This is a genomic window from Burkholderia sp. IT-111MI5 (assembly GCF_949752865.1).
GTDB lineage: Bacteria > Pseudomonadota > Gammaproteobacteria > Burkholderiales > Burkholderiaceae > Burkholderia > Burkholderia pyrrocinia_C.
The window spans coordinates 54,869-243,502 of sequence record NZ_CATKIF010000001.1 but is presented as its reverse complement, the minus strand read 5'-3'; the positions used below and the strand labels follow the sequence as shown (position 1 = coordinate 243,502).

Sequence of the window (188,634 nt, the reverse complement as noted above, 5' to 3'; positions counted from 1 at the left end):
GTCCGCTTAGGAGGATCTGCCGATGAGCCAGCTTGTTCGGATTGCGCCGGGCGTCGTGTTCTCCGTCGATGTCCTTGGTGCCGAATGGGCGCGCAAGTATCGGCAGACCAACGCGCATGTGAGTTCGAGTGAGGATCCGGAACCCGGACACCAGTCGAGCCGAACTGCGCCGGAAAGCAACCCTGCGGCTCCCTCGAGCATGCCGGACCAGATGTCGTTGTTGTAGGGAGCGATTCAGGCCTGACAGAACTAACGTGTGGGGACGTCTGGCTGCGCACTGTCCGGGCACCTGAAACAACTTCCGTCAACAGAATCAAACTAGGCTTGAGATCAGGTGACACCCACACGTCGCCCGATGCCCGTGCCGCGCAATCGGGATGCCGTCATCCGTCATCGAAGCATCACCCTCCTCGATGACATTCGGTGAGACGCTGGGGTGCTGCGGACAAGAGACAAGGTCACCTTTGCGAGATACAAAGCGACCATCGAAGCTCATCTTCGTTGACCCGGTTTCGACCTTGCCGCCATGGTCAGTGGCATCCCCAACTCGAATCAGATTAATCACTCAGGTTCCTTAAGTTTGTGATCTCCAGACGTGTTGCTCGCGCGTTATCCATCGTCAACGTCGTGCCCAGAAACTGCTCAATGCCCCACCCCGTTCGAAATTTCACTTCGACAATCCTGAATGAAACTCATATTCTCGAGTGGGGCTTGGCAACTTGCATCATTGCTTGATCGAGATCTGATCGGCTTTGATCCAACGAAGCAAATGTTTACCGGATGCGTTAACGTAGTCCACGTAGGCCCACCCAGTCGGAGATTTCTTCAGTACGGTTACGACATCATTCTGGACGAGATAGGCTCGACTTGCGGTCGCGTCGTCGGGGGCGGTAAACAGAGTCGCTTTAGCTACCGATACAGTGGCGGTCCGGCCTTCTGCGTTCGCTTCTTGGACCACTGGCTTAACAGCAGAGGCGCCGGAGTTTTTCGAAAGAGCCGCTTCGATCAAACGCGCATCGTTTGTTGCACCTTTAATGCGCAAAGCAGCTTCAATTTTTCGATAAGACTCCCGGTTACTCGACGACAATGGATCACAACGAAGTAAATTGTCGGCACCGGAATCGTCTCGAACAATTCCGTCGGCTGGCCGCCCAGCCTCAATAGAACTTAAGACATTGCTCGCCGACGGACGATCGCTCTTCAACATCGTGGAAGTTTGCTCGTCCGTTCCCCATTGAGCAGGCTGACCAGCTTTCCAGCCTTGTCCACATATTTCACCCGTTTGATTTGAGGTAATGCATCCCGTGCTTACCTCGATAACTGGGCAAAATTCCTGACTCAGGACAGACTCCGGTTTCCCTTGCCCTTGCCATACCGTTCCAGCTTCCACTCGCCCGATGACAACATATTGGCCAGACGGCGAAATGTTAGCGGTATTGGGCGGCTCAACCTCTGTGCCTTCAGTGTTCTTTTCGCCTGAGCGCGGCAACAGACCGAACGTCGTTCCGTCCGGCAACGTGAATATCGCACGCCTCCAAGATCGATTGGACAAAGGTGCCTTAGGGTTTGATGGATTGCTGTAGATGATCGCGCCACCAGCCGGTAAAGAAAACCGGAATGTCGACGATGATGTCTTGGCAAGTACGGGTGTCACAGTGGCAAGTGAAACGACGGCAGTTGCCACGCCGATACAAATAGCATGCATGGAGGCGAAGCCGAGCCGAAGATGGGAAGCCCCAGGTTTCATAGATTTTAACGTTACCTTTCTCAAGACGGCAGTCCGAGAGCACTTACTAAATGTTGATATCGCGTTCCCGCGACCGACACACCATTGACCACCGCCATACTGCGCGTTGGCCCGTAGTCCTGCAGGATACTGGTTTCGTACGTAGCCCTGTTTGCCCCCCATTCTGCCGGATTGCGCGATGCTTGCGGATGGTTCTTGAAGAACCGATCCAAAGAAGCCTGCATACTTCCTGCCGTCGCACCAGGATAGTTGACGTCCTGGTCCAAGGCGGTAGCACGACCGAGGGGTGATTGCAAATAATCCTTGATCCGATATGGATAGCCGCTTGGAGACTTGTTGATCGCCTGATTGAGGCGATCAACAAAGTCCTTGATTTGCAGTTCTTGGTATAGCGGCGACGATACCGCGTGGGCCATCGATGCGACTGGCGGACACTTGATCACCTTGCCCATTGTATCTTTCGAACAATCGCGACGTAGCGCGCGATAGAGGTCGTCACCGATAAGCCGAACGCCATTCGTGAACGTCGGATGTGCGTAGCCCAATTCCGAACTGTCACCCGACCCATTCACAGTCCAGCCACAGTTGGCAAAGTACTGTTGGTACGCATCTGGCTGCGTATCTCGGAATGTCGCGATCTGAACAGCTAACTCCCCCTTGCTCGCCGAACCGCGAATGATCTTCTGCATCGCCCCAGCGCTAATGATCGCAATATCAATTGCTTGAACGGTATCCACACAACCTTCATTCTGAGCCATGGCGCGAAGAATCTTCTCTTCCACCTCGCCTAAGGTTCCTTTGGCACGCATTGTTGCTAGCGCTGGGCAATTGCCTAGCGAGATTTTTCCCGAATGCTGTGGCCCGTACCACGGATCAGTCTTGGTATGCATAAAGCGCGTTCCGGTAACGGTCATGCAGCAACCGCAATCGCACTCACCCCCACTCTGAACGAAATTCCCGATCAAGCCGATCGGATGGAAATGCCATGGCTTCGGGTCCTTCGGAAGGATTTTTACGTCAGTACATTGAACGTCCTCCCACCATTGCAGCTTCTTGATTCGCTCCATTTCGTTCTGCCACTTCCAAGGCACGGCCTTCATGAGTGGGGTGATTTCTTCCCACTGCCCCATGTTGCCGCCCCATTCGCTCTCACATTTGACGACCATGTGCGAGATCGCTTCAGCCAACCAGGTCGTCTCCTGTGCCTTAGCCAGTTCGGCCGCGGTCACAGTACCATCGTGATTCGCATCAATGGCTTTTTCGAGTTTCTGAATGAGGTCCGTGGCAGCCAGTTTGTCAGCGCTCGGTTTGAAGTCGGCCTGGTCTTCCTCCATTGCTAGCCCTGCGACAAACAGATATCGCTTCGACATATCGGCCATTGTTACCGAGCTGTTGTCGACGAGTTCGAACCCCGGCCAATCCCAAGGGCTACACAAATTTACCTTGGGATGATCCTTCTCACGCACCCACCCTTGAAGTGACTTTCCATCCTTCGTACCAACGATCACGTTCCACCAGCGTTTTACTTTTCCGCTCGCATCCTTGTCTTCGCGCGCGACATCTTGCGGCGCCTTTCTATTGAGATCGGCGACCCGGAAGACGTCACGGAAGTCTGTTCCGGGACCGTCCGCCAGGCCGACCTTCAGCGGAAAGTTTTTCCAGCCCTTGACGGGCGCCGTCGTAGTCTTATTGACCAGATTGCTTTCGACCCAGAACGGATCACCGGTCGGCGTCTCGGTCGGATCCTGCTTTGACGGCGGCTTCGCCTTGGACTTCTTCCCCTTGCCAGCAGGAGTAGCCGGCGCCGGCTGGGCAGCAGGAATGGTGACGGTCTTGGGCTGTACCTTGACCCATCGTGATTTCGGATCGCTGACCGGCACCAATTTCAAGTTCGCCTGCTCAAGCGTGTAGTCAGGATCGGGAATCTTCGTGACAAGCTTCGCGCCCGTGAGGATTTCCAGAAACGGCTTATCCGAATCCGTATCCGGCAACTCCTTCGCGCGCGCCTGACTCTTTGCAATGAACGCCGGCAATTCTGGCCCCGCAAATACTTCTAAATGCAACAACGGTCGACTCGGCTGCGGGGGACTCAGCTTCGCCTCTCTGTAGCGCTGATATTGACCGATATGGGCAATGACGTCGCCCGCATTGACGTGGAATGGCTTCTTCAACACGACCACCTGATCGAGCGGTCCTGGCTGGGGAATGGCCTCAAGTTCCGACTTAAATACGTAGCCCCAGGGCATTTGCTTGTCAGGTGGATGCCCCATACCCATTAGCAGTATCTGTGGTCACTGTTAGCGGAATCGTCACATAGACTGAAGGTCGAAACTCCGCACACGACTGGGACAGCAAAAAATTTCGTCACAAGACATCAGAAACGGCAAAACCCGCTGCGCGGCTCTTGAGCCTAAGCGGGTGTCCGGGATTCGTTGGGGGGCCGGATCAGGTTGAACCCAAGTAGGCAGGCACGGATCCTCCGTGCCCCGCCCCGGCGGGGCTTTTTTAATCAGACGGCTGTTTGCTCGTGCCGAATGGCTTCTAGTGCTGCACGAACGAGAAAACCGCTACGCGTTTCCTTGTGGGCCTCCGCGAAGGCGTCAATCTGTGTAAGCACGAAGCGCGGCAAACTGATATTCACACGCTCTGGCTTCATATCAAATTTCGAAGGATCAATATCTACGACAGCCCAAAATGAGCCGGCATAGTCCGGGTTGTCGCGAAGTTCCTCAAACGACGTGGGCTCGAAGCGAACTTCGTCCCCCGCCTCGACGGAAGTTTCAACCCATCCCTCGATAGCCTCTTGCGTGTTTTCGAGCGCTTGTTCGAGCGTCGTGCCCCATGAGTTGCAGCCCGGAAAATCCGGTACGACAACGCCATAATCGGTGCCCTCTTGCTTGTCGACAGCGACGAAAAATCTCACATCCAACTCCTTGTTTGGAACCCGCTGACCGGTTGCGGCCCTCGGGGTCCGTTGTAGCCACCGGCCTTACTGCCCGGTGAGTGTTAAACCAGATTGCCTCTCGATGCTTTTCAGCGTCGCAATCGTGAGGTCTTTCTCTGGATGCGGCACCGTTACCGTGCCTGGCTTGCTCGGATGCCTGAAGTGATGGTGACTACCCTTCACCCGCTTCTGCACCCACCCGTCCTGCTCAAGCCGCCGTATCACTGTTCTCGAATCCATAACGCCGCACCATTTCCTTCGCCAAAGCTGTCGCCATACACACCCCTTTTCGCCTCACCCGATGTGTAGTCTATACACACCATGGAGAAATGCAAGGCAAATTTGTGTACCCGGTGTGTAAAAGTGCCAGCCGAGTCAGATCAGTCGGGCGGTGCGACGTTAGCGCGGAAGAAGCCTTTCCAGCTCATGGAGCGGCGCTGTACGGGCCATCATCTCCTCGCAGGGAGCCCCCGCCTGCCTTCGGGGCGAACGAAGTGCGGCCCTAGCTGAAAAGTCCCCGCGTTGCGTTGACCGCGACAAGCGGCCGCTGACCCGTTCGCAGTTGCGTCGGGTGCCACGGTCGTTGCTCATTCAGTTCGCGGATCTAACGGGGCGAGTGGGCCTCACAATCGCCGGTCCATACCATGACAGCGGTGGCCTTCGTTTGGCCTTCGTCGATCGACCTCATCCCTGACTTTTTCCCGGTGATCGGGCTGCTCGATGACGCGATCTGGTGCCGCCCGGCATCCTAGCCGCGCCCACACTTGTGCCGCTTGGAATCGTGGCTGAACATCGCGCTGCAGTGCGCTGACCACCGATCGCCTCGTCAGCCGAGGGACGGCGGTAGTGATCGGCCTGAGATGGTTGGCAATACTCGCGCTGGCTGCCCGGTTCGAGTTCCGGTCTTACGGACCAGACTGTTCCCGTGGCCGACTGGCCCGGCCCACGGCATCGCACGGCCGTACACACGACTTCAGTCGAGCCTTAAGCGAAGCTTTAGTTGTGTGAGCGGCGCATGATTTGCGGGCCCCGGAGATTGTCCCAAAATGAAGGGTAACATAGCCCTTAATATGTTTCCCGTCATTTCAACAGGTCCGACATGGCGCGGACGCGAGCCGTCATGGATCAAGAGTAAGAAGCTTGAGCGCTTCCTCATCGCCACCTGAGCTTAACCACGAGCATCAAACCAAACGCCGGTCGTCGGTTTGGCGCGATAGCGGCAACACGTCACTACTCGTCAGGGACGTGTCAGGAATGGGCTCTCCGACAGTCACGTTGGCTGCTGCCTGCCGTTGCTTCTCCCGAAACGCCTCGCGCTTCGTGCTCTGCTCCGCAATGAACTGCATGAGTTCGCTTTTCAGATCGGCATCCGGCACGATCGGCTTCCATGGCACCGCGTCATGCCTCGCACGCGTCAAGTGGGATAGCTCCAACGCCCTCACCGCAGCCTTCGCACATTCGAATTCCACTTCCGCGCACCAGTCGATCGGATCGCCGTATTCCCACTCCGCGGACAGGGACTGACGGATCGAATGCAGCGTGGCCGGAAACTCGCGGAGCTGAGAGGCAACGTTGTGTTTCAACCATTTCCAATCGATCGGCTCCGGGAATACGAACGGAGGTAACGCAACGCCACGGAGCGGCTCATATGTCTGCAAGCGGACGGCCTCCTCCGTGGCCCAGTCAGCGCGATGCATCATCGATCGGGCTTCCCGCGCATAGCTTTCCAGCGACAGCGCGACCGTCAACGCGACATGCCGTGCTTCGCGCCTGCTGACCCTGGCCTCCCGCAATTCATTCCAACTCAGCGTGACGACCGAGCTCACAACGCCGGCGACGCCGCCAACTTTCAGCAGATCCATCCAGCCGCTCTGCTTCAGATACTCGATCCACTGAAGCGCCATACCGCCCCCCATGTCCTTACGCCGGCCCCAGTATACGGGGCGGCTACCTTCCGATGCCCATGTGGTTCCGAGCAAGAGTAAACGGAAGCGATCGAATGCCCAAATTCTGACCCGTTTCGGGCTTACCGCACCCTTCGCCCCGAAATCCAATACACCTCAATCAATTACGCTCCGGCCGCGACAGTTGTTCACAGCGTTGCCCCCAGAAACTGTGAATAACCGGGGCTTCGTCATTCTTCCCGTGAAACTCCTGCCTTGGCCTGCGCCTGGCACCCTATTTCCTGCCCTGTCCCGCGACCGTAGCCAAGCGCGGGACGGCATCAAGGGGCGAGGGACCGGGTTGCCCGCACCATCCCTCGCCTCCTTCCTTGACACCGTCCCGCGCTCGGCTCCTTGGATCGCACGGGCAGGAAACAGGGTGTCAGGCAAAAGCAAAAGCCAACCCCGAGTTCCACCGGGAGAGTTTTTCCGCGTAAGCGGCAAGGTCATCCCACAGCCCGCCGTTCAACCCTTTTTGCTGTGGAGATTGCCGTGCAACTCGCTTCTTCTTTCCATTACAGCTCCCCGATGCTTCGGGCCGACTCGCCTCTGTCGGACGATCAGATTCGCTGCGTTGCCCCGTCCATCTTCGGCGACGGCAAGCACGAAAGCCGCTCGGAGCGCTACACCTACATTCCGACAATCGACGTATTGCGAGGCTTGCGTAACGAAGGATTCCAGCCGTTCATGATCTGCCAGACCCGCGTGCGCGATCCGGGCAAGCGCGACTACACGAAGCACATGCTTCGCCTTCGCCACGCCGAGCAGATCAATGGCGACGAAGCCAACGAAATCGTGTTGTTGAACTCGCACGACGGCACGAGTAGCTATCAGATGCTCGCCGGCTTGCTGCGTTTTGTCTGCCAGAATGGCATAGTTGCGGGCGACAACGTCGCCGATATTCGGGTGCCGCACAAAGGGAACATCATTCAGAACGTCATCAATGGTGCGTTCGACGTGCTCGACGGTTTCGAGCTGATTCGCGAACAAAAGGAAGGCATGTGCGACGTTTCGCTGAACCGTGACGAGCAGCATGCGTTCGCCCGCTCCGCGCTCGCGCTGCGCTACGATCCAACCGATGCCGAGGCGCCTGCCCCGATCACCGAAAGCCAGTTGCTCGCTCCCCGCCGTTTCGAGGATCGCCGCGACGACCTCTGGACGGTGTTTAACCGGGTGCAGGAAAATCTCACGAAAGGCGGGCTGCATGGCCGCTCGCGGACCGGGCGCGCGATGTCCACACGCCCCATTACCGGAATCGATCAGGACGTAAAGCTCAATCGCGCCCTGTGGATGCTGGCCGACGCCATGCGCCAAATGAAGGTGTAAATACCGTAGGGCGGCATCGCGTCGCCCTGCTCAAACAAAACTCGTCAGGATAACTGTCATTTTGTCCTGACAGGCTCTCCTTGAGTCCGTCGTATGAGTCATATCACGGCTACCAAACGGCAGTTGGCAAAGTCTTCGCGGCTCCCGAATATTCTCACCGACCGGGTCGTTCCAACCTCGTGTAACAGGCGCGCGAACGTACCGGGCGACCTCACCGCGCCAATTGCGCATGAGCTGTCAGCTTGGCGAACATCGTGCCGTATATCGCACGCCAGCGCAGCAGTTCCGCCCGCTCACCCATATGCATCGTTTGCGCCGCCTTTCCGACCGACAGACGCTGGCTACGCAGCTCGTCCGCGACGCGATCCGCAAGATCGGGAAAATCCAACGATTGGCCTTGTGCTTCAACGGCGTTGCGCAATTGCGAGTCTCGATAAAGGGTGAATTTATCTGGTGAACCAAAGTAGCCGTTGCGCACAACATGCGTGATTGCGTTCGGGAACGTCGCGCCGAACTTGAGCAGCAATTCGAGACTATCGCGTTGCCGGTTGATGACCCACAACACGACCAGACGCCGGGCGAGCTCATCGAGCGCGCTAGCGAGCGTTCCTCCGTACTGCTCGACACCCGCCTGACTCCGGGCTGCCGTGTTGACGACAACGATCGCGTCCCGGTGCGTATCGCAGAAGTTAACAAAGTCGATCCAGCCGCTGACGTCGTCCAAATTACATGACGCGCACTCGATTTCAGCATGGACCGCTTTCATGACATCAGGATTGGACGTGTCCGTCTCCACCAGCACGACGTTGATGTCCGTGCGTTGCAGATCGTCGACCAGTGCCAGCGTCACAAAACTCTTGCCGACACCACCCTTGCTACCACCAACCATATAGATGGGGGGATTTTGCCTTGCCATGTGAGACCTCTACAAGTTCTCGGTATCCGGGCTGATCGGAAATCCAAGAAAGCCCTGTACCTGTTGCCCCGGCCTGGTTGTCCCCGTGTTCTCTTTCTGCTGCAATCCCGTGCGCGGCGGGTTGTCGCGTGACGCATTGGCCCGTGCTGACTTCCTGCCTCGAGCAGGCGCTGTCGCCTGCTCTCGTGCCGTGTCTCGATTGCCTCGCCGAACCCTTCCCTTTCCGTCCGCACGGCGCATCGCATATCTCAGCGAATTGAGATTCACGTCGATGCCGTCTTGCGCGGCCTGTTCTATCAGTTCATACAACGTATATCCCTTCTCCCGCGCCGCCACGATCTGTGTCTGTATAGATTTGACACCGTCCCCGACCTTGACAGGTTGCGCGTCTTTCGGTTTTTCCGGCAGCGCATCCAGCCTACGACCGAACGCTGCCCACTGTCCTCGAGTAAATCTTCTGGCAACCGACATGACGACCTCCGACGCACACCCTTCACTGCATCTTGCGCACGCGTTTACGCTCCGTCAACCCTCGTTCTATGTCGTTTTCGAAGCAAACAGAATGTAGAGGAATGCATAGGAATATGACGGAACAAGAAATATTTTTGCTCTCGTCAGACGCCTCATCTGACTTCTCATTCGCGCGCGTATGGACACGAATTGCAGTGAACACTGCTGCCCGTCGATTCGCGCTGAATAGCAATCCACAACGCATTCGATGCCACCGGCGCGCACTCGGCATTCACCTCTTCTGCCCGGCCCTTTCAACGCCAGCGCTACACGCGCGCACCGGCGTTACGCAGACATTCACCGTCGCGCCACTGCGGACCAAACTCGAGTACCACCGGCACGACGCGACGCGGTGCTTCGGACGCACCAATCACTCAAGACATGCTTTCCGGCATTCTCCACCCGTTTACACGTGATGCGCTCGGGATCATGCGATCGTGTATGCGGGGCTCACTTCTTCACACCGCTGCATCAAACGCGCCGCACACGGCAATTACACGGACGCGATTTCAGAATGCGCATGGCTTGCACATAGCGCATACGGAAGTCACGATCGGCCGAGAAAACAAGATGAAAAATGAGTGACTGCAGGATAGGCTTGCGCCGGTTTTGGGCGCCATGTGCGCAATCACACGTCGCATTGGTTGAGGAATACCGGAGATTTTCGTGGTGGGTGGATGCATAAGCGAGATCGTGCGAGACGTAACGCGATGCTTGACCACGTACCCGCGACCGAGCATGCCGCGGTATTGGAGTAGCGCAGGACATGCAGCCACTGCCGGCGCTCTGTGCTTTAGCCGGTGTTCCTGGTGATGAGCCCCGAACGCGGGCGGTTGATGGAATACTTGGTCGCCGTCAGCCGACTATTTGCACACCGACGATTCGGAACCGCACACGGGTTTGCCACGATCTACTCTACCGCCGACTTGTCGACGATACCCCGCTTCGATCGCGTCGACTCGATACAATCCGTCGACAAAGTGAAGCTTGGTGCTGGAGAAACACCTCTCCGACACGTTGGGGCCTCGCACCAACGCTCGCAGAGAAAAATCGGTAGTACACCTATTGCGGCGGAGACAGCGCAATCGCCTCGATCAACGTCAAAATCGCCTCACGTTTGCGCGCGTCGAGCGCCCGAAATCCGGAGACGATTCGCTGCTCGTCGGGACTCTCTAGACGCGCGCCTTCCTCGCCGGTCAGGACATAACAGATATCCACGCCAGCAGCCGCGATCGCACTCAGGTAATCCGAGTTGGGTCGTCTCATCCCTTTTTCGTACTGAAATTGCGCATGTTTCTGGACCCCACCGAGCGTCGCCAGCTCGGTCTGATTCAGCCCCAAACGCAATCGTTCCCTTTTCAGGCGCGCCTCGAAATCATCCATTTGATATTCTTTTTCCTTGACAATATATCAAACGACTCTAAACTGGGTTTCAGAGGTATCCGATTGCTAGCGTATCGCACCACGGCGGAGGAGACACTCCTGTCCTCAGGCTGACCGCGATCCCTTGATACGGAGGCTGTATGTCATTCACCTATGAAATTTCCGGGGCCTTGTCCGTCTTGGACAACTTCCGGCACTACCATGCCCAGCAATTCGCCCAAACGATTGCCGACCCTGCCGACATTTACTTCGCGACCGATGCCGTCACGCATTCGCTCGTCATCCGCATTCGCGGCACATTGACCGACAACGAAGCGGAGACCGTCGAGAACGCACTTGGGGAATTCTCCCAGAAATGGGCACGGACCGGCAGTATCTTCAGACGAGTGCGCTACGGAGAGCCGTCGTGTGTGCCACTGGGCTTAGCCCTGCACGTGGAGTTGCTCAAAGAACTCGCCGATGAGCACGTCCAGTTGGAAGCCTTTCTCCAACGCCAAGCGCGGATTCTCGAACAGTTTCGACCGGTGGTGACCTAGAGCGCAATAGCACCGACATCCCGGCGCTATCCGACATGCTGGGCGAGTCCAATGATCGGAGGTTCAAAATGGAAGAACCGGCCCCGTACACTCTGACCGGCGCACTAGCCGTGTTAGACGATCTGGAAGACGAGCAACTCGATAGGGTATCTCGCCATCTGGGCGGAATCGCCTCGGTGCACCTGAGGCACGATGAGATAGCGCACGCCGTCTCGCTTCACATTTCGGGCACACTGATGCGCGACGACGTACGCTACATTGAGCAGCGCGTCGAGCGATTCGCCGAGGAAAACGCCCGAGCCGCTGCGATTCTCCTGAGCGAGTGGAACGGCGAGACAAGCGAACTCGTCGTGGGCATGAACTGGGACGCCCAATGCCTGATCCGTCTTGGCGCAGTACAGGAACAGCTCGCGAAGCTCACGGAACGATATTTCGACTTTCTGCTGCGACTCGAACCGCCCGACTCTCCCGCTCGCGGCAACCCACTTATGTGTGTCTCCGTCGACATCGAAGACAAGCTGGCAAGAAGATAGTCAACCTGACGTCACGGCCTTAACGCCGCATCTCGCCTCGGTCGTACAACGTTCTATTACTGAATCGCCCCCCCTCAGTTGGCCATCAACAAGCTGCGCACTCGCCTTTTCCTGCACGAGCGCCTCGCGCTGCTGACGGATCGTCGAATGCGCCTAGTTGAATGCCAGCACCTGCCTCGGCCGCTTCGCATCAAGCTTCACGATTGCACGTGCGTCGTCGACTGAAATCGACTCGGGTGTGACGGTGCCTACAGGCGACTTTTCAAGCACCCGTGCGGTCGCGACCGGCTGGCCCGAGATCTTGCCCTCCGTCACTGGCGTCTTGAAGCGAACCCACGGCAGTTCCCCCTGCATCCTGGCTGGCCGCGATGCTGTTTTGACGTGCAAGCCCTTCAAACGACTTGCCGGCCTTCAATTCGCTCAGCACGGTCGTGGTCGCTGCGGCATCCCTGACGACGATCAGACGCGGCTTGTACTCATCTTTGCCGAGCAACCCGAGTCTCGTCGTAACGCGACTTTACCCGTGGGGTTCCGCCAGTTCGACGGGCCGAAGCAGGTCGTCGGCCGAGTGCAGCCCGTGGCTGTCGCCGCCAGAAGCGGACTTTCGCGCTCCCAGCGCTGGCCTCCGCCGGGCCGCTTACGTATCAATACGGTTTGGACCGAGAAAGGAAGCGGGCCGACCGCTTAGCTGAGATTGACGCGCCGATTAAGCGGATATTATGGCATTTCGGAAACCGGAGCGAAACATGGTTTCCAGACTCCAAGGAGCGGTAAGCCCGCAGCCATCGATTGTTGAAGTCAACCGATACGGATAGTATGGAAGATACCCCGGAGCATCACCGAGCACGATCCGACTTCGTTCGGCTATTCGTTCAACGCCAGGTCTGCGCGAACACAGCGTCGAGCTCGCACGAGAGGGCCGTGCCAAGAACGATGATGCAATTCTGGCACGCTGGGGATCAGATCCCTTCAGACGTCATGAATTGCATGGAGTCATGGAAGCGACTGGCACATAGTGGCTTCAGATACTTGTTCTTTGACAGAAGCGACGCGCGTGATTTTATAAGCCAAAGACTCGGCGGGCGATACACTGCTGCATTCGATTTGTGCTACCACCCAGCGATGCTGTCGGATTACTTTCGCCTCTGCTTTATCCTTAAAGAAGGCGGATTCTATATCGATGCTGACGACGTGTATGTTGGCGGAGACGTCGAGGACTTGTTCGATGATGGGCGATTGAAGCTGCAGCCACTCTGCTATGACAATGCGACTGGATCGATGGTGTCGCCATCGCTGTTCGCGGATGCAGTCAATCATTCGCCGGACTGGATCTACTACCTCAACAACACTCCTCTTATCGCACCACCACACCACCCCGTTATTAGCAAAGCGCTTGAGGCCGCGACGTCGCGGCTAGAGCATATCGCAGACAGGGCTCTTCCAGAAATCCAATCGACCACAGGCCCCGGAAACCTCACCAAATCGCTCTTTGAACTGGCGCAAGAGTGTCCTGGGATCGAATCGACCGTACGGGTATTGTGGGACTGGGATTCCATTGGCAGCACACAATGGCACCTGAGCTACAGGAACGACTCTCGAAACTGGCGTCTATCCAATCAACGACAACATCGTGACGCGGAATGAATCTATCCAAACCTCTCCGTACGATCCAACGGATTTTCTATTCTGCATACCTACAAGCCCGTTTCCTTCTACCACGCCAGCGATGTATTTCCTTCGCGTACTCAGACACGGCAATCGAACACGGTATCGGTCGAATATATGTTATCAATCTGGATCGGGAGGCAGCCCGATGGGCGGCCATCACTCGGGAACTGAAACACGTTCGCAACGCCTCTGGGCAGTCGCTCGCGGAAAGCGCCACAAGATTCGCGGCGATAGATGCTCGGAAATTTCGCGAGGACGGACATTCGAAAGCTGAAATCTCCGGGCAATACACGCTCGCCGATCAATTGTTCGTCGAACCTCAGCCTGACGCTATGCCCGACAAGCTCGAGCTTGAGCGCCCCATCCAGATGAGTCCAGCCGAAATCGCGGTTGCTCGTTCCCACATTGGTGTTTGGAAGTCGATCGCAGACGGCACCGATTCGTTCGCCCTAGTTCTGGAGGATGATGTTTGGTTTCACCGCCACTTCGCTGGCGATCTCGACAAGGCATGGGCTGAGATGCAACTTGCAGATGGTGGTGCGCCGCAGTTCGACTTGTTATACGTGTCCTTTAAAGAGGTCAAGCACGGGGCTCGAAAACAGTTCGTCTCACAAAGTGTCTTTCGGCCCGAACGCGGTCTCTGGTACTTCTCGGGATACGTTCTTTCTCGACGAGGGGCCGCCAAATTGCTAGACCTGCTTCCGTGTCGAGGTCCGGTCGATTTATGGATTAATCACCAGTTCGATAAGCTCGACGTTCGGGCGATCCGACACTCCCGAATTGGCCAGCGGCTCGATTTCAACTCCGCGAATTCCTACTCCATTCTGCCGTCACTTGCCAAGATTGGTGTCATCGATAGTGAAGGCGCCTCGCTGTTCCATGGGGCTCCCAGGGAGCAGCCGGTATTCGCGTTCTGCGCGGAGGGCACAGGAGCATCTTCATTGGCCATGGCCCTATCAATGCTCGGATACCGTTGCTGCAGCGACCTGGATGAGATACCGCAGGAAGAACTGACGCACTTAATCGCTGGAAGCACCGATCGCGTCTTCAATGCATACGTCAATATCGGATCTTTGACTAAGCATATTGAAGTGCTTCGGAAGCGCTTTCCTCAAGCGAAGTTCATCGTAATAGTAGGGGAGACCGAAATCCCGTCAACTGCGACACTGGGAATTTTAGAGAGTTTGGACGGCTCGGATGTCGTGCAGTTGTGCGCCGAGACGTCGAAAACGTGGAACGTCCTGTGCGAACACCTTAGGTGTGCCCCTCCGGTGGACGCCTATCCGCGTTTGGTGGATGTCGGACAGCAGGCTCTGGTCAAGGAGTTCTCAACAGCAAGGATCGGCCGATTTGGCAAGGAGCAGCTATGGGACCGCTCTCCGTGGGTGATCCAGCCGCGCCGCGATTGGCATGGAATTCGGTGCAGGCCTCCGACCGCCCTACAACCTGCAAAGATGCCACGCCTGACCATCCGGGATAACCTGCAATTCATCGACGCGGAATTATGGGAGATAAGGGACGATACATTTCCGGGGAATTTAGGGCTGTTTCGTCCACAGAACGTTGTATTGCGCAGGGAGTCCGGCGTTTCACTGGTTGTGAAACCAGAGCCCCTAAAGGTTCGCAACTTTAGTGCTGCCGCCCTATCGAGTCGGCAAAGATTCCAGTTCGGTCGATTCGAGATTGAGATGCGGGCCACTGGGGTGCCTGGTCTGGTAACGGGCTTTTTCTTGCACCGCGACTCGCCTCGACAGGAGATCGACATCGAAATCGTAGGGAATCGACCCGATCAGCTATTAGCCAATGTCTTCTATAACCCAGGGCAAGAGGGTTCAAAGTTCGATTATGGATATCGAGGCGCGCCTACCATCATTCCCCTCGGATTCGATGCATCCGACGCTCTACACGAATACGCGATTGAATGGGATCCGTGGGAGATCAGGTGGTTCGTCGACAATCGGCTCGTTCACTCACGAGGCAACTGGAACCCCACGCCGATTCCGCACCTTCCTATGACGCTGCACGTCAACACTTGGCCAACGCGCTCGCGCGAACTGGCTGGACATCTACTCCAGCGCGCACTGCCAACCGCGTCTGCAATTCGATCAATTAGCGTCGATGCCTGCCTCGCCGAGACGGATCAGCTCGCCGATCAGCCGCTGGAGTCGCCCCTCACGTAACGGTACTTGGTCCAACCGCTCGGAGGCCGCTCTCAATTCCATACCAGTCACCGGCCGACGGAACGATCAACGACTGTTTGGGGATCGGCAACGGCCGGCCGCATCCGTCGGCACCCGGCCATGAAGTGACGTTCGCATTCGCCGCCAATGGCTATCCAGGGGCGGCTCGCGTGCCTGACCAAACGTATATGGTGCCTACTCACCGTCCCAGACCGGGTAGTGAATTGTGTAGACCTAGTGTAGACCTAACGAGACAAAGGGAACTGGGGCACATACAAAAAGCACGTAACCCATTGATTTTATTGGCCCGCCCTACACGATTCGAACGTGTGACCTACGGCTTAGAAGGCCGTTGCTCTATCCAACTGAGCTAAGGGCGGTCGAGGAGAAAAGACACGGCCTGACGCGGACCGCATTTGGCGCGGGGTTTTGAGTAACGGCAACGACAGCGGCAACAGCACCACCCAACTCAACGCCCCGAAACAAAACGGGCCCGGCATGAACCGAGCCCGAAATTATACCCGATCATCGCGTCACATCACGCGAGACCGGCCATCGCGGCATCAAACCGGCTGCGGATGCAGCATGAACCAGCCGAGACAGAACACGCCGGCGATCACGCAATACACGCCGAACGACGCGAGCCGGCCGCGCCCTTCGAAATAGCGCATCAGGAACCGCACGCTCAGGTATGCGGCGATCGCCGTCAGCACGCCGCCGAGCAGCGCATCGGCGAGCTGGTCGCGCGCATGGAACAGCTTCGGCAGTTCGAGCACGCCCGCCGCGAAGATGATCGGCGTGCCGAGCAGGAACGAGAACTCCGCCGCCTTCTCGGCCGTCAACCCGGCGACATTGCCGGCGATCATCGTCAGCCCGCTGCGCGAGAAGCCCGGAATCAGCGCGCCGATCTGCGCGAGGCCCACGAAGAACGCCTGCTTGAACGTCATCTTCTCGGGCGCCTGATGCGCGCGACTGCGCTGGATGCGATCGCCGAGCCACAGCAGCACGCCGTTCACGATCAGCGCGATCGCGACGATCCGCAGGTCGTGAAACACGCGTTCGATGCGCTTCTCGAGGAGCAGCCCGACGATGCCGGTCGGGATCGTGCCGATGATCAGTGCCCACATCAGGTGCCCGTCGTCGTTCTTGCGGCCGCCGAGCTGCGCGAAGAAACCGCCGATCAGCGCGACCCAGCGCGCGCGGAAGTACCACAGCAGCGCCAGCGCGGTGCCGAGATGGAGCGCGACGAGGAACGGCAGCAGTTGCGGCGCGTGCTTGTCGATATGCATGCCGAACAGCGCCGGCACGAGCAGCGTATGGCCAAGGCTGCTGACGGGGAAGAGTTCGGTGACGCCCTGCAGGACGCTCAGGAATACCAGAAACCAGAGACTCACGCGTCGGTCCTTTTAGTGGAGATTAAGCGGGAAGAAAGACGGACGACGCAATGCGCGTCCGAAAAAACGCGCCCCGATTATGCCGAGCCAGGATTACTGCGCCAAGGCATTTGGCCGGATATTGCGGCAATGCACACAAACGCTTGCAATTTGTAAGCACGCAGAAAGCAAAAAGCCCGCCATTTGCATGGCGGGCCTTTCAACTCCGGCAGGAATTGCCGTCAGCGGCCGAGCTGATAGAAAAATAATACCGTGCTGCCGGTGAACATGCCGAACAGTGCGAGTCCCATTGCCATTGCCAGATCCATGGCCCCCTCCACGAAGTGTCATGACCCGGCAACATCACCGGTTTAGACGCATTATCCAGACCGTTGGCAGTGTTAAAAACTCGCAATTTCCCGAGAAGGGTTTTCCCCGACCCGCCGCGGCCCGATAATGGAGCGCGCCGTGTCCCGTCCACCCGCCCAACCCGATTCGCCATGCCGATCTTCCAGCAACACGACATTCACGAACTTCACGCCGGCCCGTCGCTCGTCCGGGTCGCCCCGCAATTCGGCGGCCGCCTGCTGTCATGGCACGTCGACGGCGAACCGGTCATCTTCTGGCCGGAAACGGCCGACTGGAGCAACCTCGCGCGCGTGCGCGGCGGCAATCCGCTGCTGTTCCCGTTCCTCGGCCGCCACCGCGTCGACGGCGAACTCGGCCGCTGGCGCGACGCCGCCGGCGTGGTCCGCGACCTGCCGATGCACGGCTTCGCGCGCGACCTGCCGTTCGCCGCGCATCCGTCGGCCGACGGCGCCGCCTTGTCGATGACGCTCGACGCGAACGATGCGCTGCGCGCGAGCTACCCGTTCGATTTCCGGTTCGAAACGACCTACCGGCTGGCCGACGCGCATACGCTCGAAGTCGCGCTCACGACGACCAATCGCGGCGACACGCCGCTGCCCTACTACGCCGGCCACCACTTCTATTTCGCGTTGCCGCACGGCGAACGTGCCGACACGACACTCGAGCTGCCACCGACACGCATTTGCCAGCAACGCGCAGACGGCTCGATCAGCCCGCTCGAACCCGGTGAAGCGCGTTACTGCCTCGACGATCCGGACATCCTCGATCGCTTCCACTGCCTCGACGGTAAGCCGTCCGCGCCGGTTCGCATCGTGATGCCGGGCCGCGGCCGTGCGATCGAGATCGCGCTCGACGTGCCGGGCTCGATCCCGTGGTACGCGGTCACGACCTGGACCGAAAAGCCGGATTCGGACTTCTACTGCGTCGAGCCGTGGCTCGGCCTGCCGGATGCGATCCACAACGGCCTCGGGCTGCGCATGCTCCCCCCCGGCGCGACCGAATCGGCCACGCTGCGGATTCGCGTGATCCCGCTCGCAGGCTGACAACGGGCGCGCCGAAACGGCGCGCGATGACCTCGACCGAGGCCCCAAACTGCGGTGCGTGGGTCGAACCCGTTAAAATCGGACGTTTTGTGTTGCCTGCCGCGTCGTGCGCGGCAGGGTCTTGCGAGGTTCAATGTTCGGAACAACAACGAAGCGACTCTTCGCAGCCGCCTGCGCCGCCCTGCTCGTCGCGTGCGGCTCCGCGCCTGTCGGCCCCGGGTTCTATCGCGTCGAGCGCGGCGATACGCTCTACAAGATCGCGCGCGACAACCGCACGTCGGTGCAGAACATCGTGCGCTGGAACCAGATGACGAACCCCGATGCGATCGAAGTCGGCCAGGTGCTGCGCGTCGCGCCGCCGCCCGGCACGACCACCGCATCGACGCCGTCGACCACCGGCACCGGCAGCGCGGGTCGCGCCCGCCCCGCGCCTTCCGCGCCGGTCGAATCGGCCGTCAAGCCGGCCACGAGCATTTCGCTGGTCTGGCCGGCGGCCGGCAATGTGGTCCGCACGTTCGACGGCTCGAAATCCAAGGGTATCGACATCGCGAACTCGCCGGGCACGCCGGTGATCGCGGCTGCGCCGGGTGTCGTGGTCTATGCGGGGAACGGGCTGCGCGGCTACGGCAACCTGATCATCCTGAAGCACAACGCCGACTACCTGACCGCATACGCGCACAACCGCGCGCTGCTGGTGAAGGAAGGCCAGTCGGTCACGCAGGGGCAGTCGATCGCGGAGATGGGCAACAGCGACAGCGATCGCGTCGCGCTGCATTTCGAGTTGCGCTACGGCGGCCGCTCGATCGATCCGTCACGCTACCTGCCGGCGCGCTGAGCGCACGGCAGCCGGCGCGCGATGCCGGTGTGCATCGCGTGCCGTCTCGGGCAAAATCGGGAAGGTCGAATCAGCGCTTGCGCAGACGGCCGGTAAACCGGCCGGACAGCGGATCGACGTGGCGGGCAAACGCCACCAACGCGCCGATTCCGATCAGGCTGAACCCCGCAGCAATCAGAAGCAAATCCATGGTCCTATCACTGTTGTGTCGTGATCTTATGCGTCATTGTGGAATCGTGCACTGAGCCGTGACTATCGGACGAGCCCGAACATTCCCTATCAGCAGTCACCATTGTCGATTCGTCTACATGAAACCCTGATGTAATCCGTTCGCCCGACGCCACGTTCGACACCCAGGAGACTAAGCGATGCTGCCCGCCGCCGACCGCTACGACGACCTGCTCTCCCGCTTCGGCTGGGCCGTTCCGGCCCGCTACAACATCGGCGTGGACGTCTGCGACAAATGGGCCGACGGCAGCGGGCGCCTCGCGCTGATCCACGAAACCGCGCAAGGCGACGTGATTCGACTCACGTTCGACGACCTGAGGAATGCTTCTAACCGGCTCGCGAACAGCTTTGCGCGCGCCGGCCTGCGACGCGGCGACCGGATCGGCATCTTTCTCGCGCAGGGCCCCGAAACGGCCATCGCGCATCTCGCCGCATACAAGCTCGGCGCGATCGCGGTGCCGCTCTTCACGCTGTTCGGCGTCGATGCGCTCGAATACCGGCTCGCGAACAGCGAGCATCCGCGCTCGTCACCGACGCGGCCGGCTACGCGAAAATCGCGCCGCTGCGTGCGCAACTGCCGGCACTGCATACCGTCTACTGCGTCGACGACGATGCGCCCGACGCGCCGGGCGTGCTGCACTACGACGCGGCGCTGGCCGCCGAAACGCCCGACTTCGAACCGGCCGATACGGCCGCCGACGATCCGGCGGTGATCATCTATACGTCCGGCACGACCGGCAAACCGAAAGGCGCACTGCACGCGCATCGCGTGCTGCTGGGCCACCTGCCGGGCGTCGAGATGTCGCAGCAATGCTTCCCGCGCGATGCGCGCCTGTTCTGGACGCCCGCCGACTGGGCGTGGATCGGCGGCCTGCTCGACGTGCTGCTGCCGTCCTGGCATCACGGCGTGCCCGTGCTCGCCCGCCGCTTCGAGAAATTCGACGGCGACGCGGCGTTCGCGCTGATGGCACGGCACGGCGTGACCCACGCGTTCCTGCCGCCCACCGCGCTGAAGCTGATGCGTACCGTCGCGGCACCACGCGAACGCTACGCGCTGTCGCTGAAATCGGTCGCGAGCGGCGGGGAATCGCTCGGCACCGAGCTGACGGCCTGGGGACGCGACGCGCTCGGCGTGACGATCAACGAGTTCTACGGGCAGACCGAATGCAACATGGTGCTGTCGTCGTGTGCGGCGCTGTTCGATGCGCAGCCGGGCGCGATCGGCAAGGCGGTGCCCGGTCACGTGGTCGCGATCGTCGACGCGGACGGCACGCCGCTGCCGCCCGGCGTCGAAGGCCGCATCGCGGTGCGCCGCCCCGACCCGGTGATGTTCGTCGAATACTGGCGCAATCCCGGCGCGACCCGCGACAAGTTCGCGGGCGACTACCTGCTCACCGGCGATACGGGCGTAATCGACACCGACGGCTTCGTGCGCTTCGTCGGCCGCGACGACGACGTGATCACGAGCGCCGGCTACCGGATCGGCCCGGGCCCGATCGAGGACTGCCTGCTCACGCATCCGGCGGTGCGAATGGCGGCCGTCGTGGGCGTACCCGACGCGACGCGCACCGAGATCGTCAAGGCGTTCGTCGTGCTGAACCCCGGCCACGTCGGCGACGATGCGCTCGTCAGCGCATTGCAGCCACATGTACGCACACGCCTCGCCGCGCACGAGTATCCGCGCGCGATCGCGTTCGTCGACAGCCTGCCGATGACCGCGACCGGCAAGATCGTGCGCCGCGCGCTGCGCGACGCGTAGCCGCCCGCCCCCCGCTCGGGCCGCCGGCCGGATGGTTTATAGTGGCGCCACGCAGTCTTTCCAAAAAACCGATGTCCTCTGAACGCCAATCCGCCGCGGGCGCGTCGCACAGCCCGCTCTACGCCAAACTCCTCGGCGAGACCGCCAAGATCGACTGGTGCGATCTCGAGCGCTTCTTCGCGCAGGGCAAGCTGCTGTCCGTCGCGCGCGACCTCGATCTCGTCAGCGTCGCGGAAGCGATCGCCGGCGACGAAGCCGAACAGGTCACGCGCTGGCTGTCTGCCGGCCTCGTCGCGCGCATGCCGGCCGAAACCGCGGCCGACTACGCGGCGCGCAACCCGGAGCTGTGGGCGGTCGTCGTGTCGCCATGGGTCTGCGTGCAGGAACGCGCCTGACGCGTCCGCCATGTCCGAATCCGCGTTACCGCACGGGGCCGGCACGGGTTCGGCCACCGTCACGCACCGGCGCGTCCTCGCGCTCGCCTTCCCGATCGTCCTGGCGAACCTGACCCAGCCGATCCTCGGCGCCGTCGACACGGCCGTCGCCGGCCACCTCGACGGCGCGCAGTATCTCGGCGGCGTCGCGCTCGGCGGGCTGTTCTTCAATTTCGTGTTCTGGGGCTTCGGCTTCCTGCGGATGGGGACGACCGGCCTCGTCGCACAGGCGCACGGCGCCGGCGATGATGCCGGCATCCGCCTGAACCTGCTGCGCGCGTTGATCGTCGCATTCGCGCTCGGTGCCGCGGTGCTCGCGCTGCAAGTGCCGCTGCTGTCGTTCGCGCTGACCGCGCTCGGCGGCAGCGATGCCGTCCGCGCGACGGCGCTCTCGTACAGCCATGCGCGGATCTGGAGCGCACCGTTCGCGCTCGCGAACTACGTCGTGCTCGGCTACCTGCTCGGCGTGCAGCGCGTCCGGCTCGCGCTGGTCGCGCAGGTGTTCATCAATGCGGTGAACATCGGCGCCGTGCTGCTCTACGTGTATGGCTTCGGCTGGGGCATCGCCGGCATCGGCGCCGCAACTGCCACCGCGGACGCGTGCGGCTTCGCGCTCGGCGCGTGGATGCTGTGGCGGCTACGGCCGCGCGGCCTCGGGCCAATCGCCGCGCGTGCGCTCGCCGACCGCGCGGCGCTCAAGCGGCTGATCGCGCTCAATCGCGACATCTTCCTGCGCACGCTGTGCCTGCTCGGCGCATTCGGCTGGTTCGCGCACCTCGGCGCGAAACAGGGCGACGCGACGCTCGCGGCGAACGCGCTGCTGCTGAATTTCCAGACCTTCATGGCGTACGGCCTCGACGGCTTCGCGCATGCGGCCGAGGCGCTCGTCGGCGCGGCAGCCGGCGCGCGCGACCGCCGCGCATTCCGGCAAGCCGTGCGCGTCACGCTGTTCTGGTCGGCACTCGGCGCGCTGCTGTTCGCGTTCGTTTACTGGGCCGGCGGCGGCTGGATCGTCGCGCGGCTGACCGATCAGGCCGAGATCCGTGCAGCCGCGCTGCGCTACCTGCCATGGGCCGCGATCTCGCCGATCGTGTCCGTCTGGGGCTTCCTGCTCGACGGCGTGTTCATCGGCGCCACGCAAACGCAATCGCTGATGCGCGCGATGGTCGTGTCGCTCTCGATCTTCATCGCGGCCACGCTCGCCGCCGTCGGCACATTCGGCAATCACGGCCTCTGGTTCGCGCTGCTGCTGTTCATGGCCGCGCGCGGCGCGACGCTCGCGCGCTATCTGCCGGGGCTGTTGCGGCGCATCGGCGCCGACGCGCACGCCGCACGCGCCTGACAGCCGTCCAGGCCGACCGTTACTGCACGGGCTTCGGCGGCGGCGCGTCGAGCATCGAAGGCGGCGTCATGTCGGTCGGCACGCCGTGATAGTCGGCCGGATCTTCCGGCGGGTGGCCGCGGCGGGCCTGACGAGGGTCGCTGGTGCAGCCGGCGAGAAGTGCTGCGGCCAGCACGGCCAGCATGAAACGGGTCATCGGGTATGGCTCCGGAAATCGGCGCGCCCATCGCGCGCCAGGACCGCGCCGAGTCTAGCGGAAATCCGGTTTCGGGGTCGCGCCGCGCATGTCCTACTATGTACGCATGGCGCTGTGCCGTGGAAAGGAGGCTGCCATGTCGTCTGAGGAAATTGCGGGCCTGATCGGCCTGTTCATCGGCCTGATGGTGCTGGCCGCGCTGTCGTACTTCGAGGCGCGCGAATACAAGCGCAGCCATGACGGCGAAGGGATGATCCACCACTGGATGGCGGAACACCACCTGCTCGACTGGCGGCGCAAGCACTAAGCGAGCCGCCCCGCCGTCCGGCCCGTGTCGAACCCGGGCCGCTCGCGAACGTGCCATCCCGTGGCACGGCAGGAACCGCGCATCGTCGAAATTAACAGGGCCGGATACACACACGTTGACCGAATACACGAACGCCGTCGCGCGGCAGGCTGCCGCACGACGGCGTTTGCTCGTGCACGCCCGGGACGGGCGCGCCGCGATTCGGATGGCTCAGCCCAGGAAGTGGCGGGCGTAGCGCGCGTTGATGTCGGACAGGCGGAACAGCGTCAGGAAATCCGCGCAGTTGAAATCGGGATCCCAGGCCGGCGCGCCGCAGATCTTCGCGCCGAGACGCAGGTAGCCCTTGATCAGCGGCGGCGGCGCCACGGCGACGCCCGTCTGCAGTTCGTCGACCGGCAATGCCGTGTGCGGGAACGCGCGGTACTCGGGTGCCGTCAGCGAGTTCGCCGGCAGCGACTGGTACAGGTTCGCAGCATAGTGGCCGCCGTCGGCCATCGACACGCTCGCGCAGCCGAGCATCGTCTCGTAGCCGTTCTGCATCATGTACGCGCCGAGGCCACCCCACAGCGCCATGATGACGGCGCCGCTGCGGTAGTCGCTGTGCACGCACGAGCGGCCGACCTCGACCATCTTGCCGCGCAGGTGCGTGAGGCGCGACAGGTCGAATTCGCCTTCGGCGTACAGGCGGCCGACACGCGCCGCCTCGTGCGGCGGCAGCACGCGATACGTGCCGACCACCTTCAGCGTATCGAGATCGCGAACCAGCAGGTGGTCGCAGTACGCATCGAACGGATCGACGTCGAGACCGGAGGGGCCGCTGACCTGCGCGCCCATCTCTTCGGCGAACACGCTGTAACGCAGACGCTGCGCTTCGCGCAGTTCGTCTTCCGTGCGGGCCCACGCGGCACGCAGGCGGTACTCCGATGTAACGGTTTCAGCAGCGCGCGGCAGGTGCCGCCGCGACGTGTCGAGGGGCAGCGAGGCAAAGGGGAGCGTAGGCGTCGGCAGTTCTCGCATTAGGCTTTCCTGGTCGTAAGGAATAAGGCGACATGCCCGCCAATGTAGTAATCGGCCGTGACCGTTATGTGGCACGACCGTGTCCTTTCAATGACGTGTCGCCGAATTGACTTTAGCAGAAAGCTTGCGAAGCCGTATGATGAATCCCGTTGATCCCCGTCAGGCCTGCTTTACACCAGTTCCGGCGTCAATACTGCCCGCAGCACGGCCTGCCGGCCGCCGTCACGCGTGCGGCTTGCGAGCCACACGATTCCGCCCTTCTTGACGCTCCAGCTGTCGTCGCTGCCGGCGATCAGTTGCGCGGCGACGCTGCCGAGCGTCGGCTGGTGCCCGACGATCACGACCGTCGGCGCGATGCCTTCCGGCCAGCCGGCCGCCGCCAGCACGTCGTCGACATCGCCGCCCGGCGCGAGCACGTCGACGGTCCGGTACTGGTCGGTCAGCGCCTCGACGGTCTGCACGGTGCGGGCCGCCGGGCTCGCGAGGATCACGGCGTTCGACTCGAGCCGGCCACGCAGCCATTTGGCCATCGCCTGCGCGTCCTTGCGGCCACGAACGGTCAACTGGCGCGCGAGATCGCTCGCCGCGTAGTCTTCGGCTTCGGCGTGGCGCCACAGGATCAGGTTCATCATGATGTTTTCCTTGCGTCGGCAAGCGGCCCCGCACGCGTGCGGGCCGGCCGATCATCGTACGAATTGTCGCAAATCGTGGCCGGTTCACCGCCGCGGCATTTACCCGCATATCGCGATTGACCGAATCAGTAATTAGACGATACAATCTTTGGCTCGTCGGAGCGTAGCGCAGCCTGGTAGCGCATCTGATTTGGGATCAGAGGGTCGTAGGTTCGAATCCTATCGCTCCGACCAAAGGAATCAAGGGGTTACGGTTAATACCGTAGCCCCTTTTCCGTTTCTGGATCCGCGAACCAGTCGCCGAGCTTCCCGGCTCGCGGTCATCCGGTTCATTGTAGGGATCAATTGGGGCGTCCGGGCGCAACGCATTGGCCTCTGCGGTATCCCGGCGCTCACGGCGCATCGCTTCACCCGCAGGCAGCAGATCGCGACCGCAAGTCAGCAGGCTGCCGACGCGCACAAGCAGCCCGCGCACGGCACTTCCGGGAACACGCGATAATGCGCATGAACAACCCGCATCTGCGCATGAAAAACAACATTCTCAAGATCGCCCTCTGCGCATCGCTGCTCGCGCTCGCGACCTCCGGCACCGCGTCCGCCAAGGCGCTCGACGACGCGCTCGACTGCCATTCGACCGGCCACAAGTTCGTCGCGCCGCTGCTTGCCGCCGGCGACATCCAGTCGGAGCCGATGCACGTCGAATCGAACTCGGTCAACGCGTTCCGCACGAACCGCTCGCTGACGGCGTACGGCTTCGGCGTCTATGTCGTGCTCGGTTACCAGGCGAACGACCCGATCTTCCGTCCGGGCGACGGCACGCCGATCGGCGAATGGGCCTACGGCGTCGTGGTGCGCGGCACGAAGAGTGCGGTGGAGGAAGCCGTGCGCAAGGCCGGCAGCGACGCGACCGTCAAACAGGCGTTTCCGTTCCTGACCGCGATCGTCTGCTCGTCGGATTGAGCGGGCGTCAGGACGATCATGCGGCACGCCCCTGAGGGCGCCAAGCCGCACCGCCCCGCCCAAGGCCTTCCGGGCCCCGCTATCGGCCTCGCTGCGGCCTCGCTTCGGCCTGTTACGCGCCGGTATACACCACGCGATACGGGATACCGACCTTCTCCCACTCGGCAGCCTCCTGGCTGAGGCTGTAGTCGGTCAACGGGTTCTGCTCGACCCACGCGCTCGGCAGGCGCACTTCATACCCGCCCTTCTTCATCTGCGAAACGGAAATGTCCGGCAACCCCGCATCGGTCCGGCGCCGGCACAGCAGCGCCGCGAGCCGCAGGCAGAACAGCAGCGGCCACTCGACGTCGCGCGCCTGCGACAGCTTGCCGAGCTTGCCCGCATGACCGAGCACGAGCGCGGCGAGCCGCGCCTGGTCGGTGCGCGAAAAGCCCGGCATGTCCGCGTTGCTCGCGATATAGGCCGAATGCTTGTGATAGGAGCTGTGCGAGATCGACAGGCCGATCTCGTGCAATGCGGCCGCCCAGCCGAGGAACATCCGGCCTTCCTCGCGCGCTTCGTCGTCGGCTTCGTCGAGTTCGTCGTAGAAACGCGCCGCGAGCGCGCCGATCCGCTCGGCCTGCGCACGATCGACGCCGTAGCGGCGCGTGAAGCCCTCGACGGTCACCGCACGCATGTCTTCGTGTTGCGTCCGGCCGAGCAGGTCGTACAGCACACCAAGACGCAGCGCACCGTCGGTCGTATCGACATAATCGACGCCGAGCTCCTCGAACACCGCGAGCATGATCGCGAGGCCGCCCGCGAGCACCGGCACGCGGTCGGGCTTCAGCGCGACCAGCTTCAGCCGGTTGACGTTCTCCGACTTGATCAGCGCGCGCTTCAGCCGCTCGAGGCCGCCGCGCGAAATGCCGTGCGTGATGCCCGGATCGTTGAAGCCGTTCGCCTCGACGAGCTCCGCGAGTGCACGCGCGGTGCCGGACGAACCGATCGCCTGGTCCCACCCGGCCTTCTTGTACTCGCTCGAAATGATCTGGATCTCGCGCTTGGCCGCGAGTTCGGCCTGCCGCATCGTGTATTCATCGACGTTGCCGGCCGGAAAGAAGGTGCGGCTGTGGCTCACGCAGCCGATATAGAGACTCTCCATCACGATCGGCGTGTAGTGCGAGCCGATGATGAATTCGGTCGAGCCGCCGCCGATGTCGACGACGAGCCGCTTGCCGGCGCTCGCCGGCACCGAGTGCGCGGCGCCCGCATAGATCAGCCGCGCTTCCTCGCGGCCCGCGATCACTTCGATCGGGAAACCGAGCGCCGCTTCGGCCTCGCCGAGAAATTCGGCCGAGTTCTTCGCGACGCGCAGCGTGTTGGTCGCCACCGCGCGCACACGATCCGGATGGAAATCGCGCAGGCGCTCGCCGAACCGCTTGAGCGCCTCCCAGCCACGCTCCTGCGACGCGCGATCGAGCATCTTGTCGCTCGACAGGCCCGCAGCCAGCCGAACCGGCTCGCGCAGCGCATCGACGGGATAGATCTGGCTGCCCGCCGACGTTTCCTCGACGCGACCGACGATCAGCCGGAAGCTGTTCGAGCCGAGATCCACGGCAGCCAGCAAGTGGGGGGTTGTAACCATCAGATTGGGGCTCCGTGCGCGTTCGCCCACGGCAGCCGGTCCGGCAACCCAGGGCGATCAATCAAAGGCGACATTTTAAGCGTGGAACGCTTGCCATTGCCACGCTTCACGGGCATGCACACTGCTCAAGTGTATATGCCCGAAACATTTATGCGACGAATCGGTTAGGGCGTAGAATTTGCCGATATAAGACCATTATTGTCATCAGCACGTCATCGTACCGTGAGAGTTTCCGAGCGTCCTTTCGAATCATCGCCTGAATCACCCCCTACTCTGCCGATGTCCGTCCGCTACCCGCTTCTCAATCGTGAACTCGGCATCCTCGGTTTCAACGAGCGCGTGCTGGCCCAGGCAGCCGATCCGCAAGTCCCGTTGCTCGAGCGCCTCCGCTTCATCTGCATCACCAGCAGCAACCTCGACGAATTCTTCGAAGTCCGGATGGCCGGCCTTCAGGAGCAGATCCGCGACAACCCCGGCGCGCTGACGCCCGACGGCATGTCGTTACAGCATGCTTACGACCTCGTCGTCGAACGCGCGCAACGGCTCGTCCATCGACAGTACACGATGCTGCACGAAACCGTGCTGCCCGCGCTCGAACAGGAAGGCATCTACTTCCATGCGACCGACTCGTGGAACGACGCGCAGCTCGAATGGGCGCGACACTACTTCCTCGACGAACTGCTGCCCGTGCTGACGCCGATCGGCCTCGATCCGGCCCACCCGTTCCCGCGCGTGCTGAACAAGAGCCTGAACTTCGTCGTCGAGCTCGAAGGCCGCGACGCGTTCGGCCGCCAGGCCGTGATGGGCATCGTGCAGGCGCCGCGCGCGCTGCCGCGCGTCGTGCGCATGCCGCACGCGCTGTCGGGCTTCGAGCACGGCTTCGTGCTGTTGAGCTCGTTCATGCAGCGCTTCGTCGGCGAACTCTTCCCGCAACTCGTCGTGAAGAGCTGCAACCAGTTCCGCATCACGCGCAACAGCGAGCTGTTCGTCGACGAGGACGAAATCACGAACCTGCGCGTCGCGCTGCAGGGCGAACTGCCCGCGCGCCACCTCGGCAACGCGGTGCGCCTCGAGGTGTCGGCCGACACGCCGCAGCACATCGTGCGGCGGCTACTCGAGGAAAGCGAACTCCGCGACAAGGACTGCTATCGCGTGGCCGGTTCCGTGAACCTCGTGCGCCTGATGCAGATTCCCGATCTCGTCGACCGCCCCGACCTGAAGTTCGCGCCGTTCACCGCATCGACCCCGCCCGCGATCGCGAACGCGCCGACGATGTTCGATGCGATCGACGACGGCGACATCCTGCTGCATCATCCGTACGAGAGCTTCCAGCCCGTGCTCGAACTGCTGCAGCAGGCCGCGAAGGATCCGAGCGTCGTCGCGATCAAGCAGACGATCTACCGCACCGGCACCGATTCGCCGCTGATGGACGCGCTGATGGAAGCCGCGCGCAACGGCAAGGAAGTGACCGTCGTCGTCGAGCTGCTCGCGCGCTTCGACGAGGAAACCAACATCAACTGGGCGTCGCAGCTCGAAGCCGTCGGCGCGCACGTCGTATACGGCGTGGTCGGTCACAAGTGCCACGCGAAGATGATGCTGATCGTGCGGCGTGTCGTGCAGGCCGGCAAGGCGACGCTGCGCCGCTACGTGCACCTCGGCACCGGCAACTACCACCCGCGCACGGCGCGCCTCTACACCGACTTCGGGCTGATGACGGCCGACCAGAAGATCTGCGAGGACGTCCATCACGTATTCCAGCAACTGACCGGGATCGGCGGCGAACTCACACTGCACGAGCTGTGGCAGTCGCCGTTCACGCTGCATCCGCGCATCATCGAATCGATCCGCGCAGAGATCGACAATGCGCGTGCCGGCAAGCGCGCGCGCGTCGTCGCGAAAATGAACGCGCTGCTGGAGCCGACGGTGATCGCCGCGCTGTACGAAGCGTCGCAGGCCGGCGTGAAGGTCGACCTGATCGTGCGCGGCGTCTGCGCGCTGCAGCCCGGCGTGCCGGGGCTGTCGGAAAACATCACGGTGCGCTCGATCGTCGGCCGCTTCCTCGAGCACCACCGGATCTACTATTTCCACGCGGGCGGTGCCGAGGACGTCTATCTGTCGAGCGCCGACTGGATGGACCGCAACCTGTTCCGCCGCGTCGAAGTCGCGTTCCCGATCCGCGAGCGCAGGCTCAAGCGGCGCGTGATCGCCGAAGGCCTGTCGGTGTGCCTCGGCGACAACCAGTCGGCCTGGCAGATGCTCAGCGACGGTCACTACCGCCGGCGTCGCGCAGGCAAGACGATCCGCAACGCGCAGCTCGGGTTGCTCGCGAAGTTCTGCTCGTGATCCTGCCGTGCGGCGCGAATCGCGCGCCGCACGGCCAATGAAAAAGCGCAGCTCACATACGCGGGCTGCGCTTTTTTCTTGTCTGGCGTGCCGCCCCTCGCCGAACGAGCGACGGATGCCGTTACGCGGTCATGCCTCGTACGTGGCCGGCCGGATCGCGATGATGCGCGAGCCCGGGAACCGCGCGGTGAACGTGCTGCCGCGCCCTTCCTCGCTTTGCACGTACAGGTGCGCATCGTGCCGCTGCAGCACGTGCTTGACGATCGCGAGCCCGAGCCCCGTACCGCCCGTATCGCGCGAGCGGCTGCGGTCGACGCGATAGAAGCGCTCGGTCAGCCGCGGCAGGTCGGCGGCCGGAATGCCGAAGCCGCTGTCCGTGACGGAAAACACGCCCTGTGCACCCTCGCGCCGCCACGACACGACGATCTTGCCGCCGTCCGGCGTATAGCGGATCGCATTCGTGACGAGATTCGCGAACGCGCTGAACAACTCCGTCTGCGCGCCCGTGACGCCGAGCGTCTCGTCGATCGAGAACGCGATGTCGTGATGCCCGTTCGACAGCGTCTGCGCATCCTCCTTCAGATGATCGAACACGGCACGCATGTCGATCGCGCGATCGACCGGCGGCTTGCTCTCGCCCTCCAGCTTCGCGAGCACCAGCAAGTCGGTGACGATGTGCCGCATCCGCGACGCCTGCTGCTCCATCATCTCGAGATAACGCGCGCGGTCTTCCTCGTTCAGCGGCAGCTCGCGCATCGTCTCGAGGAAGCCGGACAGCACGGTGAGCGGCGTCTTCAATTCGTGCGACACGTTCGCGACGAAGTCGCGCCGCATCGCGTCGGTACGCTCGAGCTCGGTGATGTCCTGCGTGAGCAGCAGCTTGCGGTTCTCGCCGTACGGAAACACCTGCACGGCCAGCACGTTCTGCCGCGCGCCGCCCATGCCGCGCATCACGAGCGTCTCGTCATAATGCTGCGCGTTCAGGTAGCGGACGAACTCGGGATGACGCACCAGGTTCGTGATGTGCTGGCGCAGGTCGCGCTTCGCATCGAGACCGAAATGAACCTCGGCGATCGCGTTGCACCACTCGATCTGGTCGTGGTCGTCGAGCATCGCGACGCCGTTCGGCGAGGCCTGGATCGCCTGGATGAAGCGCGAATGCTGCTGTTCGACCTGCCGCACCTGCGCATGCCACTGCTTCGCGAGCTTGTGCAGACGGTAGTAGATCTCGCCCCAGATGCCCGGCGCGCTCGGCACTTCGCCGTAGACGGGCGCATCGAGCAACCGCCACAGACGCTGCGTATGGAAAGTGCTGAAAAAGCCCTGCGCGATCAGCATCACGGCCACGAACACGAGGCCCGCGGTCGGGCCGGCAAAGACGCCGACCAATACGCCGATCAGCACGAGCAACACGAGCGACACCAGAAAGCGCGCCCAGATGATGTTCATGATTCAGCGTCCGAAAGAATGAACGGCATGCCGTGGCACACGGCATGTCCGGATACGTTACGCGTGCTTCGCGAGCCGGTAGCCGCTGCCGCGCACGGTCTCGATCATCGCATCGCAGCCGGCCGGTTTCAAGGCCGCTCGCAATCGTTTGATGTGCACGTCGACGGTTCGCTCTTCGACGAACACGTGGTCGCCCCACACCTGGTCGAGCAGTTGCGTGCGGCTGTGCACGCGCTCCGGATGCGTCATGAAGAAATGCAGCAGGCGGAATTCGGTCGGGCCGAGATCGAGCTTGATCTCGCTGCCTTCCGCATGCGCGGCGACGCGATGCGTGGCCGGATCGAGACGCAGCCCGTTGATCGACACGACGTCCTCGGTCAGCTGCGGCGCACGACGGCGCAGCACGGCCTTGATGCGCGCCATCAGTTCCTTCGGCGAGAACGGCTTCGTTACGTAGTCGTCCGCACCGATCTCGAGGCCGAGCACCTTGTCCTGCTCGTCGCCGCGCGCGGTCAGCATGATGATCGGGATGTGTTTGGTCCGTTCGTTGTTGCGCAGGTCGCGCGCGAACGCGATACCGGACTTGCCCGGCAGCATCCAGTCGAGCAGCACGAGATCGGGCAGCACGTCGCTGATCAAGTTCTGCGCCTGTTCGGCGTTGTACGCGCGGATCGGGCAATGACCGGCGTGCTGGAGATTCACCGAGATCAGTTCGGAAATCGCGGGCTCATCTTCAACGACGAGAATGTTGCTGGGCATCGGCACCTCTTTTCTTCCTGTACGTTGTCGCGTTAACTGTTGGCTTCGCGGTCGAGCGTGTCGCGCGGCTGGTGCCGCACGTCCGTGCCCTTCACGATGTAGATGATGAATTCGGCGATGTTCTTCGCGTGGTCGCCGATCCGTTCGATCGCCTTCGCGATGAACAGGTAATCGAGGCCGACCGAGATCGTGCGCGGATCTTCCTGCATGTACGACACGAGCTTGCGCACGAACGCGCGGAATTCCATGTCGATTTCCTTATCGTCCTTGACGATCTGCGCGGCCGCCACCGTATCGAGGCGCGCAAACGCGTCGAGCGCGCGGCGCAGGATCGTCACGGCCATCTCGCCCGACACCTTGATCTCGGCGATGTTGACCGCGCGCGCGGCCGGCTCGTCGACCAGGCGGCGCACGCGCTTCGCGATCTTCTCTGCCTCGTCGCCGGCGCGCTCGAGGTTCGTAATCGTTTTCGAAATCGACATCAAAAGACGCAGGTCGCGCGCGGCAGGCTGCCTCCGCGCGATGATGTTGCCGCATTCCTGGTCGATGTCGACTTCCATCGCGTTCAGCGTTTCCTCGGCCGCGATCACCTTCTCGGCCGCATCGCGATCGAATTCGTTGAGTGCGTGCATCGCGCCGACGATCTGCGACTCGACGAGCCCGCCCATTTCCAGCACTTTCGACGACACGGCATTCAGGTCCGCGTCGAACTGGCTCGACAGATGTTTATCCGACATGGCTGTTGTTCTCCGTCATCAGCCGAAGCGGCCGGTGATGTAGTCTTCCGTTTCCTTGCGCACCGGCTTGATGAAGATCTTTTCGGTTTCACCGAACTCGATCAGCTCGCCCAGGTACATGTAGGCCGTGTAATCCGAGCAGCGTGCGGCCTGCTGCATGTTGTGCGTGACGATCACGACCGTGTAGTCGCTCTTCAGCTCCGCGATCAGTTCCTCGATGCGGCCCGTCGAGATCGGGTCGAGCGCCGAGCACGGTTCGTCGAGCAGCAGCACTTCCGGACGGATCGCGATGCCGCGCGCGATGCAAAGACGCTGCTGCTGGCCGCCCGACAGGCCGTAGCCGCTCTGGCCCAGCTTGTCCTTCACTTCGTTCCACAGCGCGGCCTTCGTGAGCGCCCACTCGACGCGGTCGTCCATTTCCGAGCGCGTGAGCTTTTCGAACATCTTCACGCCGAACGCGATGTTGTCGTAGATCGACATCGGGAACGGGGTCGGCTTCTGGAACACCATGCCGATGCGCGCGCGCAGCAGCGAGATGTCGCGCTTCGTCGTCAGCAGGTTCTCGCCGTCCATCAGGATTTCGCCTTCGGCGCGCTGCTCCGGATAGAGCGCGAACATCTTGTTGAACGTGCGCAGCAGCGTCGACTTGCCGCAGCCCGACGGGCCGATGAACGCCGTCACCTTCCCTTCGGGAATGCGCAGGTTGATGTTCTTCAGCGCATGGAACTTGCTGTAGAAGAAGTTGAGGTTGTTGACCTCGATCTTCGCGTTCAGCGGCGCGAGCGGGCGATCGTTCGCCGCGTCGTGCGTGCCGACGGGCGCTGCGGTGCGCTCGACGGGATTCAGGTGGCTCTCTGCCATATTCATCGGATTGCTCCGCCGTTACTTTTTCGAGAAGACCGAGCGCGCCAGGATGTTGAGTCCGAGCACCCCGAGCGTAATCAGGAACACGCCCGCCCATGCGAGCGACTGCCATTCCGCGAACGGGCTCATCGCGAACTTGTAGATCGTCACGGGCAGGTTCGCCATCGGCTGGCTCATGTCCCACGAGAAGAACTGGTTCGACAGCGCGGTGAACAGCAGCGGCGCGGTTTCGCCGGCGATCCGCGCGACCGCGAGCAGCACGCCCGTGATGATGCCGCCCACCGACGCGCGCAGCGTGATCTTCAGCACCATTCGCCACTTCGGCGTGCCGAGCGCGAAGGCTGCTTCGCGCAGCGCGTTCGGCACGAGCTTCAGCATGTTCTCGGTCGTGCGGATCACGATCGGGATCTGCAGCAGCGCGAGCGCGATCACGCCGGCCCAGCCCGAGAAGCGCCCCGACTTCGCGACGACGAGCGCGTACACGAACAGGCCGATGACGATCGACGGCGCGGACAGCAGGATGTCGTTGATGAAGCGGATCGTGCTCGCCAGCAGGTTCTTCTGGCCGTATTCGGCGAGATAGACGCCCGCAAGGATGCCGATCGGCGTGCCGACCAGCGTGCCGAAACCGCACAGCAGCAGGCTGCCGACGATCGCATTCGCGAGACCGCCGCCTTCGGTGTTCGGTGCCGGCGTCGATTCGGTGAACAGCTGCAGCGACAGGCCGCCGATACCGAGGTGCAGCGTCGTGTACAGGATCCACACGAGCCACAGCAGGCCGAACGCCATGGCGCCGAGCGATGCGGCGAGCGCGATCGCGTTGACGGCCTTGCGCTTGCGCTGCAGGCGCTCGCGCATCGCTTCGAGCACGGCGCCGTCCGGCCCCGGGAAATTCATGATGGGCTCGCTCATTTCTTGCCCTCTCCCTTCTCGAGACGAAGCAGCAGCAGTTTGGAGATGGACAGCACGATGAACGTGATCACGAACAGGATCAGGCCCAGTTCCATCAGCGCGGACGTATGCAGCCCCGGCTGCGCTTCCGCGAATTCGTTCGCGAGCGCCGACGTGATGCTGTTGCCCGGCGCGAACAGCGACACGCTGTCGAGCAGGTTCGTGTTGCCGATCACGAACGTCACGGCCATCGTTTCGCCGAGTGCGCGACCGAGGCCGAGCATCACGCCGCCGATCACGCCGGTCTTCGTATAGGGCAGCACGACCTTCCACATCACTTCCCAGGTCGTGCAACCGATCCCGTATGCCGATTCCTTCAGCAGCACGGGCGTGACCTCGAACACGTCGCGCATCACCGACGCGATGTACGGGATGACCATGATCGCGAGAATCACGCCGGCCGCGAGGATGCCGATGCCGATCGGCGGGCCGGACGTCAGCGGCCCGAGCACCCACACGTCCTTGAGCAGATGGCCGAGCGGCTTCTGGAAGTATTCGGCGAAGATCGGCGCGAACACGAGCAGCCCCCACATGCCGTACACGATCGACGGAATCGCGGCGAGCAGCTCGATCGCGATGCCGAGCGGGCGGCGCAGCCACACGGGCGACAGCTCGGTGAGGAACAGTGCGATGCCGAAGCTGACGGGCACCGCGATGACGAGCGCAATGACCGACGTCACGATCGTGCCGTAGATCGGCACGAGTGCGCCGTAGATGTCCGAGTTGGGATCCCACTCGGATTGCCACAGGAGGCCGAGGCCGAACTTCTGGATGGTCGGCATCGACGCAATGATCAGGGAAACGATGATCCCGCCCAGCAGCAGCAGGGTCACGATCGCGGCGATCCGTGCGAGGCCGCCGAACAGAACGTCGCCGAGGCGGCTCGGCGCGCGCTGCTGTGCACTGCCGGGCGATCGGGAGGACGTGTATGAAATATCAGACATGGGTGCCTGCTTTTGATCGCCGGGCGCCGTAACGCCCGGCTTTACCGCACACACTGCCCGACCGGCGCGGCCGGGCAGTGAACCGCTGCAATGCTTACTCGGCGGCGACCGGCTTGCCCGATGCGTCCGTCACCTTCGTCTTCCACTGCTTGCGGATTTCCGTCTCGACCGTCGCCGGCAGCGAGATGTAGTCGAGGCTGTCCGCAGCCTTCTCGCCGTTCTTGAACGCCCAGCTGAAGAACTTCAGCGTTTCCGCGCCCTGCTCCGGCTTGTCCTGCTTCGCGTGCAGCAGCACGAACGTCGCGCCGACGACCGGCCATGCTTCCTTGCCCGGCTGGTTCGTCAGGATCTGGTAGAACGACTTCGACCAGTTCGCGCCCGCAGCAGCGGCCTTGAACGTTTCCGTCTTCGGCTCGACCACCGTACCCGTCGAGTTCTTCAGCGCGGTGTAGGTCATGTTGTTCTTCTTCGCGTACGCCCACTCGACGTAGCCGATCGCGCCCGGCAGGCGCTGCACGAAGGCCGCAACGCCATCGTTGCCCTTGCCGCCCGTGCCCGTCGGCCAGTTGACCGTCGTGCCTTCGCCGATCTTCGACTTCCACTCGTCGTTGACCTTCGACAGGTAGTTCGTCCAGATGAAGCTCGTGCCCGAGCCGTCAGCACGGCGAACGACGGCGATGTCCGTATCCGGCAGCTTGACCTTCGGGTTCAGCGCGGCGATCGCCGGATCGTTCCACTTCTTGATCTTGCCGAGGTAGATGTCGCCGAGTACCGGGCCCGACAGCGTCAGTTCACCGGCCTTCACGCCCGGCACGTTGACGACCGGCACCACGCCGCCGACCACCGTCGGGAACTGGAACAGGCCTTCCTTCGCGAGCTCTTCATCCTTCAGCGGAGCGTCCGAACCGGCAAAATCGACCGTCTTCGCGTTGATCTGCTTCAGGCCGCCCGACGAACCGATACCCTGGTAGTTGACCTTCGCACCGCCGGACTGCTGGTAGTCGGCAGCCCATTTCGTATAGATCGGCATCGCGAACGTGCTGCCTGCGCCCGTGATGTCGGCAGCTTGCGCGGCAACGGCGAAAAGCGCGCCAGCCAGGCCGGCAATCGCGGTTTGCATCAATTTCATGAGACCTCCAGTGTGTGAGCGGATGACTACGGCACCGCGAAGGTTAGGGGCTCCTCATGACGGTAATGTGACAATCGATGAAACTGGCGTGACAGTAACATGACTGGTTGAAAGGGAGTATCGGGTGCGGCGCGGGCGGCGCCTGCGGGCACCGGAACGGCACAGGCGGCAAGAATTGCCTGCCTGGCGAGGACGGGGCGGACACCCGTTTTTTCGGGTTCGCCGGCGCGATCGTAGCGCGGCGTCGGCGGGACGGGAAGCCCCTGCCCGCAGTGGGCGCGATATCAGGGGTCGGAAGATATCTTCAGTCAGGCGATGCGTTGATCGACGCGACACACTATAGGTAGCGCAAACCTTTGCGTCTGACGAAATTGCGGCGCCCGAAGGCGCCGCATGCCGATTCACCGGAGAACCGGCGCGCGGGCGGCAGGACCGCCCCGCGCCGCTATCGTGCGTCAGGTCGTCGCCGCGCGCACTGCGTCGGCGATCGTCTCCGCATGGCGGACTGCATCGGCTGCCTGCTGCGCTTCGACCATCACGCGCAGCACGGGCTCGGTGCCGGATGCGCGGATCAGCACGCGGCCGCTGCCGGCGAGTGCGGCCTCGGCCGCGTCGATCGCGGCGCGGATCGACGTGCTGCCCTTCCAGTCGGCGCCCGGCTTCATCCGCACATTGATGAGCTTCTGCGGAAACAGCGTGACGCCATCGAGCATCTGTGCGAGCGTTCGACCGCTGCGCTTCAGCGCGGCCAGCACGAGCAGCGCCGACACGATGCCGTCGCCGGTCGAATGCCGGTCGAGCGACAGGATATGGCCCGAGCCTTCCGCGCCGAGCTGCCAGCCGTGCTCGCGCAACTGCTCGAGCACATAGCGGTCGCCGACCGCCGCGCGGACGAACTTCACGCCCTCGCGCTGCAGCGCGACTTCGACGGCGAGGTTCGTCATCAGCGTGCCGACCGCACCTTCGACCTTGCCGTCGGTCGCGATCCGGTCCTTCACGAGCACGTAGAGGAGCTCGTCGCCGTTGTACAGGCGCCCGGTCGAATCGACGACCTGCAGGCGGTCCGCATCGCCGTCGAGCGCAATGCCGAGATCGGCGTGGTTCGCCCGCACCGCGCGCACCAGCGCGTCGGGCGCGGTCGCGCCGACGCCGTCGTTGATGTTGAAGCCGTTCGGCGCGACGCCGATCGGGATCACGTCCGCGCCGAGCTCGTGGAACACGTGCGGCGCGACCTGGTACGCGGCACCGTGCGCGCAATCGACCACGAGCTTCAGCCCGCGCAGGTCGAACGCGGCCGGGAACGTGCTTTTGCAGAACTCGATGTAGCGGCCGGCCGCGTCGTCGAGGCGGCGCGCCTTGCCGAGGCCGTCGGACGACGCGCACTCGAGCGGTTTGTCGAGCCACGCTTCGATCGCGGCTTCGGTGTCATCGGGCAGCTTGTTGCCGTCAGCGGAGAAAAACTTGATCCCGTTGTCGTGATACGGGTTGTGCGACGCGCTGATCACGACGCCGGCCGACAGGCGCAGCGCACGCGTCAGATATGCGACGCCCGGCGTCGGCATCGGGCCGGCCAGCATCACGTCGACCCCGGCCGCCGAGAAGCCGGCCTCGAGCGCGGCTTCGAGCATGTAGCCCGACACGCGCGTGTCCTTGCCGATCAGTACCGTCGGACGCGAGCCTGCCGCGACGTCGGCCGAACTGGCCAGCACCTTGCCGGCCGCGTAGCCGAGGCGCAATACGAAATCCGGCGTGATGGGCGCCTCGCCCACCGTGCCGCGAATGCCGTCCGTGCCGAAATATCGACGTCCCATAGCGAATCTTCCTCCTTCGTCTTCTGACTTATCGTTGCCGCGCGGCTACGCGCACGGCATTCCAGACTTTCAGCGCATCGACCGTCGCCGCGACGTCGTGGACGCGCACGATCGCCGCACCGCGCTCGACCGCGCAGAACGCTGCCGCCACGCTCGCCGCGACGCGCTCCATCGGCGGTTTGCCGCCGATCACCGCGCCGAGCATCGACTTGCGCGACATGCCCGCGAGAATCGGATAAGCGCGCCCGTCGGGCCGCGCAGGCGCCGTGTCCGGCAACGCGGCCAGCAGCGCATAGTTGTCGTCGACGACCGCCTTGCCGAACCCGAAGCCGGGATCCACGCAGATCCGCTCCGGCGCAATGCCCGCGTCGCACAGTGCCTGCGCGCGCGCGGCGAGAAACTCGCGCACGTCGGTCACGACGTCGCCGTAGTCGGGCTCGCCGACCTGCATCGTCTGCGGCTCGCCGAGCATGTGCATCGCGCACAGCCCGCAGTTGCCGTCGCGCACCGCGTCGATCGCGCCCGGCTGGCGGAACCCCCAGATGTCGTTGATCAGGTCCGCACCGGCGGCCAGCGCCGCACGCATCACGGCCGGCTTGTAGGTGTCGATCGACAGCGGCACGTTCAGCGGCCGCAGCGCCTCGACGAGCGGGATCACGCGCGCGAGTTCCTCGTCGAGCGGTACGGGCGGCGCGCCGGGGCGCGTCGATTCGCCGCCGATATCGAGAAGGTCCGCGCCTTCGGCGATCATGCGCTCGGCCTGGCGCAGCGCATCGTCGCGCGCGAGGAAGCGGCCGCCGTCGGAGAACGAATCGGGCGTGGCGTTGAGAATACCCATCACGAGCGGGCGCTCGAACGTCAGTGCGAAGCGGCCGCACTGGAGCGGCGCGGGAATGGATGGAGTAACAGCGGAATCGGACACGAGCGACTGGCGTGGTTGAATGCAAAACGGGCCGGTGTGAAGCCACACCAGCCCGTGAACGGTGCTAAAGCGGAGGTTATGCCGCCGGCGAAGCAGGCGCCGGCGCGTTGCCGGGCTTGACCTCGGCGCTGCTGCCGCCGCCCGACGAATCGCCGCCGACGGCCGGCGAGCTCTTCGGCGAGCGCGGCGGACGGCCTTCCATGATGTCGTTGATCTGATCGGCGTCGATCGTCTCCCACTCCATCAGCGCGGCCGTCATCGCTTCGACCTTGTCGCGGTTCTCTTCGAGCAGGCGGCGCGCAAGGTTGTACTGATCGTCGAGCACGCGGCGGATTTCCGAATCGACCTTCTGCTGCGTCGCTTCCGAGATCGTGCGCGTGAAGCCGCGGCCGAACGGCGACGCATCGTTCTCGTCGTCGACGTAGACCATCGGCCCGAGCGCATCGGTCATGCCGAAGCGTGCCACCATCGCGCGCGCCGTCTGCGTTGCCTTGTTGAAGTCGTCCGATGCGCCGGTGCTGACGAGATTCATGAACAGCTCTTCCGCCACCCGGCCACCGAACAGGATCGCGAGGCGATCCAGCAGGTAGTCCTTCGAATACGTCTCGTTGTCATGCTCCGGCAACTGCCACGTGACGCCCAGCGCACGGCCGCGCGGAATGATCGTGACCTTGTGCACCGGGTCGGCCTTCGGCAGCAGCTTCGCAACCACCGCGTGGCCCGACTCGTGGTAAGCGGTCGCGCGCTTCGCTTCCTCGCGGATCACGGCCGACTTGCGCTCCGGACCCATGAAGATCTTGTCCTTCGCGTCCTCGAAATCCTGCATCTCGACGATGCGCTTGCCGCGGCGTGCCGCGAACAGCGCAGCCTCGTTCACGAGGTTCGCGAGATCGGCGCCCGAGAAGCCCGGCGTGCCGCGTGCGATGACGGCCGCATCGACGTCGTTCGCGATCGGCACCTTGCGCAGGTGCACGCGCATGATCTGCTCGCGGCCGCGGATGTCCGGCAGACCGACGTAGACCTGGCGGTCGAAACGGCCCGGACGCAACAGCGCCTTGTCGAGCACGTCGGAACGGTTGGTCGCGGCGATCACGATCACGCCCGAGTTCGCTTCGAAGCCGTCCATCTCGACCAGCATCTGGTTCAGCGTCTGTTCGCGTTCGTCGTTGCCGCCGCCCATGCCGGCGCCGCGATGACGGCCGACCGCGTCGATTTCGTCGATGAACACGATGCACGGTGCATGCTTCTTCGCCTGCTCGAACATGTCGCGCACACGGGCTGCGCCGACGCCGACGAACATTTCGACGAAGTCCGAACCCGAGATGCTGAAGAACGGCACCTTCGCTTCACCCGCGATCGCGCGGGCGAGCAGCGTCTTGCCGGTACCCGGCGGGCCGACGAGCAGCACGCCGCGCGGAATGCGACCGCCCAGCTTCTGGAATTTCTGCGGATCGCGCAGGAAGTCGACGAGCTCGGACACTTCTTCCTTCGCTTCGTCGCAGCCCGCGACGTCGGAGAAGTTCACCGCGTTGTTGTTCTCGTCGATCAGCCGCGCTCGCGACTTGCCGAACGAGAAGGCGCCGCCTTTGCCGCCGCCCTGCATCTGCCTCATCATGTAGAACCAGAACACGATGATCAGGATCGTCGGCCCGAGGTAGTACAGCGCGGACATCAGCGCGTTCGGCTCGTCATCGGCCTTGCCGCTGACCTGCACGCCGTACTTCATCAGATCGCCGACCATCCAGATGTCGCCGGGCGACACGATCTGGTATTTCTGGCCATCAGCCGGAGTGACGGTGAGGTTGCGCCCCTGAACGATGACGTTCTTGACCTTGCCGTTCTTGGCGTCGTCCATGAACTGCGAATAGGACACGCCTTCCTGGACGCGGGGCTTGTCGAACTGCTTGAACACCGTAAACAGCACCAGTGCGATCACTAACCACACCGCTGCCTTCGAAAACATATTGTTGTTCAAAGCACCACTCCTTCACTCGTAGACGAGCGCCTACATTTTCCTTGCGGCGCCCCTCGGTCATTCTAATCCAGTCCGACCACCCTCGCCATAAGCATTGACAACCGCCGCGATAGCGCTTCGCTTGTCCGGCAAGGGCCGGAGCCCGTTTGCGGCACCCCGCCGCGCATCAGCGCGGATGCTTCAGATGCCGACCCAAAATGAACGTTTCGGACGATTTGTCGCGGGACGCCTTGGGCTTGCGCGGCGCGACGGTCTTAAACTGCTGTTTGAATTTCTCGACGATCTGGCTGTAGCCGCTGCCATGAAAGCATTTCACGAGCAGCGCACCGTCCGGCTTCAGATGGTTCTGCGCGAATTCGAGCGCCAGATCGCAGAGATGCTCGATGCGCGCCGCGTCCGCCGAGGCCACACCGGAGAGGTTGGGGGCCATGTCCGAAATAACAAGGTCCACCGCGCGGCCTTCGAGCACTTCCTCGAGCTGGTGGAGCACTTCGTCCTCGCGGAAGTCGCCCTGGATGAAGTGGACGTCGGCGATCGGCTCCATCGGCAGCAGGTCGAGCGCGATGATCGTGCCGTCGATGCCGCCTTCGCGCTCGGTGTCGCGCTTCTTGCCCTGCGCGAGCTTGTTGCGGGCATACTGGCTCCAGCTGCCCGGCGTCGCGCCGAGATCGACGATCACCTGGCCCGGACGGACCAGCTTGTCCTGCTCGTCGATTTCCTTCAGCTTGTACGCGGCACGCGCGCGATAGCCCTCCCGCTGCGCCATTTTGACGTACGGGTCGTTGATGTGGTCGTGCAGCCAGTGCTGGTTAAAGCGGTTTTTTGCCATTCGAGAGAGAGATTGCTGCCATTTGCTTCGTGAAGCCGCGCTTTTAGCGGATAATACGCGTCTTCTTCGCGCGGCTGCGGCCCCTTTTCAGGCCCAAGCCGCGATTTTACGTGGTTTCGGCGCACGGCTGACGCGGTAACTTCCCGCGATCGCTTTTCAGGCCGCGTGCCCTTATTTAGATTTCGACATTTCCATGCCCGCCCTTTCGCTTTCTCCCGCCGAGCGCTCCGCGCTGCGCTCCCAGGCCCATGCGCTCAAGCCCGTCGTGCTGATCGGCGCCGAAGGGCTGACCGACGCCGTGCTGAAGGAAATCAAGGTGCACCTCGCCGCGCACCAGCTGATCAAGATCCGCGTGTTCGGCGACGAGCGCGACGAACGCATCGCGATCTACGACGAGATCTGCGACCGCCTGAGCGCGGCGCCGATCCAGCACATCGGCAAGCTGCTGGTGATCTGGAAGCCCGAGGCCCCTGCAGCGGCCCCGGCCCGCGGCCGTCGCGCCGGCACGCTGCCGAGCGCGGCCGAAGCCGCCGACGACAGGAAAGGCCGCGCACCGCGCACGGTCAAGGTCGTCAAGGTATCGCCGAACGCGAGCCCCGTGCGTCGTCCGAAGCCGACGAAGGTCGTCGTGCGCGGCAACGAACGCGTGACGGCGGGCGGCACCGTGAAGCGCGCGAAAAAGCGCCAGGCAAGCACCAAGCGACCGTTCCAGGACAAGTAAAACGCGTCCGCGGCACGGTCGCACCGTGCCGCGCTGCCCGCGCTGCGCTCAGGCGTCGCGCGCCGGCAGACGCCAGATCAGCATCAGCCCCAGCACGCTCTCGACGAGATAGAACACGCTCGAGACACCGTGCAGCATCCCGAAGCGACTCGCGTACGGCGAATTCGCGATATCGGTGCCCGCGTCCATCGCGGCCACCCGCAGCGCGTTCATGAACGGCTGCAGCGCGAAATACCCGACCAGCACGCACACGACCATCGCGGCGACGATCCAGCGCACGCGACGATATTCGCTGCTGCCGCGCCGCACCTGCTGGTTCGACAACGCGAGCAGCAGCACGCCGCACACGACACCGAGGATCGCCTCGATACGGAACAGCTGGGCGGCGACCGAACCGGCCGTCATCCGCTCCAGCGTCTTGAACAGCACGGGCGCGACCGCATACCCGATCGTCAGCAGGCTGCCGACCCACACGGCCGACAGCAGACGGAACACGCGATGCGGCATCACGTCGCCCCGTTTCAGATGTAGCTGACCGAGATGATTTCGTATTCGCGCACGCCGCTCGGCGCCTGCACGGCCGCGACGTCGCCTTCGGACTTGCCGATCAGTGCGCGCGCGATCGGCGAGCTGACCGAGATCAGGCCGTGATCGATATCGGCTTCGTCGTCGCCGACGATCTGGTATTTGACGGTGTCGCCCGACTCGAGATCCTCGAGTTCGACCGTCGACGCGAAGACCACGCGGCCTTCGGCATCGAGCACGGTGGGATCGATGACCTGCGCGGCCGACAGCTTCGATTCGATTTCCGCGATACGACCCTCGATGAAGCCCTGCTTTTCCTTCGCGGCATCGTATTCGGCGTTTTCGGACAGATCGCCCTGTGCGCGGGCCTCCGCGATCGCGTTGATCACGGCCGGCCGCTCGACGGATTTGAGGCGCTGCAATTCATCGCGCAGTTGCTCTGCGCCACGCTTTGTCAACGGAATGGTGCTCATAAACGGCTCAATCGCTAAAAACGGCTTTAAAAAAAATCACCGCGATTAAGCGCGTTTCCGGCGAACCGGAAACACCGCTTAACCGCGGCACGTATTGCTTCGACAGGTAACTGACTGCTTAGTTTAGGCGAGCGTGAAGACCTTGTAAATCATAGACTTCCAGATCCTTCAGGTAGCGCAAGCCTTCGACGGCCGCGCGCGCGCCCGACATCGTCGTGTAGTACGTGACCTTGTGCGCCTGCGCGCTCATGCGGATCGAACGCGAATCGGCGATCGCCTGGCGCGTCTCGTCGACCGTCGTGAACACGAGTGCGATCTCGCCGTTCTTGATCATGTCGACGATGTGCGGACGGCCGTCCTTCACCTTGTTCACGACCTTCACCGGCACGCCGGCCGCTTCGATCGCGGCAGCCGTGCCCTTGGTCGCGACGATCGGGTAGCCGAGGTCGTGCAGCATGCGTGCGACTTCGACGGCCTTCGGCTTGTCGGCGTCCATCACGGTCAGCAGCACCGTGCCCGACTCCGGCAGGCGCGAACCGGCCGCGAGCTGCGACTTGAACAGCGCTTCGCCGAACGTCTGGCCGACACCCATCACTTCGCCGGTCGAACGCATTTCAGGCCCGAGGACCGGGTCGACGGTCGGGAACTTGACGAACGGGAACACCGCTTCCTTCACGCTGAAGTACGGCGGCTCGACTTCCTTCGTCACGCCCTGCTGCGCGAGCTTCTGGCCGACCATCGCGCGCGCCGCGATCTTCGCGAGCGGCAGGCTGGTCGCCTTCGACACGTACGGCACCGTGCGCGACGCGCGCGGGTTCACTTCGAGCACGTAGATGATGTCCTGCTTCGAGCCGTCCGCCTGCGGCACCTGCTGGATCGCGAACTGCACGTTCATCAGGCCGACCACGTTCAGCGCCTTCGCCATCGCGCCCGTCTGGCGCTTCAGCTCGGCCACGGTTTCCTTCGACAGCGAGTACGGCGGCAGCGAGCATGCCGAGTCGCCCGAGTGGACGCCCGCCTGCTCGATGTGCTCCATCACGCCGCCGATGAACACGGCTTCGCCGTCGCAGATGCAGTCGACGTCGCACTCGATCGCGTCGTTCAGGAAGCGGTCGAGCAGCACCGGCGAATCGTTCGACACCTTCACGGCCTCGCGCATGTAGCGCTCGAGGTCGCGCGGCTCGTGGACGATTTCCATCGCGCGGCCGCCCAGCACGTACGACGGGCGCACGACCAGCGGATAGCCGATTTCCTCGGCAAGCTTGAGCGCTTCGTCTTCGGCGCGTGCGGTGCGGTTCGGCGGCTGGCGCAGGCCGAGGTCCTGCAGCAGCTTCTGGAAGCGTTCGCGGTCTTCGGCCGCGTCGATCATGTCCGGCGACGTGCCGACGATCGGCACGCCGTGCGCCTCGAGGTCGAGCGCGAGCTTCAGCGGCGTCTGGCCGCCGTACTGGACGATCACGCCGACCGGCTTTTCCTTGTCGACGATCTCGAGCACGTCTTCGAGCGTCAGCGGCTCGAAGTACAGACGGTCGGACGTGTCGTAGTCGGTCGACACCGTTTCCGGGTTGCAGTTGACCATGATCGTTTCGTAGCCGTCCTCGCGCATAGCGAGCGCCGCGTGCACGCAGCAGTAGTCGAACTCGATGCCCTGGCCGATCCGGTTCGGGCCGCCGCCCAGCACCATGATCTTCTTGTTCGTGGTCGGCTGCGCCTCGCACTCTTCCTCGTAGGTCGAGTACATGTACGCGGTTTTCGTCGCGAATTCGGCCGCGCAGGTGTCGACGCGCTTGTAGACCGGGCGCACGTTCAGCTCGACGCGACGCTTGCGGACGTCTTCCGGCGTCGCGCCGAGCAGCTTCGCGAGGCGGCGGTCGGAGAAGCCGCTCTGCTTCAGGTAGCGCAGCTCGTCGAACGTCAGCGACGCGAGCGTGCGGCCCGCGAGCGCCTTTTCCTTCAGGATGATCTGCTCGATCTGCTCGAGGAACCACGGGTCGATCGCGGTTTCCGCGAAGATTTCCTGGGCCGTCATGCCGATGCGGAATGCATCGCCGACATACCAGATGCGGTCCGGGCCCGGCTCGTGGATCTCGATCGCGATCTCGTCGCGGTTGGTCGACTTCTCGTCGAGACCGTCGACGCCGACTTCGAGGCCGCGCAGCGCCTTCTGGAACGATTCCTGGAACGTGCGGCCGATCGCCATCACTTCGCCGACCGACTTCATCTGCGTCGTCAGGCGCGAATCGGCTTCACGGAACTTCTCGAACGCGAAGCGCGGGATCTTCGTGACGACGTAGTCGATCGTCGGCTCGAACGACGCCGGCGTCTGGCCGCCGGTGATTTCGTTCTTCAGCTCGTCGAGCGTGTAGCCGACCGCCAGCTTCGCGGCGACCTTCGCGATCGGGAAGCCGGTCGCCTTCGATGCGAGCGCCGACGAACGCGACACGCGCGGGTTCATTTCGATGACGACCATGCGGCCGTCCTTCGGGTTGATCGAGAACTGCACGTTCGAACCGCCCGTGTCGACGCCGATCTCGCGCAGCACCGCGAGCGATGCGTTACGCAGGATCTGGTATTCCTTGTCGGTGAGCGTCTGCGCCGGTGCGACCGTGATCGAGTCGCCGGTGTGCACGCCCATCGGGTCGAGGTTTTCGATCGAGCAGACGATGATGCAGTTGTCGGCGCGGTCGCGCACGACTTCCATCTCGTATTCCTTCCAGCCGAGCAGCGATTCCTCGATCAGCAGCTCGCGCGTGGGCGACAGGTCGAGACCGCGCTTGCAGATTTCCTCGAACTCTTCGCGGTTGTACGCGATGCCGCCGCCCGAGCCGCCGAGCGTGAACGACGGACGGATCACGACCGGGTAGCCGCTGCCGCCGGTGCCCGCCATGATCTCGGCGTGCACCTTGGTCGCCTCTTCCATCGAGTGCGCGATGCCCGACTTCGCGGAGCCGAGACCGATCTTGGTCATCGCTTCCTTGAACTTCTGGCGGTCTTCCGCCTTGTCGATCGCTTCCGGCGACGCGCCGATCAGCTCGACGCCGAACTTCTCGAGCACGCCGTGGTGATGCAGGTCGAGCGCGCAGTTCAGCGCGGTCTGGCCGCCCATCGTCGGCAGGATCGCGTCCGGGCGCTCCTTCTCGATGATGCGCGCGACGACTTCCCACGTGATCGGCTCGATGTAGGTCACGTCGGCCGTGTTCGGGTCGGTCATGATCGTCGCCGGGTTGCTGTTGACGAGAACGACCTTGTAGCCCTCCTCACGCAACGCCTTGCAAGCCTGCGCGCCCGAATAGTCGAACTCGCACGCCTGGCCGATGATGATCGGGCCGGCGCCGATGATGAGGATGCTCTTGATGTCTGTGCGTTTTGGCATGGCTTGTGAATTCAATAAGTAATCGTTGTCGTGGGTCGGCCGGCAGCGCTCAGCTCATGGTCGCGAGCGCGAGCTTCACCGAGAAACCGATGAACAGGCCGCCCACGCTGCTCGCCGCGCCTGCCGCGAGCTTGCGGCGACGGCGGAAGTGCTCGGCGAGCCGCGCCCCCGCGAAGATCAGCGTGCTCAGGTACAGGAAGCTCGCGCTTTGCGCGATCGCCCCGAGCACGACGAACGACAGCGCGGGATGCGGGAATGCCGGGTCGACGAACTGGATGAAGAACGAGATGAAGAACAGGATCGCCTTCGGATTCAGCAGGCTCACGATCAGCGCCTTGCGGAACGGCTGCTCACCGTCGACCGCCTGCGGCGCCTCGGCGGGCCCGCCCGCCGGCGTGCGCAGCTTGCGCCACGCGCTGCGCAGCATGCCGGTGCCGATGTAGAGCAGATACGCGGCGCCGCCGTACTTGACGACGGAGAACAGCAGCGGATTCGCCTTCAGCAGCGACGCGACGCCCGCGGCCGACAGCACCATCAGCACCGTGTCGCCGACGAACACGCCGCAGGCCGCGCGATAGCCGGCCTTCACGCCGCGCTGCGCCGCGAGCGACAGCACGTACATCGAGTTCGGCCCCGGCAGCAGGATGATGAAGATCACGCCGAACACGTAGGTCCAGATATCCGTGATGCCGAGTGCGTGGCCGAACATGATGCGAATCTCCCGTCCTTCGGTTGCTTCGGTTGCGTTAGGCGTTGCGCTGCTTCGCCGCGTCCATCAGCGCGGTGAAACGGTCGAACAGATAGCCGATGTCGTGCGGGCCCGGCGACGCTTCCGGGTGGCCCTGGAAGCAGAACGCCGGCTTGTCGGTCAGCTCGAAGCCCTGCAGCGTGCCGTCGAACAGCGACACGTGCGTCACGCGCGCGTTGGCCGGCAGCGAATCCGCATCGACCGCGAAGCCGTGGTTCTGCGACGTGATCACGACTCGACCGTCGCCGAGATCCTTCACCGGATGGTTCGCGCCGTGGTGGCCCGTCTTCATCTTCAGCGTCTTCGCGCCGACCGCGAGGCCCATGATCTGGTGGCCGAGGCAGATGCCGAAGGTCGGCACGCCGCGCTCGATGAATTCCTTCGTGGCCGCGATCGCGTAATCGCACGGCTCCGGATCGCCGGGGCCGTTCGACAGGAAGATGCCGTCCGGATTCAGCGCGAGCGCATCGGCCGCGCTTGCCTGCGCCGGCAGCACCGTCACCTGGCAGCCGCGCTCCGCGAGCATGCGCAGGATGTTGTACTTGACGCCGAAATCGTACGCGACGACGCGGTACTTCGGCGCTTCCTGCATGCCGTAGCCGCTGCCGAGGCGCCATTCGGTCTGCTTCCACTCGAACGGCTTCGTGGTCGACACGACCTTCGCGAGATCCATGCCCGCGAGGCCCGGGAACGAGCGCGCGAGCTCGATCGCCTTCGCCTCGTCATCCGAACCGGCCAGGATGCAGCCGTTCTGCGCGCCCTTGTCGCGCAGGATGCGGGTCAGCTTGCGGGTGTCGATGCCGGCGATCGCGACGACGCCTTCGTCGCGCAGGTAATCGCCGAGCGTGCGGTCCATGCGGAAGTTCGATGCGAGCGTGGGCAGATCACGGATGATCAGGCCGGCGGCATGGACTTTCGTGGCTTCGACGTCTTCGGCGTTGACGCCGACGTTGCCGATATGCGGGTAGGTGAGCGTGACGATCTGGCGCGCGTAGCTCGGATCAGTCAGGATTTCCTGATAGCCGGTGATCGCGGTATTGAACACGACTTCGCCGATCGTATGGCCTTCGGCCCCGATCGAATAACCACGAAAGACCGTGCCGTCGGCGAGTGCAAGCAAGGCGGGAGAAAAAGACGGCAACACGGGAGGCTCCTTGGGGAACACCCTGCTGCCGACCTGTTTACCCTGCCGCGCGAGCGCCGCGCTGCGTGGGCGCGCGTAGTCGCTAGCTGGACGCGGCCTGCGTTGTCGAGACGCGATCCCGGCGCGTGGCGCACGAGGCTTCGCGGCATCGCCCGGCAGGCGGCGTGCGGCGGATGAACGGGATGAATGAGGTAGGCGCTAGGGTGCGAGGTTGATCAGCACAAACTTTCAAATTATAGCCCGAAAATGGCCCTATCTTCAATCGATATGGCCGTCCGATCATGCACGCGCCGCCACCGGCAGCGCGGTACGGCGTACGCGCAACGGCGCACGCTCGACGTGCTGCGGCCCCGTTTCCGCAGCCGCCCCACCTACCAGCGTACCGCCGGATCAGTGCGCTTGGCCAGCGCCGCGCGCGGGCCACACGTACCAGACCGCGCTCGCGAGTTGCAGCGCAAGCAGCACGCCCCATGCGGTGAGGTGCGCGGCCGCCGGATAACGGCCGTCGAGCGCGGGCCAGTGCGACAGCACCGCGCCGACACCGATCTGGAACGCAAAGATCAGCAGGAAGATCACCAGCGTGAGGGTCGTGTTCGCGCGGCCGATCAGGTGGGCGGGAAAATGTCCGGCCATCACCGCGTAGGTCAGGATGCCGACGCCGCCGAACATCCCGTATGCGGCCCACAGCATGGCCGGCGGCAATGGCATGCGCGCGACGATCGCGACCTGCGTCGCGACGAACAGCGCCATGCCGACACCGCAGAATGCGTAGACGGACACGCCGCGCCGCTCGAGCACGCGCGCCGCAGCGCCGAAGCCGACGCAGCCGGCCATCATCGCGAAGCCGAGCACCGACACGAGGCGCGCGGCATGCGGCGCATCGAACCCCGCGACGTCGCGCAGGTACGGCCCGACCCACAGCGACTGCATCGCGTAGAACACGCCCTGCGTGACGACCGAGAACGACGAGATCTTCCAGAACGCGCGGCTGCTCAGGATGTGCCACGTGCCCTTGAACTGGCTGACGAGCCCGCCCTGGTGGCGCACCTGCTTCGCTTCGGGCGCGCCGAAGCCGATCGAGGCCGCGACGATCACCGTCAGCACCGCGAGGCCGAAACAGATCGCGCGCCAGTTCGTCCAGCCGAGCAGCCAGGTCAGCGGCGAACCGACCACGACGCCGCCGAGGCCGCCAACCGCCATCACGAGGCCGTTGACGAGCGGCAGCCGGCCGACCGGGAAATGCTGCGCGAGCGCCTTGAACGCCGCGCCGAGACACACCGACACGCCGACGCCGATCAGCAGCCGGCCGACCATCATCGTGCCGATGCCGTGCGCGGCGCCGAACACGGCGGCGCCGGCCGCCGCGAACAGCAGCATGCCGGCCGTCACACGGCGCGGGCCGAAGTGGTCGAGCATCACGCCGGCCGGGATCTGCGCGCCCGCGAAGCCGAGGAAATAGAGACTGGTGAGCAGGCCGAGATCGGCGGCCGACAACCCGAGCTCATGCGTGACGAACGGCGCGAAGCCCAGATTGACGCCGCGAAACACATACGACACGAAATACCCGATCGAAAACAGCGCGAGCACCCTAACCTGCACCGACGACATCGCTCCCCCTCGTGATATGAAGACTGCCGAAGCGGCGCGGCACCCTCGCACCGCGCACAAACGAAAACGCCGTCACCTCGGTGACGGCGTTTTCGTTGCAATTCGTCGGATGATAGCGCAATCGCGCGGCCCGGACCGGCCGGCCGCCGCGCTTCGCAGCCGCGTTACTTCTTCTTGCCCTTGGCCGGCGCGGCCTTCGCGGGTGCAGCTTTCGCCGCTTTGGTCGATTTGGCCGCCGGCTTTGCCGCGCCGCGCTTCGCGCCGTGCGACTTGCCGCCCACCGCCAGGCTCGCGCGCTCGATGCGCGCACTGCCGACCGACGTTGCGATGCGCTCCGGACCGGGTTCCGCCGGCACCGAGCGGCCGACCGGCACGTGCAGCACGAGCGCCTGACCCGGCATCGCGAGATCGCGGTGCGTGCGGTTCCACGCCTTGAGCTGGCCGACCGACACGCCGTAGCGGCCGGCGATCGCCGCCATCGACTGCTTGCGGCGCACGCGGATCAGCATCTTGCGCGTGTCGGGTACGTCGGGCTCCATCGCGAGCGCGCCGTTTTCGGCGACGTCGGCGCTGATGTCCTCGTCGTCGTCATCGCCGCGCGGCACGACGATCGTCGAGCCCGGCTTCAGGCGCATGCCGGCCGGAATCTTGTTGACCGACATCAGCGTATCGGCATCCACGCCGATCTTCTCGGCGATCGCGGCCGGCCGCGCACGTTCGCTGACCGTATAGGTGGTCCACGTCGAAAGCTGGCCGTTGTATGCCTTCAGGCTCTTCTCGAACGCGGACGCGTTGTCGAACGGCAGCAGGATCTGCGGCTCGGTCGCGCCGAGGATCACCGGCTTCGAGAACGACGGGTTCAGCGAGCGGAATTCGTCGAGCGACAGGTTCGCGAGCTTCGCGGCGACCGCGACGTCGATGTCGCGCGACGTCGTGACCGTCACGAAATACGGGTGGTTCGGGATGTCCGGCAGCGTCAGGCCGTACTGCTTCGGGCTCGCGATGATGTTCTTCACCGCCTGCAGCTTCGGCACGTAGTTGCGCGTCTCGTTCGGCATCCGCAGGCTCTGGTAGTCGGTCGGCAGGCCGGCCGCCTGGTTGCGCGCGATCGCGCGCTGCACGTTGCCCTCGCCCCAGTTGTACGCGGCCAGCGCCAGATACCAGTCGCCGAACATGTCATGCAGGCGCGACAGGTAGTCGAGCGCGGCGCTCGTCGACGCGAGCACGTCGCGCCGTTCGTCCTGCCACATATTGCGCTTCAGGTTGTACGTGCGGCCCGTGCCGGGCATGAACTGCCACATGCCGGCCGCCTTCGCGACCGACAGCGCCTGCGGGTTGAACGCGGACTCGATGAACGGCAGCAGCGCGAGCTCGGTCGGCATGTGACGCGCCTCGAGCTCCTCGACGATGTGATACAGGTACTTCTGCGAGCGCTCGGTCATGCGCTGCACGTAATCCGGACGCTGCGTGTACCAGGTCGTCTGCATGTCGACGAGGTCGCTCTGCAGGTCGGGCATCTGGAAGCCGCGACGGATGCGGCCCCAGAGATCGGAGTCCGCACTGGTCAGGTCGCCGACGGATTGCTTGTCGACGTCGACAGTTTCTTTGGCGGTGGCTGATTTACGGAGGTAGTTGGACGCCGCCTGCGGATCGGCGGCGTTGTTGGCGACAGGAGCCTGGCTCGCACAAGCGGCGAGTAGCAGGACCACCATCGCACTCAATATAAGTCGCATGAAAATCTCGGCTTCCGACGGCTGGAAATTGCTGGCGATACTACGGAAGTGCGTGCTTCACGTCAATAAAAACACCGAAAACTCAGCGAAATCCTACATTTGGAGCAATTTTTACAGACTCCGCTTGAGCTTTGGAGTCCTCCGGAAATCATCATCTGAACCGGTTTTTCCACTCCCGCATCAGCGTAAACGCCGCCAGACGATCCGGCACCGTTTCGTGAAGCTCGGCCTCGAGCGTCGCATGGATGGCGGCGCTGTCCGCGCGCATGAACGGGTTCACCGCGCGCTCGTGCGCGATCGTCGTCGGCAGCGTCGGCACGCCGCGCGCGCGCAGCGCCTGCGCGTCGTCGCGCCACGCGGCGAGCGCCGCATTGCCGGGCTCGCACGCGAGCGCGAAGCGGATGTTCGACAGCGTGTATTCGTGTGCGCAATGCACGCGCGTGTCGCCCGGCAGCGCCGCGAGCGCGTCGAGCGACGCGAGCATCTGCGCGGGCGTGCCTTCGAACAGGCGGCCGCAGCCGCACGAGAACAGCGTGTCGCCGCAGAACACGTGCGGCATCGCGGCGCCCTGCCCGGCCGCCTGGAAATAGGCAATGTGGCCGCGCGTATGACCGGGCACGTCGAGCACGTCGAACGCGACGGCCGGCGCGTCGAGCGTCACGCGATCGCCGCCCGAAAGCGGCCGCGTGACCACGCCGATCGCCTCGGCCGCAGGGCCGTAAACGGTGAGCGGCACATCGGCCGGTTGGCTATTGCGCAGCGCCTCGACACCGCCGACATGGTCGGCGTGATGGTGCGTGAGTAAAATAGCGGTCAACCGCCAGCCTCGTTCGGCAAGAACCCGGCGCACCGGCGCGGCTTCACCCGGATCGACGGCGATCGCATCGCGGCCGTCCGAGACGAGCCAGATATAGTTGTCTTCGAATGCCGGCACCGGCACGTATTCCAGCTCGTTCATGGGCGCGCAACCATCGTTATGCCTGATCGTCAAATTATAGACTGGCCCGCCTGGACCGACTCGCCTCCCGGCCGCTACGTGCTGGACTGGGAGCAGGCGCAGCTCGACCGGATCGTGTCCGACGTCTTCGGGTTCCACGCGCTGCAGCTCGGCCTGCCGCAGCTCGACGCGCTGCGCGAGAACCGCATGCCGTATCGCGGCCTCGTGCTCGATCCGGCGAGCGGCGCGAGCGCGCCGTACCAGTATCCGTGGGCGCGCGAAGCGCACGCGCCGGAGCACGCGCCCGCCGATCGCAGCACGACGTGGTGCGACCTGCTCGACCTGCCGTTCGAGTCGCAAAGCGTCGACCTGATCGTGATGCCGCACACGCTCGAATTCACGTCCGACCCGCACCGCCTGCTGCGCGAGGCCGAGCGCGTGCTGATGCCGGAAGGCCAGCTCGTGATCACCGGCTTCAATTCGCTCAGCCTGTGGGGCATGCGGCAATCGTTCGGGCGCATGGCGAACCGCCCGTTCGTGCCGGCCACGCGCGACCAGATCGCGTTCATCCGGCTCAAGGACTGGATCAAGCTGCTCGGCTTCGACCTCGAACGCGGCCGCTTCGGCTGCTACCGGCCGCCGCTCGTCACCGACAAGTGGCTGGCCCGCTACGGCTTCATGGAAGCCGCGGGCGACCGCTGGTGGCCGATCTTCGGCGCCGTCTACATGGTGACGGCCGTCAAGCGCGTGCGCGGCATGCGCCTCGTCGGCCAGATCAAGATGAAAAAACCCGTGCTCGCGCCAGGCCTGACGCCCGCGGCCTCCCCGACCACCCATCAAGAACATTCATGACAATCGATACGATCGACATCTATACCGACGGCGCCTGCAAGGGTAACCCCGGCCCCGGCGGCTGGGGCGCACTGATGCGCTACGGCGACCGTGAAAAGGAGCTGTTCGGCGGCGAGCCCAACACGACCAACAACCGCATGGAGCTGATGGGCGTGATCGCCGCGCTCGAGGCGCTGAAGCGGCCGTGCCAGGTGATCGTGCACACCGATTCGCAATACGTGCAGAAAGGCATCAGCGAGTGGATCCACGGCTGGAAGAAGAAAGGCTGGGTCACCGCGGCAAAGACGCCCGTGAAGAACGCCGACCTGTGGAAGCGGCTCGACGCGCTCGTCGCGCAGCACGAAATCGAGTGGCGCTGGGTCAAGGGTCATGCGGGCCATCCCGAAAACGAGCGCGCGGACGCGCTCGCGAATCGCGGCGTCGAATCGCTCACGGCCTGAACGCCGCCCCCCCCCTGTTTCCTTCGTTTTCCCCGACATGCGCCAGATCATTCTCGATACCGAAACCACCGGCCTGAACGCCCGCACGGGCGACCGCCTGATCGAAATCGGCTGCGTCGAGCTGCTGAACCGGCGGCTCACCGGCAACAACCTGCACTTCTACGTGAACCCCGAGCGCGACAGCGATCCGGGCGCACTGGCCGTGCACGGCCTCACGACCGAATTCCTCAGCGACAAGCCGAAGTTCGCGGAAGTCGCCAGCCAGATCCTCGACTTCGTGAAGGACGCCGAGCTGATCATCCACAACGCGCCGTTCGACCTGGGCTTCCTCGACGCCGAATTCGCGCGGCTCGACCTCCCGCCGTTCACCGAACATTGCGGCGGCGTGATCGACACGCTCGTGCAGGCCAAGCAGATGTTCCCCGGCAAGCGCAACTCGCTCGACGCGCTGTGCGACCGCTTCGGCATCAGCAACGCGCACCGGACGCTGCACGGCGCTCTGCTCGACTCGGAGCTGCTCGCCGAGGTGTATCTCGCGATGACGCGCGGCCAGGACAGCCTCGTGATCGACATGCTCGACGACGCGGGCGCCGACGGCGGCGCGGCGAACGGCCAGCGCGTGTCGCTCGCCGCGCTCGACCTGGCCGTGGTAGCCGCGAGCGACGACGAGCTCGCCGCGCACCAGGCGCAGCTCGACGAGCTCGACAAGTCGGTCAAGGGCACGTGCGTGTGGCGCAAGTCCGCCGACGCGGGCGCCGCCGAAACGGCCTGACGCACGCGGCACGCACCGCGGCCGCGCTTACGCGCGCGGCTGCAGTGCGATGACCGCCATCCCGCCGAGCGCGAGCACCGCGCCGGCCACATCCCAGCGGGTCAGCGCGATACCGTCGACCACCCGCAGCCAGACCAGCGCTACCGCGATATACACGCCGCCGTACGCGGCATAAGTACGTCCGGCCGCGCTCGGGTGCAGCGTCAGCAGCCACGCGAACAGCGCGAGCGACAGCGCGGCCGGCACCAGCAGCCAGGCCGGCCGGCTGCCCTTCAGCACGAGCCACGGCAGGTAACAGCCGACGATTTCGGCCAGTGCGGTGGCGGCGAACAGCGCCGCGATCCTCATCAGTTCGGTCATCCGGTTCCTCGTGAATTCGGCCCCGTCGCCGGGGCGCTGCACGGCCCCGCCGCGCGCCGCCGATCATACCCGAGCAGGCCGCCCCGGACGCCCCGCCAGACGGGCGCCTCCCGGCAATTTGCACGATCATCCGTCATCGTGCTATCATGTCGCCTGTTTCAACATTCAATCTCTGTCTATTCGATTTCGAGAGAAGTCCGTCCGCGCATTGCGGGCCGGCGCTTCGACCGAAATTGCACCCACAGGAAAGCCCGCCCGACAGGCCCGCTTTTCTCGTTTCGTTGCCCCTTTCGGGGCGCTTGCCGGAACGCCGGACCTCCGTCCGCGCCGGCATCTGCCGCCAGCATCACGCGGCCCATTCTTCATGAGCGCACTGTCGCGACGGCCCATCGGGCCCGCGTCGAAGCAGCCCCTTACGGCCCTTTGCTGCCCGTTGCGCAGTAAGTGCTTAATGGCCTGCCCCGACGCGCCGCGCACGACACCGCGCTTGCAGGCAAACCGTGTCGGACGGCCCGCCCGTTCCGGCGCAGTCAAAGGAGTGCATGACCTTGACCGCAACACACGTCAGCCCGACCGCTGCTTCTTCCTCCACTTCGTCCGGCGACGCTCCGCTCGCCGCGGACGACATAACCGTCGTCGACCAGAGCCTGCTCAAGCGCGCCGTCAGCGCGATGGCCATCGGCAATGCGATGGAATGGTTCGACTTCGGTGTGTACAGCTATATCGCCGTCACGCTCGGCAAGGTGTTCTTCCCGTCCAGCAGCCCGTCCGCGCAGCTGCTCGCGACCTTCGGCACGTTCGCGGCCGCGTTCCTCGTGCGCCCGCTCGGCGGCATGGTGTTCGGCCCGCTCGGCGACCGCATCGGCCGCCAGCGCGTGCTCGCCGCGACGATGATCATGATGGCCGCCGGCACCTTCGCGATCGGCCTGATCCCGAGCTACACATCGATCGGCATCATGGCGCCCGTGCTGCTGCTCGTCGCGCGCCTCGTGCAGGGCTTCTCGACCGGCGGCGAATACGGCGGCGCGGCCACCTTCATCGCCGAATTCTCGACCGACAAGCGCCGCGGCTTCATGGGCAGCTTCCTCGAGTTCGGCACGCTGATCGGCTATGTGATGGGTGCGGGCGTCGTCGCGCTGCTGACCACGTCGCTGTCGCAGGAAGCGCTGCTGTCGTGGGGCTGGCGCGTGCCGTTCCTGATCGCCGGCCCGCTCGGCCTGATCGGCCTCTACATCCGGATGAAGCTCGAGGAAACGCCTGCGTTCAAGCGCCAGGCCGAAGAGCGCGAAGCGCAGGACAAGGCCGTGCCGAAGGCGCGCTTCCGCGAAACGCTGATGCGCAACTGGCGTGCGCTGCTGCTGTGCGTCGGCCTCGTGCTGATCTTCAACGTGACCGACTACATGGTGCTGTCGTATCTGCCGAGCTTCATGTCGTCGACGCTGCACTTCGACGAATCGCACAGCCTCGTGCTGGTGCTGCTCGTGATGGTGCTGATGATGCCGATGACGCTCTTCGCCGGCCGCCTGTCCGACCGGATCGGCCGCAAGCCGGTGATGCTCGCCGGATGTGTCGGGCTGCTCGTGCTGTCGATCCCGTCGATGATGCTGATCCATGCGGGCACCACGGCGTCGGTGTTCGGCGGCCTGCTGGTCCTCGGCGTGCTGCTGTCCTGCTTCACCGGCGTGATGCCGTCGGCGCTGCCGGCGCTGTTCCCGACCGAGATCCGCTACGGCGCGCTCGCGATCGGCTTCAACGTGTCGGTATCGCTGTTCGGCGGCACGACGCCGCTCGTTACCGCATGGCTCGTCGACGTGACGCACAACCTGATGATGCCCGCGTACTACATGATGGGCGCCGCCGTGATCGGCATCGTGTCGGTCGTCGCGCTCGCGGAAACCGCGCGCCAGCCGCTGAAGGGCTCGCCGCCGGCCGTCGCGACGCGCCGCGAGGCGCACCAGCTCGCACGCCAGCTGCGCGAGGACGACGACTCGGAGATGTACAGCGTCGTGTCGCCCGCACGCGCCTGAGCGTCGCCCATGAAAAAGCCCCGGCCGAAGCCGGGGCCCGATCGAATCCGATCCGCCCGACCGGCTTGCGCCGGCCGGGCTTTTTTTCATCCTTTGGCCGCGAGCGCCCTCATGCGTGCGCTTCGCCGTGACGGCAGAAGATCAGCGCACGCGAGCGCGACACCGCCGCCTGCGCGCCGCGTGCCGCGACGATCAGCCCGACCTGGCCGAGATTGAAATCGCGCTCGACCATCAACTGCGTCAGCGCGGCAAGCGGCAACACGACGGACGGGTGGTACAGGCTTGATTCGAGCAGGGCTTTCATCATCGGCTCCATCTGGCAATGCGTGATTCGATGGAGTGGATTCTAGGGACCGGCCGCTTCCGGATAAACGGCGCGAATGCGAAGTCACTTGTCGGCCACCGAGAACAATCGGCGGCGGCTTGCCGGGTGCGGCCGAGCGGCCGGCAGGCAGCTGCGCGGGGCCGCCTTGCGCCTCGCCGCCAAGGGCCGCCAGGCCTAGACGAGCGGCGTTTCGACGAACGCCGGCAGCGCTTCCGCACGCGCCGAATGCGCGGCGAGCGCCGGATAGCGGGCCGGATCGATTCGCGCGAGCGCCGGGTAATCGGCCGCCATGAACTGCGTGAAGCGCCACGCGACCGCGACCGTCACGTCGGACTGCAGCAGGCGTGCGCCGCCGAACCAGCCGTTCGCGGCCGCGACGAGCGGCTCCAGCTCGCCGTACGCGCCCTCGAGCTGGCTCAGCACGCGCTCGATCCACGGCGCGTGCTGCTTGTCGGACGGGCGCAGCGCCTGCTCGTAGACGACCTGCACGGTCTTCTCGGCCGCCGCCAGCGCGAAACCGACCGGCACGAGCGCGCGCAGCCGCGCGTCGGCGGCGTCGGGCAGCAGGCGCCGCTCCGGCGCGACCAGGTGATCGAGATAGTCGACGATCAGCGACGAATCGATCAGCGTCGCGCCGTCGTCGGTCACGAGCGTCGGCGCCTTGACGACCGGGTTGACCGCCCTGAACTGTTCGAAATGACGAAACACCGAGATCGATTCGTGTTCGAACGGCAGGTCGAGCAGCTTCGCCGAAATGGCGACACGGCGCACGAACGGGGAATCCAGCATGCCGATCAGCTTCATCGCAAACGCTCCGCTTGAGGGGAAAGGGACCGACGACTGTAGCAGCGTCGCGAGCCGTCGCCTAGCGTGCTCGTACGCGCGTCCGCTTGATACGTATCAGCGCCCCGCTACCCGGCCACAGTGACCATAATGCAGATTCACGCCCCTTCCGTCCCAAGGTTCGCCATGTGGTATGCCCTCGTCGAGCAGCAGCGGGAATGGATGCGCGCCTGGCGCGCGGCGACGCGGCACGCGTTCGATGCGTGGCCCGCGGCGACGCTGCCGCAAGCCGCGTCGTCGTGTTACGACGACCTGTTCGAGCCGCTGCTCGGGCAGCCGGCCGGGCCGCCGCGCTTCGACCTCGGGCGATCCGCCATCGGCGAACGGGTCGCCGCGCACACGCCGTTCTGCGACCTGCGGCGCTTCACGCGCGCCGATGCGCGGCGCACGGTGCTGCTGTGCGCGCCGCTCGCCGGGCACGCGGCCGTGATGATGCGGGAAACCGTCGAGACGCTGCTCGCCGACGGCGACGTCTGCGTGACCGACTGGCGCAATGCGCGCGACGTGCCGCTCGCGTCGGGCCGCTTCGGGCTCGACGAGTATGTCGCGACGCTCGACGGCTTCATCGACGGGCTCGCGCTCGACGATCGGCCGCTGCACGTCGTCGCCGTGTGCCAGGCGACCGTGCCGGCGCTCGGCGCGCTCGCGCTGCGCGCCGCGCGCGGCCTGGCGCCGCCCGCGAGCATCACGCTGATCGGCGGCCCGCTCGACCCCCGCCTGAATCCGAGCGCGCTCGGCACCGCGGCAGCCACCCGCTCGCTCGGCTGGTGCCGCCGCCACCTGATCGACATCGTGCCGCCCGGCTTCGCGGGGCACGGCCGCCAGGTGTTCCCGACCTATCTCCAGCAGGGCGAGATCGCGCTGATGTACCCGCAGCGTTTCATGTCGCTGGTCGAGGCGTACGCGCTGGCCGCGTCGCGCTTCGACATGGCCGCGCTCGCCGGCGCACGGCGCGCGCTGCTCGAATACACGGCGCTGCTCGACATGCCGGCCGAATATTTCCTCGACACGGTCGACATCGTGTTCCAGCGCATGTGCCTCGCGAACGGCACGTGGGACGTCGGCGGCCGGCGCGTCGAGCCGGGCGCGCTGCGCGGCGTCGCGCTGCTGACCGTCGAAGGCCGATGCGACGCGGTCACGGGCGCCGGCCAGACGCATGCGGCACTCGACATGTGCAGCGGCCTCGCGGCCGACGAGCGCTATCGCGTCGATGTCGACGATTGCGATCACTACGGGTTGTTTACCGGCGCGCGCTGGCTCGGCAATGTCCATCCGATGCTGCAGCGCGTGTTCGCGCTGGCCGAGGCCGGCCGCCCTCGGCCGCGCTCGCGCCGGATCAGGCGGGTGTGATGCCGCGTTGCGTGCGGGCCGCGTCGAGCAACGTACGCACCTCGTCGTCGCTCGTTTGCCCGAAGCGCGCGTAGAACTGGCTGATCCCGAAGAACGGGCGCGGCTGCGATACCGCGACGAACGCGTCGGCCAGGCCGTCGAACGCATGCTCCGCGCCCGCCGGCGCGACCGGCGCGGCCGCCACGATCCGCGCCGGGTGGCGCTCGCGCAGCGCCTGCAGCGCGGCACGCATCGACGCGCCGGTCGCGACGCCGTCGTCGACGACGATCACGATGCGTCCGTCGACCGGCAGCGGCGGCGCAGCGCCGCGATACAGCGCTTCGCGGCGCTGCAGCTCGGCCGTCTCGCGCACGATCACGTCGGCGAGCTGCGCGTCGGTCACGCCCATCGAGCGGATCACGGAACGCTGCAGATGCATCGCGCCCCCCGTTGCGATCGCGCCCATCGCGAGCTCGGGCTCGCACGGCACGCCGAGCTTGCGCACGACCAGCACGTCGAGCGGCGCGCGCAGCGCACAGGCGACCGGATACGCGACGGGCACGCCGCCGCGCGGCAACGCGAGCACGACGACGTCGCTACGCCCCGCGTAGTCGCTCAGCGCATCGGCCAGTTGGCGGCCCGCATCGGCGCGATCGGCAAAACACTCGGTCAAGATCGGCTCCCTGCCGTTGCGCCGGATGCGCGAAACCCGCGCCGGCGCCTGTCAACGAGCATGGTTCATCGGCAGCGCCGATGCAAGCGGGGTCACACCGGCGTGCACGACGCCGAGGAAAGGGTCAGAGGCCGCCGGCCTGCCGGTACAGCCGCCAGAACGACTGCGCGTAGGATTGCGCGAGCTCGGGCGCGCGCTGGAACACGTTGACCGTCTCGGCGTGTGCGGCCGCACCGTCGGACAGCGTCGTCAGCGCGACGCTGTCGTCGACGATCACGAAGCGCGGCGCGGGATCGCCGTGCCGCGAATCGATTGCCACGTCGATGCCCGCGGATTTCAGATAACCTGCGCCGCTGTACCTGCCCGCGCGCGGCGAGCGCACGAGCACGACGCGCACCTCGATTCCGCGCGCACGGGCCGCGCGCAGCGCGCTCGCGACGGCGGGCGGCATCTGGGTATAGCCGGCCAGCAGTACGCGGCGCTGCGCCTGTTCGATCAGGTCGACGGTCGCGTCGGCCGCCGCGTTGTCATACGAAAAATACGTGCCGACCGATGCGGCATCGGACGGAATCCGGCTGGCGTGGGCGCTCGCCGCGCAGCAAAGCGCGGCGAAAAAGAAGGCGGCTGGTCTCATGGCGGGCGCCATTGTAGCGACGCCAATTCGCGTGGCAAGCGCCGCCTGCGACGCTGCTGCGCCGGCGCAACACACAGTACGGAACGGATGCCCGGCGGGGGTGTTTCAGGCCGGTTTTCGGGCCGCCGGTCAGCCGGCCGCGACGCGCGCGAGCCAGTTCGTCACGCCGTCGACGGAACGGAAATCCGCGAGGCTGCGCGCCGGCAGCGCGGGATACGCGCCGCCTGCCATCTCGGCCAGCGCGCGCCCGGGGCCGAGTTCGAGAAACGCGGTCGCACCTGCCTCCACGCAGGCGGCGAGACAGGCCGCCCACTCGACCGGCTCCGCGATCTGCCGCGCGAGCTTGTCGAGGCCCGCATCGACATCGAGCACCGACGCGCCGTCGATGCCCGAAAACAATCGCGTGCCGGGCAGCGGCCGGCGCACCCGCACGTCGGCAAGCGACGCGCGAAATACCGGCACGGCCGCTACGAGCCGGCGCGTGTGCGACGCGATCCGCACGCACACGGGCGCGACGCGCAGCGCACCGGCGCGCGCGGCGCCGTCGGCCACCGCATCGACATCGGCCTGCCGCCCCGCGACCACGAATGCGTCGCCGGGGTTCGCGATCGCGATCGCTGCATCGCGGCCGGTGCACAACTGCGCAAGCTGCGCGCGCGTCAGGCCACGCACGAACGCCATCCGCTCGTCGCCGCCGCTCGCCGCATCCATCGCGCGCGCGCGTGCGTCGGCCAGGTCGAGCGCGTCATGCGGATCGATCATTCCCGCGACGCTCCACGACGCGACCTCGCCGACGCTGTAGCCCGCGACGCAGCGCCGGCGCGGCCACGCCGCGTCGAGCAGCGCGGCCGCCGCAAGCGCCTGGACGGTGCAGAGGATCTGCGCGGCGCGGTTCTCGCGCAGCGCGTCCGGTCCGGCCTGCCGGACCCACGCGCGCGGATCGTCGCCGAGGAGCCGGCCGGCATGCGCGAACAACGCATCGGCCTGCGGCGCCGCGCCCGTCAGGTCGAACATGTCGGCACGCTGCGCGCCTTGTCCCGAACAGAGGATCGCCAGCGTCATCGCGCGTCCCCGTCGGCTTCGAGCGCATCGACGAATACACTCATCGCGAGCAGGTCGGCCGCGCCGCCCGGACTCAGCCGGCGCGCAACGAACGCACGATGCGCGGCCACCGCGCGCAGCCGCCAGTCGTGGGCGCGCACACCGCCGCGTGCGACGAACGCACGTGCGGTCGCCCGCGCGAAATCGAGGCCGGCCTGCCCGCCCCGGTGCAGCAGGTTCGTATCGTCGAGCGCGGCGATCAGCGCGAAGCACGCGGCGACGCGCGCGGCTTCCGGATCGTCGGGCAGGTCGCGCTTCGCACGGCGCAGCGCGGGCAGCCCGATCGCGTACACGGTCCTGAAACCTTCGGCCGCTTCGCGACGCGCGCCGCCGACGCCGTAGCGTCGGCTCGCGCGCTCGCCGTGGCTGTCCGGCAAGCGCGGGCCGCCGAGAATATCGGTGCCCCAGCGGCGGGACACGAACGCACCGAGCGTCGTTCCGCCCGGCACGGCCCCCGGCATTGCGCGCCGGCCCGCGGCCGCGCACAGCAGCCCAAGCCCGAAGATCGCGCCGCGATGCGTATTGACGCCGCCGGTCGCCGCAAGCATCGCGTGCTCGGCACGCAGGCCGATCTTGCGCAGCACGGCCATGTCCGCATCGCGCGCGCCCGCGTCGGCGAGTTCCGCGAAGTACGGCCGCAGCACGGCGGCGCTGCGCGCGAATGTCGCGGCATCCATGTCCGAATGACTGCCGGTGTCGACGTGGCTGACGAGCCCCGGCTTCGGATAGGTGTCGATCTCGAGCACGAGGCTGCGCTCGGCCAGCTCGGCGATGCGCTCGGCAGCGGACGGCGCCGGTACGCGGCAGGCGGCCCATGCGCTCATCGCGCATCTCCGGTGAACGCGCCGGCAGGCATCAATTCGACGGCGATCGCGGTCTTGACCGCGACTTCGGGCAGCCGCGCATGCAGTTCGCGCCAGTTGACGCCTGCGCCGTCGGCGCGCAGCAGTTCGCCGTCGATGCGCATCGACGCACGCGCGTCGATCGCCGCGAGGCCGTCGAGCAGCGGTGCGAGCGACGCGGCATCCGGCAGCGGAAACACGATGTCGAGATCGGACGACGCGCCCAGGTATCGCTCGCCCGTCAGCGCCTGCCACGCGAGACTGCCGAACACGCGGCCCTGCACGCCGCAGCGCGCGCCGAGCGCATCGAGCTCGCGCAACGATGCGTGCCACGCATCGGGCGCGGCGGAAAGCACGTCGGCCAGCGCGGGCAGCGGGCCGACCGTCGCGAGCGCGTCGGTGGCAACGTTCAGCGCGATGCGCCGCTTGCCCGCGGCAGGCGGCAGCGGCAGGCCGAGCGGCACGCGGCCGGCATCGGCCTCGTCCGGCGACGCGCGGCGCACGATCAGCGGCCAGCCGCGTTCGGCCCACGCGCGCACGAGCGGATCGGCCGCGAGCGCGGGATCGCCCGCGAATGCCGCGCCCCACCCCGCCGCCGTCAGCGTGACGAGCGTGTGGCGGCGCAGCGGCATCTCAGCGTGCGGCACGCGCGAGTTCCTCGACGCGCCGCGCGACGTCGGCCGCAACCGGCCGGCCGCGCGCCGCGCGCCGGTCGATGCGGTCGGCCGGCTTGCCGAGCCATTCGACGACCTGCGCGTCGAGCGCACGGGCCGGATCGAGCACGGCATCGACGGCGCCCATCTTCACGAGATTGTCGAGCCCGGGCGCGAACACGGGCGTCGAGCGCGCCATCTCCTTCAGCACGTCGATCGGCAGCTTGGTCACGCGCGACATCGACGGCAGGTCCATCACCTCCGGCTCGGCGCCCGGCACCGCGAGCAGCGTGCGCGTCGCGAGCGCGGTCGCGATGAATGCGCCCGCGGCCGTGTGGCCGTACAGCACGCCGATCGTCCGGTGCCCGGCGAGATCCGCTTGCATCAGGCACTTCGCGAGATGCGACAGCCCTTCGTTCAAGCCGAGCAGTTCGTCGCGCTTGCTCATCCGCTGGCTGTCGCTGTCGACGAGCACGAGGATCGGCGTGCCGCCGCCGCGCGCGATCGTGTCGAGCACGCGCGACGCGAGCGTCAGCGCCTCGTCGATGCCGAACGGCAAACGGTCGGCGACGCCGATCACGTCGACGCGCGTGCCGGCCAGTTCCACGTGGCCCGTCAGCAGGCCGCCGGTGCGCGCGATCGAATGGCCTTTCGGAAACAGCGAGATCAGAACTTCATCGAGCGTCATGCGGGCTCTCCTGCAATTGATCCGCGAGCGTCGCGAATGTGTCGTCCGGCATTCCCGGAATCGCATCGGGCGTGTCCGCACCGAGCGCACGCCATACGTCGAGCGCATCCTTGCATGCGCCGAACCGTTCGACACGCGCCTCGAGGCGCGCCTGTTCGGCACGCAGCATCGCCGCATCGAACGTCGGCGCACGGCCGATCAGGTCGAGCGCGGCCGCGCGGAACGCATCGGGCGTATCGGCGACATAACGGTCGGCACCGCCGATCAGCCGCCGGTGCTTGCCGCCCATCGTGCGCCAGATCAGCGCGCGGTCCTTCGCGTCGAATTCCTCGACGCCGCGATTCGTCTCGATCACTTCGGGGCCCGACACGCTGATGCGCCCCTGCTCCGACACCGCGAGCGCCGAACAGCACGCGGCGAGCAACCCGCCGCCGCCGTAGCAGCCCGCGCGCCCGCCGATCAGCCCGATCACCGGCACGCCGGCCGCGCGCGCATCGACGAGCGCACGCATGATCTCGGCGATCGCCAGCTCGCCCGCGTTCGCTTCCTGCAGCCGCACGCCGCCCGTATCGAACAGGATCAGCACCGGCTTGCCGACTTCGCGCGCGGCGCGCAGCAAGCCGGTGAGCTTCGCACCGTGCACTTCGCCGAACGCGCCGCCCATGAAGCGGCCTTCCTGCGCGGCGACGAACACCGGCTGGCCGTCGAGCCGGCCGTGGCCGACCACCATCCCGTCGTCGAACTGCTGCGGCAGGTCGAACAGCGGCAGGTGCGGGCTCGTCACACGTTCGGCCGGCCCGAGGAATTCGCTGAAACTGCCCGCGTCGAGCAACCCGTCGATGCGCTGCCGCGCCGACGCTTCGTACCAGCTCGCGCCGTTCGCGACGAACGCGGGCGCGTCGTGGATCACGTCGGTCATCATGCGTCTCCCTCGATCGCGCGCACGGCCTGCGCGAGCCGCAGCGACACCATGTCGGGCCGCGCGCCGCCGTCGTTGATCGACAGCTTCAGGCCGCCCGGCGTACGCCGCTCGACGAAATCCGATACGACGGCCTGCCACACCGCGCCGAAGCCGACCGCCGCGGTGCGGATGTCGATCTCGCATTCGTTGCCCGGCAGCACGCGCTCGACGAGCACTTCGAGATTGCCGGACGCGACCACGCCGACGAGCGCCGCGGCCAGCTCGCCCTTCGCGCGCTCGCGCGCGGTGAAGCGATAGTTCAACTGTTCCATGCCCTCTTCCTCACCAGTTGCGGAACCGGGCCGGCGGCGCATAGAGCCCGCCCGACCAGTGCACGAGATCCTTGATCGAGCGCGCGGCGAGCCAGCGGCGATCGGCGTCGAGCGGATCGATGCCGAGATCCTCCGGGCGGCGAATCACGCCGCGCTCGCGCAGCCGCTCGACCATCTTCCGGTCGCGGCCGCGGCCGACCTCCGTATAACCGGCGACGCCGCGGATCGCGTGCTCGCGCTCGTCCTTGTCGCGGCACATCAGCAGGTTCGCGATCCCTTCCTCGGTGACGATGTGCGTGACGTCGTCGCCGTAGACCATGATCGGCGCGAGGTCGAGTTGAAGCTTGTCGGCGAGCTTCAGCGCATCGAGCTTCTCGACGAACATCGGCACGTTCTTGTCGCCGAAGGTCTCGCCGATCTGCACGACGAGCTTGCGGCCGCGCCGCAGCGCCGCCGGCGTGTCGGGGTCGGCTTCCGCGCCGGCCTTCAGCCACGGCTCGCTAGGATGACGCCGCCCGCGCGCGTCGCTGCCCATGTTCGGCGCGCCGCCGAAGCCGGCGATCCGCTCGGCCGTGACCGTCGACGAATGGCCGGACAAATCGATCTGCAGCGTCGAGCCGATGAACATGTCGCACGCATAGAGGCCGGCCGTCTGGCAGAACGCGCGGTTCGAGCGCAGCGACCCGTCGGGGCCCGTGAACCACACGTCGGAGCGCGCGCGGATGTAGTCGTCCATCCCGACCTCGGAGCCGAAGCAGTGGACTTGCTCGACCCAGCCCGATTCGATCGCCGGAATCAGCGTCGGGTGCGGATTGAGCGCCCAGTGCGTGCAGACCTTGCCCTTCAGCCCGAGCTTCTCGCCGTAGGTCGGCAGCAGCAGCTCGATCGCGGCGGTGTTGAAGCCGATCCCGTGGTTCAGGCGCTTGATGCCGTACGGCTCGTAGATGCCCTTGATCGCGAGCATCGCGGTGAGGATCTGCGTTTCGGTGATCGCGGCCGGATCGCGCGTGAACAGCGGCTCGACGTAGAACGGCCTGCCGGCCTCGACGACGAAATGCACGCGGTCGCCGGGAATGTCGACGCGCGGCACCTTGTCGACGATGCGATCGACCTGCGCGATCACGATGCCGTCCTTGAACGCGGTGGCCTCGACGACGGTCGGCGTGTCCTCGGTGTTCGGGCCCGTGTACAGGTTGCCGTCGCGATCGGCGCTGACCGCGGCGATCAGCGCGACGTGCGGCGTGAGGTCGATGAAGTAGCGCGCGAACAGCTCGAGATAGGTGTGCACCGCGCCGAGCGCGATCTTGCCGCCGAACAGCAGCTTCGCGATCCGCTGCGACTGCGGGCCCGAATACGCGAAGTCGAGACGCTTCGCGATGCCGCGCTCGAACACGTCGAGATGCTCGGGCAGCACGACGCCCGACTGCACCATGTGCAGGTCGTGCACCTTCGCGCTGTCGACGTCGGCGAGCGCCGTCGCGAGCAGGTCGGCCTGCTTCTGGTTGTCGCCTTCGAGGCACACGCGGTCGCCGGGCCGCAGCACCGCTTCGAGCAACGCCACGGTGTCGCGCGCATCGACCCGCTTGCCTTGCGCGTAAGCCGCGCCGGCTGCGAGGCGTGCATCGCGCGCCTGCCGCGCGTGATTCCATCCCGTCATGAACAGTTCTCCCGCTTCGATGGTTCAGCGGCATTCTAAGCCTGGCGCCGCCGCCGATTGATGATGTTGACGAATGCGACTCAGAGGTCGCCGCGATGGATGCGGCCCGCGTGCGGGCCGCATCGCATGGGCCTAGCCGCCGACCAGCGCGCGCGTCGTGAAGAACAGCACCGACGGGCCGAGCAGGCAGCCGACGCCGGTATGGAACGTCGCGACCAGCGCGCCGTACGGGACGAGCCGGCGGTCGGTCGCGGCGAGCCCCGCGCTCACGCCGCTGACGGTGCCCGCGAGGCCGCCGAAGATCATCGCGGAACGCGGCGTCTTCAGGCCCATGAAGTTGGCGGCGACCGGCGTGCCGACCATCACGATGATCGCCTTCACGAGCCCCGTCGCGATGCTGAGCGCGATCACGTCGGAGCTCGCACCGATCGCCGCGCCCGTGACGGGCCCGACGATGTACGTGACGGCACCCGCGCCGATGGTCGTCATGCTGACCGCGTCGGTGTAGCCGAACGCGCGTGCGATGCACGCGCCGACGATGAACGGCAGCACGGTGCCGAGCAGCAGCGATACGACGCCGACGAGCCCGGCCTTGCGCGCCTCTGTCGGCTGCACTTCGAACGCGGTCGCGACGATCGCGAAATCGCGCAGCATCGCGCCGCCCATCAGGCCGACGCCCGCGAACAACGGCACGTCGGCGAGTCCCTTCTCGCCGCCGGTGAACGCGCCGCCGACATACGCGAGCGCCAGACCGATCACGATCGCGATCGCGGAGCCGTGCACGCGGCCGAACGTGAGCTTGCTGGACGCAATCGACGACAGCCACATGATCAGGCCGACCAGCGCGAACGACGCGACGAGCCCGTTGTGGGCGACGACTTTTTCGAGCATCTGCAGCATGGCGGCCTCCGTTACTGTTCTTCGAATTGCGGCACGCCCGCGAAGGCCGTGTCGTCGCGCCCCATGCGCACCAGTACCGCGATGCAGCATGCGCAGATCGCGACCGCGCCGATGGCGGCCAGCAGCGCGACCGGGCCGCCTTTCAGCGCGGCGACGACGTTCTGGTTCGCGGCCATCGCGACGACGACCGGGATATACATCGCGCCCCAGAAGCCGACGCCGGCCTCGGTCTCCTTCGGCAGCCAGCCGCGCCGGTGCAGCCACAAACGCAGGCAGATCAGCAGCAGCATCGCGATGCCGACCCCGCCGACGTTGGTCTTCACGCCGATGGCCGTGCCCAGCAGGTCGCCGAGGAACAGTCCGGCCAGGTGGCAAAACGCCAGCAGCGCGGTTCCGTAGATGATCATGAGTCGTCTCCAGTCTCTTCGTGACGGGCGCCTGACGCGTGCGGGAGGCGGGCCCGCACGCCGATACCGTGCGCGGACTTGTCTCCTGCGGCGGTGCGCCGCGGCCCGGCGGCTCGTCGTGCGGGCGCGTTCTCGGGCGGTCGATGGGATGATGCGGTTTCGGGCCGGACGCCGGATGCCGTAGACTGACCGAAGCAGCCGCCGGCACGACGCGGGCCACGCGTCCGGTTCGTCCCGTTTCACGGGCCGCACCGGGGCGTGATCCGATACTAGCGCCGCAATATCCGGCCATTTATGAAGTTGTCGAAACCGATTCAGTGGATTTAGCAATGCGCCCGTTACCGCCCGAGCTGCTGCGCAGCTTCGTCGCCGTCGCCCAGTCCGGCAGCTTCACCGCCGCGTCCGAACGCGTGAACCTGTCGCAGTCGACCGTCAGCCAGCACATCCGCCGCCTCGAGGAGCTGCTCGACCGGCCGCTGTTCGAGCGCGACACGCGTAACGTGCACCTGTCGCAGCACGGCGACGCGCTGTTCCGCTACGCGGTGCGCATCCTCGAACTGATGGACGAAGCCGTCACGTCGGTGTGCGGGCCGCCGCTGTCGGGCAAGGTGCGGCTCGCGATGTCGGAGGATTTCGCGTCGACGCACCTGACGTCCGCGCTCGCGAGCTTCGTGCAGCGCAACCCGGAAGTCGAACTGGCGATCTCGACCGGGCTGTCGGGCGACCTGTTCGACGCGCTCGACGAAGGCCGGCACGATCTCGTGTTCGCAAAGCGCATCGCGGGCAGCCGGCGCGGCCGCGTGATCCGCAGCGAGCCGCTGTACTGGTGCACCGGCCCCGATTCGCGGATCACCGGCCACGAGGCCGTGCTGCCGCTCGCATTGCATCCGGAGCCGAGCGTGTCGCGGCGCCGCGTGCTCGAAACGCTCGACGCGATCGGCCGGCCCTACCGGATCGCGGTGGTGAGCAGCAGCATCGCGGTGCTGCGCGCGGCCGCGAGCGCGGGGCTCGGCGTCAGCGCGTTCGCCGGCTACGTGATCCCGGCCGGGCTCGCGCGGCTCGACGCGGGGCTGCCCGAACTCGGCGAACTCGAATACGTGATCGACCGGCCGGCGGCCGCGTCGCGCTCGACGCTCGCGCTGGAAGCCACGCTGATCACGGCAGCGGCGGAGTTGTAGCGGCAACAGCAGCGACGGCGGACGACGCGCATGCGCGGCCGTGCCCGCAACTGACAGCTTTGCCCGGAACGCGTCATCGTCCGCGCAGCACCCGCTCGCGACAATGGGACCCATCGGAACGCACGGCAAGCCGCCGTGCGCATCCGGTGTCCCGTCCCCTTGATCGGAGCACACCATGAACGTCTTGCGATTCGCCGTCGCGACCGCCGCAGCCGCGCTGCTGTCCCCCGCCTTTGCCCAGACCGATGCCGCCGCGCCCGAACAGGGCCTGACACGCGCGGAAGTCATCGCCCAGTTGAAGCAGGCCTATCTCGACGGCGAACTGCCGACGAACGACGGCAACTATCCGCCGAGCGCCGCGACGCGCGCGCGCAACCGCGAACTCGTGCAGGCCGCCAGCCCCGCGTGGCTCGCCCAGACGCCGCAGGCACCGCAAACGGCAGCGCAGCAGTAGCCGAGCGCGGCCCGGCCGATCGCGGCCCGGCCGATACCCGGCGCTGCGACGCGGTCAGGGCAGGAAGCTGCGGCGCCGCGCGTCGATCAACTCGACGAGCAGCCGGTCGCGCTCGGCCGCCAGCTCCTGCATCGAATGCTCGCCCTGGATCGCGCGCAATTCGTCGGTCAGCTTGCGGTCGACGTCCGGATCGAACGAAGGCGTGCCGAGGTCGCCCCACCAGCTCGTGATCGGCCCCGACAGGTGTTCGAGGAAGTGCGCGATCCCGCCCGCGCCGCCGCCGAGGTGATAGGTCAGGCACTGCCCCATCAGCCCCCAGCGCAAGCCGGGGCCCCATGCGACCGCCTTGTCCGCATCGGCCACGCTCACGACGCCTTCGCCGACGAGGTGATACACCTCGCGGAACAGCGCAGCCGCGAGCCGGTTCGCGACGTGGCCGGTCATCTCCTTGTTGAGGACGATCGTCTGTTTGCCGAGCGCATCGTAGAAATCCTTCACGCGCGCGATCACGTCCTGGCCGGTCGCGTCGCCGCCGACCAGCTCGACGAGCGGAATCAGGTGCGGCGGGTTGAACGGATGCGCGATCAGGCAGCGTTCCGGATGCTTTGCGCACGCGGTCTGGATGTCGGACATCTTCAGGCCCGACGAACTCGACGCGATCGGCACGTGTGCGGGCAGCACGTCGTCCATCTGCCGGTACAGCGCGCGCTTCAGGTCGAGCCGTTCCGGGCCGTTCTCCTGCACGAAGTCGACGCCGTCGAGCGCACGCGAGAGATCGGCGTCGAACGACAGCCGCGCGGAAAGTTCGGCGGCCCGTTCGCCGAGAAACGCGGCCAGCGCGTCGCGCAGCCGCGCGTCGGCCTGCGGCGCAGGATCGGTCGCGACGACGTCGAAGCCCTGCGTCAGATAGAAAGCGGCCCAGCTCGCGCCGATCACGCCGGCGCCGACGATCGCGATGCGTCGAATGTCCATGGTTGTCCCGTCTCGTTGGTCTGCAAATAGATCGCGGCGATTGTCGCATCGAATCGCACGGGCACGCGTTGACGCAAGTTGCAGATTCCCTCTTGAAATGCGCTGCGGCGGCCACTAATTACGCGTTGCCGGGCAGTGCTCCATGCAACGCACTGCCCCCGTTTCGACCCAGTGGAGCCACCCGTCGCGCCCGCCGCAGGCGTCGCGCCGTCGCGTCTCCCGCGTTCACTGTTCCGGAGGACCATCATGAGCGGTATCCATAACGGCCACGACCTGTTCGACGAATTCGCCCGCGTGCAGCGGCAGGTGGCGAACCTGTTCGGCGAGCTCCCGTCCGGCATCCGTGCGGTGCGGCCGGGCGCATTTCCCGCGCTCAACGTCGGCGCCACCGACGATGCGATCGAGATCGTCGCGTTCGCGCCCGGCATGGCCGCGGCCGATTTCGACGTGTCGATCGACAAGGATCTGCTGACGATCAGCGGCGAGCGCAAACCGGCACCGCGCGGCGAAGGCGACGACGTGCGCACGTATGCGCAGGAGCGCTTTCACGGCACGTTCCGCCGCGTCGTCGAGCTGCCGCAGAATGCGGACGCCGACAACGTCAGCGCGCGTTACGAAAACGGCTGCCTGCTGATTCGCGTCGGCCGGCGCGAAGCATCGAAGCCGCGTGCGATCACCGTTCAGTAATCTTCAGGATACCGACATGAACACGAACCCGACCCTGGCCGAACGCCATACCGCCACTACCCACCCGGCTGCCGCGGAAGCCGCGCGACGGCCCGCGATCACGCCGGCCGTCGACATCGTCGAGAACAATCTCGGCGTCACGCTGCGGGCCGACCTGCCCGGCGTGCCGCGCGAGAACCTCGACGTGAAGGTGCACGACAACACGCTGACGATCGAAGCCGACACGCACATCGACACGCCGGCCGACCTGCGCGTACGGCACGCCGAAGTCCGCGCGCTGCGCTATGCGCGTACCTTCGTGCTGAGCCCCGACCTCGACACGTCGAGGATCGACGCGAACCTGCGTGACGGCGTGCTGACGCTGACGATTCCGCGCCGCGAGGAAACGCGCCCGCGCCGCATCGACGTGACGGCAGGCAACGCGTAAGCGTCGGCGCGCCGAAGCACGGCATGTTGCGATACGCATAAAAATGCCCCGCCGGGCGCGATACCCGGCGGGGCATTTTTTGCATCGGGCGACGCGCGTGCGCGCGCCGTATGCGGATTCAATCGAAATCGAACAGGTCGAACATCGACTTGCGGCGGCGCTGGCCGTCGTGCCGGTGACGGTCGTCGTGCGAGCGGCCGTCGCGCCCCCAGCCATCGCGATCGCGCGGCGCGTGGGTGGGGCCGTGCGCGTCGCGCGAAGCGGGAGCCTCGTCGCGCCGCGCCGGCGCATCGCCGCCCTCGCGGGCGATCAGCTTGTCGAGTTCGCCGCGATCGAGCCACACGCCGCGGCACGTCGGACAGTAGTCGATCTCGATCGACTGGCGCTCGGCCATCAGCAGGTCGGGCGTCTTGCAGACAGGACATTTCATCGCGCTTCTCCTTTCCGTGCGAATTCCAGACGAATTCCGTATCAAGGCGCGCGAGCCGGCCGTTGCGGCGGCCGGCATCCCGCGCGCCGGCTCAGCGGCCTTCCACCCGTGCCGCGCGCTTCGCCTTCGCGCGCCGCGCCAGCATGTTCATGCCTTCGACGAAAGCCGAGAACGCCATCGCCGCGTAGATGTAACCCTTCGGCACGTGCGAACCGAAGCCTTCGGCGATCAGCGTCATGCCGATCACGACCAGGAACGACAGCGCAAGCATCACGATGGTCGGGTTGCGGTCGATGAAGCGCGCGAGCGGCTGCGCAGCGAACAGCATCACGGACACGGCGACGATCACCGCGACGAACATGATCGGGACGTGCTCGGTCATGCCGATCGCGGTCACGATGCTGTCGATCGAGAACACGATGTCGAGCATCACGATCTGGCCGATCGCGGCCCACATCGTCAGGCCGGCCGCGCCGCCGGAACCGCCCTCGCCGTCACCGTCGTGCGACACGTGGTGATGGATCTCGGTGGTCGCCTTCCACACGAGGAACAGGCCGCCCGACAGCAGGATCATGTCGCGCCACGAGAACGCGTGGTCGAAGAGCGTGAACACGGGTTCGGTGAGGCTCGCGATCCACGCGACGCTGCCGAGCAGCGCGAGGCGCATCACCAGCGCGAGCGCGATGCCGAGGCGCTGCGTGCGGGCACGCTGCGCTTCGGGCAGCTTGTTGCTGAGGATCGAGATGAAGATCAGGTTGTCGATGCCGAGCACGACTTCCATCACGACGAGCGTCAGGAGCGCGGCCCAGACGGCGGGGTCGGCGGCAAGCGTCAGCAGGTAGTCCATGAAATGGGCCGATACGAAAGTGGAAAGCCCGATGATATGCCGACCCGGACTTCGAAAAAATCAGAGAGAATCTGATTTTAGGTTCGGTTTTTCCGAAGTTTCGATCCGATGCTCAATTTCCGACATCTGTACTATTTCTGGGTCGTCGTGAAGGAAGGCGGCTTCGCGCGCGCGGCCGGGCGGCTCGACATGGCCGTGCAGACGATCAGCGCGCAGGTGCGCGAGCTCGAGAAAGCGCTCGGGCACCAGTTGTTGCGCCCGGCCGGGCGCGGCGTCGCGATGACCGACGCGGGCCAGGCCGCGTATGCACGCGCGGAGGCCATCTTCGAGATGGGGCGCCTGATTCCGGACGAAGTGCGCGCGGCGGCCAGCCAGCCGACCGTGCGGCTCGCGGTCGGCCTCGCGGACGGCATCTCCAAGCTCGCCGCGCATGCGATCCTCGCGCCGGTGCTCGACACGCCCACGCTGCGGCTGCTGTGCCACGAGGGCGAGCACGATGCGCTGCTCGCGGAACTCGCGCTGCATCATCTCGATCTCGTGCTGGCCGGCCAGGGCGCACCGTCCGGTTCGAACCTGCGCGTGACGAGCGAACGGCTCGTCGCGTCGCCGGTCGACTGGTATGGCCCCGCGGCGCTCGTCACGCCGGCCGCGCGGCAACGCTTTCCGCAATGCCTGGCCGACCTGCCCGTGCTGCTGCCGACCGCGCATTCGGCGCTGCGCGCGCGCCTCGACCTGTGGCTGGAAGGCGAACGGATCGTGCCGCGCGTGGCCGGGGAATTCGAGGACAGCGCGCTGATGGCCGTGTTCGCGGCGCGCGGCCTCGGCGTGTTCCCGCTGAGCGAGCTCGGCGCGAACGACGCGTCGCTGCTGCGCGGCCTCAGGCGGCTCGGGCGCGCGGGCGACGTGACCGAGGAGATCCACGCGATCCGCTCGCGGCGCGGCGAACATCATCCGCTGACGTCGCGATTGCTGGCTTCCGCGCGGCCGTCGCCGGCCGGCTAGCGCCGGTTCGCGATCGTTCTCGCCGGTAACGGCTAGCCGTCACCGTCATGGGCGGGAACAGCCGCCGAAGCGAACGTGACATCAAACGAAACTATAATGACGCCCCGGCCATCCGAGATTGCCACGCGCCCATTGCCGGCCCCGCCCCTGCGCGACGGCCGCCATCCGGTTGCCGCGCGTCGCGCGCAAACCCCTCGCGGCATCTCGCCGAGCCTTCTGAAAGACGCCATGCACAACCGATTTCGCCTGTTTTCCGTTTCGTGCGCGCTCGCGGCCGCAGCCGTGCTGGCGGCGTGCTCGTCGCCGCCCAAGCCGATCTACCAGCAGGAACAGTTCGACGCGACGACCAGCCCGTATGCGCATACGTTCCACTCGAAATCCGACGCGGCCTGCGAGGCCGCGCGGCGCGCGCTGTTGAGCCAGGGTTATGTGGTGTCGTCGTCGCGCAACGATGCGGTCGACGGCAGCAAGAATTTCCAGCCGAACAACGACATGCACGTCGTGATCGAGTTTCACGTGGTGTGTGCGGACGCGACCGCGGACGGCTCGTCGAGCATTGCATACGTGAACGCGGTGCAGGACCGCTACACGCTGAAGAAGTCGAATACGTCGGCCAGCGTCGGCCTCAGCGTGTTCGGCTCGCTGTCGCTGCCGATCGGGTCGAGCGACGATGCGCTCGTCAAGACCGCGAGCGAGACGATTCCGGCCGGCGTGTTCTACGAGCGCTTCTTCAATCTCGTCGACCATTTCCTGAAGATCGACCCGGCCCGCCGCGACCGCGCCACCGTGAAGGCCGCCGAGAAGGAAGCCGTCACGCCGCTGCCCGAACCCGCGCCGACGCCGCAGGGCGAACCGCTGAAGATGACGACGCCGGTCGTGCCGACGCCGCCCGCGGCGCCGGTGCCGCTTTCGGTGCCGGGTGTCGCGCCCGGGTCGGGCGCGAACGCCGTGCCGGCCGCGGCGTCGGCCGTTGTCGCGCCGGCTGCGATGCGCGCGGCCGCGCCGGTGGCGGCGTCTGGTTCGGTGACGGCGTCGGCTTCCGCACCTGCGTCAGCTTCCGGTTCGGCGCATGCGTCGGCTTCGGCTCCCGCACCGGTTTCGGCTCCCGCACCGGTTTCGGCTCCCGCACCGGTTTCGGCTCCCGCACCGGCTTCGGCTCCCGTACCGGCTGCCGCGCCTGCACCCGCTTCCGGCACGGCGTCGCCGCCTGCCAGCGCAGCATCGACGCCCGCCGGCTTGGCACCGGCCGCCGCCAAGCCGGCATCGACCGTGCCGACGCCTCGGGCCGCAACATCCGCATCGACATCGACATCCGCGCCGTCGAGCGCGTCGCATACGCCGGCGGACAAAACGCCCGCCCCCGCCGCAGCGGACCCCGTCGCGTCATCCGCGCCGTCCGGCGCGAGCGCACCGGCCGCGAACTGACCGGCTGTCCGACCGGCCGTCCAACTGGCCGTCCGTATCGTCGCGCCCGGCCGCATCCGGCGCAGCGCGACGATACGCATCCCCTTCATCCCCGCAGGAATTTCCGCGCGTCCGGCTGCCTGTCGGCTGCGTTTTCGCCATTGCGATAACAGGAACGTGACGTCGACGCGTCGCGGCAAGCGCGGCATAGCCGATGCCCGTCGTCGCCGAAATTGACGACCACCCTTCCGTCACCCGACCAACCCGCGTGCCGGCTTCCCCGCTTACCGCAACATCGCGCGCAGCGTCTGCAGACGCCCGACGGTCACCGAAATCGACGACCGTCCTTCCGTCACCCGACCAACCTGCGTGCCGGCTTCCCCGCTTACCGCAACGTTGCGCGCAGCGTCTGCAGATGCTCGACGGTCGCCGTCACGCCGCCGCAGACGATCACGGCGATGTCCGACGCCGACGCGAGCACCGGCACCGGCCGCTCGAGCGCGGCCAGCGCGGCGCCGCACGCAGGCTCGACGACGATCCGGTGTTCGTCCAGGAACCGCAGCGACGCGGCCACCGCTTCCGCATCGGACACGACGACGGGATGGATCTCGTGCCGCGTCGCCCATTCGACCGCCGCATCGCACGGCCGCTTCGCGCCGAGCGACGTCGCGATGCTCGCGATCGCCGGCAATTCGACCGGGCGCCCCTGCGCGACCGAGCGCGCATAGCAGTCGGCGCCTTCCGTTTCGGCCGCGACGACCGGCACGTCGTGCCAGCCGTTGCGCGCCAGCCCTTCGAGCACGCCGCACAGCAGCCCGCCGCCGCCGACCGCGAGCACGACCGCATCGGGCTTCGGGCCGACGGCCGCCATCTCGTCGATCATCGTCGCGTGGCCCTGCCACAGCACGCTGTCGTCGAACGGATGCACGAATGCGTCGTGCTCGCCGAGGGCCGATTGCGCGAACGCGTTCGCCTCGGCCCAGCTCGCACCGTGCACGACCAGCTCCGCGCCCTCGACGCGGATCAGCTCGCGCGCGCGGGCCGACGCGCTTTCCGGCACGACGACCAGCACCGGCACGTCGAGCTCGCGGCCGCAGTACGCGACCGCGATGCCCGCGTTGCCGCCCGACGACGACACGAACCGCCTCGCGCCGGCCGCATGCCGCGCTTCGCAGACGGCGCCGATGCCGCGCAGCTTGAACGAGCCCGACGGCTGCAGCGCATCGAGCTTCAGCCGGATGGTCCTGCCGAGCCGGCGGGATGCGATTTGCGAGCGGATATAAGGGGTCGGGATATGAAGCGGCATGGGGCGGGACACGATCGGAACGGGGGAACGCACGCGACTCGCGAACGAGTGCGGCAACGACGGTCATCGTACGGCACGCTCGCCATGCCTTCCAATACCATCGAATGGCATTTGCTATGCTTTGCAGGCATATCAACGAACCGGAACGGCCTCCGCATGCGCCAGATCGAACTGCGTCACCTGCGTTACTTCGTGGCTGTCGCGCAAGCCGGCAGCGTGATGGCCGGCGCCCGCGCGGCCGGCATCGTCCAGCCCGCGCTGTCGCGGCAGATCCGCGAACTCGAGGACGCGATCGGCACGCCGCTGCTGATCCGCCGCACCACCGGCGTCACGCTCACCGCGGCCGGCACGAGCTTCCTGCGGGATGCGACCGGCCTGCTCGCAACGCTGCAGGACAGCCGCGAACGCGCGCTGCGCAGCGCGGCCGGCCAACTCGGCGAACTGCGGCTCGGCGCGCTGCCGAACTGCCTGCCGCTGCCCGTCGTCGCGAACGTGCTCAAGGCGTTTCGCGACGCGTGCCCGGACGTGAAGCTGTCGATCGCGCCGATGCTGTCGGCCGAACAGGCGAGCGCGCTGGTACGCGGCCAGCTCGACGGCGGGATCATGGCGTGGCGTCGTGACGAGGCGCCGCACCTGTCGGGCGCGCGGCTGCTGAGCGACCGCTTCGTGCTCGCGATGCCCGCGCCGCCCGGCCGCCGCTTCAACGCACCGCGCACGCTGGCCGACGTCGCGAACGAGCCGTTCGTCTGGTTCGACGCGCAGCGCTCCGCCGCGCACCACCGGTTCCTGATGGCACAGTGCCGGCAGGCCGGCTTCACACCGCGCATCGCGCAGGTCGGCAGCGACATCCCGACGCTGATCGGCCTCGTCGCGGCCGGGATGGGCTGTGCGTTCGTGCCGGAAAGCGCATCGCCGACCTGCCCGCGCACGGTCCGGCTCGTCGCGCTCGACGAACTCGCGAGCCGCTTCGACATCGAGTTCGTGTTCGACGGCGCGGCAGCGGTACCGTCGCCCGTCGTCGCACGGTTCCTCGCGGCCGTGCGCGAGGCGGCCGGCGAACCGGATTGACCGGGCGCCGCGCGTCGGATACCGGGCGCGCGCGGCAAGCGATCGAGCGACGCGATTCGCGCCGCCGGCCGGCGAACGGATTCCGCCCTCCGTCAAATCGTCCTTTTAGCCGTTGCAACGCGCCAGGCAGCGTCATCGCGCCCGCGAACGATCCTTTAAAACGGTGACGACGGACGTCCCGGCGCCCGCATTTTTAAATTGACACCAAAAACGGCCGTTTAACGACATTTCGAATTGTCATGTGCCGAAATATACTTCGCGCGCATCCAGTCCTCGTGCCAATGAGAGGATGCGTTTCCGCCCCGGTCACGGTCCCCCTGTGGCCGGGGCTTTTTTGCCCATGCACCGCGCCGGCAAAGGGTTTTCGGCCGCGACGCGATGTCCGCGCCGGGTTGTCGCCCGCGCATGAAGGCCCCGTTCGATCCTCCGGTCACACGCCGCTGCGCAGTCGCCGGCCGGCTCCCGGATCGCCGCGCGCGACGAGCGTCGATCCGCCGCAAGCCACCACCGGATCGCGATCCCCCGGCCGGGGGCCACGCCCTTCGCATGACGAAAAGCCTTTCGCAACACGCATCTTCGTTCGCCCGCCCTGCCGGCGCGCCGCCCGCGGGCCTCGTGCGCTCCCAATTGTTGACATCGAATCAAGATAATTTCGTCCGCACGCAGCTTTTTCCGCAAAAGTAATGCAGGCACACTTCGCGCTATCCTCGACGGCCCCCGTGCTGTTGTCCCTCGATTACAGGAGCCCATCGCGTGAACGCCACGACTTCCTCTCCTTCCCGCCCCGGCGGCAGCGCCGCGCTGCCGCTGCTGGCGCTCGCCGCCGGCGCGTTCGGCATCGGCACGACCGAGTTCTCGCCGATGGGCCTGCTGCCCGTGATCGCCGACGGCGTGCACGTGTCGATCCCGCAGGCCGGCATGCTGATCAGCGCGTATGCGATCGGCGTGATGGTCGGCGCACCGCTGATGACGCTGCTGCTCGCGCGCTGGTCGCGCCGCTCGGCACTGATCGCGCTGATGTCGATCTTCACGATCGGCAACCTGCTGTCGGCCGTCGCGCCGGGCTACACGACGCTGCTGCTCGCCCGCCTCGTGACGAGCCTCAACCACGGCGCGTTCTTCGGGCTCGGCTCGGTGGTCGCGGCCAGCCTCGTGCCGCGCGACAAGCAGGCCAGCGCGGTCGCGACGATGTTCATGGGCCTCACGATCGCGAACGTCGGCGGCGTGCCGGCCGCGACCTGGCTCGGCCAGATCATCGGCTGGCGCATGTCGTTCGCGGCGACCGCGGGCCTCGGCCTGATCGCGATCGCCGGCCTGTTCGCCGCGTTGCCGAAGGGCGAAGCCGGCAGGAGGCCCGACCTGCGCGCCGAGCTGTCGGTGCTGACGCGCCCTGTCGTGCTCGGCGCGCTCGGGACGACGGTGCTCGGCGCCGGTGCGATGTTCACGCTCTACACGTATGTCGCGCCGACGCTCGAACACCTGACCGGCGCGACGCCCGGCTTCGTGACCGCGATGCTCGTGCTGATCGGCGTCGGCTTCTCGATCGGCAACATCGCGGGCGGCCGCCTGGCCGATCGATCGCTCGACGGTACGCTGGTCGGTTTCCTGCTGCTGCTGATCGCGACGATGGCCACGTTCCCGCTGCTCGCGAGCACGCATGCCGGCGCCGCCGTCACGCTGCTCGTATGGGGTATCGCGACGTTCGCGGTCGTGCCGCCGCTGCAGATGCGCGTGATGCGTGCGGCGCACGAAGCGCCGGGCCTCGCGTCGGCCGTCAACATCGGCGCGTTCAACCTCGGCAACGCGGTCGGCGCGGCAGCCGGCGGCGCGGCGATCTCGGCCGGCTTCGGCTACTCGGCCGTGCCGCTCGTCGGCGGGCTGATCGCCGCGGCCGGACTCGCGCTCGTCGTGCTGCAGATGACGCAGCGCCGCCGCGCACCGGCCACCGCGAATTCGTAATCGCGACCCGTCCCGCGCCGGCGGCGCACGCGATCCGGCGCTGCTGCGTCAGCGCGCGCCGGCAAACCCGCCGAAGAACGCACGCGCGTTCGCGTCGAGGCTGTCGAGGTGATAACCGCCCTCCTGCACGATCACCGTCGGCAACCCGAGCGCACCGATCGCGCCGCCGAGCCGCCCGAAACCGTCGGTCGTGACGGCGACCTGCGATTGCGGATCGTCCTTGTAGATGTCGAAGCCGAGCGCGAGCACGAGCGCGTCGGGCCCGAACCGCGCGAGCGCGCGCAGCGCGTCATCGAGCCGCTCGAAGAACGCTGACTCCGGCGCGCCGTGCGGCATCGGCAGGTTGAGGTTGAAGCCGTCGCCCGCCCCCGCGCCCGTCTCTTCCTCGTAGCCGGCGACGACCGGATAGAAGTTGGTCGGATCGCCATGAATCGATACGTACAACACGTCGTCGCGACCGTAGAAGATCTCCTGCACGCCCTGCCCGTGATGCATGTCGGTGTCGAGGATCGCGACGCGCCGATGGCGGCCGAGCAGCGATTGTGCGGCAATCGCCGCATTGTTCAGGTAGCAGAAGCCGCCGGCCGCGTCGCGACGCGCATGATGGCCGGGCGGCCGGCACAGCGCGTAGGCCTCGCGCGCGCCGTCGTTGACGTCGGCCGCGGCCGCGAGCGCACCCTGCGCGGACCAGTACGCGGCGCGCCACGTGTTCGCGCCGACCGGGCAGCTGCCGTCGGCGAGGTAGCGCGCGGCTTTCGCGAGTATGCCGCGCAGCGGGTTCGGATCGCGCACGAACACGTTCGACATCACTTCGTCGCCCCAGTCGTCGGGCATCTGCTTCCAGTCGCGGTGCGCGTCCTCGAGAAAGCGCAGGTAGTTCATGTCATGCACGGCCGCGATCGGCGCGGTGCCGCGGTCGGCCGGCTCGCACACGTCGAAGTCGAGCGAGCGCACCGCCGCGACGAGCCGCGCCGCGCGCTCGGGCACTTCCTGCGGTTCGCGCATCTGCCCGCGCGACAGGTAGCTGCGCGGATGGTGCAGCAGTTGTTCGGGATGGAAATAGGTTTTCATCGTTCGTCCTCGTCGGTTCGCCGCGTCATGCATCGTGCGCGGTGGTCGCCGCTTCGGCGCGCGCGGCGACGCCGGCGCGCGCCAGCACCGCATGGAGCAGCACGTTCGTGCCGCGCGTCACGTCGTCGGGCAACGCATCCTCGGCTTCGTTGTGCGACAGGCCGTCGACGCACGGGATGAACACCATCGCGGTCGGGAAGCGGCGCGCGAGCAGGATCGCATCGTGGCCGGCACCGCTGACGATCCGCTCGTTCGTGTAGCCGAACGCGGCGGCCGCCTGCGCGACCAGCTCGACGCAATCGCGATCGAACGGCGTCGCCGGGCTGCGCCAGCAAGTGTCGATCGCGACCTGCACGCCGCGCGCTGCGGCGATGCGCGCGCACGCATCGCGCAGGTCGCGCTCCATCGCATCGACTTCGGCATCGTCGTGATGGCGCAGGTCGACCGTGAACGTCACGTCGCCGGCAATGGTGTTGCGCGACGCGTTGCGGATGCCGACCTGCCCGATCGTCGCGAGCCCGCGCGGCGCGTAGCCGGCGACGATCCGTTCGAGTTCGAGCGCGATCTGCGCGCTCGCGAAATACGCGTCCTTGCGATACGGCATCGGCGTCGTGCCCGCGTGCGCGGCGACGCCCGTTACCGCCACGTCGAGCCAGCGGATCGCCTGCCCGCCCGTGACGACGCCGATCGTCGTGCCGTTCGCCTCGAGCACGGGCCCCTGCTCGATATGCGCTTCGAAATACGCATCGACCGCGCCGCCCGTCGCGCGCGTGCCGCGATAGCCGCATGCGTCGAGTGCCGCGCCGAGCGTGACGCCGTCGGCGTCCTGCTTCGCGAGCGCCTCGTCGAGCGGCAACGCACCCGTGAACACGGCCGAGCCGAGCATCGCCGGCGCGAAGCGCGCGCCTTCCTCGTTGGTCCACGACACGATTTCCAGCGGCTTGTCGGTCGCGACGCCTGCGTCGTTCAGCGTGCGCACGAGTTCGAGCGCGGCGAGCACGCCGTACACGCCGTCGAAGCGGCCGCCTTCGGGCTGCGTATCGAGATGGCTGCCGATCAGCACCGGCGCGGCCTGCGCATCGGTGCCGTCGCGCCGCGCAAACAGGTTGCCGGCTGCATCGACGCTCACCGTCATCCCAGCGTCGCGGCACCATTGCGCGAACAGGTCGCGGCCGCGGCGGTCGTCGTCGGTGAGCGCGAGGCGCCGCACGCCGCCGCGCGGCGTCGCGCCGACACGTGCCATGTCGGCCAGGCTCTGCCACAGACGTCCGCCGTCGATTTCCAACAGGTCTTTCATTTGCACTCCGGATGAATTCGTTCTTAATGGTTCAATGCGAACCGAGCGCTTCGGCAGCGGCCGGCTGCGCCGCCCGGCGCGCATCGAGCGCGACGATGCAGAGCAGCGAGATGCCCGCGAGACACGTGTAGAACACCGCGAGCGGCCACCACTGACCCGTGAAGCGATGCGCGAGCCACGTGCCGACGAGCGGCGTCAGGCCGCCCGCGATCGCGCCGCAGATCTGGTACGCAAGCGAGATCGCCGAATAGCGCACATGCGCGGGAAACACGTCGCTGACGAAGCCCGCGATTACCGAATAGAAACCGGCCATGCACACGACCGCGAGCGCGATGCCCGCGACGAGCGACGCGGACGTGCCGCCCTGCACGAGCATGAACATCGGATACGGCGACAGCATCGCGAGCAGCGCCGCGAGCTTCAGGAAGCGCGCGCCGCCGATCCGCTCGGCGATCCATGCGGCGATCGGCTGCGCGACGAACTGGATGATCGCAACCGCGAACAGGCTGTCGAGGATCAGCGAGCGCGATACGCCGACGTACTGCGTGGTGTACGCGATCATGAACGTGTTCGTGAAATAGACGCCCGCGATCCCGATCGTGTTCGCGCCGATGCAAAGCAGCACGAGCCCCGACGCGGAACGGAACACTTCGGCGACCGGCAGCTTCACCGTGCGGTTCGCTTCCTTCATGCGAGCGAATTCCGGCGACTCGTTCACGCCGAGCCGGATCAGGAGGCCGACCACGAGCAGCACCGAACTCGCGAGAAACGGCAGGCGCCAGCCCCATGCGAGGAAGTCGGCCTTGTCCATCGACGTGACCGCGCGGAACGCGATCAGCGACAGGATCAGCCCGGCCGGGCTGCCGAGTTGCGCGAACGACGCGAAGAACGTGCGGCGCCCCTGCGGTGCATGCTCGCCCGCCATCAGCACCGCGCCGCCCCATTCGCCGCCGACCGCGATCCCCTGCACGACGCGCAGCACGACGAGCAGCACCGGCGCGAGCACGCCGACCTTCGAATAGTCGGGCAGCAGCCCGACGCAGACGGTCGCGACGCCCATCATCATCAGCGTCGTCATCAGCGCCTTCTTGCGGCCGATACGATCGCCGAGATGGCCGAAGATGACGCCGCCGAGCGGCCGCGCGAAGAAGCCGACCGCGAACGTCGCGAACGACGCCATCGTGCTGACGAACGGGTCGTGCGACGGGAAATAGAGTTCGCCGAACACGAGCGCGGCGGCGGTCGCGTAGATGTAGAAGTCGTACCACTCGATCATCGTGCCGATGAACGCGGCCGTCGCGGCGCGTCCCGGCTGGCGGGCGGAAGGAAGGGACTGGGTCATGCGGGCTCCTGATGCGCGCCGCGTTGCGGGCGACACGCAATATCGTGGTGACGGCCGTCTGTCGCGGCCTCGCGCCGCACGCTGCGGCACCCCTCCTTTATCGGCGACCGCAAATCATTAGTCAAATTTCAAGTTATTATTCGCCGTATAAATTTAACTAATGTTCGACCCGACACCCGCCCGGAGACCCGATGCGCCCCGACCTCGCCCCGTTCCTGAACGACCGTCTCGACTGGAACCTGCTGCGTACCTACCTGGTGATCATCCAGGAGCGCAGCGTGAGCCGCGCGGCCGCGCGCCTGCATGTGACGCAGCCGGCCGTGAGCCAGGCATTGCGGCGGCTCGAGGACGCGCTCGAGCGCCGGCTGATCGAGCGGCGCGGCGCGCACTTCGCGCCGACGCCGGCCGGCGAAGCCGTATACCGGATCGCGAGCGACATCTACGGCGGCATCTCGCGCCTCGAAACGGAAATCGACGACAGCACGGCCGACCTGACCGGTTCGATCCGGCTGCTGACCGTGAGCCGCATCGAATCGCCCGTCTACGACGAGTTCCTCGCGGACTTCCATCGCGCGTATCCGCGCATCGACCTGCAGATCGAAGTGATGCGCTCGTCGGACATTCTTTCGTCGCTGCTGCAGAAGACGGCCACGGCCGGGCTCGGCCTGTGCCGCACGCCGCACGACAAGCTCGAGATGCGCTGCTTCCTGCGCCAGCGTTATGCGATCTACTGCGGCCGCCATCACCGGCTGTTCGGGCAGACGCAACTGCGGATGGACGATCTGCTCGCGGAGAATTTCGTGTCGTTCACGAGCGACCAGATCGGCGACAGCCTGTCGCCGCTCACCGTGTTCCGCGACCAGAAGGGCTTCACGGGGCGCATCGTCGCGTCGTCGCCGAGCCTCGAGGAAGTGCGGCGGCTGATCTTCGCGGGCTACGGGATCGGCTGCCTGCCCGAGCACATCGTGCGCGACGACATCGCGCAGCAGCGGCTGTGGCGGCTGCCGCCCGACGACGGGCTCGTCGATGTCGACGTGTTCCTGCTGTGGCATCGCGACCGCAAGATGAACGCGGCCGAGCACGCGTTTCTCGACGCGATGGAGCGCTGCATGCAGCGCTATTCGCTCGCGGAGCGGCTGGGGAAATAGCGGCGCGAGCGCGCGCGGAGAAAGCGCCGGGCACACACGGCCCGGCGCGTCGACGGCATCAGAAGCGATGCACGATGCCGAGCTGCACGCCGCGCGCGTTCGCGCCCGGATACGCGAGCGGCAGGCCGGGGTTCGCCGCGCCCGCGAGCGTGTAGCCGGCCTGGTTGCGGTTGCGCAGGTACGACAGCGCGCCATAGAAGCTCGTGCGCTTCGACAGGTCGTACTCGTACATCAGCCCGAGCTGGTCCGCGTTGTTGCCCTGCGACGACTGGTCGTGCAGATACGCGTAACCAAGCGCGACATAGTTCGCCGGGTTGAACTGGTATTTGACCGACAGCCCGTACACGCGCGAATCGATCCCGAGGTCGGCCCACTTCACGGCGGAGAAGCCGCCGTACACGGTTGCCTTGCCGAACGCGTACGACGCGCCGGCCATGATCGTGCGATCGGTCGTGGTCGCCGTCGCGTTCTTCAGCCACTGGCCGGCGACGAACGCCGCGAACGGCCCGTGCTCGTAGGTCAGGTCGAACTGCTGGCTGGAACCTGCCGAGCGCGCGCCGCCCGCATCGCCGAACCCGAAATACAGCCCACCCTGGAAGCCGGCGATCTCCGGGCTCTGGTACGACAGCGTATTGCTGGTGCGGAACGCGAACACGGTCAGGTTGTCCATGCCGGACGCCTGCGTGACGCCGCCGAACGCATCCTGCCCGCCCTGGTCATTGAACAGCGGCGAATTCTGCCGGCCCGCGCGCACCTTGCCCCACTGCCCCGCGATGCCGACCCACGCCTGACGGTTGAACATGCTGCCCGAACTCGCCAGCGTGCCGTCGTTCGGGTTGAAGCCGTTTTCCAGTGCGAACTCGATTTTCTGCCCGCCGCCGATATCCTCGCCGCCCTTCAGTCCTAACCGGCTGCCCCACTGGCCACCCGAGTTGATCGCCGCCGTATAGCCGTTGCCGGTATTCACGTACTGCGCGAATTCGTCGATCACGCCGTACAGCGTGACGCCGTCCTGCGCGAGCGCGGCGCCCGAGCCGCAAAGGCACGCGGCCGCGACCGTCATGCGAAGACCCGCATGCGGCGGCCGTACCGCGGAAGCGCTCCCGCGGCATTGCATTTGTTTAGTCATACTATTTTATTGAAGGAGAATGAAACGACGCCGGGCGCGGCGGTAGCGCCGCACCGGCATCGCGGGAAAGCGAATGTGCAGGGGAGCCCGGCGCAGGCCGCGCCCGGCACGACGTCCCGCTCAGGCCGGCAACCGGCCGACCCGATGCGCGAGACGTATCGTCAGTGGTGAACTTCGCCGCGTTCGAGCGGCAGGATCAGGCGTTCGGGGATAACGCGACGCGACGCGCGCGCACCGATGTAATACAGCACGGCCGGCACGATCAGGCCGAGGATCCACGAGATGTCGGTGCCGCCGAGCGCATCGACGAGCGGACCCGTGTAGATGTGCGTCGACATGAACGGCAACTGCACGAGGATGCCGACCACGTAGATCGTGATCGCCATCGCGTTCCAGCGGCCGTAGCGGCCATCCGGATCGGACAGCGCCGGCACGTCGTAGCGCGAGCGCGTGAAGCAGTAGTAGTCGACCAGGTTGATCGCGCTCCACGGCGTGAAGAACGCGAGCAGGAACAGGATGAACGCGGTGAATTCCTTCAGGAACGAATGGCGGCCCGCGAGCGCGATCAGCGTCGACACGCAGATCATCCCGAAGATGTACACGAGGCGGCTCTTCGACGACACGGCACCCTTGCCGCGAAAGCCGCTGACGATCGTCGCCATCGACATGAAGCTGCCGTACGCGTTGAGCGCCGTCACCGTCACCTTGCCGAACGCGATGCTGAAGTACAGCAGCGCGGCCACGGCGCCCGTCGAGCCGAGACCGACGATATACGCGACTTCATGGTGCGCGAACTGGCTGCCGGCCAGCGCGGCCGCGAACACACCGAACACCATCGCCGCCTGCGCGCCGATCACCGAGCCCAGGCCGACCGCGAGAAACGTCGCGACCGACGACGTCGAGCGCGGCAGGTAGCGCGAATAGTCGGCGACGTACGGGCCGAACGCGATCTGCCACGACGCCGACAGCGACATCGACAGCAGGAAGCTCGCGAGCGAGAAATGCCGGTTCGCGAGCAGCGCGCCGACGTCGTGGTTCGCGAACAGCTGCGAGAACATGTAGACGAACGCGACGATGCCGACCACGCTCGCGATCCGGCCGACGAAGTGGATCGCGCGATAGCCGAACACGGTCAGCACGACGATCACGGCCGCGAACAGCAGGATGCCGGCCGCGTCGTCGACGTGCAGCAGCTGCGCGACGGCCTGCCCGGCCAGCACCGAGCCGCTGGCGGAAAAGCCGATATACATCAGGCACACGAGCACGATCGGGATCATCGCGCCGTACACACCGAACTGCACGCGGCTCGAGATCATCTGCGGCAACCCGAGCTGCGGCCCTTGCGCGCCGTGCAGCGCCATCACCGCGCCGCCGACGAGCTGGCCCAGCAGCAGCGCGACCAGCGACCAGAACACGTCGCCGCCGAGCACGACGGCGAGCGCGCCCGTGACGATGGCGGTGATCTGCATGTTCGCCGACAGCCACAGCGTGAACTGGCTCAGCAGTCCGCCGTGGCGTTCGGCATCGGGAATGAAGTCGATCGAGCGAACCTCGATCAGGCCGCCGGCTTTTCCACTGGAATTCGTTGACACGGGGGAAATCTCCAAAATACTCAGGATCGCAAATGGTTTTAAAAAGACAGGAATCTGCGAGCCGCCCTTTCGGCTCTTCGGGTGCGGGGCGCCGTGGATCGCCGGCATGCGCCACGCACGCACGGTTTGCACGCTGGCGCGCAAGCGGCACGACGTGTGCCGACATTGCCAGCGGATGATCTTGTATATACAACTTGCGAGATATCGGTGATTACCCGGAATCGGCAAATTTTGGAAATTGTCCGAATGATCGCGACGCGTCCGGCGGATTTGATTGCAAGTCGGACGTCGGAAAAATGAAAGGTCAGGCGCTCGCGGGCGGTGCCTGATCGGGCGCGGCCGCCATGTCGCCGGCGGGGAGCAGGTTCAGCATGCGCCGCGCGGCTTCGCTGCCGCGCGCATGCAGCCATTCGTCGTAGTCGTCGCGCCGCAGGATCACGACGCCCCGCTTCTCGTCGCCGGGCCGATGCATCCGCGCGAACACCGGATGATCGTCGGCATTCACCGTGAGCATCGCCATGCCGATGCATTCGCGGCCGTCGGCGCTTTCGTAGCGCCGCCAGATGCCGGCGACACAGTACGGCTGCCAGCCGTCGACGCCGATCCGCTGCCACACGTTGCGGCCGGTTTCGTAACATGGCTCGCAGATCCACCGCGCCGGAATCAGGCAGCGCTGGCCGTTGCGCCACGCACTACCGTAGAGCCGCGACGAACCGACCGTTTCCGCGCGAGCGTTCATCGTATCGAGCTTCTTTCTTTTCCGGCCGTTCTCGTCGAGCCGCTCGGGCTGCATGAATTTCGGCCAGAAGCCGAACACGGCCGCCACGACCGCGAGGCCGTCGCCGTCGGCGCGCGCGATCGGCGCCGCGTAGTCGGGATACACGTCGGGTGCCCACGGGTCGCGGCGGTACAGATCGCCGATGCCGATCTTCAGCTCGCTGATGCCCGGGTCTTCACCGGGGGCGCGGTAGTGGGTGCACACGGTTCGGATGACGATGGAAGCAATGTCTCCATCGTAGGTCAGCGCGCGTGCCGCGAGCGCGCTATCGCTTTGTATGACGAAACGGTTTTACGAATCGACCATGCGCCGGGATTCGGCCGGCGCATCCCGTCATGCGCGCGCTCCGTTTCAGACGAGCCGATCCGATGCGACGACCTGCACACCCGGCCGCGCATCGATCGCGGCGTCGACCAGTGCGCGCGCAATCCGTGACGCGGGATTCACGCGCCACTTCGCCGGCAACACGGGTCGGGCGATGTTCAACGCGAACACCAGCAGCCGCTCGCCGAGCCTGAATTCGTCGCGGCTGCCGCCGATCAGGCCCGGCCGCACATAAGTGAGCGACGCGAACCCGACGCCGGCCAGCGCCTGTTCGACCTCGCCCTTGACGCGGTTGTAGAAGATGCGCGACGCCGGATCCGCGCCGAGCGCCGAATTCAGCACGTAGGCCGGCGTGCCGTGCCGGTGCGCGAGCCGCGCGACCGCGAGCGGATAGTCGTGATCGACGCGCCGGAATGCCGCCTGCGAGCCGGCGGTCCGCATCGTGGTGCCGAGCGTGCAGATCACCGCATCGGCCTGCCACCAGTCGGCCGTGTCGGGCAGATGATCGAAGTCGACCTCCAGTGCGCGCATCTTCGGATGCGGCGACAACGGCCTACGCGCGAGGACGACCACGTGATCGACCCGCGCATCGGCAAGCGCGACTTCGAGGACGTGGCGCCCGACGAGTCCGGTCGCGCCGACGAGCAGCAGTTTCATGTCCGGTTCTTCCGTGTGGAGCCTGCGTTGGCGGGCCGGGAGCGGCCCGGTTTCCGGCTATCGACATGATGGTCGGCCGACGTGGCGCCGGCAACCGGCCCCCATCTCTAAAAATTACAGGCTGCACTCATGCCCTATCTCGAACTGGCCGCGTCGCGCCGCCGGCTCCGGGCCATCGCATCTCAGACCATTAAAGATTACGGTTATCAGATATTTGTGCGACGAACGATATAAAACCCATTCGCGGGCTTTTTTGCGTCGCCAAAGCCGTGCGCGACCGATTCGGATTTGCTTCGGCTCAGAAACCGGCACAGCTCGCAGCAAACGGCACGACAACCTGAAAGCCGCCGATGCGCACATTGCGCACCGGCGCCTCCGTTTCAGAACGACGCGTCAAACATGCAACGCATGCCCCAGCGCTCGCAACGCCGCTTCCTGCAGCGCTTCGCCCAACGTCGGATGCGCATGGATCGTGCCGCCGATGTCTTCCAGCCGCGCGCCCATCTCCAGCGACTGCGAGAACGCCGCAGCCAGCTCCGACACGCCGCGCCCGACGGCCTGCCAGCCGACGATCAGGTGGTTGTCGCGCCGCGCGACGACGCGAACGAAACCTTCGGTCGCCTGCAGCGTCATCGCGCGCCCGTTCGCCGCGAACGGGAACGACGCGCTCAGACAATCGACGCCGGCCGCGCGGGCGTCGTCCGGCGACCAGCCGGCCGTCACGATCTCTGGATCCGTGAAGCACACGGCCGGGATCGATGCCGGCATGAACTTGCGGCGCCGGCCGGCAATCAGCTCGGCGACCACCTCACCCTGCGCCATCGCGCGATGCGCGAGCATCGGCTCGCCGGCGACGTCGCCGATCGCCCAGACGTTGCGCATCGACGTCCGGCATTCGTCGTCGATCCACAGCGCCCGGCCGTTGCGATCGAGCGGCAGCGCTTCGAGCCCGAAGCCGTCGACGCGCGGCCGGCGGCCGACCGCGACCAGCACGCGATCGGCCGGCAGCGTCCGTTCCGCGCCATCGGCCGCCTGCACACGCACCGCGCCGTCCTGCGCGAGCCCGAGCACCTTGTGGCCGAGGCATAACCCGACGCCGAGCCGCGCGAGCGAATCGGCAACCGGCCTCGCGAGCTCGGCATCGTACGCAGGCAACACGCGCTCCGCCGCTTCGACGACGCTGACGTCGACCCCGAGCTTGCGATAGACGATCCCGAGTTCGAGCCCGATATACCCGGCCCCGACGACGACCAGCCGCTTCGGCAACGTCGTGGGCGACAGCGCCTCGGTGGACGACACGACGTGCCCGCCGAACGGCATCGACGGCAGTTCGACCGGTTCGGAACCGGTCGCGAGCAACAGGTGCTCGCAACCGATCCGCGCCGTATGGCCGCCGGCGACGACGTCGACAGTCTTGCCATCGACCACGCGCGCTTCGCCGTGCAGCACGCGCACGCCGTTCTTCTTGAGCAGCGCGCCGACGCCGCGCGTCAGCCGGTCGACGATGCCGTCCTTCCACGCGACGCTTTGCGCGATGTCGATCTCGGGCGTGCGCACGCGGATCCCGAGCGCCCCTTCGCCGGCCTGGCCGCACGCCTGTTCGAATGCGTCGGCCACGTGGATCAGCGCCTTCGACGGAATGCAGCCGATGTTCAGGCACGTGCCGCCGAGCCGGTCGCGCTCGACCAGCACGGTCGGAATGCCGAGCTGGCCGGCGCGGATCGCGGCGACATAGCCGCCCGGGCCGCCGCCGATCACGAGCAACGTGGTGTGTTCGTTTTTCATCGGCATCACTCCACGAACAGCAGTGCCGGGCGTTCGAGCACCCCGCGCACGGCCTGGATGAACTCGGCCGCGTCCGCGCCGTCGACGACGCGATGGTCGAACGACGACGACAGGTTCATCATCTTGCGCGCGACGACCGCGCCGTCGCGAATCATCGGTCGCTCGACGATCCGGTTCACGCCGACGATGCCGACTTCGGGATGATTGATGACCGGTGTCGACACGATGCCGCCGAGCGCGCCGAGGCTCGAGATCGTGATCGTCGAGCCGCTCAACTCGTCGCGCTGCGCGCGGTTCGCGCGCACCGCATCGGCGAGCCGCGCGATTTCGGCGGAGATCGACCATACGTCGCGCGCTTCCGCATGACGCAGTACGGGCACCGTGAGGCCCGCATCCGTCTGCGTCGCAACACCCATGTGCACCGCGCCGTAGCGCGTGACGACGCCCGCTTCGTCGTCGAAGCGCGCGTTGATCTGCGGGAAGTCGCGCAGCGCGATCACCATCGCGCGGATCAGCAGCGGCAGCGGCGTGAGCCGGCCGCGCGTATCGCCGTAGCGGCGGTTCAGGTCCGCGCGCAACGATTCGAACTCGGTGACGTCGATTTCCTCGACATAGCTGAAGTGCGGAATGCGGCGCTTCGCTTCCTGCATCTTGCGCGCGATCGCGCGCCGCAGGCCGATCACCGGCACGTCGGTTTCGTCGTTGCGTTCTTCGTAGCCGTGCGCTTGCGACGCACGCGCCGCACCGCCGCTCGTCTTCGCATACGCGTCGAGGTCCGCGTGCAGGATCCGCCCGGCTTCACCCGTGCCGCGCACATAGCGCAGCTCGATGCCCATGTCCCATGCGCGCTGACGCACGGCCGGCGACGCGAGCGGCCGTTCGCCCGGCGCGAGCGCCGCGCGCGGCTGCGCCGCATGCTCGGCACGTTCCGCACGACGCGGCTCCGCGGGGGCGCGGTTCGCCGCACGATCCGGCGCCGCAGCGGCCGCAGGCGCTGCCGCCGGCGCGTCGGCCACCGGCACCGGCTTTGCCGCCGCTACCGTCTGAACCGGCGCCGCTTCCGCATTCGCCTGCGCTTCGCGCGCCGGCGCACCCGCCTTCAGGTTGCCATCGCCTTCAACTTCGAGCCGTATCAACTCGCTGCCGACCGCCATCATCTCGCCGATCCGGCCGCCAAGTTCCAGCACCTTGCCCGACACCGGCGACGGAATCTCGACCGCCGCCTTGTCGGTCATCACGTCGGCGAGCGGCTGGTCTTCCGTGATCGTCTGTCCGACTTCCACATGCCAGGCCACCAGCTCGACCTCGGCGATCCCTTCGCCGATATCCGGCATCTTGATGACATGAATCCCCATTTCACGCCTCCATCACGCGTCGCAACGCTTCGCCGACCCGGGCCGGGCCCGGAAAGTACGCCCATTCCTGCGCATGCGGATACGGCGTGTCCCAGCCCGTCGTGCGCTCGACCGGCGCCTCGAGGTGGTAGAAGCAATGTTCCTGGACCAGCGACACCAGTTCCGCGCCGTAGCCGCAGGTGCGCGTCGCCTCGTGCACCACGACGCAGCGCCCGGTCTTGCGCACCGACGCGACGACCGTGTCGAGGTCGAGCGGCCACAGCGTGCGCAGGTCGATCACCTCCGCGTCGATGCCCGTCTCCTCGGCCGCGGCGAGCGACACGTGCACCGTCGTGCCGTACGTCAGCACCGTCACGTCGTTGCCGGGCCGCACCACGGCGGCCGTATCAAGCGGCACCGTGTAGTAGCCCTCGGGCACGGCGCTCGCCGGATGCTTGAGCCACGACGTGACGGGCCGTTCGTGATGGCCGTCGAACGGCCCGTTGTACAGCCGTTTCGGCTCGAGGAAGATCACCGGATCGTCGTTCTCGATCGACGCGATCAGCAGCCCTTTCGCGTCGTACGGATTCGACGGCATCACCGTGCGCAGCCCGCACACCTGCGTGAACATCGCCTCCGGGCTCTGGCTGTGCGTCTGGCCGCCGTAGATACCGCCGCCGCACGGCATCCGGATCGTCATCGGCGCGGTGAACTGGCCGGCCGAGCGATAGCGCAGCCGAGCGCCTTCCGACACGATCTGGTCGGATGCCGGGTAGAAATAGTCGGCGAACTGGATCTCGCACACCGGGCGCAGCCCGTATGCGCCCATCCCCACCGCGACGCCGACGATCCCGCCTTCCGAGATCGGCGCATCGAACACGCGCGACTTGCCGTATTTGTTCTGCAGTCCTTCGGTGCAGCGGAACACGCCACCGAAATAACCGACGTCCTGCCCGAACACGACCACGTCGCCGTCGCGCCCGAGCATCACGTCCATCGCGGAGCGCAGCGCCTGGATCATCGTCATCGGCTGCGTCGCCGTGGCTGTCTCTTGGTGCGCCATGGTCATGCTCCCAGTTCCTGGCGCTGACGGCGCAGATGCGCGGGCAGCTCCTTGTACACGTCGTCGAACATCGAGGCCGGCGACGGAATCCGGTCGTCGGCCAGCGACCCGTATTTCTCCGCTTCCTTCTGCGCGGCGATCACCTCGGCCTCGAGCTCGGCCGTCAGCGCGTCGTGCGCGCTGTCCGACCAGATGCCCTTGACGATCAGGTGGCGCTTGAAGCGGGCGATCGGATCGCCGAGCGGGAAATGAGACCAGTCGTCGCTCGGCCGGTACTTGGTCGGATCGTCCGACGTCGAATGCGCGCCCGCGCGGTAGGTCACCCACTCGATCAGCGTCGGGCCGAGATTGCGGCGTGCGCGTTCGGCCGCCCAGCTCGACGCCGCGTAGATCGCGAGGAAGTCGTTGCCGTCGACGCGCAGCGACGCGATCCCGCAGCCGACGCCGCGCCCCGCGAACGTCGTGCCTTCGCCGCCCGCGATCGCCTGGAACGTCGAGATCGCCCACTGGTTGTTGACGACGTTCAGCACGACCGGCGCGCGGTACACGTGCGCGAACGTGAGCGCGGTGTGGAAGTCGGCTTCGGCCGTCGCGCCGTCGCCGATCCATGCGGACGCGATCTTCGTGTCGCCCTTGATCGCCGACGCCATCCCCCAGCCGACCGCCTGGATGAACTGCGTCGCGAGATTGCCGGAAATCGAGAAAAAGCCCGCGTCGCGGTCCGAGTACATCACGGGGAGCTGGCGCCCTTTGAGCGGGTCGCCTTCGTTCGACATCAGCTGGCAGATCATTCGCTCGAGCGGCACGTCGCGCGCGATCAGGATGCTCTGCTGCCGGTAGGTCGGGAAGCACATGTCGCCGTCGCGCAGCGCCATCGCATGCGCGGTGCCGATCGCCTCTTCGCCGAGACTCAGCATGTAGAACGAGATTTTCTTCTGGCGCTGCGCGATCATCATGCGCGCGTCGAAAATGCGGGTCTTGAGCATCGCGCGCAGCCCGGCGATCAGGCGCGCATCGTCGAGGTCCGGCGCCCACGGGCCGAGGGCTTTGCCGTGGTCGTCGAGCACGCGCACGAGGCTGCGGGCGAGATTGGCGGTGTCCGCCGGGGCAACGTCGATCGGCGGGCGGCGGACCGCGCCGGCCGGCGATAGATGCAGATAGGAAAAGTCCGTCTTGCAGCCCGGGCGCCCGGTGGGCTCCGGCACATGCAGACGCAATGGCTCTGACAGGCTCATCGTGTCGTCTCCACGCTCGATTGTGTCTCACGCTGATAGGCGCGCGCGGCCGGTTGCCGGCCTGCGCGCGGGCTGGCGCGCGGACAAGCACGCCAACCTTGGAAATCTATGCAATGCCGCGCCGGCCGTCGATGACCAACCCGCTCGATCGCGGTGAGCATATTTGCCATGATAGGCGCGGGATGGCGGGATGGTATGCCTGTCGCAGGTGGCGATCGCGCGCGCCTGTGTCGGTTGCATGGTCATCGCATCCGATGCAACGCCGCAGAAACAAAAAACCCGCGAGCGTTCGATCTCTCGCGGGTTTTCGGGCCTTCATGGAATCGCGTGGAAGCGATCGTGGTGCCGGGGACCGGACTTGAACCGGCAAGCCAATCAAGGCGGCGGATTTTCGTCACACTGCTTCTTTCGAAGCCGGCGTCGCGAGCGCGATGCCGTTCGTGCGCTGGACTATGCCTTCGCCGTCGCGCGCGGGCGTGACCGCTGCCCGTGCGCCTTAGGCGCCCCCCGTCTAGTCTCTACACCTTCCTCGCGGGAGCCGCGAGGCTTGGCTCGGCGTTGCCTCGATGCGCGCATCAGGGGTTTCGCCGAATTTGAAGGGTTCTGCACCGACCGTTTCCGGCCGGGCACTCAATCGTTTAAGTCCGCTATGTTTACCAATTTCATCACCCCGGCAAGAGGGCGGACGCGATTCTACCATTGCTTGCGCATGCGTTCCCTTATTCGGGCAACATGCGTTGGGACGCGTCGTACGTGCGCGCTCCATCGCCACTCGACGCACCATCGCATCGCACGCCTTCATCCAGTGTAATCGGCGCCGATACGACACCGCCCGCGATTTCGTCCCGCGCCGCAACATCCGCCGATACAATCGAGCCCGCCTTGTCCGACGGCCCCAAACCGTCTGACGTTTGTATCGCGCCTGTTGCGAAACAAGCGTCGCGCAAGTCATCGCGAAGTCACAAACGTTTTCGATAATCCCCCCTGCCGAAAACGTTTACATCGCGCTACTTCATGACCTCGACCATTAAGGACGTTGCTGCCCTCGCGGGCTTCTCGATCGCCACCGTTTCGCGTGCGATCAACGCACCGCATACCGTCAGCCCCGCCACGCTGCAGACGATCCGCACCGCGATCGACACGCTGCAGTTCCGCCCGAGCCCGCTCGGCCGGCAACTGCGCGGCGAACGCACACGGCTCGTCGGCGTCGTCGTGCCGACGCTGTCGAACCCGGTGTTCGCCGATTGCCTGCAAGGCATCGACGAGCTCGCGACCGCGGCCGGCTTCAAGCTGATCCTGATGACGACCGAATACGACGCGGCGCGCGAGCGTCACGCGATCGAGACGCTGCGCGAGCAGCGCGTCGAAGGGCTGATCCTGACCGTCGCCGACGCGGACACGCACCCGCTGCTCGACATGCTCGACCGCGACGGCCCGCATTACGTGCTGATGCACAACGACACGCAGCGCCGCCCGTCGGTGTCGGTCGACAACCGCCGCGCCGCCTATGACGGCGTGCGGCTGCTGACCGTGCGCGGCCACCGCCGCGTGCTGATGCTGGCCGGTTCGCTCGCCGCATCGGATCGTGCGCGCCAGCGCCATCTCGGTTATGCGCAGGCGCTCGAGGAAAGCGGCGTCGCCACGCTGCCGCCGGTCGAAGTCGACTTCAACGCGCCCGAACTGCCCGACGCGGTGCTCGCGCATCTGACCTCGCGCGCCACGCGCCCGACCGCGCTCTTCTGCAGCAACGACCTGCTCGCGATGGTCGTGATGCGCGGCCTGCGCCGCGCGGGCTTCTCGATCCCGGACGACCTGTCGGTGCTCGGCTTCGACGGGATCGCGATCGGCGAACTGCTCGCACCGCCGCTCGCGAGCGTCGCGACGCCGAACCGCGACATCGGCCGCCACGCATGGCAGCGTCTCGTCGAATGCATCGGCGGCGCAACGATCGAACGCACGTCGCTGATCCTGCCGCACGCGGTGCGCGACGGCGCGACGGTCGCGCCGCCGGCCACCGACCTGCAATTGCGCAAGGCCTGAACGCACCGGCGTGCGACCACGCACGCCGACCACCACCCCACCCCAGCGCCACACACTCGCCCGGAGACCCACCGTGTCCTTTCGCCTGACCTCGCTGCTGCGCGCACTCGCCGCGCCGCTCGCCTGCGCCGCACTTTTCGCCGGCGCACCCGCCGCCCAAGCCGACGAAACGGCGATCTGCTACAACTGCCCGCCCGAATGGGCCGACTGGGCCGCGCAGATCGCGGCGATCAAGCAGAAGACCGGCATCCGCGTGCCGTTCGACAACAAGAACTCGGGCCAGTCGATCGCGCAGCTGATCGCCGAGCAGAAGAGCCCCGTCGCCGACGTCGTCTACCTCGGCGTGTCGTCGGCATTCCAGGCGAAGGACAAGGGCGTGATCGCGCCGTACAAGCCCGCGCACTGGAACGACATCCCCGCGAACCTGAAGGACCCGCAAGGCTACTGGTTCGCGATCCACTCGGGCACGCTCGGCTTCTTCGTGAACAAGGACGCGCTCGACGGCAAGCCGGTGCCGCGCTCGTGGGCCGACCTGCTGAAGCCCGAATACAAGGGCATGGTCGGTTATCTCGATCCGTCCAGCGCATTCGTCGGCTACGCGGGTGCGGTGGCCGTGAACCAGGCGCTCGGCGGCAGCCTCGACAACTTCAAGCCGGCGCTCGACTGGTTCCGCAAGCTGAAGGCGAACGCGCCGATCGTGCCGAAGCAGACCGCGTATGCGCGCGTGCTGTCCGGCGAGATTCCGATCCTGCTCGATTACGACTTCGACGCGTATCGCGCGAAATACAAGGACAACGCGAACGTCGAGTTCGTGATTCCGAAGGAAGGCACGATCGCAGTGCCGTACGTGATGAGCCTCGTGAAGGGCGCGCCGCATGACGCGAACGGCAGGAAGGTGCTCGACTTCGTGCTGTCGGACGAAGGCCAGAAGCTGTGGGCCAACGCGTACCTGCGCCCGGTGCGCGCACAGGCGCTCGGCGCCGATGTCGCCGCGAAGTTCCTGCCGGCGAGCGAGTACGCACGTGCGAAGCCGGTCGACTTCGGCAAGATGGCGGCCGGTCAGCAGGCGTTCGGCCAGCAGTACCTGCAGGTGATGCAGTAAGCAGCAGGACGCAACCGATGCTCGATCTGACTTTCCCGCTGCGCTGGCGCGTCGCGCTCGTCGCGCCGGCGCTCGCGATGTTCGCCGCGTTCTGGCTGCTGCCGATGGCGGCGCTCGTGCAGGTGTCCGCCGACGGCGCGTTCTTCTCGCAGTATGCGGCGCTGCTCGGCAATGCACGCTACATGAAGAGCCTCGGCGAGACCGTCGCGCTGTCCGCGGGCGTCACGCTCGCGACGCTCGCGCTGTCGACGATCTCCGGCCTGCTGCTCGCGCGCCGCGAATTCCGCGGCAAGCGCGTGCTGCTCGCGCTGCTCACGTTCCCGCTCGCGTTCCCGGGCGTCGTCGTCGGCTTCATGGTGATCATGCTCGCCGGGCGCCAGGGGCTGATCGGCATGCTGTCCGCGAAGCTCACCGGCGACAAGTGGGTGTTCGCGTATTCGGTCGCGGGCCTGTTCGTCGGCTACCTGTACTTCTCGATTCCGCGCGTGATCGTCACCGTGATCGCGGCCGCGTCGAAGCTCGACGCGTCGCTCGAGGAAGCCGCGCGCTCGCTCGGCGCGTCGCCGTGGCGCATCTTCGTCGACATCGTGCTGCCCGCGCTTGCGCCCGGCCTGATCGCGGCCGGCGCGATCTGCTTCGCGACCGCGATGGGTGCGTTCGGTACCGCGTTCACGCTGGCCACCGACCTGAACGTGCTGCCGATGACGATCTATACCGAGTTCACGCTGAACACGAACATCGCGACGGCGGCCGGCCTGTCGATCGTGCTCGGCGTCGTCACCTGGGCCGTGCTCGCGCTCGCGCGCCGCTTCACCGGCCACACCGCCGCCGCCGCGGCCTGAGGATTCCTGCATGCAATCGCTTTCCGGCTCTTCCGCGCCGTCTCCGGCGCCCGCTCCCGCTTCCGTTCCCGCGCAGGCGAACGGCGTCGCGCGCCGCGCGCCGCGCGTCACGGGCGCGCGTGCGATCGCCGCGCTGCAATGGGGCGTCACGCTGCTGTTGTGCGCGTTCCTGATCGTGCCCGTCGTGATGTCGGTGCTCGCTGGCCTGACCGTCAACTATTTCCGCGGACTGTCGAGCGGCCTCACGCTGCGCTGGCTCGAACAGGTGTGGCAGCAGTATCACGGCTCGGTCGCGCTGTCTCTATACGTCGCGTTCGCGACGCTCGCGATCGTGCTCGCGGTCGGCGTGCCGGCCGGCTATGCGCTCGCGCGCAGCAAGAGCCGCATCTCGCGCGCGATCGAGGAAGCGCTCGTGCTGCCGGTCGCGCTGCCCGGCCTCGCGTCGGCGCTCGCGCTGCTGGTCGTGTACGGCGGCTTCACCGCGTTCCGGATGAGCCTGTGGTTCATCGTCGTCGGCCACGTCGTGTTCACGCTGCCGTTCATGGTGCGCGCGGTCGCGGCCGTCGCGGCCGGCGCCGACCTGCGCACGCTCGAGGAAGGCGCGGCCAGCCTCGGTGCGTCGTTCGTCACGCGCTTCGTCACGATCGTGCTGCCGAACCTGCGCCCCGGCATCGTCGCGGGCGCGCTCGCGGTGCTCACGCTGTCGATCGGCGAATTCAACCTCACGTGGATGCTGCATACGCCCGACACCAAGACGCTGCCCGTCGGGCTCGCCGATACCTATGCGTCGCTGCGCCTCGAAGTCGGCAGCGCATACACGATCCTGTTCCTGCTGATGACGCTGCCGCTCCTCGTCGCGATGCAATGGCTCGGTGTCGATCCGTCCGGCACGCGTGCACTCAAGCGCCGCCCTCGTTGAACCAACTATGAAACTCGATTCCACTCCCATCACCCTGACCGGCTGCGCGAAGACGTTCCGCGGCACGCGCGTGCTCGAACCGCTCGACCTGTCGATCGGCGCGGGCGAAACGCTCGTGCTGCTCGGGCCGTCGGGCTGCGGCAAGACGACGACGCTGCGCCTGATCGCGGGCCTCGACACGCCGGACGCCGGCGGCACGATCGCGTTCGGCAACGACGACGTGACCGCACTGCCGATCGAGCGCCGGCAGGTCGGCATGGTGTTCCAGAACTACGCGCTGTTTCCGAACCTGACGGTGCGCGGCAACGTCGGCTACGGGCTCAAGATCCGCAAGACCGAGCCGCGCGCGCTGCGCGAACGCGTCGACGAACTGCTCGCGATGATGCGGCTCGACGCGCACGCGGACAAGCCGATCGATCAGCTGTCGGGCGGCCAGCGCCAGCGCGTCGCTCTGGCGCGCGCGCTCGCGGTACGGCCGCGCGTGCTGCTGCTCGACGAACCGCTGACGGCACTCGACGCGAAACTGCGCGACGTGCTGCGTCGCGAGATGAATGCGCTGCTGCGCGAGCTCGGCGTGACGACGGTCTACGTGACGCACGACCAGGCCGAAGCGATGGAACTCGGCGACCGGATCGTCGTGATGGGCGCGGGCCGCATCGAACAGATCGGCACGCCGCGCGACATCTACTACCGGCCGGCCAATCGTACGGTCGCGCAGTTCATCGGCACGCTGAACCGGCTTGGCGGACAATGGCGCGATGGCGCGCTCGTGACGACGGGCGGCGCGATCGTCACGCCGCATGCCGCCGACGAGTGGTTCTTCCGCCCCGAGGATGCACAGCTCGCCGATCCCGCGCATGCGCCGCTGCGCGGCACGGTCGGCGCGTGCGCATTTCTCGGCGAGCGCACGCGGCTCACGATCGAGCACGCGGCGCCCGACGCGCTCGTGATCGACGTGCCGGGCCGCATCGCGCTCGCGCACGGCACGGCGGTCGGCATTACGATTGCACCGGAAGGCCTGATCGCGCTCGGCGCGTAATGCGCTTCGAATGCACCACGGATGCACGCCCCACCGCGGCGCATGACGCCGCACCCACAATAACCAGACGATTCCGAGAACCGACGATGCTGCTAGCTCAAATCAGCGATCTCCACATCAAGCGGCCGGGCCAGCTCGCGTACCGGCGCGTCGACACGGCGGCCGCGCTCGCGCGCTGCATCGCGAAGCTGAACGCGCTCGTGCCGCGCCCCGACGCCGTGCTCGTCACCGGCGACCTGACCGACTTCGGCCACGACGACGAATACGCCAACCTGCGCGACCTGCTCGCGCCGCTCGAGATTCCGTACTACCTGATGATCGGCAATCACGACGACCGCGCCGGGCTGCGCCGCGCGTTCGCCGATCGCGCCGAACTGCAGGACGGCGAATTCGTGCAGTACGCACTCGACGTCGGCGCGGTGCGCGTGCTCGCGCTCGATTCGCAGGTGCCGGGTGCGAGCCACGGCGACCTGTGCGACGCACGGCTCGCATGGCTCGCCGCGCAGCTCGACGCCGCACGCGATCGCCCGGTGATCGTCGCGCTGCATCACCCGCCGTTCGTATCGGGGATCGGCCATATGGACGCACTGCGCCTCGCGCCCGCCGCCGCCGCGCAACTCGACGCGCTGCTGCGTGCTTATCCGAACGTCGAACGCGTGCTGTGCGGCCACGTGCACCGCACGATGTTTACGCGTTTCGGCGGCACGCTCGCGTCGGCCGTGCCGGCGCCCGCGCACCAGGTCGCGTTCGACCTGCGGGCCGATGCGCCATCCGCGTTCCGGCTCGAACCGCCGGCGTTCGCGGTGCATCGTTATGCGCCGGATACGGGGATGACGTCGCACCACGTGTATGTGGACGAAGGCGCCGGGCCTTATCCGTTCTATGAGCCGACGGGGGAACTGGTCGACTGACCGCGTGAAGGACGTGCGATAACGGGCGTCCGGTTGTGCCGGTTGTGCCGGTTGTGCCGGTTGTGCCGGTTGTGCCGGTTGTGCCGGTTGTGCCGGTTCGCCGGTTCGCCGGTTCGCCGCGCCCGGCAGGATTCACGGTGCTCCGGTATGATCGGCAGCCTCGGCTGGCGCCCGGCCCGCCTGCGCACCCGACGCGTGCGCCGCGCGCCGCGCCGCCCAACTTCGCCCGCGCAGCCATGTCCACCGCCTCCACCGACCGTCCGACCGACGCCGCCTCGCCCCACTACTCGCGCAGCCTGCTGTTGCTGCTCGCGACGATCGCGGGCGTGTCCGTCGCGAACATCTACTACAACCAGCCGCTGCTCGACAGCTTCCGCTCGGCCTTTCCCGACGGCGCGTCGTGGATCGGCGCGGTGCCGACCGCGACCCAGCTCGGCTATGCGGCCGGGATGTTCCTGCTCGCGCCGCTCGGCGACCGTTTCGATCGCCGCCGGCTGATCCTGATGCAGATCGCCGGCCTGTCGGTCGCGCTGATCGTGGCGGCCGCCGCGCCGTCGCTGGCCGTGCTCGCCGTCGCGAGCCTCGCGATCGGCGTGCTCGCGACCATCGCGCAACAGGCCGTGCCGTTCGCGGCCGAAATCGCGCCGCCCGCCGAACGCGGGCACGCGGTCGGCACCGTGATGAGCGGCCTGCTGCTCGGCATCCTGCTCGCGCGCACAGCCGCCGGCTTCGTCGCCGAGTATTTCGGCTGGCGCGCGGTGTTCGGCGCGTCGGTTGCGGCGCTCATCGCGCTGGCCGCCGTGATCGTGCTGCGGCTGCCGCGCAGCTCGCCGACGTCGACGCTGCCGTACGGCAAGCTGCTCGGCTCGATGTGGCATCTGGCGGTCGAACTGCGCGGGCTGCGCGAGGCGTCGCTGACGGGCGCCGCGCTGTTCGCGGCGTTCAGCGCGTTCTGGCCCGTGCTCACGCTCTTGCTCGCCGGCGCGCCGTTCCATCTCGGCCCGCAGGCGGCCGGCCTGTTCGGGATCGTCGGCGCGGCAGGCGCGCTTGCGGCGCCCTACGCGGGCCGCTTCGCGGACACGCGCGGCCCGCGCACGATCATCTCGCTCGCGATCGCGCTGCTCGCGCTGTCGTTCGTGATCTTCGCGCTGTCGGGCTCGAGCCTCGTCGGGCTCGTGATCGGCGTGATCGTGCTGGACGTCGGCGTGCAGGCCGCGCAGATCTCGAACCAGTCGCGCATCTATGCGCTGAAGCCCGAGGCGCGCAGCCGCGTCAACACGGTGTTCATGGTGTGCTATTTCATCGGCGGCGCGCTCGGCTCGTCGGCCGGCGTCGCCGCATGGCACGCGTTCGGCTGGACCGGCATGTGTGCAGCCGGGCTGCTGTTCACCGCGCTCGCGGGCTGGTCCCACCATCGCGGCGGCCGGCGCGGCTGAGCGCGACCGGCGGCGCCGACATCACGCGTCGGCGCGCGGTGCCGCCGGTTCGCTCGCGGGCGGCGGTGCGAACGCCTGCGCCGGATCCATGACCACCGCCGGATCCATCACGGCAGCCGGCGTCGGTACCGCCAGCGGGACGGCGGAAGGCGCCAGGATGGGCGCCGCTTCCGGCAGCGCGATCTGATCGGGTGCGGACGCAACGTCTGCCGTCGACGCGGCCGCCGCGACCGGCGAACCGGCAGCCGCCGCGCGTGCCGCGGGCCGGCGCGCCGGATCGAACACGAACGACAGCCCGACGCTGCCGAGGATCGCGACGGTCGCGACCACGGTCGCCATCGTCACCGGTTCGCCAAGCAGCAGCGCACCGAGCGCGACCGCGACGATCGGGTTCACGTACATGCAGCTGCTCGCGATGATCGGGCTCGTGTGGCGGATCAGATAGCCGTACGCGACATACGCGGCCATCGTGCAGAACACCATCAGGTACAGAAACGCGAACACGGGCCCGACGGCCAGCTGCTCGACGCGTTCGCCGAGCAGCCAGGCGACGAGCGTCGACATCAGCCCGCCGAGGCCGATCTGCAGCGACGTGGACAAAAACAGGTCGGACGGCAGCTTGAGCCGCGTCGCGAGATGCGCGCCGCCCGCCCAGAACAGCGCGCCGGCCAGCACGCAGATCGTGCCGAGCGCCGAGTTCGCGGCTGCCGCGCCGCCCGAATTCAGCACGACGATGCCGACCATCCCAAGCGCGACGGCCGCCCACTCGCCCTTCGTCACCGGCCGCCCGGCTACCGCCGCGATCACGGTCGCGAACAGCGGCACCGTGGCCACCATCACCGCGGCCGAGCCGCTGCTGACCGTGCGCATCCCGAGCGCGATCGTGCCCGACGACAGCGCGACGAGCATCGTGCCGACGATCGCCGAGTTGCGGATCTCCAGCAGCGTCGGCCATTCGGGCTTGCGCCGCAGCGCGAAGATGAACAGGCCGATCCCGCCGAGCAGGTTGCGCAACCCCGACAGCAGCAGCGGCGGGAACGACTGCAGCGCGAAATGCAGGCCGGTGTAGGTCGAACCCCAGACGAAATAGATGAACACGAGCGCCAGCGCGACGCGGCCGCCGCGGCTTTGCGGCAGGCGGATCCGGAACGAAAGGCGGGAGAAGAAATCGAGGAGGCGATCGAGCGGGGTCATCGTGCAGCCCGCCCGCACGTCGCGTTGCGTGCTCCGCTGAAAGACGCCGGCAATGCCGGCAAACGGTCCTGGCGGGACCGGGAAGGCAGAGCAAACATGCGGAACGACATGGCAGTGCGAACGGCGACGAAAGAGAACCGGCAAGCGGCGGCAAAGGGGCAAAAAAAACGCGCGCAACCGTTTCGGCTGCGCACGCTCGGGATTATGGCATCAAGGATTCGAAAGCATCGTCAGACCTGTCTGAAAGGATAAGGACTGACGTTTCGGCGCGACAATTCTCGGCCGGCAGGTGGGCGGTTGAAATCCGGGGCCGGATGCGCGATGCGCGCACATTGCCGGCGTCGGTGCCGGTACCACACGCAATTCATAGCAATCCGTAACGGTCGAACCAGACATCGGCCGAACAGCCAATCATGCGTGCTGGCCTTCGATTCACGCTTATCGTGACGGTCGGCATACCCTCCTCGCGCCGTCCGCAGCCTCCGTTCGAAACCCGCACCATCGATACAAAATTTTGTATAATTCGACCATTCTTCCGCCGAAGCCGGTCGTGTTCGTCGGCAGCGCGCTCGACGATCTTCGCGACTTTCCGCTGCCCGCGCGGCGTGACGCCGGCCACCAGATCGACCAGGTGCAGCGCGGCCTGGCGCCCGACGACTGGAAGCCGATGCGCACCATCGGCGTCGGCGTGCGGGAAATTCGCCTGCGCGATGCGAGCGGCGCGTTCCGGATCGTCTATGTCGCGACCTTCGCCGATGCCGTCTACGTGCTTCACTGCTTCCGGAAGCAATCGGCACGCACGAACAAAACCGATATCGACCTGGCCGCCCGGCGTTATCGCACGCTGATGATGGAGTTGAAACGATGACCAATGAACGTTACACGAACGTCTGGGACGCAATCGAGGGCCAGCCGGCCGAGGCCGAGAACATGAAGCTGCGCTCCGAACTGATGATCGCGCTCAAGCAGCGCATCGCACAGCTCGAACTCAATCAGGCCCAGGCTGCGCAACGGCTGGGCGTCACGCAGCCGCGCGTCTCCGATCTGCTGCGCGGCAAGATCAACCTGTTCGGGCTCGACGCGCTCGTGAACATGGCCGCGGCAGTCGGCCTGCGCGTCGATCTCCAGGTGCGCGCATCCGCATGACGCGCGATGCGTCGCGGCACGCGCATGCGCTTCCGAGCGATGCGCCGCTCACGATCCGCCGAACCAGTTGTATCCCTGATCGACCCAGTAGCCGCCCGGAAACGTATCGGTCACGAAGATTTCCATGATGTGCTTCGGGTTCTTGTAGCCGAGCTTGGTCGGCATCCGCAGCTTCATCGGAAAACCGAATTCCGGCGGCAGCCGGCGGCCGTCGTAGTCGAACGCGAGCAGCGTCTGCGGATGCAGCGCGGTCGGCATGTCGATGCTCTCGTAGTAGTCGTCCGCGCACTTGAAGCCGACGTATTTCGCGCGCGTGTCGGCGCCGGCGCGCGCGAGGAACGCGCCGAACGGCGTGCCGCCCCAGCGGCCGATCGCACTCCACCCTTCCACGCAGATATGCCGCGTGATCTGCTCCGCGTGCGGCAGCGCATACAGCTCGTCGAGCGTCCACACGCGCTTGCCCGTCACGCGGCCGGACAGCACGAGCCGATACGTCGACGCATCGACGTGCGGCACGTCGTCGATCCCGTAGTACGCATTGAACGGGAACGGCCGCGTGATGTCGGCTTCGGTGTAGGTCGGTGCGAGCCGGTCGCCGCTGAACAGCCAGGCCTGCACGCGATCGTTCATGCGCGACACTTTCTCGAGGAACGTGTTGACCGACGCATCGTCCTGCAGTGTGCAGCCGGTCAGCATCGTCAGCCCGCCGAGCGTCAGCACGCGCCGGTTGAAAAGCCGCCGCGACGGCATCTCGAGCTCGCGGCGCACGTCGAGTTCGAGCGACTTCCGGTCGAGGGTCCAGCGCGGCTGGCCGCGCCTGTTTTCGGATTCCGACATGATGATTTCCTTCGCCCGCGGCTCGCGGGTCAGCGGCCGCGCAGCATCGCGAGCAGCGAGCGCGGCACCAGCAGCGCCATTGCGACGTGTACGACAAAAAATGCGACGAGCAGCGACATCGCCCAGAAATGCACGACGCGCGCGTTGTCGTAACCGCCGAACAACTCGCGCAGCAGCGGAAACTGCACGGACTTCCAGATCGCGAGCCCCGACAGCACCAGCACGACGAGATCGACGATCGCGGTCAGGTACGCCGCGCGCTGTACCGCGTTGTAGACGCTCAGGTCGGCGTGCGACAGCCGCCCGCCGAGCGCGGCGCGTACGTCGCGCCACACGGACGCCGGCGTGACGGGCAGCATCTTGCGCACCAGGCGTCCGGTCGCAAGCGACATCGCGAGGTAGAACAGCCCGTTGCCGACGAGCAGCCACATCGCCGCGAAATGCCATTGCAGCGCGCCGCCGAGCCAGCCGCCGATCGTGATGCCGTGAGGAAACGTGAACGGCGGATAGATCGGCGACGCGTCGTAGATGCGCCAGCCGGACAGCGCCATCAGCACGGCCGCGAGCGCGTTGAGCCAGTGGCTCGCGCGCACCCACAGCGGATGGATCGGGCGCGCGGGCGGCGTGGCGGCCGCGCGCCCTGTGGCGGGAACGGTTTGCATGATGAAAACTCCCGGAATGAGGCGACAGAGCGCGAGACGGGGCCGAAGACCGGCCACGCAACGCATGCGCTGACGTGCGGCGTGGCGCGTGCCGCGCGTCGGCCGGCACCGCGTGCCGTCCCGGCACGCAGCAACGACACGCGCGTCGGCCGCGCTCCGTCCGTTTCCGTCAGTTCGACGGGGCCATCTTGTCGTCCGACTTCGGCTTGCTCATCGAGTCGTGCGACATCGCGTCCTTCTTCATCGCGTGCTTCTTCATGGCGTCCTTCTTCATCGCGCCGTCCTTGGCCATCGCGTCGTGGCCCATCGCGTCCTTCGACATCGACGAACCCTCCTTCGACATCGCGTCGTTCTGCGCATACGCACCCGTTGCGACCATGGCGAAACCGGCGACACAGGCTGCGATCAGTACTTTTTTCATGACATCTCTCCGAAACATGGGTTTGAGGAGCCGAATAGACGGACGACGTCACGGGAAATGACAGCCGATCTGAAAATATTTTTTTGTGCCGGCCGGACAGCCCGCCATGCTGCACCGCTCATCCGCCGCCGACCGAGCTGCCGGACCGAACGGACAACCGAGCGTGTTGCGGCGCACCCGCCTGCCATGCAGCCCGCCACAGCGCGACTGCACCGGGATAATCACTGTACGCCCGGTTGAAACCGCCGCAAAGCCGGTGTATCGTGTGCCCTTGCTAACGCGGGGGTCCTGCAATGCGTTCGGTCAAACAACCGGCATTGCGGGTGAGAAATACCCTTTGAACCTGATCTGGATAATGCCAGCGCAGGGAAGCGTACGGATTCCGCCGCCATCCTTCTGACGAATCCGCCGCCTCACCAAGCCTCGTCTCCTGCTTAGCTCGAGCCCCACATTCGTCAAGGGCTCCGGGCAAGCGCCGCAGCGCCTGCCCGGCGCTCACACAGGAGATTGCATGAACGCCAATCCGAAGTTTCTGTCCGCCGACGCCCACGTCGATGCTGCTGCCGTCGCGCCGCTGCCGAATTCGCGGAAAGTCTATGTGACCGGCTCGCAGCCCGACATCCGCGTGCCGATGCGCGAAATCACGCAGGCCGACACACCGACCGGCTTCGGCGGCGAAAAGAATCCGCCGATCTACGTGTACGACACGTCGGGCCCCTACACCGATCCGGAAGCCAAGATCGACATCCGCGCGGGCCTGCCCGCGCTGCGCCAGCGCTGGATCGAAGCGCGCGGCGACACCGAAGTGCTCCCCGGCCTGTCGAGCCGATACGGCCTCGAGCGCGCGGCCGATCCGGCCACCGCCGACCTGCGTTTCCCGGGCCTGCACCGCAACCCGCGCCGCGCGCAGGCCGGCAGGAACGTCACGCAGATGCACTACGCGCGTCAGGGCATCATCACGCCGGAAATGGAATACATCGCGATCCGCGAGAACCAGCGTCGCGCCGAATACATCGAGAGCCTGAAGTCGAGCGGCCCGAACGGCGCGAAGCTCGCCGCGATGATGGGCCGCCAGCATCCGGGCCAGGCGTTCGGCGCTGCCGCGTTCGGCGCGAATGCGCTGGCCGAGATCACGCCCGAGTTCGTGCGCGACGAAATCGCGCGCGGCCGCGCGATCATCCCCGCGAACATCAACCACCCGGAATCGGAGCCGATGATCATCGGCCGCAACTTCCTCGTGAAGATCAACGCGAACATCGGCAACTCGGCCGTCACGTCGTCGATCGGCGAGGAAGTCGACAAGATGACGTGGGCGATCCGCTGGGGCGGCGACACGGTGATGGACCTGTCGACCGGCAAGCACATCCATGAAACGCGCGAGTGGATCATCCGCAACAGCCCGGTGCCGATCGGCACGGTGCCGATCTACCAGGCGCTCGAAAAGGTCAACGGCAAGGCCGAGGACCTGACCTGGGAAATCTTCCGCGACACGCTGATCGAACAGGCCGAGCAAGGCGTCGACTACTTCACGATCCACGCGGGCGTGCGCCTGCAGTACGTGCCGCTCACCGCGAACCGGATGACCGGCATCGTGTCGCGCGGCGGCTCGATCATGGCGAAGTGGTGCCTCGCGCATCACAAGGAAAGCTTCCTGTACGAACACTTCGAAGAGATCTGCGAGATCATGAAGGCGTACGACGTGAGCTTCTCGCTCGGCGACGGCCTGCGTCCCGGCTCGATCTACGACGCGAACGACGAAGCGCAGCTCGGCGAACTGAAGACGCTCGGCGAACTCACGCAGATCGCATGGAAGCACGACGTGCAGGTGATGATCGAAGGCCCCGGCCACGTGCCGATGCAGCTGATCAAGGAGAACATGGATCTCCAGCTCGACTGGTGCAAGGAAGCGCCGTTCTACACGCTCGGGCCGCTCACCACCGACATCGCACCGGGCTACGACCACATCACGTCGGGCATCGGCGCCGCGATGATCGGCTGGTTCGGCACCGCGATGCTGTGCTACGTGACGCCGAAGGAGCACCTCGGCCTGCCGAACAAGGACGACGTGAAGGAAGGCATCATCACGTACAAGCTCGCCGCGCACGCCGCCGACCTCGCGAAGGGCCACCCGGGCGCGCAGGTGCGCGACAACGCGCTGTCGAAGGCGCGCTTCGAGTTCCGCTGGGAAGACCAGTTCAACATCGGTCTCGATCCGGACAAGGCGCGCGAATTCCACGACGAAACGCTGCCGAAGGATTCGGCGAAGGTCGCGCACTTCTGCTCGATGTGCGGCCCGCACTTCTGCTCGATGAAGATCACGCAGGACGTGCGCGAATTTGCGGCGCAGCAGGGCGTGTCGGAAACCGAAGCGCTGAAGAAGGGGATGGAAGTGAAGGCGGTCGAGTTCGTCAAGACCGGCGCCGAGATCTATCACCGTCAATAAGCGAACGAGCGAACGCGGCGATCCGCACCTGACATGCATCGCGATGCACGAAGCCCGCTTTCGAGCGGGCTTTTTTACGCATGTCGCGTGGCCTGCGCATGTCGCATGCCTGCCGGCGCACGGGGAAACAAATGATTACGAAACCGCGCGAGGCTTAACAAGTCCTTACAGCAGCGGCGCGGGACGGCGCGTAGATTGGAAACATGCGTGGCCGCCCGCCGGTCGCGCGCCTTCCGTTCACAACCACAGGACAACGATCATGAAATCGATTCGGCGTATTGGGGTATGTGCGCTCCTCGTCGCGACGGTGACAAGCCTGTCGGCCTGCGATTCGATGACGAGACGCCAGCGCGACACGGCAATCGGTGCGGGTGTCGGCGGCGTCGCCGGCGCGGCGATCGGCGGCAACGCGCTGTCGACGCTGGGCGGCGCGGCGGCTGGCGGCATCATCGGCAACCAGATCGGCAAGTAAAACGGCTGGACGCGGTCTGCCAGACGCGGCGCAACATTTCAATCAAACGGCGTTTCCGCGGTGCGGAAGCGCCGTTTTCGCATGCGGCGCCGCAACACGGGCAGCAGCGGGCCGGAAATGATCCGTTACCGTTTTGCACACCGTGTCATCGGCGCGCGGCCTAAGCTTAAGCATCTGCCGATTGCCGGCTTCGCCGGAGAAACATCATGAACAGGACCCTCGTCGCCGCGGCGCTCGCCTGCACGACGCTCGCCGGCTGCTACTACCCATACGGCTATTATCCTGGCGGCTATTACACGGCGGCACCGGTGCAGCCGGCGCCCGTGTACGTCGATCCGGGCCCCGCCTACTACTATCCGGCGCCTGCGTATGCGCCGGCGTGGGGCGGCTATTGGGGACCGGCGGTGTCGCTCAATTTCGGCTTCGGCGGACGCGGCGGCTGGCGCCATCACTGATCGGGCAACGCCGCCGGCAGCCGGCAGTCCCGCGGCTGCTTCCGGCGGCATTTCCCGTTTCTTGCCATTTCATCGAATCGTGAAACGACGGCGTGGTAACGCAGTGTAAGATTCACCGCATCCCGTCCCTCGCCCTCACGCTCGATGTCACCCAAGAACGCCATTCTGCTGACCGTGCTCGCTGCCCTGTGGGGCGCGTCGTTCCTGTTCATCCGGATCGGCGTGATCGATTTCGGCGTCGCGCCGCTGATGGCACTGCGCGTGGGCATCGGTGCGCTGTTTCTCACCGGCTTTGCGCTGACGCGCTTCAAACCCGCCGATCTCGGCGCGCGGCTGCGCCGTCATGCATGGCCATTGTTCGTCGTCGGCGCGCTGAACTCGGGCATACCGTTCTGCCTGTTCGCGTTCGCCGAACTGACGCTGTCGGCCGGCCTGACGTCGGTGATCAACGCGACGACGCCGCTGTGGGGCGCGCTCGTGGCCTACCTGTGGCTGAAGGACAAACTGTCGCTGCCGCGCGCGCTCGGCCTCGTGATCGGTTTTGCCGGCGTGATCACGCTCGTATGGAACCAGATCGCGAATGCGCACGGCGACACGGGCGCCGGCACAACGGCGCTTGCCGCCGCCGCGGCGCTCGGCGCGACGCTGCTGTACGGCATCGCGGCCAATTACACGAAGCGCAAGCTCAGCGGCGTCGACCCGCTCGTCAACGCGACCGGCAGCATGATCGGCTCGACCGTCCTGCTGCTGCCGTTCGCGATCGCCACCTGGCCGGCCGCGTCGGTCGGCGCGCACGCATGGGGCGCCGTGCTCGGCCTCGGCATCGCATGCACGGGCATCGCGTATTTCATCTTCTTCTACCTGATCGCGCATGTCGGCCCCGCCCGCGCGATTACCGTGACGTTCGTGATCCCGGTGTTCGGCCTGCTGTGGGGCGCGCTGTTCCTCGACGAACACGTGTCGGCCGTGATGATCGAAGGCTGCGCGATCGTGCTCGTCGGCACCGCGCTCGCGACCGGCGTGATCAAGCGGATTCCCGGTCTGGGGCCGCGTAGCGGCGAAGCGACCTGAGAATCAGGGCGCGCGGGGCTGCCCGCCGCGGGTTTTCCCGCGCCGCCACGCACGCCATGCGGCCGCGACGCACGGGTCATGCCATCGCATCATGCCACCGGATCGTCATGTGCTTGCGCGGCCCCCTTCGCTTCGTGGCGGTGATGCACTGCGCGCACTCGGGCGGCGCCGGTCATCGCTGCGCGCCGCCATGGCCGCGGCCGCGTACCGCGTGCGTGTGGAGTTTCCCTGATACGCGCGGCGCCGCATTCCCGTTACACTCGGAACACTCATCCGCAGAAGGCGGTCACGATGCCCCACGTTCTTTCGCGTCCGCCTGCGCATGCGACTGCTTCAGTGTGGCAGCGCACTGCCGCCCCGCCGCTCGCCCCCGGGCACCGTTGACATGAAGCCCGCCCACGACCTGTCGCTCGATTCCCTGCTCGAACGCCTCACGCTGACGCCCGGCGGCTGGCTCGCCACCTATCGCACCACGACGCTGCGCAGCGTATTCCAGCCCGTGCTGTCGATCACGCACAAGCGCGTGGTCGGCTACGAGGCGCTGCTGCGCGTCGTCGACGCGAACGGCGCGCTGGTCTCGCCCACCGCCCTCTTCGACAAGACGCGCGCCGACGCCGATGCGCTGCTGCTCGACCGGCTCGCGCGCTGCCTGCACACGGCCAATTTCGTCGCGCAGGGCATCGGCGACGGCTGGCTGTTCCTGAACGTGACGCCGCGCGTGCTCGACTCGGGCCTCGTGCAGCGCGAGTTCGTCGAGGCGCTGTGCCGGCATTTCGGGTTGCCGCCGAACCGCATCGTGCTGGAAGTCGTCGAACAGCCGTCGCGCGACGAAGCCGCGCTCGCCCGCACGATCGACATGATCCAGCATCGCGACTTCCTGATCGCGATCGACGATTTCGGCACGGGATTCTCGAATTTCGACCGCGTGTGGCGCGCGCGGCCCGACATCGTCAAGCTCGATCGCTCGCTCGTCGAGCGCTCGACCGGGTCGGCCGACGACCGCCGCATCATGCATCACCTCGTGTCGATGCTGCACCAGGCCGGCGCGATGGTGCTTGCCGAGGGCGTCGAAAGCGACGACGCGCTGCAGGCGCTGATGGAAGCCGACATCGATTTCGTGCAGGGCTTCCAGTTCGGCCAGCCCGACACATCGATCGCGCACGCGAGCGCGGCCGCGCCCGCGATGCTCGACGCCGCGTGGAAGCGCTTCATCGCGCGCCGGCACACGCCGGCCATCGCCGAGCAGCCGGGCTTCGACGCGATCGAGCGGCTCGTGCTCACGGGCGCAGCCGCGTTTTCCGCGAGCGGCAACCTGCAGGATGCCGCGCAACGCGTGTTCGCGGTGCCGGCCGCGCGCCGCGTGTTCGTCACCGACGAGATCGGCGAGCAGTTCCTGCCGTCGATCGGCGCGCCCCCCGACGACGGCCAGGCGAGCGCGACGCGCCTGTCGCCGCTGTTCCCGGAAACCCACAGCAACTGGTCGCGCCGCCCGTACTTCCAGCGCGCGATCGCCGCGCCCGGACGCGTCGCGCTGATGGGCCCGCACTTCTCGCTGACGGAAGGCCGCGACTGCTACACGGCCGCCGTCGCGATCCGCGCGCAGAGCCGGCTCGTCGTGTTCTGCGTCGACTTCGTGCTCGACAGCGCGGGAACCGTGATGCGCTAGCCGGCCGGCGCGGCGGCTGGCGTTCGCCCGCGATGCCCATCGAGCGTGCGGCCCTCCGGCCATCCATGCGTCAGTCGACCACCTTCCCTCTGCCCGACTTCACCGCGCTGCGGCGCGACTTGTGCTCGAGCCTCCGCTCCTTCGACGCGCGCGTCGGCCGCGTCGCGACCCGTGCGCGCGGCGTGAACGCGACGCCGGCGATCAGCGTATCGAGCCGCGCGAGCGCGGCTTCGCGGTTCTTCTCCTGCGTGCGGTATTCCTGCGACTTGATCACGACGATGCCGTCGCGCGTGATGCGCTGGTCGGACAGCGCGAGGAGCCGCTCCTTGATGACGGACGGCAGCGACGAAGCGCGGATGTCGAAGCGCAGGTGGATCGCGCTCGACACCTTGTTCACGTTCTGCCCGCCCGCGCCCTGTGCGCGCACGGCCGTCCACTCGACTTCGGACGGATCGAGCGTATAGCGGATCATCATCGCGAAGCCTCCATGCGGCGCCGTGCGAGCGCCTCGTCGACGCGGGCCGCGAGGCCCGAGTCGCGCTGCGTACGCGTCGCGACCGCCTGCGCCAGCACGCGCCGCGGCCCGATCACCTGCACGCGCGTGCGTGCCCGTGTCACGGCCGTGTAGACGAGTTCGCGCGTGAGCACGCGGCCGAACGACGCCGGCAGCACGAGCGCGGCCTCGTCGAATTCCGAGCCCTGCGATTTGTGGACCGTCAGCGCGAACGCGGTTTCGTGCGGCGGCAGCGCGGCCGGCGACACCGCGCGCGCGGTGCCGTCCGCGCGCCTGAACCACACGCGCAGCACGCCGTGCGCATCGGGCAGCGCGATGCCGATGTCGCCGTTGAACAGCCCGAGCGCATAGTCGTTGCGCGTCACCATGATCGGCCGCCCGGTGAACCAGTGCGCACCGACCGCGAGCGGCACGCGCGCCGCATGCCGCACGTGCGCGGCCACGAGCGCGTTGACATGCTCCGCGCCGCGCAAGCCGCTGCGGGTCGCGCACAGGATCCGGAACCGGTTGAGCGCGTCGAACAGCGGCAGCGGATCGGGCACCGGCACGGCCAGCGCGTCGCGCAATGCATCGAGGTAGGCGCCGAACCGCCGCGCGAGCCGCTCGACCGTCGACGACGCGAGCGACTCGCCCGCATCGTCGTGGAACGACGCGGCAGCCGCGTCGTCCGCGGGCAGCGCATCGAGCGCGGCCTGCACGTCGCCGCGGCGGATCGCGAGCGACAGCCGCCCGATCGGCGAATCGAGACCGAAGCGGTAATTGCGTTCGAGCCACACGACGCAGTCGGCGAGCGGCGCCGGTGCGGACGTGGCGGGCGATGCAGCGGTTTCGCCGGGCGATGTCGACGTGATCGACGCAAGCGCCGCGTCGCCTGCATCGAACGGCGGCAGCTCGACGGCGTCGAGCCACGCGAGTTCGTCGACCTCGATCCATGCGGGGGCGTTGCCCGCATCGCCGATATCGCCGGCATCGGTCAATGCCGGACCGGCGGACGGAGATGGCGCGACGTCGGCCGCGGCAACCGCGTCGTCCTGCGGTTCGTCGTCGAACAGCGACGCCTGTCGCGCATCGGCGCGCGGACGCGACGCGCGTTTTCGTGAAGCAGCGGCGGATACCGAAGCGGAAGCCTGGGCCTGGGCCGCAGTGGAAACCGGATTCGCAGCAGGCACAGTCGCCGCCGCTTCGTCCGGCACCGGCAATGCCGCGACGAACGCCGCCTCGTCGATACCGAGCGCCTGCGCGATGCGCGTGCGCGCTGCGGCGGTAAACGCCGGCCGCGCGCTCAGCTCCGCGAACACGGCGCCCGCCTCGACCGCGGCCAGTTGATCCTTGTCGCCGAGCAGCACGAGCCGCGCACCCGGCGCGAGCGCGTCGAGCAGGTGCGCGGCAAGCGCGACGTCGATCATCGACGCCTCGTCGACGACGATCAGGTCGTACGGCAGCGGATTGTCGCGATGGTGCCGGAAGCCGGCCGCCCCGCCGCCGCCCAGCAGGCGATGCAGCGTGTACGACGTGTCGGGCAGGCGCGCCGCGAGCTCGGGCGGCAGGTCCCCGGCCCGTGCATGCAGCGCTTCCTGCATCCGCTGCGCGGCCTTGCCGGTCGGTGCGGCCAGCGCGATGCGCAGCCCCGGATGCGCATCGAGCAGACAGGCCAGCACGCCGACGACGGTCGTCGTCTTGCCGGTGCCGGGGCCGCCGCTGACGATCGTCACGCGGCCCGTCAACGCGACGATCGCCGCGACGCGCTGCCAGTCGACTTCGCAGGTCGCGGGCCCGAAGTAACGCGCGAGGTTGTCGCGCAACCGCTCGGGCGACAGCCCGTCGTCCGGCACCGCGACGCCGGCCTGCGCAACGAGCGCATCGGCCAGCCGCCGTTCGTAATCGAAATAGCGCGACAGGTACAGGTGGTCGTGCCGATCGACGATCAGCGGCCGTTCGTCGCCACGCGCGAGCGTGCCGAACGCGACCACGCCGCTCGCGGCGAGCGCCGCGCGGATGTCGTCGAGCGGCTCTTCGTAGCGCTGCGCGAGCGCGCCAAGCGCGACGCATACGTGGCCGCCCGCGGTCGCGCGGCTCGTCGCGAACGCGGCGCGCGCCGCCCAGCGCGCGGCCGCGGCCGGCGCGCCGGCGCGCCGCGCGAGGTCGCCGATACGGCGCGCGAAGCCTTCCGCGAGCGCGATGCCGAAATCGGCGGGCTCGGGCAGCCGCGCGACGAGGCCGCCGGTGAATTCGAGCGTGTCGTCGGATGCATTCATGCGCGCCCCCCTTCCATCATCCGGTCGAGTGCGTCGACGAGCGCGCGTTCGGGCCGCCGCGCATGCACGCCGGCCGGCTCGCCGCCGCTGCGCCAGCCGGGCCGCACGCCGCGCACGAACAGATACAGGTAGCCCGCGATATGCGTGTCGTAGTCGTAATCGGGCAGCCGCCCGCGCAGGTAGCGATGCAGCGCGACCGTGTAGAGCAGCGCCTGCAGGTGATAAGCGTGATCGGCCATCGCAACGTCGAGCGCGCGCGGGCCATAGGCGTCCGGCGTCGTGCCGAGATGGTTCGACTTCCAGTCGACGATCCAGAAGCGGCCGTCGTGTTCGACGATCATGTCGATGAAACCCTTGATGAATCCGGCGAGCATGCCCGCCTCCAGTGCAACGTCCGGGTAGCCGTGCGCGACCAGCAGCCGGCGCAGCGCCGTCAGGTCGAGCGACGGTGCCGGAAACAGGAAGCCCATTTCGTCGAGCCGCTTCGCGGGATCGAGATCGGCGAGCCGCATGCCCGGCACGAGCTCGGTGCGCACGACATCGTCGACGAGCCGCGCCATCATCGCCGGCAGGCGCGTCGCGAGCTCGGGCTCGGCCTCGACCGGCCGGTCGTGCAGCGCGCCGAGCGCGGCCTGGTGCCACGACTCGGGCTCCGTGAAACGGCTGAGCTCGAACAGACGGTGCAAGCACTCGCCCGCCGCCGCGCCGCGCGGGAACACGAGGATGTCGTCGTCCGGCGGTTCGGGCGCAACCGGATCGGCCAAGATGAACTCGCCGTCCGGCGCCACCGCGGCAAGTGCATCATGATCGGGCCGCAGCTCGTCGTCGGGCACGGCCGCGACGCCGGCCTCCTCGCGCGCCATCGACGCGGTCAGCGAACTGAAGCTCGCCATCCGCCACGCATCGCGCAGCACGCGCGTCGCATGGCGCGCCGCGAGCGTCTGCGACGCGTCGTGCCCGGCCGCGAGACGCTCGCGGCGCGCGGGCACCGGCAGCGGCGCGACGCTCACGGGGCCGCCCGCGAGCGCAAGCCACGCGGCATCGAGCGCCGTTTCGTCGGGCGGCTCGTCGAGCCACGCGTCGAACGACTGGCCGGCACCCGCGACGAGCCAGTTGAGCACGCTGCGCCGCGCTTCGCGCGTCGAGCGCGACGACTGGTACGGCCCGGCGACGACATAGCAGCGATAGACCGCACGCGTGAGCGCCACGTAGACGAGCCGCGCGCGTTCCGCGGCCTGCTCGCGCATCGCCTGCCGCGCCGCGTGCGCGGCCGCTTCGTCGTCGCAGCCGTAATGCAGCACCGCGTCGCCCGCGTCGTCGTGATACTCGCGCGCATCGGGCAGCGCGGACGAAGGCGGCTCGCGCAGCCCGCCGTCGTTCAGGAACGGACAGAACACGATCGCGTATTCAAGGCCCTTCGACTTGTGCACGGTCACGATCTGCACGAGGTTGCGATCGGATTCGAGACGCAACTGCGCTTCCTCGCCGCCGCCGTCGAGCCGTTGCGCGGCGAGCCAGCGCAGCGTCGGTGCGATGCCCGGCTGCGCGGACGCGCGTGCCTGCGTCAGTTCGGCCAGGTGGTTGATGTCGGTCACGCGGCGTTCGCCGTCCGCGCCGGCCATCAGCCGCTCGGCAATCCGCAGCTCGCGCGCGAACGTGCGCCACATCACCGCGAAACCGCGCTCGCGCCATAGCAGCCGATATCGAGAGAAACGTTCGACCCAGCTCATCGCGTCGGCACTGTCGGCCGCGGACGCTTCGTGCGACGCATCGCCGTCGCCCTGTTCCATCCGCCACAGCGCACCGGCATCGAGGCCGAACCAGTCGGCCGCGAGCGCCGAACGCAGACGCCGCAGGTCGCCCGGCGCATCGATCGCCGCCAGCACGCGTTCGAGCTGCTCGGCGTCGCCGGTCGAGAACACCGAGGCCTGCGCCAGTTCGACGCTGCCGATGCCCCACGCGGCGAGCACGCGCTTCACGAGGCTGCCCTGCCGGTGCGTCTGCACGAGCACCGCGATGTTGCCCGGCGACAGCGGCGTGTCGCCCAGCCGCACGTGCCCTTCGCGCGCACCGCGCATCAGCCGCGCGATCTCGGCCGCGCAAGCCTGGGCGGCCTGCGCCTGCGCATCGCGCTTGAGCAGCGTGCCTTCGCCGCCCGGCAACGCCCAGACCCGGAAATCGCCAGCCGGGCCCGGATCGGTTTCGTCGACGAACGGCGCACGCACACGCGTGCCGGCACGCACCGCGTAATAGTCGAGCCCGTCGAGCACGAACGCGCGCGGATTCGCCATGAAGAAGCGGTTGCACGCATCGACGATCGCGGGCGTCGAGCGCTGGTTGACCGCGAGCGTGTAGCACGCGCTCGCGCTCGCGCGCGCCGCAAGATAGGTATGCAGATCGGCCGCGCGGAAGCTGTAGATCGCCTGCTTCGGATCGCCGACGAGGAACAGCGGCCCGCCCGGTGCGAAGATCCGGTTGAAGATCGCGAACTGCAGCGGGTCGGTATCCTGGAACTCGTCGATCAGCGCGGCCGGATAGCGCGCACGCAGCGTGTCGGCGAGCCACGGATGCGCATGCAGCGCGTGGTACAGGTTCGCGAGCAGATCGTCGAACGACACGACGCGCCGCGTACGCTTGCGCTCGGCCAGCTCGCCGGGCGCCATGTCGAGCCATTCGGCGATCAGCGCGAGCCAGCGCGCGCGCTGCGTTGCCTCGGCTGCCGCCACGGCCGCTTCGAGCGCGTCGGCCACGTCGAAGAACGCGTGTTCGGGCGTCGCGCCGCCTTTTTTCGTCGCTTTCACGAGCGCGGTGCGCGTGAGCTTCAGTGCGGCCTTCGGCAGCGCGGCCGTCGCGTCGCCCTGCGCGAAATGCGCGGCCCATGCGTCGAGCGCATCGGCAACCGCGTCGGGCTTGTGCGAGCGCTGGTTGAGCACGGGCTGCGCGGTGCGCAGCAACGCATCGATCGCGTCGCGTTCGGCCGCCCACATCCGCGCCGCCTCGGCGAAGCATTCGGCTGCGGCGGCCTCGGCCGATTCGTCCGGCTCGGTCACGCCGTCCCAGCGCAGCGCGGCGAGCGGCTTCTTCAGCCGGCGCGCGAGCTGCGCATCGAGCGCGGCCGGGCCGGCGCCCGATTCGACGAGCCAGGTCGCGAAGCCCGGCCAGCGCGCGGCCGCCGGTTCGACGCGCGTGCGCCAGAAGTCCGCTGCGAGCTCGAAGCGCAGCGACGCATCGTCGGCCTCCATGTCGAATGCGAACGGCATCGCAGCCGCGAACGGCGCTTCCTGCAGCGCGCGCTGGCAGAACGCATGGATCGTATGGATCGCGGCCTGGTCGAACGCGCGCAGCGCGCGCCGGATCCGCTTCGCGGCTGTCTCGGGATCGAGCGCGCCGTCTTCGCCGAGCGTGGTTTCGAGCAGGCGCACGATGAACGGATCCCCGCCGTCGTCGCCCGTATCGAGCGCGTGCGCGAGCTGCGCGAGCCGGCCGCGAATCCGCTCGTGCAGCTCGGCCGTCGCCGCCTTCGTGAAGGTCACGACGAGGATTTCGTCCGCGCCGAGATCCTTTTCGAGCAGCAGGCGCACGTATAGCGCGCAGATGTTCCAGGTCTTGCCGGTGCCGGCCGACGCCTCGATCTGGTTGACGCCGTCGAGCGCGCACGCGAACACGTCGAGTTCGAGCGCCGGCTGCGGCTGCGACACGGCGCTCATGCGACCTCCTTCAGATGTTCGACGAGCGGCTCGAACACGAGCCGCGCGAGCGTGCCGAACGGCTCGTCGAGCGACGCGTGCGCGCCGCGCCATGCGATCGCGATGGCCGGATCGTCGGCTTCGCTCACGACGCGCTCGTTGATCCAGACGCTCGCGGCCTTGGCTTCGCCATCGGACACCCTCGCCCACGCACTGCGCGGGAAAAACCGCAGCGGCATGCGCCGCCCTGCGCGAAACAGCGCGGCAAGCGGCGCGAGCCGTTCGAGCGGCGCCGCGACGGGCGTCAGCTCGAACGCACCGCCGCTGCCGAACCACAGCGTGCGGCGCGGGCCGCCCGGTTCGACCGCACAGTAGACGAGATGCGCGAGCCACGCGGACAGGTAGTCGCGCGCGCTCGACCGTGCATAGCGGTAGATGATCTGCCCGGCCGGCGTCAGCCGGTTCAGCGTGCCGTGCAGTTCGAGCGGTGCGCTGACCGCGTCGCCAGACAGCATCGCGTCGTCGGCGCCGAACAGCGCCTGCTCCGTATCGGGCCACGCGGGCACGATGACGAGCGAAAACGGCCGCCGCTCGATGCCGTCGGCCAGCGCACGGCGCACGTTCGACGCAAGCCGAGTCATCGAGCCGAGCGCCTGGTCGCGCCACACGGCGCCCGTCGCGCCGCCCGGCAACTCGGGGCTCGCGTCCGCAATGCGCAGCGCATGATCGTGCGCGGCCCCATCATCCGATTCGATCAGGAGCGGCAGCACGCGCTCGGCGAGCGCATCGCTGCCGGCGAAGTCGAGCGCGAACGGCTCCGTGTCGAGCAGTTCGGCCTGCGCATCGGCGAGCACGATGCCGAGACGTGCGCGCAGCAGCGCCCGCGCGGGATGCCGCCAGAAGCGCTCGAATTCGCTGAACGCGACGGGCTCGACCGGTTCGGCCGGCAGCGGCTGCGCGAAGAACGGCGGTTCGTGCGAGCCGTCGCGTGACGCGTCGGCGGCCAGCAGCGATGCGAGCGTCGCGCGCTCGGCGTCATAGGAAACGAGCCCGCTGCCGGGCTGGAAATACGCGGCCGCGAACGGTTGCAGCGGATGCTCGACGATGAACGCGCGCCGCGCGGCATCGACCGCGTCCGGCGCCGCGTCGGGCCCGGCCGTGACGAGCGCGAGATGGTCGAGCAGTTCGTCGACGAGTGCCGCGGGCGGCAACGGCGCGTTGTCGCGAATGCTGCGGCCCGTATACGCGATCAGCAGCCGATCGCGTGCGGCGAGCAGCAGGTCGAGAAACAGGTTGCGCTCGTCGTCGCGGCGCTGTCGGTCGCCGAGCTTCGGCAACACGGCCATCAGGTCGAATTCGTCCGCACGCGAGAGGCTCGGCAGCACGCCGTCGTCCATCCCGAGCAGGCAGACGACGCGGTATGGCAGGCCGCGCAGGCTCGTCAGCGACGAGAACGTGACGCCGCCCCACGGCACCCCGCCGCGCGCCGGATCGTCGAGCGCCGCGGCAAGCCCCGCGCGGACGACGGCCGCCGGCAGCGCTTCGTCGGGCGCGCCCTCCGTCATCGCGGCCAGCATCGCGTCGAGCGCGTCGCGCACGCCCGCGAGCGCATCCGCATACGCGGCGCCAGAATCGAAGAAGCGCGCGAGCGTGTCGGCGAACAGCTCGCTCCAGCCGCGCGGCGTGTGCGACTCGGCGAGCCGCCTCGCGAAGCCGTCGAGATCGTCGGTGAAACGCGCGAGCCGGCCGAGCAGTTCGGCCTCGCTGCCCGTGGCCGCCTCGATCGGCAGCCACGCGCCGACCGGCGCCGCGCCTTCGGGCATCGCATAGCCGAGAAAGAGCCGCGCGAGTGCATCGGAGAACGTATGGCGCGGCGCAGGCACGGCCGCGTCGTCGCTCGCACGCGGCGACAGCCCGCGCCGCGCGCCGGCGGCCGCGAGCCAGGTCTGCACCGTCTCGAGCGCGGCCGCATCGATGCCGTAGCGCGCAGCCACCGCATCGACGCGCAGCCATTCGACCAGCTCCGGCGCGCCGACCTGCCGCTCCGGCAGCGCGAGCCAGTCGAGCAGCACGCGCGCGACCGGGTTCGCCTGCGACGGCGGCAGGCCGGTGATCCGGTAAGGCACGCGCGCGCCGCCGGCGCCGGCCGTGCCGAATACCGCATCGATCAGCGGCCCGGCCGCCGCGAGGTCGGCCACCGCGACGAGCACGTCGGACGGCTGCAGGCTCGCGTCGGCATCGAACCACGCGAGCAGCCGGTCGTGCAGCACCTCGAGCTGGCGCGCGAGGCTGTGGCACACGTGCACTTCGATCCCGCGTTCGGCCGGCGCATCGCCGGCTTCGGCCTCCGGCTGCAGTTCGAGGATCGCGTTCTGCACGCGCGCGAGCCACGTCGGCGCGGGATTCTCGACGAAACGCGACGCATCGCCCACCGCGGCGCTTTCGGTCAGCTCATGCAGCATGTGCAGTTGCGCCTGCGTCTGCCGGCCCCACTCGGCGAGCAGCGGATGGCCGACTTCCTGGTAGTCGAGCCGGCCGGCCGCATCGAGCGCCTCGGCATGCGCGGCGGTTACGATGTCGAACCAGAATTCGCGGCACGGGTTCAGCGCGTAGACGCGCACGTCGATCCAGCGCGACAGCTCGCGCAGCAGCGCGACGTGCAGCGGCGGCATCGTCGGCAGTGCGAACACGCTGACCGATTCCGGCCAGTCGGCGCGCGCGACCGCGTCGGCATCGAGATGGCGCGCTTCGACGAGGAAGCGGTGCGCGGGCGGCGTGCCGCTGTCGCTCAGTTCCGCGAGCAGCGCGCGCCACAGCGCGGCCTGCCAGCGCTCGTCGTCGCGTGCGGCGTCGCCGATCCCGCGCGGCGCGCCGTCGCCCGCGAGCACCGACTCGCCGGCCTGCCACGCGGCCAGCCATTCGGGGCGATAGGTCAGGTAATGATCGAGCACGGCCGCGACGCGATGCGCGAGCTCGTAGCGCATCGCGTCGTCGGAAGCGGACAGATACGCGGCGAGCCGCGGCGACGCGAGCCACGGCGCGCCGTCGGCCGCCTGCGCGAACAGCCGGTAGCAGCGCCACACGAGGCGGTCGGGCGCGAACGGCGAACGCGCGGGCACCGTCAGCACGCGGCCGATCTGCGCCCACAGCCATTGCGCGAGATACGTGAACTCGACGTTCGCGCACACGCCGTTGCGCGCGGCGATGTCGAGCTCGAGACGGCGGCGCAGCGCCGCGCTCGGCACGATGACCTGCTGCGGCGCCCACGGGCCGTTGCGGGCCGGGAACGCGGCCAGATCCTCGAGCAGCGCATCGGCCAGCGTTTCGTGACGATTCGAATAGAAAAGATGGAGCATGAGGCGGGCGTCGGAACCTCGCGCCGGCCGGGCCGGGCGAACAGGGTCCCCAAGGATAGCAAATGGGCCGCCGCCGCGAGCCTCGGCCGGAAAGCCAGGTTTTACGGACCGCGAAATACGATAGACTCGTCGCCAGTCAAATACGCCGCCCCCGGGCCTCTTCGTCTGCCATTCAGCCCATCGATGCGCTATTCGGTCGAAATCAGAAAGTTTCTCTACAGCCAGTACTTTTTCGGCGGCCTGCGGATCGCGGTCGGCGTTTCACTGCCGGCCGTGCTGTGCCTGATCGTGTTTCACAACCGCGAGCTCGGCTTCACGATCTCGACGGGCGCGCTCGGCGCGTGCGTCGTCGACATGCCGGGCCCGCTGAAGTACAAGCACAACGAAATGCTCGCGTGCAGCGTGATCGGCTTCCTGGCCGCGCTCGCCACCGGCCTCGCGACACCGAACATCTTCGCGCTGTGGCTCACGATCGTGCCGCTCACGTTCGTGCTGTCGCTGATCGTCGTCTACGGCAACCGCTGGCCGCAGATCAGCTTCGCGACGCTGTTCATGATGGTGATGACGCTCGAGGAGCAATTCACGCCGCTGCAGGCGCTCGTCAACGCCGGCTGGATTCTCGCGGGCGGCCTCTGGTATACGTACTGGGCCACGCTCGTGTCGCGCTGGCAGGCGCGCCGGATCGAGCAGCAGGCGCTGGCCGAAAGCCTGTTCGCATGCGCGGACTACCTGCTCGCGCGCGCGCAGTTCTACGATCTCGATGCCGATCTCGACGAGTGCTACCGCAATCTCGTCGCGCGGCAGATCACCGCGGTCGAAACGCAGGAAACCGCGCGCGACATCGTGCTGCGCAACCTGCCGAAGCTGCGGCGCGGCAAGCTCGATCCCGGCCGCACGACGATGTACAACCTGTTCATCAACAGCGTCGACCTGCACGAGCTGTTCGTCGGCGCGCATACCGACTACCCGCTCGTGCGCAATACGTTCGGCGGCTCGGATCTGATCATTTTCTACCGCGACCTGATCCGCAAGGCGGCCGCCGATCTCGAGGAGATCGGCCTCGCGGTGCTCGAGAACCGCGCGCCGCATTCGCGGATCAGCGTGAAGGCCGAACTGCGCGCGATCGAGTACGAGATCGAGCTGATGCGCAAGAAGAACTTCGCGGCCACCAACGCGGAAGCGTATGCGGCCGTGCTCGCGACGTTCCGGCGCATCTGGAGCGCGACGCGCCTGATCGAACGGATGCGCCGCAACCTGTCGGGCCACGCCGATCCGCAGCAAACCGAACTGAAGATCGACAAGGCGCTCACGCGCTTCCTGCAGCGCCGCCGGATGTCGCCGCTGCTGATCTTCTCGAACCTGAACATGAGCTCGCCGAGCTTGCGCCACGCGCTGCGCGTGACGATCGCGGTGGCGGTCGGCTTCTGGCTCGGCCGGCTGCTGCCGCTCACGAACGCGTACTGGATCGTGATGACGACCATCATCATCCTGAAGCCCGGCTATTCGCTGACCAAGCAGCGCAACGCACAGCGTATCGTCGGCACGCTGATCGGCTGCGCGGCGAGCATCGCGCTGATCTACACGGTGAAGGAGCCGCACCTGCTGATCGCGATCATGTTCGGGTCGATGGTGATGAGCTACAGCCTGCTGCTGTTCAATTACGCGGCGAGCGTCGTATTCACGTCGTCGTACGTGCTGCTGATGTTCCACCTGCTCGCGCCGGGCAGCATGCGGATCATCGGCGAGCGCGCGATCGACACCGTGGTCGGCTGCATGATCGCGATCGCGGCGAGCCGGCTGTTCCCGTACTGGGAATACCGGCTGATGGGCAAGCAGGTCGCCGACATGCTCACGGCGACCCGCAAGTATTTCGAGGCCGTGTGGCGCGTCGGGCGCGGTGCGTCGTCGCCGCCCGTGCCCGCCGCCGACGGCGCGGCCGTGGTGCCGGTCATCGCCGCGGCGGTCGAGACGCCGGCCGCGAGCCTCGACGACGACTACCGCTACCGCCTCGCGCGCAAGGATGTGCACATCGCGTTCGCGAACCTCGGGCAGGCGTTCCAGCGGATGATGATCGAGCCGAAGGCGCACCAGCGTTTCGTGCCCGAGCTGAACGACCTGCTCGTGCAGACGCACGTGCTCGGCGCGCAGATCACGGCCGCCGCGCCGCTGATCCGCAACGCGTGCTCGGCCGACGGCAGCCTCGTCCACGACGACGCGCTGCAGCGCGGCCTTGCTGCCGTGCTCGACAATCTCGAGAAGGCCGAAGCCGGCGAGCCGCCGCCTGCCCATCAGCTCGAAGCGTCGAAACAGATCACGCGCGATCTCGACGCGATGGTCGTGTCGGCGGAAAAATCCGACGCGGTCGGCGCCGAGCTCACGCATGACCTGAAGGTGCTTGCGCACCAGTGCAAGCAGATGCTCGCGTCGTCGCTGCTGATCCGCAAGGACGCGAGCGTGATCCGCCTGCCTGCCTGAGCCTGCCCGACCGTTCCCGCCGGTGGCCGGCCCGCGCACGCCGCGGCCCGGCCACCGGCGTTCCCCGATTCAACGAACCCTCGAAGCATGATCCGCCCGCTCCACGCGGCCCGCGCATCCGTCGCGCGACCGCCCCACGCCCTATTCCGCTCGTCGCACCAGTCAGGGAATACCCGATTCCGGTTACCGGGCCCGAATTGTTATCATTCGTTCACACTCAAGTTGTATATACAACTTGACGCAGTCGGACCGGTCCCGCTCGCCCGGTCCGTCGCATAACGATATCGGAGACTCGATGAAAAACTTGCAGCGCCACCTGAGCGCGCGGCACATCCGCTTTCTCGCGCTGGGCTCGGCGATCGGCACGGGCCTGTTCTACGGTTCGGCGTCCGCGATCCAGCTCGCGGGCCCGGCCGTGATCCTGGCGTACATCCTCGGCGGCGCGGCCGTCTATATGGTGATGCGCGCGCTCGGCGAGATGGCCGTGCGCGAACCCGTCGCCGGCTCGTTCGGCCACTACGCGACCGAGAACCTCGGCCCGTTCGCGGGATTCGTCACGGGCTGGACCTACACGCTCGAAATGGTGATCGTCGCGATCGCCGACATCACCGCGTTCGGCATCTACATGGGCTTCTGGTTTCCGGATGTCCCGCAATGGATCTGGGTGCTCGCGGTCGTCGCGATCATCTGCGGGCTGAACCTGTGCCACGTGAAGGTGTTCGGCGAACTCGAGTTCTGGCTGTCGATCATCAAGGTCGGCGCGATCGTCGCGATGATCGGCGGCGGCGTCGCGATCCTGCTGACCGGCATGCACTTCGGCCATTCGGCCGACGTGCCGACGTTCGCGAACCTGTGGAACCATGGCGGCTTCCTGCCGAACGGTATCGGCGGGCTGATCGCGTCGCTGTCGGTCGTGATCTTCGCGTACGGCGGGATCGAGGTGATCGGGATGAGCGCCGGCGAGGCGAAGGACCCGGAGCGCGTGATTCCGCGCGCGATCAACGCGGTGCCCGCGCGCATCCTGCTGTTCTACGTGCTGACGATGGTCGTGCTGATGTCGATCAGCCCGTGGACGGGCGTCGGCGGCGACGGCAGCCCGTTCGTGCAGATCTTCTCGGCGCTCGGCGTGAAGTCGGCCGCGACGATCCTCAACCTGGTCGTGATCAGCGCGGCGATCTCTGCGATCAACAGCGATATCTTCGGCGCGGGCCGGATGATGTTCGGGATGGCGCGGCAGGGCCAGGCGCCTCGCGTGCTGACGACGACGTCGCGGCACGGCGTGCCGTGGGTCACGGTGCTCGTGATGGCCGGTGCACTGCTCGTCGGCGTACTGCTCAATTACCTGATGCCGAAGGACGTGTTCCTGATGGTCGCGGCGATCGCGACGTTCGCAACGGTGTGGGTGTGGCTGATGATCCTGCTGTCGCAGGTTGCGATGCGCCGCCGCCTGTCGAGCGCCGAAGTTGCGGCGCTGAAGTTCAAGGTGCCGCTGTGGCCGGTCGCGCCGGCACTGACGATCGCGTTCATGGGTTTCGTGATCGTGATGCTCGGCTGGTTCGAGGATACGCGCGTCGCGCTGTATGTCGGCGCAGCGTGGCTCGCACTGCTCGCGGCCCTGTTCTACGCCCGGATCCGCCCGAACTTAGCGCCCGCGTCACGTTGACGCACGGCTGACCTGCCCGCGCGGCGCGCCGGTTTCGGCGCCCGCTTCCTTTCCCTGCTCCGCGCGGCGCCTGCCGCGCCGGAAGCCGCGGGCTGCCCCCTTTCGCATGCACGCCGTACGCGGCCCGACCGGGCCGCGCACCGGCACGTCAATGCGATGCCGCGCTCGCGGCCTCGGCCGGGTGGGCCTCGTCGTACGCGTGCTTCTGCGAAATCGCGTTGTACAGGATCGTCCCGATCACGAGCAGCACGGCCACGACGATCAGGATGCTCACGTTGCGGACAGGGTTCTTCTTGCGCTGATCGTTCATGGTCGGGGCGATTCCGTCAAATTCGTCGAAGCGGGCATTCTACGCGCTTGCGCCCCCGCCGCGACGCCCCGTTTCCGATCCCCGTCCCTGCCTTCCCTACCGCCCACCGCAAGCTTTCATTTGATAATCATTCCCATTTCGATCTAGAATCCGGAGTCTTTCATTTCGTAATGTTCCGGATCGCTCGGGCGGCAGGCGCGCCCCGGAACGCTCCCCTCGTCCACCTGCCCCACCGGAGTCTTCATGTCGAATCCGCGCACCCGCCTGCTGCCGCTCGCCGGCGCCCTCGCCCTTGCCGCGGCCGCATTCGCGCCGCTGGCCCATGCGGCCGAGGAAGTGAGCCTGTACACCACCCGCGAGCCGAAGCTGATCCAGCCGCTCATCGACGCGTTCACGAAACAGAGCGGCGTCAAGGTCAACACGGTGTTCGTGAAGGACGGCCTGCTCGAGCGCGTGAAGGCCGAAGGCGCGCAGTCGCCGGCCGACGTGCTGATGACGGTCGACGTCGGCAACCTGCTCGATCTCGTCGACGGCGGGCTCACGCAGCCGGTGCGCTCGAAGGTGCTCGACGATGCGATTCCCGCGAACCTGCGCGGCGCGAACGGCGACTGGTATGCACTGTCGCTGCGCGACCGCGTGCTGTACGTCGAAAAGGACCTGAAGGTCGATGCGTTCCGCTACGAATATCTCGCCGACCCGAAATGGAAGGGCAAGGTCTGCATCCGCTCGGGCCAGCATCCGTACAACACGGCGCTCGTCGCCGCGATGATCGCGCACGACGGCGAAGCCGCGACCGAGAAGTGGCTGCGCGGCGTGAAGGCGAACCTCGCGCGCAAGGCGACGGGCGGCGACCGCGACGTCGCGCGCGACATCCTCGGCGGCATCTGCGACGTCGGTCTTGCGAACGCGTACTACGTCGGTCACATGAAGAACGCCGAGCCGGGCACCGATGCACGCAAGTGGGGCGACGCGATCAAGGTCGTGCGGCCGACGTTCGCGAACGCGAAGAGCGGCGGCACGCACGTGAACATCAGCGGCGCGACGGTCGCGAAGCACGCGCCGCACAAGGCCAACGCGGTGAAGCTGCTCGAATACCTCGTGTCGCCGGAAGCGCAGGCGCTGTATGCGCAGGCGAACTACGAATACCCGGTGCGCGCGAACGTGAAGCTCGACCCGGTGATCGCGAGCTTCGGCACGCTGAAGGTCGATCCGCTGTCGCTGGCTGACATCGCGAAGCATCGCAAGCAGGCGAGCCAGCTCGTCGACAAGGTCGGCTTTGACAACTGACGCATCGTCCGCCGGCGCGCGCCGCCAGCCGTATCGGCCGCGCCTGCGGCCGCGCGCGGGCAGCCTGTGGCTGCTCGCGGCGCTGGCGATCGCCGCAGCGGTCGCGGCGCCACTCGCGGTGCTCGTGGCCGCCGCGTTCGACGCCGATCTCGCGCATTGGCGGCATCTCGCCGAATTCGTGCTGCCGCAGGCGCTCGTCAATACGCTGCTGCTGCTCGCGGGCGTCGGCGCGATCGTGTCGATCGTCGGCACGGGCTGCGCATGGCTCGTTACCGCATACGACTTTCCCGGCCGCCGGATGCTGACGTGGGCGCTGCTGCTGCCTCTCGCGGTCCCCACCTACATCGTCGCGTTCGCGTATCTCGACCTGCTGCACCCGATCGGCCCCGTCCAGGGCGCGATCCGCTGGCTGCTCGGCCTCGACAGCCCGCGCCAGTTCCGCCTGCCCGACCTGCGTTCGCTGCCCGGCGCGATCTTCGTGCTCGGCTTCGTGCTGTATCCGTATGTGTACCTGAGCACGCGCGCGATGTTCGTCACGCAGTCCGCGAGCCTGCTCGAAGCCGCGCGCACGCTCGGCGCGGGGCGCGTCGCGACGTTCTGGCGCGTCGTCGTGCCGCTCGCGCGGCCGGCGATCGCGGTCGGCGTGAGCCTCGCGCTGCTCGAAACGCTGAACGACATCGGCGCATCGGAATTCCTCGGCGTGCAAACGCTGACCGTATCCGTCTACACGACGTGGATCACGCGCTCCGATCTCGCCGGCGCCGCGCAGATCGCGCTCGCGATGCTCGCGATCGTCGTCGGCATGATCGTGCTCGAACGCTACGGACGCCGCCGCCAGCGCTACGCGCATGGCCGGCGCATGCGGCCGATCGCGCCGCGCCGCCTGACGGGCACGGCCGCGTTGGGCGCCGCCGTGCTCGGCTGGCTGCCCGTGCTGCTCGGCTTCGGCGCGCCGGCCGCGTATCTCGCGGTCGAGACCGGCAAGCGGCTGCATCTCGTCGGCGGCGTGTCCGCGCAGTTGATGAGGGGGCTCGCGAACACGCTGACGATCGCCACCGCCGCGACCGCCGCGACGCTCGCGTGCGGGCTCGTCGTCGCATGGGCCGCGCGCGCGCAACGCGACAGCGCCCGCGCGGGCCCTGCCCGCGTGTGTGCGCGGATCGCGGGCCTCGGCTACGCGGTGCCGGGCACCGTGCTCGCGATCGGCCTGCTGATCCCGTTCGCGGCGGCCGACCGGCTGTTAGGCGCGGTGCTCGGCCGCGACGGACTGCTGCTGATGGGCTCGGCGACCGCGCTCGTCATCGCATACACCGTGCGCTTTCTCGCGATTCCGGCCGGCAGCATCGAGGCCGGCCTTGCGCGTATCCCGCCGTCGCTCGAACAGGCGTCGCGCTCGCTCGGCGAGACGGCCGGCGGCACGCTGCGCCGCGTGCACCTGCCGCTGCTGCGGCCCGCGCTGACGACGAGCGCGCTGCTGGTGTTCGTCGACGCGATGAAGGAACTGCCGGCAACACTGCTGCTGCGTCCGCTGAATTTCGACACGCTCGCGACCTGGTTGTATGCGGAAGCCGCGCGCGGCACCTATGAGGAAGGCGCGGTCGCCGCGCTCGCGATCGTGCTGGCCGGGCTCGTGCCCGTGATCCTGCTCGCCCGCACCCGCCACAAGATCGGAGCCTGAACCCGTGAACCTGCTCGAACTCGATGACCTCCACCTCGGCTACGACACGCCGCAAGGCCGCCGCACGGTGGTCGACGGGCTGAGCCTCGCGCTGCCGCGCGGCGACATCGGCTGCCTGCTCGGCGCGTCGGGCTGCGGAAAAACCACCGTGCTGCGCGCGATCGCCGGCTTCGAACCCGTGCGCATGGGGCGCATCGTGCTGGACGGCACGCCCGTCGCGGCGCCGTCGCTCGACGTGCCGCCCGAGCGGCGGCGCATCGGCATGATGTTCCAGGACTATGCGCTGTTCCCGCACCTGAGCGCGGCCGACAACGTCGCGTTCGGCCTGCGGCGCATGCCGAAGGCCGAACGCCGTGCGCGCGTCGCGGAGCTGCTCGAACTCGTCGGCCTCGCCGGATCCGGCGGCGCCTATCCGCACGAACTGTCGGGCGGCCAGCAGCAGCGCATCGCACTCGCGCGCGCGCTCGCGCCGTCGCCGGAGCTGCTGCTGCTCGACGAGCCGTTCTCGAATCTCGACGTCGATACGCGCGAACGGCTCGCGTTCGAACTGCGCGACATCCTGAAACGCACCGGCCACACCGCGATCCTGGTCACGCACAACCAGGCCGAAGCGTTCGCGATCGCCGACCGGATCGGCGTGATGAAGGACGGCCGGCTCGCGCAATGGGACACGCCGTACGCGCTGCATCACCATCCGGCCAGCCCGTTCGTCGCGGATTTCGTGCGCCGCGACGCGCTGGCCGACGAACGTGCGCGCGCACTGGCGCGCGGCCGCTGAACCCGCGCCGCCGGCGCGATCGGCAACGGCGCAGCGTCTGCAGCACGTCAGGCCGGCTCGGCATGATCGCGCACGGGCAGCGCGGTCGAATACTTGATCTGCTCCATCGCGAACGACGAGCTGACGTCGAACAGCGGCACCGCGCGAATCAGCTGCTTGTAGACGCGGTCGTAATCGTCGATGCCGGCGACGACGACGCGCAGCAGGTAATCGGTCTCGCCGCTCATCCGGTAGACCTCGACGACTTCCGGCATGTCGCGCACGGCCTGCGTGAAACGCTGCGCCCATTCCTCGGTGTGCTGGTTCGTGCGGATCGCGACGAACACGGTCGTGCCGACCCCGAGCTTGCGCGGATCGCACAGCGCAACCTGCGCGCGAATCGCGCCGGTTTCCTTCAGCCGCTGCACGCGCTTCCAGCACGGCGTCTGCGACAGGTTCACGCGCTGCGCCAGTTCCGCGATCGGCAGCGTGGCATCCGCCTGCAACAGCTCCAGCAGCTTGCGATCGATGGCGTCCATTTCTCCAGTCCCTCGTAGATAGAAATTTATTCTATGCATTCTGCATAACGGGGAACAATATGGAAACCGCCTGTCCGCGTCGACCGGTATAAATACCAATCCGGTACGCGTGAATCCGCCGCGCAGGCGATCGAGCCGGCACGCGTCCCTCCAAACGAAAAAGGCGACTCCACCCGTCCAGGTGGAATCGCCTCATGTACCGTCCGTTGCGGCTCGCGTGCCGCGCCCGGGCCAGGCCGGCGCTCACGCGGCACCGGCCGCCAAACCGCTCAATACGCGACCGTCGCGATCTCGCGCACGAAGCTGCGTTGCTCGAGCGCGTCAACGAACGCGACCGCGTAGTCTTCCGCCGAGATGTTGCCCTGCGCGTCCGCGATCAGCTTGCCGACGCCGGTGCGGAACGTGCCCGTCCGCTCGCCCGGTGCGATCAGCGCGGCCGGCGCGAAGAACGTCCAGTCGAGATCGCCGACCGTCTTCAGGTAGTCGAGCGCATCGCGGTGCGCGAGCGCGACCGCCTTGTACGCTTCCGGGAAGCCTTCGCTGTCGACGAGCTGCTTGCCGGGCGCGACTTCGAGCGAACCCGCGCCGCCCACCACCACGAGCCGCTTCAGGCCCGCCTGACGCGTGCCGGCGACCAGCGCCTTCGCGGCCGCGACGACCTTCGCCGCGTCGTCCTGCTTCGGGCCGTACGCGCTCGCGACGACGTCATGGCCCGGCAGCGCGGCCGCGATGCTGGCCGCGTCGAACAGGTCGGCCGCCTTCGCCGTGATGCCGTCGCCGGCCGCACCGGGGTTGCGCGACAGTGCGGTCACGCGATGGCCGCGCCGTGCGGCTTCCGCTGCGATGCGCGAGCCGATCATGCCGGTGGCGCCGAACAGCGCGATATTCAAGGTACGTTGCGTCATATCGATTCTCCGAAAAAATGTTACTAAATTGATTACATATAAGACCGAAAAAAACGAGGCGAATTCCCCGTTGCGCCGATCGCCGCACCCACGCGCCGCCCGGCCTCCTGCGCTCTGCCTGCCGCCGCTCACCCGCCGGCGCGCCCCGCGTGTTGCTTGCGCTGCTCCGAATCCAGCACGTCGGCCGTTACGTCGGCAAGCGTGCGCGTGGCGAGCGATGCCTCCATCGCGCGCTGCGCGTCGCCGATGTAGTCGATCAGCACGCCCTGGATGTGCCGCCCGACGAGACACGCGGGATTCGGCGCCTCGCGGTGCAGCGCGAACAATTGGGCATCGTCGACCGCACGATACACGTCGAGCAGCGTGATCTCGCCGGGCTCGCGCGCCAGCAGCGCGCCGCCGCCCGCGCCGAGCTGCGACGTGGTCAGCCCCGCGCCCGCCAGCATCGACAGCAACCGGCGGATCAGCGCCGGATTCGTGTTCACGCTGCCCGCGATGATGTCGGACGACAGCGGCGCGCCTTCCTGCATCGACAGCAAGGCGAGCACGTGGACGGCAAACGCGAACCGGCTGCTGGTATTCATTCCTCACCCACTCGGCGACGCCGGCCCGTACCGCGGCCGGCGACAATGTGTAACTATAATAATTACATTTTGCGGATCATGCAAGCCTGCGTCATTCTCCGCTTGCGGGCTTCGCGCCCGACGCGTTCTGCTGGCTCCACTGCTGGAGCTTCTTGCCGGCTTCCGCCATCTTCGCTCCGGCTTCGGAAGCCGCATGCGCGACGACCGCGGAAGCCGCCGCGTCGATCTGCGCCTGCGCGGCGGACGCGAGGCCGCTCGCGGACAGCGGCGGCACGGCCGACGCCGCGGACGCGATGCCGGCCTTCGCGGCGTTGAGCTGCTGGTTGACGGTGCTCGCGACCTGGTCGAGCGCCTTGGCCGCGCTGTTCGCGGCATCGGCGGCCGCGCTCGCGGCCGTATCGGGTTGGGCGACCGGCGTGCCGGACTTCTCGCAGCCCGCGAGCAACAGCAGCGCACCGGCAGCCACGGCCGCCAGCGCGAACCCGGGCACGCGACGCGCCCGCGATGTCTTCATGTTCATCAGCAATCTCCGGCCGCGCGTCGCACGGCCTCGTGGTTGGACCGACGTCGATGATACCGCCTGTTGAACAGGCCAAATGACGACCCGTGATTAAAAATGCCTTTCAATTTCGGATTCGTCTGATTCAATCGCAGGCACGACGCCACTAAAGTGGACACGCTTCAATCCGCTTCGTACGTGTCCCCTTTTCCGTCATGGCTTTCCTCGTCGACTGGTTCATCGCCCTGGCCGCGCTGCTCGCCGCCACCCTGTTCCTGTGCCTGCGCCCTCCGTCGGCGCGCCGCCTGGCCGAAGCCGGGCGCTCGCGCCGCGTCACGTCCGCGCGCCTGCTCACGCAGGCCGTGATCGGCTTCTGGACAGCCGCGCTGATCGTCGCGCAAGGCATCCTCGGTCCCGACGGCGACGGCCAGTCGCTCACGGGTTTCGCGGCGCTCTCGTTCGCCGCGCTCGGGCTGACGACCGTCGCCGCGTACTGGTCGGCGTGCGCACTGCGGCTGCGCCGGCCGCGAGAACTGTTCGTGCGCCACTGACGCGCCAGATCGGTGCGTAACGGCATACGCCGCCGCACCACGCCGCACCCATTCGCACCAGTTCCGCACGCGCCGCACCACGTGCGTGCGTACGGTGCGGCCCCGGCCCGAACCATACGTGCGTCAATACCGGGCGCGATTCACCGAAATGCCCCGCCACGTGGTGCCTGAGCACCAATTCCACGCAACCGTTCACCAAGTTGGCTCGATACTTGCGTTCCTCGCCCGTTTTTTGCGCAAGGAAACCACGGCATGGATGGTCTGAAATCCGGCGTCGACACACTGTTCCTGTTGATCGGCGCCGTCATGGTGCTCGCGATGCACGCGGGCTTCGCATTTCTCGAACTCGGCACGGTCCGCAAGAAGAACCAGGTCAACGCGCTCGTGAAGATCCTGGTCGACTTCTCGGTGTCGACACTCGCGTACTTCCTCATCGGTTACACGATCGCGTACGGCGTCGAGTTCTTCGACGACATCGGCACGCTGTCGCAGCACAACGGCTACGCGCTCGTGCGCTTCTTCTTCCTGCTGACCTTCGCTGCGGCCATTCCCGCGATCGTGTCCGGCGGCATCGCCGAGCGCGCGAAGTTCAATCCGCAGCTCGTCGCGACGCTGATCATCGTCGGCTTCATCTATCCGTTCTTCGAAGGGATCGCATGGAACGAACGCTACGGCGTGCAGGCCTGGCTCACGCACGCGTTCGGTGCGCCGTTCCACGATTTCGCGGGCTCGGTCGTCGTGCATGCGTTCGGCGGCTGGGTCGCGCTGCCGGCCGTGCTGCTGCTCGGCGCGCGCCACGGTCGTTATGCGAAGGACGGCCGGATCGCCGCGCACCCGCCGTCGAACATCCCGTTCCTCGCGCTCGGCGCATGGGTGCTCGCGGTCGGCTGGTTCGGCTTCAACGTGATGAGCGCGCAGACGCTCGACAAGATCAGCGGCCTCGTCGCCGTGAACTCGCTGATGGCGATGGTCGGCGGCACGCTCGCCGCGTGGATGGCGGGCCGCAACGATCCGGGCTTCACGTACAACGGGCCGCTCGCGGGCCTCGTCGCGGTGTGCGCGGGCTCCGACGTGATGCACCCGATCGGCGCGCTCGTCACGGGCGCGGCGGCCGGCGCGCTGTTCGTCGCGATGTTCACCTGCGTGCAGAACAAGTGGCGCATCGACGACGTGCTCGGCGTGTGGCCGCTGCACGGGATGTGCGGCGCGCTCGGCGGCCTCGCGGCCGGCGTGTTCGGCCTGCCCGCGCTCGGCGGTCTCGGCGGCGTGTCGTTCCTGTCGCAGCTCGTCGGCACGCTCGGCGGCATCGCGATCGCAACCGCCGGCGGCACGCTCGTCTACGGCGCGCTGAAGGCGACCGTCGGGCTGCGCCTCGACCGCGAAGCCGAATTCGACGGCGCGGACCTGTCGATCCACCGGATCTCGGCGACGCCCGAACGCGACTGAGTGCCTGACGAACGCCCGACGCAGCATTACGTTTTTGATTCAAAAAACTTTCATCGAGCGTCCTTACACTTCCGTCCAGTTTTCACTTTGCCTTCGCGGAGCTTGCCGATCGCCTGCTTGCGCTTCGCGAAGGCCATTCTTCCAACAACTGAAACTGGACTCCACATGCCCGCGTTGCCCAATGCTGCCCGTCGTCAGGCCCTGAAGATCCTCGCCGGCGCGCCGATGCTTCCCCTTTCCGGCCTCGCGCTGCCGGCCCTGCTGACGGGTTGCGGCGGCGACGACAATCCGACGTCGACGCCGGCCCCGGTCGCCGCCGCCTATACGTCGGCGACGTTCTCGGCGATGGCCGCACCCACGCTCGACAACGCGGCCGCAATGGCCACGACGACGGTCGGCTCGACGCTGTCGGTGTCGTTCTCGGACGGTTCGTCGCGCAACTTCAAGCTCGCGTACCGGCCGTTCTTCGTGACGGGCGACATGGTGCCGGACGGCAAGGGCGGCACGACGCTCGCGGGCGGTTACTACGACATCAACAACCAGCCGATCATCGATCGCTCGGTAGCCGGCAAGGAGCGCCAGTTCTATTCCGACTGCCCGGACGGCAGCTCGCTGCTCACGCTGAAGAACGCGAACGTGCCCGGCGTGAAGGGCAACACGGTGTTCGCGGTCGTGCAGTTCGAATACACGACGCGCGACCAGGCCAGCGCATCGCAGTACGGCCAGCTGCCGTCGCCGATCGCGGTGCTCACGCTCGACCAGGATCCGGCCACCGGCGCGCTGAAGGTCGTCAAGTACCACAACGTCGACACGTCGAACGCGCACGGCCTGTGGATCACCTGCGGTGCGAGCCTGTCGCCGTGGGGCACGCACCTGTCGAGCGAGGAGTACGAGCCGGACGCGACGAAGGCCGCGACCGACGCGCAGTTCAAGGCGTTCAGCAAGAACACGTTCGGCGACGAGACGAAGGCGAATCCCTACCACTACGGCCACCTGCCCGAGATCACCGTGAACGCGGACGGCACGGGCACCGTGAAGAAGCACTACTGCCTCGGCCGCATCTCGCACGAGCTGATCCAGGTGATGCCGGACCAGCGCACCGTGATGATGGGCGACGACGCAACCAACGGCGGCCTGTTCATGTTCGTCGCCGACAAGGCGGCCGACCTGTCGGCCGGCACGCTGTACGTCGCAAAGTGGGCGCAGACGTCGTCCGCCGGCGCGGGCACGGCGACGCTGACGTGGATCAGGATCGGCCACGCGACGAGCAGCGAGATCGAAGCGCTCGCGAACACGCTGAAGGCGTCGGACATCATGGACCTGACGACCACCGACCCGAACGATGCGAGCTACACGAAGATCCACTTCGGCGGCAAGTTCAACTGGATGCGCGTGAAGCCGGGGATGGAGAAGGCGGCCGCGTTCCTGGAGACGCACCGCTACGCGGCGCTGCTCGGCGGCAGCATGGCGTTCACGAAGCTCGAAGGCACGACCGTGAACGCGAAGGACAAGATCGTCTATACGGCGATGTCGCGGATCGAGACGTCGATGGTCAAGGGCAACGCGGTGTCGCGCGACGTCGCGGTCGACAAGAAAATCGCCGCGGGCGCCGTCTATGCGCTGAACCTGAAGGGTAGCCAGCGCGACACGACGGGCGGCGCGATCGACAGCGAATGGGTGCCGGTCGACATGGGCGCGCCGGCCGCGCTCGTCGGCGAGGATCTCGCCGCGGCCGACGGGCTCGGCAACCTCGCGAACCCGGACAAGATCGCGAACCCGGACAACCTGAAGTTCTCCGAGAAGCTGCGCACGCTCTTCATCGGCGAAGACTCGGGCATGCACGTGAACAACTTCCTGTGGGCCTACAACGTCGACACGAAATCGCTCGTGCGCGTGCTGTCGTGCCCGGCCGGCGCCGAATCGACGGGCCTGCACGCGGTCGACGAGATCAACGGCTGGACCTACGTCATGAGCAACTTCCAGCACGCGGGCGACTGGGAAACGCCGCTGCACGACAAGGTCAAGCCGACGCTCGACCCGCTCGTGCGCGCGAACTTCAAGGACCGCTTCGGCGCCAGCGTCGGCTACCTGACGGCCGAGCAGACCAGCATCAAGCTCGCGAAGGCCTGACCGCTTCGCTCGAGGGGGCCTTGCGTCCCTGGCCGGGCGCCCCTTTCTTCATCACCGTTCATTCGTCGGCGCTCCACGCCGGTTTGTGCGCGATGCCCAGTGCGGGCATCGCGCTTTTTTTTGCGCGCGCGAATCGAACCTGCCGCGAATGCATCGCGCGCAAGCATGCTCCGTCGGACGTTCGGACGGGCGTTTTCTGCGATCGGGGGATAATACGGGCCTGACGCGTCCGGGCGGACGGGCAAAAAAAAGCGCCACGGAGACCGTGGCGCTAAAAAAGTTCTAGCCATTCCGAGGGCCGTGCTAGAACCTGAGAGACTGCGCGAAACACCGTTGCCGGTTAAACTCCTGAAACGATGTTTCGAAAACGTGAGACATTCTTTCCGTTTCCGCCCGACAAGTCAAGCGGTATTTGCACCGGCTCATGCACTTTCCAGCAATGCTCCTTTGAGCGTTTTCCTAATAAACCAAGGGTGAACCCGCAAAATCTCATCCAATGACCGGTTCACCCATGGAACATGCATCTTTTGACAATCGTCCTACAATACCAACAAAATTGAAATCGAGTTTCGGAAATAGAGAGAATCCCTCGTGTCGACAACTGTAACCCCTTCCGCGTCCCGGGACCGTGAATCGTCGCCCGACGAGATCACCGCGCTCGCCCGCGGCCTTGCCGTGCTGCGCCGCATCGCGGCTGCCGACGCGCCCGTCAGCAACCGCGAGCTGACCGAACTGACCGGCATCCCGAAGCCGACCGTGTCGCGCATCACCGCGACGCTGGTCAGCGCCGGCTTCCTGTTCCAGTTGCCCGACAGCGAGCGCTTCGTGCTCACCGCGTCGGTGCTCGAGCTGAGCCACGGCTTCCTGCGCAACTTCGACATCCGCGCGCGTTCGCGGCCGTTCATGATCGAGCTGGCCGAACGCACGTCGCTGTCCGTGCACCTTGCAGTGCGCGACCGGCTCGACATGGTCGCGATCGACGTGATCCGGCCGCGCTCGGCCGTGCTCGTCACGCGCCTCGAAATCGGCTCGCGAATGGACATCGCGCGCACGGCCGTCGGCCGCGCGTATCTCGCGGCACTCGAGGACGACGAGCGGCGCCAATTGCTCGACTCGCTGCGCACGACGGCGGGCGACGACTGGCCGCATGTGTCCGCAAGACTCAATCCCGCGCTCGACGAAGCGATGCGCGAAGGCCACGCGATCGCGATCGGCGAATGGCGCGAGGGCCTGAATGCGGTCGCGGCCGGTTTCGTCGGCCCGTCGGGCCAGCGCTATTCGGTGAATTGCGGCGGTGCGTCGCACCAGTGTCCGCCCGAATGGCTACAGGAACATGTCGTACCCGCACTGCACGAATGCATCGCGAAAATCACCCGCGAGATCGGCGGCGCGCCGGCCCGGCGCATCAGCGTGTAATCGTTCCGTCATCGTGCCGACGCGTTCTGTAACGACCGTAACCCGTTGAAAGATAGACCGCTGGACTGTAACGGGGACGGCACGTAGGATCATGCCCATCGTCGCGCCGCATTCGCGGTGCGCACAGCTCTTTTCCCGCGCGGGTCGGGAGGGCACCGGACCGAGCCGGGTTGCCCCCTCCCGGCACCGCTCGCCCACGCGCAGCCAAGAGCAGTCCGATTCCCGGCACGCCGCGCCGTCTTCCTGACAGAACACGATGGATAACGAACAAAATCCCACGCCCCCTTCGAAAGATCCCGCATCTCCCGCCGCACGGCGCCCGCGCCGCACGCTGATGATCGGGACGCTCGCGGTCGTCGTCATCGGCGGCCTGCTGTGGTGGCACCCGTGGAACCGCACGTCGGCGGCCCAGCCGGGTGCCGGCAGCGCGGCCCAGGGCGCGAGCGGCGCCGGCGGCCATCGCGGCCGCGGCGGCCCCGCCGCGATGGCGAACGTTCCGCAGCCGGTGCAGGTGGCGACCGCGACGCAGGGCGAGATGCCGATCGTGCTGTCCGCGCTCGGCACCGTGACGCCGCTCGCGAACGTGACGGTGAAGACGCAGTTGTCGGGCTATCTGCAGTCGGTGTCGTTCCAGGAAGGCCAGATCGTCAAGAAAGGCGACGTGCTCGCGCAGATCGACCCGCGCCCGTACCAGGTGTCGCTCGAGAACGCCGAAGGCACGTTCGCGCGCGACTCGGCACTGCTCGCGACGGCGCGCCTCGACCTGAAGCGCTACCAGACGCTGCTGTCGCAGGACTCGATCGCGTCGCAAACCGTCGATACGCAGAAATCGCTCGTCAAGCAATACGAAGGCGCGGTGAAGACCGACCAGGCCGCGATCGATTCCGCGAAGCTGAACCTCACGTATGCACGCATCACGGCGCCCGTGTCGGGCCGCGTCGGCCTGCGCCAGGTCGACCCCGGCAACTACGTGACGCCGGGCGACAGCACCGGCATCGTCGTGATCACGCAGTTGCAGCCGATGAGCGTGATCTTCACGACGTCGGAAGACAACCTGCCGCAGATCCTCAAGCAGGTGAACGCGGGCCAGAAGCTGTCGGTCACCGCATACAACCGCAACAACACGGTGCCGCTCGAGACGGGCTCGCTCGCGACGCTCGACAACCAGATCGACACGAGCACGGGCACGGTCAAGCTGCGCGCGAACTTCGATAACAAGGAAGGCATGCTGTTCCCGAATCAGTTCGTGAACACGCGGCTGCTCGTCGACGTGATGCGCGATGCGACGATCGTGCCGACGTCCGCGGTGCTGACGGGTTCGATCGGCCAGTTCGTCTACGTCGTGAAACCCGACAACACGGTGACGGTGCGCAAGGTCAAGCCCGGCCCGGTCGACGGCGAACGCACGAGCATCGTCAGCGGCATCGCGCTCGGCGAGCGCGTGGTGACCGACGGCTCCGACCGCCTGCGCGAAGGTGCGAAGATCTCGATCCCGGCCGACAAGCCGAAAGGCGCGTCGGGCGCGCGCGGCGCCGGCGCGGCGTCGGGTGCATCGGGCGCCGGCGGCCATCGCGGCGGACACCCGCACGGCGCGTCGCAAGCAGCGGCCCGATAACGCGCGGGCCGCTCGATGAATCCATCCCGCCTCTTCATTCTCCGGCCGGTCGGCACCGCCCTCCTGATGGCGGCGATCATGCTGGCCGGCCTCGTCGCGCTGCGCTTCCTGCCGCTCGCCGCGCTGCCCGAGGTCGACTATCCGACGATCCAGGTCCAGACCTTCTACCCGGGCGCGAGCCCGGAGGTGATGACCTCGTCGGTCACCGCGCCGCTCGAACGGCAGTTCGGGCAGATGCCGTCGCTGAACCAGATGTCGTCGCAAAGCTCGGCCGGCGCGTCGGTGATCACGCTGCAGTTCTCGCTCGACCTGCCGCTCGACATCGCCGAGCAGGAAGTGCAGGCCGCGATCAACGCGGCCGGCAACCTGCTGCCGTCCGACCTCCCTGCCCCGCCGATCTACGCGAAGGTCAATCCGGCCGACGCGCCGGTGATCACGCTCGCCGTCAAGTCGAAGACGCTGCCGCTCACGCAGGTGCAGGATCTGGCCGACACGCGGCTCGCGATGAAGATCTCGCAGATCGCGGGCGTCGGCCTCGTCAGCCTGTCGGGCGGCAACCGCCCGGCCGTGCGGATCCAGGCGAACCCGACCGCGCTCGCGCAGTACGGGATGAACCTCGACGACCTGCGCACGACGATCTCGAACCTGAACGTGAACACGCCGAAGGGCAACTTCGACGGCCCGACGCGCGCCTACACGATCAACGCGAACGACCAGCTCACGAGCGCCGACCAGTACAACAGCGCCGTCGTCGCGTACAAGAACGGCCGCCCGGTGATGCTCACCGACGTCGCGACGGTCGTCGCCGGCTCGGAGAACACCAAGCTCGGCGCGTGGGTGAATTCGGAGCCCGCGATCATCCTGAACGTGCAGCGCCAGCCCGGCGCGAACGTGATCCAGACGGTGGACGCGATCAAGGCGCAGTTGCCGAAGCTGCAGGAAACGCTGCCGGCCGCGCTCGACGTGCAGATCGTCACCGACCGCACGACGATGATCCGCGCGGCCGTGCGCGACGTGCAGTTCGAGCTGCTGCTCGCGGTCGGGCTGGTCGTGCTGGTGATGTACCTGTTCCTCGCGAACGTCTACGCGACGATCATCCCGAGCCTGTCGGTGCCGCTGTCGCTGATCGGCACGCTCGCGGTGATGTACCTGGCCGGCTTCTCGCTGAACAACCTGTCGCTGATGGCGCTCACCATCGCGACCGGCTTCGTCGTCGACGACGCGATCGTGATGATCGAGAACATCGCGCGCTACGTCGAGGAAGGCGAATCGGGGCTCGAGGCCGCGCTGAAGGGCTCGCGGCAGATCGGCTTCACGATCATCTCGCTGACGGTGTCGCTGATCGCGGTGCTGATCCCGCTGCTGTTCATGGGCGACGTGGTCGGGCGCCTGTTCCACGAATTCGCGATCACGCTCGCGGTGACGATCGTGATCTCGGCGATCGTGTCGCTCACGCTCGTGCCGATGATGTGCGCGAAGCTGCTGCGCCATTCGCCGCCGCCGGAGAGCCACCGCTTCGAGGCGCGCGTGCACCAGACGATCGACTGGGTGATCGCGCGCTACGCGGTCGCGCTCGAATGGGTGCTGAACCGCCAGCGCTCGACGCTCGTCGTCGCGTTGCTGACGCTCGTGCTGACCGGCCTGCTTTACGTCTACATACCGAAGGGCTTCTTCCCCGCGCAGGATACCGGCGTGATCCAGGCGATCACGCAGGCGCCGCAGTCGATCTCGTACGGTGCGATGGCCGAACGCCAGCAGGCGCTCGCGACCGAGATTCTGAAGGATCCGAACGTCGTCAGCCTCACGTCGTTCATCGGCGTCGACGGCAGCAACATCACGCTGAACAGCGGCCGGATGCTGATCAACCTGAAGGCGCGCGACGAGCGCTCCGAGACGGCGGCGCAGATCATCCGCGACCTGCAGCACCGCGTCGCGAACATCACGGGCATTTCGCTGTTCATGCAGTCGGTGCAGGATCTGACGATCGACTCGACCGTCAGCCCGACGCAGTACCAGTTCATGCTGACGAGCCCGAACTCGGACGAGTTCGCGACCTGGGTGCCGAAGCTCGTCGCGCGGCTGCAGCAGGAACCGTCGCTCGCCGACGTCGCGACCGACCTGCAGAGCAACGGCCAGTCCGTCTACATCGAGATCGACCGCGCGAGCGCCGCGCGCTTCGGCATCACGCCGGCAACCGTCGACAACGCGCTGTACGACGCGTTCGGCCAGCGCATCGTGTCGACCATCTTCACGCAGTCGAACCAGTACCGCGTGATTCTCGAGTCCGAACCGAAGGAGCAGCACTACGCGCAATCGCTGAACGACATCTACCTGCCGTCGGCCGGCGGCGGCCAGGTGCCGCTGTCGTCGATCGCGTCGTTCCACGAGCGGCCGTCGCCGCTGCTGGTCGCGCACCTGTCGCAGTTCCCGTCGACGACCATCTCGTTCAACCTCGCACCCGGCGCGTCGCTCGGCGAGGCCGTCAAGGCGATCGAGGCCGCCGAGAAGGACATCGCGCTGCCCGCGTCGTTCCAGACGCGCTTCCAGGGCGCGGCACTCGCATTCCAGGCATCGCTGTCGAACCAGATCTTCCTGATCCTCGCGGCGATCATCACGATGTACATCGTGCTCGGCGTGCTGTACGAAAGCTACATCCACCCGATCACGATCCTGTCGACGCTGCCGTCGGCCGGCGTCGGCGCGCTGCTCGCGCTGATGATCACCGGGCACGACCTCGACATCATCGGGATCATCGGCATCGTGCTGCTGATCGGCATCGTGAAGAAGAACGCGATCATGATGATCGACTTTGCGCTCGAGGCCGAGCGCGTCGAAGGCAAGCCGGCGCGCGAGGCGATCTTCCAGGCGTGCCTGCTGCGCTTCCGGCCGATCCTGATGACGACGCTCGCCGCGCTGCTCGGCGCGGTGCCGCTGATCGTCGGCTCCGGCGCGGGCTCCGAGCTGCGCCAGCCGCTCGGGATCGCGATCGCCGGCGGCCTGATCGTGTCGCAAGTGCTGACGCTGTTCACGACGCCCGTGATCTACCTCGGCTTCGACTCGCTCGCGCGCCGCGTGCGCGGCTGGTTCGAACGCCACGGCCCCGGTGCCGGCACGCGCACGGATGCGTAAATGAAACGACCCCCACGCTCACTTCGTTCGCGTGGGGGGGCGCAGCCCCCCCATCTGCCGAAAACGCATCCGTCGGAATACGCGGCGGCCCAGCGAGTGCCGACATGAACCTGTCGCGCCCCTTCATCACCCGCCCTGTCGCGACCACGCTGCTCGCGCTCGGCGTCGCACTCGCGGGCCTGTTCGCGTTCATCAAGCTGCCGGTGTCGCCGCTGCCGCAGGTCGACTTCCCGACCATCTCGGTGCAGGCGTCGCTGCCCGGCGCGAGCCCCGAGACCGTCGCGACCAGCGTGACGAGCCCGCTCGAGCGGCATCTCGGCTCGATCGCCGACGTCTCCGAGATGACGTCGACGAGCACGGTCGGCAACGCGCGGATCATCCTGCAGTTCGGCCTGAACCGCGACATCGACGGCGCCGCGCGCGACGTGCAGGCCGCGATCAACGCGGCGCGCGCCGACCTGCCCGCCGCGCTGAAGAGCAACCCGACCTACCGCAAGGTCAACCCGGCCGATTCGCCGATCATGGTCGTGTCGCTCACGTCGGAAACCTCGTCGCCGGCGAAGCTGTACGACGCGGCGTCGACGGTGCTGCAGCAATCGCTGTCGCAGATCGACGGGATCGGCCAGGTGTCGGTCAGCGGCTCCGCCAACCCGGCCGTGCGCGTCGAACTCGAACCGCAGGCGCTGTTCCACTACGGGATCGGCCTCGAGGACGTGCGCGCGGCGCTCGCGTCCGCGAACGCGAACGCACCGAAGGGCGCGATCGAATTCGGCCCGCAGCGCTACCAGCTCTATACGAACGACCAGGCCTCCGACGCGTCGCAATACCGCGACCTCGTCGTCGCATACCGCAACGGCTCGGCCGTGCGGCTGTCCGACCTGTCCGACGTCGTCGATTCGGTCGAGGATCTGCGCAACCTGGGCCTCGCGAACGGCAAGCGCGCGGTGCTCGTGATTCTGTACCGCTCGCCCGGCGCGAACATCATCGAGACGATCGACCGCGTGCACGCGGCGCTGCCGCAGCTCACCGCGTCGCTGCCGGCCGACATCACGGTCACGCCCGTGCTCGACCGGTCGACGACGATCCGCGCATCGCTGAAGGACACCCAGCACACGCTGCTGATTGCGGTCAGCCTCGTCGTGATGGTCGTGTTCCTGTTCCTGCGCAACTGGCGCGCGACGCTGATCCCGAGCGTCGCGGTGCCGATCTCGATCATCGGCACGTTCGGCGCGATGTACCTGCTCGGCTTCTCGATCGACAACCTGTCGCTGATGGCGCTGATCGTCGCGACCGGCTTCGTCGTCGACGACGCGATCGTCGTGCTCGAGAACATCTCGCGGCACATCGAGAACGGCAAGTCGCGGATGCAGGCCGCGTTCGACGGCGCGCGCGAGGTCGGCTTCACGGTGCTGTCGATGAGCATCTCGCTCGTCGCCGTGTTCCTGCCGATCCTGCTGATGGGCGGCATCGTCGGGCGCCTGTTCCGCGAGTTCGCGCTGACGCTGTCGCTCGCGATCGCCGTATCGCTCGCGGTGTCGCTCACCGTCACGCCGATGATGTGCGCGCGCCTCTTGCCCGAGTCGCACGACCCGCGAAACGAAGGCCGCTTCGGGCGCTTCCTCGAGCGCGGCTTCGCGCGCATGCAGCGCGGCTACGAGCGTTCGCTGTCGTGGGCGCTGCGCCGGCCGCTGCTGATCCTGATGACCCTGTTCGCCACGATCGGGCTGAACGTCTACCTGTACATCGTCGTGCCGAAGGGCTTCTTCCCGCAGCAGGACACCGGGCTGATGATCGGCGGCATCCAGGCCGACCAGTCGACGTCGTTCCAGGCGATGAAGCTGAAGTTCTCCGAAATGATGCGGATCGTGCAGAGCAATCCGAACGTGAAGAGCGTCGCGGGCTTCACCGGCGGCACGCAGACCAACTCGGGCTTCATGTTCGTCACGCTGAAGGACCGCACCGAGCGCAAGCTGTCGGCCGACCAGGTGATCCAGCAGCTGCGCCCGCCGCTGGCGGACGTCGCGGGCGCGCGCACGTTCCTGCAGGCCGCGCAGGACATCCGCGTCGGCGGCCGGCAAAGTAACGCGCAGTACCAGTTCACGCTGCTCGGCGATTCGAGCGCCGACCTGTACAAGTGGGCGCCGATCCTGACCGAGGCGCTGCAAAAGCGCCCCGAGCTGACCGACGTGAACTCCGACCAGCAGCAAGGCGGCCTCGAGGCGATGGTGACGATCGACCGCGCGACGGCCGCGCGGTTCGGCATCAAGCCCGCGCAGATCGACAACACGCTGTACGACGCGTTCGGCCAGCGCCAGGTCTCGACGATCTACAACCCGCTGAACCAGTACCACGTCGTGATGGAAGTCGCGCCGAAATACTGGCAGAGCCCCGAGATGCTGAACCAGGTATGGATCAGCACGTCGGGCGGCAGCGCGAACGGCTCGCAGACCACCAACGCGGCGGCCGGCACCTACGTCGCGACGTCGGCAGGCACGTCGAGCGCCGGCACGGCCGCGCAGAGCGCCGCGGCGATCGCGTCCGATTCCGCGCGCAACCAGGCGCTCAACTCGATCGCGGCCAGCGGCAAGTCGAGCGCGTCGTCGGGCGCGTCGGTATCGACGTCGAAGTCGACGATGATCCCGCTGTCGGCGATCGCGACGTTCGGGCCGAGCACGACGCCGCTGTCGGTCAACCACCAGGGGCTGTTCGTCGCGACGACGATCTCGTTCAACCTGCCGCCGGGCGTGTCGCTGTCGCAGGCGACCCAGGTGATCTACCAGACGATGGCGCAGGTCGGCGTGCCGCCGACGATCGTCGGCAGCTTCCAGGGTACCGCGCAGGCGTTCCAGCAGTCGCTGAACGACCAGCCGATCCTGATCCTCGCCGCGCTGCTGGCCGTCTATATCGTGCTCGGAATCCTGTACGAGAGCTACATCCACCCGATCACGATCCTGTCGACGCTGCCGTCGGCCGGCGTCGGCGCGCTGCTCGCGCTGCTGCTGTTCAAGACCGAGTTCAGCATCATCGCGCTGATCGGCGTGATCCTGCTGATCGGCATCGTGAAGAAGAACGCGATCATGATGGTCGACTTCGCGATCGACCAGACGCGCAACAACCGGAAATCGTCGTTCGACGCGATCCACGAGGCGTGCCTGCTGCGCTTCCGCCCGATCATGATGACGACGATGGCGGCACTGCTCGGCGCGCTGCCGCTCGCGTTCGGCAGCGGCGACGGCGCCGAGCTGCGCGCGCCGCTCGGGATCGCGATCGCCGGCGGCCTGGTCGTATCGCAGGTGCTGACGCTCTATACGACGCCCGTCGTCTACCTGTACATGGACCGGCTGCGCGTGTGGGCCGAAAAGCGGCGCAACCGCCGGAATCCGGGCGGGCCGGCGGTCGCCGGGGAATGATGGCAGCGGCCGCCCGTCAGGCGGCCGCTTTCCGCGCTTGAACACCGGCGGCGATCGGCTATCGTGTTTCCATGCCCACCGCCGGTGCCCTTCCCCGGAACACGCCATGAACGTCCAGTTGAACCACACGATCGTCTGGTGCCGCGACAAGCACGCGTCGAGCCGCTTCCTCACCGAGCTTCTGGAACTGCCGCCGCCGACGCCGTTCGGCGCGATGCTGGTCGTCGCGCTCGACAACGGCGTATCGCTCGATTTTTACGAAAAGACGGGGGAGATCACGGCGCAGCATTACGCGTTCCTGATCGACGAAGCCGGTTTCGACCGCGTGTTCGCCCGCATTCGCGAGCGCGGGCTGCCGCACTGGGCCGATCCGGCCAAGCGGCAACCCGGCGACATCTACCGCCACAACGGCGGCCGCGGCGTCTATTTCGACGATCCGGACGGCCATTTCCTCGAAGTGATGACGCGGCCGTATGTGCTGAACGGTTAGCTCGGCAGGCCGGCCGGCGTTGCGCCGGCCGGTATTGCGCGGGCCGGGTGCCGTCCTGTTTCGGACGATCCGGGCCCGGCTGCGGTTTATTTACTCGGTAGCCGCCGTCTTGCGCGGACGACGCGCGCGCGGCGCCGCCTTGCGGGCCGGCTTCTTCGGCTTGGCAGCGGCCGGTGCTTCGGCAGCCGATTCGACCGGCGCGGCGTCATGCGACGGCTGCGCCGCGGCAACCTCGCCGCCGAAATCGCCGGCCGCCGGCTCGGCGTGCGTCACCGCGGCGTGCCGGTCGTCGCCCTGCCCCGCATCGCGATGTGCGTCGTCGGCATGCTTGCCGTGCGCGTGCTTGTCGCCACCGTGCTGCGCCGCGCCATGCGCGGCGTCGTCCGGCTGCCCGGCCTCGTGACGGCCGGCGCTCTTCGCGGCGGCGGTTTTCTTCGCGCCGGTCTTCTTCGCCGCGCTCTTGCGTGCGCGCTTGCGGCCGTCCTTCGCGTCGCCGTGCGCATCGGCCGTGTCGGCCGCGACGGCAGGTGCGACCGCCGCTGCGTCGGCGACTTCGGCAACGACCGCCTCCTGCGCTTCGACCTGCACGCTTTCGTGCACGGCCGCTTCCGGCCGCTGCCCGCGACGCCGCGATTCGCGCCCGGCCCGCGCAGGCTCCGCCGCGCGCGTGCCGTGGTGCGCAGCGGCGCCTTCACCACCGGCCGCAACGTGCTCCGCAGCCGCCGGCTGGCGTGCCCGCGACACGAACGCGCCCGACTTGTCGTCGCGCCCCACTTCGAGCAGGCCGCGCGCCTGTGCCTCGTCGAGCAGGTTGCCGAACGCGCGGAACCCGTAGTACGACTCGTTGAAATCCGGCTTGCGGCGCTTGATCGCGCTCTTGAGCACCGACGCCCAGATCTTGCCGACGTCGTCGCGCTCCGACGCGAGCGCGTCGAACGTCTCGACCGCCAGCGCGATCGCCTCGGCCTTGCGCGCGTCCATGTCGTGCTTGCGCGACGGCTCGTCGGGCCGCTTCGCGCCGCCGTTGCCGGCGCGCTGCTGCTGTTCGCGCTTCGCGAGCGTGCGCTGCTGCTCGCGCACCAGATCGTCGTAGAAGATGAATTCGTCGCAGTTCGCGACCAGCAGGTCCGACGTCGATTTCTTCACGCCGACGCCGATCACCTTCTTCGCGTTCTCGCGCAGCTTCGACACGAGCGGCGAAAAGTCCGAGTCGCCGCTGATGATCACGAACGTATCGACGTGCGACTTCGTGTAGCAGAGATCGAGCGCGTCCACGACGAGCCGGATGTCGGCCGAATTCTTGCCCGACTGGCGCACGTGCGGAATCTCGATCAGCTCGAAGCTCGCCTCGTGCATCGATGCCTTGAAGCCCTTGTAGCGATCCCAGTCGCAATAGGCCTTCTTCACGACGATGCTGCCCTTCAGCAGCAAGCGCTCCAGCACGGGCTGGATGTCGAATTTCTCGTACTTCGCGTCGCGCACGCCGAGCGCGACGTTCTCGAAGTCGCAGAACACGGCCATGCTGACGTTGTCCAGGGGTAATGCCATGTGTACTCCAACCGGTTGGCCGACGCGTTATAGGACATAGCGTCGAAAAATGCATCGCGCACATGATAGCCGGTCGGCGCGTCATTCCCGAATCCGTGTGAATGAATGACCGCCCGAACGTGCGCCGTGTCGGCGGGGGCCGCGTGCCTGCACCGGGAAGCCTTCGCCGACAGCCCGCGCCGGTACGCCCCTTATTACCTGTGCGCCGCCGCCGCGATTCGACATTACACTTGAGTTATCGGTCGTCCGTCCCTATCTGGGAGGATGACGCATCGAGCAAGGAGCGGTTTCATGACGACGAAGGTACTGCTGATTGGCGCGACCGGCCGCACCGGCCAGGCCTGCGCGGATCTGCTGCTCAAGCAGCCGGAGTTCGAGGTCACGGCGCTGGTGCGCCGGCACGGCTATGCGCTGCCGGGCGCGAAGGTCGTCGAGGCAGATCTGACGGACGATTTCTCGCACGCATTCCAGGGCATCACGCACGTGATCTATGCGGCCGGCTCGGCCGAATCGGAAGGCGCGGCCGAAGAGGAGCAGATCGACCGCGACGCGGTCGCCCGCGCGGCCGAGTATGCGCTGGCGTACAACGTGCAGAAGCTGGTCGTGATCAGCTCGCTGTCCGCGTACTGGCCCGAGCAGAGCCCCGACGCGCTGCGCCACTATTCGCAGATGAAGCGCGAAGGCGACGAGCGCGTGATCGCGTCCGGCGTCGACTACGTGATCCTGCGCCCCGGCCCGCTCACGGACACGCCGGGCGTCGGCAAGATCGCGCTGACCGAGGAGCGCGTCGAGCCCGCGCCGCCGGTATCGCGCCAGGATGTCGCGTGGGCCGCGATCGAGGCGATCAAGCTCGGCATCTCGCGCAAGATCGTCGGCTTCGTCGGCGGCGGCGTGCCGATCGAGCAGGCATTGCGCGCGTAGCGCGGCGCCATGCGCGCCGCCTCGCGGGCGGCGCGTTTTCCCGTGCCCGCGGCCCGCACGACGGGCCGCTTGCGCGTGGGCCTGCCGCTTACTGCTTCGGATGCGCGTCGGCCCACGCCTTCACGGCGGCCAGCGTGTTCTCGACGTGCTTGTCGGGCGACAGGCTCGTGTATTCGTACAGAATCTTCCCTTCCGGCGAAATCACGTAGGACACGCGGTTCGCGCGGTCGAGCGCCGGCAGCTTCGCGTCGTATTCGCGGATGATCTTCGCGTCCGGGTCGGCCGCGACCGGGAACTTGCTACGGCACTCGCTCACCGAGAATTTCGTCAGCGTGTCGATATTGTCAGCCGATACGCCGATCACCGTCGCGCCGTAAGCCTTGTAACGGTCGACCGCATCCGCGAACGCATGCGCCTCGATCGTGCAGCCCTTCGTGAACGCGGCCGGGTAGAAATACAGCACGACCGGCCCATGCTTCAGCGCATCGGCGAGCGAGTACGTGTAAGTCTTGCCGCCCAGCGACGCCTGCGTCGTGAAGTCCGGCGCCGCGGCGCCCGGCTTCAGTTGCGCCTGCGCCATCAGCGCATGGCCGGCCACCAGCGCCGCCGCGGCGCCCAGCAACAGTTTTCGCTTCATCTGCGTCCTCATTTCTTATAAAGTCAGCCTCGATGTAGGCCACGCCAGCGTTCGCCTGTCGAACGCGCGTGCATGATCGGATTGCGCGGCAGCGCCATCCGCGCCCGGCCCGTTAAAGATTTCCCACAGTCTGCCGTTATTCCTTCCGGACAACCGGTTCCAGCCCTTCACGTCAGCGAGAAACATGGAAGCCAACAGGAAACAGACGTCACGCAAGGGCTCCTGGCGCAGCGCCTTGCATACGCTGCGCCGCTTCGCCTGGTCGGGCGGCGCGCTGATGCCCGCGCGCGCCGGCGCGCCGCGGCGCGACGACTCCGTGCGCAACTGGCTGGAACAGACGGTCGGCACGGTGGATTTCCTCGCCCATGTCGACCGCGAGCTGCGCTTTCTGTACGTGTCCGACGCGAGCCTGCGCTTCATCGGCTACCACCGCGACTACCTGCACACGCTGACGCTGCGCGACCTGATCGCCGAACAGGATACCGCGGCGCTCGAAGGCCTGCTTGCACGCGCCGCGCATTCGGGCCAGGTCGAGAAGGCGACGATGTGCATCGTCAAGTCGCTGACCTACCCGCTCGACGTCGAGATCCGTGCGTTCAAGAGCCGCCACCACGGGGTCGACGGCTTCGCGATCGCGGCGTTCGACGTATCGTCGTGGCGCGCGCTCGAGGCGCGCCTCACGTACGAGATGCACCACGATCCGATGACGGGGCTCGACAACCTGTCCGCGCTCGTGCCCGCGCTGATGCGCGCGCAGCAGACCGCCGACGAGGACGGCACCTGCGCGGCGCTGCTGCTGCTCGATCTCGACGACTACCAGCGGATCAACCGCGCGCTCGGCTACGACGCGGGCGACACGCTGCTGCGCGAAACCGCGCAGCGGCTGAAGGCGCTCGCCACGCCGAACGAACGGCTCGCGCGCGTCGCAAGCGACAAGTTCGCGGTCGTGCTCGGCGCGCCGGACCGCGTGCAGGCGAGCAATGCAGCCGACGCGCTCGCGCGCCGGCTGCAGGCCGCGGTGCGCGAACCCTACGTGTACCAGGGGCAGACGGTGCACTTGTCCGCCAGCATCGGCATCGCGCTCTATCCGGACGAGCGTGCCGCGCCGCATCGCGCGCAGCACCACAGCCCGCTGCTGCGCCGCGCCGACCACGCGCTCGCGCAGGCGAAGGCATCGGGCGGCAACGCGCTCGCGTTCCATGCGCCCGTCGACGATCCGGCCGACGCCGAACGGCTGAAGCTCGAAGCCGACCTGTACGACGGCGTGCGCAACGGCGAGTTTTCGCTCCATTTCCAGCCGATCACGCACAGCCAGTCGTGCGCGGTGGTCGGCGTCGAGGCGCTGATCCGCTGGCGCCATCCGGTGCACGGCCTCGTGCCGCCGGCGACCTTCATTCCGCTCGCCGAATCGATCGGCCTGATCAACTATCTCGGCAACTGGGTGCTCAAGGCCGCGTGCATGCAGCTCGTCGCATGGGACCGCCAGGGGCTCGCGCTGCAGTACGTGGCGGTCAACGTGTCGCCGCAGCAGTTCCGCGACCCGCGCTTCACGCAGAGCGTGCGCGAGGCGATCGCGCTGACGGGCATCGACCCGCGCCGCATCGTGCTCGAAATCACCGAAAGCCTGCTGATGCACGACCCCGCGCACGCGAAGGGGCTGCTCGAGGAGCTGACCGATCTCGGCATCCGCTTCGCGATCGACGATTTCGGCACCGGCTATTCGAGCCTCGCGTACCTGCAGCGCTTCCCGCTCGCGAAGCTGAAGATCGACCGCAGCTTCGTCGAGAACCTGCTGACGTCGCGCAACGACCGCGCGATCGTGTCGGCGGTGGTCGGCCTCGCGCAGACGCTCGATCTCGAGCTCGTCGCCGAAGGCGTCGAGACCGAGGCGCAGCGCGAACTGCTGACGGAGATGGGCTGCAATCACATCCAGGGCTGGCTCGTCTGCCAGGCGCTGCCGTCCGAGGAACTCGCACGGCGCTTCGAGGCGCAGCAGCTGCACCTGCACGCCGCCGCCTGACGCGCGCGGCGAACCGGACAGATCCGTATGTCAACCACCGAATACCTGCCCCGCACCGCGTTGCTCGACAAGCTGTGGGCCCGGATGAACGAACGGGGCGACTTCCCGCTGCTGTCGGAATCGCTGCGCGCGACGATGGCCGCGATGAAGAACGACGACCTCGACTTCACAGCGCTCGTACGCGTCGTGCTGTCGGATTTCGCGCTCACGCAGAAAGTGCTGCGGCTCGCGAACTCCGCGATGTACATGGCGTTCGGCGGCAACATCACGACCGTCACCCGCGCGCTGATGGTGCTCGGCCTCGACGCGGTCGGCCATCTCGTCGTCGGACTGAAGCTCGTCGACCATTTCCACCACAGCACGCCGCGACGCATCGACGCGAAGCTCGAACTGAACCGCGCGCTGCTGTCCGGCTGCGTCGCGCGCAAGCTGACCGAGCACGCCGAGCTGCGCGGCGGCGAGGAAGCCGTCGTCTGCACGCTGATGCGCCAGGTCGGCAAGCTGCTGGTGGTCTGCTATCTCGACAGCGAATGGGACCGGATCCGCCGGCGCACGGCCGAGCTGAACGGCGACGACGCGGCCGCGTGCATCGACGTGCTCGGCGTCGGCTTCGACGAGATCGGGCTCGAAGCGGCCGCGCGCTGGCGGCTGCCCGACGTGATTCGCGCGGGGATGGCCAACGACGATCACGCGGCCCACGCCGACGCGTTCGACGACGAATACGACGACGACCGCAACGCGGGCCATGCAGCCGACGACGGCCCGGCCGACCGCGTACGCTGGCTGCGCGCGGTGAGCCGCTGCTCGACCGACGTCGCGAGCGCGCTCGCGATGCCCGCGAGCCCGCAGCGCGACGCGCGCATTGCGACGCTCGCGCAGCACTACGGCACGGAGCTCGACATGGAGTCCGACGCGCTCGTCGAGATCGCCGACCTGCTCGCGCGCGAGGAAGCGAGCGACACCGTGATGCGCGAGATCGTCGAGCTGCGCGCGAATGCCGATGCGATCGCGCGCGCGCAGGCCGAACCCGAGGCATGCCTCGAAGCCGGCCTCGCGGACCTGCGCGCGCTGCCGTCCGAGCATGTGCTGACGCAGGTGCTCGCGCTCGCGTCGGAAAGCCTGCTGGCCGGCCTCGCGTTCACGCGCACCGTGATGTTCGTGCGTCACGACGACGGCACGTTCGCCGCGCGCCTCGGCTTCGGCCCCGGCGTCGATACGGCGCTCGACCGGCTGCGCTTCGACGAACGCTTCGAGCCGGACGTGTTTCATCTCGCGATCACGAATTCGGTCGGCATCTTCATCGAGCAGGCGCAGGATCCGAAGATGCTCAAGCGCCTGCCCGCGTGGTATCTGGACGCGTTCGACGACACGCGCGCGTTCGTGCTGCTGCCCGTGCGGGTCGGCACGACGACCGTCGCGCTGCTGTATGGCGACTGGGCCGGTGCGCAGCCCGCGCGCAAGATCGCGCAGCAGGAGATGAGCGTGCTCAACGAGCTCGCGCGCGAACTGGGGCGGTTCTTTCCCGCGTAGCGCGGGGCCGGCCGGCCCTCCACAGTTTCCCGCCTCCAAAAGCAAACCGGCCGCATGAGCGGCCGGTTTGCTTGCATCGTGCGATCGAACGAAACGCTTACTTGAGCGTCACGGGCACGCTGAAGTACTTCTTCGCGAGGTTGTCGATCGTGCCGTCGGCCTTCAGGTCCTTCAGCGCCTGATCGAGCGCGGTCTTCAGCGCCGCGTCGTTCTTGCGCAGGCCGAAGCCGACGCCCGAGCCGAGGATCTCGGTGTCGCTGACCGTGCCGCCCGCGAACCCGAAGCCCTGACCCTGCGGCTTCGTCAGGAAGCCCTTCGAACCGGCTTCCGAATCCTGGAACGTCGCGTCGAGACGGCCCGACTTCAGGTCGGCATAGGCCAGGTCCTGCGTCTGGTACGGCACGACTTCGACGCCGGCCGGCGCCCACTTCTTCTTCGCGTACGCTTCCTGGATCGTGCCCTGCAGCACGCCGACGCGCTTGCCCTTCAGCGATTGCGGGGTCGGCAGCAGGCCGCTGCCCTGCTTCGCGATCAGCTGGTTCGGAATCGTGTAGATCGGATCGGTGAACGCGATCGCGTGCTTGCGCTGGTCGGTGATCGTCATGTCCGAGTTGATCGCGTCGAACTTGCGCGCCTGCAGCGCGGGGATCAGGCCGTCAAAGTCGTTCTCGACCCACACGCACTTCGTCTTCAGCTTCGCGCACACCGCGTTGCCGATGTCGATGTCGAAGCCGGTCAGCTTGCCGTCGGGCGTCTTGTATTCGAACGGTGCGTACGAGGCCTCGACGCCGAACCGGATCTCCTTCAGATCCGCGGCAAACGCGCTGCCTGCCGCCACGACCGATGCCGCCACCACCGCGTGCGCGGCCACTTTACGCCAATCCAACTTCATCTGGTGCTCTCCTCGATACTCGAATGTTCCGGAACTACGGGCGCTTGCATCATTGCAGGGCCAGATGGCCGCGACAATGTCGATGCCGCGCCGTGATGCGGCGCAACAGCCGCAAGGCCGCGATTGTACCAATCCGCGCGGCCCGATATGGCAAAGCGGCCGTCGGCGCGCGATGCTGCGGTGCGTGCGCGGCGCCGGCCGTGCCGGCCGCCGAACTTGCAAGACGATGTCGCAAATACGCAAGGCCGGGGGCGGCGGACCGTCAGCCGCGGCATGCAGGCGACGACGGGATACCGACAGCTTGCTTGTCAGGCGCGGGCCGCATGCCGGTGCGGCCGCGCAATCGGTCGGGACACGCGCTCAGACTAGCGCCGCGAGCGTCTCGCGCGTCGTGTCGACGACAAGCAGGCCCGCGCGCAGGCCCGGCTTCACGGTCGGGTTCGGAAACACGATCCGTTCCTCGTCGTGCGTCACCGTGTAGCGGTAGTCGCCGTCCTGCGCGAGCACCGTGCCGCGCGCGAACGCGGTGAAGTTCGCGACGTCGGCCGCGACGAACAGCTCGAGCGCGTCGCTCTGCTTCGTGATCTGGTCGATCACGGTGAATACGCGCGGCAACGCGGCCCCGGCGTCGCTCCGCGGATGGCCGCCCCGCGCACCCGATACGAGTCGACGCACGGCCAGGTCGGCCGGCGCGAAGCGCGTCAGGTCGTTCTGGCCGAACGGCCGCACCTTGCCGAGTTCCAGCGTGCATGCGAGCGCGCCGCAGTGCTCGGCCGTGAAATGCGAATACGTATTGCCCTTCGCCGTATGCAGCAGCACGGCCGCGATGCGCGCGTCGCCGAGCCATTCGACCATCGTGCGCGTCGGCGGCGTGCCCGTATGCGGCAGCAGCGCGAACTGCTCGAACACCGACGCGCGGATCGCCGTATGCATGTCGATGTGCCAGCGCGTGCTGCCCGCCGGCGCCGCCGCGAAGAACGCGGCAGCGGCCGATTCGAGCTGCGCGGCGCGCGGCGCCTCGCGGCTCGCGGGCACCTGCGCGTGACGGCCGCTGAACAGGCGGTTCAGGTCGTCGTCGAGATAACGCTCGCCGGCACGCATCGCCGGCACGTTGCCGAGCACGACCAGCAGCCGGCACGCGAGCGGCAGCGCGCCCGAGGCGAGATCGCGCACCAGCATCGACAGCAGCTCGATCGGCGCCGTCTCGTCGCCGTGCACGCCCGCCGATACGAGCACGCTCGCGCGCGCCGCACCGTCAGTTGCGGCCGGTTCGAGCGCGAGCAGCCCGTCGCCGAGCCATAACCAGCGCACCGCCCCGCCCGCGCAGGCGCCGTCGGTCACGGCCGGCACGGTGCCGGCCAGCGTGAACGCGAGAAAGTCGTCGAGCGGCGCGGCGGCGGGCATCGGTACCTCAGCGCTGGAAGTCATACAGCGACCCGACGCGCAGGATCTGCGTGAGCTCGTCGAGCGCCGTGCGCGATTCGTCGAGCAGCGCCGGATCGGCGAGGTCTTCCGGTGCGAGGCGATCGCGATAGTGCTTGTCGATCCACGCATCGAGCGACGCGAACAGCGTGTCGTTGATCCACACGTTCGACGTGACGGCCGCGCGCTCCGCTTCGTTCAGCACGACGCGCAGGCGCAGGCACGCGGGGCCGCCGCCGTTCTTCATGCTTTCGCGCAGGTCGAACACGAGCACGTCGTGAATCGGGCCGTTGCCGGCCGCGAGACGGTCGAGATACGCCGCGACGTTCGCGTTCTCGCGGCATTCCTGCGGCACGACGAGCACTTGCGAGCCGTCCGCGCGCGACAGCAGCTGGCTGTTGAACAGATACGACGTCACCGCGTCGTTCACGCTCACGGCCGCGTCGGGCACCTCGATCACGTTCAGGCGCGCGCCGCGTGCGTCGAGTGCGGCGGTCAGCGTGTCGTAGATCGCCTGCTTGTTGACGAATGCGCGTTCGTGCGTAAACAGCGTGTCGCGGTTGCCGACCGAGATCACGTCGTTGTGGAACACGCCGGCGTCGATCACGTCCGGATCCTGCTGCGCGTAGACCGTCGCTTCTTCGGCGAGCCCGTGGCGATGCGCGACCGCGCGGCTCGCCTCGAAGGTCTGGCGTGCCGGGAAGCGCTTCGGCTCGGGGCCGCGGCGATACTCGGCACGGCCGTACACGAAGAACTCGATGCCCGGCTTGCCGTATTCGGCGCAGAAGCGCGTGTGGTTCGCCGCGCCTTCGTCGCCGAGCGCCGGCGTGCCCGTCAGCGCCTCGTGCACCGCGAAGTGTGCGGGATCGGCGAACAGCGTCGACAGCGTGCGGCGCGTCGCATCGTGCTCGATTGCGCGATGCAGCTTGCTGCACAGGTTCGCCGGCGTGAAGTGCACGCGGCCGTCGCTCGTGTCGGCCGACGGGCTGACGGTGGCCGCGTTCGCGGTCCACATCGCCGACGCCGAGCTCGCCGCGGCGAGCAGTTCGGGCGCCTGCTTCGCGGCCTTCGCGATCACGTCCGCGTCCTTGCCCGAGAAGCCGAGCTCGCGCAGCAGGCGCAGCGACGGCCGCTCCTGCGGCGGCAGCACGCCCTGCGCGAAACCGAGATCCGCGAGCTGCTTCATCTTGCGCAGCCCCTGCTTCGCGGCGGCCTTCGGGTTCGCGGCCGACTTCTCGTTGTTGAGCGACGCCACATTGCCGAACGACAGCCCGGCGTAGTTGTGGGTCGGGCCGACGAGCCCGTCGAAATTGGCTTCTTGTGCGTTCATCGTCGTTCCCTCGATCAGAAATGCAGGCCCGGCGACAGGCTCGCGGGCAAAGTCAGTTGCGTGCTTTCCACCGACGCCATCGGATACGCGCAATAGTCGGCCGCGTAGTACGCGCTCGGGCGATGGTTGCCCGAGCGGCCCGTGCCGCCGAACGGCGCGGCGGACGAGGCGCCATTGGTCGGCCGGTTCCAGTTGACGATCCCGGCGCGGATCGTGCGGCGGAAGTGCTCCCAAACGCGCGCGTCGTCGGCCAGCAGGCCGGCGGACAGGCCGAACGCCGTGTCGTTCGCGCGCTCGATCGCTTCGTCGAACGTCGCGTAGCGAACGATCTGCGCGAGCGGGCCGAAATGTTCTTCATCGGGCAGGTTCGCCACGCCCGTCACGTCGACGATCGCCGCGTTCACGAAACCGAGGCGCGGATCGCGCTGCGTCATCGCGACGATCGGCTTCGCGCCCTGCTCGACCAGGCGCGACTGCGCGTCGACCAGCTTCGCGGCCGCGCGCGCCGAGATCACCGCGCCCATGAACGGCTGCGGATCGGCATCGAACACGTCGGCCGTGATCTTCGACGTGACGTCGGCGAAGCGCGCGAGGAAGCGGTCGCCGAACGCGCCCTGCGGCACGAAGATGCGGCGCGCGCACGTGCAGCGCTGGCCGGCCGACAGGAACGCCGACTGGATCGTGTGATGCACGGCCGCGTCGATGTCCTCGACTTCGCCGATCACGAGCGGGTTGTTGCCGCCCATCTCGAGCGCGAGCACGATTTCCGGACGGCCGCCGAACTGCTTGTGCAGCAGCGTGCCGGTGTCCGAGCTGCCCGTGAAGAACAGCCCGTCGATCTGCCGATGATTCGCGAGCGCGATGCCCGTGTCCTTCTCGCCCTGCACGAGGTTCAGCACGCCGGCCGGCAGCCCGGCTTCCTTCCATACTTCGACCGTCGCGCGCGCGACGCCCGGTGCGAGCTCCGACGGCTTGAACACGACCGTGTTGCCGGCGATCAGCGCGGGCACGATATGGCCGTTCGGCAAGTGGCCGGGGAAGTTGTACGGGCCGAACACAGCGACGACGCCGTGCGGGCGGTGGCGCAGCACCGCGACGCCGTCGGCCATGTCCTGGCGCTTCTCGCCCGTGCGTTCCTGGTAGGCCTGGATCGAGATGCCGACCTTCGCGGCCATCGACGCGACTTCGGTGCGTGCTTCCCACAGTGGCTTGCCCGTCTCGCGGCCGATCGCGGTTGCGATCGCTTCCTTGCGTTCGTTGAGCAATGCCGCGAAGCGCTTCACGATCGCGCAGCGCGATTCGAAGTCGAGCGCCGACCAGCCGGCGAACGCGCGGCGCGCGCTCGCGACCGCGCGGTCGACGTCGGCCGCCGATGCGCTGTCGCCCTGCCATGCGATCTCGTCGGTGCCCGGGTTACGCGAAGCGAAGACGGGGCCCGAGCCTGCGACCCAGGCGCCGTCGATGAAGAGTTCCGTCATGATTCGTTTATCCCTGTTTGACTTTGAGCGGCAGCACGCGGACCGGATCGCCGGCCTTCACGTCGAGCGCGACGGCATCGTCGGCCGACAGCACGAACGAACCGTTCGCGACCACGCCCGGCGCGACGCCGACGCGGAAATCGGTGAGCGACGTGTTCGACACGAGCGACGTCGGCGGACGGTCGCCCTGCGCGTCGGGCACGCCGATCGCGACCGGTACGACGACGCTTTCACGCACTGTGCGCAAGTCGTTCACGTGGCATTCGAGCACGGGGCCCGCGTCGAAGATGTCGACGTGGTTCTGGTAGCGCAGCCCTTCCGCCTCGAGCATCTTGCGGGCCGGCAGCGTGTCGCGGTGCGTGAGGCCGACCGCATCCTGCGCGTCCTGCGGCAGCAGGTCGACATATACCGGGTAGCGCGGCATCAGTTCCGCGAGGAACGACTTGCGGCCGTGCGAGCTCAGGTAGTCGGCTGCGTTGAAATCGATCTGGTAGAAGTGCGAACCGACTGCGCGCCAGAACGGCGACGTGCCGTCTTCGTCGAAGTGGCCGCGCAGTTCCGCGCAGATGCGTTCCGGAAAGCGCTCGCGGAACTGCGCGATGAACATGAAGCGCGAGCGCGACAGCAGGCCGCCGACGCCGCCCGTGCGATAGCGCGGGCTCAGGAACAGCGAGCACACTTCCGCGTAGCCCGTCAGGTCGTGCGAGATGTTCAGCGCGGACATCCGCGTCCACACGCCGAGCTCCTGGCTCGCGTGCACGACCGTGCTCACGCGGTAGTTGTAGAACGGCTGCTCGAGACCGACCTGCGATTCGATTCCGCATACGCCCGCGATGTCGCCCGTCTTCGAGTCTTCCATCACGAAGAAGTAGCCGGCCACGCCGGGCGCGGCCTCGCCCGCCAGCGTGCGGCGCGTGCGCTCGATGCGCGCGGCGAGCGCGTCGCGGTCGGGCTTGAACGTGGTCAGGCCCGGCCCGGTTTCCTTCGCGAGCGACACGAGCGCGTCGACGTCGCCCGTTTGTACGACCCGAACGACGATCATGCTGCGTCTCCCTTCAAATCTTCATCGTCGCGGCGGTGCAGCGGCACGCAGCGCACGACATCGCCATCCTTCACACCGAGCGCCGCGCGCACGTCGCCGGCCAGCGGCGCGTCGCCCACATCGCCCGGCAGGTCGGTCAGCACGCAGCGGAACGATTCGCCGCTGCCCGTCGACACCATGTACGCGACATCGCCCTGCTGGTGCGCGGCTTCGCGCACGACGCGCTCCGTGCCGTGCTTCACGCACGCGGTGCGGTCGACCTGCGCGGTCAGCACCGGGCCTGCGTCGAAGATGTCGACGAAGCGGTCGGGTTCGAAGCCTTCCTCGAGATGGATGTCGTATGCGAGCAGTGCCGTTTCGTTCGGCTCGCCGAGCACGCGCTGCGCGGCTTCCGGCAGCAGCGGCACGTAGATCGGATAGGCCGGCATCACTTCCGCGATGAACGTGCGGCTGCGGCCGCCCGACGCGATGTCGACGTCGGTGAAGTCGCGGCCGAAGAACTTGCGGCCCACCGCTTCCCAGAACGGCGATGCGCCGTTGCCGTCGCTGACGCCGAGCAGCAGCGTGAACACTTCGGGCGTGAAGCGGCGGCGGTTCGCGGCGATGTACATCATCCGGGCGCGCGAGATCAGGTGCGCGGCCGCGTCGCCGCGCAGCGACGGATCGACGTAGAAGCCGGCGAGCCGGCTCTTGCCGGTCAGCTCGTGCGACATCGTGAGCGCGTGGATCTTGCGGTTCACGTGCAGCTCGCGCGACGCGTGGATCAGTGCGTCGTTGCGGAACGCGTAGAACGGCTCCGAGTAACCGGCCGCGGCCACGATGCTCGCCGTGCCGAGCAGCTTGCCCGTCGACGAATCCTCGAGCACGAAGAGGTAGAACTCCTCGCCGGCGAAGTCGACGTCCGCGCGAAACGAATCCTCGGAAAGCGCCACGCGCGCTTCCAGCGCCGCACGGTCGTGCGGCAGCGAGTGCAGGACCGGCTGCGCGGTGCGCGCCATGTGCGCGAGCGCATCGAGATCCGTGAGTTTGCCGGGGCGAACAAATAGCATCGTCGTTCCTGTCTGCGATGGGTGCGCCGATCAGCGCGCGGTGGCTTCCTGCGCGGCGAGCACTTGTTCGACCGCCTTCTCGAAGCGCTTGACGCCTTCGTCGAGCAGGTCGAACGGGATCACCAGCGACGGGACGAAGCGCAGCACGTTCGGGCCGGCGATCAGCATGATCAGGCCGTTCTCGGCGGCTGCGTTGACGAAGTCCTTCGCGCGGCCGTCGAACGCGGCGGTGAGTTCCGCGCCGACGAGCAGGCCCTTGCCGCGGATGTCCTTGAAGATGCCGAAGCGTGCGTTGATGCGTTCGAGCGCGCCCTTCAGGCGCACGCTGCGTTCGCGCACGCCTTCGAGCAGCGCCGGGTCGCCGATCAGTTCGACGACCTTGTCGGCGATCGCCGATGCGAGCGGGTTGCCCCCGTACGTCGTGCCGTGCACGCCGACCTTGAAGTGCGCGGCCAGTTCGTTCGTCGTCAGCATCGCGCCGATCGGGAAGCCGTTGCCGAGCGCCTTCGCGGTCGTCAGGATGTCCGGCGTGACGCCCGTGTCCATGTACGCGTAGAACTGGCCCGTGCGGCCGACGCCCGTTTGCACTTCGTCGAAAATCAGCAGTGCGTTGTTGGCGTCGCACGCTTCGCGCAGCGCTTTCAGGAAGGCCGGATCGGCCGGAATCACGCCGCCTTCGCCCTGCACGGGCTCGACGATCACCGCGCAGGTTTGCGGGCCGATCGCCGCCTTCGCGGCTTCGATGTCGTTGTACGGCAGGTGCTTGATGCCGGCCGGCACGGGGCCGAAGCCTTCCGAGTACTTCGGCTGGCCGCCGACGCTCACCGTGAAGAACGTGCGGCCGTGGAACGACTGCACGAACGAGATGATTTCGAATTTGTCGGCGCCGTGGCGATCGAATGCGACTCGGCGTGCGAGCTTCAGTGCGGCTTCGTTCGCTTCCGCGCCCGAGTTCGCGAAGAATGCGCGGTCGGCGAAGGTCAGCGATTCGAGGCGTTTCGCGAGGCGCAGCACCGGTTCGTTCGTGTAGCCGTTGCCGATGTGCCAGAGCTTGCGGCCTTGTTCGTCCAGGACCTTCAGCAGTTCCGGGTGGCCGTGGCCGAGCGACGTCACCGCGATGCCGCACGCGAAATCCACGTACTCGCGGCCGGCCGTGTCCCACACGCGGGAGCCCTCTGCGCGATCCGGCACGAACGGGGCGGGGGAAAATACCGGCACCATCACTTCGTCGAATGTCTGGCGGGTCACGGTCGAGGTCGTCATGGTCGTTCCTTTCGGTTTCGTAAGAGGGTTCAACAGGATCAAGTTTAGGTAAGGGTGACGCAAGCGTCTTGCGGAATTGCGACGGGTTCTATCGGAAGCCCCTTTTTCTGCTGCTATTTTGCCCTTCCGGGCGGGGGGCTGTGGGTTTTGGTGTCAGGGTGGTTTTTTTGGTGGTTCGCCTGTGTTTGTCGTGAAGCACCTGTTGACTTGTCGGTCTATTAGCGTCGCCCCTGCGCGGGGCAGCGGTTACTTTTCTTTGTCTTGCCAAAGAAAAGTAACCAAAAGAAAGGCGCTCGGAAAACGCATGACTTCCCGGTGCCGTGGTCATCAGAGTGGATCGCACCTAAGTGTCCGCGCCAGTCAGGAGACCGGAGTGGTTCGAGCAATGGTTCCGACACCACTCACCACCCAACAGAGCGGTATACCACCCGCCAGCTCCATCCTCGCTATGCTCGGCTGCAGGGTACACATCTCTCAAGCGGAGCTGTTGGTCGATCAGTTCCGGGAATCACGGCGCGCACGCGACGCCACGAATCCTATGCATAGGCAGCCTGTCATTCTCACAGCCCACAAGAATGACGCAGCCGGCGAACGAGGAATAACGCAGTCGGCACATTGCTTGATGACACGGAACAAATGAGCACCGGTCGGCAAATTGCACACCCAGCGCGATCACTCCGTCTCAAGCGCCTCGAACAATATCGAGATGCACCCTTACGTCGTGCCGATACGATTGTGACTTTCCGCGAGGGCCAAACGATGAATAGAAGAATTGCGGTTGTTGGCGATAGTCTTTCAAGCGGCGGAACAATCAACTCATACAGCGGGCCACCGTTCCTGGTCCACGGGCATCAAGCAGCCTTGATTGGCGGCAGTGCGTTCTGCACTGCATGTCAAAGCACCGGCATCATCGCAAAGGCTGGCGGGCCATATCGGCTCAAGTTTCAGGGAGAAGTCGCACTAGACCGCGATACTGTCCTGTGCGGGTGCCCGACTCCGCCGAACATCGTTGCTCTGCTTGCCGGTGAAGCATGGTGTGATGATGGGCTAAAAGGCCTCGGGGAGGTCATTTCGAGCCGAACGATAACGGGTCGCGTCGTGTCGATCAAGAAAGGTGCATTTGATGAACAGGTCGAAGCGAAGACTAGCGGCAGTATTGCCCACGGGCCGGAAGGTTACCCCTATTACATCGAAACGGCAGACGGCCGCGTCCATTCCGGCGTGCTCGATGCGAGCTGCGAGCTACCGCGCGTCCACACCGGCGACGGATCCGGAGACTACACCGTCTATTGGGGAGACGAAGCAATTGCAAAAAGACACAACGGATAAGCTATGCCTAATCCATCCACGAAGGTCCGCACGAACGACACACCAAAATCAAAGAAATCTGTACAGCTTCAAGCGCTGTCCTTTCAAGAGCTTTGGAACGCGTACCCGAAGAAAGACCCCTACGACGACCCCACTGGCGAATATGAAAATCAATGCGCCATTCGCATGAGCGTCACGTTTCACAGCATCGGAAGCGACATGAAGTCGTTTTCGCAAAATGTGTTGAAGCCGATGCCGGGGAAGAAGACGCTAGGCCGTCTGATGCTTGGCGGCAAATCGACAGCGACGCGCGCGTACGAGCTGGCTGACTGGTTAAAGCTTCGTCCGTTCCTTGGGCTTGGCAAGCCTGAAAACATCACTGGCCTAGATTGGCAAGACAAGGTAAAAAACCGAACCGGTATCATCTACTTTTTCGGCTACTGGCGACAGGATGGCGACTCAGCCGACGCACTAAGCGGCGGTCATATCGACCTGTGGAACAAGGACACGCTTACGCCATCCGTCGTGAGTTTCTTACGCTTCCGCATTGGCATGTCGCGATTCCGAAACCCACTGACAAACAACAACTGGTTCTCCGACCTTGCCAATTCCAAAGAAATCCTTTTCTGGGAAGTGAAATGAAACGTATGGCGCTCGCTGTACTAGGGTTCGTATGGGGTTTGCTCGTCACATGGGTGACCATCTATGCCCTCAATCACATCCATTGGCCCGAGGTGAAATCACATGCGACAGGTTGCAACGACATGGAACACTGCGCATCGCATGCGAAGTTCCTGTGGGGCATGTTCGCCATGCTGTTATGGCCCGCTGTCTCATGCGCGACATTAAATGCGGTAGCGTATAAACGATGGTCGGGACGTCGCTGGGGCGGAGCGTTTTTCGTTGTAACGTTGCTCACCACGCTGTTCTATTGCAAGCCATACGTCGCACCCTACTTAGGTCTTGCCGGCTAACCCCTATCGCTGCTCTTGGGGATCGGACGTGCGCCGTCGCGGTCCATTTGTCGCACGCCTCCTGGCAAGGTCACCGCAAACACCATCACCTTCTGACTTGAAGCACCTTGCAGCCGAGCGCAGCGAGGATGGAGCTGGCGGGCGGTATACCGCTCTGTTGGGTGGTGAGTGGTGTCGGAACCATTGCTCGAACCACTCCGGGTTCTGTCCTGGCGCGGACACTTAGGCGAGGGCCACTCTGATGGCCACGGCACCGGGAAGTCATGCGTTCTCACAGCGCCTTTCTTTTGGTTACTTTTCTTTGGCAAGACAAAGAAAAGTAACCGCCGCCCCGCGCAGGGGCGACGCAAATAGACCGACACGATCACAGGTGCTTCACGAAAACCGCGAGCGAACCAAAAATCAATCCTTCCCGCCCCGCTCGACCAGAGCGCCCCCACGAGGCTCACTCCCGGTCTGCTTCTCGAGCCACGCTCGCCGATCCTCCCGAGGCGTAACCCCGAACCTCTCGCGATAGGCATTGGAAAAATGCGCAGCAGAAGAAAACCCACAGGCGAGACTAACCTGCACGACCGATTTGCTCGTGCGCTGCAACTGCGTCCTTGCCTTGAGCAACCGCAAATTGAGGTAATACTTGGACGGCATCGCCCCGAGATACTGCCGAAAGAGCCGCTCGAGCTGCCGCCTCGACACGCCGACGAACTCGGCGATCTCATCGGTAGTCAAAGGATCCTCGACATTGGCTTCCATCAACAGCAACGCATCGTTCAGCCGCGGATGCCGCTCGCCAGGCGCAGTAACGAAAGGAATCCGCTGGCGTTCCTCGCCACTCCGCAAGGTCCCCGCGCCGAGCGCATCGGCGATCCTCTCGGCGAGATCGGCACCATGTTCCCGGCCAATCATGGCCAGCATGAAATCAACGGTAGTCTGCCCACCGGCACAGGTCGCGCGATCCCGATCGATCTCGAAGATCTGCTGCGTGACGATCGACCGCTCGAACTGCTCGGCGAACTGCTGATACGTCTCCCAGTTCACGCTCACGCGATAACCGGAAAGCTGCCCGGCCATCGCGAGCCACCACACGCCGTGATGAATGCCGGTCACGAGCGGTGTGCGCTGCCCGACCCGCGCGAGACTCGCGAGAAACAGCCGATAGTCGGCAAACTGCTGAAACCGCTCGGTCACGACGATCAGCCAGTCGCACGCGATCGCATCGTTGAACGCGGCATCGGCATGCCACTGCGCACCGCCCGCGAGCGGCACGGGCCGCCCGTCCCACGAACACACCTGCCAGCGATACAGCAGCCGGCCGTCGATCTCGTTCGCAAGATTCAGCGCGTCGACGATCGGGCCCACGCCCGACATCGACACGGGCGGCAATGCAACGATCGCCACCTGCGTCGTGCGGGTGGCGCCTGCGGGACGGGACACCGGTACCACGTATGAAACCTGCCTTGTCGCGTTACTTGAGGCTGCCCGACAGGAACTGCTTGAGCCGCTCGCTCTGCGGGCGCACCAGCACTTCCTTCGGATCGCCCTCTTCCTCGGTCCGCCCCTGATGCAGGAACATCACATGATTCGACACGTTGCGCGCGAACCCCATCTCGTGCGTGACGACGATCATCGTGCGGCCTTCCTCGGCGAGCTTCTGCATCACCTTCAGCACTTCGCCCACCAGCTCCGGGTCGAGCGCCGACGTCGGCTCGTCGAACAGCATCACGTCCGGATGCATCGCGAGCGCACGCGCAATCGCGACGCGCTGCTGCTGGCCGCCCGACAGATGCGACGGATACTGTTTCTCGACGCGCGGCGCGAGGCCGACCTTCTCGAGATACGCGCGCGCGCGATCCTCGGCTTCCTTCTTCGGAATGCCGAGCACGTGCACGGGCGCTTCCATCACGTTCTCGAGCACGTTCATGTGCGCCCACAGATTGAAGTGCTGGAACACCATCGCGAGCTTCGTGCGGATACGCTGCAGCTGCTTGTGGTCGGCGACTTCGAGCGCACCGGCGCGGTCGGTCTTCGTGCGGACGGTCTCGCCGTCGACGACGATCTGCCCCGCATTCGGCCGCTCGAGAAAATTGATGCAGCGCAGGAACGTGCTCTTGCCCGAGCCGCTCGCGCCGATGATGCTGATGACGTCACCGGCCTTCGCGTTCAGCGATACGCCCTTGAGCACCTCGTTGTCGCCATAGCGCTTGTGGATGTCGACCGCCGCAAGCTTGGTGGAAGCGGAAGCGCTCGTTTGAGTGATCTCGGCCATCTGGCTCTCCTCGAAGTGAAATCAATGACGGCCGGCCGCGAGATACGCGAGCCAGTGGCGCTCCGCACGGCGAAACGCCGCGACGAGTGCGAAAGATACCGCAAGATAGATCAGCGCGGCGATTCCGAACGACTGGAACGCCATGTAGGTCGCGGAATTCGCATCGCGCGCGACCTTCAGGATGTCGGGTACGGTCGCCGTGAACGCGACGGTCGTCGCGTGCAGCATCAGGATCACCTCGTTGCTGTACAGCGGCAGCGCGCGACGCAGCGCCGACGGCAGGATCACGCGGCGGTACATCGTGAACGGCGTCATCCCGTATGCCCGCGCAGCCTCGACCTCGCCGTGCGGAATTGCGCGGATCGCACCCGCGAAGATCTCGGTCGTGTACGCGCAGGTGTTCAGCGCGAACGCGAGAATCGCGCAGTTGAAGCCGCTGCGGAAGAACGCGTCGAGCAGCGAATGCGAACGCACGAACTCGAGGCTGTACATGCCCGTGTACATCAGCAGCAGCTGCACGTAGAGCGGCGTGCCGCGGAACACGTACGTGTAGAACCGCACGGGCATCGACACCCACTTCTTCTTCGACACGCGCGCGACCGCGAGCGGCACCGCGCACACGAAGCCGAGCGAAATCGACGCGACGAGCAGCCACAACGTCACCGCAAGGCCGGAGAGGCGCTGGCCGTCCCAGTAAAGGAACGCCTTGCCGAATTCCTGGAGGATCTCGATCATAGTTCTGCGTGCCGCACGCCCATGGAATAACGCTTCTCGAGCTGGATCAGCACGAGGTTGGAAACGGTCGTGATCGCGAGGTAGATCAGCGCCGCGACGAGGATGAAGAAGAACATGTTGAACGTGCTCTTGCCGGCGTCCTGCGCGGCCTTCACGACGTCCGCGAGACCGATGATCGACACCAGCGCGGTCGCCTTCACGAGCACCTGCCAGTTGTTGCCGATCCCGGGCAGCGCAAAGCGCATCATCTGAGGAAACATGATCCGCGCGAATACGCGCGCGCCGCTCATCCCGTACGCGGCACCGGCTTCGAGCTGGCCGCGCGGCACCGACAGGAACGCGCCGCGAAACGTCTCGGTGAAGTACGCGCCGTAGATGAAGCCGAGCGTCAGCACGCCGGCCACGAACGGATCGATGTCGATCTGGCTCCAGCCGACGAGGTCGGTGAACTGGTTCAGCCAGATCTGGATGCTGTAGAACAGCAGCAGCATCAGCACAAGATCGGGCACCGAGCGGATCAACGTCGTATAACCGGTCGCGATCGCTCGCAGCACCCGGTTGTGCGACAGCTTCGCCACCGCGCCGATCAGCCCCAGCGCCACCGCAGTGGCGAGCGACAGCACCGACAGCTCGATGGTCTGCACGGTGCCGGCCCAGAGGACAGGACCAAAGCCGTAAAGGAACACGCGCGCCTCCAGAGTTGGAATGGATGCCGACGCGAATGCCTGTCCCGCGCCGGGGTGACGCGGATAGTCGCAAGCGAAATTGTTTGCCTCAAATCACCTGGCGCGCGTTTGCTGCGCCGCAGCAACCCGTCCGGTCATTGCGAGCCCGGCCTACGCCGCTGTTTCAAAAGGAAAAAAGCCGCTTCCTGACAGTCGGATGACACGCAGGGAAGCGGACTTTTTGCAATTTTCCGGTCGCTTTTTCGATATAGCGCCGAACGCGGGCCGGCTCACCGCCCCTTCAGGATGTCGGAGCGCGAAGTCGTATAGACGAGCCCGTCCGGGCCGAAATGGACGTTGAAGAATGCGTCGGTGTTGACGCCGTCCTCGAGCCAGCGCCAGCTCCAGACCGTCTCGGGCTTCAGCGGATACTGCGCGATGTCGCCGGGCTTGCCGAGCAGGCGCCGCACCTCGTCCTCGTTCATCCCGGGGCGCACCTTCGCGAAATTCTCGGCGGTCAGCACCTGCGTCGCGCCCGTGTAGCGGCCGCTCGCATCGAGATCGACGAACCAGGTCTGGTTGCCCATCGGGCCGCGCGGATATTCGAGACGCTTCGAGCCGTCGGTGAACACGCGCTCGGTCTCGGGCTTGCCCATCGTGCCGCGCACGTCGGCCTCGGTCGATTCGCCGACCTTCAGCCCCTTCAGCAGCAGCGGCGCGGGCTTGATCGCGTTGAAGAAGTCCCTGATGCGTTGCACGTCGAGGTTACCTTGCTTGTCGTCGCAGCCGGTCAGCGCCAGCGCGGCGGCCAGCATCGTCACGGGAAGCAGCCGGAAACGGAAAATCATCGGAAGAAATGCGCGTCGAGAAAACACGCGGCAAGCATACCCGCACGACGCCAAAAGCGCGAGACGGGCGCGCGGCCCGTCTCGTGTTCAATGCGTCGTTTCGGTTTCGGCTTCGGTTTCGGGCGTGCGGCTCGCCGGATGCGGCGCGCGCGGCCCGACCGGCGGCGCGTCGTCGATGCGGCGGCGCGCGCGCACGAGCTCGGCGAGCTGCCACGAACCGAGCGCCACGCAGCCGAACAGCACCTCGCGGCCGCGCTTGACCAGCGCGAGCGACAGCGCCGTCTCGCGATCGACGCCGAACATCTGCGCGAGCAGCACGACGGTCGCCTCCTGCACGCCGAGGCCGCCCGGCACCATGAACGCCGCATGCCGCACGGCCTGCGTCATCGCCTCGATCGCGATCGCACCGCCGATCGATACCGGATGGCCGAGTAGCGCGAGCGCCCAGTAGATCTCGAGCGCGCCGAGCACGTAGCCGGCCAGCTGCCAGAAGAATGCGCTGAACAGCAGGCCCGTGCGCGACATCAGCCCGTCGATGTCGGCGTCGAGCCGGCGGCCGTCGACGCCCTGCAGCAGCCGGTGCGAATCGCCGAGCAGGCGGCCCGCGAAACGCTCGATCGCATGGAAGATGCCGCCGCGCCGCATCAGCACGACGCCGAGCACGGGCAACGGCAGCGTCAGCAGCAGCGCGAGGCCGATCGTGCCGCCGCCCATGTTGTCCGTCGTCGACAGCAGCAGCACGAGGCCAAGCGCCGCGAACGCATACTGGACGACGATCGTCACGAGCACCTCGACGATCACCGACGCCGTCACGCGGCTCGCGTCGGGTACCTGCCAGCGCGCGAGCCGGATGCCGACGAGTTCGCCGCCGATCCCGACCACCGGCAGCAGCCGGTTCACGGCCTCGCGCACGGTCGCGATCCACCACAGGAACGGCAGCGAGCTGCGCCGGTCGAGCAGCTGGTGCCATGCATACGCGTCGAGCAGCAGCGGCAGCGCGTGGAACGGCACGAGCCACAGCAGCGCGTAACCGGCGCGCGCGAGCATCTGCGACACGTCGCCGATGCCTTCGTGCAGCCCCAGCGCGAGCAAGATGCCGATGCCGATCGGCCAGCCGAGCCACTTGATCCATTTGGTCATGACGGCTGCGCTCCCGGTGCGCGCGGCGTGTGCGCGCCGCGCTGCGCCGCACGCTGGCCGAACACGTCGGCAAAGCCGCCGGTCGCGACGCCCGCCGCCTTCAGCGCGGCGGCGACACGCGGCGACAGCAGCGCATCGAGTTCGTCCACCGGACGGTAGCCGGCCATCGTCGGCGTGATCGGGCCGTCGCCGGCCTCGGCCGGATGGCAGTAGATCTCGCCGACGCCCGGCGGCAGCGTGGCGAGCGCATCGAGCAGCACGGCCTCGTCCATCGCGCCCGTGTGTTCGATCCCGACCACGTAGTCGTTGTGCGCGAGCCCCGCGCGGTCGAGCCGTGCGCGCACGAGCGCGATCCACGGCTTGAGCAGCGCGGGCGCACTCGTCTCGTAAGGCAGCCGCACCGCGCGCAGCCCGTAGTCGCGGCCGATCTCGATGATCATCAACAGCACGGTCGGATGCAGGTGGAAATGCTTGTGCGCGTTCACGTGGTCGAGCGGCAGGCCGCTCGCCGCGAACGCGTCGAACTGCGCGCGAATCTCGCGGCGCAGTTGCGCACGCACGTGCGGCAGGAAAAAGAAGCGACAGCCGTCCTTCGCCATCGCGTCGCCGAACCGCCCGTCGGGGCCGACGAGCGCGGGAATGTCATGCGCGGGCAGCGTGGCCGGCCCGTCCGCGAGGACGAGGTGCAGGCCGACCGCGAGCGACGGCAGCCGCCGCGCGCGTTCGATCGCATCCTGCGCGGCGGGCGCACCGACCATCAGGCTCGCGGCGTTCAGCACGCCGTCGCGGTGCGCACGCTCGACCGCCGCGTTGACGCGCGGGTGCAGCCCGAAGTCGTCCGCGGTGAAGATCAGCGCCCGCGCCGCCCGCTGCGTCGCCACGAATCAGGCCTCGTGCGCGCGCAGGAAGCGGAAGAACTCGACGCCTTCGCGCAGGCGGCGCTTCATCATGTCCCAGCTCGTCAGCATCTCGCGGACGATCTCCCAGATCTTCGACGGACGGAAGTAGAACTGGCGATAGAACTGCTCGAGGTGGTGATAGATCTCGTCGCGCGACAGGTGCGCATAGCCGATCGCCGCGAGCTGCACGCCTTCCTTGCTCACCAGGTTGATGGTCTTGTTCTCTTCCATCCAGCCGTTTTCCACGGCCTGCTTGTAGAGCGTCGTGCCCGGGTACGGCGCGGCGAGCGAGACCTGGATCGTGTGCGGATTGATTTCCTTCGCGTACTCGATCGTCTTCTTGATGGTCTCCTGCGTCTCGCCCGGCAGGCCGAGAATGAAGGTGCCGTGGATCTTGATGCCGAGCTTCTTGCAGTCCGCGCTGAAGCGGCGCGCGAAATCGGTGCGCACGCCCTTCTTGATGTTCACGAGGATCTGGTCGTCGCCGGATTCGAAGCCGACCAGCAGCAGGCGCAGGCCGTTTTCCTTCATGACCTTCAGCGTCTTGTACGGCACGTTGGCCTTCGCGTTGCACGACCACGTCATGCCGAGCTTGCCCAGACCGATTGCGATCGCTTCGGCGCGCGGCAGGTCGTCGGTGAAGGTGTCGTCGTCGAACATCAGTTCCTTCACTTCCGGCATGTTGTCGCGGATCCACTTCGCTTCCGCGAGCACGTTCTCCACCGAGCGCGTGCGGTAGCGATGGCCGCTGACCGTCTGCGGCCACAGGCAGAACGTGCAGCGCGACTTGCAGCCGCGGCCCGTGTAGATCGACACGTACGGGTAGTTCAGGTAGCCGATGAAGTAGTTGTCGATCTTCAGGTCGCGCTTGTAGACGGGCGCGACGAACGGCAGTTCGTCCATGTTCTCGAGGATCGGACGCGCTTCGTTGTGCTCGATCGAGCCGTCCTTCGCGCGCCAGCTCAAGCCCTTGATCTCGGGGAACGGCTTGCCTTCGGCGATTTCCTTACAGGTGTAGTCGAATTCCTCGCGGCACACGAAGTCGATTGCCTCGCTCGCCGTGAGCGAGTTGTGCGGATCGACCATCACCTTCGCGCCCACCATGCCGACCAGCATCGACGGCTTCATCTTCTTCAGATCCTGCGCGAACATCGCATCGGTCGGGAACGACGGCGTGCTCGTGTGGATGATCACGAGGTCGTAGTCGTTCGCGATCTTCAGCGTCTCCTCGACCGACAGGCCGTCGGCCGGTGCGTCGACGACGCGGCTGCCCGGCACGAGCGCGGCCGGCTGCGCGAGCCACGTCGGATACCAGAAGGAACGGATTTCGCGCTTCGCCTGATAGCGCGAGCCGGCTCCGCCGTCGAAGCCGTCATACGAAGGGGCCTGCAAGAACAGCGTTTTCATGAATGCTCCGGTAGCCTGCATAGTTCGTTTCGATTCAACGATTCAGTCAAAAAACCGCGGGCCGCCCTGCCGGCGCCCGCCTCTCTGTCATGTCGCGTCGCGCAGCTTCGCCGCACAGCGCGTGTCGGCCCTCGGGCCGGGTTCGTCCGGGAGCGGCCCTAGCGGCCGTCCACCGCTTCCACGGCCGCCGTCGCGCGTTCGCCGCCGACGACCGTCATCCTTGCGCCGCGCCACACGACGTGCGTGCCGAACACCGCCGCGAGCCACTCGAGCGCGAGCAGCGTGTCGCGCACCGCGACGAGCGGCAGGTCGCGCCAGAACGCGCGCCAGCCGTCCTCGCCGCGCGCATGCAGCACGAGCCGCCCGAATGCGCCGACGGCGGCCGCCCCGCCCGCCAGCGTGCCGGCGAAGGTTCCGTCGAGACGCAGCGCGAGCGCCGCGCCAATCGCGAGCCACGGCGCGGTAAACGTGATGAACAGGAACGCGAAGCCGGCCGGGTTCAGCGACCGGATCGTACGCAGCCAGCGCGTCTCGCGGTGCCAAAGCGGCCCGAACGACGGCTCGATCACGTCGGTCGCGACGTCGACCTCCGACAGCACGGTGCGCCGCCCGAGGCGGCGCGGCAGCTCGGCGAGCCAGAAATCGTCGGCCAGCTCGTCCTTCAGCGCGAGAAAGCCGCCGATCCGGTCGAGCGTGTCGCGCGTCAGCGCGAGCGTCGCGCCGAAGCCGAAGCGGCTCGAGCGGCCGAGATGCGTGATCCGCACCGACGGCGCGAACCAGGCGTCGACGAACTGCGCGCCGATCCGCGTCCAGAACCCGCCGACGCTGCGCGCATGATACAAGCACGTGACGACGCCGACCGACACGTCGGCGAGCGGCGCCGTCACGCGCTCCAGATAGTCGGGCTTCACCGCGATGTCGCTGTCCGCGATCACGATGCGGCCGTACTTCGCGCGCTCGGCGAGATTGATCAGGTTGCTGACCTTCAGGTTCTTGCCGTGCACGCGCGAGTCGGCCACCAGCGTGATGTCGCACTCGGGATAGTCGGCGCGCAGCCGCTCGACGACGGCAATGGCCGGATCGGCCGCCGACGCGACGCCGAACAGCACTTCATGGCGCGGATGGCGCTGCTCGCAGAAGGTCGCGAGGTTTTCGTACAGGTGCGGCTCCGCGCCGCACAGCGGCTTGAGCACGCTGACCGGCTCGTAGCCGTCGCGCGCGGCCGTGCGCGGCGTGCGCGGCTGCGGCGCGAACGCGGCGACGAGCGCGTAGCCGGCCGCGGCCAGCGTGAACGCGATCAGGAGCCAGTCGAGCAGCGTTGCGGTCGGCGTCATGCGCGACGCCTCCCGGCGACCTGAACGCCACGGCGAACGCTTGAGCGTGATTGAGCGTGATGCGGTATTCGGACAGCGACGAACGCGGGCACGACCCGACTCCTTGTTCCAGCAGCGTCTGTGTATGGGGGAGGCACGACCCGCTTTCGGGTGTTGCCATGCCCGGCTTCGTATGGCGCATCTCCGCGCGACACCCGGACGGGCATGCGGGAAGACTCGAATGGCTACCATCGGCACAACATGGGCAGGCGCCGGATTTTATCAGCCTGCGGCACCCCGCGCTCGGCAGTACGAGAAACGGACTTGTGCAATTTCAGCAAAGCTGTGCGGCCGGCGAACCATTCAGGCGCAACCGCGTTTACGTTAGCGTAAGCACTTTGCAGGCGTATTGCAGTCTTGAAAATCAAACGTTTCGTGCAAATTTGTAGGTCGATGCGGATTCACGTCCAATCGCCGTAAAGATTGGTAATTAACCAACGATTGGGTTGATTTTTGCAACAATCATCGAATGCGACCCTGCATCCCTCCGACGCGCATGGGTATCGGTACGCGCCCAGCACGTTCCGGAACCCTTTGGCAAAATCCTTGGCATTTGTTGCGTAAGCGCATCACCGCGCGCCCCTTTCGAAGGCCATCCGATGACTCCGTTTTCCGTACTCGATCTCGCCCCCATTCCGGCCGGCGCCGACGCCTCGCAGGCTTTCCGCAACACCGTCGATCTCGCGCAGCACGCGGAACGCTGGGGCTACCAGCGCTACTGGCTCGCCGAGCATCACAACATGCCCGGCATCGCGAGCGCGGCGACCGCCGTCGTGATCGGCCATGTCGCGGGCGCCACGAAGACGATCCGCGTCGGGTCCGGCGGCATCATGCTGCCGAACCACGCGCCGCTCGTGATCGCCGAGCAGTTCGGCACGCTCGCGTCGTTGTATCCGGGGCGCATCGATCTCGGCCTCGGCCGCGCGCCCGGCACCGACCAGACCACGTCGCGCGCACTGCGCCGCGACCTGATCGGCAGCGCCGACTCGTTTCCGGACGACGTCGCCGAGCTGCTGCGCTACTTCGCGGAGCCGGTGCCCGGCCAGCGCGTGCGCGCGGTGCCCGGCGCGGGGCTCGACGTGCCCGTGTGGCTGCTCGGTTCGAGCCTGTTCAGCGCGCAGCTCGCCGCGATGCTCGGGCTGCCGTTCGCGTTCGCGTCGCACTTCGCGCCGGACTACCTGATGCGCGCGCTCGAGATCTACCGCGCGCAGTACCGGCCGTCGGCCGCATGGCCGAAGCCGCACGCGATGGTCGGCGTCAACGTGTTCGCGGCCGATACCGACGATGAGGCGCGGCACCTGTTCACGTCGCTGCAGCAGCAGTTCATCAACCTGCGGCGCGGCACGCCGGGCAAGCTGCCGCCGCCCGTCGACGTGCTCGAGGCGAACGAGCTCGAACTCGCGAACGTCGCGCATGCGCTGTCGTTCGCGGCGGTCGGCTCGCGCGACACCGTGCGCGACAAGCTGCGCGATCGCATCGCGCAGACGGGGGCGGACGAATTGATCGTCACCGCGCAGATCTACGATCACGCCGCGCGGCTGCGCTCGTTCGAACTGGCCGCGCAGATCCGCGACGAACTCGCGAACGAAACGCGCTGACGGCGCGAGCGCGCGCCGCCGGCGGCCTGCCCCGCATCACTGCGGGTGCGCGGCCTCCAGAGCGTCGAGCAGCGCCTTGTGGAAGGCGTCCGGATCCTGGATCTGCGGTGCGTGCCCGAGCGCCGGAAATTCGACGAGCTGCGCGCCGGGGATCGCTGCCTGCGTGCGCTTCGCGAGTTCCGGATAGCGGCCGAGCTTCGCGTGCACGTCGGGCGGCGCGACATCCTTGCCGATCGCGGTCGTGTCCTTGTCGCCGATCATGAGCAGCGTCGGCACGCGGATCGCACCGAGTTCGTAGACCACCGGCTGCGTGAGGATCATGTCGTAGATCAGCGCGGAGTTCCAGGCGACCGCGTCGCGGCCGGCGCCGCGATACATCCCGGCGAGCATCTGCACCCAGCGCTCGTACGACGGCGACCACTTGCCCGCGTAGTACGTGCTCTGCTCGTAGCGGCGGATGCCGTCGGCCGTCGTCTTCAGCTCGCGCGCATACCAGTAGTCGACCGACAGCGGCGGCACGCCGAGCGCCTTCCAGTCCTCCAGGCCGATCGGATTCACGAGCACGAGCTGGTCGGTCGCCTTCGGGTACATCAGCGCGTAGCGCATCGCGAGCATCCCGCCCGTCGAGTGGCCGACGATCGTCGCCGATTTCACGCCGATCGATTCCAGCAGCGCGTGCGTGTTGCGCGCGAGCTGCTGGAAGCTGTACTGGTAGCGATCGGGTTTCGACGACTTGCAGAAGCCGATCTGGTCCGGCGCTATCACGCGATAGCCGGCGCGGCTCAGCACGCCGATCGTGTCTTCCCATGTCCCCGCGCAGAAGTTCTTGCCATGCAGCAGCACGACGGTGCGGCCGTTCGGGTGCGCCGGCTGCACGTCCATGTAAATCATCTCGAGGGTTTCACGCTGCGACACGAACGCGTAGCGGTGCAGGGGTTCCGGGTAGGTGAAGCCTTCCAGGCGCGGGCCGTACGCCGGCCCGTCGTTGCCGGCGGGCACCGGGGCGGCCTCGGCGGCGGCGCTCGCGCATGCGAAGGCAACGCCCGCACCGAACAGGGCGGCGCGCGCGACGGACAACATCTTGCAAATCGAAGGCATGGCGGTCACGGTGATTGGAAACGCACGCGGGCAGCCGGACGGCGCCGCGCCCCGCGATTCTACGCGGTCGGCTGACGACGGCGCGCAACACTCGGTGGCCGCGCGACTTCCGCGCGCGCGACGAACTCGGGTATCGTGTGACGTGACCCTGAAACGCCTGCAGGCGGGTTCCCATGAAAAACGTCCTCAGCATTCAGTCGCACGTCATCTACGGCCATGCCGGCAACAGTGCGGCCGTGTTCCCGATGCAGCGCCTCGGCGTCAACGTCTGGCCGCTCAATACCGTCCAGCTGTCGAATCACATGCAGTACGGCCACTGGGCCGGCAGCGCGATCGATGCCGCGAAGATGGAGCAGCTCGTCGACGGGATCGCCGCGATCGGCGCGCTCAAGCGCTGCGACGCCGTGCTGTCCGGCTTTCTCGGCTCGCCGCCGCAGGCGCGCGCGGCAGTCGAGATCGTCCGCACGGTGAAGGCGATGAATCCGGACGCGTGGTACTTCTGCGATCCGGCGATGGGCCAGACGGGCGGCATCCGGCCCGAGCCCGGCGTCGAGGAATTCATGGTCCAGGAGGTGCCCGCGCTCGCGGACGGCATGTCGCCGAACCACACCGAACTGCAGAAGCTCGTCGGGCGGCGTATCGAAACCGTCGCCGAAGCCGTCGACGCGTGCCGCGCGCTGATCCGCCGCGGCCCGCAGATCATCCTCGTCAAGCACCTGCACGACCGCAACAGCCCGGCCGACCGCTTCAACATGCTCGCGGTCACCGAAACCGAAGCGTGGATCGGCCAGCGTCCGCTGTACGCATTTCCGCGCCATCCGGTCGGCGTCGGCGACCTCACCAGCGCGGTGTTCGTCGCGCGCCGGCTGCGCGGCGACTCCGTGCGCGCCGCGTTCGAGCATACGCTCGCGGCCGTGCACGCGGTCGTGAAGGCCACCTACGATGCGCGCCGCTACGAACTCGAACTCGTCGCCGCGCAGGACGAGATTGCACGCCCGAGCGAATGGTTCGGCGCGTGGGTGACGGACGCCTGACGCGCCCGCACCGACCTCCGCTTCGCCGGCGCGCATGCGCGCCGTCCTGCTGTCCTGCTGTCCTGCTGTCCTGCTTTCCCTGCTTTCCCTGCTTTCCCTGCTTTCCCTGCTTTCCCTGCTTTCCCTGCTTTCCCTGCTTTCCCTGCTTTCCCTGCTTTCCCTGCTTTCCCTGCTGCGCCATAACCGCCGGCGATACGCGTCCCGATGCCGGTCCGATACACGTGCAAACGTTTCCGGACTTCACATGAATGACACCGATTTCCCGCTATGCTCGCGACGGCACGAACCGGCGCAGCCGCATCCTGCGACCCGGACGCGCCCTTCCCGTAGGTCCCGCCAATCGGCTTCCCCCTTTACCGCACGATAACGACCATGACCCGATCGAACCGTCGTGACTTCCTGCGCGTCGCCGCCGGCACCGCCGGCGCCGCCGCGCTGAACCTGTTTCCGCCCGTGATCCGCGATGCGCTTGCGATTCCCGCGAACCGCCACACCGGCACGATCCGCGACATCGAACACATCGTGATCCTGATGCAGGAGAACCGCTCGTTCGACCATTACTTCGGCACGATGCGCGGTGTCCGCGGCTTCGGCGACCCGCGCGCGCTGCGTCTCGCGAACGGCAAGTCGGTGTTCCACCAGCCGGTCGGCCCGGCCGAACTGCTGCCGTTCCACCCCGGCGCGGACAAGCTCGGCCTGCAGTTCCTGCAGGACCTGCCGCACGGCTGGCAGGACATGCACGCCGCGTGGAACAAGGGCCGCTACGACCAGTGGGTGCCGAACAAGGGCACCACGACGATGGCTTACCTGAAGCGCGACGACATCCCCTTCCACTACCAGCTCGCCGACGCGTTCACGATCTGCGATGCGTATCACTGCGCGATCCCGAGCTCGACCGACCCGAACCGCTATTACATGTGGACGGGCTACGTCGGCAACGACGGCACGGGCGGCGGCCCGGTGCTCGGCAACGAGGAAAAGGGCTACGGCTGGAAGACCTATCCGGAAGTGCTCGAACAGGCCGGCGTGTCGTGGAAGATCTACCAGGACGTCGGCACGGGGCTCGACGCGAACGGCTCGTGGGGCTGGACGCAAAACCCGTACATCGGCAACTACGGCGACAACGCGCTGCTCTACTTCAACCAGTACCGCACCGCGCTGCCCGGCACGCCGCTGTATGAGAAGGCGCGCACCGGCACCAACATCAGCGCGGGCGGCACGCTGTTCGACGTGCTGCAGCAGGACGTGAAGAACGGCACGCTGCCGCAGGTGTCGTGGATCTGCGCGCCGGAAGCGTATTCCGAGCACCCGAACTGGCCCGCGAACTACGGCGCGTGGTACATCGAGCAGGTGCTGAAGGCGCTCGTGTCGAATCCCGACGTGTGGAGCAAGACCGCGCTATTCATCACGTACGACGAAAACGACGGCTTCTTCGACCACGTGCCGCCGCCGTTCGCGCCGCAATCGCGCGACAACGGGCTGTCGACCGTCGAGACGACCAACGAGGTGTTCGCCGGCGACGCATCGCACATGGCCGGCCCGTACGGGCTCGGGCCGCGCGTGCCGATGCTCGTCGTGTCGCCGTGGACCAAGGGCGGCTGGGTCTGCTCGCAGACCTTCGATCACACGTCGCTGCTGCAATTCATCGAGGCGCGGTTCGGCGCGCAGTATGCGGTCACTGCAGCCAACGTGTCGCCGTGGCGCCGCACGGTGTGCGGCAACCTGACGTCCGCGTTCGACTTCTCGACGCCCGACGCGAGCTGGCCGCAGCTCCCGGACACGAGCGGCTACGCGCCGCCCGACCGCAACCGTCACCCCGACTACATCCCGGTGCCGCCGGTCGTCCAGCATCTGCCGAAGCAGGAGCATGGCCTGCGTCCGGCGCGCGCGCTGCCGTACGAACTGTTCGTGCACGGGCGGATCGACAACGCGAGCGGCCAGTTCCGGCTGACCTTCGCGAACACCGGCGCCGCCGGCGCGGCGTTCCAGGTCCAGGCGCGCAACCGCGTCGACGGCCCGTGGGCCTACACGGTCGACGCCGGCAAGCGGATCTCCGACACGTGGAGCCCCGCGCCGTCGCTCGGCCTGTACGACCTCGACGTGTACGGCCCGAACGGCTTCTACTGCCACTTCCGCAGCCCCGCCGCGTCGGCGGTCGGCCCCGCGAGCGTCAACCCCGAGGTGATCTACGGCTACGACGTCGCGAACGGCAACATCACGCTGCGCCTGATGAACCGCGGCCACAAGGCCGTGCGGCTCAAGGTCACGAACGCTTACGGCCACGGCCACGCGCGCACGTTCGACCTCGCACCGGGCGCGCGGGTCGACGACTACTGGGACCTGCGTGGCAGCCACGGCTGGTACGACCTGACCGTCAGCGACGGCAAGCCGCTCGGCTTCCAGCGCCGCTTCGCCGGCCACGTCGAGACGGGCCGCCCGAGCGCGAGCGACCCGGCGATCCGCACGACCTCGTCGCACAGCGACGCGGAAGCCGCATCGGACGCGCTGTCCGACTGACGGTGTCCCACACGCGGCGCGGCCCCGGCGGGCCGGGCCGCGTCCTGGCCCCGCACCGCTCCCCCTCCTCCCCGCCCGTTCCGTTCGCGACGGGAAACTCCCGATACCGGCCGCCACCGCACGCGTGGAAGCTGTGCGCAAATCCTCATCGAATGCGCGGCAAATTGCCAAGACCCGTGCATATCGGCGACCTATAAATCGAGGCGATCGGGGCTCTTCGCGGAGCCTGACGGGAGATTCTTCCGAGGATCACGATGCCGACCTCCCCGCCCGATTCCGAGAAGCGGTCGAACCGCCCGCCCGTCGCACGCGCCTGGCCCGCCCGGGCGCGTGCGGTACCCACTCGCAGGTATCGAACAAGAGGAACCACATGAAATTCCGTCATTCCCTGCTGTCGGTGTCGATTGCATCCGCGCTGGCCCTCCTCTCGCAACAGGCCGCCCGGGCCGCCGACGCAACCGACGTGAAGGTCGGCTTCGCCGCGCCGCTCACGGGCGTGAACGCCGGCTACGGCAAGGATCTGCAGAACGGCGTGCAGCTCGCGCTCGACGACGCCGCCGCGCAGAAGGTGCAGATCGCCGGCAAGCCCGTGCACTTCAATCTCGTCGTGCAGGACGACCAGGCCGACCCGCGCATCGGCGTGCAGGCCGCGCAGGCGCTCGTCGACCAGAACGTGTCGGTCGTGGTCGGCCACTTCAACTCGGGGACGACGATTCCGGCGTCGGTCGTCTACGACAAGGCCGGCATCCCGGTGATCGATCCCGCCGCGACCAACCCGACGCTCACGTCGCGCGGGCTCGCGAACATGTTCATGGTGATCGCGACCGACGGCCAGAACGCCGGCAACGCGGGCAAGTACGCGGTCGACGTGACGAAGGCGAAGCGCATCGCGATCATCGACGACCGCACCGCGTTCGGCCAGGGCGAGGCCGACGAGTTCGAGAAGGCCGTGAAGGCCGCCGGCGGCACGATCATCGGCCGCGAGTTCACCAACAACCAGGCGGTCGACTTTCGTGCGCAGATCACGAGCCTGAAGGGCAAGAACCCCGACCTGATCTTCTTCGGCGGCCTCGATTCGCTCGCCGCGAACTTCGTCAAGCAGATGCGCCAGCTCGGGCTGAACGCGCAGTTCGTCGGCGGCGGCGGCGTGAAGGACAACGAGTTCATCAAGATCGCGGGCCCGGCCGCCGAAGGCGCGATGGCGTGGGAATACGGCCGGCCGCTCGACGAGCTGCCGCAAGGCAAGGATTTCGAACAGCGCTTCAAGAAGCGCTTCGGCGTCGACGTGCTGTCGTACGCGCAGTTCGGCTACGACGCGGCCTGGGCGGCGATCAAGGCAATGCAGGCAGCCGGCTCGACCGACCCGAAGGTTTATCGCCCGGTGCTCAAGAAGGTCGACTTCGAAGGGGTCACCGGCCGCATCTCGTTCGCGAACGACGGCTCGCTGAAGAGCGGGATGTCGACGCTGTACCAGGTGAAGAGCGGCACGTGGAAGACGATCGTGACGAAGGGAGGCTGATCGGCGGTGTCGGCGGCCGGCGGCGGAAATGCCGTCCGGCCGCGCAGATCGACGAAGTCACGCCGATCTCGTATGACGACTGATGTTGGCGCAATACAATCGGGCCCGCGGCAACGCGGGCCGCACTGCCCGGCGCATCAGTTGGCCTGCGTATCGCGCTCGGCCTCGGCCGCCTCGTGCGCGCGGCGCAGCCGCTCGCGGCTGTTGGTGAGGTGCGTGCGCATCGCGGCGCGGGCGGCCTCCGGGTCGTGACGCGCGATCGCCTCGTAGATATCCTCGTGCTCGTGATTGAGCCGGCCGACGTAGCGCTCGAGGTCGTCGCCGGCGAAGCGCGCCGAATTCACGCGCGTGCGCGGGATGATCGACGTGCCGAGCTGCGTCATGATGTCGACGAAATAGCGGTTGCCGGTGGACTGCGCGATCTGCAGGTGGAACTGGTAGTCGAGCTGCGCCGTGTCGCGGCCGCCGCCCGCGCCCGTCGCGATCGCGTCGAGCGCACGCCGCAGCGCGGCGAGGTCGGTATCGTTCGCGCGCTGTGCGGCGAGGCTCGCACACTCGCTCTCGAGGCTGATGCGCAACTCGAGCACCGCGAGCACGTCGCGCAGCGTCGTGATCGTCGCGGGATCGATGCCGAGCGCCTGGCGGCGCGACGGCTCCAGCACGAAGCTGCCGATGCCGTGGCGCGTTTCGACGAGGCCGCTCGCCTGCATCCGCGAGATCGCCTCGCGCACGACCGTGCGGCTCACGCCCTGCGCCGCCATGACTTCGGTTTCGGTCGGCAGCTTGTCACCGGGGCGCAGCGTGCCGTTTTCGATCTGCGCGGTCAGCGCGTCGACGACATCTTGTGCGAGGCTGCGTGCGCGACGGCGCGGCGCTGCGGGAAACGTAGGCACGGACATGAGGCCGGTTCCTTTTAGAATGATCGTAATGTGAGCCGAGGGTTTACGCGGGGTTTGAGCGAAAGCCGATGATTCATTATACTGCGTCACAAGTCATCCGACGACTGATGATCGACGCACGGATCTCCTGTCGACTCGAGCCGGCGCTCCGGCGCCTGCGCGGTCCCATGCGTTACGATCGGCCAGCGTTCGCGTTCTGCGCTTCGCTGGTCCGGTTGTCGCTCCCACCCCGTTCCGGGTTTGCTGTCGACATGCAGGCCTTGCGCGCCGCGCACGTCGGTTGTCGAATGATCGCACCTCCCGCCGCGCGCGGCAAAGCTTTTGCCGCACGGCATTGCCCACCCTTTCGCCATCGCCGCCCATGAACGCCGCCACTGCCTCGCCTTCCCACGACACGCCGCGCATCGTCGACCTGCAAGCGATTCCGGTCGCCGGCCACGACAGCATGCTGCTCAACCTGAGCGGCGCGCACGGTCCGTTCTTCACCCGCAACCTCGTGATCCTGACGGACAGCGCGGGCCGGACCGGCGTCGGCGAGGTGCCGGGCGGCGAAAGCATCCGCCGCACGCTCGACGATGCGCGCGCGCTGGTCGTCGGCCAGCCGGTCGGCAATTACCACGCGGTGCTCAACGACGTGCAGCGCACCTTCGCCGATCGCGACGCGAGCGGCCGCGGGCTGCAGACCTTCGACCTGCGCACGACGATCCACGCGGTCACCGCGCTCGAAGCCGCGCTGCTCGACCTGCTCGGCCAGCATCTCGGCGTGCCGGTCGCCGCACTGCTCGGCGAAGGCCAGCAGCGCGAGCGCGTCGAAATGCTCGGCTACCTGTTCTACGTCGGCGACCGCACCAAGACCGCGCTGCCCTATCGCGACGGCAGCGGCGCAACCGACGACTGGACCCGCGTGCGCGACGAGCCGGCGCTGACGCCCGACGCGGTCGTGCGGCTCGCCGAGGCCGCGCATGCGCGCTACGGCTTCAACGACTTCAAGCTTAAAGGCGGCGTATTCGAAGGCGCGAGCGAGATCGAGGCCGTGACGGCGCTCGCCGAACGCTTCCCCGACGCGCGCGTGACGCTCGATCCGAACGGCGCGTGGTCGCTCGACGAGGCCGTGCGGCTGTGCCGCGACCAGCATCACGTGCTCGCCTATGCGGAAGATCCGTGCGGTGCGGAGAACGGTTACTCGGGCCGCGAAGTGATGGCCGAATTCCGTCGCGCGACGGGATTGCCGACGGCGACCAACATGATTGCGACCGACTGGCGGCAAATGGGCCACGCGGTGCAGCTTCAGGCTGTGGACATCCCGCTCGCCGATCCGCACTTCTGGACGATGCAGGGTTCGGTGCGCGTCGCGCAGATGTGCCGCGACTGGGGTCTCACGTGGGGCTCGCATTCGAACAACCACTTCGACGTATCGCTCGCGATGTTCACGCATGTCGCGGCCGCCGCGCCGGGCCAGGTCACCGCGATCGACACGCACTGGATCTGGCAGGACGGCGAACGGCTGACGCGCGAACCGCTGAAGATCGAGAACGGGCTGGTGGAAGTGCCGAAGCGGCCGGGGCTCGGCATCGACATCGACATGGATGCGGTCGCGGTCGCGCACGAGCTGTACAAGCAGCACGGGCTCGGCGCCCGCGACGACGCGGCGGCCATGCAGTATCTGATTCCGGGGTGGACGTTCAACAACAAGCGCCCCTGCCTCGTGCGCTGAGCATGGACGGACCGGGCGGCGGCCTCGCCCGGCCGGGACGAAATCCGAAGGAATGGTGCAGTTCGAGGCCGGCCCGGCTGATGTCGGGCTCGAGAGGCGGTGCAGGTGGAACGGAGATCCGGACGGTTGCTTGCGGCTATGCCGGACCTGCCGAGCCAGATCTGGCCGGCGGCACCTATCCGGCTACCGCTACCCGGCCAGACCTAGCCGGCCGCACCTAGCCGGCCGCACCTACCCGGCCAGCCCAATCCCCCGCGCCATCCCCGATGCGGCGAACACGATGACGACCAGCAGCACGGCCTGCCAATGACCGATCCGCACATAGGTGCGCGCGCGGCCGATATCCGGCATCTGCTGCTGCCGCGCGGCGACACGCCAGCGGATCAGCCCGAGCATCGGCACGACCTCGAGCAGCAGGATCAGCACGAGCGCGGTCATCTTCAGATGAAAGAGCGGTTCATGCAGGTAGTACGCGGTGCCTTTCTCGAAACCGCCGAACGCGCGCATCAGCCCCGTCACGATCAACACCAGCGCCGACAGCCCCCAAGCGGCGTCAGCCTTGAATACGCCGGGCAGGTCGGCCGCCTGCGCCGACGCGATGAGCCGGCGCAACGCGCGGTTGCGTCCCGCGATCGCGGCAAACGCGACGGCGAACGCGCTCAGGTGAACGGCAGCCAGCAACCAACGGACGATCATTGCGCCTCCTTGTCGCCCGCGCCCGGTGCGCGAGCCGTGTCAGACGATCTGCTTGAGCGCCGCGTCGAGCGCGAGCACCGCGACGCGGTCGCCCTCGGTCGCAAGCGGCGCGCGCATCACGATCTGCCGGTTATGGCCGACGGCCGCCGGCGAATCCCACAGCAGCTCCACCTTCGGCCGCCGGAACAGGCTGCCGCGGCGCGGCGGCACGGCCGCCGGCTGTACGTCCGGCGCGCCCTGATCGCCCGCGACGGGCGCCACCCGGCCGGGCCAGCGCACCGACAACTCGCGCGCATCGTACTGGCCGACCTTGCGGCTTTCCATCCAGACGATCGCGGTGCGCGTCAGCACGTCGAGCGAAATCGCGTAGCGGCCGACCGCGAAGCGGCGTGCCGCCACGTTGGTTCGCCACAGCGGCCGCGGACGGCAGATCCAGACGATCGCCGCATAGAGCGCCGGCGCGGCGACGAGCCAGCCGTTGGTCGCCGTCACCGCATGCAGCGCACGGCGCCAGCCGGCCGCCCATGCGAATGCGCCGATCGACCAGACGGCGAACAGGAAGCCGATCAGCGCGAAGACGCGCAGCGCCTGGCGCAGCCATTGCGGCAGCGGATGGAACGGCCGCTCGGCGCGCGCGACGGCGCCCGGCAACGCGAGCAGCAGGAAGATCAGCACGAGATAGACGAACGCCCAGGGCGACGACACCATCGCCGACAGCGACGCGCGATAGCCCATCTGGGACATCGAGAACAGCCAGCGCGCGAGCAGTACGAGACCGATCGCGCGCAACGCGAAGATCACGCCGGCGCCGGGGGCCGGCGCTGCGCGCGTGGTTTTCGTTCTCGCCAAGACTGCTCTCCTCTGGATGATCGTGCGGGGCCGGATTTCACGGCACGGCCATTATAGGGACATTACCGTCTGGACAGACTGCCGGATGGCGTGCCCGGCCGCTTCATGGGCCGTTCGCGGCGTCGGGCGCGGCGAGAATACAACAGATCCGCGCCGCGGATGTGACAACGCCCCGCCGGGAACCCGGACGGGGCGTCGATGACGGCCGCGCACCGCACCGCAGCGCGGCGGCGGCCGGCGAATCAGCTTGCGTTGACTTCGCGGAGCACGGTGCGGCGCTTCTGGCGCAGCAGTTCCTCGTAGCCCTTCACGTAGTTCTGCGCCATCACCTTCGACGAGAAACGTGCTTCGAACGCGGCGCGGACCTTCTCGCGCGGCAGCGTATCGAGGCGCTTGAGCGCCGCGACGGCCGACAGTTCGTCTTCGACGACGAAGCCCGACACGCCGTTGTCGATCACTTCCGGCACCGAGCCGCGCTTGAATGCGATCACCGGCGTGCCGCATGCCATCGCCTCGATCATCACCAGGCCGAAGGGCTCCGGCCAGTCGATCGGGAACAGCAGCGCGTGCGCGTTGCCGAGGAATTCGGTCTTTTCGGACTCGCTGA

General features: G+C 66.9%; 164 protein-coding genes, 2 tRNA genes, 1 pseudogene and 1 riboswitch (1 of these 168 running past the window's edge). Of the genes and pseudogenes, 67 read left to right on the top strand and 100 right to left on the bottom strand.

The genetic code is table 11. From position 1 onward, the window contains the following. Positions 1–313: 313 nt before the first annotated feature. The 5 genes from ACM6JT_RS01125 to ACM6JT_RS01105 form a co-directional block, all read right to left on the bottom strand. Positions 314–565: a PAAR domain-containing protein gene (locus ACM6JT_RS01125; RefSeq protein WP_414855816.1), complete on the bottom strand. Its 252-nt coding sequence runs from the start codon at positions 563–565 to the stop codon at positions 314–316. A gap of 159 nt (positions 566–724) precedes the next feature. Further along, positions 725–1,747, bottom strand: coding sequence for a hypothetical protein (locus tag ACM6JT_RS01120; protein ID WP_414855815.1), 1,023 nt, complete (start codon positions 1,745–1,747; stop codon positions 725–727). Between the two features lie 20 nt (positions 1,748–1,767). Next, a complete protein-coding gene (locus ACM6JT_RS01115) occupies positions 1,768–3,993 on the bottom strand; it encodes a hypothetical protein (RefSeq protein WP_414855814.1) in 2,226 nt (741 codons plus the stop codon). A gap of 263 nt (positions 3,994–4,256) precedes the next feature. Beyond that, positions 4,257–4,670, bottom strand: a complete 414-nt coding sequence (locus ACM6JT_RS01110) for a type II toxin-antitoxin system HicB family antitoxin (protein WP_012367238.1) — start codon at positions 4,668–4,670, stop codon at positions 4,257–4,259. 66 nt (positions 4,671–4,736) lie between these two features. Further along, complete coding sequence (locus tag ACM6JT_RS01105; RefSeq protein ID WP_012367237.1) at positions 4,737–4,931, bottom strand: type II toxin-antitoxin system HicA family toxin; 195 nt, start codon at positions 4,929–4,931, stop codon at positions 4,737–4,739. 404 nt (positions 4,932–5,335) lie between these two features. On the opposite strand from ACM6JT_RS01105, the gene ACM6JT_RS01100 reads away from it, so the two are divergent. Then, positions 5,336–5,443, top strand: a complete 108-nt coding sequence (locus ACM6JT_RS01100; protein ID WP_414855813.1) for a DUF1232 domain-containing protein — start codon at positions 5,336–5,338, stop codon at positions 5,441–5,443. Between the two features lie 429 nt (positions 5,444–5,872). Here the strand turns inward: ACM6JT_RS01100 and ACM6JT_RS01095 are convergent, their stop codons facing one another. Beyond that, a complete protein-coding gene (locus ACM6JT_RS01095; protein WP_414855812.1) occupies positions 5,873–6,595 on the bottom strand; it encodes a hypothetical protein in 723 nt (240 codons plus the stop codon). Between the two features lie 531 nt (positions 6,596–7,126). On the opposite strand from ACM6JT_RS01095, the gene ACM6JT_RS01090 reads away from it, so the two are divergent. Further along, positions 7,127–7,960 carry a DUF932 domain-containing protein gene (locus tag ACM6JT_RS01090; protein WP_322084846.1) on the top strand — a complete coding sequence of 278 codons (834 nt, stop codon included), beginning with the start codon at positions 7,127–7,129 and terminating at the stop codon, positions 7,958–7,960. A 211-nt stretch (positions 7,961–8,171) separates the two neighbouring features. On the opposite strand, the gene ACM6JT_RS01085 is transcribed toward ACM6JT_RS01090, so the two are convergent. The 3 genes from ACM6JT_RS01085 to ACM6JT_RS01075 all read right to left on the bottom strand — a co-directional run bounded on the left by ACM6JT_RS01085 (position 8,172) and on the right by ACM6JT_RS01075 (position 10,769). Continuing rightward, on the bottom strand, positions 8,172–8,876 hold the full coding sequence (locus ACM6JT_RS01085; RefSeq protein ID WP_414855811.1) for a protein mobD: 705 nt from the start codon (positions 8,874–8,876) through the stop codon (positions 8,172–8,174). 9 nt (positions 8,877–8,885) lie between these two features. Beyond that, positions 8,886–9,347, bottom strand: a complete 462-nt coding sequence (locus ACM6JT_RS01080; RefSeq protein ID WP_080938721.1) for a hypothetical protein — start codon at positions 9,345–9,347, stop codon at positions 8,886–8,888. Between the two features lie 1,101 nt (positions 9,348–10,448). Continuing rightward, positions 10,449–10,769 carry a helix-turn-helix domain-containing protein gene (locus tag ACM6JT_RS01075; RefSeq protein WP_414855810.1) on the bottom strand — a complete coding sequence of 107 codons (321 nt, stop codon included), beginning with the start codon at positions 10,767–10,769 and terminating at the stop codon, positions 10,449–10,451. Positions 10,770–10,909: 140 nt separating this feature from the next. Between ACM6JT_RS01075 and ACM6JT_RS01070 the strand changes: the two genes are divergently transcribed. Beyond that, positions 10,910–11,305, top strand: coding sequence for a hypothetical protein (locus ACM6JT_RS01070; RefSeq protein ID WP_414855809.1), 396 nt, complete (start codon positions 10,910–10,912; stop codon positions 11,303–11,305). 68 nt (positions 11,306–11,373) lie between these two features. Further along, positions 11,374–11,838: a hypothetical protein gene (locus ACM6JT_RS01065; protein WP_414855808.1), complete on the top strand. Its 465-nt coding sequence runs from the start codon at positions 11,374–11,376 to the stop codon at positions 11,836–11,838. A gap of 262 nt (positions 11,839–12,100) precedes the next feature. On the opposite strand, the gene ACM6JT_RS01060 is transcribed toward ACM6JT_RS01065, so the two are convergent. Beyond that, positions 12,101–12,331, bottom strand: a complete 231-nt coding sequence (locus tag ACM6JT_RS01060; protein WP_414855807.1) for a hypothetical protein — start codon at positions 12,329–12,331, stop codon at positions 12,101–12,103. Positions 12,332–12,654: 323 nt separating this feature from the next. Here ACM6JT_RS01060 and ACM6JT_RS01055 point away from each other — a divergent pair, with 323 nt between their 5' ends. Next, complete coding sequence (locus ACM6JT_RS01055) at positions 12,655–13,482, top strand: glycosyltransferase (protein ID WP_414855806.1); 828 nt, start codon at positions 12,655–12,657, stop codon at positions 13,480–13,482. Next, positions 13,479–15,686: a family 16 glycosylhydrolase gene (locus ACM6JT_RS01050; protein ID WP_414855805.1), complete on the top strand. Its 2,208-nt coding sequence runs from the start codon at positions 13,479–13,481 to the stop codon at positions 15,684–15,686. Before ACM6JT_RS01055 ends, ACM6JT_RS01050 begins: the two co-directional genes overlap by 4 nt. Before the next feature lie 303 nt (positions 15,687–15,989). On the opposite strand, the gene ACM6JT_RS01045 is transcribed toward ACM6JT_RS01050, so the two are convergent. Both ACM6JT_RS01045 and ACM6JT_RS01040 read right to left on the bottom strand, forming a co-directional pair. Further along, positions 15,990–16,066, bottom strand: a tRNA-Arg gene (locus ACM6JT_RS01045). A 183-nt stretch (positions 16,067–16,249) separates the two neighbouring features. Then, the gene (locus ACM6JT_RS01040; RefSeq protein WP_034183295.1) at positions 16,250–17,080 is read right to left on the bottom strand and encodes an undecaprenyl-diphosphate phosphatase; all 831 of its coding nucleotides are present in this window, start codon (positions 17,078–17,080) and stop codon (positions 16,250–16,252) included. Between the two features lie 479 nt (positions 17,081–17,559). Between ACM6JT_RS01040 and ACM6JT_RS01035 the strand changes: the two genes are divergently transcribed. From ACM6JT_RS01035 to ACM6JT_RS01015, 5 genes and pseudogenes are all read left to right on the top strand, one after another. Beyond that, positions 17,560–18,471, top strand: coding sequence for an aldose epimerase (locus ACM6JT_RS01035; protein WP_414855804.1), 912 nt, complete (start codon positions 17,560–17,562; stop codon positions 18,469–18,471). Positions 18,472–18,604: 133 nt separating this feature from the next. Next, complete coding sequence (locus tag ACM6JT_RS01030) at positions 18,605–19,306, top strand: peptidoglycan DD-metalloendopeptidase family protein (RefSeq protein WP_034183293.1); 702 nt, start codon at positions 18,605–18,607, stop codon at positions 19,304–19,306. Between the two features lie 368 nt (positions 19,307–19,674). After that, positions 19,675–21,293 (top strand): annotated as a pseudogene (locus ACM6JT_RS01025) (acyl-CoA synthetase). Positions 21,294–21,364: 71 nt separating this feature from the next. Further along, complete coding sequence (locus tag ACM6JT_RS01020; RefSeq protein ID WP_034183291.1) at positions 21,365–21,688, top strand: DUF2288 domain-containing protein; 324 nt, start codon at positions 21,365–21,367, stop codon at positions 21,686–21,688. 10 nt (positions 21,689–21,698) lie between these two features. Beyond that, positions 21,699–23,069, top strand: a complete 1,371-nt coding sequence (locus tag ACM6JT_RS01015) for an MATE family efflux transporter (protein ID WP_414855803.1) — start codon at positions 21,699–21,701, stop codon at positions 23,067–23,069. Positions 23,070–23,088: 19 nt separating this feature from the next. Here ACM6JT_RS01015 and ACM6JT_RS01010 read toward each other — a convergent pair whose 3' ends face one another. Next, positions 23,089–23,265 (bottom strand): hypothetical protein, encoded by a 177-nt coding sequence (locus ACM6JT_RS01010; RefSeq protein ID WP_165948090.1) that lies wholly within the window; start codon positions 23,263–23,265, stop codon positions 23,089–23,091. Positions 23,266–23,401: 136 nt separating this feature from the next. Here ACM6JT_RS01010 and ACM6JT_RS01005 point away from each other — a divergent pair, with 136 nt between their 5' ends. Continuing rightward, positions 23,402–23,572 (top strand): hypothetical protein, encoded by a 171-nt coding sequence (locus tag ACM6JT_RS01005; RefSeq protein WP_174419115.1) that lies wholly within the window; start codon positions 23,402–23,404, stop codon positions 23,570–23,572. A 210-nt stretch (positions 23,573–23,782) separates the two neighbouring features. Here the strand turns inward: ACM6JT_RS01005 and ACM6JT_RS01000 are convergent, their stop codons facing one another. Together ACM6JT_RS01000 and sixA are read right to left on the bottom strand one after the other, a co-directional pair. Further along, a complete protein-coding gene (locus ACM6JT_RS01000; protein WP_034183288.1) occupies positions 23,783–24,589 on the bottom strand; it encodes a GNAT family N-acetyltransferase in 807 nt (268 codons plus the stop codon). 170 nt (positions 24,590–24,759) lie between these two features. Continuing rightward, a complete protein-coding gene (sixA, locus tag ACM6JT_RS00995; protein ID WP_034183462.1) occupies positions 24,760–25,221 on the bottom strand; it encodes a phosphohistidine phosphatase SixA in 462 nt (153 codons plus the stop codon). Positions 25,222–25,378: 157 nt separating this feature from the next. On the opposite strand from sixA, the gene ACM6JT_RS00990 reads away from it, so the two are divergent. Together ACM6JT_RS00990 and ACM6JT_RS00985 are read left to right on the top strand one after the other, a co-directional pair. Beyond that, positions 25,379–25,455 (top strand) — tRNA-Pro (locus ACM6JT_RS00990). Positions 25,456–25,746: 291 nt separating this feature from the next. Continuing rightward, positions 25,747–26,181 (top strand): hypothetical protein, encoded by a 435-nt coding sequence (locus tag ACM6JT_RS00985; protein WP_034183461.1) that lies wholly within the window; start codon positions 25,747–25,749, stop codon positions 26,179–26,181. Positions 26,182–26,293: 112 nt separating this feature from the next. Here ACM6JT_RS00985 and ppx read toward each other — a convergent pair whose 3' ends face one another. Further along, a complete protein-coding gene (ppx, locus tag ACM6JT_RS00980) occupies positions 26,294–27,808 on the bottom strand; it encodes an exopolyphosphatase (RefSeq protein WP_034183460.1) in 1,515 nt (504 codons plus the stop codon). A gap of 279 nt (positions 27,809–28,087) precedes the next feature. Between ppx and ppk1 the strand changes: the two genes are divergently transcribed. Beyond that, positions 28,088–30,151: a polyphosphate kinase 1 gene (ppk1, locus tag ACM6JT_RS00975; protein WP_034183287.1), complete on the top strand. Its 2,064-nt coding sequence runs from the start codon at positions 28,088–28,090 to the stop codon at positions 30,149–30,151. Positions 30,152–30,280: 129 nt separating this feature from the next. Here ppk1 and phoR read toward each other — a convergent pair whose 3' ends face one another. From phoR to ACM6JT_RS00920, 11 genes are all read right to left on the bottom strand, one after another. Then, entirely contained in the window at positions 30,281–31,600 is a 1,320-nt protein-coding gene (gene phoR, locus ACM6JT_RS00970; RefSeq protein ID WP_034183286.1) for a phosphate regulon sensor histidine kinase PhoR, read from the bottom strand. 57 nt (positions 31,601–31,657) lie between these two features. Further along, complete coding sequence (phoB, locus tag ACM6JT_RS00965; RefSeq protein ID WP_027787869.1) at positions 31,658–32,359, bottom strand: phosphate regulon transcriptional regulator PhoB; 702 nt, start codon at positions 32,357–32,359, stop codon at positions 31,658–31,660. Between the two features lie 32 nt (positions 32,360–32,391). Further along, positions 32,392–33,096, bottom strand: coding sequence for a phosphate signaling complex protein PhoU (phoU, locus tag ACM6JT_RS00960; RefSeq protein ID WP_034183285.1), 705 nt, complete (start codon positions 33,094–33,096; stop codon positions 32,392–32,394). Positions 33,097–33,114: 18 nt separating this feature from the next. Then, entirely contained in the window at positions 33,115–33,963 is an 849-nt protein-coding gene (gene pstB / locus ACM6JT_RS00955; RefSeq protein WP_034183284.1) for a phosphate ABC transporter ATP-binding protein PstB, read from the bottom strand. Between the two features lie 15 nt (positions 33,964–33,978). Then, complete coding sequence (gene pstA, locus ACM6JT_RS00950) at positions 33,979–34,872, bottom strand: phosphate ABC transporter permease PstA (protein WP_105392992.1); 894 nt, start codon at positions 34,870–34,872, stop codon at positions 33,979–33,981. After that, positions 34,869–35,855 carry a phosphate ABC transporter permease PstC gene (gene pstC / locus ACM6JT_RS00945; RefSeq protein WP_414855802.1) on the bottom strand — a complete coding sequence of 329 codons (987 nt, stop codon included), beginning with the start codon at positions 35,853–35,855 and terminating at the stop codon, positions 34,869–34,871. The genes pstA and pstC overlap by 4 nt, the downstream gene beginning before the upstream one ends. Positions 35,856–35,949: 94 nt before the next feature. Next, positions 35,950–36,984 (bottom strand): phosphate ABC transporter substrate-binding protein PstS, encoded by a 1,035-nt coding sequence (gene pstS, locus ACM6JT_RS00940; protein ID WP_111017388.1) that lies wholly within the window; start codon positions 36,982–36,984, stop codon positions 35,950–35,952. A 455-nt stretch (positions 36,985–37,439) separates the two neighbouring features. Next, positions 37,440–38,795 (bottom strand): phosphoglucosamine mutase, encoded by a 1,356-nt coding sequence (gene glmM / locus ACM6JT_RS00935; RefSeq protein WP_152855217.1) that lies wholly within the window; start codon positions 38,793–38,795, stop codon positions 37,440–37,442. A gap of 28 nt (positions 38,796–38,823) precedes the next feature. Next, a complete protein-coding gene (gene folP, locus ACM6JT_RS00930) occupies positions 38,824–39,765 on the bottom strand; it encodes a dihydropteroate synthase (RefSeq protein ID WP_414855801.1) in 942 nt (313 codons plus the stop codon). Between the two features lie 28 nt (positions 39,766–39,793). Then, positions 39,794–41,692: an ATP-dependent zinc metalloprotease FtsH gene (ftsH, locus tag ACM6JT_RS00925; RefSeq protein ID WP_034183278.1), complete on the bottom strand. Its 1,899-nt coding sequence runs from the start codon at positions 41,690–41,692 to the stop codon at positions 39,794–39,796. 166 nt (positions 41,693–41,858) lie between these two features. Next, positions 41,859–42,521 (bottom strand): RlmE family RNA methyltransferase, encoded by a 663-nt coding sequence (locus tag ACM6JT_RS00920; protein ID WP_034183277.1) that lies wholly within the window; start codon positions 42,519–42,521, stop codon positions 41,859–41,861. 193 nt (positions 42,522–42,714) lie between these two features. Between ACM6JT_RS00920 and ACM6JT_RS00915 the strand changes: the two genes are divergently transcribed. Continuing rightward, a complete protein-coding gene (locus ACM6JT_RS00915; protein ID WP_034183276.1) occupies positions 42,715–43,242 on the top strand; it encodes a YhbY family RNA-binding protein in 528 nt (175 codons plus the stop codon). Positions 43,243–43,290: 48 nt separating this feature from the next. On the opposite strand, the gene ACM6JT_RS00910 is transcribed toward ACM6JT_RS00915, so the two are convergent. The 8 genes from ACM6JT_RS00910 to gloB all read right to left on the bottom strand — a co-directional run bounded on the left by ACM6JT_RS00910 (position 43,291) and on the right by gloB (position 53,804). After that, entirely contained in the window at positions 43,291–43,749 is a 459-nt protein-coding gene (locus ACM6JT_RS00910; protein ID WP_006497614.1) for a DUF4149 domain-containing protein, read from the bottom strand. A 14-nt stretch (positions 43,750–43,763) separates the two neighbouring features. Further along, positions 43,764–44,240, bottom strand: a complete 477-nt coding sequence (gene greA / locus ACM6JT_RS00905; protein ID WP_021163362.1) for a transcription elongation factor GreA — start codon at positions 44,238–44,240, stop codon at positions 43,764–43,766. Positions 44,241–44,358: 118 nt separating this feature from the next. Then, the gene (carB, locus tag ACM6JT_RS00900; RefSeq protein WP_034183275.1) at positions 44,359–47,613 is read right to left on the bottom strand and encodes a carbamoyl-phosphate synthase large subunit; all 3,255 of its coding nucleotides are present in this window, start codon (positions 47,611–47,613) and stop codon (positions 44,359–44,361) included. Between the two features lie 49 nt (positions 47,614–47,662). Beyond that, the gene (gene leuE / locus ACM6JT_RS00895) at positions 47,663–48,322 is read right to left on the bottom strand and encodes a leucine efflux protein LeuE (RefSeq protein ID WP_152855220.1); all 660 of its coding nucleotides are present in this window, start codon (positions 48,320–48,322) and stop codon (positions 47,663–47,665) included. 37 nt (positions 48,323–48,359) lie between these two features. Continuing rightward, positions 48,360–49,505, bottom strand: a complete 1,146-nt coding sequence (carA, locus tag ACM6JT_RS00890) for a glutamine-hydrolyzing carbamoyl-phosphate synthase small subunit (RefSeq protein WP_072435871.1) — start codon at positions 49,503–49,505, stop codon at positions 48,360–48,362. Positions 49,506–49,895: 390 nt separating this feature from the next. Then, positions 49,896–51,113 (bottom strand): MFS transporter, encoded by a 1,218-nt coding sequence (locus tag ACM6JT_RS00885; protein WP_414855800.1) that lies wholly within the window; start codon positions 51,111–51,113, stop codon positions 49,896–49,898. Between the two features lie 164 nt (positions 51,114–51,277). Beyond that, positions 51,278–52,846 (bottom strand): transglycosylase SLT domain-containing protein, encoded by a 1,569-nt coding sequence (locus tag ACM6JT_RS00880; protein WP_034183271.1) that lies wholly within the window; start codon positions 52,844–52,846, stop codon positions 51,278–51,280. Positions 52,847–52,997: 151 nt separating this feature from the next. After that, on the bottom strand, positions 52,998–53,804 hold the full coding sequence (gene gloB / locus ACM6JT_RS00875; RefSeq protein ID WP_131947176.1) for a hydroxyacylglutathione hydrolase: 807 nt from the start codon (positions 53,802–53,804) through the stop codon (positions 52,998–53,000). A gap of 18 nt (positions 53,805–53,822) precedes the next feature. On the opposite strand from gloB, the gene ACM6JT_RS00870 reads away from it, so the two are divergent. The 3 genes from ACM6JT_RS00870 to dnaQ are packed head-to-tail and all read left to right on the top strand — an operon-like array spanning position 53,823 to position 55,847. Next, complete coding sequence (locus ACM6JT_RS00870; protein WP_034183269.1) at positions 53,823–54,635, top strand: class I SAM-dependent methyltransferase; 813 nt, start codon at positions 53,823–53,825, stop codon at positions 54,633–54,635. Beyond that, positions 54,632–55,075, top strand: coding sequence for a ribonuclease HI (gene rnhA, locus ACM6JT_RS00865; RefSeq protein ID WP_034183268.1), 444 nt, complete (start codon positions 54,632–54,634; stop codon positions 55,073–55,075). Before ACM6JT_RS00870 ends, rnhA begins: the two co-directional genes overlap by 4 nt. 37 nt (positions 55,076–55,112) lie before the next feature. After that, a complete protein-coding gene (dnaQ, locus tag ACM6JT_RS00860) occupies positions 55,113–55,847 on the top strand; it encodes a DNA polymerase III subunit epsilon (protein ID WP_034183267.1) in 735 nt (244 codons plus the stop codon). 27 nt (positions 55,848–55,874) lie between these two features. Here dnaQ and ACM6JT_RS00855 read toward each other — a convergent pair whose 3' ends face one another. Next, positions 55,875–56,207 (bottom strand): YnfA family protein, encoded by a 333-nt coding sequence (locus tag ACM6JT_RS00855; RefSeq protein ID WP_034183266.1) that lies wholly within the window; start codon positions 56,205–56,207, stop codon positions 55,875–55,877. 542 nt (positions 56,208–56,749) lie between these two features. Here ACM6JT_RS00855 and proP point away from each other — a divergent pair. Continuing rightward, positions 56,750–58,234 carry a glycine betaine/L-proline transporter ProP gene (gene proP, locus ACM6JT_RS00850; RefSeq protein ID WP_034183265.1) on the top strand — a complete coding sequence of 495 codons (1,485 nt, stop codon included), beginning with the start codon at positions 56,750–56,752 and terminating at the stop codon, positions 58,232–58,234. 109 nt (positions 58,235–58,343) lie between these two features. On the opposite strand, the gene ACM6JT_RS00845 is transcribed toward proP, so the two are convergent. Both ACM6JT_RS00845 and ACM6JT_RS00840 read right to left on the bottom strand, forming a co-directional pair. Then, entirely contained in the window at positions 58,344–58,541 is a 198-nt protein-coding gene (locus tag ACM6JT_RS00845; protein ID WP_034183459.1) for a hypothetical protein, read from the bottom strand. A gap of 192 nt (positions 58,542–58,733) precedes the next feature. After that, positions 58,734–59,363, bottom strand: a complete 630-nt coding sequence (locus ACM6JT_RS00840) for a glutathione S-transferase family protein (protein ID WP_034183264.1) — start codon at positions 59,361–59,363, stop codon at positions 58,734–58,736. 165 nt (positions 59,364–59,528) lie between these two features. Here ACM6JT_RS00840 and ACM6JT_RS00835 point away from each other — a divergent pair, with 165 nt between their 5' ends. Beyond that, positions 59,529–60,752: a polyhydroxyalkanoate depolymerase gene (locus ACM6JT_RS00835; RefSeq protein ID WP_105392998.1), complete on the top strand. Its 1,224-nt coding sequence runs from the start codon at positions 59,529–59,531 to the stop codon at positions 60,750–60,752. Here the strand turns inward: ACM6JT_RS00835 and ACM6JT_RS00830 are convergent. The 11 genes from ACM6JT_RS00830 to madL form a co-directional block, all read right to left on the bottom strand. Continuing rightward, a complete protein-coding gene (locus ACM6JT_RS00830) occupies positions 60,739–61,404 on the bottom strand; it encodes a phosphoribosyltransferase (RefSeq protein WP_414855799.1) in 666 nt (221 codons plus the stop codon). The two genes, ACM6JT_RS00835 and ACM6JT_RS00830, sit on opposite strands and share 14 nt — an antisense overlap. Before the next feature lie 124 nt (positions 61,405–61,528). Continuing rightward, positions 61,529–62,050 (bottom strand): phospholipase D-like domain-containing protein, encoded by a 522-nt coding sequence (locus ACM6JT_RS00825; RefSeq protein WP_034183261.1) that lies wholly within the window; start codon positions 62,048–62,050, stop codon positions 61,529–61,531. A gap of 117 nt (positions 62,051–62,167) precedes the next feature. Next, the gene (gene mdcH, locus ACM6JT_RS00820) at positions 62,168–63,100 is read right to left on the bottom strand and encodes a malonate decarboxylase subunit epsilon (RefSeq protein ID WP_175750042.1); all 933 of its coding nucleotides are present in this window, start codon (positions 63,098–63,100) and stop codon (positions 62,168–62,170) included. Continuing rightward, a complete protein-coding gene (mdcB, locus tag ACM6JT_RS00815; RefSeq protein WP_175750043.1) occupies positions 63,097–63,963 on the bottom strand; it encodes a triphosphoribosyl-dephospho-CoA synthase MdcB in 867 nt (288 codons plus the stop codon). Before mdcB ends, mdcH begins: the two co-directional genes overlap by 4 nt. After that, positions 63,960–64,628 (bottom strand): malonate decarboxylase holo-[acyl-carrier-protein] synthase, encoded by a 669-nt coding sequence (gene mdcG / locus ACM6JT_RS00810; protein ID WP_414855798.1) that lies wholly within the window; start codon positions 64,626–64,628, stop codon positions 63,960–63,962. Before mdcG ends, mdcB begins: the two co-directional genes overlap by 4 nt. Beyond that, entirely contained in the window at positions 64,615–65,322 is a 708-nt protein-coding gene (gene mdcE, locus ACM6JT_RS00805) for a biotin-independent malonate decarboxylase subunit gamma (RefSeq protein WP_034183258.1), read from the bottom strand. Before mdcE ends, mdcG begins: the two co-directional genes overlap by 14 nt. Continuing rightward, positions 65,309–66,244, bottom strand: coding sequence for a biotin-independent malonate decarboxylase subunit beta (locus ACM6JT_RS00800; RefSeq protein WP_105393001.1), 936 nt, complete (start codon positions 66,242–66,244; stop codon positions 65,309–65,311). The genes mdcE and ACM6JT_RS00800 overlap by 14 nt, the downstream gene beginning before the upstream one ends. Beyond that, a complete protein-coding gene (gene mdcC / locus ACM6JT_RS00795; RefSeq protein ID WP_034183256.1) occupies positions 66,241–66,555 on the bottom strand; it encodes a malonate decarboxylase acyl carrier protein in 315 nt (104 codons plus the stop codon). Before mdcC ends, ACM6JT_RS00800 begins: the two co-directional genes overlap by 4 nt. Before the next feature lie 10 nt (positions 66,556–66,565). Next, on the bottom strand, positions 66,566–68,212 hold the full coding sequence (gene mdcA / locus ACM6JT_RS00790; RefSeq protein ID WP_034183255.1) for a malonate decarboxylase subunit alpha: 1,647 nt from the start codon (positions 68,210–68,212) through the stop codon (positions 66,566–66,568). A gap of 132 nt (positions 68,213–68,344) precedes the next feature. Beyond that, entirely contained in the window at positions 68,345–69,112 is a 768-nt protein-coding gene (gene madM, locus ACM6JT_RS00785; protein WP_414855797.1) for a malonate transporter subunit MadM, read from the bottom strand. 11 nt (positions 69,113–69,123) lie between these two features. Then, complete coding sequence (madL, locus tag ACM6JT_RS00780; protein WP_128851254.1) at positions 69,124–69,519, bottom strand: malonate transporter subunit MadL; 396 nt, start codon at positions 69,517–69,519, stop codon at positions 69,124–69,126. Between the two features lie 329 nt (positions 69,520–69,848). Between madL and ACM6JT_RS00775 the strand changes: the two genes are divergently transcribed. Together ACM6JT_RS00775 and ACM6JT_RS00770 are read left to right on the top strand one after the other, a co-directional pair. Next, positions 69,849–70,697, top strand: coding sequence for a LysR substrate-binding domain-containing protein (locus ACM6JT_RS00775; RefSeq protein WP_034183252.1), 849 nt, complete (start codon positions 69,849–69,851; stop codon positions 70,695–70,697). A gap of 175 nt (positions 70,698–70,872) precedes the next feature. Beyond that, positions 70,873–71,151, top strand: coding sequence for a DUF4148 domain-containing protein (locus ACM6JT_RS00770; RefSeq protein WP_129514200.1), 279 nt, complete (start codon positions 70,873–70,875; stop codon positions 71,149–71,151). Between the two features lie 54 nt (positions 71,152–71,205). Here the strand turns inward: ACM6JT_RS00770 and ACM6JT_RS00765 are convergent, their stop codons facing one another. Then, on the bottom strand, positions 71,206–72,123 hold the full coding sequence (locus tag ACM6JT_RS00765) for a 3-hydroxyacyl-CoA dehydrogenase NAD-binding domain-containing protein (RefSeq protein WP_414855796.1): 918 nt from the start codon (positions 72,121–72,123) through the stop codon (positions 71,206–71,208). Between the two features lie 246 nt (positions 72,124–72,369). Here ACM6JT_RS00765 and ACM6JT_RS00760 point away from each other — a divergent pair, with 246 nt between their 5' ends. Then, entirely contained in the window at positions 72,370–72,810 is a 441-nt protein-coding gene (locus tag ACM6JT_RS00760; RefSeq protein WP_034183249.1) for an Hsp20/alpha crystallin family protein, read from the top strand. Positions 72,811–72,826: 16 nt separating this feature from the next. Then, on the top strand, positions 72,827–73,237 hold the full coding sequence (locus ACM6JT_RS00755; RefSeq protein WP_414855795.1) for an Hsp20/alpha crystallin family protein: 411 nt from the start codon (positions 72,827–72,829) through the stop codon (positions 73,235–73,237). Between the two features lie 118 nt (positions 73,238–73,355). Here the strand turns inward: ACM6JT_RS00755 and ACM6JT_RS00750 are convergent, their stop codons facing one another. Together ACM6JT_RS00750 and ACM6JT_RS00745 are read right to left on the bottom strand one after the other, a co-directional pair. Beyond that, on the bottom strand, positions 73,356–73,667 hold the full coding sequence (locus ACM6JT_RS00750) for a zf-TFIIB domain-containing protein (protein WP_175750048.1): 312 nt from the start codon (positions 73,665–73,667) through the stop codon (positions 73,356–73,358). 91 nt (positions 73,668–73,758) lie between these two features. Beyond that, complete coding sequence (locus tag ACM6JT_RS00745; protein WP_034183246.1) at positions 73,759–74,514, bottom strand: TerC family protein; 756 nt, start codon at positions 74,512–74,514, stop codon at positions 73,759–73,761. A gap of 108 nt (positions 74,515–74,622) precedes the next feature. On the opposite strand from ACM6JT_RS00745, the gene ACM6JT_RS00740 reads away from it, so the two are divergent. Continuing rightward, positions 74,623–75,516 carry a LysR family transcriptional regulator gene (locus tag ACM6JT_RS00740; protein WP_414855794.1) on the top strand — a complete coding sequence of 298 codons (894 nt, stop codon included), beginning with the start codon at positions 74,623–74,625 and terminating at the stop codon, positions 75,514–75,516. 228 nt (positions 75,517–75,744) lie between these two features. Next, positions 75,745–76,941 (top strand): DUF2242 domain-containing protein, encoded by a 1,197-nt coding sequence (locus ACM6JT_RS00735; RefSeq protein WP_414855818.1) that lies wholly within the window; start codon positions 75,745–75,747, stop codon positions 76,939–76,941. A 364-nt stretch (positions 76,942–77,305) separates the two neighbouring features. Here ACM6JT_RS00735 and ACM6JT_RS00730 read toward each other — a convergent pair whose 3' ends face one another. Continuing rightward, a complete protein-coding gene (locus tag ACM6JT_RS00730) occupies positions 77,306–78,226 on the bottom strand; it encodes a pyridoxal-phosphate dependent enzyme (RefSeq protein WP_414855793.1) in 921 nt (306 codons plus the stop codon). A 156-nt stretch (positions 78,227–78,382) separates the two neighbouring features. Between ACM6JT_RS00730 and ACM6JT_RS00725 the strand changes: the two genes are divergently transcribed. Both ACM6JT_RS00725 and ACM6JT_RS00720 read left to right on the top strand, forming a co-directional pair. After that, the gene (locus tag ACM6JT_RS00725; RefSeq protein ID WP_414855792.1) at positions 78,383–79,294 is read left to right on the top strand and encodes a LysR family transcriptional regulator; all 912 of its coding nucleotides are present in this window, start codon (positions 78,383–78,385) and stop codon (positions 79,292–79,294) included. A 753-nt stretch (positions 79,295–80,047) separates the two neighbouring features. After that, on the top strand, positions 80,048–81,253 hold the full coding sequence (locus ACM6JT_RS00720; protein ID WP_414855791.1) for an MFS transporter: 1,206 nt from the start codon (positions 80,048–80,050) through the stop codon (positions 81,251–81,253). Between the two features lie 48 nt (positions 81,254–81,301). On the opposite strand, the gene ACM6JT_RS00715 is transcribed toward ACM6JT_RS00720, so the two are convergent. From ACM6JT_RS00715 to ACM6JT_RS00705, 3 genes are read right to left on the bottom strand one after another with little or no spacing between them, the layout of a single operon-like run. Further along, entirely contained in the window at positions 81,302–82,324 is a 1,023-nt protein-coding gene (locus tag ACM6JT_RS00715; protein WP_217587994.1) for a histone deacetylase family protein, read from the bottom strand. A gap of 25 nt (positions 82,325–82,349) precedes the next feature. Continuing rightward, positions 82,350–83,621 carry a Zn-dependent hydrolase gene (locus tag ACM6JT_RS00710; protein WP_414855790.1) on the bottom strand — a complete coding sequence of 424 codons (1,272 nt, stop codon included), beginning with the start codon at positions 83,619–83,621 and terminating at the stop codon, positions 82,350–82,352. Positions 83,622–83,652: 31 nt separating this feature from the next. Next, positions 83,653–84,963 (bottom strand): MFS transporter, encoded by a 1,311-nt coding sequence (locus ACM6JT_RS00705; protein WP_034183238.1) that lies wholly within the window; start codon positions 84,961–84,963, stop codon positions 83,653–83,655. A 191-nt stretch (positions 84,964–85,154) separates the two neighbouring features. Between ACM6JT_RS00705 and ACM6JT_RS00700 the strand changes: the two genes are divergently transcribed. Continuing rightward, complete coding sequence (locus tag ACM6JT_RS00700; RefSeq protein ID WP_034183237.1) at positions 85,155–86,111, top strand: LysR family transcriptional regulator; 957 nt, start codon at positions 85,155–85,157, stop codon at positions 86,109–86,111. Positions 86,112–86,169: 58 nt separating this feature from the next. On the opposite strand, the gene ACM6JT_RS00695 is transcribed toward ACM6JT_RS00700, so the two are convergent. The 8 genes from ACM6JT_RS00695 to ACM6JT_RS00660 all read right to left on the bottom strand — a co-directional run bounded on the left by ACM6JT_RS00695 (position 86,170) and on the right by ACM6JT_RS00660 (position 96,008). Further along, entirely contained in the window at positions 86,170–87,228 is a 1,059-nt protein-coding gene (locus tag ACM6JT_RS00695) for a porin (protein ID WP_414855817.1), read from the bottom strand. 173 nt (positions 87,229–87,401) lie between these two features. Beyond that, on the bottom strand, positions 87,402–88,832 hold the full coding sequence (locus ACM6JT_RS00690) for a purine-cytosine permease family protein (protein ID WP_414855789.1): 1,431 nt from the start codon (positions 88,830–88,832) through the stop codon (positions 87,402–87,404). Between the two features lie 304 nt (positions 88,833–89,136). Then, positions 89,137–89,814: an SOS response-associated peptidase family protein gene (locus tag ACM6JT_RS00685; protein WP_407971314.1), complete on the bottom strand. Its 678-nt coding sequence runs from the start codon at positions 89,812–89,814 to the stop codon at positions 89,137–89,139. A gap of 147 nt (positions 89,815–89,961) precedes the next feature. Continuing rightward, positions 89,962–90,591 (bottom strand): NAD(P)H-binding protein, encoded by a 630-nt coding sequence (locus ACM6JT_RS00680; protein ID WP_034183235.1) that lies wholly within the window; start codon positions 90,589–90,591, stop codon positions 89,962–89,964. Positions 90,592–90,984: 393 nt separating this feature from the next. Next, positions 90,985–92,376: a dihydrolipoyl dehydrogenase gene (gene lpdA / locus ACM6JT_RS00675; RefSeq protein WP_407971313.1), complete on the bottom strand. Its 1,392-nt coding sequence runs from the start codon at positions 92,374–92,376 to the stop codon at positions 90,985–90,987. A 5-nt stretch (positions 92,377–92,381) separates the two neighbouring features. Continuing rightward, on the bottom strand, positions 92,382–93,731 hold the full coding sequence (locus ACM6JT_RS00670; RefSeq protein WP_414855788.1) for a dihydrolipoamide acetyltransferase family protein: 1,350 nt from the start codon (positions 93,729–93,731) through the stop codon (positions 92,382–92,384). Between the two features lies 1 nt (position 93,732). Continuing rightward, entirely contained in the window at positions 93,733–94,773 is a 1,041-nt protein-coding gene (locus ACM6JT_RS00665) for an alpha-ketoacid dehydrogenase subunit beta (protein WP_034183233.1), read from the bottom strand. A 2-nt stretch (positions 94,774–94,775) separates the two neighbouring features. Then, positions 94,776–96,008 carry a 3-methyl-2-oxobutanoate dehydrogenase (2-methylpropanoyl-transferring) subunit alpha gene (locus ACM6JT_RS00660; protein WP_414855787.1) on the bottom strand — a complete coding sequence of 411 codons (1,233 nt, stop codon included), beginning with the start codon at positions 96,006–96,008 and terminating at the stop codon, positions 94,776–94,778. 1,014 nt (positions 96,009–97,022) lie between these two features. Between ACM6JT_RS00660 and ACM6JT_RS00655 the strand changes: the two genes are divergently transcribed. The 7 genes from ACM6JT_RS00655 to ACM6JT_RS00625 all read left to right on the top strand — a co-directional run bounded on the left by ACM6JT_RS00655 (position 97,023) and on the right by ACM6JT_RS00625 (position 104,297). Continuing rightward, a complete protein-coding gene (locus ACM6JT_RS00655; RefSeq protein WP_414855786.1) occupies positions 97,023–98,048 on the top strand; it encodes a substrate-binding domain-containing protein in 1,026 nt (341 codons plus the stop codon). Positions 98,049–98,121: 73 nt separating this feature from the next. Next, a complete protein-coding gene (locus tag ACM6JT_RS00650) occupies positions 98,122–99,150 on the top strand; it encodes an ABC transporter substrate-binding protein (RefSeq protein WP_414855785.1) in 1,029 nt (342 codons plus the stop codon). Between the two features lie 17 nt (positions 99,151–99,167). Continuing rightward, a complete protein-coding gene (locus tag ACM6JT_RS00645) occupies positions 99,168–99,992 on the top strand; it encodes an ABC transporter permease (protein ID WP_131946831.1) in 825 nt (274 codons plus the stop codon). A 10-nt stretch (positions 99,993–100,002) separates the two neighbouring features. Continuing rightward, entirely contained in the window at positions 100,003–100,911 is a 909-nt protein-coding gene (locus ACM6JT_RS00640) for an ABC transporter permease (RefSeq protein ID WP_034183189.1), read from the top strand. 7 nt (positions 100,912–100,918) lie between these two features. Continuing rightward, positions 100,919–101,950 (top strand): ABC transporter ATP-binding protein, encoded by a 1,032-nt coding sequence (locus ACM6JT_RS00635; RefSeq protein WP_152855269.1) that lies wholly within the window; start codon positions 100,919–100,921, stop codon positions 101,948–101,950. A gap of 86 nt (positions 101,951–102,036) precedes the next feature. Continuing rightward, positions 102,037–102,861, top strand: a complete 825-nt coding sequence (locus tag ACM6JT_RS00630; protein ID WP_414855784.1) for a phosphodiesterase — start codon at positions 102,037–102,039, stop codon at positions 102,859–102,861. Between the two features lie 236 nt (positions 102,862–103,097). Then, entirely contained in the window at positions 103,098–104,297 is a 1,200-nt protein-coding gene (locus ACM6JT_RS00625; protein ID WP_034183186.1) for an MFS transporter, read from the top strand. A gap of 21 nt (positions 104,298–104,318) precedes the next feature. Here ACM6JT_RS00625 and ACM6JT_RS00620 read toward each other — a convergent pair whose 3' ends face one another. Further along, positions 104,319–105,491 carry an EamA family transporter gene (locus tag ACM6JT_RS00620; protein ID WP_414855783.1) on the bottom strand — a complete coding sequence of 391 codons (1,173 nt, stop codon included), beginning with the start codon at positions 105,489–105,491 and terminating at the stop codon, positions 104,319–104,321. A 514-nt stretch (positions 105,492–106,005) separates the two neighbouring features. On the opposite strand from ACM6JT_RS00620, the gene ACM6JT_RS00615 reads away from it, so the two are divergent. After that, positions 106,006–106,359, top strand: coding sequence for a type II toxin-antitoxin system RelE/ParE family toxin (locus ACM6JT_RS00615; protein ID WP_414855782.1), 354 nt, complete (start codon positions 106,006–106,008; stop codon positions 106,357–106,359). Continuing rightward, the gene (locus tag ACM6JT_RS00610; RefSeq protein WP_034183184.1) at positions 106,356–106,637 is read left to right on the top strand and encodes a helix-turn-helix domain-containing protein; all 282 of its coding nucleotides are present in this window, start codon (positions 106,356–106,358) and stop codon (positions 106,635–106,637) included. The genes ACM6JT_RS00615 and ACM6JT_RS00610 overlap by 4 nt, the downstream gene beginning before the upstream one ends. A 48-nt stretch (positions 106,638–106,685) precedes the next feature. Here the strand turns inward: ACM6JT_RS00610 and ACM6JT_RS00605 are convergent, their stop codons facing one another. The 3 genes from ACM6JT_RS00605 to ACM6JT_RS00595 all read right to left on the bottom strand — a co-directional run bounded on the left by ACM6JT_RS00605 (position 106,686) and on the right by ACM6JT_RS00595 (position 108,557). Next, positions 106,686–107,474, bottom strand: a complete 789-nt coding sequence (locus ACM6JT_RS00605) for a molybdopterin-dependent oxidoreductase (protein ID WP_034183183.1) — start codon at positions 107,472–107,474, stop codon at positions 106,686–106,688. 29 nt (positions 107,475–107,503) lie between these two features. Next, on the bottom strand, positions 107,504–108,136 hold the full coding sequence (locus ACM6JT_RS00600; RefSeq protein WP_034183182.1) for a cytochrome b/b6 domain-containing protein: 633 nt from the start codon (positions 108,134–108,136) through the stop codon (positions 107,504–107,506). A gap of 169 nt (positions 108,137–108,305) precedes the next feature. Then, the gene (locus tag ACM6JT_RS00595) at positions 108,306–108,557 is read right to left on the bottom strand and encodes a pentapeptide MXKDX repeat protein (protein ID WP_105390771.1); all 252 of its coding nucleotides are present in this window, start codon (positions 108,555–108,557) and stop codon (positions 108,306–108,308) included. A gap of 271 nt (positions 108,558–108,828) precedes the next feature. Next, a riboswitch (TPP riboswitch) is annotated at positions 108,829–108,945 on the top strand. Positions 108,946–109,068: 123 nt separating this feature from the next. Between ACM6JT_RS00595 and thiC the strand changes: the two genes are divergently transcribed. The 5 genes from thiC (at position 109,069) to ACM6JT_RS00570 (ending at position 114,664) form a co-directional block, all read left to right on the top strand. Beyond that, a complete protein-coding gene (gene thiC, locus ACM6JT_RS00590; RefSeq protein ID WP_034183180.1) occupies positions 109,069–111,000 on the top strand; it encodes a phosphomethylpyrimidine synthase ThiC in 1,932 nt (643 codons plus the stop codon). Between the two features lie 259 nt (positions 111,001–111,259). Next, positions 111,260–111,472 carry a glycine zipper 2TM domain-containing protein gene (locus ACM6JT_RS00585; RefSeq protein ID WP_034183179.1) on the top strand — a complete coding sequence of 71 codons (213 nt, stop codon included), beginning with the start codon at positions 111,260–111,262 and terminating at the stop codon, positions 111,470–111,472. Positions 111,473–111,678: 206 nt separating this feature from the next. Next, entirely contained in the window at positions 111,679–111,927 is a 249-nt protein-coding gene (locus ACM6JT_RS00580; protein ID WP_034183178.1) for a hypothetical protein, read from the top strand. A 144-nt stretch (positions 111,928–112,071) separates the two neighbouring features. Next, positions 112,072–112,998 (top strand): DMT family transporter, encoded by a 927-nt coding sequence (locus ACM6JT_RS00575; RefSeq protein WP_034183177.1) that lies wholly within the window; start codon positions 112,072–112,074, stop codon positions 112,996–112,998. 385 nt (positions 112,999–113,383) lie between these two features. Further along, entirely contained in the window at positions 113,384–114,664 is a 1,281-nt protein-coding gene (locus ACM6JT_RS00570) for an EAL domain-containing protein (RefSeq protein WP_034183176.1), read from the top strand. Positions 114,665–114,734: 70 nt separating this feature from the next. Here the strand turns inward: ACM6JT_RS00570 and arfB are convergent, their stop codons facing one another. From arfB to recC, 4 genes are read right to left on the bottom strand one after another with little or no spacing between them, the layout of a single operon-like run. Further along, the gene (gene arfB / locus ACM6JT_RS00565) at positions 114,735–115,139 is read right to left on the bottom strand and encodes an alternative ribosome rescue aminoacyl-tRNA hydrolase ArfB (RefSeq protein WP_414855781.1); all 405 of its coding nucleotides are present in this window, start codon (positions 115,137–115,139) and stop codon (positions 114,735–114,737) included. Then, positions 115,136–117,433, bottom strand: coding sequence for an AAA family ATPase (locus ACM6JT_RS00560; protein WP_414855780.1), 2,298 nt, complete (start codon positions 117,431–117,433; stop codon positions 115,136–115,138). Before ACM6JT_RS00560 ends, arfB begins: the two co-directional genes overlap by 4 nt. Continuing rightward, on the bottom strand, positions 117,430–121,140 hold the full coding sequence (recB, locus tag ACM6JT_RS00555; RefSeq protein ID WP_414855779.1) for an exodeoxyribonuclease V subunit beta: 3,711 nt from the start codon (positions 121,138–121,140) through the stop codon (positions 117,430–117,432). The genes ACM6JT_RS00560 and recB overlap by 4 nt, the downstream gene beginning before the upstream one ends. Continuing rightward, on the bottom strand, positions 121,137–124,475 hold the full coding sequence (recC, locus tag ACM6JT_RS00550) for an exodeoxyribonuclease V subunit gamma (protein ID WP_175750065.1): 3,339 nt from the start codon (positions 124,473–124,475) through the stop codon (positions 121,137–121,139). Before recC ends, recB begins: the two co-directional genes overlap by 4 nt. 183 nt (positions 124,476–124,658) lie before the next feature. On the opposite strand from recC, the gene ACM6JT_RS00545 reads away from it, so the two are divergent. Both ACM6JT_RS00545 and ACM6JT_RS00540 read left to right on the top strand, forming a co-directional pair. Beyond that, positions 124,659–126,950, top strand: a complete 2,292-nt coding sequence (locus ACM6JT_RS00545) for an FUSC family protein (RefSeq protein WP_034183171.1) — start codon at positions 124,659–124,661, stop codon at positions 126,948–126,950. A gap of 295 nt (positions 126,951–127,245) precedes the next feature. Next, positions 127,246–128,613 carry an amino acid permease gene (locus ACM6JT_RS00540; RefSeq protein ID WP_105390765.1) on the top strand — a complete coding sequence of 456 codons (1,368 nt, stop codon included), beginning with the start codon at positions 127,246–127,248 and terminating at the stop codon, positions 128,611–128,613. Positions 128,614–128,761: 148 nt separating this feature from the next. Here the strand turns inward: ACM6JT_RS00540 and ACM6JT_RS00535 are convergent, their stop codons facing one another. Continuing rightward, positions 128,762–128,923 (bottom strand): hypothetical protein, encoded by a 162-nt coding sequence (locus tag ACM6JT_RS00535; protein WP_006476417.1) that lies wholly within the window; start codon positions 128,921–128,923, stop codon positions 128,762–128,764. Between the two features lie 243 nt (positions 128,924–129,166). On the opposite strand from ACM6JT_RS00535, the gene ACM6JT_RS00530 reads away from it, so the two are divergent. From ACM6JT_RS00530 to ACM6JT_RS00520, 3 genes are read left to right on the top strand one after another with little or no spacing between them, the layout of a single operon-like run. After that, positions 129,167–130,210: a Fe(3+) ABC transporter substrate-binding protein gene (locus ACM6JT_RS00530; RefSeq protein ID WP_414855778.1), complete on the top strand. Its 1,044-nt coding sequence runs from the start codon at positions 129,167–129,169 to the stop codon at positions 130,208–130,210. Continuing rightward, positions 130,200–131,888 carry an ABC transporter permease gene (locus tag ACM6JT_RS00525; protein WP_414855777.1) on the top strand — a complete coding sequence of 563 codons (1,689 nt, stop codon included), beginning with the start codon at positions 130,200–130,202 and terminating at the stop codon, positions 131,886–131,888. The genes ACM6JT_RS00530 and ACM6JT_RS00525 overlap by 11 nt, the downstream gene beginning before the upstream one ends. Positions 131,889–131,892: 4 nt before the next feature. Beyond that, positions 131,893–132,666 (top strand): ABC transporter ATP-binding protein, encoded by a 774-nt coding sequence (locus tag ACM6JT_RS00520; RefSeq protein ID WP_414855776.1) that lies wholly within the window; start codon positions 131,893–131,895, stop codon positions 132,664–132,666. A gap of 47 nt (positions 132,667–132,713) precedes the next feature. Here the strand turns inward: ACM6JT_RS00520 and ACM6JT_RS00515 are convergent, their stop codons facing one another. The 4 genes from ACM6JT_RS00515 to ACM6JT_RS00500 form a co-directional block, all read right to left on the bottom strand. Next, positions 132,714–133,184: an Lrp/AsnC family transcriptional regulator gene (locus ACM6JT_RS00515; protein ID WP_034183166.1), complete on the bottom strand. Its 471-nt coding sequence runs from the start codon at positions 133,182–133,184 to the stop codon at positions 132,714–132,716. A gap of 269 nt (positions 133,185–133,453) precedes the next feature. Continuing rightward, entirely contained in the window at positions 133,454–134,089 is a 636-nt protein-coding gene (locus tag ACM6JT_RS00510; protein WP_414855775.1) for an NAD(P)-dependent oxidoreductase, read from the bottom strand. Between the two features lie 128 nt (positions 134,090–134,217). Beyond that, positions 134,218–134,673: an Rrf2 family transcriptional regulator gene (locus ACM6JT_RS00505; protein WP_034183164.1), complete on the bottom strand. Its 456-nt coding sequence runs from the start codon at positions 134,671–134,673 to the stop codon at positions 134,218–134,220. 91 nt (positions 134,674–134,764) lie between these two features. Further along, complete coding sequence (locus ACM6JT_RS00500; RefSeq protein ID WP_105390758.1) at positions 134,765–135,193, bottom strand: hypothetical protein; 429 nt, start codon at positions 135,191–135,193, stop codon at positions 134,765–134,767. A 194-nt stretch (positions 135,194–135,387) separates the two neighbouring features. Between ACM6JT_RS00500 and ACM6JT_RS00495 the strand changes: the two genes are divergently transcribed. From ACM6JT_RS00495 to ACM6JT_RS00460, 8 genes are all read left to right on the top strand, one after another. Next, positions 135,388–135,723: a hypothetical protein gene (locus ACM6JT_RS00495; protein WP_034183162.1), complete on the top strand. Its 336-nt coding sequence runs from the start codon at positions 135,388–135,390 to the stop codon at positions 135,721–135,723. Positions 135,724–135,975: 252 nt separating this feature from the next. Continuing rightward, positions 135,976–137,169 (top strand): ammonium transporter, encoded by a 1,194-nt coding sequence (locus ACM6JT_RS00490; protein WP_072435941.1) that lies wholly within the window; start codon positions 135,976–135,978, stop codon positions 137,167–137,169. Positions 137,170–137,334: 165 nt separating this feature from the next. After that, entirely contained in the window at positions 137,335–139,299 is a 1,965-nt protein-coding gene (locus ACM6JT_RS00485; RefSeq protein WP_034183160.1) for a PhoX family protein, read from the top strand. A gap of 591 nt (positions 139,300–139,890) precedes the next feature. Continuing rightward, complete coding sequence (locus tag ACM6JT_RS00480) at positions 139,891–140,715, top strand: IclR family transcriptional regulator (protein WP_034183159.1); 825 nt, start codon at positions 139,891–139,893, stop codon at positions 140,713–140,715. A gap of 256 nt (positions 140,716–140,971) precedes the next feature. After that, the gene (locus ACM6JT_RS00475) at positions 140,972–142,330 is read left to right on the top strand and encodes an MdtA/MuxA family multidrug efflux RND transporter periplasmic adaptor subunit (protein ID WP_034183158.1); all 1,359 of its coding nucleotides are present in this window, start codon (positions 140,972–140,974) and stop codon (positions 142,328–142,330) included. 15 nt (positions 142,331–142,345) lie between these two features. Continuing rightward, positions 142,346–145,459 carry an MdtB/MuxB family multidrug efflux RND transporter permease subunit gene (locus ACM6JT_RS00470; protein WP_034183157.1) on the top strand — a complete coding sequence of 1,038 codons (3,114 nt, stop codon included), beginning with the start codon at positions 142,346–142,348 and terminating at the stop codon, positions 145,457–145,459. 104 nt (positions 145,460–145,563) lie between these two features. After that, a complete protein-coding gene (locus tag ACM6JT_RS00465) occupies positions 145,564–148,869 on the top strand; it encodes an efflux RND transporter permease subunit (protein WP_034183156.1) in 3,306 nt (1,101 codons plus the stop codon). A gap of 106 nt (positions 148,870–148,975) precedes the next feature. Further along, on the top strand, positions 148,976–149,359 hold the full coding sequence (locus tag ACM6JT_RS00460) for a VOC family protein (protein ID WP_034183155.1): 384 nt from the start codon (positions 148,976–148,978) through the stop codon (positions 149,357–149,359). A gap of 90 nt (positions 149,360–149,449) precedes the next feature. Here ACM6JT_RS00460 and ACM6JT_RS00455 read toward each other — a convergent pair whose 3' ends face one another. Beyond that, complete coding sequence (locus tag ACM6JT_RS00455; RefSeq protein ID WP_217588040.1) at positions 149,450–150,907, bottom strand: NYN domain-containing protein; 1,458 nt, start codon at positions 150,905–150,907, stop codon at positions 149,450–149,452. Positions 150,908–151,198: 291 nt separating this feature from the next. Between ACM6JT_RS00455 and ACM6JT_RS00450 the strand changes: the two genes are divergently transcribed. Then, positions 151,199–151,828 (top strand): SDR family oxidoreductase, encoded by a 630-nt coding sequence (locus ACM6JT_RS00450; protein ID WP_105390753.1) that lies wholly within the window; start codon positions 151,199–151,201, stop codon positions 151,826–151,828. An 88-nt stretch (positions 151,829–151,916) separates the two neighbouring features. Here ACM6JT_RS00450 and ACM6JT_RS00445 read toward each other — a convergent pair whose 3' ends face one another. Continuing rightward, entirely contained in the window at positions 151,917–152,465 is a 549-nt protein-coding gene (locus ACM6JT_RS00445) for a peroxiredoxin (RefSeq protein ID WP_105390752.1), read from the bottom strand. Positions 152,466–152,742: 277 nt separating this feature from the next. Between ACM6JT_RS00445 and cdpA the strand changes: the two genes are divergently transcribed. Beyond that, positions 152,743–154,485 carry a cyclic di-GMP phosphodiesterase CdpA gene (cdpA, locus tag ACM6JT_RS00440; RefSeq protein ID WP_200882423.1) on the top strand — a complete coding sequence of 581 codons (1,743 nt, stop codon included), beginning with the start codon at positions 152,743–152,745 and terminating at the stop codon, positions 154,483–154,485. Between the two features lie 27 nt (positions 154,486–154,512). After that, the gene (locus ACM6JT_RS00435) at positions 154,513–156,015 is read left to right on the top strand and encodes an HDOD domain-containing protein (RefSeq protein ID WP_414855774.1); all 1,503 of its coding nucleotides are present in this window, start codon (positions 154,513–154,515) and stop codon (positions 156,013–156,015) included. A gap of 97 nt (positions 156,016–156,112) precedes the next feature. On the opposite strand, the gene ACM6JT_RS00430 is transcribed toward ACM6JT_RS00435, so the two are convergent. From ACM6JT_RS00430 to ACM6JT_RS00400, 7 genes are all read right to left on the bottom strand, one after another. Further along, entirely contained in the window at positions 156,113–156,907 is a 795-nt protein-coding gene (locus tag ACM6JT_RS00430) for an ABC transporter substrate-binding protein (protein ID WP_034183150.1), read from the bottom strand. A 360-nt stretch (positions 156,908–157,267) separates the two neighbouring features. Beyond that, a complete protein-coding gene (gene astE, locus ACM6JT_RS00425; protein WP_243565604.1) occupies positions 157,268–158,311 on the bottom strand; it encodes a succinylglutamate desuccinylase in 1,044 nt (347 codons plus the stop codon). Positions 158,312–158,318: 7 nt separating this feature from the next. After that, a complete protein-coding gene (gene astB / locus ACM6JT_RS00420) occupies positions 158,319–159,659 on the bottom strand; it encodes an N-succinylarginine dihydrolase (protein WP_034183148.1) in 1,341 nt (446 codons plus the stop codon). Between the two features lie 14 nt (positions 159,660–159,673). Then, the gene (gene astD, locus ACM6JT_RS00415; RefSeq protein ID WP_105390748.1) at positions 159,674–161,137 is read right to left on the bottom strand and encodes a succinylglutamate-semialdehyde dehydrogenase; all 1,464 of its coding nucleotides are present in this window, start codon (positions 161,135–161,137) and stop codon (positions 159,674–159,676) included. A gap of 7 nt (positions 161,138–161,144) precedes the next feature. Then, a complete protein-coding gene (gene astA / locus ACM6JT_RS00410) occupies positions 161,145–162,179 on the bottom strand; it encodes an arginine N-succinyltransferase (protein WP_414855773.1) in 1,035 nt (344 codons plus the stop codon). Continuing rightward, positions 162,176–163,228: an arginine/ornithine succinyltransferase subunit alpha gene (aruF, locus tag ACM6JT_RS00405; RefSeq protein WP_034183145.1), complete on the bottom strand. Its 1,053-nt coding sequence runs from the start codon at positions 163,226–163,228 to the stop codon at positions 162,176–162,178. The genes astA and aruF overlap by 4 nt, the downstream gene beginning before the upstream one ends. 30 nt (positions 163,229–163,258) lie before the next feature. Next, positions 163,259–164,491, bottom strand: coding sequence for an aspartate aminotransferase family protein (locus ACM6JT_RS00400; protein ID WP_034183144.1), 1,233 nt, complete (start codon positions 164,489–164,491; stop codon positions 163,259–163,261). Between the two features lie 759 nt (positions 164,492–165,250). Between ACM6JT_RS00400 and ACM6JT_RS00395 the strand changes: the two genes are divergently transcribed. Further along, entirely contained in the window at positions 165,251–165,820 is a 570-nt protein-coding gene (locus tag ACM6JT_RS00395) for a PAAR domain-containing protein (protein WP_414855772.1), read from the top strand. 3 nt (positions 165,821–165,823) lie between these two features. Next, entirely contained in the window at positions 165,824–166,441 is a 618-nt protein-coding gene (locus tag ACM6JT_RS00390; RefSeq protein ID WP_414855771.1) for a type VI secretion system amidase effector protein Tae4, read from the top strand. 734 nt (positions 166,442–167,175) lie between these two features. On the opposite strand, the gene ACM6JT_RS00385 is transcribed toward ACM6JT_RS00390, so the two are convergent. From ACM6JT_RS00385 to hpnI, 9 genes are all read right to left on the bottom strand, one after another. After that, the gene (locus ACM6JT_RS00385; RefSeq protein WP_034183143.1) at positions 167,176–168,213 is read right to left on the bottom strand and encodes a GlxA family transcriptional regulator; all 1,038 of its coding nucleotides are present in this window, start codon (positions 168,211–168,213) and stop codon (positions 167,176–167,178) included. 22 nt (positions 168,214–168,235) lie between these two features. Continuing rightward, on the bottom strand, positions 168,236–169,036 hold the full coding sequence (locus ACM6JT_RS00380; protein WP_034183142.1) for an ABC transporter ATP-binding protein: 801 nt from the start codon (positions 169,034–169,036) through the stop codon (positions 168,236–168,238). Positions 169,037–169,057: 21 nt separating this feature from the next. Continuing rightward, positions 169,058–169,771, bottom strand: coding sequence for an ABC transporter permease (locus ACM6JT_RS00375; RefSeq protein WP_006401214.1), 714 nt, complete (start codon positions 169,769–169,771; stop codon positions 169,058–169,060). Beyond that, positions 169,768–170,457, bottom strand: a complete 690-nt coding sequence (locus tag ACM6JT_RS00370) for an ABC transporter permease (RefSeq protein WP_034183141.1) — start codon at positions 170,455–170,457, stop codon at positions 169,768–169,770. Before ACM6JT_RS00370 ends, ACM6JT_RS00375 begins: the two co-directional genes overlap by 4 nt. A gap of 269 nt (positions 170,458–170,726) precedes the next feature. Next, positions 170,727–171,284 (bottom strand): lipoprotein, encoded by a 558-nt coding sequence (locus ACM6JT_RS00365; protein WP_034183140.1) that lies wholly within the window; start codon positions 171,282–171,284, stop codon positions 170,727–170,729. Between the two features lie 87 nt (positions 171,285–171,371). Continuing rightward, positions 171,372–172,424, bottom strand: a complete 1,053-nt coding sequence (locus ACM6JT_RS00360; RefSeq protein ID WP_414855770.1) for an HpnL family protein — start codon at positions 172,422–172,424, stop codon at positions 171,372–171,374. Continuing rightward, complete coding sequence (hpnK, locus tag ACM6JT_RS00355) at positions 172,421–173,305, bottom strand: hopanoid biosynthesis-associated protein HpnK (RefSeq protein ID WP_414855769.1); 885 nt, start codon at positions 173,303–173,305, stop codon at positions 172,421–172,423. Before hpnK ends, ACM6JT_RS00360 begins: the two co-directional genes overlap by 4 nt. Before the next feature lie 3 nt (positions 173,306–173,308). Further along, positions 173,309–174,751, bottom strand: coding sequence for a hopanoid biosynthesis associated radical SAM protein HpnJ (hpnJ, locus tag ACM6JT_RS00350; RefSeq protein ID WP_306426965.1), 1,443 nt, complete (start codon positions 174,749–174,751; stop codon positions 173,309–173,311). 137 nt (positions 174,752–174,888) lie between these two features. Then, positions 174,889–176,064, bottom strand: a complete 1,176-nt coding sequence (hpnI, locus tag ACM6JT_RS00345) for a bacteriohopanetetrol glucosamine biosynthesis glycosyltransferase HpnI (protein WP_414855768.1) — start codon at positions 176,062–176,064, stop codon at positions 174,889–174,891. A gap of 638 nt (positions 176,065–176,702) precedes the next feature. On the opposite strand from hpnI, the gene ACM6JT_RS00340 reads away from it, so the two are divergent. Then, on the top strand, positions 176,703–177,701 hold the full coding sequence (locus ACM6JT_RS00340) for an LLM class flavin-dependent oxidoreductase (protein WP_034183136.1): 999 nt from the start codon (positions 176,703–176,705) through the stop codon (positions 177,699–177,701). 36 nt (positions 177,702–177,737) lie between these two features. Here the strand turns inward: ACM6JT_RS00340 and ACM6JT_RS00335 are convergent, their stop codons facing one another. Further along, the gene (locus ACM6JT_RS00335; RefSeq protein WP_105390743.1) at positions 177,738–178,799 is read right to left on the bottom strand and encodes an alpha/beta fold hydrolase; all 1,062 of its coding nucleotides are present in this window, start codon (positions 178,797–178,799) and stop codon (positions 177,738–177,740) included. A 173-nt stretch (positions 178,800–178,972) separates the two neighbouring features. Between ACM6JT_RS00335 and pdxY the strand changes: the two genes are divergently transcribed. The 3 genes from pdxY to ACM6JT_RS00320 all read left to right on the top strand — a co-directional run bounded on the left by pdxY (position 178,973) and on the right by ACM6JT_RS00320 (position 183,869). Then, positions 178,973–179,833 (top strand): pyridoxal kinase PdxY, encoded by an 861-nt coding sequence (gene pdxY / locus ACM6JT_RS00330; protein WP_034183134.1) that lies wholly within the window; start codon positions 178,973–178,975, stop codon positions 179,831–179,833. Positions 179,834–180,205: 372 nt separating this feature from the next. Further along, positions 180,206–182,350 (top strand): phosphocholine-specific phospholipase C, encoded by a 2,145-nt coding sequence (locus ACM6JT_RS00325; protein WP_414855767.1) that lies wholly within the window; start codon positions 180,206–180,208, stop codon positions 182,348–182,350. A gap of 370 nt (positions 182,351–182,720) precedes the next feature. Next, positions 182,721–183,869, top strand: coding sequence for a branched-chain amino acid ABC transporter substrate-binding protein (locus ACM6JT_RS00320; protein WP_034183132.1), 1,149 nt, complete (start codon positions 182,721–182,723; stop codon positions 183,867–183,869). A gap of 137 nt (positions 183,870–184,006) precedes the next feature. On the opposite strand, the gene ACM6JT_RS00315 is transcribed toward ACM6JT_RS00320, so the two are convergent. Next, entirely contained in the window at positions 184,007–184,768 is a 762-nt protein-coding gene (locus ACM6JT_RS00315) for a FadR/GntR family transcriptional regulator (RefSeq protein WP_034183131.1), read from the bottom strand. Positions 184,769–185,129: 361 nt separating this feature from the next. On the opposite strand from ACM6JT_RS00315, the gene gudD reads away from it, so the two are divergent. Continuing rightward, the gene (gene gudD / locus ACM6JT_RS00310; RefSeq protein WP_414855766.1) at positions 185,130–186,482 is read left to right on the top strand and encodes a glucarate dehydratase; all 1,353 of its coding nucleotides are present in this window, start codon (positions 185,130–185,132) and stop codon (positions 186,480–186,482) included. 231 nt (positions 186,483–186,713) lie between these two features. On the opposite strand, the gene ACM6JT_RS00305 is transcribed toward gudD, so the two are convergent. The 3 genes from ACM6JT_RS00305 to ACM6JT_RS00295 form a co-directional block, all read right to left on the bottom strand. Then, the gene (locus ACM6JT_RS00305; protein WP_105390739.1) at positions 186,714–187,178 is read right to left on the bottom strand and encodes a DUF2214 family protein; all 465 of its coding nucleotides are present in this window, start codon (positions 187,176–187,178) and stop codon (positions 186,714–186,716) included. Between the two features lie 39 nt (positions 187,179–187,217). Further along, entirely contained in the window at positions 187,218–188,027 is an 810-nt protein-coding gene (locus tag ACM6JT_RS00300) for a hypothetical protein (protein WP_034183128.1), read from the bottom strand. Positions 188,028–188,269: 242 nt separating this feature from the next. Continuing rightward, on the bottom strand, positions 188,270–188,634 hold the final stretch of the coding sequence (locus ACM6JT_RS00295; protein WP_006476459.1) for a glycosyltransferase family 4 protein. It continues 700 nt past the right edge of the window; the window shows 365 of its 1,065 coding nt (coding positions 701–1,065); its start codon lies beyond the right edge, outside the window; it ends in the stop codon at positions 188,270–188,272.

Excerpts from the sequence above, each read along its gene's own strand:
- ACM6JT_RS00880 (WP_034183271.1), bottom strand. The coding sequence starts at position 52,846 with ATGCGACTTATATTGAGTGCGATGGTGGTCCTGCTACTCGCCGCTTGT.
- ACM6JT_RS00580 (WP_034183178.1), top strand. The coding sequence starts at position 111,679 with ATGAACAGGACCCTCGTCGCCGCGGCGCTCGCCTGCACGACGCTCGCC.
- ACM6JT_RS00495 (WP_034183162.1), top strand. The coding sequence starts at position 135,388 with ATGGCTTTCCTCGTCGACTGGTTCATCGCCCTGGCCGCGCTGCTCGCC.
- phoB (WP_027787869.1), bottom strand. The coding sequence starts at position 32,359 with ATGCCCAGCAACATTCTCGTCGTTGAAGATGAGCCCGCGATTTCCGAA.
- ACM6JT_RS00430 (WP_034183150.1), bottom strand. The coding sequence starts at position 156,907 with ATGAAGTTGGATTGGCGTAAAGTGGCCGCGCACGCGGTGGTGGCGGCA.
- rnhA (WP_034183268.1), top strand. The coding sequence starts at position 54,632 with ATGACAATCGATACGATCGACATCTATACCGACGGCGCCTGCAAGGGT.
- ACM6JT_RS01105 (WP_012367237.1), bottom strand. The coding sequence starts at position 4,931 with ATGGATTCGAGAACAGTGATACGGCGGCTTGAGCAGGACGGGTGGGTG.
- ACM6JT_RS00610 (WP_034183184.1), top strand. The coding sequence starts at position 106,356 with ATGACCAATGAACGTTACACGAACGTCTGGGACGCAATCGAGGGCCAG.
- ACM6JT_RS00335 (WP_105390743.1), bottom strand. The coding sequence starts at position 178,799 with ATGCCTTCGATTTGCAAGATGTTGTCCGTCGCGCGCGCCGCCCTGTTC.
- ACM6JT_RS00400 (WP_034183144.1), bottom strand. The coding sequence starts at position 164,491 with ATGACGACCTCGACCGTGACCCGCCAGACATTCGACGAAGTGATGGTG.
- astD (WP_105390748.1), bottom strand. The coding sequence starts at position 161,137 with ATGACGGAACTCTTCATCGACGGCGCCTGGGTCGCAGGCTCGGGCCCC.
- mdcA (WP_034183255.1), bottom strand. The coding sequence starts at position 68,212 with ATGACGGGATGGAATCACGCGCGGCAGGCGCGCGATGCACGCCTCGCA.
- dnaQ (WP_034183267.1), top strand. The coding sequence starts at position 55,113 with ATGCGCCAGATCATTCTCGATACCGAAACCACCGGCCTGAACGCCCGC.
- ACM6JT_RS00455 (WP_217588040.1), bottom strand. The coding sequence starts at position 150,907 with ATGGCATTACCCCTGGACAACGTCAGCATGGCCGTGTTCTGCGACTTC.
- ACM6JT_RS01035 (WP_414855804.1), top strand. The coding sequence starts at position 17,560 with ATGCCGATCTTCCAGCAACACGACATTCACGAACTTCACGCCGGCCCG.
- ACM6JT_RS01010 (WP_165948090.1), bottom strand. The coding sequence starts at position 23,265 with ATGACCCGTTTCATGCTGGCCGTGCTGGCCGCAGCACTTCTCGCCGGC.
- astE (WP_243565604.1), bottom strand. The coding sequence starts at position 158,311 with ATGCCCGCCGCCGCGCCGCTCGACGACTTTCTCGCGTTCACGCTGGCC.
- greA (WP_021163362.1), bottom strand. The coding sequence starts at position 44,240 with ATGAGCACCATTCCGTTGACAAAGCGTGGCGCAGAGCAACTGCGCGAT.
- glmM (WP_152855217.1), bottom strand. The coding sequence starts at position 38,795 with ATGGGACGTCGATATTTCGGCACGGACGGCATTCGCGGCACGGTGGGC.
- ACM6JT_RS00450 (WP_105390753.1), top strand. The coding sequence starts at position 151,199 with ATGACGACGAAGGTACTGCTGATTGGCGCGACCGGCCGCACCGGCCAG.
- arfB (WP_414855781.1), bottom strand. The coding sequence starts at position 115,139 with ATGATGATCCGCTATACGCTCGATCCGTCCGAAGTCGAGTGGACGGCC.
- ACM6JT_RS00835 (WP_105392998.1), top strand. The coding sequence starts at position 59,529 with ATGTGGTATGCCCTCGTCGAGCAGCAGCGGGAATGGATGCGCGCCTGG.
- ACM6JT_RS00730 (WP_414855793.1), bottom strand. The coding sequence starts at position 78,226 with ATGCCGCTTCATATCCCGACCCCTTATATCCGCTCGCAAATCGCATCC.
- ACM6JT_RS00365 (WP_034183140.1), bottom strand. The coding sequence starts at position 171,284 with ATGATTTTCCGTTTCCGGCTGCTTCCCGTGACGATGCTGGCCGCCGCG.
- ACM6JT_RS00475 (WP_034183158.1), top strand. The coding sequence starts at position 140,972 with ATGGATAACGAACAAAATCCCACGCCCCCTTCGAAAGATCCCGCATCT.
- thiC (WP_034183180.1), top strand. The coding sequence starts at position 109,069 with ATGAACGCCAATCCGAAGTTTCTGTCCGCCGACGCCCACGTCGATGCT.
- phoR (WP_034183286.1), bottom strand. The coding sequence starts at position 31,600 with ATGAACATCATCTGGGCGCGCTTTCTGGTGTCGCTCGTGTTGCTCGTG.
- gloB (WP_131947176.1), bottom strand. The coding sequence starts at position 53,804 with ATGAACGAGCTGGAATACGTGCCGGTGCCGGCATTCGAAGACAACTAT.
- ACM6JT_RS00375 (WP_006401214.1), bottom strand. The coding sequence starts at position 169,771 with ATGATCGAGATCCTCCAGGAATTCGGCAAGGCGTTCCTTTACTGGGAC.
- ACM6JT_RS00800 (WP_105393001.1), bottom strand. The coding sequence starts at position 66,244 with ATGATGACCGACGTGATCCACGACGCGCCCGCGTTCGTCGCGAACGGC.
- pstC (WP_414855802.1), bottom strand. The coding sequence starts at position 35,855 with ATGTCTGATATTTCATACACGTCCTCCCGATCGCCCGGCAGTGCACAG.
- cdpA (WP_200882423.1), top strand. The coding sequence starts at position 152,743 with ATGCCCGCGCGCGCCGGCGCGCCGCGGCGCGACGACTCCGTGCGCAAC.
- ACM6JT_RS00655 (WP_414855786.1), top strand. The coding sequence starts at position 97,023 with ATGACCTCGACCATTAAGGACGTTGCTGCCCTCGCGGGCTTCTCGATC.
- ACM6JT_RS00485 (WP_034183160.1), top strand. The coding sequence starts at position 137,335 with ATGCCCGCGTTGCCCAATGCTGCCCGTCGTCAGGCCCTGAAGATCCTC.
- ACM6JT_RS00515 (WP_034183166.1), bottom strand. The coding sequence starts at position 133,184 with ATGGACGCCATCGATCGCAAGCTGCTGGAGCTGTTGCAGGCGGATGCC.
- ACM6JT_RS00325 (WP_414855767.1), top strand. The coding sequence starts at position 180,206 with ATGACCCGATCGAACCGTCGTGACTTCCTGCGCGTCGCCGCCGGCACC.
- ACM6JT_RS00755 (WP_414855795.1), top strand. The coding sequence starts at position 72,827 with ATGAACACGAACCCGACCCTGGCCGAACGCCATACCGCCACTACCCAC.
- ACM6JT_RS01115 (WP_414855814.1), bottom strand. The coding sequence starts at position 3,993 with ATGCCCTGGGGCTACGTATTTAAGTCGGAACTTGAGGCCATTCCCCAG.
- ACM6JT_RS00910 (WP_006497614.1), bottom strand. The coding sequence starts at position 43,749 with ATGCCGCATCGCGTGTTCCGTCTGCTGTCGGCCGTGTGGGTCGGCAGC.
- ACM6JT_RS00725 (WP_414855792.1), top strand. The coding sequence starts at position 78,383 with ATGCGCCAGATCGAACTGCGTCACCTGCGTTACTTCGTGGCTGTCGCG.
- ACM6JT_RS00545 (WP_034183171.1), top strand. The coding sequence starts at position 124,659 with ATGCGCTATTCGGTCGAAATCAGAAAGTTTCTCTACAGCCAGTACTTT.
- ACM6JT_RS00465 (WP_034183156.1), top strand. The coding sequence starts at position 145,564 with ATGAACCTGTCGCGCCCCTTCATCACCCGCCCTGTCGCGACCACGCTG.
- ACM6JT_RS00660 (WP_414855787.1), bottom strand. The coding sequence starts at position 96,008 with ATGAGCCTGTCAGAGCCATTGCGTCTGCATGTGCCGGAGCCCACCGGG.
- ACM6JT_RS00505 (WP_034183164.1), bottom strand. The coding sequence starts at position 134,673 with ATGAATACCAGCAGCCGGTTCGCGTTTGCCGTCCACGTGCTCGCCTTG.
- gudD (WP_414855766.1), top strand. The coding sequence starts at position 185,130 with ATGAACGCCGCCACTGCCTCGCCTTCCCACGACACGCCGCGCATCGTC.
- ACM6JT_RS00530 (WP_414855778.1), top strand. The coding sequence starts at position 129,167 with ATGTCGAATCCGCGCACCCGCCTGCTGCCGCTCGCCGGCGCCCTCGCC.
- ACM6JT_RS01085 (WP_414855811.1), bottom strand. The coding sequence starts at position 8,876 with ATGGCAAGGCAAAATCCCCCCATCTATATGGTTGGTGGTAGCAAGGGT.
- ACM6JT_RS00445 (WP_105390752.1), bottom strand. The coding sequence starts at position 152,465 with ATGAAGCGAAAACTGTTGCTGGGCGCCGCGGCGGCGCTGGTGGCCGGC.
- ACM6JT_RS00710 (WP_414855790.1), bottom strand. The coding sequence starts at position 83,621 with ATGAAAGACCTGTTGGAAATCGACGGCGGACGTCTGTGGCAGAGCCTG.
- ACM6JT_RS01000 (WP_034183288.1), bottom strand. The coding sequence starts at position 24,589 with ATGCGAGAACTGCCGACGCCTACGCTCCCCTTTGCCTCGCTGCCCCTC.
- ACM6JT_RS00535 (WP_006476417.1), bottom strand. The coding sequence starts at position 128,923 with ATGAACGATCAGCGCAAGAAGAACCCTGTCCGCAACGTGAGCATCCTG.
- ACM6JT_RS01015 (WP_414855803.1), top strand. The coding sequence starts at position 21,699 with ATGTCCGAATCCGCGTTACCGCACGGGGCCGGCACGGGTTCGGCCACC.
- ACM6JT_RS01030 (WP_034183293.1), top strand. The coding sequence starts at position 18,605 with ATGTTCGGAACAACAACGAAGCGACTCTTCGCAGCCGCCTGCGCCGCC.
- ACM6JT_RS00510 (WP_414855775.1), bottom strand. The coding sequence starts at position 134,089 with ATGACGCAACGTACCTTGAATATCGCGCTGTTCGGCGCCACCGGCATG.
- ppk1 (WP_034183287.1), top strand. The coding sequence starts at position 28,088 with ATGTCCGTCCGCTACCCGCTTCTCAATCGTGAACTCGGCATCCTCGGT.
- ACM6JT_RS00885 (WP_414855800.1), bottom strand. The coding sequence starts at position 51,113 with ATGTCGTCGGTGCAGGTTAGGGTGCTCGCGCTGTTTTCGATCGGGTAT.
- ACM6JT_RS00395 (WP_414855772.1), top strand. The coding sequence starts at position 165,251 with ATGAATAGAAGAATTGCGGTTGTTGGCGATAGTCTTTCAAGCGGCGGA.
- mdcH (WP_175750042.1), bottom strand. The coding sequence starts at position 63,100 with ATGACGCTGGCGATCCTCTGTTCGGGACAAGGCGCGCAGCGTGCCGAC.
- ACM6JT_RS00380 (WP_034183142.1), bottom strand. The coding sequence starts at position 169,036 with ATGGCCGAGATCACTCAAACGAGCGCTTCCGCTTCCACCAAGCTTGCG.
- ACM6JT_RS00740 (WP_414855794.1), top strand. The coding sequence starts at position 74,623 with ATGCTCAATTTCCGACATCTGTACTATTTCTGGGTCGTCGTGAAGGAA.
- ACM6JT_RS01120 (WP_414855815.1), bottom strand. The coding sequence starts at position 1,747 with ATGAAACCTGGGGCTTCCCATCTTCGGCTCGGCTTCGCCTCCATGCAT.
- proP (WP_034183265.1), top strand. The coding sequence starts at position 56,750 with ATGACCTTGACCGCAACACACGTCAGCCCGACCGCTGCTTCTTCCTCC.
- ACM6JT_RS00750 (WP_175750048.1), bottom strand. The coding sequence starts at position 73,667 with ATGAAATGTCCTGTCTGCAAGACGCCCGACCTGCTGATGGCCGAGCGC.
- ACM6JT_RS00645 (WP_131946831.1), top strand. The coding sequence starts at position 99,168 with ATGCTCGATCTGACTTTCCCGCTGCGCTGGCGCGTCGCGCTCGTCGCG.
- astB (WP_034183148.1), bottom strand. The coding sequence starts at position 159,659 with ATGAACGCACAAGAAGCCAATTTCGACGGGCTCGTCGGCCCGACCCAC.
- ACM6JT_RS01055 (WP_414855806.1), top strand. The coding sequence starts at position 12,655 with ATGGAAGATACCCCGGAGCATCACCGAGCACGATCCGACTTCGTTCGG.
- ACM6JT_RS01020 (WP_034183291.1), top strand. The coding sequence starts at position 21,365 with ATGTCCTCTGAACGCCAATCCGCCGCGGGCGCGTCGCACAGCCCGCTC.
- ACM6JT_RS00680 (WP_034183235.1), bottom strand. The coding sequence starts at position 90,591 with ATGAAACTGCTGCTCGTCGGCGCGACCGGACTCGTCGGGCGCCACGTC.
- ACM6JT_RS00390 (WP_414855771.1), top strand. The coding sequence starts at position 165,824 with ATGCCTAATCCATCCACGAAGGTCCGCACGAACGACACACCAAAATCA.
- ACM6JT_RS00340 (WP_034183136.1), top strand. The coding sequence starts at position 176,703 with ATGACTCCGTTTTCCGTACTCGATCTCGCCCCCATTCCGGCCGGCGCC.
- madL (WP_128851254.1), bottom strand. The coding sequence starts at position 69,519 with ATGATCATCTACGGAACCGCGCTGCTGGCGTTTTGCCACCTGGCCGGA.
- ACM6JT_RS00705 (WP_034183238.1), bottom strand. The coding sequence starts at position 84,963 with ATGACCCAGTCCCTTCCTTCCGCCCGCCAGCCGGGACGCGCCGCGACG.
- ACM6JT_RS00620 (WP_414855783.1), bottom strand. The coding sequence starts at position 105,491 with ATGACCCCGCTCGATCGCCTCCTCGATTTCTTCTCCCGCCTTTCGTTC.
- ACM6JT_RS00640 (WP_034183189.1), top strand. The coding sequence starts at position 100,003 with ATGCAATCGCTTTCCGGCTCTTCCGCGCCGTCTCCGGCGCCCGCTCCC.
- ACM6JT_RS00540 (WP_105390765.1), top strand. The coding sequence starts at position 127,246 with ATGAAAAACTTGCAGCGCCACCTGAGCGCGCGGCACATCCGCTTTCTC.
- ACM6JT_RS00360 (WP_414855770.1), bottom strand. The coding sequence starts at position 172,424 with ATGACCAAATGGATCAAGTGGCTCGGCTGGCCGATCGGCATCGGCATC.
- ACM6JT_RS00735 (WP_414855818.1), top strand. The coding sequence starts at position 75,745 with ATGCACAACCGATTTCGCCTGTTTTCCGTTTCGTGCGCGCTCGCGGCC.
- ACM6JT_RS00490 (WP_072435941.1), top strand. The coding sequence starts at position 135,976 with ATGGATGGTCTGAAATCCGGCGTCGACACACTGTTCCTGTTGATCGGC.
- carB (WP_034183275.1), bottom strand. The coding sequence starts at position 47,613 with ATGCCAAAACGCACAGACATCAAGAGCATCCTCATCATCGGCGCCGGC.
- mdcB (WP_175750043.1), bottom strand. The coding sequence starts at position 63,963 with ATGAGCGCATGGGCCGCCTGCCGCGTACCGGCGCCGTCCGCTGCCGAG.
- ACM6JT_RS00745 (WP_034183246.1), bottom strand. The coding sequence starts at position 74,514 with ATGGACTACCTGCTGACGCTTGCCGCCGACCCCGCCGTCTGGGCCGCG.
- ACM6JT_RS00715 (WP_217587994.1), bottom strand. The coding sequence starts at position 82,324 with ATGAAAACCTATTTCCATCCCGAACAACTGCTGCACCATCCGCGCAGC.
- phoU (WP_034183285.1), bottom strand. The coding sequence starts at position 33,096 with ATGTCGGATAAACATCTGTCGAGCCAGTTCGACGCGGACCTGAATGCC.
- ACM6JT_RS00625 (WP_034183186.1), top strand. The coding sequence starts at position 103,098 with ATGTCCACCGCCTCCACCGACCGTCCGACCGACGCCGCCTCGCCCCAC.
- ACM6JT_RS00435 (WP_414855774.1), top strand. The coding sequence starts at position 154,513 with ATGTCAACCACCGAATACCTGCCCCGCACCGCGTTGCTCGACAAGCTG.
- ACM6JT_RS00560 (WP_414855780.1), bottom strand. The coding sequence starts at position 117,433 with ATGAATGCATCCGACGACACGCTCGAATTCACCGGCGGCCTCGTCGCG.
- ACM6JT_RS00305 (WP_105390739.1), bottom strand. The coding sequence starts at position 187,178 with ATGATCGTCCGTTGGTTGCTGGCTGCCGTTCACCTGAGCGCGTTCGCC.
- mdcC (WP_034183256.1), bottom strand. The coding sequence starts at position 66,555 with ATGGAACAGTTGAACTATCGCTTCACCGCGCGCGAGCGCGCGAAGGGC.
- leuE (WP_152855220.1), bottom strand. The coding sequence starts at position 48,322 with ATGTTCGGCCACGCACTCGGCATCACGGATATCTGGACCTACGTGTTC.
- ACM6JT_RS00695 (WP_414855817.1), bottom strand. The coding sequence starts at position 87,228 with ATGCAATGCCGCGGGAGCGCTTCCGCGGTACGGCCGCCGCATGCGGGT.
- ACM6JT_RS01095 (WP_414855812.1), bottom strand. The coding sequence starts at position 6,595 with ATGGCGCTTCAGTGGATCGAGTATCTGAAGCAGAGCGGCTGGATGGAT.
- ACM6JT_RS00600 (WP_034183182.1), bottom strand. The coding sequence starts at position 108,136 with ATGCAAACCGTTCCCGCCACAGGGCGCGCGGCCGCCACGCCGCCCGCG.
- ACM6JT_RS00460 (WP_034183155.1), top strand. The coding sequence starts at position 148,976 with ATGAACGTCCAGTTGAACCACACGATCGTCTGGTGCCGCGACAAGCAC.
- ACM6JT_RS00315 (WP_034183131.1), bottom strand. The coding sequence starts at position 184,768 with ATGTCCGTGCCTACGTTTCCCGCAGCGCCGCGCCGTCGCGCACGCAGC.
- ACM6JT_RS00670 (WP_414855788.1), bottom strand. The coding sequence starts at position 93,731 with ATGGGGATTCATGTCATCAAGATGCCGGATATCGGCGAAGGGATCGCC.
- ACM6JT_RS00585 (WP_034183179.1), top strand. The coding sequence starts at position 111,260 with ATGAAATCGATTCGGCGTATTGGGGTATGTGCGCTCCTCGTCGCGACG.
- ACM6JT_RS00770 (WP_129514200.1), top strand. The coding sequence starts at position 70,873 with ATGAACGTCTTGCGATTCGCCGTCGCGACCGCCGCAGCCGCGCTGCTG.
- ACM6JT_RS00570 (WP_034183176.1), top strand. The coding sequence starts at position 113,384 with ATGAAGCCCGCCCACGACCTGTCGCTCGATTCCCTGCTCGAACGCCTC.
- lpdA (WP_407971313.1), bottom strand. The coding sequence starts at position 92,376 with ATGAAAAACGAACACACCACGTTGCTCGTGATCGGCGGCGGCCCGGGC.
- ACM6JT_RS00470 (WP_034183157.1), top strand. The coding sequence starts at position 142,346 with ATGAATCCATCCCGCCTCTTCATTCTCCGGCCGGTCGGCACCGCCCTC.
- ACM6JT_RS00630 (WP_414855784.1), top strand. The coding sequence starts at position 102,037 with ATGCTGCTAGCTCAAATCAGCGATCTCCACATCAAGCGGCCGGGCCAG.
- pstA (WP_105392992.1), bottom strand. The coding sequence starts at position 34,872 with ATGAGCGAGCCCATCATGAATTTCCCGGGGCCGGACGGCGCCGTGCTC.
- ACM6JT_RS00760 (WP_034183249.1), top strand. The coding sequence starts at position 72,370 with ATGAGCGGTATCCATAACGGCCACGACCTGTTCGACGAATTCGCCCGC.
- aruF (WP_034183145.1), bottom strand. The coding sequence starts at position 163,228 with ATGCTATTTGTTCGCCCCGGCAAACTCACGGATCTCGATGCGCTCGCG.
- ACM6JT_RS01075 (WP_414855810.1), bottom strand. The coding sequence starts at position 10,769 with ATGGATGATTTCGAGGCGCGCCTGAAAAGGGAACGATTGCGTTTGGGG.
- ACM6JT_RS00665 (WP_034183233.1), bottom strand. The coding sequence starts at position 94,773 with ATGGCGCACCAAGAGACAGCCACGGCGACGCAGCCGATGACGATGATC.
- ACM6JT_RS00605 (WP_034183183.1), bottom strand. The coding sequence starts at position 107,474 with ATGTCGGAATCCGAAAACAGGCGCGGCCAGCCGCGCTGGACCCTCGAC.
- ACM6JT_RS00855 (WP_034183266.1), bottom strand. The coding sequence starts at position 56,207 with ATGACCGAACTGATGAGGATCGCGGCGCTGTTCGCCGCCACCGCACTG.
- mdcE (WP_034183258.1), bottom strand. The coding sequence starts at position 65,322 with ATGACGCTCGATGAAGTTCTGATCTCGCTGTTTCCGAAAGGCCATTCG.
- ACM6JT_RS01065 (WP_414855808.1), top strand. The coding sequence starts at position 11,374 with ATGGAAGAACCGGCCCCGTACACTCTGACCGGCGCACTAGCCGTGTTA.
- madM (WP_414855797.1), bottom strand. The coding sequence starts at position 69,112 with ATGCTGCAGATGCTCGAAAAAGTCGTCGCCCACAACGGGCTCGTCGCG.
- ACM6JT_RS01070 (WP_414855809.1), top strand. The coding sequence starts at position 10,910 with ATGTCATTCACCTATGAAATTTCCGGGGCCTTGTCCGTCTTGGACAAC.
- ACM6JT_RS00985 (WP_034183461.1), top strand. The coding sequence starts at position 25,747 with ATGAAAAACAACATTCTCAAGATCGCCCTCTGCGCATCGCTGCTCGCG.
- ACM6JT_RS00920 (WP_034183277.1), bottom strand. The coding sequence starts at position 42,521 with ATGGCAAAAAACCGCTTTAACCAGCACTGGCTGCACGACCACATCAAC.
- ACM6JT_RS01005 (WP_174419115.1), top strand. The coding sequence starts at position 23,402 with ATGTCGTCTGAGGAAATTGCGGGCCTGATCGGCCTGTTCATCGGCCTG.
- pstB (WP_034183284.1), bottom strand. The coding sequence starts at position 33,963 with ATGAATATGGCAGAGAGCCACCTGAATCCCGTCGAGCGCACCGCAGCG.
- ACM6JT_RS00320 (WP_034183132.1), top strand. The coding sequence starts at position 182,721 with ATGAAATTCCGTCATTCCCTGCTGTCGGTGTCGATTGCATCCGCGCTG.
- ACM6JT_RS00915 (WP_034183276.1), top strand. The coding sequence starts at position 42,715 with ATGCCCGCCCTTTCGCTTTCTCCCGCCGAGCGCTCCGCGCTGCGCTCC.
- ACM6JT_RS00775 (WP_034183252.1), top strand. The coding sequence starts at position 69,849 with ATGCGCCCGTTACCGCCCGAGCTGCTGCGCAGCTTCGTCGCCGTCGCC.
- astA (WP_414855773.1), bottom strand. The coding sequence starts at position 162,179 with ATGATCGTCGTTCGGGTCGTACAAACGGGCGACGTCGACGCGCTCGTG.
- recB (WP_414855779.1), bottom strand. The coding sequence starts at position 121,140 with ATGAGCGCCGTGTCGCAGCCGCAGCCGGCGCTCGAACTCGACGTGTTC.
- ACM6JT_RS00700 (WP_034183237.1), top strand. The coding sequence starts at position 85,155 with ATGCGCCCCGACCTCGCCCCGTTCCTGAACGACCGTCTCGACTGGAAC.
- ACM6JT_RS00500 (WP_105390758.1), bottom strand. The coding sequence starts at position 135,193 with ATGAACATGAAGACATCGCGGGCGCGTCGCGTGCCCGGGTTCGCGCTG.
- ACM6JT_RS00765 (WP_414855796.1), bottom strand. The coding sequence starts at position 72,123 with ATGGACATTCGACGCATCGCGATCGTCGGCGCCGGCGTGATCGGCGCG.
- ACM6JT_RS01080 (WP_080938721.1), bottom strand. The coding sequence starts at position 9,347 with ATGTCGGTTGCCAGAAGATTTACTCGAGGACAGTGGGCAGCGTTCGGT.
- hpnJ (WP_306426965.1), bottom strand. The coding sequence starts at position 174,751 with ATGCAGGCTACCGGAGCATTCATGAAAACGCTGTTCTTGCAGGCCCCT.
- ACM6JT_RS01100 (WP_414855813.1), top strand. The coding sequence starts at position 5,336 with ATGACAGCGGTGGCCTTCGTTTGGCCTTCGTCGATCGACCTCATCCCT.
- sixA (WP_034183462.1), bottom strand. The coding sequence starts at position 25,221 with ATGATGAACCTGATCCTGTGGCGCCACGCCGAAGCCGAAGACTACGCG.
- ACM6JT_RS00575 (WP_034183177.1), top strand. The coding sequence starts at position 112,072 with ATGTCACCCAAGAACGCCATTCTGCTGACCGTGCTCGCTGCCCTGTGG.
- ACM6JT_RS00870 (WP_034183269.1), top strand. The coding sequence starts at position 53,823 with ATGCCTGATCGTCAAATTATAGACTGGCCCGCCTGGACCGACTCGCCT.
- ACM6JT_RS00825 (WP_034183261.1), bottom strand. The coding sequence starts at position 62,050 with ATGGCGCCCGCCATGAGACCAGCCGCCTTCTTTTTCGCCGCGCTTTGC.
- recC (WP_175750065.1), bottom strand. The coding sequence starts at position 124,475 with ATGCTCCATCTTTTCTATTCGAATCGTCACGAAACGCTGGCCGATGCG.
- ppx (WP_034183460.1), bottom strand. The coding sequence starts at position 27,808 with ATGGTTACAACCCCCCACTTGCTGGCTGCCGTGGATCTCGGCTCGAAC.
- ACM6JT_RS00595 (WP_105390771.1), bottom strand. The coding sequence starts at position 108,557 with ATGAAAAAAGTACTGATCGCAGCCTGTGTCGCCGGTTTCGCCATGGTC.
- pstS (WP_111017388.1), bottom strand. The coding sequence starts at position 36,984 with ATGAAATTGATGCAAACCGCGATTGCCGGCCTGGCTGGCGCGCTTTTC.
- ACM6JT_RS00840 (WP_034183264.1), bottom strand. The coding sequence starts at position 59,363 with ATGAAGCTGATCGGCATGCTGGATTCCCCGTTCGTGCGCCGTGTCGCC.
- ACM6JT_RS00845 (WP_034183459.1), bottom strand. The coding sequence starts at position 58,541 with ATGATGAAAGCCCTGCTCGAATCAAGCCTGTACCACCCGTCCGTCGTG.
- ACM6JT_RS00635 (WP_152855269.1), top strand. The coding sequence starts at position 100,919 with ATGAAACTCGATTCCACTCCCATCACCCTGACCGGCTGCGCGAAGACG.
- ACM6JT_RS01050 (WP_414855805.1), top strand. The coding sequence starts at position 13,479 with ATGAATCTATCCAAACCTCTCCGTACGATCCAACGGATTTTCTATTCT.
- pdxY (WP_034183134.1), top strand. The coding sequence starts at position 178,973 with ATGAAAAACGTCCTCAGCATTCAGTCGCACGTCATCTACGGCCATGCC.
- hpnI (WP_414855768.1), bottom strand. The coding sequence starts at position 176,064 with ATGACGCCGACCGCAACGCTGCTCGACTGGCTCCTGATCGCGTTCACG.